Origin of the sequence: Cardinium endosymbiont of Dermatophagoides farinae (assembly GCF_007559345.1) — a bacterium.
Taxonomy (GTDB): domain Bacteria; phylum Bacteroidota; class Bacteroidia; order Cytophagales; family Amoebophilaceae; genus Cardinium.
Map to the genome: position 1 here is coordinate 1,095,757 of NZ_VMBH01000001.1, position 163,112 is coordinate 1,258,868.

Consider the following 163,112-nt stretch of genomic DNA (forward strand, 5'->3'; position numbering starts at 1 on the left):
CGCATTAGTGGCAATAGTTTAAAATATCAAAAGAAAGTGGCTTGTGCGGTAAAGCGTGCTAGACAGCTTGCTTTGCTTCCTTATGTAGCGGATAACCTAAAATAGACCAAAATGGAAGTAATACTAAAGCGTGCATACAAAACATTAGGCAACAAAGGCGATACGGTTTTAGTTAAGGCTGGCTATGCCAGGAATTATCTAATTCCTCAAGGGCTTGCTGTTGTGGCCAATGAGGCGCATAAAAAGGTAGCGCTTGAAAATGCAAGGCAAGCAACACACAAAATGTTAAAGCTAAAAGCCAATGCTGAAGCGCTTTTACCGCTTTTAACAGCTGCAAAGGTGGTAGTGGCTGCAAAGGTAGGTGAAGGTGGTAAAATATTTGGTTCTGTCACGCCTTTGCAAATTGCTAAATCGCTTAAAGAGCAGGGGATTAGCCTAGACTATACTAAAATAACTATTGAAGTGCCTATTAAGCAAATAGGTACCTATCAAGCAGTATTGGCTTTACACGAAACAGTTGCTTATACATTGACTTTTGAGGTAGTTCCTGCTTAAAGGAGCTGCTATGATTTTGGGGCTTCATATGGCGTGTGAAAGGGGTTTGTTGCTAGGAACTCTTTTACAGTATCATTTTTTTGTTTTTTGTTTTTTTTGATAAAAGCTATAGGGGCCCCTTCCCCATTTTTTGCATTAAGGCCTGATGGTAGACCTTCTGCAAAACCTATTTGTGATCAGCAGTTTTTAGGAGAAACGCAGTCGCCAAAATACTAAATGTATTTGAGGAGCATAGACAAGTGCCAAAATTGCCATTTAGCAATAGGTTTTACAGAAGGTCTAGTGATGCTGCTGTTCAACTGATCAAACCGTAGCATCACAACCCTCCATCTATTAATCTGCACAGCATACCAAAACATGTGGCGGTAGCGCACTGTCTGCTATTTGCTGATAATCCATTCCATACTTTCTGCCATTGAAATGGGCTATAACTTTTCCTTTACCTTGTAACACAAAGGGGGCTATAAAAATAGCCTTAAAGGTAGTAATTTTTTGGTTAGCCAAACGTTTATACAATGCCTCCTTGGCAGCCCAATAGATGGCTAGCTGTTCAAGGCAATGATTGGCATTTTGCACTTCCTTGTTTGTTAAGAACCTTTCTTGTACCCTACGCAAAGTGGGTGTAACCATTTCTATATCAACACCTATGGGAACAACGGTAGATAGTGCTACAGCAGCTACATAACGGGTGTGGGTAAAGCTAATATGGAACCTACCATCGCCTAAAATAGGCTGGCCTTGCCCATTTTTAGAAAGCACTAAAATGGGTAAAGCTAATTTTTGTAGCAAATGGTAAAGCGCTACTCTTACCGCCAAAGACTGCCGGATCCTATCCGTAGAAGATAGATTGCTACTATGATAGTCAACTAAAAACTGGGGAGGTAGTTGCGAACGTAAGGTTGCTACACTTTCTTCAATCTTCCAAATAAGCAGGAAACTAGTAGCAGTATACGCCGAAAAACTATAAAAAGACATAAGGAGTTTTTTATCCTACTTTTTGCTTGATCAAAAAGTAAGCAAAAAATCAAGCGCCCTTGTTTGCGTGATAGCAATCCTATATGGCAAATGGATACTGACCCTCTAATCAGCTTTAAGAGTACACTTACCCATCACAACATTTTTCCAACCGCGCGTTTCTGATTGCTTTCCAGCGGCTCATTACATCTAAGCGGTAGATGCAGCATCTGCAAAACTTTTACGCATTGCTTCTACATCTAAACATTTAATAACAGGCATAAACATCAGACGCTTAATCGCAACTTTACGCTGTGCTGCTTTGATCTTATTTTTTCTTGCTTTACGCTGTAATCTAACGGGCATAATATTTAAATTTCTATACTTTCTGGTGGGCCCTGCAGGATTCGAACCTGCGGCCTTCTGTGTGTAAAACAGATGCTCTAACCAGCTGAGCTAAGGACCCAGGCTCAAATATAGCTATTTTCTTCTAAAAAAGCACTAGACCTTCTTCAAAACCTATTTGTGATCAGCAGTTTTTAGGAGAAGCGCAGTCGAGCACCGCAGCATACAAATGTATTTGAGGAGCATAGACCACAAAATTGCCATTTAGCAATAGATTTTGCAAAAGGTCTACCAAACGCATTATGTATTAGGAGCATTTAGGTGACTTCTCGGATGATAGGCCTGCATGATTTGTTTAAGATAGCTTCTATCTAGATGGGTATATATTTCAGTAGTAGTGATAGAAGCATGTCCCAACATTTCCTGTATGGCACGTAAATCTGCGCCTCCTTCTATTAAATGGGTCGCAAAAGAGTGTCTAAAGATATGAGGCCCAACTGCTACATCTACCTTAGCCTTTCTAGCAAGCGCCTGTACCATTAAAAAAATCATCACCCTGCTTAAGCCTCTTCCACGCCGGTTTAAAAAAAGGGTATCTAAATGCCCTGATTGTATAGGCATATGGCTGCGAACCTGCTGCACATAAAGTTTAATATGCTTTAAGGCTACTTCACCAATAGGTATCAGCCGCTCTTTATTGCCTTTGCCAATGACGCGTACAAAGCTTTCTTCGAAATAGATATGGCTTAACTTTAAAGCGATCAGCTCAGCAACACGCATGCCTGTACCATACAGCGTTTCCACAATGGCTCGATTTCGGACACCAATCGACGTAGAATGGTCTATAGCGCCAATGATCGCTTCAATTTCCGATACAGACAAAACAGATGGCAGATGTTGCCCTAACTGAGGATTTTCTATAAGCTTAGTAGGATCCTTAATGATGTGTTCACCTAACTGTAAAAACTTATAAAAAATACGTAGACCAGAAAGTATTCTTGATTGACTCGTAGCCTTCATGCCTACACGGCACAATACTCCTAAAAACTCTTCAATATGAATGGAATCAACTTTAGTTGGCGGAACTGCCCTGCCCCAAAAAAATTGGGCAAATTTGGTTACATCAGAAAGGTAAGCTACAATGGAGTGCTCAGCAAGCAAACGCTCTAAACGGAGATAGGCCTCAAATTCGTTCAAAAAATATTTCCATTCCTGCTCCATACTTAATTAAAGCTCCCCCTGCTGGACTCGAACCAGCGACCCTTTGATTAACAGTCAAATGCTCTAACCAACTGAGCTAAGGAGGACTATAAACAAGACCTTCTACAAAACCTATTTCTAATGGCAATTTTGGTGTCGAAGCTTGTCTATGCTCCTCAAATACATTTAGTATGCTGCGGTGCTCGACTGCGCTCCTCCTAAAAACTGCTGATCACAAATAGGTTTTGAAGAAGGTCTACAGTATAATTTTACCATTTTTTTCTTTCATAAACAACACTCGCCCCACCCTAGGTTAACTTTTTTATATTAAATTGCAGACAATTGAATAGTAATGAACGCAATAAAGTCTATAACATGATCGATTCTAAGGCTAGCAGCACCAGACAAGCACCCAGTTGGACCCAAAAATGTGCCATTGGGCTGATCAAGCTTTTAGGCTGGAAAGTTCACAACATCACCCATCCAATAGCCTGTAAAAAAGCAGTCTTAGTATTGGCACCACATACCAGTAATTGGGATTTTTTTTATGGCATGTTGTTTAAGCTTAGCCATCCAGATGTGCCGCTTAGGTTTGCCATAAAAAAGGAAGTAATGTTTTTTCCACTTTCCTGCTTAATGAAAATACTGGGGGCCATTCCAATAGACAGAAACAAAACAACGAAAAAAACCAATATGGTAGCTGTTATGGCAGAAATGTTTAGCCAAACAGAGCTACTGCTACTTGCCATTGCACCAGAAGGAACAAGAAGCTATGTAAAACGTTGGAAAACAGGTTTTTATAGGTTAGCCGAAGCAGCAAATGTTCCGATTATCTTAGGGTACATGAACTATGTTAAAAAGGAAATGGGATTAGGCCCAACCTTCCACCTGACAGGTAATATAGACAAGGATATAGCAGATATTCAAGATTTTTACCGAAAAATACCTGGTAAACATCCAGCACAAGGTGTGGTATAACATGACAATTTGACATTACTACAAGCATTTGGCAAAAAAATTGCATAAGTCTATAGCGTTGATATAAATCTTTTATATTTTGATAATAGACTGCTTTCGAAACTTAAGACCTTCTTCAAAACCTATTTGTGATCAGCAGTTTTTAGGAGAAGCGCAGTCGCCAGAATACTAAATGTATTTTGAGGAGCATAGACAAGCGCCAAAACTGCCATTTAGCAATAGGTTTTGCAGAAGGTCTATAGTTGTAACGAGGCCATCTCATCATTATTTTATACTATTATAAAGCATGAAGTTACAAGATACAGACACAAACAAAACAGGTTGCTGCAAAGAGCCAGTAAACCAAAACCAAGAAGGTTGTTGTAGCCAGGAGGCAACCATCAGCCAAACATGCTGCTGTACCGATGAGGAGGCAATGCCTCAACCATGCTGCTGTGGCCAGCAAGAGATAGATGCGCAAACAGGCTGTTGTAGCCAACAGGAAAAAGAGCCGCAGCCAGGTTGCTGTAAGTCAGCCGATCCATTAGATAGTGGGCATAAAGAAATGTTCACTTCTGATATAACTTCGTTGGAACAACTCCAAATGCTACTGATGGAAGCAAATGACAAGTATGTTCGTCTTTATGCTGAATTTGACAACTTTAAGAAGCGTGCTGCTAAAGAACGTATGGCCTTTACTGATAAAGCCAACGAGCAAACATTAAAAGAGCTGTTACCCATCGTAGATGATTTTGAGCGATGCATCACGGCGCTACAAGGCACACAAGGAGCAACCCAACACATTGAAGGCATCAAATTGATTTATGATAAATTATGTAGCGTCTTAAAAAGGTATGGTGTAAAAGAAATAGCCATAGAGCAGGGCAGTGCATTTAATGCAGATTTGCATGAAGCGATTATGCAGCAACCGGTAGATAATCTAGAGATGCAAGGGAAGATTGTAGCAGTAGTAGAAAAAGGATACTTGATCCATGAGTATGTATTGCGGTTTGCTAAAGTTATAATTGGAGTATAAATGGAAAAGGACTATTACAACGTGCTGGGTGTAGAACGTAGTGCCACTGCAGATGAGATTAAAAAAGCTTATCGCAAGGTAGCCATGCAATACCATCCTGATAAAAATCCAGGAAATAAAGCAGCAGAAGAGAAGTTTAAAGCTGCTACAGCAGCCTACGATGTGCTAAGCAACCCAGAGAAAAAGCATCAATATGATCAGTTTGGTACAACAGGGTTCCAAGGAGGAGCTGGTTCATATGGAGATGACTTTTTCGAGGGGGATTTAAATGACTTATTTCAGGATTCTCCTTTTAGTAGTTTTTTTGGTGGCGGCAGGAAAACGCGTCGGGCATCTAATTATGGCGAGGATTTACGGATCAAAATCAAACTAAACCTTAAAGAGATTGCACTAGGTGCAGAGAAAAAAGTAAAAGTAAAACGTTATACAAGTTGTGATACATGCGGCGGTAATGGGGCAGAAAATGGACTTGCTATAGAAAAATGTGGGCCATGTAAAGGGCATGGCGTGGTGCGTAAAACGACCCAAACCATGTTGGGCAACATGCTAACAGAGTCTACTTGTAACAGCTGTGGTGGAACGGGTAGTCGAATTAAAACGCCTTGTAGTGATTGCCATGGAGAAGGAAGAAAGTTTATAGATGATCTGATCACCTTTCAAATACCTAAAGGGGTAAGAAAGAATATGGAGCTAACCTTACGTGGCAAGGGAAATGCACCACCCCGTGGCGGTATGCCAGGTAGCTTAATTGTCCAAATAGAGGAAGAAGAAGACGATCTTTTAAAACGTGAAGGCAATAATATTTGCTATACCTTACATATTAGCTTTATAGACGCCACACTAGGTTGCGAAATGGAAGTACCTACTATATATGGTAAAGTGCGGCTTAAAATTCCACCTGGAACAACATGTGGCGAGGTCCTTAAGCTAAGAGGGAAAGGTATTGCAGATGTAAATGGTTATGGTAAAAAGGGAGATCAGTTGGTTTTTATTCAAATCTGGACACCACAAGAGCTTACCAAAGAAGAAAAAGAAATTTTGCTTTCTCTTCGAGATTCGCCTAACTTTATACCGAGGCCTTCTAAAAAAGAAGAGAGCTTTTTTGAGCGTATTAAATCTTTTTTTCAAGGGTAGGCTAATGCGCCATTGTTTAAAATCTTACCATGAGCCAATTTGTAGTTTCTGCAAGAAAATACCGTCCTACTGCATTTAAAGATGTCACTGGTCAACCCCATATTACCACTACATTAAAGAATGCCATAGCATCTGGGCAACTTGCCCATGCTTTTCTTTTTTGTGGTCCGCGTGGTGTGGGGAAAACTACTTGTGCACGCATATTGGCCAAAGCGATCAATTGCCTGCACGTTACGGAAACAGTAGAGCCCTGTAACCATTGTGCCAACTGTATAAGCTTAAGCAACAATAGTTCCATGAATGTCTATGAATTAGACGCAGCTTCTAATAACTCTGTAGAAGATATTCGAGAGCTGGTTGCACAGGTTCGTTATGCCCTCAAATGGGTAAGTATAAGATATACATTATAGACGAGGTCCATATGTTGTCTAATGCTGCTTTTAATGCTTTCCTCAAAACACTGGAAGAGCCCCCTAGCTATGCTATATTTATATTAGCTACTACAGAACGCCATAAGGTTTTACCTACTGTTTTATCCCGTTGTCAAATCTTTAACTTTAACAGGATTACATTAGAAGATATTGTTTCCCAACTTAAAAAGATTGCCATACAAGCCTCTATTCCTTATGAGGAGTCTGCGCTGCAGCTGATTGCACAAAAAGCAGAAGGTGCCATGCGGGATGCCCTTTCTATGTTTGATCTGCTCACTACTTCTGGTACCATTACTTATGAGACTACACGCGATCATCTACAAATTTTAGATTACGACTATTATTTTAAATGTACAGACGCTTTCTTACAAGGGATATTCCGGCTGTGCTCGCGCTCTATGACACCATCTTACGTAGAGGCTTTAATGGGCACCATTTTGTAGTAGGGCTTGGAGAACATTTACGCAACCTACTGGTTTGCAAAGACAGCAAGACCCTTCCGCTTTTAGAAGTCACAGATAACATTCGACCGCTTTATGCTAAATATGCTGCGCAGTGCACTGTCCCTTTTTTATTGAAAGCGTTGGCACGCTTAAACCAATGTGATGTAGGCTATAAAGCCAGCCAACATCAAAGACTGCATGTAGAACTGGCACTGATTGAGCTAACCACTAGCGACCTGACACTTCCTGGAAACAATTCATTACCAAAAGAAAATAAAAAAAAAGAGCCAGTTATAGACAAGCCCAAACAAGCTACTGCTACTTCCGTTCAACCATCAACAACACCACTGGACGGGTCAAGCCCTAGCACGGATCACTTACGGGAGCATCCAGCAGTACAGCAGCCAGAAACGATTGCCATTCCTACCTTAGCAAGCTTAAAAGCTTCATTGAGCACAAAAAAAAAATCAAATGATTCGGATAAAAAAATAAAAAACCAATATGATATAAAAGAACCAGTCTCAGCAGCAATCGTTCAATCTTGCCTGGGTGATTATAGGGAACAACTTAAAAAGAATGGTCATATAGCTGCTTATCATCTTATGAACCAGCCCATACAAATTGAAGGTACAGTAGTTACGATTGCATTGATCAATGCTGTTCAAGAACAGATACTACACAACCTTAAAGAAGAATTATTACCTAAATTAAAATTGCATCATCCTGATCTAACCATTCAAGGTGTTTTGGTCGAACAGCCAGCTGTCCAAAAACCCTATACAGATCAAGAAAAGTTAAGCTATTTGGGCAAAAAAAACGCTGCCATCGCATTACTACAAGAACGACTGATGTTGGAGGTAGCTTACTAAAAGTGTACTTTCTACTTTTTCCAAAGCGCGTTTTTAGACCTTCTGCAAAACCTATTTGTGATCAGCAGTTTTTAGGAGAAGCGCAGTCGAGCACCGCAGAATACTAAATGTATTTGAGGAGCATAGACAAGCTTCGACACCAAAATTGCCATTAGAAATAGGTTTTGCAGAAGGTCTTTTGATTGTTTTATGCAGTAAGCAAGCTGAATGGATGCATAAACGTTTTCTTTATTCCGTAACAAAGCAGTTATTATAAATAAATTACAATTATATGCACAAAGGTGTAATTATTTTTGGCCTATGCCACCTTACAAAAGGCGCTTTAGATATTTTCCAAAAAAACAATGTAATTGTTTACGGGATTCTAGAAGATGAAACCAAACGGCATGGTACAGAGATCCATAATATCCCTATCTTAGGCGCTACAGATGATTCAAATTTCATTGATTTACTCGGTGAACAATGTGCTTCTTTTATTGCCTATCGTCCTATGCAAAAAAGAAAAAACTGTTTGAATTTTTTAATTGCACAGCAAAAACCGACGCCCATTTCTGCTATTCATCCATCGGCTACTATCGCTGAAGCAGTTCAGCTGGGTCACGGCAATTACATGGGTGCACAAGTATGTTTGGCTTCAGAGGTAACTATAGGGAACTACTGTGTGCTACACAGTGGGGTTATCATTGAGCCAGAAACCACTATTCATGATTGGGTAGAGATAGGTGCAGGTAGTATTATTGGTGATCATGTAACCATAGAAGAAGATGTGTTTATTGGCATAGGTACTACCATCATTCCGGGTGTTACCATTCAAAAGGGGGCCAGTATTGGTGCAGGGTCGGTTGTTTTAGGCAACGTAAAAAGTGGCGATCTGCTATTAGGCAATCCAGCAAAATCTATTCAACAACCATAAAGCTGACGCTACTGCTCCTAAAAATTCCGCATTACAAAATAGATTTTGCGTATGCGTTCAATGTTATGGCCATAGTAGGAAACAAATAAAGACGAGAAATTGGAAATCGCTAAGGCTATGATTCAAGAGGGAGATTTAGTGGAAAAGATTATACGTGTCACCGGTTTATCTGAATCTGATATACAACAGATTTCTTAATTTTTAACGTTTTTATTTATTGTAATCTACTGATCAAATGACCAAGAAAAAGAATAAAAAAGAGGGAGTAGATAAACCTCATGACACCGTATTTAAAAACACATTCTGCAACAAGGAAGCGATGCTAGATTTTTTAGCTGCTAATCTACCTCGTGATCTACTTGTAAAAATAGATCAAGAAAATTTAGAACTTACCAATAAAAGCTTTGTGGATCCAGTTGGTAGAAGAGGAGAGTCTGATTTAGTATTCAAAACCAATATAAATGGAAAGGAAGGGTACCTGTATCTAATTGCTGAGCATCAATCGACTGAAGATTTGTATATGCCTCTTCGTTTCATGGAGTATAACGTTCAGTTATTGCGTCAACATCTAAAAGAAAAAGGAAATGTTCCGCTACCAGTGATATTAAACATATGTATATACAATGGGAACAGTCCGTATAAAGGTTCTAATAGTTTATTGTCAATGTTTTCAGATCCTGAGTTAGCCAAATCTTGTATGTTTGACAAGTTTCATTTGGTTGATCTATATAGTACTTCTGAAGATGAGTTACTTAGTTATAAAAAGGCTGCTTTTGCAGCGATGATACTCAAACAAGGAATTTATCGTTCGTTTAATCAATGGTTTCTTGATCATATCAATCTAATTGTTAATTTTTTAGAAAAAGGCTATATTAGTTATGCTAATGAAGCTTTTTTGTATATGCTGAAGGTAGATGATGATCCAAATTTACTACAAACCATTAAGCAATCTAACCCAAAATTAAATCAAATTGCCATGTCAGTAGCTGAAACATTAAGACAAGAAGGGGAACAAAAAGGGATCCAAAAAGGGATCCAAAAAGGGATCCAAAAAGGGATGCGTATAGGGGAAGAAAAGGGTATGCGTATAGGGGAAGAAAAAGGAAAAGTGGAGATCGCTAAATCTATGCTTTTGAGGGGTTACCCTATAGAAGATATTATTCTTCTAACCGGTTTATATCCTTCCCAAGTTCAAGAGCTTTTATAGACATTTCCTGGTTATTTTATAACTATTGTCTATACTTTTTGATTCAATTCCTATATTTTGGCGCGTCTTTAGTTTTAAGTGTGTAAATATACAATCTCAAAAATATTTATACCACACTTAAAACTAAAGACTCTTAACCATATGATTTTTTCATTCGACTAATTAATTGAGGAAACTGATACTGCTGATAATCCTTTTAATACCTCTAATACCTTCCAAAAACCACGCCTTTTTGCTAGATCCAAGGGAGTATAGCCATTTTTATTTTTCTCATCTATAATAATACGGGAGTCTTCGACTAATAGTTCAACCACATCTACATGGCCGCCATATGCTGCTAGATGCAAGGGGGTATTCCTATGTTTATCTTTTTCATTGATGGAAATATTAGGATAGTGCATTAACACTTTAACTAGATTTTGATAACCGTCGCGTGCGGCTATATGCAGAGCGGTTCTATAATCATTATCTTTGGCATTTACATCAATACCTTGTACTTGCAATAAACAGTCCACTACACTCATACTGCGACGGCCTACTGCTCAATGCAAAGGGGCACACCCATCTTTATCCTTTCCATTTATATCAACTTCATGCTTGTCTAGGATCTCTTTTACAATGGTTGGATAACCTCTTTTTGCGCCCCAGTGCAGAGGTGTTCTATGATTGGTATCCGTGACATTTACATCAATATTTTGTACTTGCAATAAACGTTCAGCCTTAGGTATATGACCGAAGACTATTGCCAAATGTAAAGGTGTTCTTTTGTTGTTATCTATGGCATTTATATCCATATTTTTTGCTTGCAATAAACGGTTCACTATATCTATATATAATCAAGACCTACTGCTAGATGCAAAGCAGTATGCCCATGCTTATCTTTTGCATTTACATTGGCCCCCTTATCTATTCTATTATGCGTTGAAAGGCATCTAACTTGCTATACAATGCGGCATACATGCATAAAGTACGGCCTTGTTTGTTCTTTGCATCTATATGCAGACCTTTAGCAAGCCAATACTCTATCCTATTTATCGAAAAATCATTCGCCTTAAGGTCATCTAGCACATGATCATATAAAACCATAGGATCCCAGAAGGTGATGTCATCACTAGATGCTTCATTAGGTATCAAGCCTGCTGGGTTTTGCTGGATCGCATGAATAATGGCGCGTTCCTGTGTAGGCGATATGTTGATATATGGACGCATCGTTGTATCCACTCCAGTTGAGATGAACGGTACAACAGCGGTCAAATTACTACCATTCATCCTACTGCCATTATTTATATATAGATTAGTCATACCTGATTGATTTCCAAAATAATTACAAATGACTAATGTTCCGAATACACCGGTACCAAATGCTACAACGCCTTCCATCAGGCGGAAAAGCCTCCCTTTTGTTATCCCGGTCTGGGTTCCTTGCATATTGCCGTGTTCAATGAATGCTATTATTTTCAAAACCCTGCTTTTGCCTTATGCCTACACAAGCAGATAAAGTATGTAAGCTGAATAGCGCAATCAATAGGCCTACTCTATAATGGGTATACTTTTTTTTCATAGTATTGATGTCTAAATTAATTAGACCTAATGGAACCGAAGGCCCCCTCTTACCCATTTATCCAGATGGTCATAATAAAAAATAAATATAATTCCAAATAAAAATGATTAAAAAATTTCAAGACTTGATTAGAGCAGTGCAATGTTACAGCTTGTAACGCATTTATAGACCTTCTGCAAAACCTATTTGTGATCAGCAGTTTTTAGGAGAAGCGCAGTCGCCAGAATACTAAATGTATTTGAGGAGCATAGACAAGTGCCAAAATTACCATTTAGCAATAGGTTTTGCAGAAGGTCTTATATATTACTGTAGCAAAACGGAAACTATAGATAAAATAGTTAGGGGTCTACTATATGAAAAACAAATGCATACTTTTATATTTGATATTAGACTTTTTTCGAAACGCTACTTCTACTGGTAATTTACACGTCGATCTAGTGCTTAAACCCTCACGTACATCTAGTATGCTGCGGTTTTGCGCGCCGTTGCTCCTATAAATTCCTCACTATAAGCGCGTTTCGAAAGAAAGATAGTGTCTATCCTTACGCAAAAAGGTAAAAGTAAAATTTGTTTGTGTGACTAAGTCTTATTTCTTACGTATTGTTGCTTTGGTACCATTTATACTGAGTGGTGTATCGATTTTATCAAAAGCAACTGGATATTGTAATGGTGGCCCCTATTTTAGCAGTGCTTATAGCACCAAACATACAAGCTGGATGTTTCCCAATAAGTGCTTTACCTATAGGCAACCCTATGACACGTATAAACAATTCAGCAATCAGCTGCTTTTTAAAAAGAGCTACCAGTGGCTTTTAACACCAGCTCGTACTAAAAAAGAAGGAGAAAAAGCTATAGATACTGTTCATTATCAATCTGAAGATTCAATTGTTTTTGATGCCAAAAAGAAAAGACTTGCTTTACATGGTGGGAGCACGCTTGATTATGACAACATGAAACTAGAAGCGCATGTAGTCACTTTAGACTTAAATAGCAATACGATTCATGCGGAAGGAACCAAGGACCTGCATAATAAGTCAATAGGTAGCCCTATTTTTACCTATAAAGATGTAACAAAAAACAAATATGGAAAAGATGGGTCTAGCCAAACACGCATCTTTTTTATAGAAAAAATCTGGTACAACATCGACACCAAACGGGCTTTAGTAGATACACTCCTTACCAAACAAGAAGAATCGATTGTAAAAAGCAAACAGGTAAAAAAAGAGGATGAAGAAACATTTTACGCTGAAGATATCATTTACACAACTTGTGGGCTAGCGCATCCCCATTTTCACATACGTACCAAGCGCGCTAAAATGGTTCAAGACAAGCAAATTACGAGTGGACCTTTTCGCTTTTACTTCGATAATGTGCCTACTCCGCTAGGGTGTATTTTTGGAACATTATTCCTGGAAGGAAAGCGCATACATGGTATTATTCCACCAGAAATAGGGGAAGGAGACAGGGGATTTTATCTCCGTAATGGCGGATACTACATGAACTTCAATGATTATGCAGATATTTCTATTTTAGGGAGTATTTATTCTGATGGCACTACAGAACTTAGGAATGAGCTACGCTATAAAAAAAGATACCTATGTAGTGGGGAGCTGTTTTATGCAAAAAATATAACGGAACAGGAAAAAGTCTGGTCTTTAAAATGGGAACATAAAACGCTAACACGTGGCGCTAGAAGTTTCAGCGCAAAGTTTGACCTCCGCAATAAATCTTACAAAGCATTGGACTATGAAGACAACAAAATCTTCAATAAGATCCCCAAAAAGCTGACACAAGAATCTTCTGCCAGCTTATCCTATAATGACAAACTGATAGGTGTCCCCTATCATTTAACCCTACGAACAGAATTTAAAAACAATCTTACTTCGAATTTTCAACACTGGGCCCTGCCAACAGGTACCCTAAATAGTCCTTCTTGGTACCCGCTAAAAGTGATTCCATCCAAAGATACGAACCGCTGGTTTCATAATATTGAGTTAAAGCATAATGTAAGTTTTGAATACCACTTTCAAAATGCAAAAAAAGAACCTAGCCTATTAGACATACCCGTTTCTTTAAGCTGCCCATGGAATCACTATACAGAAAATGGTATAAAGCATACCGTACCGCTTAACATGCACTGTAAATTATTTGACCATATTAACTTCACCCCCCATCTCACCTATAATGAAGCATGGTATTGGCTTAATAAAGAGCCAAAAGGGCGTATACGGAAACCAGGATTTAATAGAGTTTATACTTGGGGTTTCGGTGCAAAGCTAGCAACTACGCTATACCATACCCACTATTTTGAAGATGCAGCATCTGTACAGGGTTTTCGCATTAAGACAGAGCCTAGCATTGACTTTACCTATACACCTGATTTCTCTAACAAATATTTCTTTGAAGTAGAAAATGAAAAAGGGGAAAAAGAAAAAAAATATGCATTTAAAGGACTCCGTCCAGGGATAGGGGTAGCCAATCGTACTACATCTATTTTAAAGTGTAAGCTGCACAATACGGCTGAGTTAAAGATAAAAAAACCAACAGATCCAGAAAAAAAAGAAAAGGAAAAAAAACGAATGAGTCACAAAATATTTTTATTAAAAAACTTAGATCTTGAAACAGAATATGATTTTAAAGCAGAGAAGTGCCACCTAACAAATGGCATTCATATGCATATTGCTAGTGAGGCAAAAATGGGGAAAATAGGCAAGATTGGCTTTGACTTTACCACAAATTTTGACCCTTATCTATACAAAAGTGAACCGACAGCTGATAATAAAATCAAAGAAGAGGCTACGAATCATTTTGCATGGAGCCATGGTAAATATTTGGCCAGGGTTAAAGAGGCAAATTGTAAAGTACACATAGATATTGCACACTATTCGAGCAAACAGAAAAAGAAAAAAAAAGACCTATTCAGTGATCATGATGGATTGACCAATAAAATTAAAGAACACAAGATAGACTTTGACAAACCTTGGAGTTTTAGCTCAGAATTTAATTTTATCTATAAAAAACTACATGAATATGAAAAAGGAAAAAAAGATTATAGCATAGAAAAATATATAACCCTTAATGGGAGTATGACTTTGGTTAAAAAGTGGAAGCTAAACCTAAGTAGTACCTATAATTTTACTAAAAATGAATTTGACCCATCTGCTACAGAAATTTCCATTCAACGAGATTTACACTGCTGGCAACTTAGCTATCAATGGCACCCGCTAGGCGATTCAGGTAAGTATGACTTTTCTTTAGGTGTGAAAGCAAATGTCTTAAAAGTCTTGAAGCTGTCAAGAAAAAGAAGCTATAATAAACTAAGCTAAGGGTCTTTAGAAGTATTAGGCTTCTATACCTTTTGATGCTACTTCTTGAAAATAACCAGTAGCATTAACGGCAAAATTTTTAGGTGGCATCAGTTGAAAGTCATTTTTATCACCTTTTTGATGTACTTCAATAGTTGCCTCGATAATATTGAGCTTTATAGCATCGCATGTTAGGCCTATAAACACCTTCTTATGACAGGTTCCATATTGAATGCTATAATCTTTACTACGTATTTGCTCCAGAGCGTCTAAGGCTGGTTTGTCTACTTTTAGCTCGAAGATATATACGGTTCTTTTTTCATTGTGCTGATTCTTCCATAACGATATCCAAACGGCCTATTGCACTATCTCTTTCGGCGCTAGCATTTGTATCATGCATTTCATGGAAAGCACCATTTAGAAACGCATATAAAGTACCCTGAAAACTTTTTTCGGTTTTATCTAAAAAACGGTAACCCGCCTTGGCTAAACAATCGCTTCGAACGATGTTAAGAAAAGAAACCCATGCCTCTTTTCTTAAAGCACTCAAAACAGATGCGCTACATGCCTTTCCTGCTTCCTGGTGTGCTTGAACAATAAAATCAGCCAATATAAGCTTTAAAGAAGATTTTACTTCCTGGTTAGGAAACTTTAAATAATACGTCAGGTGATTTTTATCTTGTACATGAGATGGGTCAAGATCCATGGTAAGGTATCCAGTTTGGTACATCAAGGATAGCAAAGGCATTTCATGGAAAGAAGGATGTACGAGTTTAAATCTGACTTTATCGATTGGGAAACTACATTTATCCCAATCCATATTAAACCGATGTATATTTTGCTTCATTTGTTGCAATAGGATGATAGGACTACCAGAGTTAAACCAAAAATTATCAAAATCTTTTGCATAGAAGAATCTTAGTATAGAATCTGGATTATAAACGCTTACCATTTTATCAGCTGTAAAACAATAACCATTATAATAATCTTTTAATGCTTGCTTTAATTGAATAAACGTATACTTTTCTTCCTGAGTATTTTTTCTATTCAGTCTTTCAAGTATTGGATGAACAATTCTATCCTTGCTAAGAAATAGATTGTCAATATCCTCTTCCGTACAGCCCAACATCTCTGCATAATCTTCATGAAATGATATGTCATTGGCCGAGTTAGCCCCTGAGGTAAGGCCAGATAAATGAAATTTAGTTACACCCGTTACAAAAATAAATTTACAGTCCTTCTGACGGCCCTTTAAAACTTTGAAAAATGAACTAAGAACAGCAAGCACATATTCGTACTGATCTTTTTTACAAGAAATTAATGGGCTGTCATATTCATCAATTAAAATAATGGGAGTGGGTTCGTAACCTTCTTGAAGCCTTCCTAGGATATTGATCAGCTCACCCAGTTTTGTGCTAAGTGAAGGCGCTTTTAGTTCATTGATGCCATATTTATTTGCAATTTCTAAAAGCTTATATTGAAGTTCTTTTTCCAATAAATCAGGCTCTTTAGAAACTAGCTCCGAAAAGTTCAACCAAATGACCGGATATTTTTTCCATTTATAGGTTTTATTCTTAATAAATATTACAACCTTTAAATAACCTTTTATTTCCTTTTGCTATTTGGTCTATGGTATCTAGGAGTAGAGATTTACCAAATCTACGTGGCCTTATAAAGAAATAATAGATTCCATTTGTCTTAAAGAGTTTAGTGATATAGGCCGTTTTATCTGCATACAACTTTTGCGCGATCATTTCTTTGACATCAGGGCTACCAATGGGGATGTCACTATCTTGTACAATCATTTCTTTGGCTTTTCCTTTGTCTATCCTTTTATCTTCTTTTTTATACGCCATTTCCTTTTCCCATCTTTATTATTTGGTTTTATAGACAATTATATCCATTACAGATGAGCCAAAATAGTGGCTAATTTTTATCATCAGATTGGTCCAATGGGTTGTTGCAATAGGGGTACAATTGTATAATACGACAATTGTTGCTTTCAATTTTCTCAGATGTAGACGAAAAAAAATCAGGGATGCAGTGCTTCGCATAAAGCAACCGCTCTAAAAAAGACGAATCAGTAGGCAAGTTTTCAGAAGCGAAATTAATAAATTTTACCGCTATTAGTAAAATAGCTTTTTCCCTTTCATTTACAATGAAATAAGATCCTTCCTCTATATAATTTTTGTTCAGCTTTTCAGGATTTAGCATGTACCATTTTTGCGTTTGTTCTATTGCAGATAACTGTTGATAACCCTCTGCTGTTAGCTCAAAGAAATCTGATGCTAATATTTCTCGTTGAGCATATCGATAAAGTATTTGTATATTTCTACCTGTTTCTATAAAATCAAACATACGTCTTAACAAATAGATCGTCCTTCCCTTTCTCTTCCCCTATTTGGATACCTTCGTCCTTATATTTTTGTGCTATAGTGCTCATAATATTTTCTTTATCTGCTTTAGGTAGATATTGTGCAATAATCTTTTCTAGAACGGGTTGCTTATCTTCAGGTAATTTGCTATCACTAGACCATAGAAAACCTCTTATTATAAAGATAATCTTTTTCCTTATCAAGTATAATGCAAGACTTCAAGTTTTCTACAAACTGCTCATTTTTCATTTTTCTCGTTTTGATCAATAAAAAATTGTATACCCTTCTTAATTTTTGCTTTTTAATAAAAATTTATTATATATAATGAAATTATATTTTTTAGTATTTTGTATATATACTGAGCGTAAGTTTTACGAATATTTTTTACCGTTCTAACAACTTGCTTTATGATCTGCTTTGATATGCCACTACTTAATAGTAGCGATTTTTTTGTTATTAACATTGGTCGTAGGCATTTATTTTAGTAATAAAAAAGACCAATTTTCGAGAGTATGCGGTGGGGAACAAAGATTTTACTACGGCTACTTTGGTAGCTACCGTATTGGCTACTTTTTTGTATGGGGGAGGAGGCTTGGTGCGTACTGTAGAACAGGTGCATAATAATGGCCTCTGGTGGATCCTTATTTTTTTATTGAGTGGTTGCTTTGGTCCTTGGGTCATTAGGCCATTAGCCTTACGTATGGGGCCATTTATGCAGCACCTTTCCATGGCCGAAACCATAGGTAGTGTCTATGGTAGGTATACAAGGGTTGTGGTCGCCTTATCCAATGTGTGTGTCTCTATTATTAGCCTTGTTACGCAAATCACTGTAACCTCTAAGGCGATTAGCATGTGTGTCGATTCTTTTGATTCTGACATGATTACAGTTTTGGCCACCTTAATTCTTGTCTCTTATTCTACACTTGGAGGTATTCGCTCGGTTACTTTTACCGATGTCATCCAATTTATGACCTTCTCAATTGTTATTCCACTTTTGACTTGGTATATGTTTAGGGAGACCAGCATTCCAGTTTGTGAAATGGTTTCTTTTTTAAAAGCTCAGCCAAAATTTCAATTCAGTACAGTATTTCATTTTGACACTAAACTTGTGGCGATGGTTGCACTGCTGTTATCTGGTCTAGCATCCTATGTACAACCGCACGTGATGCAGCGGGTCTATATGTCTTCTGATCCTATTCAAACAAGGAAGGTTTTCTTATATTCTGGCGTTTTTGGCTTGTGTATAAGGGCTTCTATACTTTTAATTGGGCTATTTGTCTTTGTAGGGGCGCCAGCCTTATCAGTAAAAGAAGTTTGGAGCTATGTAATGACTCATGTTCCATCTATTTTTAAGGAGTTTCTTGCGATAAGCTTACTAGCCATGTCTATGTCTACATCTGATTCTAGGTTAAATGTTTGTGCGATTATGGTTAGCCATGATATATTAGAAAGTGTACGTGGAACAAAAGAAATCGCTTGTTCCTATCGGCTTCAGCTAGCCAAAATAACCTCATTGGCCACCGGTCTACTTGCTATGGTAATAGCTTTTTATTGCATTGATCTATTAAAGTTAATGTACTGGACGCTTGATTTTTCTGTTCCTGTCACAATCGCCCCATTTCTTTTGGCTATTTTTGGCTTCCGAGGTACTTCCCGTACGGCTTTGATCGGTATGGTTACGGGTGCTGTTTCCATTCTAGCTTGGAACAAATGGGTGCAGCCGATATCAAATATAAATGGTGCTTTTATTTGTATGTTGGCCAATGGCTTGGCCATGCTCATTGCCCACTATCTATTCAAACAGCCAGGGGGTACAGGATGGGTTGGACCAGATAATGCCTTGATACAACTGCAACAAGCCCATGCCCGAAAGCAGCGTGCGCGCAAAGAAGCAATTAAAAATGGGTTGCTGCATATCAAAGATACCTTGGCTAAGCTGCAGCCCAGCCATGCTACGTTAACCTGTTTGGGTCTTTATGTGGTTATCAGTAATGTGCTTACCTATTTTATAGCCTCTATTACCGATCATGGCTGTTGGCCGATTACACAGCTCTTGGTAGGAGTTTGTTTTTTAGGGTATAGCACCTTTGTCTCAGAAAAGACCAAGCCTATTCCCGATTGGATAACCAGCCTATTTTGGGTGATGGGGCTATCTTTTTGTTTTCCTATCAATGTGCTTTGGCATTGGTGGCATGGCACCAATCTTTTGTTAACCTTAGGTTTATCTTTGGCCCATTTGGTCGTTACCTTACTGGTGCTGCCGCTATATCTGGGTATCAGCTTTTTAGTGGTTACCCTATTGGTAGCGATCTACTTTAGCGCTGTTTATGCTACCAAGCCACTGATACTGGTACTATCGCCATCAGGTGTGGCATTGCTACTGTTGTTCAGTTTGGGGTTAGGGTTGCTTATCTTTGGCATTTTTATTTATCTAAAGGTTAAGGGCAATCGTTACTTGGATCAAGTCACCTACCTTAAGGATAGAGAAAAGCTTAATAGATCGCGTAAGCTCAAGGAATCCCTCTACGATTCAGCGATGCTTTCTGGATCTAGCTCTATTTTAGCGCAAGTAGCACGTAAAATTGAAGAGTCTATTGCATTTTTAGATAGCAATATGCCGCTTTATAAGCAGGATTTCCAGAGTATTATCAATAAACTCTATGGTTGGGTAACTTATTTTAATAAGCGAGAAAAGGCCAAGGACCATGCACTGCTACAGCCTACTAAGATTACGTTGGACAAGCTAATCCGTAAGGTAGAGGTTGCTTTGTCCCAAGAAGTACCCGACCCACCTAGGCTCTTGGTAGAAAAAACAGATCACCCCAATGGAGCCTGCCCTACCTATATGATATGTGATATCCATCAGGTAGTCTACTTATTGGTTCAGGCTGTTTTACGTGTTGGTGGTAAATCGGATAACGGTAGCCCACCAATGGTTGGGATACAACTCCATAAGACCGCTTTGCAATTTAAACAAGCAGATGCTATTGATGCGAGCCATCCTTCATCCCTGCTGTTCCAAGCCATTGGACTGATGATTCGAAATGTTGCGGCCTCTTCTGATGCACTGCCCAAGGTAAAAGCGCTTTATGATGATGTAATAGAGGCTATGGGCCGTCAACAGAAACCGGCAGCGCCCCCATCAATAGACCTACAGCAGGAAACCATATCCAGTATTGTGGGTGCCCATTATGGGTATGTAGCCTACCCTCCTGATCTTACAGAAAAAGCCATTTTGTTGGTACTCCCTGTTGATGTCACAGCAATTCGTGATAAGATGACGGCTAAATTACCTATAGATTGCTTAACATCAGAAACCCCTGTTACGCCTAAGGAGCAAGCTGATTCCATGATGGCTTTGATGCAGTTTCATGACTATGTCTGTAAGTCTTCTCATCGATCCGATCCTATTGATGTAGGGACGATTTCTGGTTTGCTTTTATTACTCCGGCAACACTTTGGCTTTAAGCGGCATGCTTCGGGGCAATTGTTTTATGTGCGTGCAGTAGGCATTGCCCAGCTAGTGATAGAATGGGTCTTTCATTCCCCTAAAGTCATTTATGCCGCTCTGCTCTATGAGCTGGTGCGCCATACCTGTTTGCCCCTTTCTTATATCAAAACACATTATAACTTAGGTGTATATGCTTTTGTATTGAATGTGGTAGGTATAGACAAACGGCAAGATTTAGACCATCCTTCTTTGCTTTATGTGCAGAATCGTTTGAAAGAAGCCATTAAGGAAGATCATGTACAACTCTCGGTGCTTTTCATCAAACTGGCCGAACGGCTCTATGACCTCCATCATGCAGCAGGTTATGCCTACCTACCAGAAGTAGCCCATATGGCACAAGAAGCCTTGGCCATAGATGTTCAGATTGCCAATACATATTTAGGTCCAGAGATAGGCGCAACTTTAGCAAAAGCAGCTAAGCAGGCATTAGAGATATGTAAGCGGAATGAGAAAGAACAATATAAAGAACAAGATAAAGATAGTTAGTGAGTTGGTTAGTGCGTTTACCCTGATGAAGAATGATCAAAATAGGTAAAAGAAATGAAAGGCCTCTCTTCTGAATAAGAAGGGATGCCATACAATATTTGTAGCTTCTCTATTTCTTTTAATACATAATCATAATAACTTGCTATTGGCCTATATAAAATTAGTGGAAATCCATCAAATGGAAGTCCCTTTCCATCCATGTCAAAACACATACATTTACTAAATATATTACCACTAGCATACACAGGAAAAGGCCTAAGCAATAGGGTATCATACATAGTTGGGAACTGCCCGCCTACCAATTTACCACCAAAAAGTGAAAACTCTGGGTAACAAACGCCCATGTTACAGTAACCGCTTTTATGTGGTATATGTAGCTTAGTCATTTGATGGAATAATTGAATGAAAGCTTCACAATCCAGTTTTCTAAAAGCATTAATCACAATACCCAATGCCATACCAAAGGTAGCGCAACCTCTATATTTCTTTCTATAATGATAATCCCCTATAGATTGGTTTAAAAAGGCATAAGCATCTTCTACGTAATAAGTAGGATGTTCATAGAGCAACATAAATGGTTCACACCATAATACACCTTCCCCATTTTCTGAATCTTTGGTAAAGCCTACCTTAACTTTTGATAAAACTTGATCTAGGGTCGCTATAAAAGGGAAAGGTTTTTTACCCCATTGAAAGCTAGCACCCACCTTTTTTTGCTGCCATAATTTCCATATTTCTCCTGATATTATCTTACCTAATTGCGTTTTACTGGTACCATTGCTTGCACGCCATATGGTCTCTAATAGATGGGATACATTAGGATCAGCATAATGTTTGACGATAGGGTGCTCCCCAGCTAATTCATAATATAAAATGCGTTCCAATAGTTCCCTGTCCAGTTCTTTTTTTTGGTAACTTTCCCATGCACTGTTGAGCAGGGTTAAATAGCCTGCTATTTCTAGTTGTTCCATAGCATAGATCGCTATAGCTTTAAGCTCAGATTTCACAGCAGGATTCTCTAAAAGTTTCAGCACATAGGGAAGATAGCTCTTAGGATACCGGTACATTATGACAAAATCCTTAGACTTAAACAATTCTAATATTGTTTTAAAATGGCCTACCTCTTGTAAAATCAAAGTAAGTTTTTCTTCTAGGAAAAGCCGCTGTGGCCAGGGCGTAGACTGGTTTATACCAGCTAACTTTTGTTTGATGAATTTATATTCTATAGGAGGGATCAGCCATAACTCAGTCACACGACCAAGCCCAAATAAAAAAGAGCCTAGGATGGCATACCTAATAGATTTTATAACTGAATGATTTAATCGTTTATCTTCTTTATTATTGTAATCAATCATCTTATTGTGTTTAATCACCTACTAACGGGAATATATATTCCATGTAAATCTTCATGAAAGAAAAAAGGTCTATCACCTGCTAGGGCAATGATTTCAGAATTGGTTCTATTGTGCCATTTAGAAAAACCACTGGTTAAATGAATAAGCTCTATTCTAATAGCAGCAGGTAGCCTTGGATCTCGCTGGATTTCACCTATAACATGCTGTAGCGTAAGATCTTTATAGTATTTAACTACATAAGGGTGTGTGACACCTGTCTGCCACCTTTCTCGCATATAATTGTCACAAACCACCATACCATATAGTTGCATGCAAGATATTAATCCTTTTGTATAATAATCCCAGCAGATGGCTACCCATTGCGCATAACTAGAAGGGGATAGATGTTGTTTGATGCGAATAATAGCATGCTCTTTAGAGATGCTATTATGGTCAGGTAGCTCACTATTACATTTATTGTGATGCACCAAATAATCAGCTAGTGCTTCTATATAATGATCGGGGTGGGTATATATGGCGCAATAATCAGAGTAATCCGAATAATAGTCAGGGTAGCCATATATGTCCCAATAGTCAGAATAATTGAATGGAACACACCCTCGGTCTCTAATTTCCCTATAGTTATCTATTGCTGCTAATAGGCTATTATCAATAGTTTGCTCCAATGATCTCCTCTGAGGTTTTGGAAGATAGCATAAACTGGATTGATCTGATTGAATAGCAGCCGGTTGTAAATCAGTATAAGATTGAATAATCGATAAAAGTACTTTATCTATTTTGCCTTTTTTGTGAAGCTGCAAACAGATATTTAACCAATCCTTATAAAAAGGTGTAGGCAAATAACATAAGGCATGGGCAACAATCTTTTTTTGGTTATGGGTATAATAAGGATGGGCTAAAAAATATTGAGCTGATTCGTAATAACAGGTAGGATGCTCGTAAATTGCTTGAAAGTCTTTTGATTTTAATAGCTCTATGGGGGGTGTCCCACTTTCCTACTTTAAAGTCAATAGCGGCTATCTTTTCTGCAAAGGTAGCTCGCTTATACTTTTGGGTGTGTACATATTGTATATACCTTGTAAACCAAGGGAATGATGGCCAATAAACATTATACCAATTGGCGCCTAATAGAAAGGCGCCAATTATAAAGATCACTCTACATATAGGAAAGTAGATAATGTGTTTTCTGACTGCCAACATATATAAAAATAGACTGAAAACCAATAAAACATTAATTAAGCATACACCTACTCATTTATGCGTTCAATGCATCCAATATATCGTCAGGTATAATTGTATGTAACCCTGAAGTGGCATTTCTATAATCTAGATAAATTACATTATCTTTGTGTCCTCCACAAGGTTTATCTTTTAAATCCGGATCTGTCCTGAAACCAAAATCATTTTTACACAATCGTCCTTCAAGATATGCATTTGTACCTACCGTCTGTCCGTAATCTACTACAATACCTACATGACCAGTAGCATCTCGATACCCATCATATTTCTCAGCTACAATAGAGCCTGGTTTAGGATAACTAGTACGATTAAACCCGGGTACTCGGTCATTAGCCCAATCAGATGCAGTTGGAATACGTAAGGTAAGCAGCCGCCATCCTGACTCTCCATGTGATGCAGTATATAGGCCTATGTTTGCTAAAACTTCCGCTACAAAAAGATTACACTTGGCATATCCTGCACCAAAGGGTCCTCTTGACCTGTTATGGCATCCATAAATCGGATGCACCAGATTCACATGCTTTAGCTACTTCAGCAATAGCTTCTCCAATACTACAGTTGCTAAGACTTGGCCAATTTATGTGATCACTAAGAGGCGTAAAGCCCTCAAACTTATACAATCTTGAAGAAACTGGTCCACCACCCTTTAATCCAGTATTCCCTATGTAAACGTGCCCTTCCTTATCTTCAGATCGCTTAGGAAATGTTACATGAATATGTCGCTTTTGAAAATCAGGAGTAGCATCTAAAAGTTGCTCCATAGTTATTCCTGAATCTACATACACGGGCAACTGCATCTCATTTATAAAGTCATCGGACAGATTTTCCCTTACTGTAGCCATACACTTGCCGTCAATGAAATGAAAAGTAACTGTGTGGTTTTCATGACTTGTTAAGCAAGCTGCATAAATATCAGCTTGTTCCTTAACAGCTGTTCGTACTTGACTTGAATAAGTTAAATGGGTGCTCTGAGCACAAGGAGTATTTTCACCTACCGATTCCCTTGTTGAATACATGCCCATGTTATGCACCCTACTGCAGCTAGTTAGCGCTAACAGTAATAACAATATGTTGTGCAATCGTTTCATAAAAGTACTGGTTAAAAAGATTAAGAAATAAAATACACTATATTATGTGTTCTAATAGAATTAGAATACTACTAAATATATTTTATAAATCCAATATAACGTACTAAAACTATGGATATGCCTAATTAATTGTTTATAAATCAGTTTATTATAATTTTTGTATAAGGTTTTATTATAGCAGGATATGCTGGATTACTAAACGTTGCATGCTGCAATTCATACACTCCTTGAAGGGTTATTATTTATTAAGTTTAATAGACCTTTGCCATCTAATGGCTATCATACAAAAGGTAGCTAAAATGGCTATATGAAGGAATATATAGGCCCACCCTATGCCTAAAAAAGCAAGTTTAGCTGGCCATAAGGGAACTTTTCTTAATGCTAAAAAGGTCAATAAAAGCAACAAAAAACCTTCTTTATGATAAGGTATTCGATAGTATTTTTGACCAATATAATACCCGAGTAGTCCCATAACAGTTGCACCACTGATAGAGGCATATACACAACCCCAATGGCCCAGTTTCGGTATCAATAGAAATGCCGTAAGCCCAGTCATTAGGCTACCTAATGCACTAATCCAAGTATTGTATCGTGGATGATTGCTTAACTTAAAGGCAGCACTAAAATTGTAATAGACACCTAAAAGGATATGGGCAAATGCTAAGTAGGGTGCCGTGTCAATGGTATGACGATAGGCTGCGTTTCGAATAAAAAGTTTTGCTACCCAATTTATATTTACACTAAAAAGCAATAGGCAGAAGCAAGATACTAGTATAAATAGATGCATCGTTTGGCTATATAACTTTAGCGCCTCCTTGCGCGCTGCATTGGCAAAAAAGAATGGTTCTGCAGCATACCTAAAAGCTTGGATGCCTAGTGTGATACATAAAGTTAGTTTACAGGAAGTACCAAAGTTACCTAACATTTCCTCCTTTGTATGGGTGTTATAAAAGTCATTGGGAACTAATTTTCGAAACAATAATTGTGGAAAGGTCTCATTCATCCTAAAAAATAGAATGGTGAAAAAAGAAGTGGCCGCATAACCTCCTATCGTTTGAATCGTATGGTTGTTCCAAGTCAAATGAAATCCTTTAAAACTTGGCAGCAGAAGCGCTAAAGCAGTTAGGTTAGACAATAAATTGGCTATAAAGACAGCATCCAATCCATTTAAATCTACAGTTATATGCAAATAATTGTAAATGAAACCTGCTGTATATCTTAAACAGATAGGGTAATAAAGCAAAATAAAAGAGAAAGCAATATTTGCAAAGGCTTGTAAAAATTTTATCAACAGAAACCAAATGATTTTTCTTTCTACACGTAGCCTGGCGTAAGGAATCATCAGTAGCGTATCTAGCATAAGAATACCAACCATATAATAAAAATAACGTATATGCGCTAAGTGGTCGGTTAACTTTGCGATTTGTGGTGTATATAGGAGCAGTAGGGTTGAAAAAATAAGACTGGAAACCAGTAATATAGTTACAATTATATTGAAGGTATATTGTTTGCCTAATCTATCTACAAACCTAAAATAGGTTGTATCCATAGCTAAATCGTAGATGATATGGCCTAAAGTAATGTAACTGCCATAAAACTCTACAACAATGCTATATGCACCGGGGGTTAGTATCTTTATTTGAAGTAATAAAGCTAAATAACTACATCCGCGTACGATAATGTTGCTTATACTGTATATAATGGTTTCTTTACCAAGTGTTTTAACTGTATTGTGCATGGACCATTAGATGAATTGTCTACCTTTATTGGCTGCAAACAGGAAGTTTTTCCCAGATTAGGTCTTTAAGCGCGGTGATGCCTTCTCCCGTGGTTGCAGAAATAGGACAACATGGTATTCCATTAGGTAGATTTAATCTTTTACGTGCTGCTTGGTCTAGTAGGTCTATTTTTGAGACAACCAGCAGCCTTGGCTTGGTTAGCAATAAGGGATTATGTGTTTCTAGTTCGTTCAGCAACATTTTGTAGCCCTTATTGATATCATTTTCCTCTGCACTAACCATAAATAATAAAACTGCATTGCGCTCAATATGGCGTAGGAAACGTGTGCCTAAACCTTTTTCAGTAGCTGCTCCCTCTATAATTCCTGGAATATCTGCCATTACAAAAGAATGGTTGGCTCGGTAGGCTACCACACCAAGGTTGGGCACTAAAGTGGTAAAAGGATAGCTATCAATCCTGGGCTTAGCGGCTGATACAACTGAAAGTAGCGTAGATTTACCTGCATTCGGCAATCCTACAAGTCCTACATCAGCGAGTAGTTTTAATTCCAATACCATCCAACCTTCCATGCCCACTTCTCCTGGATAAGCGATACGGGGTGTTTGATGGGTGGGTGTTTTAAAATGGGCATTGCCCCAGCCTCCTTTTCCTCCCTGCATTAGGGTGTATTTTTTTTTATCCTCTAATACTTCTACCAATACCTGGTCGTCATCTGCTTTTTTGGCTACTGTGCCTAATGGCACATCTAGTATCACATCTTTTCCACTAGCGCCTGTTTTGCAGCTATCGCCACCAGGTTCCCCATTGGTTGCAATGATATGTTTTCGGTATTTAAGATGGAGCAGGGTACTATACTGTTTGGCACCACGTAAAATAATGTGCCCCCTCTACCACCGTCTCCACCATCTGGTCCGCCTTTGGGAACAAATTTGGCACGTATGAAATGGATTAGCCCCGCTCCTCCCTTGCCAGCGCGTAGGTAAAACTTAACGTGATCAATAAAGTTGGGTAATGACATGTCGTTATGGTCTTATGAGCCCATCCATAATGGCTTCAATAGCTTGTGTTACCGCATCTACGCTTTTTGTGCCATCTATACTATGTAATTTTCCTTGGGTTTTGTAGTAGTTCAGAATAGATAGTGTCTCTTGTTCGTATATCTGCATCCGCGTTTTAATCTTGCTATCATCTTGGTCATCAGGCCGTGCTTCAATGGTTGCACGATTTTTAAGACGCTTTAGTAAAATCGAATTGGATACATCTAGAAAAATCACGCCATCTATTTTAGCATCGCATTGCTTTAAAAAATTATCTAAAAAGGTTACCTGTGGAATGGTTCTAGGAAAACCGTCAAATAAAAAAGATGTATCAGCAGGTTGTCCTTGCACCAGCCCCGTCACCAACTCAAAGGATAGATGATCTGGTACCAATTGACCACGGTTAATGTATGTTTCAATTAATACTTTATTGGCGCCATTTTCTGCCATTTGTTGGCGCAATAAAGCACCCAAAGCAATGGGTACAAAGCGATATTTTTGAATCATTCGTTCGGCTTGTGTGCCTTTTCCTGAACCAGGAGGACCCACTAGAATAATATTAAACATAAATGATAAAATGACAATGAATTGCTTAAAAGCTTAAAAAGTTAAGCACTAATATAAAATTAAGAAAAATGGTTACTGATGCTTGAAAAAAGTAAGGCAAAAACGTTTGTATAAGCTGGCTAGCCACTGCACATTAAACACTCTTTTTCTGCTTCACTTGAAAAAGACGTATCAACTTTTTCTTTCTTTTGTATGGTAAACTTTATTGCGTCTGCTGCAGCTTTGGTACGTAAGTAATACATTCCTGTTTTTAGCCCTTTTTTCCAAGCATAAAAATGCATAGAGGTTAGCTTTGCCATGGTTGCATCCTTAACATAAAGATTTAGGCTTTGGCTTTGACAAATATAAGGTGCTCGGTCTGCTGCCATATCGATAATAGATTTTTGCGGAATCTCCCAAACTGTTCTATAAATATTTTTAATGTGTTGCGGAATAGCTTCAATAGCTTGAATAGAACCATTGCCCATCATCAGTTCCTCTTTCACCTGTTCATTCCAAAGGCCAAGCTGGATGAGATCCTCTAATAGGTATTTGTTTACAACAATAAACTCTCCAGAAAGGACCCTTCTGGTGTAGATATTGGCGGTATAGGGCTCAAAGCATTCGTTATTTCCCAGTATTTGGGAGGTAGAAGCTGTAGGCATTGGTGCGATCAATAATGCGTTTCTTATACCATGCTGGCCTATTTCTTTACGTAAATGATCCCAATCCCACCTTCCCGAGGAAGGGGTTACGCCCCACATATCAAATTGAAGGATGCCTTCAGAAATAGGCGATCCAGGATAGCTTTCATATACGCCCTCTTCTTTGGCTAAATCTTTAGAAGCTGTTAATGCTGCAAAATAAATCGTCTCAAAAATTTCTTGATTGAGTAACCGTGCTGCTGGGCCATCAAACACAAGCTTCATTTTAAGAAAAGCATCTGCTAACCCTTGTACGCCAATACCAATAGGCCTGTGTCTTAAGTTAGAAGTACGTGCTTCTATTAAAGGATAGTGATTCCGGTCAATCACCTTGTTAAGATTTTTGGTGACCAGATAGGTTACCGAATATAATTTAGTATGATCAAAGGATTGATCCGTACCTACAAACATCGGTAGTGCAATAGAGGCAAGGTTGCAAACTGCAATTTCGTCGGGCGCACTATATTCTATAATTTCTGTACATAGGTTGCTAGATTTTATAGTGCCTAAGTTTTTTTGGTTGGACTTTTGGTTGGCTGCATCTTTATAGAGCATATATGGGGTTCCTGTTTCTATTTGAGACTCCAAAATCGCAAACCAAAGCGTTTGTGCTTTAATAGTAGCACGTGCTTTGCCCTCTTTTTCATACTGTTTATACTTTTGCTCAAATGCTGCTCCATAACAGTCTGAGAGTCCTGGTGCTTCATTGGGGCAAAATAGCGACCACATCTCATCTGAAGCTACACGTTGCATAAATAAATCTGGAATCCACAGCCCATAGAAAAGATCTCTAGCTCTTCTTTCTTCTTTGCCATGATTTTTCTTTAACTCTAAAAAGTCAAAGATATCTGCATGCCAAGGCTCTAGGTAGATGGCAAAACTACCTTTTCGTTTACCCCCTCCTTGATCTACGTAACGGGCTGTCATATCAAAGTTCCGCAACATGGGTACAATCCCATTGGAGATACCATTGGTGCCTCGAATATAGGAACCCGTAGCGCGTATATTATGAATGCTTAATCCAATGCCTCCAGCAGATTGGGATATTTTTGCACATTGTGCAAGCGTATTGTAGATGCCTTCAATGCTGTCGTCCTGCATGGTTAGTAAAAAACAGGAAGAAAGCTGTGGCTTAGGTGTGCCTGCATTAAAAAGTGTAGGCGTGGCATGGGTGAACCATTTTTCAGACATGAGCTGGTAGGTTTCCAGCACAGCCTCTAGGTCATCACCATGGATACCTAGCGCCACACGCATTAACATATACTGCGGACGCTCTACAACCTTTCCATGTATTTTGAGCAGATAGGAACGTTCTAATGTTTTAAAGCCAAAAAAATCATAGAAGAAATCACGTTCGTGTACAATCGCATTGTCTAAACTTGCTGCATGGCTGGCAACAATGTTATAAATGGCCTGATCAATCAGGGAAGCATTCTGCCCGGTTGAAGGATTCACATAGGTATAGAGCCTTTTTATAGTGCTAGAAAAAGATTTGCTCGTTTCTTTATGTAGATTAGAAACCGCTATTCGAGCAGCCAAAATGGCATAATCGGGATAGTAGACAGTCATTGTTGCTACTGTTTCTGCCGCTAGGTTATCTATAGCTGAAGTAGTGACCCGATCATAAATACCTTCAATAATCTTTTTAACAATAGCAATAATATCGATATAATCCCTATTTAACCCATAGCAGAGTTTCTCTATCCTGGCAGTTATTTTGTCAAATTTAACTGATTCCAAGCGTCCATCTCGTTTTATAACTAACATCTACTCTTTATAAATTTTTGATTAAATCTCTTTCGAAAACCTATTGCCAGCCTCATTGTCAAAGTCTGCCTATGCGCCTCCAATCGATCGAGTATGCTGGCAGCTGCGCTGCTTCTAAAACTTGCTGATCACAAATAGGTTGCAAAAGAGATCTGTTATTGATCGAATCATAGGTATTGATCACGCTGAATGGTATATTCAATAAGATCCATATACATTCCGTGAACATTTTCGTTTTTTAGCACATGCTCCCCTTTTTTAAACCCTAAACGCATAGGTATGTTTTGGCTCTTGGTGTTGTGTGTGGCACATTTAATAGCAATATCTTGTAAGCCTAATTGTTTGAAACCAATATCAACAAGCTTGGCACAAGCCAATGTAACTAGGCCTAGCCCTTGAAATGCTTCCCCTATCCAATAACCAATTTCAGCTGTACCATTTGATAAATCAATCGTATTAAAGCTGATCATTCCAGCAATTTTTTCTTTGAAAAATATACCAAACACCAGTCTGCTATTGTTGCATAACGCTTCATTGGCAATAGTAATAAAATCTAACGTGTCACTTTGACTAATGCATAAGTCAACCCAAGGCAACCATTTTTTTAAGTATGATCTATTTGCCTCTGTTAAAGAGAATAGTGCTTCTGTATGGGAGCTATCTAACTGTTTGATCATTACATCTTTATTTAACACGATTGATTTAGAAACCACGTTTTTGATTGCATGCATAACAGTGTTGATTCTGGAAATGTGTCACAAGATCTTCTGCAAAATCTATTGCTAAATGACAATTTTGTGGTCTATGCTCCTCAAATACATTTAGTATGCTGCGGTGCTCGACTGCGCTTCTCCTAAAAACTGCTGATCACAAATAGGTTTTGCAGAAGGTCTACTAAATACTGGAACAAGAAAAAAGGCCCCCCTGTAAAAAGCTGCAATGCGAAAAGATAGCTGCTAAAGCTTGAGCAACTTTAGTGCCATGCAGTTTCTTTTTTTTGCATAACCCACACTATTAGGTCTCAGCGGTTCAAATCAATACCAACTAAAACTCCTCATCTAGCTTGAATCGTGCTTTGTCTTTATCATGAGCGATGCTGCTCATGACCCCTGATTTTTGGTATTCACCTACTCTTTTTTCAAAGAAATTTGTTTTACCCTGTAAGGCAATCATTTCCATAAAATCAAATGGGTTGGTTACATGATAGATTTTTTTGCATCCTAGTTCCAATAGCAACCTATCGGCAACAAACTGAATATATTGGGTCATCAACGTTGCATTCATGCCAATCAGCTTAACCGGCAATGCATCCGATACAAACTCACTTTCAATCGTTACTGCATCCGCTATAATTTGGGCAACCCGTTCCTCTGGGAGCTTATTTTTGATATGCTGGTTATACAGCAAACAGGCAAAATCACAATGCAATCCTTCATCCCTGGAAATAAGCTCATTAGAAAAGGTTAATCCCGGCATTAATCCCCTTTTCTTAAGCCAAAAAATGGCACAGAAGCTACCAGAAAAGAAAATCCCTTCTACTGCTGCAAAAGCAATCAACCGCTCTGCAAAGGAACCTTTACTAATCCAGCGCAGCGCCCAATCTGCTTTTTTGCCTACCCACTCAATGGTTTCTATGGCGTTAAATAACCTATGGCGCTCTTTGGGATCTTTGACATAGGTATCGATCAGTAAAGAATAGGCTTCAGAATGGATATTTTCAATAGCAATCTGGAATCCATAGAAAAACTTAGCCTCTGTATATTGCACTTCATTGGCAAAGTTTTGAACCAAATTTTCATTCACAATACCATCGCTAGCGGCAAAAAAAGCAAGCACATGGGTAATAAAGTGTTTTTCATCAGATGTTAAGTTTTCCCAGTCCTTTATATCTTGACTAAGATCAATCTCTTCTGCGGTCCAAAAACTCGCCTCTGCTTGCTTGTAAAAGCTCCAAATATCGTGATGTTCAATCGGAAACAAAACAAATCTATTTTTATTCTCTTGCAAAAGAGGTTCATCTGCATAAGTATGGTTGCTCATCTGATTTTTTCGTTTTACTGGTTGGTAAGTGGCATACAATTTAAGGCCATACACTGATGTATACAACAAACTTAGCTAAATGCAACCAAAGGTTCAATACTATGCATAACTTCTCATGCGATTTACCCAATTTAAATAAATTTATTTAATTGAAAATCAAATATATAATTTGATTTCAATACCTGCACCTTATGTGAACAACTTGGTTGAAGTAGATGTGTTGATTTAGCTAGGGACAGCCATAGGAAAAATGGTTTTGCGCTCCACTAGAGATAGGCTTGTAACCTTATTATTATTATAAAATAAGTTTTAGTGGTTAAACATTTTGATGATTCACAACAAAGAATTAGACTTAAGCGCTTTACTTTCACCCGAGTGTCGGTCTAAATTTAAGCTTTAGGCGTAAGGAGTCTACTCAGCGGGGTAATTTTTAATTTGTTTGCCATCTTTTATTCTATTATTATGGTCGTTTCACAACTCTATTGCTATCTTTTGCTGATCGCTGGATGTTTTCTGTTTTTTTATTTTTTCCCAGTTGGCCTTTGGATTACCGCTCGTTTTTCCGGCGTGAAGGTTGGCTTGTTTGAGTTGGTTTTTATGCGTATTCGTAAGGTTCCGCCTGGTATTATTGTAGATGGGCTTATAGTAGCCACGAAAGCTGGTCTTAAGCTGACCCTTATGGAGGTTGAAACCCATTATTTGGCCGGTGGTCATGTGCCATCTGTTATTAAAGCACTTATTTCTGCAGATAAAGCCAATATTAGCCTTTCTTTTAAGCAAGCTACAGCTATTGACTTAGCGGGTAGAAATATATTTGAGGCAGTGCAAATTTCTGTAAATCCCAAGGTAATCAACACGCCTTCTGTGGCCGCTGTGGCCATGGATGGGATTCAGCTTATTGCCCAAGCAAGGGTTACCGTTAGGGCCAATATTCAGCAATTGGTAGGCGGTGCTGGCGAAGAAACCATTTTGGCCCGTGTAGGGGAGGGAATTGTTACCTCTATTGGTTCTTCTGCGAGCCACAAAGAAGTATTGGCCAATCCTGATAAAATTTCACAATTGGTATTGAATAGAGGCTTGGATGCAGGCACTGCTTTCCAGATACTTTCCATTGATATTGCTGACGTCAATGTAGGCGACAATATTGGTGCCAAACTTCAAATTGACCAAGCCAATGCTGACTTACGTGTAGCAGATGCTAAAGCAGAGGAAAAACGTGCTATGGCGGTTGCATTGGAGCAAGAAATGAAGGCTAAATCCGAAGAGGCAAGAGCTAAGGTTATTTTAGCTGAAGCAGAAGTACCACAGGCTTTGGCATTTGCTTTAAGAAATGGCCAGTTGGGTGTGATGGACCATTATCGCATGCAAAATATAAAAGCAGATACCCAAATGCGTACAAGTATTGCAGCAGATGAGCTGCTTCCTACTAAAGGAAATTAGTGCGTACTTGCTATATACGATTAAAAATGACTTTAGCTTGTATTGTTATGGGATCTAATTTTTTGGTAAGCTTGATCCATTAATAGCCCTATACAGCACCCCAGTATAGCACCTGAAAAGACATCTAATGGGTAGTGTACCCCGCCATATATGCGGCCATACGAAACAATAGTAGCCCACATAAAAAACAAGCCGCTGAATTTGTATTTAGCCTTAAAAATTCGCCAAAAAAGCATTGCAAAAGCATAGGTATTGCTCGCATGAGCGGATGGGAAACCATATATTCCTTTATAAGTACCTACAAGATGGATCTCATCCATAGCATAACAAGGTCGATATCTTGCAAAAAGTGGTTTAAGCCATGTAGCGGAACATTGATCTGAGATCACAATCGTTAAGATAAAAAGCATAACACCCTTCCAGGCCAATGCTTTTCTAATAAAAAATAGCAGCAAGATATAGAGCGGCGCCCAAAAAAAAGTACTGGTTTTCAGTGTAAAAAAAAGATCCATAGCTGGATGGTTCCATTTATTTAATACAAGAAATAATGCTTGGTCAAGTTTATGTAGCATGGCTGGCGTTATAGGGTAGATGGTTTAAAACAATTTGGCATAACGCTATGGCACATTTTATCATGAAATTTGAAGTAGCGTTTGAATAAACTGCTGGCAATTTATACAACCTTACACAAAGACCCGAAAGACCCTAAAAATGCCACGTTAAATATATTTGTTTTTATCATTTAAAATAGCTAGCATGGCCTTTGCTACAGCTAGAATTTGCTTTTTATTTTATGCATCTATCCATGACATCCTTGTATATACCACTTTTGATGGTAGTGACCTTTTTATTACTTGAATGGCTTTTTATATCTTATTTTTCCATCACCCCCACTACATTTCGCGACTATGTTGTAAGCACTAAGCGGCATGATACGCCGCTTTTGGTCTATATTATATTATTTACTTTCTTGGAAAGTGGATTAATAGTACGTACGATACAGCAAGTGCATAACCTTGGGCTCCCTTGGATCATTTTCGAGTTTTTAAGCAGTTGCATGCCTTTCTGGATCATTAGTTGCTTAGCGCTACGCATGGCTCCGTTTATGGATAACCTATCTATGTCCGAGACAATAGGAAGCATGTATGGTAGGTATCCAATGCTCATTATATCGCTATCCAATATTTGTTGCTCCATTGTGGTTATTGCCATTCAAATGAATATCATCTCTTTAGCCATTAGCATCTGTTTAGATTGGGTGCACCCAAATATAATTACTTTTTTAACCATTTTACTCCTTGCATCCTATACCGTCGTTGGCCGAATGCGTGTTTTTAGCCTAACAAATATTGCGCAGCTAGCTGCTTTTTTAATCACTCCTTTGATTTTGTCTTGTTGGATATCTATGCGTATTGATCAATCCCTACTGGAACTCTTTCGTAGATTATTTACCAGTCAAGAAAAAATTCATTTCAGTAGCCTATGCCACTCAGACTTTAACCCACCAGCAATCCTATCATTATTTCTAGCTAATTTGGTCTCCTGTATACAGCCCTTGATTATACAGAAAGTGTATATGTCTTCTGATCACTTCCAAGCGCGCACGGTCTTCTTCTATACTGGTATTTTTGGAGTGATTATCAAGTTTTTTATTTTATTATTTGGTGTGATTGTCCTTGCGGCTGCTCCCCAGTTGCCTTTAACAGAAATTTGGAGCTATATCCTAACAGATATGCCACCTGCTTTAAAAGGCTTTGTGGCGATTAGTCTACTTGCTGTAGCGATCTCTGTAGCTGATATTTACTTAAATACCGCTTCTGTTATGTTTAGTCATGATATAATAGAAGGTCTGATGGGTCAGAAAGGGATCCTTTATCGCTATCAGATTCGGCTCGCTAAGTTAACAGCCTTACTGATGGGCCTGGTTGCTATATTACTTAGTTCCTACTGTGATGATTTAATGGAGTTGTGTAAATTATATTTTGATTGTTTTATACCTGTGGCCACAGCGCCCTTTATTTTAGCTGTTTTAGGTTTTCGCGGTACTTCCCGAACGATTTTGATCGGTATGGTTACAGGTATATTGGCCATTTGGAGCTGGAATAAATGGATAGAGCCTATTACAACTATCAATGGTGCTTTTCCTAGTATGGTAGCCAATTGCCTGGCTATAGTAGCTGCACACTATTTATGCGCACGACCAAAAAAACAGGTCAAGGTTGACCCTGAGCGCCAAACAAACTAAAACCTATTAGACCTTCTGGAAAACCTATTTCTAATGGCAATTTTGGTGTCGAAGCTTGTCTATGCTCCTCAAATACATTTAGTATGCTGCGGTGCTCGACTGCGCTTCTTCTAAAAACTGCTGATCACAAATAGGTTTTCCAGAAGGTCTATTGTATCTATTCAGCATTTTCGAGCAGATGTGGTCTTCTTTTTTGCGTTCTAGCTACTGTTTCTTGTTGCATCCACTCCTCGATAGCTTTGTGGTTACCAGAGCATAATACATCTGGAACCTTGTTACCCTCAAAATTATAAGGTCGTGTATAAGCAGGTGGCGCTACCAATCCATCTTGAAAAGAGTCTGTTAGTGCAGAAGAAGCATCCGATATCACACCTGGTATCACCCGAGCCATAGCATCTGCCAAGATAAGCGCAGGTAACTCTCCCCCAGAGAGCACATAATCTCCAATGCTGATTTCTAGGGTAATAAAATGTTCACGTATGCGTTCATCTATGCCTTTATAATGGCCACACAATAGGATCAGATGCCTCTTGAGCGAACATTTATTCACCAAATCTTGATGCAGTAGCTCACCATCTGGGGCCAGATATATGATTTCATCATAGCTTCTTTCTTTTTGAAGGGCTCTAATGCAATTGGCAATCGGCTCTGCCATTAACAACATGCCTGAAGATCCACCATAAGGTGTGTCATCAATTTTACCATGTTTATATGGTGAATAATCACGTAAGTTATGTATGTAAATCGAAAGCAGCTGCTGTTTTATCGCTCTTTGAAAGATAAAATGTTTAATTGGACTCTCAAAAAACTGAGGGCAACAGGTTATAATATCAAGTCTCATCCAGGCAGGAAAAACACTTCGTTAAAGATAGCCAGGTATGTAGCGAGGAGGGGAATTGAACCCCCGACCTTCGGGTTATGAATCCGACGCTCTAAACCGCCTGAGCTACCTCGCCGTACATTGCGTTTATCTAGTATAGTAGTTAAATTAGACCGCATTTAGAAGCGATTTTTAATCGTAACTGTGCTCCACAAAATAGATCTTGCCGATTTTATAAGGGGGCAACTGCACTTTCCTTAAAACTTACTTAACATAAATAAGTTTTCGAAAGCGGTCTATTGTTCCTATATTTACGGTAAATTTAGGGACAAATTTATAAAAATGAGCAATATCGCTATCAAAAAAATTGACAAACTACTATTACGCACCTTTATACCAACTTTTGTTCTATTACTTGCACTGGTATTATTTATAATGGTGATACAAAGTTTTTTCCTCCTATTTAGCAATATTGCAGGTAAAGAATTGGGGATCGCCATCTACACAAAATTGTTGTTTTACTTATCTCTCAGCGTATTTCGTGATGCTTTTCCTATTGCCATTCTAATAACTTCTTTGATTGTTTTTGGTAATCTTTCTGAAAGCTTTGAATTAACGGCTATGCGTTCTGTAGGTCTTTCACTACAACGTACCCTACGGTTGCCTTTTATTTTTATTCTTTTTTTAAGCGGTGGCCTCTTTTATTTTCAGGATTATGTTCATCCAAATAGCAAGCCTAAACTATTTTCTTTAGTAGAAGATATCTGCCAAAAAAAATCTGATTTGTTTATTCAACAAGGTGTTTTTTGCAACAATATACCAGGATATAGTATTCGGGTAGATAAAAAACTTAGCGATAGTGAACATATGGAAGGGATTATTGTCTATGATTATACTAAAAGGCATGGAAAGGTTTTTGTAACCATTGCCCAGAAGGGTAGGTTGTATACGCTACCGAATGAAGGGTATTTGGTCATGGAGTTTACCAATGGACATAATTATATGGAGCCTTTGCCCGCTAAAAGCAGTGAGGCTAAGTCTAATCAAGAATTATCGTTCTATAGAAATAGTTTTTCAAGTCAAAAGCTAAGGATTAATTTAGACGCACTCAAGCTTGGTAGCACAAATGCTAAATTTGCATATGATCCAAGGACAAGAACCCGCCCGCACTTAGAAAAAATGATTCAAGAAAGACAACAAGAACTCCTCAATCAGGAAAAAAGTAGCAAAGCGTTGTTGGCTCAAGAGACCATTCGTTACAATGCTATAGAAGCGCCTAGTGTGGAATTGAATGGCGATACAGTGGAAGAACTGGCATCATCTGCCCAAGAAGTAGCCAAAGAGGCTGATTTTATACTATTTAGAGATCAGCTTATAGAAAGAAAATCTGATTCGAATACAGAGCGTCATGCCCAACCATATAGCCATACCTTACAAAGACAAGTTGTTCGAGACGCCTTGAGGAATATAAGAAAAATAAAAAATAGCTTAATGGCTCAAAAAGGTGACGAAGACTTATTGCATAAAATATTAAATGAAACCTTATATGAAAAAAAACATCGCCTTGCAGTAACCGTGCGGTGTGTCATTATGTTTTTACTAGCAGCGCCCTTAGGCTGCATGATCAGAAGGGGTGGATTTGGCGTATCTGTAGGTATCAGTTTTCTTTTTATACTGCTGGAGTATATTCTTTCTATACTGGGCAAAGATTTCGCTACAGAAGGTAGCATCTCTACCTTTATGGGTGCTTGGCTTCCTAATTTTATACTGTTTCCTTTTTGTTGCTTCTTTTTAGTAAAGGCCCAGCAGGGTAGAGGATTATCTTCAACCGATTGGTATGTTTTTTATATAAAGATTAAGCAAATCATTAAGCGAAAGATTAGTACAGTATCAAGAGTATAACCACATTTATCCATTTACTCAATACAGTCCACTTGGACGTTTAGAATTTTTTTAATACAAAACAATCCTAACTTCCATTAAAATACGGTATTTTATTTAAATTACGTTTCACAATATTGATACAACATATGCGCATTTTATGGGCAGTTGTATTGGCATTTTTGATAAAAAATGGTATTTTCTCTATATTTAATAGCTATTTAATATTACATGCATGGAACAACTCACAGAAAAGCATAAAGGAAAAATAGTTGAGGCAGCTATTAAAGAAACTGGCTACCAGATGAAAGCGGTAGCTAAAAGGTTAGGTATTGCACGCAATACCCTTTATACTAAATTGAGAGAGGCAGACTTGGACGATGCGTTCATTATACATATTAGTAACATCATACACTATGATTTTTCTAAGAATTTGCCAGAGGTATATGAAAGGGCTGCATCCAAGTTTGAAGACAATCCTGAACGTTTTTATTTAGATAAGTCTGGGGAGCCTGGTGCATCTAATGAGCTGCCGCACTATAGTTATGGATACAAAAACCTATATTTTGCTGAATTACAAACGTTAAGCACAAAATATTTGAAACTTATGGAAGATTACCATAAGCTTTTGAAGGCTTTAATACTTCTAGCCAACACGAATGAATTAACAGGTATTAAGAAAGAGATTATAGAATTACTACAAAATGAAAAAAAAGAAGATTAAAATAGATGATAGCCTATTTTAAAAACGCTATAGCAGGGTAAAATGCTCATGTAAAATTTTCCTTCCAAAGGAGGGCTTTTATAGTTGCTTTTATAAATAATGCCACCCATTTCCTTCTGTAACAGGCTTTTTACTATGATTGGTTGAATAAGCAATGACCTTTTTGTACTGTAATGTTTTGAATTTTGGCTTAAAGCAATAACTTTAATTGAATAAGTTATATTTTTGTTATGTTAGTACATTTAACAATCTTTGTGTAACATATGTTATATGTAGCCAATAGCTATATTAACATATTAAAGCAAGTATGGTATTTTTTTGTTTTATTCGCAGTCATTTATACTCCAATCATGGAACAACATAAAGGAAAAATAGTCGAAGCAGCTATTAAGAAGAGTGGGTTTCGAATGAAAATATTGGCTAAAAAGCTAGGTATTGCCCGTAATACACTTTACATTAGGCTAAAAGAAGCAGATGTAAAAGACTCGTTTATTATAGAGGTTGGAAAAATTATACACTATGATTTTTCCAATGATTTTCCAGACATATATCGAAAAAATGAAGTACAAGATCATATTGAGCCCCCTGATTATAAATTTAAAGGCAATGTGGCTAGGCTCATTGATGAATCAAATGCCCTTATAAGAGATTCAAATCTTGTTAAGTTAGAAGCATTAAATAAAAAGTATTTGAGGCTGATGGAAGATTACAATAAACTTTTGAAAGTTTTGATTCTTTTAGCTAACGATAACGATGTAATGAACATCAAACAGGATATTATCCAATTCCTAAAAAGTGATGCGCAAGAAAGCTAGAACGATCCATTGAGTCATATGCCACTACTACTCCAAAGCAAAAAAATGGGTCACTTGGAAAAAGCTTTTTAAAAAGCATCATCAACCTTACATCTTCTAGTCATGAAAAAATTACCGATTGGTGTTAGTAACTTTCATAAGTTGGTATCTAATGATTACCTGTTTTGTGATAAGACAAATATGATTGCTGATTTCCTAGAAAAAGGCGATGAAGTTACCTTAATTACCCGTCCTCGCCGTTGGGGTAAGACACTCAATATGTCTATGTTGCAACACTTTTTTGCTTCAGAAGTGAATGGGGTTACTACAGCAGGGTTATTTGACGATTTAGCAATCGGAAGGCTAGAAAACGGCAGGTACATTAGGGAACATCAAGGGAAGTACCCTGTCATTATGATCAGTTTTAAGGATGTCAATGCAGATGATTTTCAGGGGGCTTATAATGCGATTTATGAATTGATCTTAAAAGTTTATAGTGGATATGCTTATTTGTTAAAAAGTGGTAAAATTAATGAAATACAATTAGAACGATTACATACTATCCTGGGTAAGCAGGCCAATCAACAAGAATTAAAATCTTCCCTAGAACTTCTTAGTCAATGCCTCTACCAACACCATGGCCGGAAAACTTATATTCTAATAGATGAATACGATACGTCACTCAATAAAGCTTATGGCAATAAGCCATACTTGAACGCTATGGTCGCATTTATGCGTAACCTATTTAGCACTGCCTTAAAAGACAATACTACACTAGAAAAAGGGATATTAACGGGTATATTGCGTGTTTCTAAGGACAGTATGCTCTCTGGGTTAAATAACCTAGAAACCTATACCTTACTAGATGAAGAATACAGTTCCCATTTTGGTTTTAGTGAAACGGAAGTTTCCGCTCTATTTAAAGCAAAAGATTTGGTTACTTCTATAGAAGAAGTAAGAAATTGGTACAATGGTTATAAGGTAGGGAACTTGGTTATGTATAATCCATGGTCTATTATTTCTTGTATCAATAGATCAGGTCGTTTTGATGTCTATTGGGTAAATACGGGTAACAATGATTTAATTAAACAACTGCTACTATCAGCTAGTGATAGCATTAAAAGGCAATTTGAACAATTAATGCAAAACAAAGCTTTAACTGTTCCTGTAGACAAACACATTGCTTTTGATCTATTGGATAGGGACGAAACGGCTTTATGGAGTTTACTTTTATTTGCTGGTTATTTAACCTTTCAGACAAGTAACCTAAGTTTAGATAGTGATATATGATTGTATCGTTGCGCTTCCCAATCAGGAAATACGGAGACTCTACAATAGATTCTTTAAAGAATGGTTGAGTAGTAAATTTGTTGATCAAGGTGTTTATAATTCTTTTTTGGAACATTCAGTAGTTGGCGCCGTTCCTCTTTTTGTGCAAGAACTAAGCTTGTTTTTACGGCAAAGTGCTAGTTGTTTTGACACACAATTTTCTAGAAAATCAGAAGGATTTTATCATGGGTTTGTCTTAGCAATGCTGGCCAGTTTAGGTAGAACCCATTATATACGCTCGAATCGAGAAAGTGGCTTGGGAAGATGATGTATTAATCATTCCTAAAGAGGGTCTAAAAGCGCTGCTATTGGAATTTAAACAGGTACGTAAAGAAGAAGAATTGAAAACTGCAGCTAAACTTGCCTTAGATCAAATACAAGCACAAGCTTATCATACCGAAATATTACAATATCCTTATGTAAAAGAAGTTATAGCATGCGGTATTGCTTTTTCTGGGAAATCAGTTGTAGCTGCTTACGCAACTTATGATTTGGCTGGTAAGCAATCTGGTAATGTTATTTTAACGAATAGATATAGTGCGCAAGAGGCGTAAGCTACAAAAAAGCAGACCAAATCTAATTGATAATCAGTAAAATATAATTATTAAGTTGATGCCATTGTAGAAAGGGAGGATATTAACAAGTCCCCCCTACCCCTAATTCATCAGCACACTGCGATAGGTTTCTATATCTTTTAATGCAGTACCGGTACCGCGTACCACGGCTTGTAAAGGTTCCTCTGCAACATGGACCGGAAGCTTGGTTATATTATGCAGCCGTTTATCTAAGCCACGCAATAGGGCGCCACCGCCTGTTAGGTGAATGCCATTTTTGTATATATCAGAAGCCAGCTCAGGTGGTGCCATTTCCAATGCTTTCAGCACCGCATCGTCAATTTTTAGCGCTGATTCCTCTAAAGCAACGGCTATCTCTCTATAGCTGACCGATATAATCTTAGGAATACCGGTCATCAGGTCTTTGCCATGTACGGCATAATCAGCAGGTGGCTCACCTAAATCCATCCATACAGCGCCTACGGCTATTTTAATTTGTTCTGCAGTACGCTCGCCAATCACTAAATTATGCTGCTTGCGCATGTAGTCTAATATGTCTTTATTGAATGCATTGCCTGCTACTTTAATGGATTGATCACATGCAATGCCCGATAAAGATATAACCGCTATCTCTGTTGTACCCCACCAATATCAACAATCATACAGCCAACAGGCTCGCCAATCTTAACGCCTATACCTATAGCAGCGGCAATGGGCTCGTAAATCATATAGACTTCTTTGGCACCTGTATGGGCAGCAGAGTCCCGAACAGCTCGCTTTTCTACATCAGTGGTGCCAGATGGAATGCAGATGATAATTCTATTAAAAAATGGGGTAAAAAGGGATAGCTTTTTTCTAGACAACATCTTGATCATACCTTGAATCATCAACTCTGCTGCATGGTAATCAGCAATGACACCATCCCTGAGCGGTTTAATGGTTCTGATCGTATCATGCGTTTTTTCATGCATTTGCATCGCAGCTTTCCCCACTGCAATCATCTTATTCGTGTTCCGATCTATTGCAATAATAGATGGTTCATCTACAACAATTTTATCGTTGTGGATGATTAAAGTATTGGCTGTTCCTAGATCGACAGCAATATCTATGTGAAAATAATTCCAAATTCCCATGTAACTATAATTGATGTATTAGATTTCTCTGGAGCTTCGAAAGAAGCCTATTAAAAAATTTAATAAAAGATTACCAAACGATACAACCTATACCAGGATAATCTTAAAATCTAAGCAATGAAAGGGCGGTGCCATCAAAACAAGCATATGTATGATGTGAGATCCAAGCGCTCAAATTACAATAACTGCTTGCATGATTGAACGCCTTTATATATGGACAATGCGTATGACCAAATATATAAAATTCGTGATGATTAAAAGGCTCTATCTTATCTTTGCAATAGCGAAATATACGGTCATTTTCTTCGAAAAACGAAGGCTTCGCATACTTTTTTTTTGCAAGATAGTGCGCTACCTGGTTATAGACCCAATCAGGTGGCAAAAACCTTACAAAAGATTGGAGCCAACGGCTATGGTATAGCCTGCGGAATAGTGCATAACGCATGCTAGGATGAATGGTATCGCCATGCCCAACTAAAAACCGCTTACCAGCAATGGTAATGGATGCTGGTGCGCTAAACAACTGCACACCACATTCCTGCATTAAATAATCTATAGACCAACCATCATGGTTCCCCAGAAAAAAATAAACAGGTATCTGGGCTTTGGAGAATTCCCAAAGCTTTGCTTGAAACCGAATGGCCCCCCTAGGCACAAGGTGTTTGTACTCAAACCAAAAATCAAAGACATCCCCTAATAAAAATAATGCTTGTGCTTGTGGCTTTATATAGTCTAGCCAATCTAATAGCTTATCTTCTAGCCAGGGAGGAGTAGCTATACCACTGGGCCGAAGGGGTAGATGTAAATCTGATATAAAAAAGATTTTTTTCTCTAATCTTGTTATGTGTATCAAAGCTATAAGCTAAAAAGTATAGAGGTTGACGGTCAACCACAACAACACAATAAAATTGGTTAAGCTGCAATAACCTGGACTTTATGCTTAATTTAAAAAAAATTATTAGCTTTGGGGCTACAAGAGCCTATGAAGTGTCTGCTTTATAAGCCTGGTTTTTACAATAGACCTCTTTCAAAACTCGATTGCTAAATGGCAATTTTGAAGCTTATCTACGCTCCTCAAATACATCTGAGTATTCTGGCGATTGCGCTTCTCCTAAAAATTGCTGATCACAAATCGCTTTTAAAAGCGGTCTAAAACTTTAAATAAAGTAAAGATAACCAAATAGCTACATGTCTACTACGGATGCTGCTTTAGACCACTCCAATCATGCCTTTAAAGGATTGATTGCCCATGCGCAAGCCTATGGGTTTATCTATCCATCTAGTGAAATTTATGATGGATTACAGTCTATTTATGATTATGGCCCCTATGGCGTAGCGCTAAAGCGCAATCTACAAAACTTTTGGTGGCAAAGCATGACCCAACTGCATGAAAACATTGTAGGGATCGATGCGGCCATTATGATGCACCCTACTACTTGGAAGGCTTCTGGTCATATAGATGGGTTTACAGATCCAATGGTAGACAATAAAGACTCCCAAAAGCGGTATCGTGTGGATCTACTGATAGAGGAGCATGCCATGCAATTGGTGGCCCAAGGGAAGTCGACTCAAGCAAAATCTTTAATGGAAGAGATGGAGCGCTGTTTAGCGACTGGTAACCTACCAGGACTAGATGAGCTACTAGAAAGATTTGCTATTGTATGTCCCCTATCTAAGACCGCTCATTGGACCCCTGTGCGCCAATTTAACCTAATGTTTTCGACTCAAATGGGTGCACAAAATGATGGAACTACTATTTATTTGCGACCAGAAACGGCACAGGGTATTTTTGTTAATTTCTTAAATGTTCAAAAAACAGCACGGATGAAGCTCCCTTTTGGGATCGCCCAAGTTGGGAAAGCATTCCGGAATGAAATTATAGCCCGCCAATTTATCTTTCGTATGCGTGAGTTTGAGCAAATGGAAATGCAGTTTTTCATTCAACCTGGCACAGAAAAAAAATGGTTCGACTACTGGCAAGAGACCCGTAAAGATTGGTATAGCAGCTTAGGTATTAACCAGGAAAAAATCAATATACATCCGCACAAGCAACTGGCACATTATGCAACGGCTGCGGTTGACATTGAATATGCCTTTCCATTTGGGTCTAAAGAAGTGGAAGGGATTCATTCTAGAACAGACTTTGACTTAAAACGCCATGAACATTATGCCAAAAAGAAATTACAATACTTTGACCCTGATTTGAAACAACATTATACACCATATGTGATAGAGACTTCTGTAGGGCTTGACCGATTGGTTTTAATGTTGTTGGATAATGCTTTAACAAAAACGGATGACCCAGCAAAAAGAACCTACTTAAAGCTGCCTGCTCCACTGGCACCTATTAAAGCAGCCATTTTCCCACTGGTAAAAAAAGACGGATTAGCCGAAAGAGCACTAGCGCTGTTTAACGCGCTTAAATATGATTTCCCGCTTATCTATGAAGAGACACAATCGATTGGCAAGCGATATACCAGGCAAGATCTTATCGGTACGCCTTATTGCATTACCATTGACTACCAAACCCTAGAAGATGAAACCGTTACCGTACGGGAACGAGATTCTATGGCACAATACCGCATGAAGATTGCTGAAACAGCCGGCTACTTACATGCTGCAACGCATATCAAATCACTGTTATTACAGCTAAAAACGTAGGTTAAACTTGATTTATTTAAGAAATATTGGTATCGTTGTATAATTCCTAATGCTAAGGGGGGTTAGCTCAGTTGGTTAGAGCGTCTCGATGGCATCGAGAAGGTCGGGGGTTCGAATCCCCCATTCTCCACCAGACAAAAGATAGCGACACCTGCATCATGCTTACATCAATTTCAACATCCTTACGGCGCTTCCATTTCAGCTATTTATTGCTCCTTTCTATTATTTCCTGTGTTGCGGTACAGGAACCAGAAGGTGGCCCTCCTGATGAGACCCCACCTAAACTAGTCCGTTCTTTTCCAGAAAATGGCGCATTAAATGTTAAGGGTAAAAAGATCCGACTTACTTTTAATAAAGATGTTGAGGATGAAAACATTTACAGCAATCTACTGATCATGCCCAAGTTAAATCAACCCAAAAATAAACAGCCCTACAGCTATACCATAAGTGGAAAAACGCTAGAACTGAAACTCAATGTCCCGCTACAAGAGGACACTACCTATTCCATCCACTTTAACAAAGCGGTTAAGGATACACATGAAGGCACTAAGGCAATTGGTGATCCATTAACCTTTAGTACGGGTTCTTTTATAGATCCGATTACGCTTAAAGGAAAAATAAAAGAGTTATTAACCAATAAGCCAGTAGGGGATGTTAGCGTCTATCTTTATAGTGCAACAAGAGACCCTGAAGAATGGCAAGAAAAAGGCACACCGGATTACTATACTACAGCTGATCAAGATGGAAATTTTTCGATAGGTTGTATACGGTTGGGCAAGTATTATATACGGGCTACTACTGGGAAAAGCAATACCTATAAAATCGATTATGAAAAGGATAAATATGGATTTTTTAAAGACCCTATTGACTTAAATGACGCTCGAGCAGATATTGTACTCGGCCTTATCGCATCTGATGTGCGTGACTTGAAGCTGCTACATGGTACGCCCCAAAAAGGAATTTTTGAAATAGTCTTTAACAAAGCAATCACAAGCTATCAACTGACGCCTCTGCAAACCGTAGGGACAAAGGACAAGCCACAGGTCTACAGTTTATGCTCAGAAGCATCACCTAAAACAATCACTATTTACAATACTTTTGGTCTCTTGCAAGGAGATACCTTTAAGGTTAAGGTAAAAGCTGAGGACCATTTGCACAACTCATTAGAAGAGGATATACCCATCCATTTCAAGGAAGGAAAAACAGACAAAACAACCCTAAGCTATAGCCTATCGCCATCCATACTGCCATCTATACTGCCTGATTTCACAACCTCTATTGTATTTAACAAACCCATTAAAACCTTTAAAGAAGGATTAATCTATTTTGAATGCAAAAACCAGCAAAAAATTGCATTAAAAGAAAATGAGTGGGCATGGAATGGAGACCGAACCAAGCTTACGATACAAAAACATTTCACTGCAGAAGAGATCATGCAGTTTGCCACACAAGAAGAGGAAAAAGAGCATAAAAGTAAAACTATAAAGCAGATCGTTACGCTACAGGTAGAACCGGGTGCTTGTACGGCGTTTGACCAAACCACCCATAAAAAGATTTGCCAAACCTATCCACTTAGGAGAAAAGAAGAAACAGGCACCATTTCAGGAAATGTAGAGACGGATAGGCCCTATTTCATTATTGAACTATTGAATCAAAAAGACGAGTGTATAGATTCCATGCGGAATAGAAAAAGCTATCAATTTAAAATGGTTCCGCCTGGATCCTATAAAATGCGTTTATTGGTCCTCAACGAAGGGGAAGAGGAGTGGTCACCTGGGAATATCCTTAAAAACATTGAGCCAAATCCAGTAATCTTTTACGAAAGAGAAATCAATGTGATTGAAAACTGGGAGGTAAGCGGTATTGATTTTAAACTTTAATAATGATTCATATCTATACAGACGGTGCTGCTAGAGGAAATCCAGGTCCAGGTGGATATGGCATTATTTTAAAGCACAACGGCTACACGAAAGAACTATCCCAGGGCTATAGAAAAACAACCAACAATCGCATGGAGCTACTGGCCGTTATCATAGGCTTAGAAGCCCTAAAACAGACAAGACAAGAGGTCACGATCTATTCCGATTCCAAATATGTCATCCATGCAGTAGAAAAAGGATGGCTTAAAAATTGGATCAAAATAGATTTCAAGCAGAAAAAAAATCCTGATTTATGGAAACGTTTCTGGACGGTCTATCAAAAACATCTTGTTCAATTTTGTTGGGTAAAGGGCCATTCTGGCCACTATGAGAACGAACGCTGTGATGCGCTTGCTGTGGCCAGCAGCTATGCCAATCTGCTTGTAGATACCTATTATGAAAGCAATAGCTGCATAGCGTTTTGAAGATTAAATAGGTAAGGATTATATAAATAACCTGATTAGTATGATTTATGCACATTTTCAAGTGATTTTTCAGCACATATTTCAATTAGTACTTTTATTTACCCTATTGACAATAGCTTGACAAATTTTTTTCATTTGATCAACTATGTGATTTACAGCATCCAGTTTCAGCATTTTCCCCAATGGGATGTAAAAAGCTAATGTTTCTTCAGCTACTCTTTTCTGTTTTTCAAATGAATGAAACCCAATGGTTTGCAGGTTATGTAACCGGTCAGCTAATTTGACCATAATAACTCTTATATCTTTATAATCAGCTATTTTTTGTTTATTCTCTGTGGCTGTAAGTTTGATTTTTCTCCATGCTATACAATCCATATTTGTAACCTTATCGACTATGTAGGCTACTTCTTTTCCATATTGATAGGCTATTTGATCTAAGCAGAGTAGTGTGTCTTCTATAGTATCGTGTAGTAAAGCTGCAACGATAGCATCCGGATCATTGGTCATCTTTAATAAAATGGTGGCTACCATTAATGGGTGAGTGTAAAATAAGTCTCCTGATTTTCTGAACTGACCTCTATGTATCTGCTTAATCTGGTCGATGACATTTTGCACAATGTTTAGATCTAAATTCGTATTTTCTTGTAGCTGAGACAAGAAAGCTTTTTCTATAGCCAAAGAGGCTTCAGTTTCCCATGGCCCTTCCCAGACAGGTAGTTCATCTGTTACTTTAGGTCGAATGGCCTGTAAATCTACTGGTATTATGTAGACTAGCTGATTAGACCTTTCCGTCGTTATGATTTCACTATATCCATAATGCGCATCGATGACGCGTTGATTTTTATAGCCAGTTAATTCAGTTATACTGTTAGGAATACTGATTTCAGAAATCGTTGTGTGTACTGTGTAAACAGGTTTTACGCTTACATAATCTTGTGTTGTAGAAAGTATAAAGCCAATTGCAGGAGCTATTTTTTTATAATGTCGATTGGTTACTAGATGCAATGGATAACACAATGTGGTTTCTTGCAAGGATAAAATAAGTGGAAAATCTGTCGATTCTTTTTGTAAATCATTCAATTTGCTTACGAATAGTTGAATAATTTGTTCACTATCACAACAAATAGACTCACATTTTGTGTCGACACAAACTTGTACTTTCTCCTCTAATCCTAGTGGTTTAAGCGATACAGCTAGTTTAGCAAGCAGTTCATTAACTTCTATAGGAGCTACATTGAGGCGTAAATAGGCTATATTGCTATAAGTTCGATTTTTATAGTAAGTAATAAAGGCATCTAATTGCTCAACAGATTTTTGAATAGAAAGACTCTTTTTAATGGTTTGTTTTGATATTTCCTTTAAACTTTTTTTTACATAGTTAAAATAAGCTGCTTGGTTAAAGAAATGTTTTTCTTGTAATACTTGATGTTGTATACTATATAAGTAGTCTAATTCATTTAATCTTTGTATATGGTTGAGTTGCTGTTGTTGCGCATATAGTTGTGCGATTTGCTTTCTTTTTCTATAGGAAAAAATCAAGCCAATAAGCAGGGACATGGTAACTTGATAACCAAGTAGATAATATGAGGTATTGTACGCATTCCATTGTACAGGCCCAAAATGATCCTTAAACAATAACCATCCAAGTGTAATACTCAATAATGTAAGCCATATCATATTAAAGCAGTCTATTAACACCATCAAAAAGATCAGGGAGAGCAGCATCTGTATAACCCATAGTATATTTCCTTCCGTAGCTAATATCATGATAGTACTTAGGAATGGTAAACAGTAAGAAATGGTAAAAAGAAAAAACAGTGGAAGACATTGTTCTTAAAGTGTTTGAGGCCATTTATCCTTTATGATTAAAAAGAAGCAGCAGATAATACCTATAGAACGTAAACTACGCAATAATATTTGGTCGGATACTATATTGTTGATCTATAAAATGGGGTATAAGCAAGTTGCATCCACAAAGTGCTCCAAATAATAGATAAGGCGCTCCATATCTTTGCACATTATTTTGAATATAAAATAATATTGTATGCAAATTAAGCATTTCTTTGTTTATGATTTTAAATACCCTACGATTAGCTGGCTTAAACATTATGATAAATTTATTTACAGCACGATCAATTTTGATCCATCCCTTGTATCTCCAGTAATGGACAAAAAAGAAAATAAGTCCACTGGTCAAAGTAATGATGGGGATGGATAGTATATTATACATAGCAGGAAATAGTAGGTTTGACAATATAAAGGTTATTACTGCGATTAGTTGCGAGGCTATAAAAGCTTTTTTATTGGCCTTAATACCAATAATAGCTGATATAAATGGCACCAAAAGCATTGGCGCTATCATTTCTAATGCTTTAAATCCTAAATAAGGATATGAACCATTTGTAATGCTATAAGTGTTGCTAAAAATCCTGTCAGTAATGTAGTATATCTCACCCAATGGCATGCATCAAAGGTCGTCAATCTGTTTTTACATAAAGGATTCACTACGTCATGTATTAAAGTCACTCCTGCCACATGAATATACGAATCAGCACTAGACATTATAATAGCCAATAGACCAGCTATAGCCAATCCTTTTATGCCTGTTGGTAACAATGTTTGAATGATATGTGGTACAACCATATTGGATTTTAGGGCCGGGTATAGTACCAACCCTCCTAATCCAATAAAGCAGGACCAAGAAACGAAAAGCAGGATCAAATAAAGAAATGATCATATATTTACTACGCAACTGACGTTTATCTTTGGCCATAAGCATCCTCTGTACAACTGCAGGATCTACCATACCTATTTGCAAAAGCCATATAAAAAAATAGATCATGTAACGATAAAACCGTTCATGGCCTAGGATCAAAAATTTTTTTGAGGGTACCTTTAGAAATAATGCTTCTATACCTCCTACATGATATACTACATTATAAGTAATAAGCGGAATGGTAACCATAAATATAAAAAGCTGGACCATATCTGTTATGGTAACTGCCTTAATACCGCCCATTGCTGTATATAAAAGGTTCACTGATTATACCAAGAGCCGTTAACTGTATACTGGTATGTATAATGGCATTTAAGGTACTTAAAATCCCCGTAATGATCCTAGCGGATCTACCATAGATTCCCATAATCTCTGCAAGGGTCAAACAATTAGGAAAGTAGACCATTTTAGGCACAATAAAGAGTGCCCTGATTATATAAGCAATCGGAAGAGAAGCAATAGAAATATTAACGATGATACCTTTGTTAAATACAGCTGCAGCATCACTTAGGATACTTCCTGCACCTATATCAGTAGCCAAATAAGTAGCTACTAAAGGAATAACCCCATACATTTTACGGGCAATAGTATACTCTTCCATAGTTTTAGCGCTTTTCCCTGCAAAGAGCCCTATTAAAAAAGTAACTGATAAAAAGATATATACGATACTATGATCTAAATCTGCATAGTGCATATTGGCAAACTTTTATTTTTATGCTTATAATAGTAATTATGCATTTGTAAGCTTTTTTAGTTAAAAAAACTAATAAAATAATCCTAATGTCTTTCTTATACTATACTGTCAATGGAATTTCCGGTACCCCTAGACAAGAAATCACAGATTATATAGCGGAGTATTTTGAAAAAAAGGAAAAAAAAGTAACCCGAATAGCTGATCCAAAGGGATCTAACTATGGAAGACTAGTCAATGACATAGTCATACACCATCGCATGCCATTATCTGCTTTTACAGAAGCTTTGCTTTACCTTACCTGTAGCAAAGAGATATTTGACCAAGTTAATTGAAATAGCCATGCTATAGTGGTCTCTAAGGGTTCTTTTTTGGAAACATTTGGTTATCAAAATCAACTAGCTGATTGGGAGCTAGAAGACGCTAGGAAGTTCTTTGCTCTATTTACCAAACATATCAGAAACGTCTATCCGCTGCTTTCTATATATACTTACAGAAGATTACATAACAGCTGAAAAACGTGCTGGAAAAAAGTTTGAATACAAAAATGCGCAAGAAAAATACTTAATCGATTCGAATCGTTTCTTAGATATTAAAGCACATCCCATCATTCAAGAGATAGGTATTAAATTGGTCAATGTAGAAGTAAAAAGTAGAAATTCCACGGAAAGTATTTCAAGAAGCAATAGAACCGATTTTATAGATCAAAGCTATCTTTTATTTTAAGTGCTAAAATATTATTATGTGCTTATGGAGCCATATTTATTGCTGTTTTTATACTATTTCAATAGATCCCTAAGTGGATTAGCAAGTTCATAAACCCTGTTATTAACCTGATCAAAGCTGACATCATTACCTTGAATAAAACCAGCAAGATAGACCTGAGCTGTAAGCAACCGGGTATCTTCTATTCCTATTTTTTTAAAGAGCTTTTTTTGGTTTTGGCCATCCTTTATAGCACTATAAATTGATGTGAGGGTACTAGAGACAGATATTAAATCAGTGATACCAAAAGCATAAGCAATATTATAGAATAATGTAAAGCTAACTACCTTCTCTTTAAGCCCAGCATCATCACTATATTCAATCTTATCAATTAAGGCAGTAAAGTAAGGCTACTATACATTTCTTCAATAGGCTGCAAGATACATTGCTTTATTTCCTTAAAAATTTTTATAGGAGTGCAGCTATCCTTGTTCGCATGGCACTTCATAACGCTTTGCAATTTAGCACGGCAACACGTTTCAATCGCCTGAATATGACCTGTATTGCAAATGGATGCAATAGCTTGACAAGCCGCTTGATAGCTTGATTCAGCCTCTTGAAGCAGCATTTTTCCTTGCGCAACACTGGTATTCAGCGCGTGGAATATGAACAAGTCAACTACCTTACCCCAAGGTAAAAGATCATGATATAAATAATTTAAAACTAGTTTCGAAAACCTTTCAACAGGAGCCTTATAAAGGTTAGGACGATTGCAGGCTTTCAGATTGCGGCACTGTTTGTTAATGGTATTGTCCATTTTTATTGCTGCAAAGTCCTCAGCGATTTGACTAAAATCTTCTAATTTCATAAATCGATGATCAAACAGGTCCTTTAAGCGTTTATCATGCGCTAATTCCCAATGCTTTAGATAAAACAACGTATGCAACGTACTAGAGGCAGCTTTATACATTTGCAACTGTTTAACCTGTTCCTCGGAAATTCTAGTACCATCAAGCGTACTGATTTCATTATATAGCATGAAATCACGCTGCTGACAGTTATCCTTACGCTGTTTACCGTGAAAGTCGTTATCAACTCTAATAATATCATTACTAGTATAATCAGCCCTATGCAGATAAATGTAGCGACAATATTCCTTAAATTTTTTAAGCAAATCATTTATTGCGCGCTCCACAATATGAAATTCAGATGGTGACTTCGAATGAGCGGACTGACTAGCTGCCTTTTTTTTGCGTGAAGATGAAGTGGGCACCATATCGTTGCTTGCATGGTAGATGCATCCAACTATACTAGCAACAGATTGACCCATACAATAAAACGATAGCAATAGGTATTTATTTTTTTCATTTTTTTAAAAGTTTAAATAAAATCTAACAAAATTGGCTAGTTATCAAACAAATCTGATCGTTTCAGTAGATTGCTAAAAGATCAATAGTTCAGTAATCTTTTTTTTGATCAAATCAAGATTAAGATTACCTGCAATAAAACGGGCAAGATAAAACTTAGCCATAAGTAACTGACTTTCTTCTCTGCCTATCTTCTTTAAGCAGGCTTCTTTTTTCTTCACACTAGGCCTATAAACCAATACAAGGTGACGCACGTTAAATGCCAAATCGATTATGCCAAAACTACAAGCAATGTTATAGAACATTGCAATACTGTCGGTAACCTTCTCTTTAAGATGCGATTCATCTCTATATTGGATACGATTAACTATATGAATAAGGGTATCATACCCACTTTCAATGGGGTCCAAAATATATTGCTTTAGATCATTTAAAAAACAGGTATGCCTATCTTTAATAGGCTGTAAAATAGATTGCTGTGCCTTTTTAAGGCTTTTTAGAGGACTACAGCTGTTTTTACTTGGGCTACAAAGGGCCTTTTCTATTTTAGTGCAGCAATATTTGGCACAAGCTTGAATATCGGCTAGGCTATACATATTGTTAATAGCTTCACAAGCTATTTTATATTTTTTTTCAGCTTTCTTAGCATCAATTTTACCTTGCGCAATACTAGCATTAAACGCATGTAATATTAACAATTGAACGATTTCACGCCAATAAGGTAAAAAATCTTGATGTAAGTAATCTAGAATGCCAGGAGTATTTTGGCGATTGGCGTGCTGAATGCCTTCACCAGCAACTTTAATAAATCATTTATGCTCTTTTCTAGGCGATGATCAGGGTTGCTTTAATCCAAAGTATAGGAATGACCAACCATGCTTTTTTGCACTGAAGATGGACAATGCATCCTATAATTGCCTGAATGATAAATACATCCAACTGATACTAGCAATAGATTAATCCATACAACAGCATGATAGTAGTAATTATTTATTTTTTTCATTCATAAAATTTATTTTTATATAAAGGATTTTAATAGTACAAAAAATTTTATATAAAATCAAATATTTAAAAAATAAATTTACAAGTGAAGCAAAAGGAATTTTTATGCTATTAGACCTTCTGTAAAACCTATTTGTGATCAGCAGTTTTTAGGAGAAGCGCAGTCGAGCACAGCAGCATACTAAATGTATTTGAGGAGCATAGACAAGCGCCAAAATTGCCATTTAGCAATAGGTTTTGCAGAAGGTCTATTGTTGATAAGCGCTTACAAGGGGGAATGCTTGCCTATTTTTAGACAGTATGGCCAGCAGGTTGGGATTGTTTTGGGCGACCTAAAACTTCTTGAACAATTTTTTCTTCACAGAAGTAATGTTTTATTCCATTGATTTCCTCATAATGTTGATGGCCCTTCCCTGCTATTAAAATGAGATCACTTGAACGAGCGATGGAACAAGCTGTTTTAATAGCCATAGCTCTATCTATTATATGGAGTACCTTTGGCAACACTGCTTCAGGTACACCTTGCTGCATGGAATAAATAATTTCCTGTGGATCTTCATTTCTTGGATTATCACTGGTGAATATAGCGATATCACTGCTTTGAGCTAAAATCTTCCCAATCATAGCCCGCTTTTGTGGATCACGATTGCCGCCACAACCCATAATGGTAATGAGCCTACTGCTGACAGGAAGCATGGAACGTAATGTAGTAATTACTTTTTGAATGGCATCTGGTGTATGGGCATAGTCTATCATCACTTGTTTTGATCCGCCATGATGCACTTTATTCATTCTGCCTAGAATAGGGGGAATGGCTGAAAGCGCTACCAAACCCTCCCAACTATTCAAACCCAAAAGCTGAGCGGCACCATAAGCAGCCAATAGGTTGCTGGCATTGAATGCACCAATTAATTGAAACCAAACGGAATGATGAGACAAACCTCTTTCGGAAACGATTTGTGATAAATTAGAAATCGGATTCCGAAAGAGGTCTAATTCTAACCCATCCAGGGTATTGCTAACTATCTTTGCTCTAAAGTCAGCAGCATCTTGCAGTGAAAAGGTAAACTTGTTAGCCTTACAGTTTTGCAGCAAAATGGAACTATTTCTATCCTGCTGGTTCACAAGAGCAAAAGCGGTAGTAAGTAGGTGATCAAAGAGTTTTTTCTTAGTCTGAATATAATGTGCAAAATCAAGATGGTAGTCCAAGTGTTCATGGGTGATATTGGTAAAAATGGCACCTGTAAAATCTATACCTGCTAAGCGCTCTTGAACAATAGCATGTGAACTAGCTTCCATAAAACAATATGCGCAGCCTGCTGCTACCATAAGGTGTAAAAGTGACTGTAACTGCAATGCATCTGGGGTGGTATGGCTAGCTGGATAGGTTTGATCGACTACTTTATTATGTATAGTAGACAACATACCGGCCTTATAGCCCATCTTCATGACCATATTATAGAGCAGGTGTACAACGGTCGTCTTACCATTTGTACCGGTCACGACTACTACTTTTAGTTTTTTACTAGGCTGGTCATAAAAGTTGGCCGCCATCATGCCAAGTGTGGTCGCAGTAGAGGCAACCACGATATAGGTTACAGCTGGTTGCACCAGCTCAGGTAAGCGCTGGCATACAATAACACTACTGCCTGCTGCTATCGCCATGGCTATATAGTTATGGCCATCTACTTGGCTACCACCCACTGCAACAAAACAAGAATGGGCACCTGCTTTACGGCTATCAAAACAAAGGGATTGTATGGCTATATCAGTTGAACCTACTATTTTTTGTACCGGTATACCTACCAGAAGTTGTTGAAGTTGAAGTTGTTTCATCATTACTTTAATAGAATGGTAATCTGATTAGCAGTTACTTTAGATTGTTTTGAGACCACACCATGTATGTTTCCTTCTACGGTAACATTGAGACCATTGTTTTCTAATAGAAAAAGGGCATCGCGTAGTTTCATATGCAATACAGACGGCACCTCCTTTGAAGCTTGAGGTGTATAGGGTTGAAATGTACCTCCTTCCAAACTGGTTTTTAAGCTTCCCCAGCTTTCTTTTGCATTTAAATTTTCAGGTATAGGGAGCTGAAGGGATTGATATAAAAAAGCCAATTCGCCAGCATTACCTATGTTAGAAAGTGCGATTGGATGCGTATTTACCGATCCATTAATAGGTTTTCTTGCCTGCAAATCTTTTCCAGCTATTCTATCGACAATATCTTTAAATATAGGTGCAGGAACCTCAGCACCAAATCGAAAGGCTTCTCCTTGCGGGCTGTCTACCACAATGATACAACTGTAACGCGGATGATCTGCTGGAAAGTAACCGGCAAATGAAGTAAGGTGATGGTCTGTATACTTCCCATCTACCAATTTTTGAGCAGTACCTGTTTTACCAGCTATTTTATAAAATCCATGTTTAATGCGCCAGGCCAGCCCACGTTCTACTGTTCCTTCTAACATCACTTTGAGTTTACGCAACGTTTCATCTGAACAAATCTTTTCCTTTAAAACAGTGGTTGGAAAAGTTTGAACGATACCATTAGGTGATTGAATCTGTTGTACAAAAAAGGGCTTAACCATTTTACCATTATTAGCCACTGCATTGTAGAGTACCAATAGCTGCAGGGGTGTAATCTGTAAGTTGTAACCAATAGAAAGCCATGGAAGGGCCACACCACTCCACATTTTGCTTTTCGGAGTAATCATATAGGGTTTTCCTTCTCCAGCTAACTCAATGCCTAAGGGTTGGTGTATGCCTAATTGCTCAATATAGTCAATAAATTTTTGAGGGTTTGCACCAAATGTTTGTTGAATGGCCATGGAGATGCCCACATTAGAAGATTTCTCAAAGACTTCTTGCAAGGTTAGTAATCCATACCCTCCTTTTTTTACATCTTTCATCCATCTATTATAAAATTGAATCGCACCATGCCCAGTATCTATCGGCTCAGTAAGCGGCCACCCCGTTTCTTCTAATAAAGCCAACATAGATGCCAATTTAAAAATAGAACCTGGTTCAACTGTACCTTGGTTACCAATGGCATAGTTATAAGATTCTATATATTTTCCAGATTCCGTACGGGCTAAATTAGCCATTGCTTTAATGGCTCCAGTAGCCACTTCCATTACAATAGCGCAACCATTTTGGGCATCTGTTTTTTCAAGAACGGTTAACAAACTACTTTGGGCTACATCTTGTAGATTGATATCCAGTGTAGTCACTAGATCAGACCCATGTACAAGAGGGAACATGCTACTTTCCGGAACTTTTTTCCAATTGCCACCGACTACTTTCTGATAAAGTGCCTTGCCATCTACCCCTTTTAATGTTTCGTTAAAAGAATATTCTAACCCAGATGCATGCCGCGCCCTATGTATACCAATGGTACGCCTAGCCAATTCCTTAAAGGGGTTGTAACGTTTATATTGCGCTTCAAAAATTACACCTCCTTTGAACTTGCCTTGATTAAAAATGGGCCAACGGCTCATTTTTTTCTTTTCTTCATAGGTGACGTGTCCTTTATGCAACAACAGATACCTTCGTTTTTTAGCACGGGCATCTACAATCCGCTTCTTATAGTATGCAGGAGGATTATCTTTATAAAAATCAGATAATGCTTGACTGAGTGGATCTATTCCTTTTTTAAAGACCTCATCCGAGGCCACAACAGGGTCTAAAGCAACGCTATAAAAATTTAAAGAAGTAGCCAATAAAGCGCCATCATGGGCATAAATATTACCTCTAGATGCTACAATAGGTCTATATTCTAACTGTGCAATTTTAGCACAGTTGCGCCATCTATCTACTTCTATAAACTGCAAATGCACTATTTTCCATGCAATAAGGATTATAAAAAATATAGCAGCAAGAAATACTATCCTGGCACGTAATAAAATTTCCTTAGTAAAGCTCACTTTTCTTGTTAACGCTTATGATATAAGGAGGAACCTTACTCTCATAAATAGCCAACCGGGCAACCTTTTTAGCCACTTCTGATTGTTTGCTGTCAAACATATAACTGGATTGCAACCGCATATGTTTTACCCGAAGGCCATCTACTACAGGCTGTAATTGATGGATCCTATGTAACATTTTTTCATGATAATGTGCATTCCAAATATAAAGCAATCCCAAAAAGAAAAGATAAAACAAACGAGATAAGTAGTAAGGGGTATTGAGCGCAGTACGGTTTAAATGTAATAGCTTTTCTAACTGACCAAATAGCGTCAATTTCTTAATAGATTTATAGGTATTTTCTCTCATTACCAAATAGTTTAATATTGTAATGTTTTAATCCATATAGCTACGTTTGATCTAAGCATCTTCTTCTTTTAGATGCCGATAGCCCCTGTGCATACTTGGTTTTATTTACATAATAGCCTGTTCTGATAACCCTTTCAACGTCTGAATAGCCAATAGGTAATGCATTAATCTTACGCATAGCTTGTATTTGTTTTTACCTCCTTAACATCAGCTTGAGATTTAGACTGCTAAAGAATAGTTTAAAAAACTCCTTTAACAAAGAAGCCGGCTATAAATGTAGCAAAATTAGTCGAAATTAGGTTTTCCAGAAGGTCTTATATCGCGCTGCTGATGCCGTATCGTTAAGTACCATCCAAATCTAACCATTTATTGGCGCTTTAATGCATTTTAATGATCTCAGCGATGAGTGGGAAATGGTGAGATTAGCAAACACTGCGCCGTAAAGGGGTCATCTAAACTAATCTTCTACTCATTTTGATACCAAATTCACTACACGTAAGTTTTTATAAAGAGTGTTTTTGCTTTTATGGTATAATATTACTATTTACTGATGGAATTTATAAATTCTGCTATGCGTTTTACAGCCTCATTAGATTCTATTGCAGTAGTGTTATCTCGTCCGTTGAAATATACGTCAAAAAGCAGCATAAAATTACGGCAATGAAAATAATTACCAGGCAGAATATATGTTTGCACATTGTTAGGATAGCCACCATATCTATCCTTTTTTTTCGCACATAGTTGACTTTCTTTAGAAATCATATTATCATGACTTCCATTCTTCTCTCCAGTAATGACATATGAATAGCCCTCATTAAATTCCTTACGTGCTTCAGAGGATAGTTCAGGAGTTTTATTAGTATCAGAACGAGTATCAATATACTTAGTCATATCCTCTGCCGTACCACATATTAGGAGTATAGAGGTACTATGGCTTCTACTATATATAAACTCCTGTGTTGCTTTAATAACCTTAGAATTTGTAAACACATCTGTTAACCCTGTAAGGGTGGATATCTTATAAGTAGAGCGTATCTTCTTAGGAATAAAACGCGTAGAGGAGATAGCCATACGCGCAAAAGATACTTTAAGTATGTCTGAAGGTTTTATAATATCATATCCATATGATTGTAGTATCGGGTTTACTTTTCCCGCAAAAGATCTATACTTCCAAGTATTATCAGCTATATCCAGACCATCTAAAGGTGCGCTCGTGGATACTATACCGCTAATATTCAGTTTAGGATCACGACTATTTTTCTCTGCGATGTTAATCATTACAAGCGCACCCTGGCTATTTCTAGCAAAAAAGAGTGGAAAATTTTTAACAATTGATGGAATCCTGCCCTTTAGAGAATTCGGCAATCTATTTGTAAACTCATCTGTTAACCTTTTTATTGTTTCATTAATTACTAGATCTGCTTGCTTACCTATCGATAACTTCTCAGATGAATCGTTCTCTCTACATGTTGACATAACATATATAAATCGATTTTCCAATTCTTTTTCAAGTTTTTCTGCACAAGGCTTTACTGGACTATTCTGATTATTCATACTATAACCATGCAAGAATATTATACCACCCTTGAGCCCTAATAACTTATAAATTTCTTCGTTACTCATTTCTTCGTTACTCAAATCCTTTAACTTCTCTGAGTCCTTGATTTCGCTTCCAGGCAAATCATTATTATTTATTCCCATCCGATGATGTTGCCCGCAGCTATAGAGCACGTAAACTAGGATTAAAAAAAAGTATTTTTTAAGGTTAAGTTTTAACATTAGATTATGAAACTTTAATTAGAAAAATTTTAAGATAACGGGGCTGAGTTGATTCAATCAAACCAATGGATTATTTCTACTATCCCTTTAGCCTTTCAACCACACTTCCAAAGGATAAATAAAAATTAGCATATAAACCTTTCTCTATCAAATAAAAAGATTGCTATACTTCTTTGTGATATAATCTTTATAAGGGGCTACAGATATGGAATGGCCGGTAACCTGTTGCATACTTTGCTGGACGGTATACATTCTACCAAATTGATGAATATGCTGGCGCAGCCAGTTATTTATGAAGGAAAATGATCCATTGGTTACCTGTACCTCCCAGTCTGGAAAAGATGCTACAAAGGCAGCAAAATATTGGGCTGCGTACATATTCCCCAATGCATAGGTTGGAAAATAACCAAAATAGCCTGAAGCCCAATGAATATCTTGTAAACAGCCTTCGGCATCGTTTGGAGGGGTAATGCCTAAAAGGTCTTGCATTTTTGCATTCCATACCATTGGAACATCTGATGCCTCAATAGTGCCCTCTATTAATTGTTTCTCTATTTCAAATCTAAGAATGATATGCAATGGATAGGTTACTTCATCGGCATAAATGCGAATATAAGAAGCTTGTATATGATTAATATGCCGGTAAAAATTAGTAAGGGATAGCTCTTTAAAAGAAGGAAATTGTTTTTGAAACTTAGGATAAATATAGGACCAAAAGGGCAACGATTTACCTACCATTACTTCCCACCATCTGGATTGGCTTTCATGTAATCCTACAGAAGCAGCCTGACCGGAAGGCGTAGCCCATTCCTGCTTAGGAAGACCCAACTCATACAACGCATGGCCGCCTTCATGCAAAACAGCAAAAATATACTCCAATAAGCCACCATCGAGGTTAGTAGTCAGCCTGACATCAGCAGGATGTATGCCAGAACAAAAAGGATGGGCAGCAAAATCCAATCTGCTATTTTGACTGCTAATGCCCATGGTTTCTAAAAGCAAATGGACAAATAGCATTTGTGATTCTTGTGGAAAAGAATGGTTAAAATAGCTGGCATAAGGGCTATTTTTTCCATCGGTTTTTTTTTACAATGGGAGATAAAAAATCTGCTAAATCAGTAAAAAATGCAGATAAAGTAGAAGCAGTTACACCGGGTTCATACAAATTAATAAGCGCATCATAAGGGCTATCTGTATAGCCTAATAGGCTGGCTTTTTCTCGGTTAAGCGCTACAATCTTTTGAAGCCACGGACTAAATAAAGAAAAATCGGCAGTTTTCCTAGCCTTTTTCCATACCTCCGTTGCAGTAGTGGTGGTCGCACAGTAGCTTTCAATAAAATCTTGAGGTAGTTTGGTAAGCTGTTTTAAATCCTTACACCATTGCTTCAGATTAGACTGCGCGGTCAAGGATAATCCTTCTAACTTAATCTGTTCCGTATCTATATCAATCATTTGCGCCAAGTCATCCAGGTAGCTGCTACTTGTTACTTCCTGATGCGCTAAGCCAGCAATATAAGCAAGTTGCTTGACACGAATATCAATGGCACCAGCAGGCATATAGGTTTCTTGATCCCATGCTAAGAGCGATTTTATCTGATGAAGCAACCGAATATGGCTAAACTTTTCTACAAAACTTTCGTATGGTGACATCATATAGGCAAATCGATAAATAAGGTAAAGATTAGACCATTGATATGGAACCACTGCTATCCTATTCTATTCCAACCCCCGGCTACAGCAAGCAATCTAGTATATTCTTTATAAATTGGCAAGTTGTCCGGATGCTGAAATTCCGGGTCTTGCTGAATAATATCTTTAGCCAACCGACATGCTGCTTCCAAAATAGCACCATCCTTAGATAAGTCAGCTATTTTTAAGTTTAAAACGCCACTTTGTTGCAATCCCATTAGATCCCCTGGACCACGGAGCCTAAGGTCTAACTCGGCTATTTCAAATCCATTATTTGTCTTAACCATAGTTTCTATTCGTTCTTTTCCCACTTTGCTCAAACGATAGTCCGTCATTAAAATGCAATAGGATTGCGCATTGCCACGACCAACTCTTCCACGCAGCTGGTGCAGTTGAGATAATCCAAATCGCTCTGCACTTTCTATAACCATTACGGTTGCATTGGGTACATTCACGCCTACCTCTATAACGGTTGTAGTCACCAAAATCCGTGTTTCATTTTTTTCAAAACGTTTCATTTCTATATCTTTGGAGGCGCTATCCATTTTACCATGCATGATTCCAATTGGAATATCTGGAAAAGCCCTACAAACAGATGTGTAACCAGCCATTAGATCGTTGTAATCCAATGCAGCGGAGGCTTCAATAAGGGGATAGACAATATATATTTGTCTGCCCAATAGCAGTTGCCCGCTTATAAAATGAAAAACCTTTAACCGAGCATTTTCATAGTAGTGTTGTGTTTGAATGGATTGCCTTCCTGAGGGTAATTCATAAATAGTAGAGATATCCAAGTCACCATAAAAAGTCATGGCTAGAGTCCTTGGAATAGGTGTAGCAGTCATAATAAGCATATGGGGCGCGTAAACTGGGTTTTTAGTTAAAAGACCTGCACGTTGTGCCACACCAAAACGGTGCTGCTCGTCTATTACAAAAAAACCCAACTCATTAAACGAAACATCATCGCTTAGCAAAGCATGGGTACCCACTATAATGTGTAGGATGCCTACTTTAAGTCGATATAAAATATGTTCTCGTTCTTTTTTTTTGGTACTTCCTGTCAGCAAAGCAATATTTAAATTCAATTGCCCGGCAAAGAGATGAAAACGTTCAAAATGCTGCTTGGCCAAAACTTCGGTGGGTGCCATAATGGCTACTTGCGCCTTACTGGCTATCACCACCAACATGGAAAGAAAAGCAACAATTGTCTTTCCGCTTCCCACATCACCTTGCAAAAGCCTGTTCATCTGTTTGCCAGAACTTAAGTCGCGGTAGATGGCTTTAATCGTTTCCTTTTGACCATTTGTTAAATGAAAGGGTAAATAGTTGTGGTAAAATAGATTCAATAACGATACATTATTAAAAATTTTACCATTTTGCTTTTCTACACGAACCTGCCTTGCCTTCAGCAATTTTAGTTGAACATAGAATAATTCCTCAAACTTAAGCCTCCTTTGGGCTTGTTTTAGTAGTGTTTGGTTACCTGGGAAATGGATATTTTTAAAAGCCTCTTTTAAAGAAAGTAGTTTGTAACGCGTCAATAGATATTGTGGTAATGTTTCTTCTACAGTTGCACCAAGCTGACTAAGTAGTTTTCTTTGCAAGCAAACTATTCCTTTAGCATCTAGCTGATTGCGCTTTAACCTTTCTGTGCTATGGTATATGGGTAACAATTGAGTTTTTTCAACCTGATTTCCAAATAAAAAACAAATTTCTGGATGAATAAGTTGCTTTTGACCTTGCGGTGAAAAAACAGGTTTTCCCCAAATGCGGTATTGCACGTTTGGTTTGATTTTCTTGATAATCCAAGAAAAGTTATGAAACCATATCAGCTCTAGTTGCCCTGTATGGTCTTCAAACAACGCTACTAGTCTTTTTTTACCTTTATCTACTTTTTGCAAACTTTTAATATACCCGTTCAATTGTACGCCTGGGGTAGCAGGGGTTAATGCGGCAATAGTAGACAAGTTGTTTCGGTCTTCATATCGAAACGGATAATGCCTGAGCAGATCTTCGTAGGTATGTATATTTAATTCATGCTTAAGCAACTGGGCTTTGTCCGATCCTGTAAGTAGCGTTATATCTCTAGAGAAAAAATCATCCATAATAAGACTGTTCAGGATACTAGACCTTAGGTCTATGGTTGGCGTTTTTATTTGTCCACACCTGTCTAAACACCTATTATAAGTAATTTGATATAAATCAAAAAACTTATTCCTTATTACTCGGTGGATTTGTGGAAAAGTATGCATGAAAAATAGCATTGTGCATAACTGCCACTGGCATGCTTTAGTTATCCACTGGCTTATTAGATTTCTGATTTAATAAAAGAGATGATGTCTATGTAAATTATTTTATTATATTGATAATCAATTATAAAAAATTAATTATTAGATACAATAGTATACGGAACGTATATATAAATTATTTTGATTATCAGATATTTATAATATAACGGTAGCTACAAATAGTTTAAATAGGTGGTTTTCAGTAAAAATATTATTAGACCTTCTTCAAAACCTATTTGTGATCAGCAATTTTTAGGAGAAACGAAGCCGAGCACCGCAGAATACTAAATGTATTTGAGGAGCGTAGGCAAGCTTCGACACCAAAATGGCCATTAGAAATAGGTTTTGCAAAAGGTCTAGTCAACCAACCTATTTTAGTAGCTGTAAATCAGATAGATAAATAAACATAGCATTTATGCTATTGTAGCAATATAGTGTCATACTATGGTAGATAAGTAGTCCAGCGTGTGCATAAAAAGTGTATAATTAGATTCTTAATAACTTTGGTTATATCTCTTAATATAAATGATATAAATGTTGATGTAGCCATTTTTAGCATATTGATTTGTAAGGGATCGTTTATAAGTGGGTAGATATGTAGGTAAGTTGTGGAAACTTTATAGGAAAGCGTTGATACTTTAGACCTTCTTCAAAACCTATTTGTGATCAGCAGTTTTTAGGAGAAGCGCAGTCGAGCGCCGCAGAATACTAGGTGTATAAGGAGCATAGACAAGCTTCGACACCAAAATTGTTATTAGAAATAGGTTTTGCAGAAGGTCTTTTATAAGCCATAGTAATGTCTTTATTTTGGAGCAAAGGTGGTATATTGTGTTAGGCTTCTTAAGCAGTTGTTGATGGGTTCGTTATTGTATGGAGGGTTGCAGGTGTTATGTAGTCCAGTATGCTATTATTTTTAGCTATAAAAACCAAACCAAACTACTTACGAAATGAAGTATATAAAAGAGGATAAAGCAACGCAAGTGGAAATAAAGAACAAAGCTGTGGGGGAAAGTTATATCCCCGTTGGAAGTCCTGATGTTAAAGAGATGATCGTTCAGGGATTATATGCAGATAAAACTGCCTATATCGCTAAACTCTTTAATACCAACAGTATATATTACTTATTCATAAGACCACGTAGATTTGGTAAATCACTGCTCCTAGATACCATAGATCAAATAGCTAAAAGCAACAAAGAACTGTTTAAAGGATATGCTATTTATAATAATAAAACATATAAATGGAAAAAATATCCAGTTATTTGGTTAAACTTCTCGGAGTTGGCTAAAGATAACCCAACAGGGTTGAAAAAGAGCCTGAACAGAAAATTGTATAGAATTGCTAAGTATTATAATATTCAAGATCAGATTAATATAGAAATCAATGAAGCTTGTGAAGATTATTTATCAGAAGTATTTGATTTATTAATGCAGATTGATAATTATGAACCTACTCCTATTATCTTAATCGATGAATATGATAGTCCATTAATTTCTTGCGAAAAAGAGCAGTATAAAGCGGTGCTTGCTGTGCTTAGTTCTTTTTTTAAAGTTTTAAAAGCGCGTCAGAAGGATTGTAAATTTATTTTTGTAACAGGCGTCACTAAATTCCACTTATCTGGCCTTACCTCAGGGGCCAACTCGGCCAATGACATATCGTTGCATGAAGATTACGCAGAGATGTTGGGTTATACAGAGGAAGATGTAGATAATCTGTTTCTTAGCAAGGATATGATTGTTAATCAGGTACTTGAAAAACTTAACAGAAAAAAGACGAGAGAAGAAAAGTACACACTTATTCAAATAAAACAAGCGTTAAAGGATTATTATAATGGTTATTGCTTTACATCTGATAAAATTATAAGCGTTTATAACCCAGATTCTATATTAAAATTCTTTAGAGATAGCGTATTTGGTAACTATTGGTTCAACTCTGGTAATCCTACAATCTTACTACAACAAATCAAAAACAATATCGATAGATTTACCATCGTTTGGGATACACCCAGTCTTGTAATCAATCAGCTGGCATTTGAAAGCCTGGCGGGTTCTCTTGCAGAGATACCTTTACTCCCTTTAATGTACCAAACGGGTTATCTTACCCTGGATCCTAATGGATATAGAAAGGACACGCGAGTAGATAAAAACGGAACAGACTATTATTTAAAGTTTCCTAATCAGGAAGTAAAATCTGCTTTAAGTTTAACGCTAGCTAAGGTTATGGACGAAATACAGGAGGAAACAGGTAAGCAATATAGCACTTCAATCCTTAGTAGCTTAAGAAATAAACAGTGGTCTGTTTTTTTGAACTATATTCGAAGTGATTGCTTAGCTAAAGCAGGCTACCGTTTTTTAGATAGAACCGAAAAAAGTTTTCAGAGGGCTTTATATTTATTTTTAAATGGTGTTTTTCATCTGGCCCATGGTATGCAAACCAGTGTTGAAGCCGATAGTGGCATAGGCCGAACAGATATCGTTATGGAAGACCATGGAAGTGGCACAAGAACGGTCTATATTTTTGAATTAAAAATAGATAAACCAGCTCTGGAAGCTTTAAAACAAATACACAGTAAGGATTATAGCATTAAATGTGGCGCATATAGTAAAAAAGTGCTTATAGGACTAACCTGTGATGCTATAAAACTCAATATTACAGAAGCAATTGTTGAGGTACATCAATGGGATGATCAAAATAATTGTAAGGAGGTGCTATATACACACTTTATAGTTGACCAGTCTGGTTATTTTAAAGAAATAACAAACCAAGCGTAAACATCTGATACCCCATCTCTAAATCATACTATTTTTACTGATAATCAATAAAATATAAAAATTTGTTTGGTGCCATTGAACAAAAGACCTTCTTCAAAACCTATTTGTGATCAGCAGTTTTTAGGAGAAGCGCAGTCGCCAGAATACTAAATGTATTTGAGGAGCATAGACAAGCTTCGACACCAAAATTGCCATTTAGAAATAGGTTTTGCAGAAGGTCTAAATATTGCCACCGGTTATTCAATAGTGCCACCTACAATATTCACTTCTGGTATAAGGGTAATATCAAACTGGTTTTGTACTTTTTGTTTGATTTCGGTGGCTAGGTTTATAATATCTTTACCAGTAGCGCCTCCATAATTTACAAGTATAAGCGCATGTGCGGCATAAACGCCTGTATTGCCTTGACGTAGACCTTTAAAACCTGCTGCTTCTATCAGCCAGGCTGCTGAGATTTTTATCTGTTTATGGTCTTGCGTGTTGAACGCAATTAATGAGGGGTATTGCTGCTTAAGCCATTGATGGTGTGCTGTAGCTATCAAAGGGTTCTGAAAAAAACTGCCTGCATTACCTAAAATAGCGGGATCAGGTAGTTTTTGCTTTCGAATGGCAATGATGGCCTCGCTTATTGCTTTGAATGACGGCCGTTTGATTTCCATTTTTTCCAGCATGTTTTGGATTGCTTCATATGCTATAGAAAAATTTTCTTCTTTATGTAATGCAAGCGTAATACTTGTAATTAAATATTGTTGCTTCCATTTTGTCTTAAAGAAGCTTGTTCTATACTCAAAGCCACATGCAGAGGCCTGCAAAGTTATTTTCCTGCCAGTTGATAGCTCAATTGCTTCAACACTATCCAGTACATCTTTCAATTCTACGCCGTATGCCCCTATATTTTGTATGGGGGCGCCACCAACCGTTCCGGAATAAGTGATAAATTTTCTATCCCTCCATACCCCTTTTTGATGCAAAATAAGACAAGCTGATGCCAAGGTACACCTGCCCCTGCTTTAATCAGGACTTTATAACGGGTTTCTTCTATTACTTCAATACCCGGTAGTTGAACATGCAGTATATAACCAGGGAAGTCTTTGGCAAATAGTGTATTGCTACCACCACCTAGGATATAAAAAGGTGTTTGGTTAATGGGTACTGCAGCACAAAAATCCGCTATATCTTTTAGGCTATTCAGCTGAATATAATGGGCTGCACATGCTGGAACCTTAAAGCTATTTAATGCTTGTAAAGGGTATGGACAATGCATCATAAAGGATAAGAAAAAAGGCTTGATCTTTTGGTTACTGCTTTATGCATAAAACAAATAGCGCATATAAAGGCCCTACGTGTTAATTTTTTTGGTAAAATTAACTTTTCTTCTATTAAATACATCGAACGCAAAACCAGGTGTAGGTATTGGAAGCTTGAACTTCCAGTCTTTGTTATTTTCTTTTTCCAAGAAACAAAAATCCATAGAAAATTTAAGCAAAGGGATAGCTTTATTAGATAATACTCTGCTTAAGAACCAAAGTTTTGTACCTATAGTATCAGAAGTAGGATTATAGACAGCATTCATCTGATTTATGTTTCTAGTTTTAGAATGATAATACCCCTCGATCCATATTTTCTCTAAAAACCAAATCAGCGGTATGCCACACTCTGGATGAGCTAAAGGACACCCATACACTAAATTAATCTGTTGTGTCCAATGCGATTTATCAGCTATGGTTAGCCGTTGAGTAATAATTGGATTTACTTTAAAATAGTGGTGATTTGCAATCCCTGGGATATAAAATTCAGCATTAAAACAAAGTGTATTTTTATAGCTCCATAAATCATTATTTTTATATTCCCATTCATATTCCCATAATGAATTGGCACTCTTTTTAAAATCATTAAAACATATGTTAAGTTCTTGGCTCCAGGGTGCATAAAGATCCCTTTTACTTTTGGTTGACACATTTTTTATATTAAAAGTATATGTTGTAATATAACCTATTTTTTTGTTTGTATCGCATCGGCTTAGATCCATTTCAGCCTTTAGATATGTTTTCCCTGAAGAACTTCCTAAAGTGAAATAATAAGGCAGTTTTATGCCTAATTTTAATGCTGGTATCCAGGATATTTCATTTGGTATCCGCAATCTTCTACCTAAGCCGTCGAATACTGTCGATTCTTCCTGTTTATACCTACTACCTTTGATATCTACTTTCAAGACTGGATAAAAGGTTCTATACCTTACCTTGAACCCTAATTCAGTTGTTTTATGCGGATTACTCCTAACCTTATTGAGGATATTAAAATTTTGGTAAAAATAGGGGGTAGCTTTCAGGGTTTCCTGTAAGTTAACCAATGAGAAAGGTTCGACCTTGATGCTTCTATCATCCCAATCGGGTGCCATGGCTGGTCCAATAAAAGTAGCATCATCTTTTGCAAAGTTGTAGGTAGCAAGGGGATATACATGGTTAGGAACTTTTTCTAAAATATCACTATTATTTTCTTGTGCAACCAATGGTTCATAATACCTTATGGATTTATCTTCTACCTCCTCTAGAGGGGTCCACGAAAGGGGATCAAAAGGCATAACTGCTATATCCATACCATTTTTGGTATAATCATTGAAAACAAGCTGATTGGTTATAGGATCCACCATTCCCAAATAGGCGCCATATTTCCTTGAGGTAACTTGAAAACAAGCTTTTGTAGGCAAATGCATCGCATAAATATTATCAATACCATTGTAGGAGCTGTTATAGAGCAAATAGTCCTTATATAGCTTAGGGTAGCTTCTATGTTCATAGCTGTAAGGCAAGAGTACTTCTACTTTACTGGTGACCACATTGATGCGTAAAATAGTATTTTTTTGATCCTTGGTTTTTACCACTATGATATGGTCTTCACCAGACCAACTGGGGTTAGGTAATACCCTTCATCGGGGTTATCGATTTTTTTGACCACCTTACCAGATTTTGTTTCTAAAACAACCAAAAGATGTTTACCGCTTTTATCGGATTCTACAGCAACGAGTTGATGGGTTGTAGGGCTCATAACTAGTGCGGCATACCTATTGTTTGCAATAAGTGTGCGTCTTTTTCTTTTTTTAAAGTCATAATATTGTAAACGAGTGGTTTGCTGATTCCTTTTCCAAGGATGCTGGCATCCTTCTAGCCATGCTGAACATCCTTCACCTATGGCAAAAGCAGCAGGTGGAAGACCACTATCATGTATAAAGTGAAATATGGTTTTGTCTTTGCCAAGCGATGCGGCTGTTTTTTTCGATGCAGTAGGTGCAATCTTAACCTGAGCCAGTTGATCACGCAAGCCTATACCTTTCTTACAAGCGATCAGGTTGCCTGATTTGTCGATAAATGGATTGATATAGTCAAAACTATCATTTGGTTTTTTAATGGTAAGCTGGGTTGCAGGGGTGATCTTTAACCCTTCTAACTGTTTTTGCCAACCAAGCAATAGCTCTTGGTTCATATCTTTATATACTTGTAATATGGACTTTTTAGTAACCTTTTTGATGGCATGGTAAAATCCAAAATAGGGCAGACTCTGCACGGTTTTTTCAAAAATGGATTGAATCGCGTTTGCGCCATACTTTCTTCGAATATGTGTAGTAAAATAATAACCTATGTGGTATTCAGATTCCATATCATGTTTCAATGAACCAAAAAGTTGCCTGCTCAAACTGGCTTGGCCGCGCTCTAGAAGATTCGCCTTATATGTCTTTTCCCACCCAGGTAAACGCCCTCGACCACTTTTTGAAAGCGCTGTTTCAATGCCAACCGCATCACCCTCTAGGAAAAAGCTGTTCACGCCGCATACAGCGATAACATTCACCCAAAAATATATAGGCCTAAGCCAAATAGGGGTACTATGGTATTGAATGCTATGTTGTACGGCATGTCTAAATTCATGTATGCATACCATACTTAACCAATCGGTATTGCCAACAAAATAGGGATCAGAGTGGTATAAGGTGTAAAGAGATATATAGCGCAGGAGCGGTGTAAAACATGCGTTAAGTATAGCAGATTCATTGTTTAATATTACACGGATAGAACGAGGATATACCCCCAATGTTTTAGAGACAGGTTTATATATTGTTTCAAAGGTGTTGGCAACACGCTCGGCTGAGCCAGCGCCACCTTTATCAAACAATATGCTAAAATGAGGGGTTGCTATTTTTTGTGCTGCGTTGGCGTGGGTAAAAAAGCCAAGCAATAGAAAACATAAACAATGGATAACAGCGGTAAAAGATTTCCCCCTTTTTTGTTGAAACAAGATGTAGAATAAATGATATGGAAACATATAATCAGTAATTAAGTTGTGCCTGCCTGAATATAGGCGATGGATCGCCTGTCTTTTTTGATCCTATAAGCTAATTAAATAAATAGGACTTTATGAAAATATAAAGATGCGTCAAAGTATATTGCCACTACTGGCTCACGCTAAATCTCAATAAGTTTGGTCTAATAGATCACATCATACAAAACATCAGACCTTCTGCAAAACCTATTGCTAAATGGCAATTTTGTGGTCTATGCTCCTCAAATACATTTAGTATTCTGGCGACTGCGCTTCTCCTAAAAACTGCTGATCACAAATAGGTTTTGCAAAAGGTCTATAGATAGCGATTAATTAATTATATCCAGCTTAGGATCAGTTCATTAACAATATTACTAAATTTATATGTTTTCTTTTTAGTTTTAAAAAAAACTAAATTGGTGGCTACCTATATAAATATGCAGCAGAGGAAGGTCTATTCCATCTTTTAGATAAAGTTTTAGACGTTTACAAATGGGCTATCATAAGGCCTTCTGCAAAACCTATTGCTAAATGGCAATTTTGTGGTCTATGCTCCTCAAATACATTTAGTATTCTGGCGACTGCGCTTCTCCTAAAAACTGCTGATCACAAATAGGTTTTGAAGAAGGTCTACTGATTACTAAATAAAATTAGATATGCAACCTTATACTTTTACCGAAATAGAAAAAAAATGGCAAAATAGATGGAAAAAAGAAAAATCTATTGTAGATGGCAGCGCTTTGACTACTAAAGATCTGCCCAGGTATTATATACTTAATATGTTTCCTTACCCTTCAGGATCAGGGCTTCATGTGGGGCACTACATGGGATATGTCGCCTCAGATATATTATCCCGTTATTATAAGCATGGTGGTTACCATGTTATGAATCCAATGGGGTTTGATGCTTTTGGCCTGCCTGCTGAGCAGTATGCCATCCAAACCGGTCAGCATCCCGCCATTACCACTGCTAAAAATATAGAAAAATATATTGCACAATTTCAACAAGTTGCCTTGGACTTTGATTGGGATAGATCAGTCAATACCAGTGAACCTGCCTATTATAAATGGACACAGTGGATATTCTTACAAATGTTCAATGCTTGGTACAATATTGATACGCAAAAAGCAGCCCCTATTGAGACACTGATTGAAGCATTTACGCGCCACGGCAATACCAAGGTAAAGGCTGCTTGTGACGACCATACACCTATTTTTTCAGCCGAGGAATGGAACGCATTTTCTGAAACAGAACAACAAACCAAACTATTGCATTATCGATTGGCTTATCTAAAAGATAGCATTGTCAACTGGTGTGAAGGATTGGGTACTGTTTTGGCCAATGAGGAAGTTAAAGATGGTTTTTCTGAACGAGGGGGTTATCCAGTTACACGCAAAAAGATGAAGCAGTGGAGTTTACGTATGACCGCCTATGCAGAGCGTTTGCTAAACGATCTAGAGACCTTAAATTGGCCCCTTTCCACTAAAGAGATGCAATGCAATTGGATAGGTAAGTCTCAAGGTGCAGAAATTACCTTTAGGGTACAGGGACAGCGAGGGGAGACCATTTCGGTTTTTACCACACGACCTGAAACGATTTTTGGCGCTTGTTTTATTGCTTTGGCACCTGAGCACCCTTGGGCTAGTTTTATGGCTAAACAGACAGGTAATGTAGAACTGAGTGCTTATATCGAGCAATCTAAAAATCGCTCAGACCGAAGCCGTCTTGCAGAAACTAACTTTTTAAGCGGTGTATTTGTAGGTGCTTGTGTCATCCATCCTTTTACCGGTGCGCCATTGCCTATCTGGGTGGCAGATTATGTATTGCCTAGCTATGGCACCGGTGCTATTATGGGTGTGCCTGCTCATGATAAACGAGATTATACCTTTGCACAATCTTTTGATTTGTTAACCTTACCTGTAATAGAAAGTAGCATGCTGATAGAAGAGGGTCCCTATGAAGAAGCTAAAGGCAAGATGATTAACTCTGACTTTCTAAATGGACTTTCAGTACCAGAAGCTGCTGAGAAAGCGGTGCAAAAGCTTACGCAAATAAGGATTGGGCGCTATAAGGTGCACTATAGATTGCAAGATCCTATATTTAGCCGACAACGTTATTGGGGAGAACCTTTTCCAATATTTTATAAAGAAAACGGTCTTCCTTATGCCCTTTCTCAGGACCAACTGCCCCTGGTATTACCAGAGGTAAGTAGTTATAAACCAAGCAAATCTGGTGAACCTCCATTGGGTAATGCATTGCATTGGTCTACACCAGATGGATACCCTTTAGATTTCCATACGATGCCAGGTTGGGCAGGTTCTAGCTGGTATTTTTTGCGGTATATGGATCCACATAATATAGAGACTTTTCTCAGCAAGAAAAAAGCAGCCTATTGGAAAGGTGTAGATTTCTATATAGGTGGCGCAGAACATGCAACGGGTCATCTCCTTTATGCACGCTTTTGGACCAAGCTATTGTATGATTTGGGCCACATTGATATACAGGAACCATTCCCAAAACTGGTTCATCAAGGAATGATTCAAAAAAGTACCGCAATGGCATACCGCTTAAAAGATAAAAATATATTGGTTAGCGCTGGGCTTGCACCCAAATATGATGTGGTTCCTATATATATTCCAATAGATTTTGTGCAAAACGATGTGTTAAACCTAGATGCATTAAGGAATTGGCGTCCTGAGTTTGCAAATGTGCGCTTCCTACTAGAAGGGGGTAAATATATATGTGGGGGCAAAATGGAAAAAATGTCTAAGTCTAAATATAATGTGGTAGACCCAGATCGGGTTATTGCCCAATATGGCGCGGATGCGTTGCGTTTATATTTGATGTTTTTAGGACCATTGGAACAATCTAAGCCATGGGATTTGTCTGGTATAGAAGGGGTCTTTCGTTTTCTAAATAAGGTATGGCGCTTTGTGCATCATGCCAAAGCTTCGTGGGCAACTGCTGAGCTACCCCAGGAAATGGTTAAAACAATCCATCAAACTATTAAAAAGGTCACGGAGTCGATTCAAAAGTGTTCTTTTAATACGGCTATCAGTAGTTTAATGATCTGTCTCAATAGGTTGTCAACCTTTGAAAGGGTACCGCAATCTGTTGTAGAAGATTTTATTCTGCTCTTGGAACCTTTTGCACCTTACATCGCTGCTGAGCTATGGGAAAGGATAGGAAAAAGTGGTAGTATTACAGCGGTAGCTTTTCCACGTTGGAATGAAGCCTATTTAGAAGAGAAAAGTTTTGAATATGCTATTGCAGTCAATGGTAAAGTACGTGCTAAAATGGTTTTTGACTATGATGCATCATCTGTGGCTATAGAAAAAGCAGTATTATCTAACGCAGTCATTCAAAAATGGATGGCGGGTAAACTACCTAAAAATGTAGTGGTTGTGCCCAAAAAAATGGTGAATGTGGTCTTGCCATAAGCCATTATGTATTATATTTCTATACCTGGAAATAATTCATAACTTTGATGGCATCAAGGAAGGCCATTTTTCTTTAAAAACCAGTAAAATGAAATACACTTGGCTATTTATCGCTTTATTTTTTTGGATGCCTACGGCGATGTGTCGCGCAGAAGCTAAAGCAGGCACGATAAAGGATGCGGAATTTGTAATTGAAAAGCAAAAAAATAATAGGGTAAACCAGGAGCAAAGGTTGTTTTTTAAAGCACCCACTCCAGCGACAAAAAACTTTAATAAGCCGCTTGCAACTGTAAAGGGATTAATGGTAGAAGAGCTGTCATTTGGTCCTGAGCCTCACAGATACCTTCCTTTTAATTTAGAGAAGAAAAGGGATAGCTTTTCCTTTAACCATTACTGCAGGCTAGGCATTGGTTCGTTGCTGCTACCTTATCTAGAGGTTGCATTCAATAGCGCTCCTTCTCGGTGTGCCATTTGGTCGGCTACCCTAGCTTTTGTTCCAGAGCTATGGAACAAAAAATCAACGGAAGCTTCAGTTTGTTTACAAGGCAGATATGGCGTAGGCGCTTGGCTCCTGCAACCCAGTTTAGATTATCAGCATAATTGGTATCAATATAGCGATACAATAACAAGTGGCTGTAGCCTCCATCAAGGAAGGGTTGGCCTATTGTTTAAGCAAGCCAGTCCATCCCAAAATGGGCAAGTAAACCTAAACTTTCTTGATTATCCCAATAAAAAAATAAGTGAACAGCTATTGACGTTGAAATATAAATGGGTAAAACAGCTCGATAATTGCTGCTTACAAGTAGCCAGTTATAATGATATAGCTGGCTATACAAATCATAAAAAGCAGCAAACACGCTTTATTCTTTCGGTTGCGCCTAGTGTTTATCTCCGTTTGTTGAAGTCGATGCAGCTAAAAGCTGGTCTGCGGATGGCCTACCATAATAATCCAGTCTCTGGTGACATACCTAATTTTGCTTTGTGTCCTATGGCTAAAATAAACTGCATGTTGGCAACCTGGTTTACCCCTTATATAGGGATAAAAGGTATGGGCGTAGGTGGTAGTGTAATGCCATTGCACCTACATGATGTAGTAGCTAAAAATCCTTTTATAGCCCCTAGCTGGACGCTATCACATCGTTATCAATACCTCAAACTATATGGTGGTAGTAGAGGTGTCGTTTCACCGGATCTTTCTTATCACCTACATCTAGCCTATCGGCAACTTAAAAACCAATCTAGAATGGTTGTGGTTACGGAGGATCAGATTAAACTCAAGTACAATCCAGTTAGACTCAACTACAATCCAAATGATTGTAATCAATTAAAAGCAACTGGACTGATTGACTATAGCCTGTCTGGTACAACGTTGAAGACAACTATACAAGCAAGCTATTACTGGTATTTCGACAATAAATCAGCCCCTATCTGGTGGTACCATAAACCTGGGTATAAGTTAAAACCAATCCTTACCTATAGCCCGCATCCAAAATTTTTGCTAAAAAGTAACCTGAAGCTATATGGTCCAACTACTGTAAAAGATATAGATGGTAATAAGACGGAACTTGGAATGATTATCAATCTTTCTTTAGGCATGGATTATTCTATTTCTAAAAGGTTTACAGCATTTTTAATGGTTAGCAACCTATTCAACCGAAAGCATATTACGTATGCGGGCTATCCTGATAAAAAATTCAATATTACAGGTGGTCTACAATATAGATGGTAGTTATATTATGATGATGGATCGCATTGCCCAACTGCGGGAAAAAATTGAAAGTGTAGTTATTAAAGATAAAGCAACGTTAGAAAGCTTTCGGCGCGATTTTATAAGCAAAAAAGGTAGTATTGCTGCGCTATTTGAAGCCTTTAGGCAGCTCCCTACTGAAGCAAAAAAAGCAATGGGTCCAGCGCTAAATGGCTTAAAAGAGCAAGCAGAAAAGAAGTTTAAACATGCAGCAAGCATACTAGAAGCAGCAGCTGTACCATCTACGCAGCAGCCAGTAGATGGCACCCTTCCTGCTTTTGGTGCAACCATTGGGAGCCTACATCCCTTAACCATTGTTCAAAACAAGATTATCTCCATATTTCAGCGCATTGGTTTTAACCTTGCAGAGGGGCCAGAAATTGTAGGAGACTGGCATAACTTTACTGCATTAAACTTTCCTGAAAACCATCCTGCACGGGATATGCAGGATACATTCTTTGTGCAGCGTAATCCAGATCAGCTGTTGCGCACACATACCACTTCTGTGCAGATTTCAACATGTACTGCCCAAGCGCCTCCCATTCGATCTATTGCGATAGGACGTGTCTTTAGAAAGGAGGCCATCTCTGCACGATCGCATTGTTTTTTTCATCAAGTAGATGGGATGTATATCCATACAGACGTCACCTTTAGTGACCTAAAGGGTACCATCTATCATTTTGTCGAAGCCATGTTTGGTCCAGCAACCAAGCTGCGCTTTAGGGCTTCTTATTTCCCCTTTACAGAGCCAAGTGCAGAGGTAGATATAAACTGTAGGTTATGCCAAGGGAAAGGATGTACGGTTTGTAAGTATTCAGGCTGGGTGGAGATATTGGGTGCAGGTATGATCGACCCTAATGTCTTAACCAATTGCCATATCGACCCTGAACAGTATAGTGGTTTTGCTTTTGGAATGGGCATAGAACGCATAGCCATGCTACATTACCAAATTGATGACCTGCGATTGTTCTCTGAAAATCATCTTGCCTTTTTACGTCAATTTACAGCTTGTTAGCGCCTTAAAGGAAAGCTTATACTGCTTGTTTTCATACAGGACGCCAAATTATTAGCCTAAAGGGTGTTTAGGGCCATCTTCTGCCTAAAAAGCCATCAATAACCTATCGATTCAGCCTCCACCCACAGATGTGGGTTATACCTAAAAAAGAGACTGCATTGGACTGCAGGTTCTTAGAAGCCATATGACACTATTGCTCCTATCAAATACAAAGTAGTAAAAAAATCCCCCCTTTTTTATCATTGGTCTGAACGAATATACGCTAATATATTGTATTTATAAAATATATTTAGTAATATCTTATTTATTTTAATAAAGCAATGGTATATTTTTTAAATCTTTTTAATCAGTTTTGTTATGAAACAATTACATATCATGTTACTATTCACCCTAACTGGCTGTAGTGAAGTCTATAAAATGGGGATAAATGGCGGGAATTTGGATGAAATTTCAATAGGGCAAGCTGTAGATACTGCTCCACAACCTGATGTTAACCATGTTGGCCAAACTTTTACTATCTCAAGCGGTCGTTCCATTTCTTTTGTACAAAAAGGTCGTACTTGGGTGGCTACAGTATATGAAAACCTATCCCCATTTATTGGAAAATCAGAAGCGTTGTCTGTTTATTTTGAAGAAGGATTTTCTGTACCCATACTATCGAATTATCAACCTGAGCGGCAGAAAAATCTGATTCATATTATGCCTACAACTGATGGCAAACATATAGTTTACGTGGGTAGGCTTGGACTGCAGGGAGGGGGACTAACTTATAGTCAGTCTACTTCTACTACAAAAATTACCACCGATTCTGAAAGATATACATGCGTTACACGCAGAGGAATCTCTAAGAGAGAAAAAAAACAAAGTTATAAATGCTTCCATTGTAGGGATTCTTTCAGCAGCTATAATGAAAAAGAGTTTAACGAGCGCTTGAGTATGCATCGTTGTCACAAAGAGCAATGTGAAAAATGTTTGGTAACCAATCAATGTCCATGTGATATTGGTAAGCAACAAAAGTATTGTATGTAAGGAATGTTGTGATTGCAAGCACATCGAGCCTGAAGTCTAGACCTTTTGCAAAACCTATTTGTGATCAGCAGTTTTTAGGAGAAGCGCAGTCGCTAGCATATTAAATGTATTTGAGGAGTATAGACCACAAAATTGCCATTTAGCAATAGGTTTTGCAGAAGGTCTTCAGTAAATTGGGCTGTATCTAATTGTAAGATAATGCAGCGCTTAATAAGTGGATATTTCTCGCTTCGGGTGCGTAGCTATAAATTGCGACCAGCTTTTAGGCTTAGCAGTGGAAGATAGACGTTGTTGGCTGTGGCATAAAGCTACTGCTAGCGCATCTGAAGCATCTAAAAAATTCGATGGGGTGGGTATGTTCAGTAGCTGGCGCACCATAGTAGCAACTTGCTCTTTTAAAGCATTTCCATTTCCTGTTACCGCTTGTTTTACCTTACGTGGTGCATATTCTGTAACCGGTATTTCGCAAGCTAAGGCTGCTGCAATCGCTACCCCTTGTGCCCTGCCTAACTTAAGCATAGATTGTACATTGGTACCATAGAAAATGGACTCAATGGCTACTTCATCTGGCGCATGCTTTTGAAATAAAGTCATCATATGTAAATAGATATGGCGCATCCGTAACATATGCCCTTTGTATTTTTTTAATTGCAGCACACCATATTCTATTAATTTTGTGGCATTGCCTATTTCCGCTTCTTCAATAATAGCAAAACCCATAATAACACTTCCAGGATCTAAGCCTACAATAATTCTTCCACGCATAAGGTCGGTTTGATTCAGGTATATATGAAAAATTCGTATTTGTTCAATAGATCTTCTGGAAAACCTATTTCTAATGGCAATTTTGGTGTCGAAGCTTGTCTATGCTCCTCAAATGCATTTAGTATTCTGCGGTGCTCGACTGCGCTTCTCCTAAAAACTGCTGATCACAAATAGGTTTTGAAGAAGGTCTACCCATTCAACTTTTACCACTGACTTGGACAGATGCCATGATATAGTTGAAAAAAATCCAATAATCACCTAAATTAGTGAAGCACTGGTTTCGTAGTTCAACGGATAGAATAGAAGTTTCCTAAACTTTTGATGCAGGTTCGATTCCTGCCGAGACCACTCTATCCAATTCTATCATTTTTGGATCTGATTTTCCATGGATCAAGCAAAAAAGTAAGATAACCATTCCTTACTCCAATTCTATACTTTTTTTATATTTTTTAAACACCCGTATCAGCTGCTGCATTCTTTTCTGTTGATTGTTGTTCCCAGTCCACCCCTTATCAGCTGGTTGTGAGAGTAGATAGTGCGCAGCGATCATAGCAAGACCATTGGCTATCAATGCAAAAAATTTAAAAGGTATGCCTATAGCGGGTTCAATCCATCTTTCCGAATAGAAATAGACGAGTGTACCTGTAGCTATGCCAATCAAAGCTGTACGCGTGCTGCCTCGAAAACCAAAAACAGCTAAAATAAAAGGAGGGATTACTGCAATTACAAAAAAGGATATAAGAAAGGTAAGCGCAAAATTAGTTAATTTAAATAGATCAGGATAGTAAATCGTTACGGTCATAGCCAATAGGCCAAGCACTAGTGTAGTTAATTTAGCCAGTCGAAGCTGGTGCACATAGGAGACGCTTTTTACACCTCGAATGCTTTCCACTATATCATGGCTGACCATAATGGAAGCCGTGTGTAAGCTAGAATCAACTGTGGACATAGCCATCGCTAATAAACCAATGACCAAGCATCCTTTATAAACAGGTAATATATCAGCCAGGATGTATGGCCAAATTGCTGTTAGCGGTAGCGTTGGATCCCCTATAAAAACAAGTACGCTAATCAATGCGATACACCCCAATATAATAACTTTAAAACGTGTGAAACGCAAGAAAACCTTGTGGGCTTGAATGGGACCAGAAGACATATAGACTCTTTGTATGACTGGGGGATATAGAAAGAATCCATACCATAGGCTATTCAAAAAAACAGTCAATAGTTTTTTATCAAATTGGAAGAGTCTACTAAACTGAAATTTTTCTTGCTTTTGTATCAGCAATGCAACCTCTAAAAATGATTTGTCTATTTTTACAAATACAAACTTAATAATAAGGAGAATAATAATAGGAATGGTTATAAATTGTAATATATCAGTAATGGTAACGGAACGAACACCTCCAAACATAGAATAGACAATAAGGATTAAAGTTGCTGGAACGGTCACGATACGCGGGTCAATCGACTCTATACACATGCCAATGGCCAAGGACATTACATTGATTTGAATGGCAACCACACCAATAGAGAAACAGATACTTAATAAAGCGGCAATAACTCTTGGATACTTACCATATACGCTACCTATTGTCTCCGCAATAGAAAAGTGCGTCATAAATGGACCCATACGAAACCCCAGTAGGCTGATTATATAGTCCTTCATTGCATTTATAATAAGTAAAAAGGCTATATGATGTATACCGTACTTGTAGATATTAGGTAACTCACGCATTAGCATTCCTCCTCCACAAGCTGTGGCCAAGACTGTAATCACTAAAGTAGTTGTGTGAAACCGCTTATTGCCCACAGCATATTTGCGGAATGTAATGGCCTTTTGGGTGCCGTAAAGGCCTACTACTAGGGTTAATCCTAAAAAGGACAATACCATTAGAAGGGGAACATTATACAGTGTCATAGCCCTAATGTTTACTTGCAACTGTTAATATAGACCTTCTGGAAAACCTATTTCTAATGGCAATTTTGGTGTCGAAGCTTGTCTATGCTCCTCAAATACATTTAGTATTCTGCGGTGCTCGACTGCGCTTCTCCTAAAAACTGCTGATCGCAAATAGGCTTTGCAGAAGGTCTTATGTGCCAATGTAATAAAAATAATTAATTGGTATCTATTGAGCCATAAAGAAATACCCTCCTCCTAGCTATATGCTCGGTAGGTTGTTCTCTATCTTAAGATTGTTGATAATGAAATTCCGCCGCTCTGGCGTGTTTTTGCCCATATAAAAGGTTAATAAGGCCTCTAAAGTGCTATGGGTAGCTGGTGTTACAGGAACCAGTCGAATCGCTGCGCCTATAAAATGTGCAAATTCATCAGGAGATATCTCCCCTAGTCCCTTAAAACGGGTGATTTCAGGTTGTGCGCCCAGTGACTGTATGGCTGCCTCTTTTTCCTGTTCGTTGTAACAATAATGGGTTGTCTTTCTATTGCGTACTCTAAAAAGAGGTGTTTCTAGTATATAGAGATGCCCACTATAGACTAATTCTGGAAAAAATTGTAGAAAGTAAGTTAATATAAGCAACCGGATATGCATACCATCTACATCAGCATCTGTGGCAATAACGATTTTGTTATAACGCAATCCATCTGGTCCATTCGCAATATTTAAAGCATGCTGCAATAGATTAAACTCTTCATTTTCATAAACCAGTTTTTTAGATTGCCCAAAGCAGTTTAATGGTTTGCCCCGTAATGAAAATACGGCTTGTGTTTCAACATTACGGGATTTAGTAATAGAACCGCTTGCAGAGTTACCTTCTGTAATAAAAATGGTACTATCAGCCCGATTGGGATGCTTCGCGTTGAAATGAACATGGCAATCTCTTAGTTTTTTATTATGTAGATTGGCTTTTTTTGTTTTTTCATGGACCAACTTTTTAATACCAGCTGTTTCTTTACGTTCATGCTCAGACTGTAAAATGCGTTTTTGTACTATTTCAGCTATGGCTGGGTTTTTGTGTAGGTAATTATCTAATTCGCTTTTGATAAAAGCAATAATGAAGCTACGAATGGTTGGTCCTTCAGGGCTCATCTGCTGTGAACCAAGCTTTGTTTTGGTTTGGGATTCAAAAATTGGCTCTTGCACCTTAATGGAAAGTGCAGCTATTAATCCTGCGCGGATATCTGTGGCGTCAAACTCTTTTTTATAAAACCCTCTTATGGTTTGTACAATGGCTTCTTTTAAACCATTTAAATGGCTCCCTCCTTGGGGAGTAAATTGCCCATTGACGAAAGTATAATAAGCCTCACTGGAAAGTGTATGGTGGTGTGTTAGGGCTAGCTCAATATCTTGTTTTTTTAAATGGATAATCGGGTAAGCATGGCTTTCAATGGCTGTTTTGGCTTGCAGTAAATCCAAAAGTCCACCTTTAGAATGGTATTTTTTACCATTTAGGTTAAAGATAAGCCCTGTGTTTAAAAAGGTGTAATGGGCTATTTGTTCTGCTATATATTCAGGTATAAAAGCAAATTCTTTGAAAATGGTGCCATCTGGTTTAAAGGTGACATGGGTTCCATTTGGCTCATCAGTGGCCAGGATTTCTGACTCTTCTAACAGTACCCCAGCGGAAAAAGTGGTTGACTTGGTTAAACCATCTCGAAAAGATTGCACTTTACAATATGCTGAAAGGGCATTAACTGCTTTTATACCCACGCCATTTAAACCTACAGACTTTTGAAAAGCTTGGCTATCATATTTACCGCCTGTATTGATTTTAGCTACACAGTCTACTAGTTTGCCGAGTGGGATGCCCCTTCCAAAGTCCCGAATAGAAACCTGATTGTCTGGAGCGATTTTTATTTCAATTTTTTTTCCATAGCCTATTACAAACTCATCTACACTATTGTCAATAACCTCTTTGATCAGTATGTAGATGCCATCATCTGGTAAACTACCGTCTCCCAATTTGCCAATATACATACCAGGACGCAGCCGGAGGTGTTCTTGCCAGGCTAGGGAGCGGATATTAGCTTCTGTGTAATTAGGAATGGCCATAGATACTATAATAAATAGTGGCTTTTTTAAGGATTTTATGAATAATTTGATCTTTGCTATAAACTTAATCATTTGGCGTGAATTATTTTTAAGCTTTCTATGGAAGTTCCGTGCGGCCTTATTGCAAACTATCTTGTAAGGCCATATGTGCTAGCGTTAGGCTCAAGCTGTTTTGTTACTTTGGCTAAACAGCTATAGTTTATTGAATCGGGTGTATCGTCTTTGGTGTGGTACCGATGGTTTCTAAAATTAGCAGTATCTGTGATCATAAAAGCAGGATAGCCTTGCAACCAAAAAGATTTATGATCAGATCTTCCAATGTCCCTTGTATATTTACATTCTGGTAAACTGTTGTAATGCATAGGAAATGCATGGGCATTTTGTTTGTAATAGGAAACGAATCTATCTAGAAATTGTTTTGACTTTCTATTGCCAACACACATTAAAAAATTTCCTTTGTCTGAATAAAAATACTTTAACCATTTCAATATCCAAGGATACTGCTGGCTGCCTGGTTCATCGCTGTAATAGCCTATGCTTTCTAGACATATCATGCCTATGATGGGATCATCTTTTGCCCTTGCTTGTTTTGCATATACAACACTCCCCATGTTTGTACCGAAAGGCTTTCTTGTTTGCTGATCTAAACTGTAAGGCGCCTCTTCATTGGGGAAAAATACGAATTTTATGGTTTTTTTGATTTTTTTCGGGTCTAGGCTACACAGGTGTCTTATCATTTCCAATCCGGCAGCGACGCTAGAGGTATTGTCATCTGCTCCTGGAGAATAGAGAACTGTATCGTAATGTGCGCCTACTACAATAGATCCATTTGATGGATTGCTGCCTTGAACAACCATCTCTATGTTTTTTACTGTGAACTTTTGATCATTATATTCTGCTACATATGGATAAACATTTGGTTCATATCCAATACTTTTTATAACTTCTTGAATATAGGTAGCTGCTTGATCTAATTTTTGGTAATGTGCTTGGTCTTCTATATTGCGTGGCCCAATTTCGCCTACTAAGTGGTTGATATGTCTACGTAGATTATTAGCAGTGATTGTTTCTGCATGTATATCTTGTATGCTGCCTGCCTCTTTTTTATGTGTAAAAAATTTACATTTGTATGCGATTAGTGTAATAAAACATATAAAGGTTAGTACACTTATATAGGTTTTCATATTTTTTGTAATTTGCTGGGTTGTTTTATGCAATGGCACCAAAATTCCGCTGTTGCTTTTGAAAGAAGATTAAGGCGTCTATAAGATGTTCTTTTTTGAAATCCGGCCAATATAAGTCTGTAAAATACAGTTCTGAATAAGCAGACTGCCAGGGTAAAAAATTGCTTATCCGTTTTTTTCCACCTGTACGTATGAGCAGGTCAATATCAGGTAATTCTCTTGTATTTAAACACGCTTGATAGATGGCTGGTGTAATCTTGACCTGATAATCATGAGCAAATTTTATAAAATCTTCAAAACGCGAATTTTTACTAAACCCTTGATTTAAAAAATCATTAACCATTTTAATGACAAGCTTCTTCGCAAGAGTCTCGGAGGCAGTTACTGATTCTGCTTTCCCTCCATAGTTAATGGCAACTGTTAAGTGTAACGCAGTGTTATGTCTTGTAAGCGCTATTACCTCTTCTAATTTATCCCAGCAAAAATTAGGTATCCCTGCTTTGTCCCCTACCACATCGAATCTAATGTTATGTTCAGTAAAAAGGTTGATATTCTCAGCAATGCTTTCAGCAATCACGTTAAAAATAGTTTTTATTTCTTGCTCGGGTCGATTCCAATTTTCAGTGGAAAAAGCATAGAGGGTTAAATGCGAAATCCCTTGCTCTAAACAGCCAGTTATTGCCTCATTTACAGCTTTTTTTGCATTTTTATGCCCATAAGATCGATCTCCTTTTTCTTTTTTTCCCCATCTGCCGTTGCCATCCATAATAATGGCAATATGCTTTGGTTTTTTTTGTAGGCTAGGCAATTTGTTTATTTCATTTGAAGAAGAAGTATATCCAGGAAGTAGTATAAATGGCAGCATGCAAATTAGAAAGACCTTGCTGGATACAATTGCTGCAATAAAGGAACTTGTTTTTTTTTTGTCTGCCATCACAGGAAACAGGTTACGCATCTGGTACAAGGATCTTTTTTTATCTTAAAAATAACATTACCCAACACAGCTAGAAAAAAAGTATAGAGGCAGGACCCCACTAGTGGTGAGTCAAATTTAAGAAAAAATGTAATAAGAATCTAGAAGCGGTTGGATATATAATTCCCTATATAGTTTTCCATAGCTATTGAATAGGTATAAAGGAGCGTGATTTAGGTTTAGGTTTCGAAAGAGGTCTAAATATGTGCTATAATATCTTTGATTAATTCAGCAACATCACCATCCTGTTGCTTATGCTCAAGATAAGGACATATTTTCAGTTGAAACGCTTGTTGGTAAGCCTGTTGAATGGCTTCAAAGCGTTTTTGGGTCATTTGATCAAAAGTATCCTGCTGACTTTCGCTTCTGTTCTGGTTGCGCAATTGGAAGGTTTGAAAGTCCACATCACAATATATACATAGATCTGGCATCAGACCAGAAAAAATACGATGTGTAGTTAAAAAAGGCGCCCAATAATGGGGTTGATGCGTTAGTTGATAGGCTATAGTAGAAAAAATAAACCGATCAAAGATGATCACATCCATGCCATCTACTAATGCTTCTTTATGGATCAGTTCATGCCGTGCTGCTAAAAAGAGAAAAAATTCTGTAATAGGGCTAGCATTTTCTTTTTTAATGGTTAAAATTGTTTTCCAAATCTCTGCTGAATTTTTGCTTCCTTTAGGATCATGTAGCAACTTTACACGGTAAGATTGCTCTATTAAGCTGGATTGAATTTGGTGGGCTAAGGTTGTTTTCCCAGAAAAGTCTACGCCTTCAATAACTAGAATAAATGGGTCACGTTGTTTAGGGTTTATTATATTTTCCATATGTTGGTTTGTGATTCAATTTTCGAAAGAAGTCTATCCCTACCACCTAAAAATACAAATAAATCCACTGTCAATTAAAAACTTAAGTTCTCCTTAAAATTGGGTATATTGCAGTCCAACCATTCAGTTATCAAGTAGTACGAATGATGCGCGCTATTCAAGATTTTTTTTCCTTCTCTGATCCGAATGTCCGAAATGTGCTATTGGGAACCATTTTACTGAGTACTAGTAGTGCTATGATTGGCGCACTGGCTCTTTTAAAAAGAAAAACCTTAATCAGTGATGCTATTGCCCATGCAGTGCTGCCTGGTACCTGTTTGGCTTTTTTTCTAACTGGAGAAAAGAATTCTATTTGGCTGATTATAGGTGCTTTTATCACAGGTTGGTTGGCTTCTATAGCCATTGATCAAATCACAGCCCATTCAAAAATAAAGCAAGATGCGGCCATTGCTATTGTTGCTTCCGTAGCTTTTGGCTTTGGTAGCTTTTTATTATCTATACTGCAACATAGTGGTCAAGCGAATCAAGGAGGATTAAAGTCTTTTTTATTAGGCAGCGCTGCTACGCTACTACGAGAGGATGTGGTGGTATTGTTGTGGTTGAGCTGCATCATCATTTTGGTTTTATGCTTGTTTTTTAAAGAGTTTATGGTCATTGCCTTTGATCGTCTTTTTGCCAAATCTATAGGCCTTCCTGTTAAAAAGATGGATTTTTTGTTTACCAGTTTAATGGTGCTTGCCATTGTAATTGGCATTAGGGCGGTAGGTGTAGTATTGATGAGTGCGATGCTCATTACGCCAGCTACTACTGCACGATTCTGGACAGCTAATATTTCCTATATTATGTTGTTAGCTATATTGATTGCTTTGTTTGCTTCCTTATCAGGAACCTATATTTCCTATATCATTCCTTCTATGCCTACTGGGCCTTGGATTGTACTCATTATGTCGCTTATCGCCTATTTGTCTTTTCTTGTTTTTTGGTATGGTCGAATCTTTAAAAGAAATAGATAAATAGATTGCATATGATGCCACTTGCATTACCCTCTTTTGATTATAAGACAAAACAAACATTAGATAAAACCTATATTTTAGATCTGGTGCGTAAAAAATATGTCTTACTCACCCCAGAAGAATGGGTGCGCCAACATATGTTGCATTACTTGATTCATTACCTCTCCTATCCCAAGGGATTGTGCCGCTTGGAGAAAAGAATATATGGAGCTGCTCGGTATTATAGACCTGATATTATACTCTGTGATAAATTCGGGGTTGCCAAGATGGTGGTAGAATGTAAAGCGCCCCATATCCCATTGACCAATGAAACCTTAGGGCAAATGATGCAATACAATCGGCAGCTTGCTGTAGATTATTTAGTAGTCACCAATGGAATCAACCATTTTTGTTGGGAGTGGGAAAAAAGTTCAGGTCAGTTTCAGGCAATAAACCATATTCCAACCTATCAAGCATGCGTTAGTCTCTATTCAAGCAATGGCGTCAATTAAGGTGTGAAGTTTCATGACTTTCGGGTCGCACTTATGAATCACATATGCTCCTTTTGATTTTTAGTTTTCAACAAATCAATGGCTTTTAACGCCTCCTGAAGCTTTTGATCTAGTTCTTTCTCACCATATAAACCATAGCATCCTGCACGAAGGCTTTTTTTAAGAATCTTTGGATTTGGTTGGTAATAAGCTAAATCGGTTGATAAATCACATAACATGTCAAATAAAGCCACTTGTGCTTCATCTGTTTTATCTAGTTCATAGTTGATATCAAGATCTTCAAAAGCACATGCTTTTGAAGATCTTTTCAGGTTCAGAAGTCTCTAAAAGCTCTATAATTTTTTCTTTTACTTCTTGAAGTGTGATATCCATATTTATCTAAATTTTTTATAAAAAATGAAACGTTTAGGTACTTGAATACACTTTATATTGAATCTAACAGAAAAAATGTGCCACCTGAAAAATTTATCACAATAAGTCGATTTTAGACTTACTTATCAAGTATAAAAATAGAGAGGCCGTTACAATATATTAAAAGGAGACTACATGGGCAAAAAAAACAAGCCGAGTATCGCGCTGCTACAACCACTTTGCCCTTGCTTCCTTCCAGACCTGGGGGATTAAGTAGGAGCTAGCCGTACCGGCTTGCCATAGTAAATTTAGCACTTTTTTTTGAAATTCAAAAAAACAATAGACCTTCTTCAAAACCTATTTGTGATCAGCAATTTTTAGGAGAAGTGAAGTCGAGCACCGCAGCATACTAAATGTATTTGAGGAGCATAAAAAAGCGCCAAAATAGCTATTTAGCAATAGGTTTTGCAGAAGGTCTAACCTGCCTGCTAGATCAAGATGCATCTAGTAAGTTATCTGTATAACGTTGTATAAACCCAGCCAATAGCTCTCCTTCTAGCAGACCTTGTGCCAGTAAGGCCAACTGATAGGCCTGTTCTACTAATCTTTTTTGTACCGCTTCATCAGGAATAGTTAGAATCTTTTTAGCCAAAAGATGGTTTCCGTTAATGGCTATATCCATAGCGCGAAAAGTGTGTTGCTTGGCCTCATTTCCTTGTGTAAACTGTGCCATACGCTTCAAATGCTCTGAAGTTATAAAGGATACAGGTAGCTCCTCTGGTAGCATAGCGGCTACATTCCAAGTAGTTTGCTCCGTGCCAATCGTTTTTTCGTAAATAGATTGTAACCTTGCTCTTTCCTCTTCTGTCAAGCTATGTGCGATGGCTTCTTCTTTTTCAATAAGCTTACCAATCGTGTCGGTGTCAATGCCTTTGAACTTAACCTTATCCAATTTGTATTCAAGGAAATTGATAAAATTCGTATCAATCTGACTGTTTAGCATCAGTACATCATAGCCTTTTTGTTGGGCTGTTTGTAAGTAGGCAGCCTGTTTTTTAGGGTCTGTTGTATAAAGCACAACTACGTTTCCATGTTTATCAGTTTGATTTTCAGTTATTATATCTTTATATTCAGTTATGGTATAGTAGCGGTCAGTTGTGTTTTGTAAAAGGACTATGTCTCTTATCTTTTCATCAAACTTAGGATCGGTTATCATACCATATTTGATGAAAAGGGAGATATCATTCCATTTGGCTTCGTACGCTTTACGATCTTGCTGGAAAAGTGTTTCTAGCTTTTCTGCCACCTTTTTGGCAATGTAGGTATTAATTTTTTTAACATTACTGTCTGCCTGTAAAGCGCTTCTGGATACATTGAGTGGTATATCAGGTGAGTCGATAATACCATGTAACAGGCGTAAAAAGTCTGGAATAACTTCTTTTACATCATTGGTAATAAACACTTGCCTTGCATAAAGCTGAATGGTTTCTTTTTGCTCAAAGTAGTTGGCTGCTTTAGGAAAGTAGAGTATACCGGTTAAGGTAAATGGGTAATCAATACTTAAATGAATCCAGAAAAGCGGCTCTCCTGCAAAAGGATAGAGCTCTTTATAAAATGTAAGATAGTCTTCAGGTTGTAAGTCTGTCGGGCGTTTGATCCATAGCGGTGTGGTATTATTGATTACCTTTTTATCGAATACAATTTCTACTGGTAAAAAACGACAATGCTTATCTAAAATAGCGTGAATGCGCTCTGGTTTCAAGAATTCTTCAGCATCCTCTGCAAGGTGTAGGATAACCGTTGTGCCTACTTCACTTTTTTCAGTAGGCTGTATTTCGAAATTCGTACTGCCATCACAGCTCCAATGGGTTGCTTGGGAATCTTTTTGATACGATTTTGTAATAATTTCAACCTTTTTAGCTACCATAAAGGCTGAGTAAAAGCCCAACCCAAAAAAGCCGATGAGTTGATGTTGATCTACTTGTTCTTTATATTTTTCTACAAATGCAGCTGCACCAGAAAAAGCAATTTGATTGATATATTGTTTGATTTCATCAGCGGTCATACCCAACCCATCATCTTTAATCGTCAGTGTTTTGGCTGATGTATCAAGCAGTACCTCTACCTGTAACTTATCTGTAGCTCCATCATAGAGGCCCATAGCAGCTAGCTTTTTAAGCTTTTGAACCGCATCTACACCGTTGGCTACTAGTTCTCTTAAGAAGATGTCCTGATCGGAATAAAGAAATTTTTTAATAATCGGAAAGATATGTTCGGTATGTACCGATATGGTTCCTTTTTCGTTCATCGTTAATAGTAATTTTAGGTTAAATCTATCTATCTCCTCCCCATTTTTTGTTTTTTAAAGTCTATTGCTGTACACTATAGGTATGGAATTTTGTTGATATTTTTCCCCATATGTTGTTATATTTATCATTCATGATGATTATAAAACAAAAATCATGCCAATATATCTAAAAAAAATTATGACAGTTTGTCGCATTGGTATGCATCAAGCGCAAGTTTCTATGCAAGCATTAGGCGCGCATATCCGAATGCACCAAAGGCGAAAAGTCTTTAAATGGCACCATTTGAAAGAAGGTTTAGCGTATGGGCGCAGCAGCAGCTGGCTGCAGCAAAGCAGTGGGCTTTGAAGTTGATTTTGTTTGAATGTCATCTTTAAAGTTAACTATTTTATCATGTGCGCCTGCATAAGCATCAAGTATATTCAATAAGTACCAAGCGCTTGCAATGATGATAAATAGGTTACGTGTACGTTTACACTCATCGATACGTTTTTTAGTGAAGTCAGGGATTACTTTATTATCATAAGATGTAAGTGTGCTTTGTGCAAGCGCATTTCGTTGATGTTCGTTCATGTCGTTGTGTTCTGTATAGATTTTATAGCCAAGAAAGGCAAACCCCAAATAGAGGCAAGGGACTTTCCAATAATCTTTATTATACACTTGCCCCAAGCCGGGAACGACCATGGAACTAATCCAGAAGCGTTGTATCATGGCCTGTGTACGCATCGTTTTACGAAATAATGCTACTTGGTCTACCATATTAGAGGATGGATTATTAGACTTTTTTTCAGCCTCGATTGCTAAATGGCAATTTTGTGGTCTATGCTGCTCCAATAGAGCTGAGTATGTTGCCATCCTCGGCTGTACTTCTTCTAAAAGTTGCTGATTATACATAGCATTCGCAATAGGTCTATGGTATCTATATTGTACAATATCTAGCAACCTGGGAGCGCTATTGGTAAAATTTTGTAAAATTAGCTGATTGGGCAGTGTAGCGGCCTGGCTAAGGTAGGAAAAAGGCAACAACCCTATCACCATTAAAAAGAAATTATAGCGCACTTTCATATCTTATTTTGTATTCGAAATAATAGAGATAATTCTTCCTAGTTCTTCTTCAGAATCAAATAGAATCTTAATTTCTCCTTGCTTTTGTGCATCTGCTTTTATAATTACTTTTGTATTAAATTGCCTGGTTAGTTGCGTAGTTGTATTTTTTAGTTTTGCTTTAAAAGAAAGGTTCAGTTGTGGTTTAACCGCTTCCTTTTTTAAATGGTTGGCCCCAGATAGGTCTTGCACTAGTTTTTCTACTTCTCGTACAGAGAGGGCATCTTCTAGAATCTTTTTTAGTAAGCTCAGCTGCATTTCTGGGGTCTGCAGATTAATCAGGGCCCTTGCATGACCCATAGAAATTTTTTGGTCTCGCAGTGCAATTTGAATATCAGGAGGCAATTTAAGCAACCGAAGGTAGTTGTTAACAGTGGTTCTATCTTTTCCGATTCGTTCTGCTAATGCTTCCTGCGTTAGTTTACAGTCTGTTAACAAACGTTGGTAGCTCAGCGCAATTTCAATCGCATTTAATGACTCCCGTTGGATGTTTTCAATAAGTGCGACCTCTAGCATATGCAGATCATCGGTAGTACGTATATAAGTTGGCACCTCCTCTAAGCCTGCTAATTTAGCAGCACGCAATCGCCGTTCTCCAGCTATTAACTGGTAGGTATGATGGCCTACTTTTCGTACAGTAAGCGGCTGTATAATTCCATGTAATTTTATCGACTCGCTTAATTCATTTAGCGTTTCTTGGTTAAAGTCTTGCCGGGGCTGGAAAGGATTGATCGCAATCGATGCGATATTAATCATTTTAAAAAAACGATCCGTAGCATCAGCAGATCCTTCTGGCCCCTGTAACAGGGCACTTAACCCTCTGCCTAGGACGCGATTCCCTTTTGTAGGTTGCATAATTTAATATTTTACACTGTTCTACTATCGTTACTAGTAATTTCTTCAGCAAGGCTAAGGTAACTAATTGCACCTTTACTATCCGAATCATAAATAATGGCTGGCATGCCAAAACTTGGCGCTTCACTTAACTTAATATTTCTTGGAATAATGGTTTTAAAGACCATGCTTTGAAAATGCTTCTTGACCTCTGCTACAATCTGGTTGGCCAGACGGAGTCTTGCATCATACATCGTCATCAATATACCCTCTATTTCCAGATTAGGATTTAGCCGAGATTGGATAATTTTAGTTGTATTTAATAGTTTCCCTAGCCCTTCTAATGCAAAGTATTCGCACTGAACCGGTATAATCAAAGAATCTGCAGCCGTAAGCGCATTGATGGTAATCAAACCTAAGGAGGGCGCACAATCCACTATAATGTAGTCGTAAGTTGGCGTTACCGGTTTTAGGGCATCTCTGATGCGGCCTTCCCTATTCTTAAAGTTGACCATTTCCACTTCTGCACCAACTAAGTTGATATGTGAAGGCAAAAGATCTAGATTGGGTATACTAGTTGGTTGAATCAATAGTTTAGGATCTACAGCCTCCACAATACATTCGTAGATGCTGTGCTCCACCTCCTCTGGCTTAATACCCACTCCAGAAGTTGCATTTGCCTGTGGATCAATATCAATAAGTAGGGTTTTCTTTTCTAATATAGCAAGACTTGCTGCCAGGTTGATAGCAGTAGTAGTTTTGCCAACACCGCCTTTCTGATTTACAATCGCTACGATTTTTCCCATAAATACTGCGATTTGCTCGCATAAATTTTACAAATGATCAGATTAAATCCCTGTTTTTCTATTTCCGCTTATATTATAAAGGAAAATTAGCAACTAAAAAAAATAAAAATCAAGTAAAAAATAAAGCTAATACCACCAAAACATTTAAAAAATAATAGACATTAAATCATAAACGAATCTCATTACCTGATGATTATCACACTATGTGCTGTGCTAATCCTCCAATCTATGAAAAAATAAAAATATATCAAAAAGGTATGTCCTTATAGCGGATTTCTCTGCTGGTTTTTGCCTTTTATAGGTATGTCTGTTTCTTTTTTTTGCAATAGCATTTCTATGGAAGTACTTCCTAAGGGTCCCTTTACAGATGAAAAGAGCAAGTATCCATTTAGCCGTATGGTCACATCACCCCAAAATGATAAACAAAAGCGTCTCCTTTGCTAGTGGCCGCCGATAAAGGAATGCGGCACTCCAGAAAAGGGAAAATCTTCTAATAATTTGTTTTTCAGCGGATTAGAAAATCAGCATGTTTGAGCCCGCTTCGCGGGCGAGTTCTGATTTTCCCGCTGAAAAATAAATTATTTCATTATCTTTTCTGTGTGCCAAAGGACTTTATCGGCGGCCACAATGCCCCTCTAATATCGTTCCCATTCAGCTTTTTGACAAAACTATTTCAAAACGTATGACAAGCAGAAAGTAAGATACAAATCCATTTTATCAAGAAAAAAGTAGCACACAAATTCCATCTGTAAGCTGTACTTTCAGCAAATTTTTTCATTAGCGCTTGATTTTTTGTTACTTTTTGATCAAGCAAAAAGTAAAATAAACCCCTATCTTCCTAAATAAACCATTAAAACAGAAATATCGGCTGGGCGTACACCACTAATGCGTGAAGCTTGTCCTAATGTAGCAGGTTGTTGCTTTTGCAGCTTTTCTAATGCTTCTACAGAGAGTGCCTTTAGTTTTGTATAATCAAAATCATGTGGAATGGTATAATGCTCTAATCGTTCCATTTTCTCTACAAGTTCTTTTTCTTTTAGAAAATAACTTTCATATTTAATTTGGATGCTTACCTGTTGTAATACTTCTTGATCGTAAGCAGATAGAGGACAAATAGGTCTCGAAAGCAGCCTTTCTTGCTGTTTTTCTAGTAGAAGCAAGCTATTAACATCAACTTCTGGTCTTTTTAAGAGCGTGTAAGCAGCTTGTGCTTCCTCTATTAAGGCTGTACCTGCTGCCGCTAAGGTTGGGTTAATCATTTCTGGTTGGATCTTCCATTTTTTTAAAAAATCAAAGATAATAGCGATCGCTGCTTTCTTTTTATATACTTTTTGCAGCCGTTCCTCATCAGCCAATCCTAGTGCATGTCCCCATTCTGTTAAACGCAGGTCTGCATTATCTTGTCTTAGTATCATTCGAAATTCAGCCCGTGAAGTAAACATTCGATAGGGTTCTTCTGTTCCTTTCCCTACTAAATCATCTATTAAGACCCCGATATAGGCCTCAGATCTTTTGAATACCACTGGGCTCAGTTCATTAATCTTTCTATAGGCATTTATGCCTGCCATTAGACCCTGACAGGCAGCCTCTTCATAGCCAGTCGTTCCATTGATTTGTCCTGCAAAGTAAAGATTCTGAATCAATTGGGTTTCCAGTGTATAGTGCAGCTGTGTAGGAGGGAAATAGTCATATTCGATCGCATAACCAGGACAGATCATTTTTGCTTTTTCAAAACCAACTATAGCCCTTAGCATCTTTAATTGAATGGCTTCTGGCAATGAGGTAGATAGGCCATTTACATAGACTTGAATGGTATGCCAGCCTTCTGGTTCCACAAAAATTTGATGGCGTTCTTTGTCTGCAAATCTGTGTACTTTATCCTCTATAGAGGGACAATAACGCGGACCAGTGCTTTGAATTTGGCCATTATAGATGGGGATAGCTGCTAAATTCTCTTTAATAAGGTTGTGTACAGTTGGGTTGGTATAGGTAATATAACAGTTTTTTTGCGCTGTAAGTGGCGTTTTATTTAAAAAGGAAAAACTACCAGGTAGCGGATCACCTGGTTGTACCTCCATCTTTTCATAAGCTAATGTTCTGCCATCTATACGAGGAGAAGTTCCTGTTTTCATCCTTTCTGTTTGAAATCCCGCTTTTTGCAGCTGTTCCGTAATACCGGTGGCAGCCCTTTCTGCAGAACGACCCCAGCCATTTTTTTTGTGCCAATATGGATCATGCCATTTAAAAAGGTGCCATTGGTTAAGATAACTGCCCTGCTCTTTATCGTAATCCCTAGTGCAGTTTGTACACCTTGCACCCTCCCCTCTTTTATAAACAATGATACAACCATATCTTGCCAGAAGTCTAGATTGGGCAATGATTCAAGGGCGCTTCTCCAACATGCTGAGAATAGGTTTCGGTCATTTTGTGTCCGAGGACTCCACATTGCTGGCCCTTTTGAGGTATTTAACATTCTAAACTGAATGGCTGATTGGTCTGCTATGATGCCAGAAAAACCCCCTAATGCATCTATTTCTCGAATAAGTTGTCCTTTTGCGATGCCTCCCATGGCCGGATTACAGGACATTTGGCCAACCGTCTGTAAGCTCATGGTAATCAGTAAAACCTTGGCGCCTAGTTTAGAAGCAGCTGTAGCAGCTTCACAGCCCGCATGGCCACCACCTACTACAATAATATCATATTCAAGTAACATAAGATTGAAAATATGTTTCACGTGAAACACCCCACTTATCATTAGATATAAAAAGCAGGCCTGTAGACCTTTTGCAAAACCTATTTGTGATCAGCAGTTTTTAGGAGAAGCGTAGTCGAGCACCGCAGCATACTAAATGTATTTGAGGAGCATAGACAAACTTCGACACCAAAATTGCCATTTAACAATAGGTTTTGCAGAAGGTCTAGCTATTGAGCTAAAGACCTTCTGCAGCTAGGTGGCATATACCACTCCATAAATAATATAAAAATGAAATATCCAAAAAGGAAGGGCTTGTATCACAATTGGTTGGTTTCAGCTATCCAGCCAGATGGTGCTATTGCTTATACATAGCAACCCTATACAATAGTCCTTCTTTGTATAAGCAGCTCACGGCCAGGAAAGAAAAAGGCAATTTCTGATGCAGCTGTTTCGTCTGAATCTGAGCCATGAATAGCATTATAGTCGATGGAAGTAGCAAATGCCTTTCTAATGGTACCCTCAGCAGCTTCTGCTGGGTTAGTGGCGCCCATTAGCTTCCGTAGATCGGCTACTGCATCTGCTTTTTCCAACACCATAGCCGCTACAGGTCCGGAGGCTATAAAGCTACATAAATCTTTATAGAAAGGGCGTGCTGCATGGACTGCATAAAAATGTTCCGCAGCAGTTTGGGTTAACTGAAGCATAGAGATTGCATCTATCGTAAAACCTGCTTTTTCAATCATAGCAAGAATAGCACCAATATGATTGGCACCAACTGCATCAGGTTTAATCATTGAAAATGTGTATCTTCCTTGCATTTTGTATGTTTAATTAAGTGTGGTCCTATGGGCAGATTATACCTGCCCAATTATAACTGGAGAAAGTTGTATGGTCTCTAATTGATTCATTAGACTTTCCTTGCATAAGCCAAGTTTCTAAAGAACGGTATGGTTGCTTCTGAGTATGATACCATGGGACAAATATAATACTTTTTAGGCCTTAGCCAAGCATTGAATAGATGGTATGGTTGGGTTATATATGGTGGTTTGGCCTGCCTTGTGGGCTTTGGACGACATGCTGTATTTGCCTAATTGAACTTCTTTACAAGAGCCAAGTTATTTCGTAGCAGTACCACTGATATTTTCCTTCCGTACAAAAGAAAAAGTAAACATAATGATAAAGCTTAAAAATGATTAAAGAAACTTTGAGCTCAAGCTAAAATTAGATACAATTTCAGATTTTTTTAAGCATGCAAATGCACTAGTTTTTCAGGCGCAATAGGGAGTGCTGTTAAACTAGATCAAAATCGTCGGTGTAAATCGACTAAATACCGAAAAATAAGTTATATTTCAGACAATTTTGAATGAGTCAGTCCAAAATTGTCTTGAATATAGCATCTAATGCAAGTGGTACAAAATACAAAAATAGCTGTAAAACAGTTGGGTTTAATAGATTACCAAGAAGCATTGGCAGCTCAGGAGGCTTGCTATGCAACCATTGTGGATCAAAAATCTGGGCGTTTTACCGTTGGGTCAGCTACGGAACCGCCACCTGCTGGTTATTTGCTTTTTTGTCAGCATCCTCCTGTATATACCTTGGGGCGAAGGGGATCTATCGACGATTTGTTAGTAGACGCAGCTGCCTTACAAGCGCAGTCGATTGCCTTATATCATGTCAATAGGGGTGGAGCGATTACCTATCATGGGCCAGGCCAGTTGGTGGTCTATCCTATTATTGATTTGGAAATTTTTTGTAGGGATATACATCGTTACCTTCGACTGCTCGAAGCGGCTGTTATAGAAACATTGGCCTATTTCAATATTGCATCAACCCGTTTTCCTGGGTTAACCGGTGTATGGTTGAAAGCAGATAAAGCTACCAAGCAGCTCGATCGGAAAATTTGTGCCATTGGCATTAGGGTAAGCAGATGGGTGACCATGCATGGATTGGCCCTGAATGTAAATAATGATTTAACCCCTTTTTGGCAAATTATACCTTGTGGTCTGCCTAAAGCGGTAACATCTATGCAACAAGAATTAAGTAAACCTGTTGCTGTAGTTACGGTATCAGATGTTTTAGAACAAATTATTATAGGAAAGTTAAGTTATGTGTAATTTTTGTATAGGTTTTTGTTTAAAATAGAGTGACAAATATTTATATTGCCTTTGTGGTTCCATTTGCAGTTGCAAAGCACATTTTTATTAAACGTTAAGAAATTTATATGTCAAAAATCATAGGAAGGAGCTTGATAAACATGTTCTTTTCCTACTTAATTTAATTTGTTAATATTAGATGCAACATAGAGGAGCAATTGTTGAATATGTAGCGAGAACAAGCGGTCTTTCTTTTTCAATATTAGCTGCAAGAGTAGGTATAAGTAGAAATACGCTTTATAACAGGTTTAAAGAAAAGAATCTGAGCTTTGACTTTATATTAGCCTTAGGAAGGATATTACACTATAATTTTTCTGCACACTTTCCTGAGATGACGCCAGATGCAGCACTTCCGGATGACCTCCGGCCAGAGCTTTTTGAATTTGAGAGGAAATATAACAACCTATTGGAAAGATATAATTGGTTATTGCGGTTTTTGCTCAAAAAATCGCAAGATGCGAACCAGCATGTTTTGCATGAACAGGTTAAGGCATTAATCAATGCTTCTTCTTTTTAACGGTTACCCATGCTACCTTCTATAAAGATTAAAAAATCATTGGGGCAGCATTTTTTAAGAGACGATGCTGTGTCCAGTCAAATAGTTAATCTATTAACAGATGAAAGCCTTATAGGTACGGTAGTTGAAGTAGGACCTGGTAGGGGGAGCCTTACAGACTTATTGGTCTGTAAGGCTATTGCTAATTTATACCTTGTAGAGGTAGATAGGGAGCTTATACCTTATCTAAAAAAGAGATATCCTCAATTAAATGGTAGAATTATAGCGGCAGATTTTTTAGCTTTATCCCTAACAGAACAGTTTCAAGGTGCACGGTTGACTATTATTGGCAATTTTCCCTATAATATTTCTTCTCAAATTTTGTTTAAAATTTTAGATAACCGTTATGTGGTAAATGAAGTAGTAGGCATGGTTCAGAAGGAAGTAGCACAACGAATAGCTGCTAAACCAGGTAGTAAGGTGTATGGTATGCTTAGTCTGTTTTTACAAGCATTCTATACCATAGAATACCATTTTACAGTGCCTCTGCACCTCTTTCTGCCGCCTCCTAAGGTCGACTCTGCGGTTATTACCATGCATCGCAATGGTGTAGCAAAACTGCCATGTGATGAGCAACTATTTTTTCAAATAGTTAAAAGTGGTTTCCAGCAACGTCGGAAAAAGTTGCAAAATGCTTTGCGCGCTTTTAATATATCCAATATATCTTGTCCTGATTTGTTAAGTAAACGTGCAGAAGAACTAAGTGTAGCTGAATTTGTAACGCTGACCAATGCGTTGGGAGCTGGCCGTTAGTTTGGTTGAATCAATGACAAGCTTACAAGAAAAAAACACCCCATTGAAAAAATTCGCGATCAAAAAGTCTACTTTACAGCATAATTGCGTTTTATCTCCCAAATTTTACTTTCATGCTAACCATTTATTTCTATAAATATCAATCAATTATTTTTTTTTGCTAGATTGCGGATTTCAAATTCGTATTATCAACGCTTGATCTATCTATGATATTATATAATATCCCTCTTCTAATGGTATTGGCCTTTTTATTGTTGACCCTAATGGTAGGTCTCTATGTTAGCAAACAGGCAACTACGTTTCGACAATATGCTGTGGGTAATAAGCGGTTTCACACGACGAGCTTAGTGGTTACAATATTGGCTACAATCTTTGGAGGAGGTGCCCTGATGCGTGAAGTACCCAAGGTCTATGAATTTGGTATCCATCGCATAGCCTTTTTATTTACCATGCCAGTAACTTTTTGGATAATCAGTCTACTGGGGCTGCGTATGGGGCCATTTATGGCGCATCTTTCTATTGCAGAGACGATAGGTAGCGTATATGGTAGGTATCCAAGAGTGATTGCTGCGCTATTAGGTATCTGTTTTTCTATTGGTGTTGTGGCCATTCAGATCAATGTAATGTCCGCTGCTATTGGCATGTGTATAGGTTCGATTGACCCTCGTATCGTGACTGTACTGGCTACCTTAATCCTTATTGTCTATTCTATGTTTGGGGGTGTTCGTGCCATTACTATTACTGATATATTGCAATTTGCAACCTTTACTATTATTCTTCCCCTTGTCATTAAGTTTGTATTTGTAAAAACAGATCAGTCATTCTTAGAAATTATATTGTTTTTGCAAAAACAAGAAAAATTTCAGTTTAGTAGACTCTTCCATTTTGATAAAAAATTAATGAAACTTGTTTTTGATGATCTATGTATGATATTTATTCTAGCCCCCTCAGTGCTACAAAAGGTGTATATGGCTTCTGGTCCGATTCAAGTCTACAAGGTTTTTTTGCGTACAACGCTTTTTAGTGTTATTATAACGGCCTGTATCGTGTCAATTGGTCTGCTTGCTTTTGTAGGAGCTCCAATACTATCCGTAACAGAAATTTGGCCATATATTCTGGCTGATATATCACCTGCCTATACAGGATGTCTGGTCATTTGCTTATTAGGGATGACCATGTCCACAGCTGATTCCAGCTTACATGCTGCTGCCATTATGGTGAGCCATGATATGGTGGAAAGCATTCGGGGTGTAAAAACAGTCCCCTATATGCACCAGCTTCGACTGGCTAAATTAACTGTACTAGTTGCTGGTCTACTCGCTATGGTCGTAACGGTTTATTATCCTAACCTATTTGAGTTAAGCAGTTTTGTGTTTAGCTTTTTTATTTCTTTTTTTATAGGCGCAGTAACGCCTCTTTTTATTTTAGCTGTTTTTGGTTTTCGGGGTAGCACGTGTACAGCTTTAATCGGAATGGCTATGGCTATACTTGTTGATTTGGCTTTGGAAAATTTTATTAAACCTAAAGTAGGCGTAGGCTTCGAGTTTTTTCCAGCAGTAGCCAATGGATTGGCTATGATGGCTGCGCATTATCTATTGCCCCAACCGGCTGATAAAGGGTGGATTGGGCGAAATGATCAACAGAAAAGAATGCAGCAGCTGATACGCGCGTTTAAAAAATATAAAAAAAGCATAGACTTGGAATAAAGCATCTTACATTCCGCACCACATTCAACTTTTTAGGCATTTATTATCCAGGAGGAATTTTTTGGATTATTTTCTTGGCTTCAGCCTAATGTAAGGTGAAAGAAGATGTCAAATGTGTAAGTAAATGCCTGTATACCTTATTAGGCATAGAACCAAGATGGTAAAAAAGATGTATTAGGCTTCTATACCTTTTGATGCTACTTCTTGAAAATAACCAACGGAATTAACCGCAAAGTTTTTACGTGGCATCACCTGAAAAGTATGTTGTTCATCGTATTGATGTACTTCAATAGCTGCTTCTGTAATATTAAGTCTTACAGGATCATATTTTAAGCCTACGCATACTTTTTTATAGCATGTGTTGAAGGTCATGCTGTAATCTTTATCGTAGATTTGCTGCAAAGCTTCTGAAACTGACTTGCCTACTTTTAACTCAAAAATGTAAGCAGTTTGGTGTAGTTTATCCTCTAGCGCAATATCCAAACGGCCTGACCCACTAGCTAGCTCAGCATTCACTTGCATGCCTTGCGTGGTATGAAAAACACCGTTTAAAAAGGAATATAAAGCACCCTGAAAACTCCTTTCTGTTTTATCTAGAAAATGGTAGCCTGCTTTAGCTAAGCAAGCTCCCTTAATAAGATTTAAAAAGCCACACCACTTTTCATTTCTTAATGCATCTAAAATAGAAGTGCTATATGCTATTCCTGTTTCTTGTTGTTTTTGAATTATAAACCTGGATAATGTTAACTTTAATGAGGATTGAACTTCCTGATTAGGAAACTTTAAATAGTAGTCCATTGGATTTTTATCTGCTCGTGTGTCTTCTTTAAATCCATTAGGATCTAGGGTAAGATAACCTGTTTGGTACATTAATGGGAATAAGGCTATTTCGGAAATAGCGCCTGCTAAGCTTTCAAAGTCTAGCTGATTGATCGAAAAGCTGGATTGATCCCAAGGGATCGTAAATCTATCGATATTGTTTTTTATTTGTTGTAGTAAGATAGCAGGATGACCAGAGTTGGACCAATAGTTACCAAATGATCTATCTCTAAAGAATTTTAATATAGAGTCTGGATTATACATCCGCTTAGTACTCTTATTTCGGCTAAAACAGTAGCCATTATAATAATCTTTTAATTCTTGCTTTAATTGTTCATCTGTATAGTTGTCTGATTTACCCCAGTTTTCCTGTAGACTGCTTATTACTTCATTAAGATATACCTGTTTATCGTTAAAAAATAGCTTTTCAATATCATCTTCCGTATATCCCAACATCTCTGCATAATCCTCATGCAATGATATATCATTGGCAGAGTTAGCACCTGATGTAAGTCCAGATAAATGAAATTTAGTTACGCCTGTTACAAAAATAAATTTACAGTCCTTCTGACGTGCTTTTAAAACTTTGAAAAACGAACTAAGAACAGAAAGTACCGCTTCATACTGCTCTTTTTCACAAGAGATTAATGGACTGTCGTATTCATCGATTAGAATAATGGGAGTAGGTTCGTAACCTTCTTGAAGCCTTCCTAGGATATTGATTAGTTCACCCAGTTTTGTGTTAAGTGAAGGCGCTTTTAGTTCATTGAAGCCATATTTATTTGCAACTTCTAAAAGCTTATATTGAAGTTCTTTTTCCAATAAGTCAGGCTCTTTAGAAACTAACTCTGAAAAATTCAACCAAATGACTGGATATTTTTTCCACTTATAGGTTTTATGCTTATAAATATTACAACCTTTAAATAATCTTTTATTTCCTTTAACTATTTGGTCTATGGTATCTAGTAGTAGAGATTTACCAAATCTGCGTGGTCTTATAAAGAAGTAGTACGTTCCCTCATCTTCGAATAGTTTAGAAATATAATCAGTTTTATCTGTATAAAAGCCAGCCTCTATCATCTGTTTGGCGCTAGATTTTCCAATAGGAATGCGTACACCTCTGGCAGCAATTTCTTGTTGATCCTCGTTCCTTAATCCTTTATCTCCTTTTTTAGAATCCATATTCTATTACTTTTTATTTAGAGGTATATAATCGTGCTACACACTACAAGGTAGATAGTTTTTATAGAATTTAATCGACTTGTTTTAGGCCTTGACACAGTTTATTGAACATTTCCTTTTTTTCTTGGGGTAGTGTTGCCACTAGGAACAATAGACCTTCTGCAAAACCTATTTGTGATCAGCAGTTTTTAGGAGAAGCGCAGTCGCCAGCATACTAAATGTATTTGAGGAGCATAGACCACAAAATTGCCATTTAGCAATAGGTTTTGCAGAAGGTCTAATTTAAAGAGGGTATGGGAACTTCTATAACCTGAGGTTGATTGTAATCCACCCCTTCTACTTCAAAACCAAATAATTTGTAGAATTCATGACGATAGCCTACAAAGTCAGTGATGGTAGCTACATTGTCATCATTCACCTTTGACCAAAGGTCAGCAACGGCTTGTTGTACATCCTCCCGCATCTCCCAATCATCTATACGAATCAGGCCTTCTGCATCTACCGGTATCTTGCCATCTTGTCTATACAAGCGGTCTGCATACAATCTGTAGATTTGTTCTATACATCCTTCGTGTAGCTTTTTTTCTTTCATGATCTTGTAGAGCAATGAAATATAAAGCGGCACTACTGGTATGGCTGCACTTGCTTGTGTCACCAAGGCTTTATTGACAGAAATAAAAGCTTTTCCATGGATAGCATGGAGCTGTTGTTGTAGTATTTTGCTGGCTGCTGCTAAATCTTTTTTTGCTGCTCCAATGGTTCCTTTTGAATAGATGGGATCGGTTAGTTTGGGCCCAATATAAGAGTAGGCTATTGTTTGGGCAGCCTCGGCCAGTAGCTTTTCCTTTAATAGTGCTTCTATCCACATGATCCAATCCTGGCCGCCCATAACTGCAACGGTAGCGGCTACTTCTTCAGGCGTTGCGGGCTCAATGCAAACGTCCGAGAGCTGACCACTGATGGTATTGATGGTTTTGTTGCTATAGGGCACTCCAATAGGTTGTAAAGTGGATTTAAAAGATAGCCCCGTTTGCGGATGGGTGCGACGTGGGGATGCTAAGCTATAGATAACCAAGTCTACTCCCCCCCCCCAATCCTGTTTTATGAGCGAAATGGTTGCTTGCTTTATCGCATCTGAAAAGGCATCGCCATTAATACTTTTAGCATAAAGCCCCGCTTGATGAGCGGCTTGCTCAAAAGCGGCTGTATGGTACCAACCAGGAGAAGCAGTTCGTTTACCGTCAGCTGCCCGCTCAAAAAAGAGACCTATCGTCTGGGCTTTTGCACCAAAAGCAGCTGCGATTCTACTGGCTAGGCCATAACCGGTAGATGCACCTATGATCAGTACTTTTTTAGGACCAGATGCAATCGGGGCTGGCTGGTTATAAATTTGATTTGCTCGTGCACATTTTGGGCACAGCCTACTGGATGCGCTGTGGTGCATAGGTATCCACGTACTTTTGGTTCTATTAGCATATGCATATTTAAGGTGTTATGGATTTGGATGATGGTAGATTTTCTATATTGCTTGTGGTATATTCAACAGTTCTAGCCTTAGCAGATAGATCAGTAGGGTTATCTAAGTTATAGTCATGTATCGCTTTATGTTCCTTACCCATTTTACATTTCCCATCAAAACAAGCGCCCTCTTCAAAAACCAGCTTACTGGAAACAATATCGCCCCATACGGTTGCAGTTGATTTCAGCACAAGCAATTCTACCACTTCTATTGTCCCTTTTACTTCTCCACCAATTTCAGCATTGTGTGCTACAATATTGCCTTCTATCTGAGCAGTATGGCTTAACACTACTTTTGCTTTTGTTTTGATACTGCCTGTTACCTTACCCTCTATACGTAAATTGCCTGTGGTGCTTATATTGCCTTCTAAGTGAGATCCCTGACCTATAATGTTGCTAATGGTTACAGGATTTGCATTTTTTATTTTGTTATTGAACATTTTTTTTCTAGAAATTAATGTAATCTTCAGGGTTTAGTGCAACGCCTTCGCTCCAAAGCTCAAAGTGCAGATGAGGCCCCGTAGAAATTTCTCCGGAGTTGCCCATAAGGGCGATTACGTCACCTGCTCTAACCAAGTTACCAACTTTTTTAAATAAAATAGCACAATGTTTATAGATTGAAACAACGTTGTTATAGTGTTGAATGACAACAACCCATCCCGTATCGACCGACCAATCAGAAAAAATCACGACGCCAGCTGATGTGGCTTTAATGGGATCTTTTTCTTTTGCTACAATATCAACGCCATAATGATTGCCTTCCTTATGGAATGATTTTGTAACCATTCCGTTAATAGGCGGAAACAATAGAGGTGATCTATTGTTGGTAGGTTGCTTCTGATTGGTTGCTGCTGCAGATGGCTCAGTCCGTGAGACGGTTTCTGTTGGTTCTGGAGTACTCGGAGGGGGTGTATGGGCTAGGGGGTGTTTAGATTTTCCTCGAATGATTTTTTGAAGGGTAGCAATAAAGGCTGTTTGGGATGTAAATTGTTTTTCGAACGTTTCTACTGTACGTGCTAAGGAAAGTATTTTTTTTTGATTTTCTGTTTCTATATAGATAGGGTTCATCCATCTGGCTAAAGCAGTTTTAGCCAGCCACAGGCTAAGACCAAAACTGATACATAACCACGATAGCAATAGTGTAATGATGGTTGCATAGCTAAAAGGAGGCGTTATATGCTCGGCGAAATTTTCAACATTTCGAATAACCAGCTGATACCTACGTTCGAAATAATCCAGAAATCTTCTATGGGTACGCAATGATCCATTCATTTAATAGTAAGTATGTAAACGGCTCTTTTACCACTTGGCAGTGCAGTTGCTTTGAATATTAGACCTTCTGGGAAACCTATTTCTAATGGCAATTTTGGTGTCGAAGCTTGTCTATGCTCCTCACATACATTTAGTATTCTGCGGTGCTCGACTGCGCTTCTCTTAAAAACTGCTGATCACAAATAGGTTTTGCAGAAGGTCTCATCTATACAGCGTTGTGGGCGGCATTGGATTCGAACCAACGACCTTTCCGATGTCAACGGAATGCTCTAAACCAGCTGAGCTAACCACCCCGAAAGACTTTTGTAAGGCTATATCAATCTTTTAATGTTAAAATCCATAGACCTTCTGGAAAACCTATTGCTAAATGACAATTTTGTGGTCTATGATCCTCACATACATTTAGTATTCTGCGGTGCTCGACTGCGCTTCTCCTAAAAACTGCTGATCACAAATAGGTTTTGCAGAAGGTCTACTATATACAGCTTTTGCGTGCGCACGGGGGGACTCGAACCCCCACACCCGAAAGCACCACCCCCTCAAGATGGCGTGTATACCAATTTCACCACATGCGCAGAAACCTTAGCTGCTTTATACTTTAATTTCAACTGAAATTAACCAGTCCAATTTAGGATATATTGAGGTATATGCCAAATCTTTAGGGGGTGATTTGTAATACTGGATTTCCGCTTGCTAACTCCATTAAGCAGCGACATGTCTTTTGGTTAGGCTTTTATTAATATCTACATTCATATCCATCTTTACCCTACAGACGGGGCAGTTCAAAAGGCGCAAAGGTGTAGCTTGGATGTATGTTATAATGCAGTCTATATGAAGATAGTGGGAGGGGCAAGGGCAATCTGGAAGTGGATATAGAGGTTGGTTACTGTTACCAGGCTCAAGACATATCGGGCATTCTTCATTTTCACGAGGTTGTACGTCTTGCTTCTCTTTCATTGCTTGCACGAAGTGTTGAGTCTGCTTATCGGAGGCTTTGCTATTATAAAAAAGACTATATATATAACCTGAGCAAGCAATAAAAACCAGGCCAGTAGAAACAATAAGCGAGCGCTTAACATAAGGCAGATCATCAGTATAAGCAAATAAAGCAAGAGAAGTACCAAACAAAACAGTAGTAAAACCAGCAGCAACCTTAACCCCAAAGATAGCAGCATCAACATTAGGCGGAGTCCTTGGAGCGGACGAGTTCTGATTTTCCTTAGGAGACGCAGCAGTAGTAGCAGTAGTAGGCTTAACAGGGGAATTAATAGCAATAGCATGATCAGTAGCATTACTATAATCTTTTTGAACTATATTTGTACATCCTGCTAACATGAGTAGAAGGGATAAAAAAGTTTCTTACCTACCATGATATATGCAAATTATAAAGCATTTACGTTATTATTTATTTGTATAATATGCGCAATGCAGTTTTATATTAAGTCCCTCGTTTGATACGGTCCATAAATTGGCTACCTTTTGTGGAGACGCTACCAGTGCATGTATGTTATTAGCGTAATTAAATTTTAATTAAAATGCTATAATTGTAGCATCGATAGGCTATTCAAAAGACCTTCTGCAAAACCTATTTGTGATCAGCAGTTTTTAGGAGGAGCGCAGTCGAGCACCGCAGAATACTAAATGTATGTGAGGAGCATAGACAAGCTTCGACACCAAAATTGCCATTAGAAATAGGTTTCCCAGAAGGTCTAAAGTAAAAAATATTTTTTCAGATCTTGGTTATCCTATACTACAAATGTAGGGTTCAGGTTACTGGGATGGGTAATATGTATTGTTGCAGCATGCAAATAGATGGCCTTATGATTTTAATATCGAGCATAAATCAGCTATATTGCTACTGTTTATAGCAGCATGATTTTAACCTCTATAGTAGAGGTTGGCACTATCCTTTATTTGATCAAGGTATGAAAAAATATATTCCAAATTGTTTATCTGTTTTAAACCTAATCAGTGGTGCAATAGGTACCCTATTGGCTCTAAATGGGCACTTGGTCTATGCTGGTTATAGCATTTTTATAGGTGCTTGTTTTGATTTTTTAGATGGTTTTGTAGCGAAATTGCTTTGTGCGCAGTCTGCCTTTGGCAAGCAGTTAGATGCATTAGCAGATCTTATTACATTTGGTATGTTGCCTGGGGCTATCCTTTATATGTTGATTAAAACATATGAAAGCTGTCCTTATCGTCCTTATGCAGCTTTGTTAATCGTTGTCTTTGCTGCACTTAGGTTGGCTAAGTTTAATGTGGATCCCAAACAAGTAGATCGATTTATAGGGTTGCCCACACCAGCTAGTGCCATCATAGTAGCTACATTGCCTATTATGTTAGCGCGTGCCCTTTATCCGCACTTGGTGCATGGGCTCACGCAACCCCTGGTGTTGCCTTTGCTAACCATGCTACTTTCTTATCTATTGGTTTCCAATATTCCATTTTTAGCTTTTAAATTTCAAGGGTTTTCTTTTCAAGCGAATAGGTCTCGTTACTTTTTAATAGCGTTAGGTGCATTATTAATAGCTGCTATGCATATTGAAGGACTTTTTTGTAGTGTGTGGCTATATATATTATACGCTTTATGCAGTGCCAAGAAAAGATAGGTTTAATCAAGGATACAGCAAATGAAAAAGAAAATCTTAACGGGTGATAGGCCAACGGGGGGGCTCCATTTAGGTCATTATATTGGCTCTTTACAAAATAGAGTCAAGCTACAAACTGAGTATGACCAGTATATCCTAGTGGCGGATCTACAAGCATTAACCGATCATTTTGATCATCCAGAAAAAGTTACCCAAAATATTGTTGAAATTGCCAAGGATTATTTAAGTGTTGGGATTGACCCTGACCAAACAACCATTTTCATTCAATCTCAGATACCAGAAATTGCAGCATTAACCATTTATTATCTAAACCTTGTTACCTTGGGTAGGTTAAGCAGAAATCCTACTGTAAAAGCTGAAATGCAGCAAAAAGGATACAATGAGACTGTTCCGGTTGGTTTTTTTTGTTATCCTATTAGTCAAGCGGCAGATATTACCCTATTTCAGGCGGAGTTGGTACCAGTTGGGGCGGATCAACTACCCATGATTGAGCAAACCAATGAAATTGTTAGGCGTTTTAATAGAATCTATCACACCAACGCTTTAAAAGAATGTAAGGCTATTTTAAGTACAACCTCCAGATTAGTCGGTATAGATGGAAAATCCAAGTCCAGTAAGTCACTGGGCAATGCCATTGCGCTTGCTGATCCACCAGAGGTGATCAAACAAAAAGTCTTTCAAATGTATACAGATCCTGACCATATTAAAGCCAGTGACCCTGGCCGTGTAGAAGGGAATGTTGTATTTAGCTATTTGGATGCCTTTCATTATGATCAGGAAGCTGTGGAAGTTTTAAAAGCCCACTACAGGCGTGGTGGATTGGGAGATGTAGTCATTAAAAATATATTAAACGACAGTTTGCAACTTTTATTGGCACCCATTAGAGAAAAAAGGAATGGTTTGGATGCTAAAATGGTAAAAGCAATGCTCCATCAAGGCACCGAAAAAGCAGCTCAACTGGCTAAGGGAACGATAGCAATGGTACGAGAAGCCATGGGTATTACCGCTTTTTAGGATAAAAAATCTATGCAATGCATATAGACTATACATTTGATCCGAGCACTGAGGATGTAAACTTTTTAAGGCATCAACTCAATCAAGTAGCTGAAGGGTTTAAATCGGTTGATCCTTTTGGTTTTTTTATCAAGGATAAAGCCAAGCAAATTCAAGCAGGTGTGAATGGCTGTATGATCTATGGTGTGATTTATGTTGATCAACTTTGGGTGAATAAGGATAAAGCCAAGCAAATTCAAGCAGGTGTGAATGGCTGTATGATCTATGGTGTGATTTATGTTGATCAACTTTGGGTGAATGTTGATTATCGTAATCGGGGTTTAGGGCGCCAACTTATGGAGGAGGTACATGCACTTGGTCGTAAGGAGGCCTGTTCCATGGCAACTGTTTGTACCGTGAGCTTTCTAGGTGCTCAGAACTTTTATGAACGTCTGGGTTATAAGGTTGATTTTATAAGGTCGGGTTATGCAAATGATGCAAGCTGTGTATTTTTAAGTAAAAAATTATGATGTGTGGTGGGTGCACCTCATATAGCGCTTGGTTGCTGTTTGGCTGTTAGATCTTGATCTTTTTCTAGATTATCGATTAATTTTTGCACCTCTTTATCAGAGTTGAACCTCGTAGCGCATTCAAAAAGTCTTTAGCAGGTGTTGTTTTAAGTTTTCCTTTTCTAAAAAGTTGTGCATCCTTGAATGCTTGCGTAAGATTGGTCAAAATTTTCTCCTTAGCATCACCTTCATCTGTCTTATGTTTTTTGCCTTTTTTATGCAAACGTATGTGTTTGAGTAGCTCTAAATCTTTTAAAAGCTTTAGCGCATTGTCATTAATAATAAGGTCTATCGTTATTGTTTTCATAGTAACATTATGGCACGTTAGCGCTGCAATGGAAATAGCTTAAAAGTAGTTTTGTACCAAACAATTGACTAATGCAAGTTATGAATTTTTTCTTTAAGTTGATCTATGGTCTCAGCAGATTTTCTATTCCTCGTGCGGTCGTCATTTATTTCGATCCTACCTCTTGAAAATAACCAACGGGATTAATGGTAAAGTTTTTAGGTGGCATTACTTGAAACTCATTTTTATCATCTTTTTGATGCACTTCAACAGCTGCTTCTGTAATATTGAGTTTTATAGGATCATATTTTAGACCTATAAGCACCTTCTTATAGCATAAATCATATTGCATGCTATAATCTTTACTATGTATTTGCTCCAGAGCGTATAAGGGTGATTTGTCTACTTTTAATTCAAAAACATAGACAGTGCTTTGATCATTATATTGGTCCTCCATAATGATATCTGTACGGCCTATGCCACTATCTCTTTCAGCACTGGCCCACGTATCATAAGTGGTGTGAAAAGGACCATTAAGAAAAGAATATAAAGCACCCTGAAAGCTCTTTTCGGTTTTATCCAGAAAACGATAACCTGCCTTGGCCAAACAACCACTACGGATAACGTTAAGAAAAGCAACCCATGCTTCTTTTCTTAACGATTCTAAAATAGAAGCGCTATATATTTTTCCTGTTTCTTGTTGTTTTTGAGCTATAAACCTAGATAAGGTCAGCTTTAAAGAGGACCGAACTTCCCTGTTAGGAAATTTTAAATAATATGTTATATTGTATACATTATCAAGCCCATCTATACATTCATCCTCTACATGATCTTTGATAGGATCAAGACTCATGGTAAGGTAACCCGTTTGATACATTAATGGAAGTAAGGGTATCTCATGGATAGAGCAAGCTAAATTTTTAAATTCGTTTTTTTTAATTGGGAAACTATCTTTCTCCCAATTCATATCAAATCTATAAATATTTTGTTGTATCTGTTTTAGTAAGATGGTAGGGTTTCCTGAATTAGACCAATAATTTCCAAAGCCTTTTTCATAAAAAAATTTTAGTATAGAGTCTGGGTTATAGACCCCCTGCTTAATACTTCTTGCAAAATAATACCCGCTATAATAGTTTTTTAATTCTTGTTTTAATTCGTCAACTGTGTATTCTTTGTTTCCCCTATATTCTTTTTTTATGTTTTCTATAATTGCATGAATATTGTCTTCTTTTCCTTTAAAAAATAAGTTATTGATATCCTCTTCCGTATAGCCCAACATCTCTGCATAATCCTCATGCAAGGATATGTCATTAGCTGAGTTAGCCCCTGAGGTAAGGCCAGATAAGTGAAATTTAGTTACACCTGTTACAAAAATAAGTTTACAGTCCTTCTGACTTCCTTTTAAAACTCTGAAAAATGAACTAAGCACAGAAAGCACCGCTTCATACTGTTCTTTTTCACAAGATATTAATGGACTGTCGTATTCATCGATTAAGATAATGGGTGTAGGTTCGTACCCGTTATCTAGTTTTGTTAACGCATTAATCAACTTTTCTAGTGTACCCTCTAATGTTGGTTCACCTATAATAGGATCTATTTCATTTCTATCTATAGTATAATTTTTAGCAAAGGCATATAATATGTCTATCAAGTTGTTTTGTAGTTTTTCTGAGCTATCCTTAGCCAGCTTTGAGAAATTCAACCAGATAACCGGATATTTTTTCCATTTATATGTTTGATCTCGATAAATAGCACATGTTTTAAATAATTCTTTATTTCCTTTTGCTATTTGGTCTATGGTATCTAGGAGTAGAGATTTTCCAAATCTTCGTGGCCTTGTAAAGAAGTAATATATGCCATTCGTTTTGAAGAGTTTGGTTATATAGGGCGTTTTATCTGCATACAACTTTTGTGCGATCATCTCTTTGACATCAGCACTGCCAACTGGTATTTGTACACTTTTTTCTCCTTGTTGATTAGCTGTTTTTAGTGCTTTGTTCTCTTTTTTATACTCCATATCCTATTTTTTTAATTTAGAGGTATATAATCGTGTTGCAGACTGCAAGGTAGATGGTTTTCGTAGGAATTTAATCAAATTGTCGCTAATAAGGTCTAATGCAACTTATGAATTTTTCCTTTAAGTTGATGCATGGTCTCAGTAGCTTTTCTATTCCTCTACATCCAATAAAACTTCATATCTATTTTTATCATTGGAATAGGTATAAATTTGACCAGTTTGGATATCAAAAAACCATAAATGAATGGTAAGCTTACCCTTTTCTGTTCGTTCTTTAATCCAGGGAAAGGTTATAGCATTTTGATAAGATTGCGCTAATGACAATTTGGCATAATCATCTGCTTGGTGTTTTTTAAAATCGGGCGTTTTGATTAAAGCAACCCAGTTGGTAATAAAATCATCTTGTTTTAAATCCTCACTTGCTAATAAAGCTTTAATGCCCCCACATTGGCTATGGCCAAGTATAATTAGATGCGCTATGTTAAGGAAGCAAATACCGAATTCTAAAGCAGCACTTGTGCCATGATGCCTGGTATCCTTTTCATAAGGAGGTATAATATTGGCTACATTCCGCACAACAAATAAATCCCCCGGATCACACTGTAATATTAAAGCTGGATCTACTCTAGCATCACAACAGGCAATCACCATCACTTTAGGTTGTTGTCCATTCCGATGCAAGCCATACATAATAGATTCATCAGCATTGGTATATTTTTCTCTAAATGCTTTGTAACCTTTTAATATTTTTTTTAAATCATCTTCCATAGGCTTTTTTTGATTTTTTGTGACTACTTGGGTACCTTTGTTTTATAATAGGGCATATCCTTCTAAATTTTAGGTAAGGTAAAAAAAGTAAGCCTTTCCTGAAGGAAAAAGAAATGAGACCTTCTTCAAAACCTATTTGTGATCAGCAGTTTTTAGGAGAAGCGCAGTCGAGCACCGCAGCATACTAAATGTATTTGAGGAGCATAGACAAGCTTCGACACCAAAATTGCCATTAGAAATAGGTTTTGCAGAAGGTCTATGATCGCAATCTAAGTATAACCATGGTCTCATCAACAATAGCTAAAACGGAATCTCCTGTATCGCCTATTGGTGATCTTTCGTCTTTTTATGCGCAATGGTATGCGCTTATGTTGCTGATACGTAAATTCGAAGATAAGGCCGCCCAACTCTATGGACAGCAAAAAATCCGAGGGTTTTGTCACCTATATACAGGGCAAGAGGCTTGTATAGCTGGTGTGGTGACCGCATTGCGTCAAGGGGATAAATACATTACAGCTTATCGTGACCATGCCCATCCTATTGCATTGGGAACGAGCCCGAATCATATAATGGCGGAACTCTATGGTAAAGCTACGGGTGTTTCTAAAGGGTATGGAGGCTCGATGCATATGTTCGATAAGTCGCATCATTTTTTAGGTGGCCATGGCATTGTTGGTGGGCAAGTGCCTTTAGGAGTGGGCATTGCCTTTGCTGAGCAGTACAAAAAAACAGGTAATCTCTGTATTACCTTTATGGGAGATGGTGCCGTACGCCAAGGTGTTACCCATGAAGCTTTTAATTTAGCGATGCTTTATAAGCTACCTATTATTTTTATAATTGAAAATAATGGGTATGCTATGGGTACTTCAGTAGAACGGAGTTCTAATGTTACAGCACTCTATCAACTGGGTAGCAGTTATGCTATGGATGCAGAGCGTTTAGATGGATTATGTGTAGAAGCAGTACACCGTGCTGTAGAACGAGCAGCTGTAAAAGCTAGACAGGGCATACCCAGCTTATTGGAGTTTGCCACCTACCGTTATAAAGGCCACTCCATGTCTGATCCTGCTGCTTATCGTACTAAAAAAGAGGTAGAAGCGTATAAAGAGCAAGATCCCATTCTTAAGCTTAAAGCGTTGATGCTAAAAAAGAAAGTTGTAGATGAAGGCGCATTAGAAGCTATTGATCGAAAAGTCAAAGATCAAATTGCCCAGGCAGTTGCTTTTGCCGAGGCATCTGCCTTTCCAGACCCAGCTACTGTTTATCAGTATGTTTACAAACAGATGGATTATCCATTTCTTCAGTATTAAATTTTATGAAAATAATAGATATAAATAGCATTCCTAGAAATCTTTCAGCAGACCATAAAGAAAAAGAAATAGTAGACCCTCCAAAGGGAGGTAAACGAAAATGGTATGTCATCGGCATTGGTCTAATCTTGCTTGCAGCGGCTGTGTACTTTGGGTTTTTGTATCTAAAGGAGTCCAAGAATGTACAAGCACAAGATGATGTTTTTCAAGCCATTTATCATTTTGAAGCCGGTGATTTTGATAAAGCGCTAAAGGGGGATGGGGTTAATAAAGGCCTTTTGGAAGTCATTAAACAGTATCCTTATACTGCAACAGCCAATCTGGCCTGTTTTTATGCAGGGATTGCCTATATGCACCAAAAAGAGTATGATCAAGTGCGTGCTTTTTTAAGCAGGTTTAAAGTCAACGATTATATTGTACAAGCCCGTGCTTGGTGTGTGATGGGTGATGCCTATAGTGAACAAAAAAACCATAAGCAAGCGGCTATCTATTATATGAAAGCTGCTCGTTATAAAGCAAATAGTGTCTATACACCTGGCTATTTGGTTAAAGCAGCTGTTGCTTTTGAAGCAGATGCGCAGTATAAAAATGCCTATGATTGCTATCAGGAGATTGTAGAAAAGTATCCAATCTCTCGGTATGGTAGCGGTTTGGCTATTAAAGAGGCGAGTCGTTTGTCAGGGCTTTGCTAAGTTGGATCAGTTTTTATTGCGCTTATGCACAAACGTTGGGTGATTCAATCTTTTAAGGAACCTGATAAGGTCGCAGGATTAGAAAAAGTGCTGGGTACGCCCGCTGCTATTTCATCCATTTTGGTCCATAGGGCAATAGAAACCTTTGAAACTGCTAAACATTTTTTCCGTCCCTCCTTGGCTCAGTTGTGTGATCCCTTTTTAATGCAAGGTATGGCACAAGCAGTCACGCGCTTGCGCCAAGCGTTAAGCAAAAAAGAAAAAATATTGATTTATGGTGACTATGATGTAGATGGCACTACAGCTGTGGCCATGGTGTATGATTTTCTTCAATCATTACCTGGTGCAACAGTAAGCTATTATGTGCCAGACCGCATGAGAGAAGGCTATGGGGTTTCCATGCAAGCTATAGAAAAAGCATACCAAGAGGGTATTCAGCTGATCATTACCTTAGACTGTGGCATAAAAGCCTATGCATCTATTGCCCAAGCGGTCGAAAGGGGTATAGATGTAATTGTTTGTGACCATCATGAAGTAGGAGCGGTCTTACCACCAGCTTATGCCATTTTAGATCCAAGGCAACCAAGTTGTCCCTACCCCTTTAAAGAATTATCAGGTTGTGGTATAGGTTTTAAACTCTTACAAGCTTTTTGTAAGCAATGCGGATTAAATCCTGAAATTCCTTATAGCTATTTAGACCTTGTAGCGGTTAGCACAGCTTGTGATATTGTTCCATTAGTAGATGAAAACAGGATTTTAGCTTACTATGGCATTAAACAGTTGGAAGCCAAACCTCGTCCAGGTCTACAAGCATTAATGGAACTGGGGCGTTTTGCTGCTACGATTACCATTTCTGATATTGTATTTAAAATAGGCCCACGGATTAATGCTGCTGGGCGCATGAGCCATGCTGCTTTAGCGGTTCAGTTACTTGTAGAAAAAGATATAGTAAAAGCCTATCATTTGGCTCAGTCTATTGACCAGCAGAACCTTTTGCGCCAATCGCTTGACCATACCATTACGCAAGAAGCCTTGGCTATGATAGAAAATAGGCCCCAGCAAAGCAAAAGCAATGTTCTTTTTAACCCAGATTGGCATAAAGGTATTATTGGTATTGTAGCCTCTCGTTGCATTGAACAGTGGTATAGACCTACTGTGATTTTAACGCTTTCTGATGGCCAAGCTACTGGTTCTGCGCGTTCTATACCTGGTTATAATATATATGAAGCGATTTCCGCATGTAGTCCGCTTTTACACCAATATGGTGGCCATGCTTTTGCTGCAGGGCTTACTATGCCACTAGCGCATATGGCTAGGTTCCAGAAAAAATTTGAGGAAGTAGTATCAGAAACCATAACGGATGATTTATTGATACCTCAGCAGACCATTCATGCCCTTATTCCCTTTCAGGCCATTACGCAGAAGTTTGTAAACATTTTAATGCAAATGGCTCCTTTTGGTCCAGGAAATGCTACACCAGTATTTGCTAGTGAAAAAGTTTATGCCCGTAAATTTCATTTGATAAAAGAAAGGCATCTTAAACTGGAACTTTACCAAATAGACTGTATGCAGTCGTATGAAGCCATAGGGTTTGACTTGGGTGGCTACTTGCCACTTGTTTCAAGTGGGCAGCCATTTGCTATCGCCTATACGATAGGGTATAATTATTATTTAGGCAATAAATCTTTACAGCTTATAGTAAAGGATATTAAAAAAGGAGCATGTGTGGGTTAAATAAATATGAAAGTTTGTCTAGTCCTAATCTTGGAACACGATTAGAAAAGCTTACCTAAACAGATAGAGGATAAAATATTTTTCTCTTGAAAAATGTATCCATATAAATGGCTAAAAATATTGATAAATAAAAAATTAAACACTAGCTTAAAGGATGGTGGTTAGCTAGCATACTTACCGTTGCATAATCATAAAATTATAATAAGTAACAACAAAAAATAATTTATTATGAGCATGAAACACTTGATTATTTGGCATTTGGTACTAATCTGTATTTTACCAGGTATGTTAGGATGTTCTTTACACCATAAGCTTTGTATAAACAATTGTAATAGTGCGCTCACAAGCAGTGAGGGTATATCAGAGATAGCATACGCTACTAGTGAGCATATTGATGATCAGTACCTTTTAATAGCAGCTGGTAAAAACGAGAAGAAAAAAAAGATCAAAAAATCGAAGGAACAAAAAAAAATAAGCGTGACTATCTAATAGGAGCGGGCGCTGTCATCGGCGAAGTAGCAGGGACAGCTCAAGCAATTGTATTAGTCGAGTCTATTCCATGTACTTCCATATTGGGAGCAATGGGTGCAACATTAAGTGTGGGATGGATCCCAGTTCTAGGAGCATTCGTAGGGGGATCAGGAGTGTATGCAGGCTATAAAGCCTATAAAAAATATAAAAACTTGCATAAGAATTCCAATGCTCAGTTCCTTGGCTATAAAAGCCTATAACTTGCATAAGTTTTTTCAAGAAAATAGGCTTTTGAAACAGTCATTTTGGTTAACCTGATTTATGTAGCCACTACTCGTAGTAAACTGGTAGCAGGTTAGCTTATCCACCCACACCAATGCGTTTGAATGTGGTAACGGTTAAGGATGGCGCAACGGTTTGAAGATGTTGGGCTACGGTCACCTTACCATTTTTTACAAATGGTTGTTGCAATAGCGTGTTTTCTTGAAAAAACTTATGCAACCTACCCTGTGTTATTTTGGCTGCTTTAGCTGCATCATGTCCTTCTTCTACAAGTTGTGCATGGATAATAGCCGATTCTCTTTCCACTACAGTTGGGTCGATTTGATCTTTATCAACTGCTATTGGGTTCATAGCTGCGATTTGCATGGCTACATCTTTACCTGCAGCCATTACATCCGCACCTTGTGCGCCTTGTAAAGCTACCAGAACAGCTAAGCGATTGCCTGTATGGATATATGGAACCGTTACCTCAGCTGTTAAGGTTTCATAAGTAGAAATCGTAATTTTTTCACCAGTGGTACCAGTAGATGCTATAATGGCCTCTTGAACCGTTCCACCACCCAATGGTAAAGCTTCTAATGCTGCTATGGAGCTCGGTTTGTGTGCTGCTGCAACCTCCAAAATTGCTTTACCCAATTGCAAAAACAATTCGTTTTTAGCGACAAAGTCAGTCTCACAATTCAATACCAATAAGAATGCCTCTTTATGATCTAAGCTTGCACAAGCAAAAACAGCGCCTTCACATGCATGATGTCCCGCGCGATCTGCAAGTATTTTTTGTCCTTTTTTTCTAAGCAGATCAATGGCTTGTTCAAAATCGCCTCCTGTTTCAATCAATGCTTTTTTACAATCCATCATGCCTGCACCTGTTCTTTTCCTTAGTGCAGCTACCTCTTGTGCTGTAACGACCATATATTATAGAATACTCAAATGACTTAATTATTATTATTATTTTCTGGCTGAGCCTTAGGTGGAGCAGCAGGCGCAGCTACCTTCTGCTTAGCTGGAGGTGTGACAGGTTTAGCTTTAGCAGGCGCGGCTTTCTTGATTACTACACCTTGTACCACTTTTATACCCCTTCTAGGAGCCGTTTTATTACCTGCGTTACTGACAGCTTCTTCCTCTTTTTTAGGAGCCGTTTCTGCTTTTTCTTTTTTATATGATGCGATTCCTTCTTTAATTGCGCTAGCAAGATAACGTACGACAATGTCTACAGAGCGGAATGCATCATCATTACCAGGAATAGGAAAATCAACCATATCTGGATTTGCATTGGTATCCACAAGTGCAAAAACAGGAATACCCAGTTTTCGGGCTTCCTCAACAGCAATATGTTCCTCCTTAATGTCAATTACAAATAGTGCAGATGGCAACCTTGTGACATTGGCTAATCCCTGCAATATTCTATTGAGCTTTTCTTGCTCCCGAGCAATAACCAACCTTTCTTTTTTTGCTAAGTTTTTATAACCAGCTGTATGCATGTTTTTTTCTATGGAAAGCATGCGCTTTAATAGCTTTCGGGTGTTGACAAAATTAGTAAGCGTACCACCCAGCCACCGTTCTGTCACATAGGGCATCCCTAAATCTTTGGCCGTCTGTTCTACAGAAGCTTTAATCTGTTTTTTAGTAGCCACAAACAAAATCTTTTTCCCAGCTTGTGCCATTGCATTGAGCTGCAAAGCAGCCCCCTCCATGCAGGTAATCGTTTTGTTCAAATCGATAATATGTATCCCATTTTGCTTCATAAAAATAAAGGGAGCCATCTTAGGATTCCATTTCCTAGTTAAATGACCAAAATGGACGCCAGCATCAAGTAGTGTTTTGAATTCTAATTTTATCATTATAGGTATAGGTAACAACAAATAATAACTATGGGACTAGGACTAACGTTTTGTAAACTGGAATTTCTTTCTCGATTTTTTACGACCATATTTCTTACGTTCCACAACTCTGGCATCTCTGGTTAAGAAGCCCTCTTTTTTTAGTACAGGTCTATTCTTTTCTAAGTCTAGTTTACAAAGCGCCCTAGCAATACCTAAGCGAATCGCTTCAGCTTGCCCACGTAAGCCCCCACCAATAACATTAACTTTCAGATTATACTGATCTGCAATAGCTAATTTTTCCAAAGGTTGCTTAACAATTAGGCTAATTTCTTCTACTGGGAAATAATCTAAAAGCGGCTTATGGTTAATGATAATATCCCCTGTCCCGTTCATAAGATAAACCCTAGCTATGGCGGTTTTTCTTCGACCTACTGCATTGACTGTTTCCATCCGTTAATAATTAGTATTTTAGGGTTATTGGGGTTGGTTTTTGAGCTGTATATGGATGCGTAGCCCTTCACAAACATGTAAGTTGTGAAACAACCTTCTTCCTAATCTATTTTTAGGCAACATACCCTTTACTGCATGCTCTATAACACGCTTTGGGCGGGCAGCTTGCACTTCTTTAGGGGTAGCACGTTTTAATCCACCAGGATAGCCTGAATAAGTGGTATAGGTTTTTTTGATCCATTTGTTACCCGATAAAGCTATTTTACTAGCGTTCAAAACGATTACATGATCTCCCCCATCTATATGAGGCGTAAAATCGGGCTTATGCTTGCCACGAATGATGTAAGCAACCTGGCTAGCCAATCTACCCAACGGCTGCGATGAAGCATCAACAACAACCCATTGTTTGTCAACGCTCTGCTTGTTAGCATATTTTGTCTTATAACTGATATAATCCACGCTTTTTTAAAGAAAAAGTTGAACCAACAAAAAAAATTTGAGGACCGTATACAAAAAACTAAAGGCTTCAAATATACCTTTTTATTGCATCAAATGCAAATTAAAGGGCGCTGAAGCGTTATATCGTAACGCTTCCCATTATAGCGTTAGGTACACTAGTGTACCACTACTTCTGTAAAAGAATCTAAAGATAAGTATTTTTGTGCTAAGTTTCTAACTTCTAGCGGGTTATGTTACGGACCTGATGGTAAAATCTAGTATAATAACTTTGGTCTAACCCATGTAGATGGGCTGATTGAAACTTTTGCATAACAGAAAAAGGATCATTAATAGTGGTTAAAAAATGGCCCAGCAAGTAATTTTTAACATTTTGTAAGGCTTCCTCTTCAACCAGTTCATGCTGCAGCATTGCTATTTCTTTATAGATTTCTTGGATGGTTTCCTTGGTTACTTCCTCGGCTACTTCTGTAGTAATGGCTAGGTAACCAGCTTGTAGAAATGCTACCATACTGGAATGAATCCCATAGGTATAGCCTTTTTCTTCTCGAATATTTCGCATCAACCGAGAGCCAAAATAACCACCTAATAAGGTATTGACCACAACCATGGGTAAAAAATCTACTTCCTTTTTAAGCAATAACTTTTTACCGATTACAATAGCGGATTGCAAATGTTGCCCATCCACTAAGTCTACTTTTTCAGGAGGATGACTACATGGAATTTGCTCTGCTTGCAGACTTTTATTAGAAGGCAACTTTTCTAGGGCTTGTTTAATGCGTTGTAGGGCTGCTGGGGTCACTTGGCCACTCACAAAAGCAATGCAATTGGCAAAGAGTGCTTGTTTATAGTGATCGTATAAATCAGCCCGTTGAATCTGGGCAACATCTTGTACGGTTAGATGTCTGCCATATGGATGCGCTGTTGTAAAGAGCGCTGTGCAAAACCGTTTATAGGCTACCTGATGATTTTTTTTATCAGCCATTTGAATGGCTTGTGTTTTTACACTTTTTAGCAATTCGAGTGATTTTTCTGGAAAACTAGCGGTTAATAGCACCTCTACCAATAGGTCTAATACTGGGCTAAGATGTTTAGCAAGTGTCGAAAGCGAGATGGTAGCAAAATCTTTCTGTACACATGTACTAATGGTTGCGCCATAATAATCAATAATTTGCGCAATGGCTTGCGTATCTTTAGTGGCCGTACCCTCTAGTAGCATAGCAGTAGTAAAATAGGCTGCACCTGGATGTAGCTCGTAGGCGCTACCAGATTTAAAAACCAATTCTAATTCTATAATGGGTTGATGGCCCATATTTAACAGATAAAGCGGAATCTTATTCGAAAGCATATGCCGCTCTGGCCATGGGAAATCAATTGTTTCAATTGCTTTAAACTTTGGTGGAATGGTTCTATCGAGCATAAAAAAATAGACTTAAAAGGGAAATCAGAAGCCGCTCCGCGGCTCCATTAAACTAATTGGGTACTAGATCTTCTGCAAAACCTATTTGTGATCAGCAGTTTTTAGGAGAAGCGCAGTCGCCAGAATACTAAATGTATTTGAGGAGCATAGACAAACGCCAAAACTGCCATTTAGCAATAGGTTTTTGCAGAAGTTCTACTGATTTATTCATTCAGCCATATGGCATTACTACTTCGAAAACAAGGAAAAAGTAAGATAAAAATGCCTGCTTTATACATTCAATCCATCACTTTTTCCTGAATTTAATACCATTTCTACTTTCTGGCAAGACGAAACCATTGCAATAGCAATTCAGATTTGTAATATATCACTAGACCTTTTTCAAAACCTATTTGTGATCAGCAGTTTTTAGGAGAAGCGCAGTCGCCAGAATACTAAATGTATTTGAGGAGCATAGACAAGCGCCAAAATTGCCATTTAGCAATAGGTTTTGCAGAAGGTCTACTTAACTTAGTTCAAACTGGTTGATGTATATAGCAGTGAGTTATATTTTATAGCGTTAATATTCCGATCTTTTATTTGATCTTTCCAATAAAATTTATTAGCATAGGGAAGAAGTCGATGCTATGCATCGAATGTGACCTGCTTGGTGCTAATCATTATTATTTATGGATGCGTATAGCGATTGTAGGAGGAGGGTTTGCAGGGCTTGCCACTTGTTATCACCTTTTAGCTAAAGACCGTAATGTAAAAATACAATTAATTATTAAATGCAGCAGCACGGGCTATAGACAAACCAACCTATAGATCAAGTGGTAATAAATCTTAAATCTTCTCATCATGAAAAAATTACCGATTGGTGTTAGTAATTTTCATAAGCTGGTATCTAACGATTACCTGTTTTGTGATAAGACGGCTATGATTGCTGATTTCCTAGAAAAAGGCGATGAAGTTACCTTAATTACCCGTCCTCGCCGTTGGGGAAAGACACTTAATATGTCTATGTTGCAACATTTTTTTGCCTCAGAAGTAGATGGGGTCACTACAGCAGGTTTATTTGATGATTTAGCCATTGGTAAGTTAGAGGGAGGTAAGTACATTAGAGAACATCAAGGAAAGTACCCTGTCATTATGATCAGTTTTAAGGATGTCAATGCAGATGATTTTCAAGGGGCTTATAATGCGGTGTATGAATTGATATCGACTCTTTATGAATCCTATACTTATTTATTTAAAAGTAATAAGGTTAATCAAATACAGCTAAAAAAACTGTATAGAATTATAAATAATGAGGCCAACCAGCAACAGTTAGAAAAATCTTTAAAACTTCTTAGTCAATGCCTCTACCAACACCATGGCCGGAAGGTTTATATTCTGATAGATGAATACGATACACCACTCAATAAAGCTTATGGTAATAAGCCATACTTGGGCGCTATGGTCGCATTTATGCGTAACCTGTTTAGTGATGCCTTAAAAGACAATACTATACTAGAAAAAGGGGTATTAACGGGTATATTGCGTGTTTCCAAGGATAGTATGTTATCTGGGTTGAATAACCTAGAAACCTATACCATACTAGATGAAGATTATAGTGCTCGTTTTGGTTTTAGTGAAACGGAAGTTTCCTCTTTATTTAAAGCAAAAGATTTGGCTACTTCTATGGAAGAAGTAAGAAATTGGTACAATGGTTATAAGGTAGGCCACTTGGTTATGTATAATCCATGGTCTATTATTTCTTGTATCAATAGATCAGGTCGTCTTGATGTTTACTGGGTCAATACAGGCAATAATGATTTAATCAAGCAGTTGATTTTTGCCTCGAATGAGGACATTAAAGAAGCATTTGAACAATTGATGCAAGGAGCAGCGTTAATGGTATCTATCGATAAGCATCTTGCTTTTGATCTACTGCCTAGAAATGAAACTGCTTTCTGGAGCCTTTTGCTATTTGCCGGCTATTTGACTTTGGAAAAGAGTAGTTTAAGTCAAAATAGTGATTTATATGATTGTCTAGTTAAGATTCCCAACAATGAAGTACGTAGGCTTTACAATCGTTTTTTTGAAGAATGGTTGGTGGGCAAATTTCCTAGTCAGTCTAGGTATCATAGCTTTTTAACTCATCTTTTAGTTGGTAACGTAAATGATTTTACCCGAGATTTAAGTGCATACCTCTTAGATAGTGCTAGTTTTTTTGATACTAGTTCGACAAAACAAGGGGAAAGTTTTTACCATGGTTTCGTTTTAGCGATGCTGGCTAGTATTAGTGATAGGTACGCTATACGCTCGAATCGAGAAAGTGGCTTTGGAAGATATGATCTACTACTAATCCCTAAAAAAGAGAGCGCAAAGGCATTGTTGTTGGAATTTAAGCAGGTGCGTAAAGAAGAAGAATTAGAAACTGCTTCTAAACTTGCCTTAGATCAAATACAAGCACAAGCCTATCATACGGAGTTATTGCAGTATCCTCATGTTCAGGAGGTGATAGAGGTAGGCATTGCTTTTTCTGGGAAGTCAGTTGTGGCTGCCTATGCAACGTATGACTTAGTTCGCAAACAATCTGGTTATGTTATTTTAACGGATAGATATGGTCAGCAATAGGAATCTATTGTTCTTTGAACATTTGTGAGCTGTGCTTTCAGCGCTTTTTTTCATCAGTGCTTGATTTTTTGTTGCGTTTTGATCAAGCAAAAAGTAAGGTAAAAACTTCTTTTACCATGAAACCATTTATAAACGGGCTATTAGGGGTCTCCTTGGATATGGGAAATTATTGTACGTTAAGGCTGTTTTTGTATTTTTCTATGTTAGCCGGTCGTAGAGGTCGGAACTTACTTAATGTTTTTTTACGCTTTCTTGTCCAGATATAATCTCCTGTCAAATTGATATGCTCCCATCCTAATGGAGATAGATGTGATAACAATTGATCATTGATTTTTATTCCCTGTTTTTTCAGAGAGTCTACAGCTCTTTCGATGTAGACCGTGTTCCATAGCGTGATGGCAGCTGTGAGCAGTGTTAGTCCACTGGCACGGTAGCTCTGATTTTCCAGGTTTCTGTCCCTGATTTCCCCCAACCTGTGCATAAATACCGCACGGGCAAGGGCATTACGGGCTTCTCCTTTATTAAGCCCTTTTTGTACACGTCGACGCAATGCTGGATCTCGAAACCAGTTCAGCATGAATAATGTTCTTTCTATTCTCCCGATTTCTCTGAGAGCTTTTGCCAGACCGTTCTGTTTTGGATAACTGGCCAACTTCTTGAGCATTAGGGATGCAGTAACTGTCCCCTGGCTGATCGAGGTGGCTAGACGAAGCACGTCAGCCCAGTTTGATTTAATATCTTTCAGATTCAGGCTGTTCGAAGATATAATAGACTGAAGTCCAGGGTATTGTTGGGCTTTTCCTTGAATAAAAAGTCGTTTGTCATGTAGATCTCGAATTCTTGGGCAGAATTCAAAACCAAGTAGGTGCATCATGGCAAATACATGATCGGTGAAACCAGATGTATCGGTATAGTGTTCCCGGATTTCTAGATCACTTTCGTGATACAGCAAGCCATCGAGTACATGAGTTGAATCTCTTACCCGACTGATAACCCTGGTATAAAATGGACTGTATTGATCAGAGATATTCGTATAAAACTGAATACCAGGATCCTGTCCATATTTAGGATTGACTTGTCCAGCGTAGCGTCTAAGGTTTCCGACTCTGAAGTTCTGACCGTCTGAAGACGATGTAGTACCGTCACCCCAGTATATCGCCATAGGTTGCTTTCCCTGCGCATTAACTAATTCAGCAAGAGCAGCTGAATACGTTTCATCTCGTATATACCACGCCTGAATACTTTCCAGTGAAGATCTAGTAACTCCAGGACAGGCCTCTGCCATTTTACCTAGCCCAAGGTTAATTCCATCAGCCAGGATAATGGTTAGGAGGAGCCGAGTATCAGGGCGGATGACCTCATTTTTGAGATGAGAAAAATGGTTAGTAAACGCTGTCCAGTCGTTTACTTCATCCAGTATCTCTGTAATTTTAGGATGAGGTAACATACTATAAACCAGGGCTGTCAGCGGTGAAACCTCTGCAGGAACACTATTATCCAATGGCGTGACCTTTACTCTTTTATATTAGATATTTCAACATTAGGTAAATCACCTATAAGGGCCATTTTGTTTACCTCTTCGAGTCGTGATTTCAATAATGTTAGGCGACTTCCAATATATTGACTGTAATCAAAAGGGACAGAAAGTGGTAACTGATGATTCTGAATCAACTTATTAAACTCCTTTTTAGGAATGAGGTAATCGTCAAAATTTTTATATCGGCGAGAACCTTTTACCCAGATATCCCCTGAACGAAGCGCGTCTTTCAGTTCGTTAAGAGCGAAAAATTCATAGTACTGTCGATTTATTCCGGTGGGTGCAATAACCACTTTCCTCCAGCTTTCAGGAATAAAATCCAACGGTTCCATTGGTGGGACCTTTCGTAACTGTTTATGATACATTTCTCTGATGACTGTCAGAGCCTCGGCTAGTGACTGTGTAGCTGGCGTGGCATTCAGTTCCAACGCAGACAACATTCTTGGAGCGTATTTACGTAACGTACTATATTTCTCAATAATAATATGCAGTGGATCAAAATTACTTTTTTTGGTCAAAAAACGGGTTTCTTCTAGACTTATAATAAATTTTTGCCATGGCATAACATGTTCAATAGCAGTCCATGGATCTTCTCCGGATTCACGGGCTTCAGTTAATGCTTGACCAATAGCAATATACTGGTACAGTTTAGACTGGATAAGTTTACCTGTTTGCTGGAGTCGCTCCGCCTGAGTTCTTTTAGCCCGGCTGAACATACTGTTCAAGATACGCTCATGCAAATCGATGATCTCATCTGTAAGTGTAGCTCTGGCTTCTTCAATCACACATATTAGAATAGCGTATCGTCTGCTTGATGAGAACTTAGTCAAATCTCGGCTGCTCATATTCCGACCCTCACGGGCCAGTTTCAGTAACCGATTCTGATGAACTAAACGTCCGATCCCTACCGGTAAGTCTATTGCCACGATCGTATTCAAGCATTCAATGTGCTGTAATACATTTTTTCCGTTAATTTTACCAGGAGGTTGAAGAATCCAAGATAGACGTGAAAGATGATTATTTGATGCAATCAGAAGGCTGTCTAGATTGACCTTATGCTCTGATATAAGTTGAGCATTCAGTTCCGAGAATATTATTTTATCGCCAGCAGCCATGGCCTTTGAGCACGTTCGCTCCAGTACATCAATAGTGGGAATAATCACGCAATTCCGCTGCATATACTTTAGAAGTTCTTGTGCAAGAAGAATACCCTTGTCAGTGCGTTTTGCAAGTGGAATTAAATACGAAATGCAATCATTTTGAATCTGTTTTGTAAATTTTTTTAGTCCTAGATAGTGGTATAGTTCTATTAAATGTTCCCTGCGAGTGGTGTCTCGTCCTGATGCGTAATCTTTCCAAAGTTCATTTGATAAATTAAGTCTGCTAGCGATATGCTTGAGTAAAAAATCGGAAAGTAGTGATTTTTTATTTGGGATCATCCCTATGTTCTTCAGGTAACAAAGCAAGACAGAAAAACCGAACCTATTGGCTGGCTTGCGGTGCGTATTAATAAGCGCTAAATCCTGAATGATATTCTACTAGTAGAACAAATAGATCGGCTGACCAGACTTAGTAACAGTGACTGGCTAACACTCAAAAAGCAGATTGAACATATTGAACATCATGAATTGAGAATTGTAAGTCTGGATATCCCAACTTCATGGCAGGTTTTGTCTGACAAAGAACCATCACAAAATGATCCAATAACTCGTGCTGTGATTTCTGCCATCAATAATATGCTCATGGATCTAATGGCCGCAATGTCGTATAAGGATTGGTTGAGCCGTCAGCAACGGCAAAAACAGGGAATCGAAAGAGCACGTCAAGAGGGTAAATATCGTGGAAAACAGGCTGATCATGAGCGTCACCAGAAGGTAATATATTATCGAAGTGTTAAAAAACTAAGCATTCAAGATACCGCACAAGCTACCGGGTACAGCGCTTCGCAGGTATGTCGTATTCAGAAATTGTACTTTGTAAACAATGAAAAAAGCGATGCTAAGCACTTTTAATAAATTGCTGGAAAGTGGGAAAAGTAATGTCTGAAACATGTTGCTAATCAGGTAAATTTATACAATAACCTGGAAGAAAAAGAAGAACATCTTTAGTACAGAAAACAGCCTTAACGTACAATAATTTCCTATATCCAAGGAGACCCCTATACCAGAAAAGTTCTCTAGTTCTGCACCTACTTTGAGACGTTTATAGCACTCTTCTATATGCCATCTTAACCCATAAGCCTTCTTGAGGCTTTCTAATGTAAATTTTTCGCGGTCAAAAAGTGAGGTAGTCAATACCTCTACTGTGCTATTGGATAACATAAAGGATACCACTCTTACCTTTTGGCTGATCTTTTTATCTTTACTCTCTACGATACAATCAAAATCTGACTCTCCAGATTGAACACGTTCCCATAGCTTTTTATAATGGTGTCCTTGCACACGAAAAATAAAATCTGCTTTATAATCATTGTGTTCTTTCATAAACTTTGCAGAAGTGTACCCACGATCATAGATAAACAATAATTTATCTTGCTTTAAGGAACGCATTTGATCAACCACTTCAGGTAGTTGTGCTTCTGCCAATGTCTGCTCCCCTACATCCCAAGTTCCAAGTCGAGCATTACAAATCAGAGATGTACACAAATCCACAAATAGAGAAATCCTAGCTAAGGGCGGCATCGTTCCATTGGTCCCATTTGGTTTAAAACGTCCAAATTCAGATATGATTTCTCCGGAAGCAGGTAAGTGCATAGAAGAACCATCTACTGCAATAACCCTATGTTCTTTCCATGTTCCATAAGTAGGATCATTTTGGTAAGCTATTCGGATGCTGTCTTCCAATAATTCTTTAAAGCCAGTATGAGCAAATTTGTACCTTGCTTTAGAAAAAGCTTGCTTGAAGGGGGGATTTTCGATGTTAATGGTTCCATAAGTTCACACTCTATACCTAAACTTCTCTTAACCAGCTGTAAAATGGTACTAAATACTATTGGGAAACTAAGTTTCCTATTGCGTATAAAGGTATTTTTGCCTCTTGAATGTCTTTGCTGAAACACTTGTGCATAAACTTTATTTTTAACATTGGAAACGAAGTTTTTTCCTAAAAATTTTTCATAAAAAAACGCATTATACATTTTATTTTATAAAATAACAAAAAATAATTTATAAAAAAGAACTAAAAATGTAAATCCAAAATTATATGCTTTTATTTGATAATCAGTAAAATATAGAGATTAAGTTGACGCCATTGTCCGTTCACCACTGTGGCGAAGATTTGCTTTTCAGTCTGTCTCAGGCATGATTTTAGGATAAATTTTTAGCATAAACGCCTAATTTTTGTTCCAAATTTTAGTAAAAAGCTAGAAAAAACGCGTTTTTTGCCAGTGTGCTGAACGGACAATGGCCATAGTAGGAAAATGTTCCTGTAAAAAGGTCTATTATCGTCCTAAGCTAGAAACCACACATCGAAATCCAATTGTAGCCGTAGCACTATCTTTATTCAAATAGCGCCGGGTTCCTATTTGTAAAAAGTAGGCAGAATCTGCCCAAGAACAGCCTTTATATACTTTATCATGCGCATTAGTAAGGGAACCTTTATGGTGATCAGCCTGATCCGGAGATCCATCACGGATAACAGGGTTTAAGTCACCTGAGTCTTGTAGAGCAAGCGGGCTGTAGGTATCACTTACCCAACAACAAACATTACCCACCATATCATAGAGGCCTAGATCGTTTGGAGGGTAAGCATAAACGTAAGAAGTAGGTGCAGCATGGTCAGACTCACCAGCCATACCTTTGTAGTTGCCCTTGCCTCGCTTAAAGTTAGCTAAGAATTGACCATTTTTTCCTCTTGGGGAAGAACCATCCCATGGGTAAATCCGTTGATGGCGCTGTAAATAGTCTATATTAGCTGTGCCAATTATAGCGTGCGCAGCGTATTCCCATTCTGCTTCACTAGCTAAGCGAAATTCGGGGCACCTGCTTATTATTGCCTCTATATCTTCATTATTGATGGCAGTTGTTTGACCTTCTTCAGCATCAGGCTGAGGTGTTAACTTTGCTTTATATTTCTTAATCTCTTCCTCCTGAAACTTTTTGGTACGCCATTTACAATATTCCGTAGCTTGCTCCCAGCTCACACCAACAACCGGGTAATAGGCAAAACCGGGCGCATTTAGATAATTTTCTAAATATAGATTATTGTAGCTAAAGCCCTCTAGCAAAGCCTGTTGATTGGGCATAGCAGCCTTATATGCTTCAGTTAAACTATTCTTTTGCAAGTCATATAGATACTCCCTATAGTCTAAATTGGTAATAGGTGTTTGATCTATGTAAAAAGAAGTGATGGTAACAGGTTTCGTAGACCCCCCTCCTGTACCCAGCTTATCCTCCACTAAATTACCCATGGTCATATAACCTCCCTCCACATAAATCATACCCGGAATAGGTGGACCTTGCTTATGAGGGACGACAGGCAACGTATCTGGTTGATTAAAACGGCGCCCCGTTGTCAAACTTACCTTACCTGGTCGGGCGCTAGTAGGATGACTTTTCCCGTAAGCTGTAGCGTAAACCAAAACAAATAAAAAATATCCTAATCGGGAAATACGAAAAATCATAGCCATATCAATAGTTTTGCACAGGTTATAAAAAAATCATTTTAGGCGATCAAACACAATAAAGCGCACATAAAAATATACAAAAATCTACCTTTAAAAGTATTTAGTCTGGCACAGACTCATGGGGCTGCAACGTAGTGGCTACATACTCCTTCCTAGGGAGCATACAAGGACGAATCATAGCCGTTCTTATTTTTTGTACTAAAGTTAAATAGACAAAATAGGCCTCTAGCCTATCTAAGAAAAAACCAAGCTGTACAGTATAATGGGGCTGCCTATAATGGAGCTTAGATGTATGCCCAAGCCTACCAATCAAGTCTTGTTTCTTTAATGCTGCAGTTCTACTGCTACCCATATAGAGCTGTATAGTATACCCCTTTAAGCACTGCATATGCTCATAAGCTAGCTTGCGTTGCGCCAAACGTTGCGCTAAATTTTTGGTTTGATCTAATGGACAGACAAGCGACACGGAACTTTCTTTTTTTTTCGTTTTAAGTTCTTTGCAACATTTCATTCTGTTTCTGTATACAGTAAGATCTTCGTCATAGGTTCCTTTTTTTACTTGATTCAAGATTTTTTTCAAGCTAGGTGGAGGTGCCGCTTTTAACGCTATACATGCAGTCAGACTGACTAAAAAGGCCGATACGAGGCGACCTATTGTTATTTTACTTATATGGGAACACATTGCTCAAATTTAAAGATAAAATAGTGGAAAACCGAGCATACTTTAATTTAAAGTAAAGATATCACGCCAAACCAGACAGCGCACAACCTCACTACTTGCAGCCATCCTAAAATTAATAGACCTTCTGCAAAACCTATTGCTAAATGGCAATTTTGTGGTCTATGCTCCTCAAATACATTTAGTATTCTGGCGACTGCGCTTCTCCAAAAAACTGCTGATCACAAATAGGTTTTTCAGAAGGTCTAATAGCATTTAATCCCATTTCCTGAAGAAATAGCTAGAATAATTTGGATGCTACCGTAGATTTACATACCTTGCCAGGACAAATCTATAGAAGTTCTTGTTTATCTAAAATCTATAAAGGTCATTAAACTAACTTATGAAAAGAACATTTCAACCATCACTGAGAAAAAGAAGCAATAAACATGGTTTTAGGGAGCGTATGTCAACTGCTAATGGCCGTGCTGTATTGGCCAGAAGGCGCGCTAAAGGAAGAGTGAAATTAACCGTTTCTGATGAGCCTAGGCATAAGTGCTAGTCTTTCCTTCTGCTATTGGTTATGGGAAAAAGCAGCCTGCCCAAATGCAGTAGACTAACCAACCGCAAGCATATAAAAATGCTTTTTCAAGAAGGAGCTATTTTAAAGCTATATCCTTGTACCATCTTTTACCTCCAAAAAAAGAAAGAAGACTTTTTATGCAATAAAGTTCTTTTTTCTGTCTCTAAACGCCATTTCCCTTCTGCTGTCCAACGCAATAGAGTAAAGCGTTTGCTTAGGGAAGCCTATCGACTCAATAAATATATATTGGATCATGCGTTAGATACCGCCCGTTCTGAATTTGCCTTTTTAATAGGATATGTGTATACTGGAAAACAGGAAGAGATCCACTATCCTATTTTGAATAGGGCTGTTATTAGATCGTTGCAACATTTTAGCGTTTTGCTAGATGAAGAACTATCTTAATAGTTTTTCAGTAGTCTCTTTTGCTGTTTCGTATGGCTTTAATAATTGGTTTACAAATCCTTTTGTTTCTTGTCTAGACAATTTGACAGGTGGCTCTGGTGTAAAATTTTTATAGAAAGCACATTTTTTCAGCAATATAATTACAGGACCGGCAATGGGTTTAGACAGTATTATTTTTATTCTTTTTTTATTGATCCATCTATTTGTTGGCATTCGTGCTATTAAACATTCCACTATCCAACATACGCATTGCGCTACGCCCCATATTATAGCAGCTATCCTGGCCATAACCTATGGAGGGGAAGTACTCTGTAGTCCGCTTGATATGGATTGCTTATTACGTTTGGCAGGTAGTATGATCAGCTATTTTATAATAGGCAACCTGCTGGCACATCGTTTGCATCTTTTTTTAAATAATCGTTCAGTAGCAGAAATAATGGGGCGATGCTATGGCAATGCTATTCGAAAAATTGTAGCCATATGTGGCCTATTGCATAGCGCTTCGGTAGTTGCCATTCAATTTAAAATGCTTTCAATGGCGATATGTTGGTTTTTTGCTATTCAGCCACATTATAGTCTGCTTATGGCAGCGCTCTTTGTGATGTTTAGTGTTGGGTCAACTATCATACAACCACTGGTGCTGGTACGTGTAGTACGTTGTGCTTCCTTTGGAATATTCCTACCCATTGTCGCTTGGACTTTATGGAAATGTATGGTAAACCAATATAATGTTGATCAAGCCAATCTTGCTTTAGCCATTAAGGACTCTTGGAATAGCTTGATTCATGGTCGTCTTGGTCTACTGGACTATATTATATATTTTATTGTTTGCTCTATACCCGCTTTCTATCCTGCTCAGGTAGTTCCTATGCTCATTTCCGCAAATGCCACCCAAATCAAGCGTTCCTTTAATGGTGCTGGTTTCTTTGCATTAAGCATAAACTTGTTTTTGTTATGGGTTGCCGTGTTGGTACAGAACAATGCTGGCAAGTCGGTCCTATCAGCTATTCCCTTAACCATTTTTGATACCCATCTAGGGCTAAAAGGGATGTTGATGATAAGCGTTGCTGCCTTAACCATCTCTACAGCAGGTGCCAACTTGCATGCAGCTACTGGTTTAATAACCGATGACCTACCGGATCTATTCAAGTGGGTTAAAAAGCCCATTATCCATCTGGCTATAGTAGGTGTGATGGCAATGTTTCTTGCACGATACACTACATACCAAATGATATGGATGACCATTTTTTTGTTTAAAGCTGTTGTGAGCCTACCATTGCTATGCTCTTTAATGGGTGTTTCCCTACATGCATGTACAGTTTTAGTAGGGATGCTAGCAGGTGGTGTAACCACTATCTTGTGGTTTTGTTTTGCACCTAATCCAGGTCTCAATAGCTTGCTTCCAGCCATTGGAATGAATCTACTAAGTATTATTGTCATCCAGTTTTTCAAGGGCAAACGCACCCCAGACCAGCATCACTTAACCAATAGCTTGCCTCAAGACCCATTCCCTAAGCCTCCACTATTATGGAAGCAGTGGCCTAAATATATTACCTTTCATAGGATGAAGCAATTCAATTTTTTCGATTACCTTCAGAAACAATTACCTAAAGATAATTTATCCTATATACTTTTTAGTTTTTATATTCTGCTGACAGGTTATGGTTCTTTTTATACTTTTTCCGGCAATCCCATATGGCATGCTATATTAGAAGTGCTTATTCTATTTCCAAGTCTCTTGGTTGCCACATTTTTCTTAGTATATATTTTTTCCGCCCAATCATATGTTCGTAAAATTGTCTCAATAATGTGGCCATTGAGCCATATTTACTTTCTTTTCTTAGTAGGTACTGGCATGACCATACTTAGTAAGTTTGCCCATTTACATAATATTATTTTTATACTCAACCTCTTCTTATCTCTTTTTATTACCCCATTGAGTGTCATCTTGTTTGGATCTATACTCAGTATTATAGTAGTGTCGATCTTACTCCATTATATGGACAGTAATATCACATTAATCGATTGCTTTTTAGACCTGAACATAAATATTGCTTGCGTAATATTTATGCTATTCATTTTAGTTGGTGGCTTTTTGTACCATAACAACAGCTTAGGCAAGCTCTTATCCATCATACAGGTGTTAACCAGTGAAAAGGAAGAGCAAAATGCAAGGCAATTTTTTAATAAGCAACAAGTAGAAGCACTTGCTTATGAAAGCAGCTATATCATATGCCAATTGAACAATTGGCTCACTCGATTAGAGGAATCAGATCAGCGCTTGCTTGCTTATTCCGCCCAAGCCACTAGGTTGAATAAGTATTTTAACAGCGTTTTTCAACATTTAAAGCATAATCTCCATTTAGTCACCAATTGGATTAGCATGGATCAACTATTAGCCGAATGTTTCGATGCTATAAAAATTAGCAATATATACGATACGCCCTATGTAGTGATTAATACAAAACACCTTTATATGCAGTGTGCCATAGAAAGTATAAAAAATCTAATTATCAGCAGTTTATATTCCTGCAGTGCATACCAATCTCTACATAGCCATCAAAAAAAGGATATCTATATGTATATAGATGATACACAGTTGGGCTATCGGTTAACCCTTTTACAGGGTAAATTGCAAAAAATCAATGCGATCCGATTTGTGATTACAACTGCAATCAGGCTACCTATGATACGTCCAACCTATAAGGTCGCAGAGATGGCAGATATTCAGATTTTAGCTGACAGTGAAGAAAAAATAGACTTAGGAAACCAACATATTGTCCATGCACATTACGGTTACTATGAGCGGCATGCTTCTGAATCAGAAATCACTCATTTATATGTAATACCTGTAAACGTCAAAGAGATTACTAAGGCATTTGCGGCCCTTTCACCTGTTGTGCATACACAAAAAATGGCATTGGACCCAATAAGCATAAAGGAAGAAGCCGCATTTTTAGAACAAGTAAAAAAGAAAGCAGGGCTTGATGTTGCGCTGGTTATGGATGCATTACAGTTGATTAAAGTTTATTATACCACGCAAAGAAGAAAAACAGGAGAACTATTTTACTTACATCCCATGGCAGTGGCCTCTATTTTACTCACTATAACCCAAGATGCTAATGTTATTATTGCTGGCCTGGTCCATGATGTAGTACAAAATACCCCGCTGACAGAAGCAGGTTTAACTACCCTATTTGGTGCTGCTATTACACAGATTGTATCAGCTTCAGCGTGCTTAGAGAAAGAACTACCAGGCCAAACAGATGACTATACTGCCTATATCCAAGCTATAATGGGTGATACAAATCATGATGCGATACTGGTTAGGCTGGCAGATGTGTTACATAATGCAAGAACCATTTCTGGTCATACTATTGAAAAACAGATAGAAAAAGCAAGGTTAATCCAAAAATTTTACCTGCCATTGGCCATGCACATACAACTAGTCGATATAACCCATGAATTACAGTTACATAGTGAAAAAGTATTAAATATAGCCATGGGAAAAGAGTAGGGAAGCGTTATCGTTTTGTCACTTTATCCATCTATCCTGAATAGTATATAAAGTGAGGCTGTTAAACTTTTGTTTTTTTATTAAAAAAACATTAAAATCTGATTAAGAGTATCATCTCTGTATTAACTTTCAGAAATATCAGAAATATGGGTTTGACAAAAAGTATACAGCGCATCAAGTCCGTAAGTTTATCAATTCTTGTATGGACGAATATTTTACTAACTACTTTGAGTTGCATCAAGTTTCATACGTCATATGGCCTTGTAGAACCCGCTACTTCTGAAACAGAAAAACCCCTAAAGCTACAAAGCTTAAAGAGTTTGTCTTTAGCAGCTAATATGGGTACTATCATTACTAAAATTACTAAAGATAATCAAGACGTAGTGTTCCATGCGTTTTTCGAAAATAAAGATCTTCAAGAAAAGTGGAGTAAGTTGTGTAGTAGTGGACATTACCATCAGTGTATGGGAAATCTTGCTAGGCTCATTGAGGATAATAAACTTACATTAGGGATACTAGATGGTAACGGATATGCTCCTATACATTACGTAGCACAAAACCTTAACCTAAAAGATCCGCATGTTATAGATCTTTTTGAGAAGCTACTTGACTATAGCAAAGCTTATGTAAATTTATTCTCTGAGCCTAGAGATCTTGAGCCCGGTAATACTCCTTTACATCTAGCAGCAGGGTATAATAATAACCCAGTGATCACTACGTTATTGTTATTGATAAATAAGCGTACTGATGTAAATCAAGAAAATGAGGATTGTAATACTCCTTTACAGCTAGCAGCTATGCATAATCATAACCCAGAGATAATTAGTATACTAAGAGCTAAGAGTCCTAAGGTAAATCATAAAGACATTTACAGGAATAATCTTCTACATCTAGCAGCTAGGTGTAATGATAGTCCAACGGTCATTCAGGAATTAGCGGCTAGCGGTGTTGGTATAAATCAAAAAATCGTCAAAGATGGACTCCTTTACATGTAGCAGCATTTAATATTAATCTACCAGTGGTTAAAGAGTTATTAAATCTAGGTGCTAGAGTAAATAAAAAAATAAAGACGGGGATACCCCTTTATATCTAGCCGTATGCCCCGATATAAACAAAAAAATAGATGATAATAATCTGCCAATCGTTCAGTTATTAATAAATAAGGGTGTTAAAGTAAATAAAAAAATAAAGCTGGAAAGACTCCTTTAGATACAGTAAAAGCTAACTCACCGATAGCTCTGATGTTGCAACAGTACAAAGATAAAGGATTGAAAACGAAAAATCTCAAGAGGGATTAAACGACGAGCCAGGTTGCTCGAAAAAAAAGCAAAAATTTGATAAGGAATAGTAGTCAAAGTTTAATGTATCCGTTCTAAATGCATAAGCTTTATTTTTAATATCCTATACGCTACAGTAATCACTGATATTATTTTCTTAAATTGGCATCATTAGACCTTCTGCAAAACCTATTTGTGATCAGCAGTTTTTAGGAGAAGCGCAGTCGCCAGAATACTAAATGTATTTGAGGAGCATAGACAAGCTTCAACACCAAAATTGCCATTTAGCAATAGGTTTTGCAGAAGGTCTATTGTATGAACAGATAGATACGATTAAAGTCACTCGATAGCGTTTTTTATGATGCATTTAAAAGGAAAAAAAATATTCATTACAGGTGCTTCACGCGGCATTGGCAAGGCGATTGCACTTAAACTAGCAGCGGAAGGAGGCGATATTGCTTTTACCTATTGTGGGTCTGATTTGGAAGCAGTACAGGCTACAGAAGCGGCATTAAGCGCTTTTGGTGTACAGGTAAAAAGTTTTCATACAGATGCTGCTGATTTTCAGGCTACTGATAAGGCAGTAGCGGATATGGTAGCAGCGTTTGGTGGGTTAGATGTATTGATTAACAATGCCGGCATCACGAGAGACAACTTGCTGCTGCGCATGCCAGAAGCCGATTGGGATGCGGTGCTGAATGTCAATTTAAAGTCTGTTTTTAACACGGTGAAGGCATCGCTAAAAACCTTTCTTAAGCAGCGCAGTGGTTCTATTATCAATATAGCCTCTATTGTAGGCATTAGTGGCCATGCTGGACAAGCCAATTACGCTGCGTCCAAAGCTGGTATGATTGGTTTAACCAAATCCATTGCTTTAGAGCTAGGCAGTAGAAATATACGTGCCAATGTGATTGCACCTGGTTTTATAGCCACTGCTATGACCGATCAGCTTGAAGCATCATTACAGCAAGCATGGATGGAAAAGATTCCACTTAAGCGTGTCGGGTGCCCAGAAGATGTAGCAAACTGTGCACTCTTTTTAGCTTCTGATGCCTCAAGCTACATTACGGGGCAGGTGATTCAGATAGATGGTGGGTTGCTTACATAACATCATGAACCTCTTTCAAAACTCAATTTCTGATGGCAATTTTGGTGTCGAAGCTTGTCTATGCTCCTCCAATACATCTAGTATGCTGACGACTGTGTTTCTCCTAAAACTGAAAGAGGTTCAACTGATAAGGAAGGAGCGATCTTTCGCACTAGCCCTTGTAAAACCTTTCCTGGTCCACATTCAATACATGCTGTAATCCCATCTTCCACCATATGGTGAATCGTTTTGGTCCAGTAAATGGGTGCAACCAACTGCTGTAGTAAGTTTGCTTTAATGGTTTCTGGATCGGTAACAGGCAGCCCGGTAACATTTTGATAAATAGGACAAATCCCTTTAGAAAAGGGAATAGATGCGAACACCGCTGCAACACTTTCCTGCGCATCTGCCATCAGCGGAGAATGAAAGCCTCCTTCTACTTGTAACGGTATTACTTTGCGCGCGCCCGCTTCCATTAAAGCTTCTGTAGCCAACGCTACACCTGCTTGGCTGCCAGAGATAACCAATTGCCCTGGATAATTGTAATTAGCTGGTACGACTACCTCTTGCGTAATCTTTGCGCAAATCGCTTCCACCACCTCATCGCTTAAACCAAGTACAGCAGCCATTGTACCAGGACAAAGCTGACAAGCTTTTTGCATCGCTTTAGAGCGGACCGCTACCAAACGTAGCCCATCTTCAAATGAGAGCACCCTGCTGGCCACTAGGGCCGATATTTCGCCCAAAGAATGGCCCGCTACAGCTGCTGGATCAAAGGAATCACTCAAAAAAGCAGTAGCCACTGCATGCAAAAAAATAGCAGGCTGTGCCACCGTAGTCTCTTTTAAAGCTTCCTGCCCACCCTCTAACATCATGTAGGTCAAATCCATGCCTAAGATCCGATCAGCCGTTGCAAACATTTGATGCGCTCTGCTGCTGTGGTGATAGAGCGACTGGCCCATCCCTACATATTGGCTCCCTTGACCAGGAAATAAATAGCCCTTCATCCAATTTAAATTTTATGGTATGCCTATACAAGACCTTCTGCAAAACCTATTTCTAATGGCAATTTTGGTGTCGAAGCTTGTCTATGCTCCTCAAATACATCTAGTATTCTGCGGTGCTCGACTGCACTTCTCCTAAAAACTGCTGATCACAAATAGGTTTTGCAGAAGGTCTACAGACGCTTTCTAGCGTTGCAAAAGTATGGATTGGTTACATATTGTGTCCACACTATTCAAAAGTAAGAAAAAAAGACACTTGTAAAAAAGTTACGATGAAAAGTGCTTTATACTCGAATGTATCTTTTCTAATAAGTAGGATCTGATTTAATCACAGACGTTTAGCGTGATATTTATTTTTTTCCCTTATACTTGCGTTGGAAATAAATGGTTGGGGAGGTCTCCGTTCCATCACCCTTAGCTTAAGGCAAATAGCATCATCTAATATAATTAACCATTCAATACTGTTGTTCATAACTATGAAAAAACATAAATACTATGGAATATCTCTATGCGCTGGTTTATTAGGCTTCCATACCTTGACTTCCTGTGTAAATACAAGGAAAGAACTAGGCTGGTGGCCTTTGCCTTCTAACAAGACGCTAACAGCAGCAGCACTAGGATATCTGGCGATTAGTAGTCGTATTATGCCTAATCTGAATAATAATGATAATCCAATCATGTTCATAGATGGCAAATCCATGAAGTCCCTTGAGAAGAATGGGTATTCGCTAAGAAGTATGGAAGACGTGGTTAATCAAGGGCTAAACATAAATGCACAAAATGAGAATGGAAACACAATCCCACTTCTTTTACTAAAAAAAGTTATAGAAGAAGGTAAGAGTAGGGGGTTCCTTACTAGTGATAATAAGATGCAGATCAACGTGGTTCAATATTTCCTAAACCATGGAGCTGACCTGTATATAGAAAATGATCAAGGTGAAAATGTGATATCCCTTATAAACGAACTTACAAGCAAATTTTCTAATCTTGAGAAGTTTTTTGAAGACTCATTACAAAAAGCTAAGGTAAAGAATCCTTATGGGAAGTTTTTTGAACGCCTATCACCAAAAGCCAGGAAAAATAATGCGAAGTACAATACGCCAAAATAATAAGAAGAAACGTTCAAGAAACGTTCGATAAAAAATCCCTAATCAGCGGAAGTAAAAAGCAGTTTAGTGGAAACTACTATAAGGTGGTTTCTGTTTTTTCAGCTGTAAGCTGCGTTTTCAGCAACTTATATCCTTAGCCATTGATTTTTATTGCTTTTGATCAAGTAAAAATACACACCTCCTTTTGATCAAGCAAAAAAGTAAAATAACCATTCCTTGTTCCAGAAATTTATTATATTGCTATCGGTATTGCAACAGTAGTCTATTTTGTAAACTTTTTAATTCAGCTGTATTCAAAACCTTTTGAGTTATGTCTACCAATTTGACAGATAATAAATTTGGGTTGCCTAAACCAGACTTTCAGGCGCTGCCTAAAAAAAAAGGGCTATCGCCTATCCTGGTTATTATAGGTATAGTGCTGATGCTGATCGCAGCAAAAATGAGCTATAATTTCTATTTTAAAGCAGCAAAAAATAGCAGATCTTCTGCTGAAACAGTAAATAGTGGTCCCGTTGCCGACCAAGGGGCAAGCATAACTGCCCCATCATCTGCCCAAGCACCGCCTGAAATGGGGAGCAATACAAGTGGCACAATCCATCAATCTGGTCCTGGTTGTCAGACATTTAACCATAAAAAAAACAGCAAAGTAAAAAAAAGTATTAGCGCAACTCAAAAAGAGTTGGCAGTAAAACAAAACAAGCCATTGGTAAAGCCAGGGACCTATCAAGAATTAAAGGAACCACAGGGCATATACCATCTAGTAGTAGTCAGTTATTTAGACAAGCGCGCTGCTATGAAAGTAGTGGAGCAGCTTATGAAAAAAAAGTTAGGGGTCTACCTGATTCTACCTAGAAAAGGAGAAAAGTACTATCGCGTTACTATAGGACATAGTAAAACCCGATATGAAGCAGAGCGCAAACTTGAACATTTCAAATCAACATATAACCAGCTTTTTATTTTGAAATACTGATCCCCCTATATAGGGTGTAGCTTTAAATATACTAACTATATTATTTATAATTTTATGACTATATATACCACACTATTAGGCCTACTGTTAAAAGGCGGTTGGTTAATGTTTCCCCTTTTACTTCTATCTTTAATAAGTATTTACATAATAGTGGAGCGTTTATTCACCTATCGGAAGTATTTGAACTTTTCCAGTAGCTTCTTAGAGACAATAGAAGAAGCAATAGACAATGGAGATGCATCAAAAGTACAGCAGATCTGCATGGAACAAGATAATATTATACAAAAAGTAATTAGCAAAGGGATAGAGCAGCGGCAGGCTTCAAATATTACATTGGTTTTAGAAAATGAATCCAGTAGGGTAGTATCCTTTTTGGAAGAAAAGCTTTCTTTACTGGCTACGATTGCTGGAGCCGCACCTATGATTGGGTTTTTAGGTACTGTAACCGGTATGATTCAAACATTTATGGCCATTTCCCAAGAAAAGCATCAGCTCTCTTCTCAGGTTTTTTCAGGTGGAATCTACCAGGCTATGATTACAACCGTAGCAGGGTTGATTGTTGGTATTATAGCCTATTTAGGTTATAATTATTGTGTTGCTCAAGTTAATAAAGCTACAGTAAGGTTGAGCTATCTAGTCAACCTTTTTTTAACTAAGGTCAGGTAGTCATCGCAGCATACCATGCTGTTAAATAAGAAAAAGAATGAAAATCAGTACAAAAAATAAGATAGATGCCTCTTTTAGCATGGCCTCTATGACTGACATTATATTTTTACTATTGATTTTTTTACTGATTACAGCCAGTTATAGCCCCAAGGCCCTTCCTGTTGACTTGCCATTGAGTACAAATGAAAAAACTGAATCTGCCCAAGTTAATGTAACCGTTACTGCTCAGCCAGCTTATTATGTGGAAGGAAAACGAGTTGCCTTTAGCCAACTACAAAATGTGTTAGAAGGTTTACTAGTAAAAACATCTAGTAAAGTAGTTGTATTACATATGGATAAAAGACTTTCTATAGCCCATATGGTTAAAGTAGCTGATATAGCTAATGGATTAGGGGCTGCTGTTTCTATAGCAACCGAATTTGAAAAGAAACGATGAAAACTAGCTGGTTATTTTCCTCAAATGGAAAAGGAATGGCCATATCGATGGGGTTACATCTATTTGTTTTAGCGTTAGCCTGTTATATACAGCGGATTCCAACGCTAGGCGCTTCTAGTGGAGTAGCCTATAGCATTGCTATACAGCCGATCACTGCCCATACTGCAACCAAAGAGCAGTCTGCTGACCATAAACCTCAAGAACAAATGCCAGTAGCCCGTCCAATAACTACTCAAACTGATAAACCACTTAAAAATCAACTAAAAGGTAAACGCTTGCGTCCGCGACAACAGCACCAAAAGAAACTAGGGAAAGTACCACAGCAAATTAGACAACCTGAGCAACCCTCTAAAATAGATGAAAAAGGGTTATATAACAAAGGAAAAAATTGCACGAAACAAACAGGCGCTACCCTTGAGTTAAGGGGCTGGGAGTGGGATACCGTGCCTCATCCAAGTGATACTACAGAAGAGTTGGGTAAAATAGTTTTTGAGATTAAAGTAGATAAAAATGGTGAAATTATCTCTATTCAAACCATTGAGAAAACAGTTACCCCTATGGTAGAAAAGATCTATGCAGATGCGTTGCGTGTCCTTACCTTTACCAAGACAACCCAGACACCATCTAGTATTTCTACAGGTAGGGTTACCTTTGTGATAGTGGCAAAATAGCAATTTAATCGAATGGTTCTATTCTAATTTTTGTTGGGGCATGGTTTTTGCTTTATTCTCTATTACCATGTATGGCCGGGTGGCTGGGCAGGTGATGGATTTTAGTAATGCTATGTAAATTTTGTGAAAAATAAAAAAGGTTCATAGCTTTGTTTAGTTTATTGCTTAATAAAAGCACCTTTTTATGAAAAATATGCTTATGCTTTTAGCTTTTTATCAATGCTTTTTATTTAAACTTTTTAAGCGCAGCCTGCCCACGCTATTGGTACTTACTTATGCAATAATGAGCGGTTGTGGCACCATTCCTGATGACGAAGGAGAAATTGTAGGTCACAGCAATAAAGTAAGATTGACAAGCAAGCCCCCTTTGGGCATGGTCCTTATTCCGGCCGGTACATTTTTAATGGGTGGAGGGGTGAACCAAGGCATGGTGGCCAAAACCAATATCACACAAGTTACAACTGTAGCTCCATTCTATATGGATCAAGCACCCATTACCAATGCACAATACCGCGCATTCATAGCTATTGTCCAAGCTGATCCTGCAGCATATGGATTGGACGAAGCATATATCAACGAAAAGTTAATCCCTGACACAACCGTTTGGCGAAAAGATTTTCCTGATATGTTTATGGATGACTCATTTGGTAAAAGCTATTGGGAGAATCCTTGCTATGATAGTCATCCTGTATTGGGTATCAAGTTCGAAGCAGCGCAGCAGTTTGCACGCGTTCGTACCATTTACAGGAACAAGTATTTAGAAGCGAAGGGGAAACCTCCTCTTCCCCCATTTAGGCTTCCTACAGCTGCTGAAAGGGAATATGCTGCAAAAGGAGGCCGATCTTCTGGGCAGTATCCATGGGGTGGCCCTACTGTAAGAGACCAAAAGAATAGGCTATTGGCTAATTTTCAGGTTACAAAGGGGAATTATGCAGCATCTGGTTATGCCTATACTTCTCCCGTAAAGGCTTTCCCACCTAATGACTATGGCTTATACGATATGGCAGGTAATGTTTCAGAATGGTGTGAAGATGTATACACGCCTTTGCTTATCCATAAAAGTGCCACGATTAGTCCTTTGTATAAAGAACAAGAAGGCCTGTTTAGGGTCATTAAAGGAGGCTCTTGGAAAGACTATGCCTATATGCTACAAACAGGAGTTTCTGATTGTGAGCATAAAGATGTTGCACGTTCTTATATCGGCTTTAGGTGCGTGATGTCTGCCATATAACTGATTATATATTTATTGACTATTTAAATTTGCAAAATGTAATGAAAGATAAGCGCACAAATAACCCTTTTACCTATAAGTTTTATAATACCATAATGCCCTTTGTTTACAATATTGGTGCAGCCGTTGTCATTTTTGGGGCCATGTTTAAGCTATTAAATCTCCCTGGGGGCAACATCATGTTAGGGCTTGGCCTTTCTACGGAAGCATTCATTTTCCTTTTAAGTGCCTTTGAACCTAAGGAAGAAGCAGTAGATTGGTCACGGGTATATCCTGAACTAGCCCCTGATTATAAGGGTGGGCCTTTGGTAGGTGGTACTGCAAAGACCCCTCATACCATTGCCCAAAAGTTTGACCAATGCTTGGAAAAAGCCTCTATAGACATCTCTTTGTTAGAAAATTTAGCTGCTGTGATGCGCCGTTTTTCAGACAATATGGCTAATGTTCCTTCTTTTGCACAAGTTGGTGAGGTCACAGAAGCCTATATGAACCATGTAGGCAAGGCTACCCGGGTTATTGGAGACCTTGCTAAGGTAAACGATGCCGTTGGGAACGCACTTCAGTCTTTTGCAAGCTTATCTTCCGAGGATAAATTAACCCATTATTTTGGTCAAATGGAAGAAATGGCCCATACATTAACCTCAATGAATGGGCTCTATAAAAAAGCCTTGGCCCATATGGAAGCCCAAACGAACCATACCAGTACCCTCTATGACCATTTAGAAACTGCTTTAAAAGCAATGGAAGTAGCAGGTAACGAAGCGCTACACTTTAAAAAAGAACTAGCCTTACTAAATGAAAAAATGACCGCTTTAAATGAAATATATGCCAAGACTTTAACCGCTTTTAAAAGCTAAATGGTTCTATCATTCATGAAAAAAAAGCCACCAATAAATCTTTAAAATAGTATGGCTACATCAAAATTAAGTCCTAGACAAAAGATGATAGGCGTCATCTATCTAGTCCTGACTGCCATGTTAGCCCTTCAGGTCAGCTCTAGTGTATTAGATAAGTTCATGGTGCTGAGTGGTAGTATTGATAAGAGTAGAGAGCTACAATTCAGCCAAAATGAGCGTGCCATTCAGGCATTAAAAAATGGGGTCAAAGATATGGGTAATCGTCCAGCAGATATCAAAATATTAGAACAACTATTGGCTATGCATCAGGACACAGTAGCAATAGTGCATTATATCGATGGATTGAAAAAGCAATTAATAGATTTGGAAGGCGGTTTAGATCGTTTAACCAAACTACCCAAAGGGCTGAAAAGTGACACCATGGTAGCCCGTTTGATGATCAATAAAGGAGAAGGTAATGTATTGAAAAACAAGTTAAATAAATATATCGCACAACTTTCCAAATTGGTTCATAAGCCTTATGCACCCATTGCCTTGGATGCAAAAGAGCATGAATTTTTTAGTTATGATCCGAATCAAGCTAAAAAAGATTTTGTTACATTAAACTTTGACCATACACCCCTTGGTGCTGCATTGGCTACATTGAGTCAGTTCGCATCTGAGGTGGTCACTACAGAAGCAGATGCCATCCTTACATTGGGGAACGTTATGGGCGCCTCTGATGTTAAGTTTGACACACTTAAATTGTTGGCCAATACCAAATCTTATATTGTTGCAGCTGGAAGCAAATATGAAGCGGATCTAATTTTAGCGGCCTCTTCTTCTGGCGTTTCCCCAGAGATGTTTATCAATAACCAACCTATTGTAGTAAAAGATGGCGTAGGAAAAATCTCCTTTACAGCCGCGCCTGGCAGCTATGATAGTCATGGATTGGCTAAAAAAAGCTTTAAGGCTGCTGTCAAATTGAAACTACCTGGCGGCAAGGAATCTATTATTACAGATGATATCGCTTATCTGGTTGCAAAGCCTGTGATTCAAGTAAAGGCTGCGACTGTACAGTCACTCTATCGCAATTGTGGCAACGAGTTGGACATTCAAGTTCCTTCGCTTGGTGTGGCCTATAACCCCGTTTTAAAGTAGTAGGTGGTGCTGTTATACCTGGGTCTAAAAAAGGCGTTATCACCGTGATTCCTAAGGATAAAGAAGTTAAGTTGAAAGTATATAATGGCGACCACTTAATCGGTATAGAATCTTTTATGGTACAAGACATTCCCATTCCACAAATTGCCATTACCACTAGAAATAAGCCTATTGATATGAAATTAGGCGTAGCCGCACCTGGCCCTAGGGTACTTGAAGTGCAAGTAATCCCCAACAAGTATTTTCAAGATTTTCTACCCAAAGATGCTAGGTATCGGGTAGTAGAATGGGTAATTACGTTGGCACGCGGTAGTCGTCCTGTGCATACATTAACTGCAAATCAAAGCGTTGTAGATTTGCATAGCATAGCCTCCCTTGCCAAACCCGGTGATCGTTTGGTTATTGAGGTAAAGAAAATAGAAAGAAAAAACTTTAAAAATGAAATTGAAACCATTATAGATAGATCATGTTTTAATGTTTTACTTAATTAATTGAACCATCTTTATGTCTTTAAACAAGCCTTTTTTTATCCTATTGATTGGGCTAAGTAGTGCCACGCCATCTTTTGGGCGCACAGATCATTTATCAGAAAGTTATAGTCCCCATGCCACTCGGCCTATAGCTAGGGCCTATATTTTATACGCCAAAAAAGTTTGGCGGGATATTTATTTAAATGAAAAAAAAAATGGCCCTTGCTTTATGCGTGGCAAAGAAATTTCCAAAGTCATTGTGGATGGAGTAAAAAATGGACTACTTGTACCTTATACCGATGACACGCTAACCGAAATCATGCCTCAGCCACAATTCTTGAAAAATTTACAAATTCCAGGAGAAGATCCATCTTCATCAACCCTGATTCATGAATTTTTTCCAAAAGAGATTTCTATATTAAGGCTGGCAGAGCATGTGATCTTTAATAAAGTTACCGCTAGACAAGAGTATGATATTGAATCTATTCAGTTAATTGTTCCAGGTAGAAACAATCCACCTACCTATTTAGATCATACCATAGCTACTTTCAAATATAAAGATCTAATAGATTACTTTAATAAATTACCTTTTGAATCAATTTGTTGGTATAACACTGCTAATGCTGCAGAAAGCTTAACCTGGATAGATGCTTTTGCACTTAGATTATTTGGCAGCAGGATTATAAAAGTCGGCAATGTAGATGATGCTACTGTAGATGAGTTGTATGAAAAAAAGCCTGGTGATCCCGGTGGGCTTATGGCTTCTCAAAGGTTAGCAATAGAAATTGATGTAGATATAGAAGGTGATTTTTCTGAACATTAGGCAAAACCCATTGACCATAAGCCAGCAATCAGATCAATCATTCTCCAGGAATGGTAATATAGGAAGGTGAAAGATACAAACAGCAAAATTTCTATATAGATGAACAAGATGACTATACAGCTAAAAATAAAACGATTTTTTACACTTTTGTTTGCATATATTGCTTGTATGTCTGTTTGGGCGTCGCCTATCCAAGCCGCTGCTCCTTTAGGGTCTTATGATACACCCCTTACTGTAGCAGCTATAGCATTAAACCTACCTTATCCCGTGCACCTCTTGTGCAGCAAAAATGAAAGCCTATATGATCGGTTATCTTATAGAGGGAAGTACCAAGAAGCGCTATTGAATCATTCGTTGAATGTGGTCAGTTTTACTGCCTTAAGCAGTGAACTACCTGCCAAACATCTCTTTTTAACAGGGGCTATTTTATTCGGTATACAAACCTCTACCCACTTTTTTTGTAAATCTTATGGTGTTTCTTTGATATGGTCTGGCCTAACAGGCATGCTTTTCCATAGATTATGCATCCAAAAGCAATTTAAATGGCATTTGCTTTTAGCACTATTGCTCAATAGTGCTACATTAGTCTATTATGGTTATAATTCATCAGCGCAAACTACCATTGCCCATTTAAGCGGTGTTGTAGCTGGTTTTGGCTTGTCTTTTTTACTGCCTTATAAAAAATCTTCCCCTTCGGTAAAGTAACCAGCATCATAGTGTCCAGCTGAAGATTTCATTCCTTAGAAAGTCCTTCTAACTAAATAAAGAAATAGGCCCACTAATCGTTGTTGACTTGCATCTTTAAATTATATTAACTATGCTTTACTATAGTATAATATGCAACATAACACTTCAGGCCAAGTATATGTATATATAAATAATTATAGAGGATAGCGTTTATGGGTTAAGTGTTAGGCTAAAGGGTTTTATAAGCCAGCGTTGCTGTTGGTTTGCGTTATGTATATCAAATGGGAAAGCTATGATGACGAAGCAATTCTTTTTATGCGCTCTACTAGGCTTGATTGGATGTAATCATCTAGCGCAGCACAATATGTTGCCTCGTAGTAGGCCCCGCGTTATCTCCTGATGCTCAGGCTCAGGTTTCTGATCCTGATTCGTTTGATTATGATCCTTATCCTTCAGCATTGCTATTGAGTTATTGTGTTGCTTCTGCTAAGGAGCTTAATCGTCATGAGCATATATTTGAGCTGCCTGTTCCTGCTGCTGCGTGTGTGATGACGGTTATTCGTGCTGGTAGGGGTGTGAGGATGGTTGTTCGTGCTGTTGAGGATGCAGCTGATAACGCTATGCTTAGTCTTGACAGTCTTGTTAAGGCGGTTGCTTATGTCCTTGACCCTAACCCTAATAATATTAATTTACATACTGTTATAGATATTAATGATCGTGCTGCTAGGCTTGGCCTTACCCTGACGCCTGAGTTTAGGAATCTCTGTTCTGTACTTTGTACTGCTAGCGCTTGGACGCCTGGGACGGTTGCTAAGCTTAGTATTGCTTATACCATTTGTGCTTTTTGTAGTGCTTATAATGCTTATAGTGCTTATTATGTCTATGCTACGCTTATGAACACTAGGCGTACTGCTTCTGATCGTGTTTATGCTGCTGTTAATAAGGCGTTTATTGCTGCTACTGCTGCTCTTATTGCTACGCATCTTACTGCTATTTTTATTAATGAAAGGCGTACTGGTGTTACTGATGTGCTTGCTAACACCAAGTCTCTTCATGCGCTTATGAGGCTTGCTGCTCGGGCTGGTGTTAAGCTTACGCCTGCTATTATTAATACTATTATTTTTATTGCTTATGCTGCTGCTGATCGTACCATTCGTGCTGCCTCTGCTACTACTACCCTTCCTGTTGCTGATCCACTTGATATGATGCAAATTCGTACTGTTCTTGCTACTATTGCTGCGACTTTTCCTAACATTGATACTGCTACTGGGCTTGATCATGATCTTGGTGTCTTTCCTACTGATAAGCTCGATCTTCCTCTTGCTAAAGTTGGCCTTGCTGCTCATGTTGCTAGGGTCTCCCCTTAAATCACACGCTCTTAATATATAAACTTAACTTGCATTTTTAAATTAAATTTCATAACATGAAGTCAATGGTTATATGCTTAATATGGTATGGCTTATGTTGAAGCGTTATCTAAAGCCTTTATAAGTGATTATTTGTATGCGGTTCTTTTTATTTATATCTAAAATAAGGTAAGCTATGCACATGAAGCATTTTTTTTGTCCGTTTTGCTAATGTTAGCTGGATGTAATCATCTGGTTCAGCGTGGTATTACTAGTTCCGGATTAGCCCCTCATCCTGATCCTCAGGCTACGACTGCTCAGATAAGTAGTCCTGATCTTGCTTTTACTACGTATCTTATGAATGCTTTGGCTGCGCTTGCTGCTGACCCTCATACTGCCTATCTTGCTACTACTAGTGCCATTCGTGTTGCTATTGATGCCCATCTTACTAAGTATAAGGTTTATCTTGCTAGGCTTGTTGCTTGTCTTGCTGCTGTTTTTTTGCTGAAGATTATGTGCTGTTACGTGCTATGCGGAATACTGCTCGTGCCGATGCTTATGCTGTTGATGTTGTTGCTGATCCTGAATTTGTAGCGCACAATGCATCTAATGATGTGCTCACTGCTGCTTCCGCTGATGATATTGATGATTGATGATCCTGTGGTTTATGCTGCGCGTGCTGTTGATGATGCGTATGCTGCTGCTAAGCTTGCTATTGATGCTACTGATGCGCCTGATCTACTTCTTGCGCTTCTTGTTGCTACTGCTGCTAATGCTGCTAATGATCGTATTAAAGCTGTTATTTTGCTTGATAAAGCGAATCTTAAGCGTATTCACGCTGCTGCTACGCACGCTAACCTTGTGGCTGCTTCTGCCAATGTGCTCAATGCCCATAATAAGGTTGTTGCTGAAGCTGTTGCTAACCTTGCCAAGGAGCTCCATGATGCTGCTAAGGGCGATGCTAAGTTTGCTAGAAATCTTGCTGATGCTTGTGCTAAGCATGCTTATAATAGTAACGTTGCTGCGCTGTTTGTGCTTCGTGATGCGCTTGCTCGCGTTCCTAATGATATGGATCACCTTACGCTGCCTGTTTGTGTTGCTAGAACTGTGCTTGATGTGCATTCTATTAGGGCGTTTCTCAGCTCCGCCATTTCATCTGAATAAGCCGAAAAATGCTTTCTGCTGCCATCGTTAAACCCATTTTAGAGCTACCCCGTACTCTGTTTATAAAGGTAATCGGTAATTCTACTATCTTAGCGCCATATTCATAAGCTAGAAACTTTATTTCTATTTGAAAGCTATAGCCTACAGAGCTTATATTCAAGATATGTTGCAGTATGGTCCGGCGGTAGCAAACAAATCCAGCGGTAGTATCTTGAATAGGCATACCTGTAATAGATCGTGCAAGCCAATTGGCTATGCGCGATAGTAGAATCCTAGGAAGCGGCCAATTGACCACACGTCCACCTGTAATGTAACGGGAGCCAATGACCATATCGATTGTAGGCCCCGCACACATGGCTAAAAGTCGAGGCAAATCAGTAGGTGCATGCGAAAAATCAGCATCCATGCTGCAAATATAATCGTAATGATACGCCAATGCCCAACTAAATCCTGCTAAATAGGCTCGACCCAATCCCTCCTTTTTCAGCCGATTTAAAAGATGTAATTGACCAGGGTAGTATGGTTGTAGCCTGATAACGATATCAGCTGTACCATCTGGGGAGTGGTCATCTACTACCAGTACATGTAACCCTATGTTTAATCCCAAAATAGCTGTTAACAACAGCTCAATATTTTCTTGTTCATTATAAGTAGGTATAACCACTATAGCACGAAGAGGGGTTGACATTTATTTTGATCTATTTTGGGTTAAAAAATAATCATGTAATCGCTTTGCTTTTGATGGACCAATGATTGCAGCTAGTGCTGCTAAAGAACTAGCTTGAATCGTTTTAAAACTACCAAGGTGCCCTACCAATTTGTCTAATGTTTTGGGGCCAATACCTGGAATAGCTGGATATTGGAATATGCTTTTGCTGCGTTGCTTTCTGTGAAAGGTAATTGCAAAACGATGGGCTTCATTTCTCAACTGTTGGAGTAGCTTCAAAGAAGAAGATTGCTTATTCAAATACAAAGGAAAAGGATCATTTGGAAAGTAGAGCTCCTCTAGTCGTTTGGCTATACTGATAATGGCTACCTTGCCATAGATGCCTGATTCTTGTAGCGCCCTTAGGGCAGCATTGAGTTGGCCTTTTCCACCATCTATTACAATTAAATGAGGTAATCCTTCTTCTGATTTTGAGCCATAACGCCGCTTTATGATTTCATACATAGAGGCACAGTCATTGGCGCCTACTACCGTTTTAATATGATAGTGGCGGTAGTCTTTTTTAGAGGGCCTGCCATCCTTAAAGCAAACCATAGCAGCTACTGGATGGTCTCCTTGAATATTGGAATTATCAAAACATTCTATCCAATAAGGCACATCTTTTAACTTTAAATCATGTTGTAACGTTACAAGCGTTAAATTAGGTTGCGCTTGAAAATTAGATCTTTGATGTAAAAAGTCTTTTTTGCACAATAAAGCATTTTGTAGCGCCAATGCTACCAATTTCCGTTTGTCTCCAATTTTAGGCATGGTGATGGAAAAGGGGCCTATCGTTAGGTTCAGCGGCAGGTTAACCAACACTTCTGGCGCATTGCTACCGCTGCAAGAACGAAGCGCACAGACTACTAAAGGTACCAAATCAGCCACTTCTTCTTCCAACTTTTTGGTGAGCACACGGTGTTGGGTAAAAGAGATCGCACCCTGCTTAATATGCAAATAGCCTACAAAGGCATGGTTTTGATCTGAAATGATAGCTACTACATCTAAATCGCCCACCAGTGGGTTGATTACTACAGATTTCGCTTGGTATTGATCCAATACCATTAGTTTTTCCTTAAAGCGCTGCGCTTGTTTGTAGTCAAGTAGTTGCGCAGCTGTCAGCATTTGTTCCTTTAACTCCTTTTTTACAGCGGAAAAATTATTCTTAAGCAAAGCCTCTATCCGATCTATCTCTTTTTGATAATCGGTTGCATCTTGAAAAGCCTGGCAAGGGCCTTTACAATGGCCCAAATGGTAATCCAAACAAACCTTAAACCGATTTTTGGTAATGTTTGCTTCCGAAAGGTTATAGTTGCAGGTACGGAAAGTAAATAATTTTTTGATTACCTCTAAGGTTTGTTTAATAGCGTAGGAGCTGGTAAAGGGGCCATAATATTTTCCCAAAGGTGGCACTGTTTTACGGGTAATAATGACCTTAGGGAATCGATCACTTGTAATACATAAATAAGGATAGGTTTTTCCATCCTTAAGTAAAATATTATAGCGTGGTTGCAACGATTTGATCAGGTTATTTTCTAAAAGCAGGGCTTCATACTCGGAGTTTAAAGCAGTATAGGCAATAGAGGCAATCTGCGTAATCATACGTGCTGTTTTTAGGTTATGTACCTTACCAGTAGCAAAATAATCGCTTACCCTTTTTTTTATATTCTTGGCCTTACCTACATAAATAACCTCCTCTTTTTGGTTGTAGAAGAGATAAATGCCTGGCAATGTAGGCAAGTGGTGTATAGCATTTGGGGTATAACGTGGCGTTTCCATACGCTAAAACTACAAAATCCATAAGGATTTTATGTCGTACTGTGTGTTTGATCAAAAAGTATGCTCAGCTGAAGAATTTGAACCTCAGCATCTATACGGATCAAACTTCCATTCCTTTCGATCCTACTTCTTTAAAGTACCCCGTAGCACTAACTGTAAAATTTTTACGCGGCATTATATTAAATTCATTTTTATCATCTTTTTGATGTACTTCAATAGCTGCTTCTGTAATATTGAGCTTTACAGCATCGCATGTTAGGCCTATAAGCACCTTTTTACGGCATGTTCCATATTGAATGCTATAATCTCTTTAGGGGTCTCCTTGGATATAGGAAATTATTGTACGTTAAGGCTGTTTTCTGTACTAAAGATGTTCTTCTTTTCCTTCCAGGTTATTGTATAAATTTATCTGATTATCAACATGTTTCAGACATTACTTTTCCCACTTTCCAGCAATTTATTAAAAGTGCTTAGCATCGTTTTTTCATTGTTTACAAAGTACAATTTCTGAATACGACATACCTGCGAAGCGCTGTACCCGGTAGCTTGTGCGGTATCTTGAATGCTTAGTTTTTTAACACTTCGATAATATATTACCTTCTGGTGACGCTCATGATCAGCCTGTTTTCCACGATATTTACCCTCTTGACGTGCTCTTTCGATTCCCTGTTTTTGCCATTGCTGACGGCTCAACCAATCCTTATACGACATTGCGGCCATTAGATCCATGAGCATATTATTGATGGCAGAAATCACAGCACGAGTTATTGGATCATTTTGTGATGGTTCTTTGTCAGACAAAACCTGCCATGAAGTTGGGATATCCAGACTTACAATTCTCAATTCATGATGTTCAATATGTTCAATCTGCTTTTTGAGTGTTAGCCAGTCACTGTTACTAAGTCTGGTCAGCCGATCTATTTGTTCTACTAGTAGAATATCATTCAGGATTTAGCGCTTATTAATACGTACCGCAAGCCAGCCAATAGGTTCGGTTTTTCTGTCTTGCTTTGTTACCTGAAGAACATAGGGATGATCCCAGATAAAAAATCACTACTTTCCGATTTTTTACTCAAGCATATCGCTAGCAGACTTAATTTATCAAATGAACTTTGGAAAGATTACGCATCAGGACGAGACACCACTCGCAGGGAACATTTAATAGAACTATACCACTATCTAGGACTAAAAAAATTTACAAAACAGATTCAAAATGATTGCATTTCGTATTTAATTCCACTTGCAAAACGCACTGACAAGGGTATTCTTCTTGCACAAGAACTTCTAAAGTATATGCAGCGGAATTGCGTGATTATTCCCACTATTGATGTACTGGAGTGAACGTGCTCAAAGGCCATGGCTGCTGGTGATAAAATAGTATTCTCGGAACTGAATGCTCAACTTATATCAGAGCATAAGGTCAATCTAGACAGCCTTCTGATTGCATCAAATAATCATCTTTCACGTCTATCTTGGATTCTTCAACCTCCTGGTAAAATTAACGGAAAAAATGTATTACAGCACATTGAATGCTTGAATACGATCGTGGCAATAGACTTACCGGTAGGGATCGGACGTTTAGTTCATCAGAATCGGTTACTGAAACTGGCCCGTGAGGGTCGGAATATGAGCAGCCGAGATTTGACTAAGTTCTCATCAAGCAGACGATACGCTATTCTAATATGTGTGATTGAAGAAGCCAGAGCTACACTTACAGATGAGATCATCGATTTGCATGAGCGTATCTTGAACAGTATGTTCAGCCGGGCTAAAAGGACTCAGGCGGAGCGACTCCAGCAAACAGGTAAACTTATCCAGTCTAAACTGTACCAGTATATTGCTATTGGTCAAGCATTAACTGAAGCCCGTGAATCCGGAGAAGATCCATGGACTGCTATTGAACATGTTATGCCATGGCAAAAATTTATTATAAGTCTAGAAGAAACCCGTTTTTTGACCAAAAAAAGTAATTTTGATCCACTGCATATTATTATTGAGAAATATAGTACGTTACGTAAATACGCTTCAAGAATGTTGTCTGCGTTGGAACTGAATGCCACGCCAGCTACACAGTCACTAGCCGAGGCTCTGACAGTCATCAGAGAAATGTATTATAAACAGTTACGAAAGGTCCCACCAATGGCACCGTTGGATTTTATTCCTGAAAGCTGGAGGAAAGTGGTTATTGCACCCACCGGAATAAATCGACAGTACTATGAATTTTTCGCTCTTAACGAACTGAAAGACGCGCTTCGTTCAGGGATATCTGGGTAAAAGGTTCTCGCCGATATAAAAATTTTGACGATTACCTCATTCCTAAAAAGGAGTTTAATAAGTTGATTCAGAATCATCAGTTACCACTTTCTGTCCCTTTTGATTACAGTCAATATATTGGAAGTCGCCTAACATTATTGAAATCACGACTCGAAGAGGTAAACAAAATGGCCCTTATAGGTGATTTACCTAATGTTGAAATATCTAATAAAAGAGTAAAGGTCACGCCATTGGATAATAGTGTTCCTGCAGAGGTTTCACCGCTGACAGCCCTGGTTTATAGTATGTTACCTCATCCTAAAATTACAGAGATACTGGATGAAGTAAACGACTGGACAGCGTTTACTAACCATTTTTCTCATCTCAAAAATGAGGTCATCCGCCCTGATACTCGGCTCCTCCTAACCATTATCCTGGCTGATGGAATTAACCTTGGGCTAGGTAAAATGGCAGAGGCCTGTCCTGGAGTTACTAGATCTTCACTGGAAAGTATTCAGGCGTGGTATATACGAGATGAAACGTATTCAGCTGCTCTTGCTGAATTAGTTAATGCGCAGGGAAAGCAACCTATGGCGATATACTGGGGTGACGGTACTACATCGTCTTCAGACGGTCAGAACTTCAGAGTCGGAAGCCTTAGACGCTACGCTGGACAAGTCAATCCTAAATATGGACAGGATCCTGGTATTCAGTTTTATACGCATATCTCTGATCAATACAGTCCATTTTATACCAGGGTTATCAGTCGGGTAAGAGATTCAACTCATGTACTCGATGGCTTGCTGTATCACGAAAGTGATCTAGAAATCCGGGAACACTATACCGATACATCTGGTTTCACCGATCATGTATTTGCCATGATGCACCTACTTGGTTTTGAATTCTGCCCAAGAATTCGAGATCTACATGACAAACGACTTTTTATTCAAGGAAAAGCCCAACAATACCCTGGACTTCAGTCTATTATATCTTCGAACAGCCTGAATCTGAAAGATATCAAATCAAACTGGGCTGACGTGCTTCGTCTAGCCACCTCGATCAGCCAGGGGACAATTACTGCATCCCTAATGCTCAAGAAGTTGGCCAGTTATCCAAAACAGAACGGTCTGGCAAAAGCTCTCAGAGAAATCGGGAGAATAGAAAGAACATTACTCATGCTGAACTGGTTTCGAGATCCAGCATTGCGTCGACGTGTACAAAAAGGGCTTAATAAAGGAGAAGCCCGTAATGCCCTTGCCCGTGCGGTATTTATGCACAGGTTGGGGGAAATCAGGGACAGAAATCTGGAAAATCAGAGCTACCGTGCCAGTGGACTAACACTGCTCACAGCTGCCATCACGCTATGGAACACGGTCTACATCGAAAGAGCTGTAGACTCTCTGAAAAAACAGGGAATAAAAATCAATGATCAATTGTTATCACATCTATCTCCATTAGGATGGGAGCATATCAATTTGACAGGAGATTATATCTGGACAAGAAAGCGTAAAAAAACATTAAGTAAGTTCCGACCTCTACGACCGGCTAACATAGAAAAATACAAAAACAGCCTTAACGTACAATAATTTCCCATATCCAAGGAGACCCCTATAGCAACAAATGAAGCAAAATATACATCGGTTTAATATGGATTGGGATAAATGTAGTTTCCCAATAGATAAAGTCAGATTTAAACTCGTACATCCTTCTCTCCATGAAATGCCTTTGCTACCCTTGATGTACCAAACTGGATACCTTACCATGGATCTTGACCCATCTCATGTACAAGATAAAAATAACCTGACTTACTATATTTAAAGTTTCCTAACCAGGAAGTAAAATCTTCTTTAAAGCTTATATTGGCTGATTTTATCGTTCAAGCACACCAGGAAGCAGGAAAGGCATGTAGCGCATCTGTTTTGAGTGCTTTAAGAAAAGAGGCATGGGTTTCTTTTCTTAACATCGTGCGAAGCGATTGTTTAGCCAAAGCGGGTTACCGTTTTTTAGATAAAACCGAAAAAAGTTTTCAGGGTACTTTATATGCGTTTCTAAATGGTGCTTTCCATGAAATGCATGATACAAATGCTAGCGCCGAAAGAGATAGTGCAATAGGCCGTTTGGATATCGTTATGGAAGATAAGTACAATGAAAAAAGAACCGTATATATCTTCGAGCTAAAAGTAGACAAACCAGCCTTAGACGCTCTAGAGCAAATACATAGTAAAGATTATAGCATTCAATATGGAACCTGTCATAAGAAGGTGCTTATAGGCCTAACATGCGATGCTATAAAGCTCAATATTATTGAGGCAACTATTGAAGTACATCAAAAAGATGATAAAAATGACTTTCAACTGATGCCACCTAAAAATTTTGCCGTTAATTCCGTTGGTTATTTTCAAGAAGTAGGATAGAAAGGGTGTACATATTGTCCCATATACTAAAAACAATGAGTTTCTGGTTTTATGTTTTATAAGATCGATATCTGATACAGATAGTTAACTATTTTAGGAGCTGGTTTTGTGTGTCTCGTTTTGTTACGATTGAACAATTGAAAATCAGTGAAGCATAGATCCTGGATAGACATCATTAGGTCGATTTCTTGTTTACTGTTCTGTCTTGACGTACTCTTACTAAAAAGGAAGCTTGATTATTGGAAGTAGTTTCAAATAAATCGTAAATATCTCCTGCTCTATCACAAACAGTAACTATCTTAACAGCCTTTAATCCAGGATGACCAGTAGCCTTTTTAAAAGATGTAATCCAACGTATACTCTCTTTCTCTTCTATAGGAAGAGCAATATTATGGCTTCTTTTTTTTAATTCTTTTAGTGCTGCATCTAACTCAGGTCTAGCGTTAATTTGTTGATCCAATAATCCTAAAGGCAAGCCTTCCGTTATGACTGCAAACGTTGTATGCATAACTAACCCATAGGTTTTAAAATTAGTTACTTTGGAGGTCAGTCTTGCTGCTATAACTCTTAACCCTTCAGTCTTTTTATGGTTTTTATAGGAAATATAGCTTGTGTCTTGTATAGCTAAAATAGTTGAATATGAATTAGATCTTTCAACAGTTTTAAGTGTATGGCTATCTAATATCTTACTCACAGCAATAGAATCATTTTAGAAAAATCTATAGGCTGCTTTACTTTGGTACCAATCTTGGCAGGCTTGATTTATCGAACATTCAGGAGAAGCCGAAAAACTGTTAGCTATTTTTAATAGTCTTTTACTTAATCTTTTATTACCAAAATCTACACTGCTGAATTCATGACCTGACCAACAACTGCTTGAAATACTTAAATCTTTTTGTGTCATTTATGCCCAATACAAAATGCTAATTGAAATATGTCTACTAATCCAATAAATTAGTAAAATATTCTTTAGCATTTTTTGACTTATGGGTAATAGTAAGCCTAGGAACAGGACAAATAAAATAAATTATGGTCACAACACCTCCCTCCATCAGGAGGCGTTTAAAACCAATAACAGAGATGTAAAAGCTAGTAGTAGCCCAAAACCAAGCAACAAAGGTGCGCTAAAAATCTTTATTTACTTACGAAAGTACTTGTCTCGTACGTAATGAAACAATAAATAGTTCATTGCAATCATGTATAATGCTATTGCAATGGCAAAACCAGTTTTAAATGATATCATAGACAAAAAAAACAATAGACCAGTGTATTAAAAGAAATAATAAGATTAATCTACAATTATTGTTGAAACAATCCAAACAAATCTGTGAAATAGATCTATTTGGCAACCAATTTATATGGTCATCTTGGGTCTGTCCATTTAAGTGTGTAAATATTTTAGTTTATGTAAATATACAACCTCAAAAATATTTACACACTTAAAACTAAAGAGTCCGACTACTTAAGGAATCCAAGCTCTTTAGCTTTCCGACTGCCCAATTTCGCTCAACTGTAGCCTTTCCTAAGGCTTTTGCAAAGTTCATCATTTTGATGCTTAAGTGCGCTAATTTCTTCTTTATACACACCGACAATCTTGGATGGATCAAAGGTTATAGAGGCATTCTCTAAAAACTGACGTTTCCAATTTTGCAGCGTTTTGCTAGTGACGCCATATTTGGACGATAGCTCAACTAATGTTAAATCTTCTTGTAGTAAGGCTAATACTATTTTAGTCTTTTCTTCCAAACTAAAATGCCTAATTTTTTTTCTGCCCATCTGAGTGTTCTATTTTATGACTTTGAAACTAAACCATACAGAAAATAAAGTAAAAGATTTTTATCCTATTTTTTCAGTCCATTACATTTAGTACAAATACCATAGTCATCCATTTGATCTGCAAATTCTATATAATAGTAGCAGATTCCTAGTTTTTTTCCTATACCATCTAGTATTTCTCCATTATTGGAATCATATTCCTCTCCTATTTTCTGTATACCTTTTATAAGAGATAGGATTTTTTCTTTTTCAAGAGTCTCAAAAAATTGATAGGAATCTAATAATATTAATACATCATTTAACTGATAACTTCCTGAGTGATTGGACATAACTTTTTTTTATTAAAAAAATATATTAGGGTAAATTGTTATTTTTTTAAAAAAATATAGACTTAAGATCTGAAAAAAATCTCCTTTGTCTATATTACATACATTATATCAATCAAACTTAAAACTAACATGCATGTCATGTAAATATATGTATTTTTATTTAACCTAAATACTATTTAAAAATTAAAATGCTATTATGTAATAATAGAGACAGTCTTACTAACTATCATTAACATTTTGCACTGTTAGGATATTGTGATAGGTCTATAGTATGAGGTCGTTGTGATAGGTAGACTATAATGGTGTGAAGTTTCAACAGAAACGCTATAAAAAATTTTAATGTAAAATATAACCAAAATGTTAATCATTTAGCGACGTTATCGATTTACAACTTATAGCTTTTTATAAACCATATATATATATATATATTCATATATCAATTATTTGTATATAATTTTTGTGTATTTGTAATAATTATACATATTTAAATTTAAATATATTTATAACCAATATATGTTTAAAATTACTATATGAATTTATTTCTGTTAATTATTATTATATATTGTATATATAGATTGTATAGTTGTAAATCTATGTATATAGTATGATATAGTTTTATATTTTATTGTTGCAGAATTTTTTAGTTATGAATGGTTACATGCATTCATAGGTTATGCCAATGACATTACGTTGGTTAACCCTGATGTAGCATTAGGTGGTGTCTTCGCAACTAGATTTAATCCTAAGGTTAATAAAAAGTGGTGCAGTAGACTATTATAATTTGACCAAATAGATACTGTCTAAGATCTAGCCATCTAACTTATACACGGATATAATTATTTTAATTGGAATAGTATTATGAAAGAACATGACGAAAATGAAAAAATGGGCTTCCCCATATTTCCTCAATCAAATAAGATTCATACCCAAAGTAAACAACCTTACCCAGTTCAAATCAATAGTTTAACTTCTGTTCAATTTAAGCTTCCTGCTGATGTTGTACATAAGATTAGGTGTTACTGCTACTGGGAACGTATCACAACCAACAGTTTTTTGATGATCTGGTAGACAGTTTCTTTAAAGAAAAAACAGTTGAAGATATTCCGGAATCTGTTAAAAATAGGTATAGAGCAGGTAGAAAAAGAAGATTTTAATTATAGTTAATTTTATTAAATATTAAATATAAATTTTATATATATAACTTATAAAATGTATTTACATTGTATTTATTATACAAGTTTTTAATTTGTATAAAATACATTATATACCTTATAATAAACAATTAATATATATTTATATATTAATTATATTCTTTTATATATAGTACACTTATTTAAAAAATTTTGATTATGTCCATAGATAACAAAGATTTACCCTGCACCCACGCACGTGATTCCTATGATGTATATTGCCATTCACGATGCTTTTGATGCTTATAATGTGATGCTGACTATTCTGAAAAGAGATGATAAACCAGATTTAACCAAAGAGCATTTATGGGTCATTGTATTAAGCGTACGCAATCTTAATTGTAAATATAGAACTGGTTAGTGTAGGTAGTTCCTATTTTACTGCTGTAGAGCCAAAGGAAATCATGGGTGTGCCTTCTCAGAAAAAAGCAGCTGGAATCATTATGATTCATAACCATCCCTGTGGAGAAATGAAGCTTCTGCACATGATTTGGATGCTACAGATCGGATGATTCAAGTAGGAAGAATATTAGATATTCATGTTATAGATCATTTAATTATTTCTAAAAGGCAGTACTGTGGCTATTATAGTTTTCAGGACCATAGGCTTATGGATACGCTACGAAAAAGTGTTAAATATATCCAAGCTTTGAAGTAAAACAGAACTTTGAAAAGAAAATTGATTTCCTATACAAAGCATTTAAAGAAGAAGTAAAATTAACTAAAATTAAAAGTAAACAAGTCGGAAAGGAATTAGGTAAGAAAGAAGGTAAACTAGAGGGGGAGAAAATAGGACTAGAAAAAGGAAAGAGAAAATAGAAATCGTTAAGACAATGCTTGAAGCAGGTGAACCAGTAGAAAAAGTTATGCGTTTTACAGGATTATCGATCAAAGAAATAGATCAGCTAAAACAGGTCGATTAAATTCTATAAAAACTATCTACCTTGTAGTGTGTGGCACGATTATATACCTTTAAATAAAAGTAA

142 protein-coding genes, 7 tRNA genes and 14 pseudogenes (1 of these 163 running past the window's edge) are annotated in these 163,112 nt (G+C 37.9%); 72 read left to right on the top strand and 91 right to left on the bottom strand.

From position 1 onward, the window contains the following. The 3 genes from rpsR to FPG78_RS08160 form a co-directional block, all read left to right on the top strand. Positions 1-105 carry the 3' portion of a 30S ribosomal protein S18 gene (gene rpsR, locus FPG78_RS05120; RefSeq protein ID WP_144086916.1) on the top strand. It extends 147 nt beyond the left edge of the window, so 105 of the gene's 252 nt are visible here — the last part of the coding sequence; its start codon lies beyond the left edge, outside the window; it ends in the stop codon at positions 103-105. Between the two features lie 6 nt (positions 106-111). Beyond that, on the top strand, positions 112-555 hold the full coding sequence (rplI, locus tag FPG78_RS05125) for a 50S ribosomal protein L9 (RefSeq protein ID WP_144086917.1): 444 nt from the start codon (positions 112-114) through the stop codon (positions 553-555). A gap of 87 nt (positions 556-642) precedes the next feature. After that, on the top strand, positions 643-771 hold the full coding sequence (locus tag FPG78_RS08160; RefSeq protein WP_255431760.1) for a hypothetical protein: 129 nt from the start codon (positions 643-645) through the stop codon (positions 769-771). Between the two features lie 117 nt (positions 772-888). Here the strand turns inward: FPG78_RS08160 and FPG78_RS05130 are convergent, their stop codons facing one another. From FPG78_RS05130 to FPG78_RS05150, 5 genes are all read right to left on the bottom strand, one after another. Beyond that, on the bottom strand, positions 889-1,530 hold the full coding sequence (locus tag FPG78_RS05130; RefSeq protein WP_144086918.1) for a 4'-phosphopantetheinyl transferase family protein: 642 nt from the start codon (positions 1,528-1,530) through the stop codon (positions 889-891). Positions 1,531-1,719: 189 nt separating this feature from the next. Next, complete coding sequence (locus tag FPG78_RS07200; protein WP_186292477.1) at positions 1,720-1,875, bottom strand: hypothetical protein; 156 nt, start codon at positions 1,873-1,875, stop codon at positions 1,720-1,722. A gap of 23 nt (positions 1,876-1,898) precedes the next feature. Continuing rightward, positions 1,899-1,975 (bottom strand) — tRNA-Val (locus FPG78_RS05140). A 179-nt stretch (positions 1,976-2,154) separates the two neighbouring features. Beyond that, complete coding sequence (locus FPG78_RS05145; RefSeq protein WP_320411057.1) at positions 2,155-3,051, bottom strand: tyrosine recombinase; 897 nt, start codon at positions 3,049-3,051, stop codon at positions 2,155-2,157. Positions 3,052-3,087: 36 nt separating this feature from the next. Continuing rightward, positions 3,088-3,161: transfer RNA gene (locus tag FPG78_RS05150), tRNA-Asn, on the bottom strand. A gap of 268 nt (positions 3,162-3,429) precedes the next feature. Between FPG78_RS05150 and FPG78_RS05155 the strand changes: the two genes are divergently transcribed. From FPG78_RS05155 to FPG78_RS05180, 6 genes and pseudogenes are all read left to right on the top strand, one after another. Further along, positions 3,430-4,032 (top strand): 1-acyl-sn-glycerol-3-phosphate acyltransferase, encoded by a 603-nt coding sequence (locus FPG78_RS05155; protein ID WP_223262018.1) that lies wholly within the window; start codon positions 3,430-3,432, stop codon positions 4,030-4,032. Positions 4,033-4,318: 286 nt separating this feature from the next. Continuing rightward, complete coding sequence (locus FPG78_RS05160; protein WP_144086920.1) at positions 4,319-5,047, top strand: nucleotide exchange factor GrpE; 729 nt, start codon at positions 4,319-4,321, stop codon at positions 5,045-5,047. Next, a complete protein-coding gene (dnaJ, locus tag FPG78_RS05165) occupies positions 5,048-6,181 on the top strand; it encodes a molecular chaperone DnaJ (RefSeq protein WP_144086921.1) in 1,134 nt (377 codons plus the stop codon). Positions 6,182-6,210: 29 nt separating this feature from the next. Continuing rightward, a pseudogene (dnaX, locus tag FPG78_RS07790) lies at positions 6,211-7,339 on the top strand (DNA polymerase III subunit gamma/tau); the annotation flags it as partial. Positions 7,340-8,195: 856 nt separating this feature from the next. Next, positions 8,196-8,837 (top strand): DapH/DapD/GlmU-related protein, encoded by a 642-nt coding sequence (locus tag FPG78_RS05175; protein ID WP_144086922.1) that lies wholly within the window; start codon positions 8,196-8,198, stop codon positions 8,835-8,837. Positions 8,838-9,072: 235 nt separating this feature from the next. Then, on the top strand, positions 9,073-10,044 hold the full coding sequence (locus tag FPG78_RS05180) for an Rpn family recombination-promoting nuclease/putative transposase (RefSeq protein ID WP_144086923.1): 972 nt from the start codon (positions 9,073-9,075) through the stop codon (positions 10,042-10,044). A 158-nt stretch (positions 10,045-10,202) separates the two neighbouring features. Here the strand turns inward: FPG78_RS05180 and FPG78_RS05185 are convergent. The 4 genes and pseudogenes from FPG78_RS05185 to FPG78_RS08165 form a co-directional block, all read right to left on the bottom strand. Further along, positions 10,203-10,571 (bottom strand): annotated as a pseudogene (locus FPG78_RS05185) (ankyrin repeat domain-containing protein); the annotation flags it as partial. 15 nt (positions 10,572-10,586) lie between these two features. Then, the gene (locus FPG78_RS05190; RefSeq protein WP_223262019.1) at positions 10,587-10,865 is read right to left on the bottom strand and encodes an ankyrin repeat domain-containing protein; all 279 of its coding nucleotides are present in this window, start codon (positions 10,863-10,865) and stop codon (positions 10,587-10,589) included. A gap of 85 nt (positions 10,866-10,950) precedes the next feature. Next, on the bottom strand, positions 10,951-11,472 hold the full coding sequence (locus FPG78_RS05195) for a hypothetical protein (RefSeq protein WP_144086926.1): 522 nt from the start codon (positions 11,470-11,472) through the stop codon (positions 10,951-10,953). Positions 11,473-11,482: 10 nt separating this feature from the next. Continuing rightward, a complete protein-coding gene (locus FPG78_RS08165) occupies positions 11,483-11,605 on the bottom strand; it encodes a hypothetical protein (RefSeq protein ID WP_255431762.1) in 123 nt (40 codons plus the stop codon). 575 nt (positions 11,606-12,180) lie between these two features. On the opposite strand from FPG78_RS08165, the gene FPG78_RS05200 reads away from it, so the two are divergent. After that, entirely contained in the window at positions 12,181-14,931 is a 2,751-nt protein-coding gene (locus FPG78_RS05200; protein ID WP_144086927.1) for a putative LPS assembly protein LptD, read from the top strand. 15 nt (positions 14,932-14,946) lie between these two features. On the opposite strand, the gene FPG78_RS08170 is transcribed toward FPG78_RS05200, so the two are convergent. From FPG78_RS08170 to FPG78_RS05225, 6 genes and pseudogenes are all read right to left on the bottom strand, one after another. Beyond that, entirely contained in the window at positions 14,947-15,117 is a 171-nt protein-coding gene (locus FPG78_RS08170; RefSeq protein ID WP_255431763.1) for a hypothetical protein, read from the bottom strand. A gap of 12 nt (positions 15,118-15,129) precedes the next feature. Then, positions 15,130-15,258, bottom strand: a pseudogene (locus FPG78_RS08470) (hypothetical protein); the annotation flags it as partial. Further along, positions 15,230-16,519 carry an AAA family ATPase gene (locus FPG78_RS05210; RefSeq protein ID WP_144086929.1) on the bottom strand — a complete coding sequence of 430 codons (1,290 nt, stop codon included), beginning with the start codon at positions 16,517-16,519 and terminating at the stop codon, positions 15,230-15,232. The gene FPG78_RS05210 and the pseudogene FPG78_RS08470, both read right to left, overlap by 29 nt. Beyond that, positions 16,485-16,766 carry an AAA family ATPase gene (locus FPG78_RS08175; RefSeq protein ID WP_144086930.1) on the bottom strand — a complete coding sequence of 94 codons (282 nt, stop codon included), beginning with the start codon at positions 16,764-16,766 and terminating at the stop codon, positions 16,485-16,487. Before FPG78_RS08175 ends, FPG78_RS05210 begins: the two co-directional genes overlap by 35 nt. 70 nt (positions 16,767-16,836) lie before the next feature. Beyond that, positions 16,837-17,268, bottom strand: coding sequence for a hypothetical protein (locus tag FPG78_RS05220; protein WP_144086931.1), 432 nt, complete (start codon positions 17,266-17,268; stop codon positions 16,837-16,839). Continuing rightward, positions 17,261-17,488, bottom strand: coding sequence for a hypothetical protein (locus FPG78_RS05225; protein WP_144086932.1), 228 nt, complete (start codon positions 17,486-17,488; stop codon positions 17,261-17,263). Before FPG78_RS05225 ends, FPG78_RS05220 begins: the two co-directional genes overlap by 8 nt. Positions 17,489-17,802: 314 nt before the next feature. Between FPG78_RS05225 and FPG78_RS05230 the strand changes: the two genes are divergently transcribed. Next, positions 17,803-21,282, top strand: a complete 3,480-nt coding sequence (locus FPG78_RS05230) for a sodium:solute symporter family transporter (protein ID WP_144086933.1) — start codon at positions 17,803-17,805, stop codon at positions 21,280-21,282. Positions 21,283-21,299: 17 nt separating this feature from the next. On the opposite strand, the gene FPG78_RS05235 is transcribed toward FPG78_RS05230, so the two are convergent. From FPG78_RS05235 to FPG78_RS05285, 12 genes and pseudogenes are all read right to left on the bottom strand, one after another. After that, a complete protein-coding gene (locus tag FPG78_RS05235) occupies positions 21,300-22,637 on the bottom strand; it encodes a hypothetical protein (RefSeq protein WP_144086934.1) in 1,338 nt (445 codons plus the stop codon). Between the two features lie 14 nt (positions 22,638-22,651). Next, entirely contained in the window at positions 22,652-23,437 is a 786-nt protein-coding gene (locus FPG78_RS05240) for a hypothetical protein (RefSeq protein ID WP_186292478.1), read from the bottom strand. Positions 23,438-23,510: 73 nt separating this feature from the next. Next, on the bottom strand, positions 23,511-23,792 hold the full coding sequence (locus tag FPG78_RS05245) for a hypothetical protein (protein ID WP_144086936.1): 282 nt from the start codon (positions 23,790-23,792) through the stop codon (positions 23,511-23,513). Between the two features lie 100 nt (positions 23,793-23,892). Beyond that, the gene (locus tag FPG78_RS05250) at positions 23,893-24,384 is read right to left on the bottom strand and encodes a CHAP domain-containing protein (protein ID WP_186292479.1); all 492 of its coding nucleotides are present in this window, start codon (positions 24,382-24,384) and stop codon (positions 23,893-23,895) included. Beyond that, positions 24,359-24,898, bottom strand: coding sequence for a hypothetical protein (locus FPG78_RS05255; RefSeq protein WP_186292480.1), 540 nt, complete (start codon positions 24,896-24,898; stop codon positions 24,359-24,361). Before FPG78_RS05255 ends, FPG78_RS05250 begins: the two co-directional genes overlap by 26 nt. Before the next feature lie 304 nt (positions 24,899-25,202). After that, a complete protein-coding gene (locus tag FPG78_RS05260) occupies positions 25,203-26,702 on the bottom strand; it encodes a lipopolysaccharide biosynthesis protein (protein WP_144086939.1) in 1,500 nt (499 codons plus the stop codon). 25 nt (positions 26,703-26,727) lie between these two features. Then, positions 26,728-27,722: pseudogene (gene obgE, locus FPG78_RS05265) on the bottom strand (GTPase ObgE). A 4-nt stretch (positions 27,723-27,726) separates the two neighbouring features. Then, positions 27,727-28,308 carry an adenylate kinase gene (locus tag FPG78_RS05270; RefSeq protein ID WP_144086940.1) on the bottom strand — a complete coding sequence of 194 codons (582 nt, stop codon included), beginning with the start codon at positions 28,306-28,308 and terminating at the stop codon, positions 27,727-27,729. Between the two features lie 119 nt (positions 28,309-28,427). Further along, complete coding sequence (locus FPG78_RS05275) at positions 28,428-30,758, bottom strand: ribonucleoside-diphosphate reductase subunit alpha (protein WP_144086941.1); 2,331 nt, start codon at positions 30,756-30,758, stop codon at positions 28,428-28,430. 58 nt (positions 30,759-30,816) lie between these two features. Next, positions 30,817-30,942 (bottom strand): hypothetical protein, encoded by a 126-nt coding sequence (locus tag FPG78_RS08180; RefSeq protein ID WP_255431765.1) that lies wholly within the window; start codon positions 30,940-30,942, stop codon positions 30,817-30,819. Continuing rightward, positions 30,926-31,489, bottom strand: a complete 564-nt coding sequence (locus tag FPG78_RS05280) for a GNAT family N-acetyltransferase (RefSeq protein ID WP_144086942.1) — start codon at positions 31,487-31,489, stop codon at positions 30,926-30,928. Before FPG78_RS05280 ends, FPG78_RS08180 begins: the two co-directional genes overlap by 17 nt. A 313-nt stretch (positions 31,490-31,802) precedes the next feature. Continuing rightward, positions 31,803-32,798, bottom strand: coding sequence for a ribonucleoside-diphosphate reductase small subunit (locus tag FPG78_RS05285; RefSeq protein ID WP_144086943.1), 996 nt, complete (start codon positions 32,796-32,798; stop codon positions 31,803-31,805). A gap of 462 nt (positions 32,799-33,260) precedes the next feature. Between FPG78_RS05285 and floA the strand changes: the two genes are divergently transcribed. After that, the gene (gene floA, locus FPG78_RS05290) at positions 33,261-34,238 is read left to right on the top strand and encodes a flotillin-like protein FloA (protein WP_144086944.1); all 978 of its coding nucleotides are present in this window, start codon (positions 33,261-33,263) and stop codon (positions 34,236-34,238) included. 32 nt (positions 34,239-34,270) lie between these two features. Here the strand turns inward: floA and FPG78_RS05295 are convergent, their stop codons facing one another. Further along, on the bottom strand, positions 34,271-34,810 hold the full coding sequence (locus FPG78_RS05295; protein ID WP_144086945.1) for a phosphatase PAP2 family protein: 540 nt from the start codon (positions 34,808-34,810) through the stop codon (positions 34,271-34,273). A gap of 233 nt (positions 34,811-35,043) precedes the next feature. Here FPG78_RS05295 and FPG78_RS05300 point away from each other — a divergent pair, with 233 nt between their 5' ends. Beyond that, positions 35,044-36,483 carry a sodium:solute symporter family protein gene (locus tag FPG78_RS05300; RefSeq protein WP_144086946.1) on the top strand — a complete coding sequence of 480 codons (1,440 nt, stop codon included), beginning with the start codon at positions 35,044-35,046 and terminating at the stop codon, positions 36,481-36,483. Positions 36,484-36,640: 157 nt separating this feature from the next. On the opposite strand, the gene trmD is transcribed toward FPG78_RS05300, so the two are convergent. After that, positions 36,641-37,324 (bottom strand): tRNA (guanosine(37)-N1)-methyltransferase TrmD, encoded by a 684-nt coding sequence (trmD, locus tag FPG78_RS05305; RefSeq protein WP_144086947.1) that lies wholly within the window; start codon positions 37,322-37,324, stop codon positions 36,641-36,643. Between the two features lie 40 nt (positions 37,325-37,364). Next, a tRNA-Met gene (locus FPG78_RS05310) sits at positions 37,365-37,439 on the bottom strand. A 206-nt stretch (positions 37,440-37,645) separates the two neighbouring features. Here FPG78_RS05310 and FPG78_RS05315 point away from each other — a divergent pair. From FPG78_RS05315 to FPG78_RS05340, 6 genes are all read left to right on the top strand, one after another. Next, entirely contained in the window at positions 37,646-39,205 is a 1,560-nt protein-coding gene (locus tag FPG78_RS05315; RefSeq protein ID WP_144086948.1) for an LptF/LptG family permease, read from the top strand. A gap of 214 nt (positions 39,206-39,419) precedes the next feature. Continuing rightward, positions 39,420-39,908, top strand: a complete 489-nt coding sequence (locus FPG78_RS05320) for a helix-turn-helix domain-containing protein (RefSeq protein ID WP_144086949.1) — start codon at positions 39,420-39,422, stop codon at positions 39,906-39,908. A 350-nt stretch (positions 39,909-40,258) separates the two neighbouring features. After that, positions 40,259-40,723: a helix-turn-helix domain-containing protein gene (locus FPG78_RS05325; protein ID WP_186292481.1), complete on the top strand. Its 465-nt coding sequence runs from the start codon at positions 40,259-40,261 to the stop codon at positions 40,721-40,723. Positions 40,724-40,825: 102 nt separating this feature from the next. Continuing rightward, on the top strand, positions 40,826-41,992 hold the full coding sequence (locus FPG78_RS05330; RefSeq protein ID WP_144086951.1) for an AAA family ATPase: 1,167 nt from the start codon (positions 40,826-40,828) through the stop codon (positions 41,990-41,992). After that, positions 41,982-42,299, top strand: a complete 318-nt coding sequence (locus FPG78_RS05335) for a hypothetical protein (protein WP_144086952.1) — start codon at positions 41,982-41,984, stop codon at positions 42,297-42,299. Before FPG78_RS05330 ends, FPG78_RS05335 begins: the two co-directional genes overlap by 11 nt. Beyond that, a complete protein-coding gene (locus FPG78_RS05340) occupies positions 42,283-42,585 on the top strand; it encodes a PD-(D/E)XK nuclease domain-containing protein (protein WP_186292482.1) in 303 nt (100 codons plus the stop codon). Before FPG78_RS05335 ends, FPG78_RS05340 begins: the two co-directional genes overlap by 17 nt. Before the next feature lie 102 nt (positions 42,586-42,687). Here the strand turns inward: FPG78_RS05340 and mreB are convergent. Further along, positions 42,688-43,718: pseudogene (gene mreB, locus FPG78_RS05345) on the bottom strand (rod shape-determining protein MreB). Between the two features lie 103 nt (positions 43,719-43,821). Next, the gene (locus tag FPG78_RS05350) at positions 43,822-44,571 is read right to left on the bottom strand and encodes a UDP-2,3-diacylglucosamine diphosphatase (RefSeq protein WP_186292483.1); all 750 of its coding nucleotides are present in this window, start codon (positions 44,569-44,571) and stop codon (positions 43,822-43,824) included. A 335-nt stretch (positions 44,572-44,906) separates the two neighbouring features. Between FPG78_RS05350 and FPG78_RS05355 the strand changes: the two genes are divergently transcribed. The 4 genes from FPG78_RS05355 to rnhA all read left to right on the top strand — a co-directional run bounded on the left by FPG78_RS05355 (position 44,907) and on the right by rnhA (position 48,723). Further along, the gene (locus FPG78_RS05355; RefSeq protein WP_144086955.1) at positions 44,907-46,379 is read left to right on the top strand and encodes a glycine--tRNA ligase; all 1,473 of its coding nucleotides are present in this window, start codon (positions 44,907-44,909) and stop codon (positions 46,377-46,379) included. Positions 46,380-46,435: 56 nt separating this feature from the next. Continuing rightward, positions 46,436-46,512, top strand: a tRNA-Ala gene (locus tag FPG78_RS05360). 25 nt (positions 46,513-46,537) lie between these two features. Further along, positions 46,538-48,259, top strand: coding sequence for an Ig-like domain-containing domain (locus FPG78_RS05365; RefSeq protein WP_144086956.1), 1,722 nt, complete (start codon positions 46,538-46,540; stop codon positions 48,257-48,259). Between the two features lie 2 nt (positions 48,260-48,261). Continuing rightward, complete coding sequence (gene rnhA / locus FPG78_RS05370; RefSeq protein ID WP_144086957.1) at positions 48,262-48,723, top strand: ribonuclease HI; 462 nt, start codon at positions 48,262-48,264, stop codon at positions 48,721-48,723. A gap of 81 nt (positions 48,724-48,804) precedes the next feature. On the opposite strand, the gene FPG78_RS05375 is transcribed toward rnhA, so the two are convergent. The 5 genes from FPG78_RS05375 to FPG78_RS05395 form a co-directional block, all read right to left on the bottom strand. After that, positions 48,805-50,400, bottom strand: coding sequence for an HD domain-containing protein (locus tag FPG78_RS05375; RefSeq protein WP_186292484.1), 1,596 nt, complete (start codon positions 50,398-50,400; stop codon positions 48,805-48,807). Between the two features lie 226 nt (positions 50,401-50,626). Then, a complete protein-coding gene (locus FPG78_RS05380) occupies positions 50,627-50,953 on the bottom strand; it encodes a hypothetical protein (RefSeq protein ID WP_144086959.1) in 327 nt (108 codons plus the stop codon). Between the two features lie 149 nt (positions 50,954-51,102). After that, positions 51,103-51,366, bottom strand: coding sequence for a sodium:solute symporter family transporter (locus FPG78_RS08475; protein ID WP_144086960.1), 264 nt, complete (start codon positions 51,364-51,366; stop codon positions 51,103-51,105). Continuing rightward, complete coding sequence (locus FPG78_RS07795; protein WP_144086961.1) at positions 51,278-51,742, bottom strand: sodium:solute symporter family transporter; 465 nt, start codon at positions 51,740-51,742, stop codon at positions 51,278-51,280. Before FPG78_RS07795 ends, FPG78_RS08475 begins: the two co-directional genes overlap by 89 nt. Beyond that, positions 51,729-52,193, bottom strand: a complete 465-nt coding sequence (locus FPG78_RS05395; RefSeq protein ID WP_144086962.1) for an SLC5/6 family protein — start codon at positions 52,191-52,193, stop codon at positions 51,729-51,731. Before FPG78_RS05395 ends, FPG78_RS07795 begins: the two co-directional genes overlap by 14 nt. An 86-nt stretch (positions 52,194-52,279) precedes the next feature. On the opposite strand from FPG78_RS05395, the gene FPG78_RS05400 reads away from it, so the two are divergent. Together FPG78_RS05400 and FPG78_RS05405 are read left to right on the top strand one after the other, a co-directional pair. After that, on the top strand, positions 52,280-52,525 hold the full coding sequence (locus tag FPG78_RS05400; protein ID WP_144086963.1) for a hypothetical protein: 246 nt from the start codon (positions 52,280-52,282) through the stop codon (positions 52,523-52,525). 100 nt (positions 52,526-52,625) lie between these two features. Further along, a complete protein-coding gene (locus FPG78_RS05405) occupies positions 52,626-52,916 on the top strand; it encodes a hypothetical protein (protein ID WP_144086964.1) in 291 nt (96 codons plus the stop codon). A gap of 370 nt (positions 52,917-53,286) precedes the next feature. Here FPG78_RS05405 and FPG78_RS05410 read toward each other — a convergent pair whose 3' ends face one another. The 10 genes and pseudogenes from FPG78_RS05410 to recG form a co-directional block, all read right to left on the bottom strand. Beyond that, complete coding sequence (locus FPG78_RS05410) at positions 53,287-54,225, bottom strand: hypothetical protein (RefSeq protein WP_144086965.1); 939 nt, start codon at positions 54,223-54,225, stop codon at positions 53,287-53,289. Positions 54,226-54,336: 111 nt separating this feature from the next. Then, positions 54,337-54,960, bottom strand: a complete 624-nt coding sequence (locus FPG78_RS05415; RefSeq protein ID WP_144086966.1) for a hypothetical protein — start codon at positions 54,958-54,960, stop codon at positions 54,337-54,339. A 595-nt stretch (positions 54,961-55,555) separates the two neighbouring features. Further along, positions 55,556-57,103 carry a UDP-N-acetylmuramoyl-L-alanyl-D-glutamate--2,6-diaminopimelate ligase gene (locus tag FPG78_RS05420; RefSeq protein WP_320411058.1) on the bottom strand — a complete coding sequence of 516 codons (1,548 nt, stop codon included), beginning with the start codon at positions 57,101-57,103 and terminating at the stop codon, positions 55,556-55,558. Beyond that, positions 57,103-59,190, bottom strand: coding sequence for a penicillin-binding transpeptidase domain-containing protein (locus tag FPG78_RS05425; RefSeq protein WP_144086967.1), 2,088 nt, complete (start codon positions 59,188-59,190; stop codon positions 57,103-57,105). Before FPG78_RS05425 ends, FPG78_RS05420 begins: the two co-directional genes overlap by 1 nt. Then, positions 59,177-59,539 carry an FtsL-like putative cell division protein gene (locus FPG78_RS05430; RefSeq protein ID WP_144086968.1) on the bottom strand — a complete coding sequence of 121 codons (363 nt, stop codon included), beginning with the start codon at positions 59,537-59,539 and terminating at the stop codon, positions 59,177-59,179. The genes FPG78_RS05425 and FPG78_RS05430 overlap by 14 nt, the downstream gene beginning before the upstream one ends. A gap of 40 nt (positions 59,540-59,579) precedes the next feature. After that, the gene (locus FPG78_RS07210; RefSeq protein WP_186292487.1) at positions 59,580-59,717 is read right to left on the bottom strand and encodes a hypothetical protein; all 138 of its coding nucleotides are present in this window, start codon (positions 59,715-59,717) and stop codon (positions 59,580-59,582) included. A gap of 362 nt (positions 59,718-60,079) precedes the next feature. Further along, positions 60,080-61,240, bottom strand: coding sequence for a hypothetical protein (locus FPG78_RS05435; RefSeq protein WP_144086969.1), 1,161 nt, complete (start codon positions 61,238-61,240; stop codon positions 60,080-60,082). A 225-nt stretch (positions 61,241-61,465) separates the two neighbouring features. Further along, positions 61,466-62,359: pseudogene (locus tag FPG78_RS08185) on the bottom strand (carboxypeptidase M32); the annotation flags it as partial. A 22-nt stretch (positions 62,360-62,381) separates the two neighbouring features. Continuing rightward, complete coding sequence (locus FPG78_RS08190) at positions 62,382-63,023, bottom strand: gluzincin family metallopeptidase (RefSeq protein WP_144086971.1); 642 nt, start codon at positions 63,021-63,023, stop codon at positions 62,382-62,384. 2 nt (positions 63,024-63,025) lie between these two features. After that, complete coding sequence (gene recG, locus FPG78_RS05450; protein WP_144086972.1) at positions 63,026-65,113, bottom strand: ATP-dependent DNA helicase RecG; 2,088 nt, start codon at positions 65,111-65,113, stop codon at positions 63,026-63,028. 1,130 nt (positions 65,114-66,243) lie between these two features. On the opposite strand from recG, the gene FPG78_RS05455 reads away from it, so the two are divergent. Continuing rightward, the gene (locus tag FPG78_RS05455) at positions 66,244-68,067 is read left to right on the top strand and encodes an AAA family ATPase (protein WP_144086973.1); all 1,824 of its coding nucleotides are present in this window, start codon (positions 66,244-66,246) and stop codon (positions 68,065-68,067) included. A gap of 236 nt (positions 68,068-68,303) precedes the next feature. Here FPG78_RS05455 and FPG78_RS05460 read toward each other — a convergent pair whose 3' ends face one another. The 4 genes from FPG78_RS05460 to FPG78_RS05475 form a co-directional block, all read right to left on the bottom strand. Beyond that, the gene (locus FPG78_RS05460; RefSeq protein WP_223262020.1) at positions 68,304-68,939 is read right to left on the bottom strand and encodes a UDP-N-acetylmuramate dehydrogenase; all 636 of its coding nucleotides are present in this window, start codon (positions 68,937-68,939) and stop codon (positions 68,304-68,306) included. Positions 68,940-68,956: 17 nt separating this feature from the next. Next, positions 68,957-69,334: an FAD-binding protein gene (locus FPG78_RS05465; protein ID WP_144086975.1), complete on the bottom strand. Its 378-nt coding sequence runs from the start codon at positions 69,332-69,334 to the stop codon at positions 68,957-68,959. A 72-nt stretch (positions 69,335-69,406) separates the two neighbouring features. Continuing rightward, positions 69,407-70,948, bottom strand: coding sequence for a hypothetical protein (locus tag FPG78_RS05470; RefSeq protein WP_144086976.1), 1,542 nt, complete (start codon positions 70,946-70,948; stop codon positions 69,407-69,409). Further along, complete coding sequence (locus FPG78_RS05475) at positions 70,948-72,381, bottom strand: hypothetical protein (RefSeq protein WP_144086977.1); 1,434 nt, start codon at positions 72,379-72,381, stop codon at positions 70,948-70,950. The genes FPG78_RS05470 and FPG78_RS05475 overlap by 1 nt, the downstream gene beginning before the upstream one ends. A 653-nt stretch (positions 72,382-73,034) precedes the next feature. Between FPG78_RS05475 and leuS the strand changes: the two genes are divergently transcribed. The 4 genes from leuS to FPG78_RS05495 all read left to right on the top strand — a co-directional run bounded on the left by leuS (position 73,035) and on the right by FPG78_RS05495 (position 79,609). Then, positions 73,035-75,818 (top strand): leucine--tRNA ligase, encoded by a 2,784-nt coding sequence (leuS, locus tag FPG78_RS05480; protein ID WP_144086978.1) that lies wholly within the window; start codon positions 73,035-73,037, stop codon positions 75,816-75,818. A gap of 88 nt (positions 75,819-75,906) precedes the next feature. Further along, positions 75,907-77,547: a hypothetical protein gene (locus FPG78_RS05485; RefSeq protein ID WP_144086979.1), complete on the top strand. Its 1,641-nt coding sequence runs from the start codon at positions 75,907-75,909 to the stop codon at positions 77,545-77,547. Positions 77,548-77,554: 7 nt separating this feature from the next. After that, complete coding sequence (pheS, locus tag FPG78_RS05490) at positions 77,555-78,580, top strand: phenylalanine--tRNA ligase subunit alpha (RefSeq protein WP_144087074.1); 1,026 nt, start codon at positions 77,555-77,557, stop codon at positions 78,578-78,580. Between the two features lie 357 nt (positions 78,581-78,937). Further along, positions 78,938-79,609, top strand: a complete 672-nt coding sequence (locus FPG78_RS05495) for a hypothetical protein (protein WP_144086980.1) — start codon at positions 78,938-78,940, stop codon at positions 79,607-79,609. Between the two features lie 207 nt (positions 79,610-79,816). Here FPG78_RS05495 and ruvC read toward each other — a convergent pair whose 3' ends face one another. Then, positions 79,817-80,374: a crossover junction endodeoxyribonuclease RuvC gene (gene ruvC, locus FPG78_RS05500; RefSeq protein WP_144086981.1), complete on the bottom strand. Its 558-nt coding sequence runs from the start codon at positions 80,372-80,374 to the stop codon at positions 79,817-79,819. A 276-nt stretch (positions 80,375-80,650) separates the two neighbouring features. Between ruvC and FPG78_RS05505 the strand changes: the two genes are divergently transcribed. Continuing rightward, positions 80,651-80,722 (top strand) — tRNA-Arg (locus FPG78_RS05505). Between the two features lie 70 nt (positions 80,723-80,792). On the opposite strand, the gene FPG78_RS05510 is transcribed toward FPG78_RS05505, so the two are convergent. The 5 genes from FPG78_RS05510 to tmk form a co-directional block, all read right to left on the bottom strand. Beyond that, positions 80,793-82,295, bottom strand: coding sequence for a sodium:solute symporter family protein (locus FPG78_RS05510; RefSeq protein ID WP_144086982.1), 1,503 nt, complete (start codon positions 82,293-82,295; stop codon positions 80,793-80,795). 241 nt (positions 82,296-82,536) lie between these two features. Further along, positions 82,537-84,387, bottom strand: a complete 1,851-nt coding sequence (locus tag FPG78_RS05515) for a DNA topoisomerase IV subunit B (RefSeq protein ID WP_144087075.1) — start codon at positions 84,385-84,387, stop codon at positions 82,537-82,539. A 128-nt stretch (positions 84,388-84,515) separates the two neighbouring features. Next, positions 84,516-85,571 (bottom strand): M20/M25/M40 family metallo-hydrolase, encoded by a 1,056-nt coding sequence (locus FPG78_RS05520; protein WP_144086983.1) that lies wholly within the window; start codon positions 85,569-85,571, stop codon positions 84,516-84,518. Positions 85,572-85,596: 25 nt separating this feature from the next. Next, a complete protein-coding gene (uppS, locus tag FPG78_RS05525) occupies positions 85,597-86,505 on the bottom strand; it encodes a polyprenyl diphosphate synthase (RefSeq protein ID WP_223262067.1) in 909 nt (302 codons plus the stop codon). Between the two features lie 236 nt (positions 86,506-86,741). Then, the gene (gene tmk / locus FPG78_RS05530) at positions 86,742-87,374 is read right to left on the bottom strand and encodes a dTMP kinase (protein ID WP_144086985.1); all 633 of its coding nucleotides are present in this window, start codon (positions 87,372-87,374) and stop codon (positions 86,742-86,744) included. Positions 87,375-87,517: 143 nt separating this feature from the next. Here tmk and FPG78_RS05535 point away from each other — a divergent pair, with 143 nt between their 5' ends. Further along, positions 87,518-88,387, top strand: a complete 870-nt coding sequence (locus tag FPG78_RS05535) for a metal ABC transporter permease (RefSeq protein ID WP_144086986.1) — start codon at positions 87,518-87,520, stop codon at positions 88,385-88,387. Between the two features lie 11 nt (positions 88,388-88,398). Continuing rightward, complete coding sequence (locus FPG78_RS05540) at positions 88,399-88,878, top strand: type I restriction enzyme HsdR N-terminal domain-containing protein (protein ID WP_144086987.1); 480 nt, start codon at positions 88,399-88,401, stop codon at positions 88,876-88,878. 38 nt (positions 88,879-88,916) lie between these two features. Here FPG78_RS05540 and FPG78_RS05545 read toward each other — a convergent pair whose 3' ends face one another. The 7 genes and pseudogenes from FPG78_RS05545 to ndk form a co-directional block, all read right to left on the bottom strand. Continuing rightward, positions 88,917-89,111 carry a hypothetical protein gene (locus FPG78_RS05545; RefSeq protein ID WP_144086988.1) on the bottom strand — a complete coding sequence of 65 codons (195 nt, stop codon included), beginning with the start codon at positions 89,109-89,111 and terminating at the stop codon, positions 88,917-88,919. Positions 89,112-89,722: 611 nt separating this feature from the next. Then, a complete protein-coding gene (gene htpG, locus FPG78_RS05550) occupies positions 89,723-91,537 on the bottom strand; it encodes a molecular chaperone HtpG (RefSeq protein WP_144086989.1) in 1,815 nt (604 codons plus the stop codon). Between the two features lie 295 nt (positions 91,538-91,832). Next, complete coding sequence (locus FPG78_RS05555) at positions 91,833-92,600, bottom strand: DUF5683 domain-containing protein (protein WP_144086990.1); 768 nt, start codon at positions 92,598-92,600, stop codon at positions 91,833-91,835. A 3-nt stretch (positions 92,601-92,603) separates the two neighbouring features. Further along, a complete protein-coding gene (locus FPG78_RS05560; protein ID WP_144086991.1) occupies positions 92,604-93,494 on the bottom strand; it encodes a ParB/RepB/Spo0J family partition protein in 891 nt (296 codons plus the stop codon). 11 nt (positions 93,495-93,505) lie between these two features. Continuing rightward, positions 93,506-94,279: a ParA family protein gene (locus FPG78_RS05565; protein ID WP_144086992.1), complete on the bottom strand. Its 774-nt coding sequence runs from the start codon at positions 94,277-94,279 to the stop codon at positions 93,506-93,508. Positions 94,280-95,109: 830 nt separating this feature from the next. Then, positions 95,110-96,992 (bottom strand): annotated as a pseudogene (mnmG, locus tag FPG78_RS05570) (tRNA uridine-5-carboxymethylaminomethyl(34) synthesis enzyme MnmG). 359 nt (positions 96,993-97,351) lie between these two features. Next, entirely contained in the window at positions 97,352-97,792 is a 441-nt protein-coding gene (gene ndk / locus FPG78_RS05575) for a nucleoside-diphosphate kinase (RefSeq protein WP_144086993.1), read from the bottom strand. 582 nt (positions 97,793-98,374) lie between these two features. Between ndk and lipB the strand changes: the two genes are divergently transcribed. The 4 genes from lipB to FPG78_RS05595 all read left to right on the top strand — a co-directional run bounded on the left by lipB (position 98,375) and on the right by FPG78_RS05595 (position 102,142). Continuing rightward, on the top strand, positions 98,375-99,088 hold the full coding sequence (gene lipB, locus FPG78_RS05580; protein ID WP_186292490.1) for a lipoyl(octanoyl) transferase LipB: 714 nt from the start codon (positions 98,375-98,377) through the stop codon (positions 99,086-99,088). Positions 99,089-99,266: 178 nt separating this feature from the next. Beyond that, a complete protein-coding gene (locus FPG78_RS05585; protein ID WP_144086995.1) occupies positions 99,267-99,644 on the top strand; it encodes a helix-turn-helix domain-containing protein in 378 nt (125 codons plus the stop codon). Positions 99,645-99,653: 9 nt separating this feature from the next. Then, on the top strand, positions 99,654-100,436 hold the full coding sequence (rsmA, locus tag FPG78_RS05590; RefSeq protein ID WP_144086996.1) for a 16S rRNA (adenine(1518)-N(6)/adenine(1519)-N(6))-dimethyltransferase RsmA: 783 nt from the start codon (positions 99,654-99,656) through the stop codon (positions 100,434-100,436). Positions 100,437-100,642: 206 nt separating this feature from the next. Further along, positions 100,643-102,142 (top strand): sodium:solute symporter family protein, encoded by a 1,500-nt coding sequence (locus FPG78_RS05595; RefSeq protein WP_144086997.1) that lies wholly within the window; start codon positions 100,643-100,645, stop codon positions 102,140-102,142. Positions 102,143-102,316: 174 nt separating this feature from the next. Here FPG78_RS05595 and FPG78_RS05600 read toward each other — a convergent pair whose 3' ends face one another. From FPG78_RS05600 to FPG78_RS05630, 7 genes and pseudogenes are all read right to left on the bottom strand, one after another. Beyond that, a complete protein-coding gene (locus tag FPG78_RS05600; RefSeq protein ID WP_144086998.1) occupies positions 102,317-104,143 on the bottom strand; it encodes an AAA family ATPase in 1,827 nt (608 codons plus the stop codon). A 277-nt stretch (positions 104,144-104,420) separates the two neighbouring features. Beyond that, positions 104,421-105,619 (bottom strand): annotated as a pseudogene (gene fabV, locus FPG78_RS05605) (enoyl-ACP reductase FabV). 8 nt (positions 105,620-105,627) lie between these two features. Continuing rightward, positions 105,628-106,101, bottom strand: coding sequence for a bactofilin family protein (locus tag FPG78_RS05610; protein WP_144086999.1), 474 nt, complete (start codon positions 106,099-106,101; stop codon positions 105,628-105,630). A 7-nt stretch (positions 106,102-106,108) separates the two neighbouring features. Continuing rightward, complete coding sequence (locus FPG78_RS05615) at positions 106,109-106,933, bottom strand: M23 family metallopeptidase (protein ID WP_144087000.1); 825 nt, start codon at positions 106,931-106,933, stop codon at positions 106,109-106,111. A gap of 218 nt (positions 106,934-107,151) precedes the next feature. Beyond that, positions 107,152-107,226: transfer RNA gene (locus FPG78_RS05620), tRNA-Val, on the bottom strand. A 200-nt stretch (positions 107,227-107,426) separates the two neighbouring features. Beyond that, positions 107,427-107,508: transfer RNA gene (locus FPG78_RS05625), tRNA-Leu, on the bottom strand. 127 nt (positions 107,509-107,635) lie between these two features. After that, positions 107,636-108,268, bottom strand: coding sequence for an RING finger protein (locus tag FPG78_RS05630; protein WP_144087001.1), 633 nt, complete (start codon positions 108,266-108,268; stop codon positions 107,636-107,638). Positions 108,269-108,858: 590 nt separating this feature from the next. On the opposite strand from FPG78_RS05630, the gene pssA reads away from it, so the two are divergent. From pssA to FPG78_RS05645, 3 genes are read left to right on the top strand one after another with little or no spacing between them, the layout of a single operon-like run. Beyond that, complete coding sequence (gene pssA, locus FPG78_RS05635; RefSeq protein WP_144087002.1) at positions 108,859-109,545, top strand: CDP-diacylglycerol--serine O-phosphatidyltransferase; 687 nt, start codon at positions 108,859-108,861, stop codon at positions 109,543-109,545. A gap of 21 nt (positions 109,546-109,566) precedes the next feature. After that, complete coding sequence (gene trpS / locus FPG78_RS05640) at positions 109,567-110,559, top strand: tryptophan--tRNA ligase (RefSeq protein ID WP_144087003.1); 993 nt, start codon at positions 109,567-109,569, stop codon at positions 110,557-110,559. A 17-nt stretch (positions 110,560-110,576) separates the two neighbouring features. Next, complete coding sequence (locus FPG78_RS05645) at positions 110,577-111,068, top strand: GNAT family N-acetyltransferase (protein WP_144087004.1); 492 nt, start codon at positions 110,577-110,579, stop codon at positions 111,066-111,068. Between the two features lie 76 nt (positions 111,069-111,144). On the opposite strand, the gene FPG78_RS05650 is transcribed toward FPG78_RS05645, so the two are convergent. From FPG78_RS05650 to FPG78_RS05660, 3 genes are all read right to left on the bottom strand, one after another. Next, positions 111,145-111,414 (bottom strand): hypothetical protein, encoded by a 270-nt coding sequence (locus FPG78_RS05650; protein WP_144087005.1) that lies wholly within the window; start codon positions 111,412-111,414, stop codon positions 111,145-111,147. Positions 111,415-111,559: 145 nt separating this feature from the next. Then, on the bottom strand, positions 111,560-113,410 hold the full coding sequence (locus tag FPG78_RS05655; protein WP_144087006.1) for an AAA family ATPase: 1,851 nt from the start codon (positions 113,408-113,410) through the stop codon (positions 111,560-111,562). 150 nt (positions 113,411-113,560) lie between these two features. Next, positions 113,561-114,178, bottom strand: a complete 618-nt coding sequence (locus FPG78_RS05660) for a carbonic anhydrase (RefSeq protein ID WP_144087007.1) — start codon at positions 114,176-114,178, stop codon at positions 113,561-113,563. A 281-nt stretch (positions 114,179-114,459) separates the two neighbouring features. Here FPG78_RS05660 and pdhA point away from each other — a divergent pair, with 281 nt between their 5' ends. The 4 genes from pdhA to FPG78_RS05680 all read left to right on the top strand — a co-directional run bounded on the left by pdhA (position 114,460) and on the right by FPG78_RS05680 (position 118,403). Continuing rightward, complete coding sequence (pdhA, locus tag FPG78_RS05665; protein ID WP_144087076.1) at positions 114,460-115,488, top strand: pyruvate dehydrogenase (acetyl-transferring) E1 component subunit alpha; 1,029 nt, start codon at positions 114,460-114,462, stop codon at positions 115,486-115,488. A gap of 5 nt (positions 115,489-115,493) precedes the next feature. After that, positions 115,494-116,180: a tetratricopeptide repeat protein gene (locus FPG78_RS05670; RefSeq protein WP_144087008.1), complete on the top strand. Its 687-nt coding sequence runs from the start codon at positions 115,494-115,496 to the stop codon at positions 116,178-116,180. A 24-nt stretch (positions 116,181-116,204) separates the two neighbouring features. Continuing rightward, complete coding sequence (gene recJ / locus FPG78_RS05675; protein ID WP_144087009.1) at positions 116,205-117,914, top strand: single-stranded-DNA-specific exonuclease RecJ; 1,710 nt, start codon at positions 116,205-116,207, stop codon at positions 117,912-117,914. Between the two features lie 234 nt (positions 117,915-118,148). Beyond that, the gene (locus FPG78_RS05680; protein ID WP_223262021.1) at positions 118,149-118,403 is read left to right on the top strand and encodes a hypothetical protein; all 255 of its coding nucleotides are present in this window, start codon (positions 118,149-118,151) and stop codon (positions 118,401-118,403) included. Positions 118,404-118,745: 342 nt separating this feature from the next. On the opposite strand, the gene tsf is transcribed toward FPG78_RS05680, so the two are convergent. The 5 genes from tsf to FPG78_RS05705 all read right to left on the bottom strand — a co-directional run bounded on the left by tsf (position 118,746) and on the right by FPG78_RS05705 (position 122,816). Continuing rightward, the gene (tsf, locus tag FPG78_RS05685) at positions 118,746-119,579 is read right to left on the bottom strand and encodes a translation elongation factor Ts (RefSeq protein WP_144087011.1); all 834 of its coding nucleotides are present in this window, start codon (positions 119,577-119,579) and stop codon (positions 118,746-118,748) included. A gap of 23 nt (positions 119,580-119,602) precedes the next feature. Further along, positions 119,603-120,508, bottom strand: coding sequence for a 30S ribosomal protein S2 (rpsB, locus tag FPG78_RS05690; protein WP_144087012.1), 906 nt, complete (start codon positions 120,506-120,508; stop codon positions 119,603-119,605). 42 nt (positions 120,509-120,550) lie between these two features. Next, complete coding sequence (rpsI, locus tag FPG78_RS05695) at positions 120,551-120,940, bottom strand: 30S ribosomal protein S9 (protein ID WP_144087013.1); 390 nt, start codon at positions 120,938-120,940, stop codon at positions 120,551-120,553. A 24-nt stretch (positions 120,941-120,964) separates the two neighbouring features. Further along, complete coding sequence (rplM, locus tag FPG78_RS05700; protein ID WP_144087014.1) at positions 120,965-121,399, bottom strand: 50S ribosomal protein L13; 435 nt, start codon at positions 121,397-121,399, stop codon at positions 120,965-120,967. Positions 121,400-121,619: 220 nt separating this feature from the next. Next, a complete protein-coding gene (locus FPG78_RS05705) occupies positions 121,620-122,816 on the bottom strand; it encodes a M16 family metallopeptidase (protein WP_144087015.1) in 1,197 nt (398 codons plus the stop codon). An 840-nt stretch (positions 122,817-123,656) separates the two neighbouring features. Between FPG78_RS05705 and FPG78_RS05710 the strand changes: the two genes are divergently transcribed. Next, on the top strand, positions 123,657-125,417 hold the full coding sequence (locus FPG78_RS05710; protein ID WP_144087016.1) for an AAA family ATPase: 1,761 nt from the start codon (positions 123,657-123,659) through the stop codon (positions 125,415-125,417). Between the two features lie 166 nt (positions 125,418-125,583). Here the strand turns inward: FPG78_RS05710 and FPG78_RS05715 are convergent. Beyond that, positions 125,584-128,477 (bottom strand): annotated as a pseudogene (locus FPG78_RS05715) (Tn3 family transposase); the annotation flags it as partial. Positions 128,478-128,582: 105 nt separating this feature from the next. Here FPG78_RS05715 and FPG78_RS05720 point away from each other — a divergent pair. Next, a complete protein-coding gene (locus tag FPG78_RS05720; protein ID WP_223262022.1) occupies positions 128,583-128,966 on the top strand; it encodes a recombinase family protein in 384 nt (127 codons plus the stop codon). A gap of 141 nt (positions 128,967-129,107) precedes the next feature. On the opposite strand, the pseudogene FPG78_RS05725 reads toward FPG78_RS05720, so the two are convergent. The 3 genes and pseudogenes from FPG78_RS05725 to FPG78_RS05735 all read right to left on the bottom strand — a co-directional run. Then, positions 129,108-130,090, bottom strand: a pseudogene (locus FPG78_RS05725) (IS4 family transposase); the annotation flags it as partial. 303 nt (positions 130,091-130,393) lie between these two features. Next, on the bottom strand, positions 130,394-131,575 hold the full coding sequence (locus FPG78_RS05730; protein WP_186292491.1) for an SUMF1/EgtB/PvdO family nonheme iron enzyme: 1,182 nt from the start codon (positions 131,573-131,575) through the stop codon (positions 130,394-130,396). A 103-nt stretch (positions 131,576-131,678) separates the two neighbouring features. Then, on the bottom strand, positions 131,679-132,260 hold the full coding sequence (locus FPG78_RS05735) for a hypothetical protein (RefSeq protein ID WP_144087020.1): 582 nt from the start codon (positions 132,258-132,260) through the stop codon (positions 131,679-131,681). 379 nt (positions 132,261-132,639) lie between these two features. On the opposite strand from FPG78_RS05735, the gene rpmH reads away from it, so the two are divergent. The 7 genes and pseudogenes from rpmH to fabG all read left to right on the top strand — a co-directional run bounded on the left by rpmH (position 132,640) and on the right by fabG (position 139,126). After that, entirely contained in the window at positions 132,640-132,798 is a 159-nt protein-coding gene (gene rpmH, locus FPG78_RS05740; protein WP_144087021.1) for a 50S ribosomal protein L34, read from the top strand. A gap of 21 nt (positions 132,799-132,819) precedes the next feature. Next, positions 132,820-133,224, top strand: a complete 405-nt coding sequence (gene rnpA, locus FPG78_RS05745; protein WP_144087022.1) for a ribonuclease P protein component — start codon at positions 132,820-132,822, stop codon at positions 133,222-133,224. A gap of 154 nt (positions 133,225-133,378) precedes the next feature. Next, on the top strand, positions 133,379-136,741 hold the full coding sequence (locus FPG78_RS05750; RefSeq protein WP_144087023.1) for an HD domain-containing protein: 3,363 nt from the start codon (positions 133,379-133,381) through the stop codon (positions 136,739-136,741). Between the two features lie 227 nt (positions 136,742-136,968). Then, positions 136,969-137,736 (top strand): ankyrin repeat domain-containing protein, encoded by a 768-nt coding sequence (locus tag FPG78_RS05755; protein WP_186292492.1) that lies wholly within the window; start codon positions 136,969-136,971, stop codon positions 137,734-137,736. Between the two features lie 11 nt (positions 137,737-137,747). Further along, positions 137,748-137,834, top strand: a complete 87-nt coding sequence (locus FPG78_RS08480; protein ID WP_223262069.1) for a hypothetical protein — start codon at positions 137,748-137,750, stop codon at positions 137,832-137,834. After that, positions 137,822-137,950, top strand: a pseudogene (locus FPG78_RS08485) (hypothetical protein); the annotation flags it as partial. The gene FPG78_RS08480 and the pseudogene FPG78_RS08485, both read left to right, overlap by 13 nt. A gap of 426 nt (positions 137,951-138,376) precedes the next feature. Then, positions 138,377-139,126: a 3-oxoacyl-[acyl-carrier-protein] reductase gene (gene fabG / locus FPG78_RS05770; protein ID WP_144087025.1), complete on the top strand. Its 750-nt coding sequence runs from the start codon at positions 138,377-138,379 to the stop codon at positions 139,124-139,126. A 77-nt stretch (positions 139,127-139,203) separates the two neighbouring features. Here the strand turns inward: fabG and fabD are convergent, their stop codons facing one another. Continuing rightward, positions 139,204-140,112: an ACP S-malonyltransferase gene (gene fabD, locus FPG78_RS05775; protein WP_144087026.1), complete on the bottom strand. Its 909-nt coding sequence runs from the start codon at positions 140,110-140,112 to the stop codon at positions 139,204-139,206. Positions 140,113-140,585: 473 nt separating this feature from the next. Between fabD and FPG78_RS05780 the strand changes: the two genes are divergently transcribed. From FPG78_RS05780 to FPG78_RS05845, 14 genes are all read left to right on the top strand, one after another. Then, the gene (locus FPG78_RS05780) at positions 140,586-141,218 is read left to right on the top strand and encodes an RNA polymerase sigma factor region1.1 domain-containing protein (RefSeq protein ID WP_186292493.1); all 633 of its coding nucleotides are present in this window, start codon (positions 140,586-140,588) and stop codon (positions 141,216-141,218) included. Positions 141,219-141,528: 310 nt separating this feature from the next. Continuing rightward, a complete protein-coding gene (locus FPG78_RS05785) occupies positions 141,529-142,188 on the top strand; it encodes an SPOR domain-containing protein (protein WP_144087028.1) in 660 nt (219 codons plus the stop codon). A gap of 54 nt (positions 142,189-142,242) precedes the next feature. Next, a complete protein-coding gene (locus FPG78_RS05790; RefSeq protein WP_144087029.1) occupies positions 142,243-142,854 on the top strand; it encodes a MotA/TolQ/ExbB proton channel family protein in 612 nt (203 codons plus the stop codon). A gap of 37 nt (positions 142,855-142,891) precedes the next feature. Continuing rightward, positions 142,892-143,290 carry an ExbD/TolR family protein gene (locus FPG78_RS05795; protein ID WP_144087030.1) on the top strand — a complete coding sequence of 133 codons (399 nt, stop codon included), beginning with the start codon at positions 142,892-142,894 and terminating at the stop codon, positions 143,288-143,290. Continuing rightward, a complete protein-coding gene (locus FPG78_RS05800) occupies positions 143,287-143,961 on the top strand; it encodes a hypothetical protein (protein ID WP_144087031.1) in 675 nt (224 codons plus the stop codon). The genes FPG78_RS05795 and FPG78_RS05800 overlap by 4 nt, the downstream gene beginning before the upstream one ends. 283 nt (positions 143,962-144,244) lie before the next feature. After that, positions 144,245-145,192 carry a T9SS ring complex lipoprotein PorK/GldK gene (gene porK / locus FPG78_RS05805; RefSeq protein ID WP_223262023.1) on the top strand — a complete coding sequence of 316 codons (948 nt, stop codon included), beginning with the start codon at positions 144,245-144,247 and terminating at the stop codon, positions 145,190-145,192. Between the two features lie 41 nt (positions 145,193-145,233). Then, entirely contained in the window at positions 145,234-146,049 is an 816-nt protein-coding gene (gene porL / locus FPG78_RS05810; RefSeq protein ID WP_144087033.1) for a type IX secretion system motor protein PorL/GldL, read from the top strand. 51 nt (positions 146,050-146,100) lie between these two features. After that, positions 146,101-147,189: a type IX secretion system motor protein PorM/GldM gene (porM, locus tag FPG78_RS05815; protein WP_144087034.1), complete on the top strand. Its 1,089-nt coding sequence runs from the start codon at positions 146,101-146,103 to the stop codon at positions 147,187-147,189. A gap of 44 nt (positions 147,190-147,233) precedes the next feature. Beyond that, a complete protein-coding gene (locus FPG78_RS05820) occupies positions 147,234-147,680 on the top strand; it encodes a GldM family protein (RefSeq protein WP_255431772.1) in 447 nt (148 codons plus the stop codon). A gap of 13 nt (positions 147,681-147,693) precedes the next feature. Next, the gene (porN, locus tag FPG78_RS05825; protein WP_144087036.1) at positions 147,694-148,482 is read left to right on the top strand and encodes a type IX secretion system ring subunit PorN/GldN; all 789 of its coding nucleotides are present in this window, start codon (positions 147,694-147,696) and stop codon (positions 148,480-148,482) included. Positions 148,483-148,650: 168 nt separating this feature from the next. Continuing rightward, complete coding sequence (locus FPG78_RS05830; protein ID WP_144087037.1) at positions 148,651-149,187, top strand: hypothetical protein; 537 nt, start codon at positions 148,651-148,653, stop codon at positions 149,185-149,187. A 446-nt stretch (positions 149,188-149,633) separates the two neighbouring features. Next, positions 149,634-150,536, top strand: a complete 903-nt coding sequence (locus FPG78_RS07215) for a hypothetical protein (RefSeq protein ID WP_186292496.1) — start codon at positions 149,634-149,636, stop codon at positions 150,534-150,536. A 195-nt stretch (positions 150,537-150,731) separates the two neighbouring features. Beyond that, on the top strand, positions 150,732-151,109 hold the full coding sequence (locus FPG78_RS05840; protein WP_144087039.1) for a hypothetical protein: 378 nt from the start codon (positions 150,732-150,734) through the stop codon (positions 151,107-151,109). 15 nt (positions 151,110-151,124) lie between these two features. Beyond that, positions 151,125-151,679 (top strand): hypothetical protein, encoded by a 555-nt coding sequence (locus tag FPG78_RS05845; RefSeq protein ID WP_144087040.1) that lies wholly within the window; start codon positions 151,125-151,127, stop codon positions 151,677-151,679. Here the strand turns inward: FPG78_RS05845 and FPG78_RS05850 are convergent. The 4 genes from FPG78_RS05850 to FPG78_RS05860 form a co-directional block, all read right to left on the bottom strand. Then, positions 151,654-152,367, bottom strand: coding sequence for a polyprenol monophosphomannose synthase (locus tag FPG78_RS05850; RefSeq protein ID WP_144087041.1), 714 nt, complete (start codon positions 152,365-152,367; stop codon positions 151,654-151,656). The two genes, FPG78_RS05845 and FPG78_RS05850, sit on opposite strands and share 26 nt — an antisense overlap. Next, positions 152,368-154,164 carry an excinuclease ABC subunit UvrC gene (uvrC, locus tag FPG78_RS05855; protein WP_144087042.1) on the bottom strand — a complete coding sequence of 599 codons (1,797 nt, stop codon included), beginning with the start codon at positions 154,162-154,164 and terminating at the stop codon, positions 152,368-152,370. Between the two features lie 100 nt (positions 154,165-154,264). Beyond that, positions 154,265-154,435 (bottom strand): hypothetical protein, encoded by a 171-nt coding sequence (locus FPG78_RS07220; RefSeq protein WP_186292497.1) that lies wholly within the window; start codon positions 154,433-154,435, stop codon positions 154,265-154,267. Between the two features lie 155 nt (positions 154,436-154,590). Beyond that, complete coding sequence (locus tag FPG78_RS05860; RefSeq protein ID WP_223262024.1) at positions 154,591-155,007, bottom strand: recombinase family protein; 417 nt, start codon at positions 155,005-155,007, stop codon at positions 154,591-154,593. Positions 155,008-155,103: 96 nt separating this feature from the next. On the opposite strand from FPG78_RS05860, the pseudogene FPG78_RS05865 reads away from it, so the two are divergent. The 3 genes and pseudogenes from FPG78_RS05865 to FPG78_RS05875 all read left to right on the top strand — a co-directional run bounded on the left by FPG78_RS05865 (position 155,104) and on the right by FPG78_RS05875 (position 158,831). After that, positions 155,104-158,003 (top strand): annotated as a pseudogene (locus FPG78_RS05865) (Tn3 family transposase). 34 nt (positions 158,004-158,037) lie between these two features. Further along, positions 158,038-158,235 carry a hypothetical protein gene (locus FPG78_RS05870; protein WP_144087044.1) on the top strand — a complete coding sequence of 66 codons (198 nt, stop codon included), beginning with the start codon at positions 158,038-158,040 and terminating at the stop codon, positions 158,233-158,235. A gap of 41 nt (positions 158,236-158,276) precedes the next feature. Beyond that, positions 158,277-158,831, top strand: coding sequence for a PD-(D/E)XK nuclease domain-containing protein (locus FPG78_RS05875; protein ID WP_186292499.1), 555 nt, complete (start codon positions 158,277-158,279; stop codon positions 158,829-158,831). Between the two features lie 181 nt (positions 158,832-159,012). Here FPG78_RS05875 and FPG78_RS05880 read toward each other — a convergent pair. The 3 genes and pseudogenes from FPG78_RS05880 to FPG78_RS05895 all read right to left on the bottom strand — a co-directional run. Then, positions 159,013-159,735 (bottom strand): annotated as a pseudogene (locus FPG78_RS05880) (IS4/Tn5 family transposase DNA-binding protein); the annotation flags it as partial. Positions 159,736-160,337: 602 nt separating this feature from the next. Further along, the gene (locus FPG78_RS05890; protein ID WP_255431773.1) at positions 160,338-160,577 is read right to left on the bottom strand and encodes a transposase; all 240 of its coding nucleotides are present in this window, start codon (positions 160,575-160,577) and stop codon (positions 160,338-160,340) included. A 95-nt stretch (positions 160,578-160,672) separates the two neighbouring features. After that, entirely contained in the window at positions 160,673-160,936 is a 264-nt protein-coding gene (locus tag FPG78_RS05895) for a hypothetical protein (protein WP_144087049.1), read from the bottom strand. 1,398 nt (positions 160,937-162,334) lie between these two features. On the opposite strand from FPG78_RS05895, the gene FPG78_RS07225 reads away from it, so the two are divergent. Beyond that, positions 162,335-162,487 (top strand): hypothetical protein, encoded by a 153-nt coding sequence (locus FPG78_RS07225; RefSeq protein ID WP_223262025.1) that lies wholly within the window; start codon positions 162,335-162,337, stop codon positions 162,485-162,487. Beyond that, a pseudogene (locus FPG78_RS08490) lies at positions 162,480-162,784 on the top strand (JAB domain-containing protein). The gene FPG78_RS07225 and the pseudogene FPG78_RS08490 overlap by 8 nt, the downstream one beginning before the upstream one ends. The last annotated feature ends 328 nt before the right edge of the window (positions 162,785-163,112 follow it).

Bases quoted from the DNA above. Each gene is read 5' to 3' on its own strand.
- rplI (WP_144086917.1), top strand. From the start codon at position 112: ATGGAAGTAATACTAAAGCGTGCATACAAAACATTAGGCAACAAAGGC.
- FPG78_RS05130 (WP_144086918.1), bottom strand. From the start codon at position 1,530: ATGTCTTTTTATAGTTTTTCGGCGTATACTGCTACTAGTTTCCTGCTT.
- FPG78_RS07200 (WP_186292477.1), bottom strand. From the start codon at position 1,875: ATGCCCGTTAGATTACAGCGTAAAGCAAGAAAAAATAAGATCAAAGCA.
- FPG78_RS05155 (WP_223262018.1), top strand. From the start codon at position 3,430: ATGATCGATTCTAAGGCTAGCAGCACCAGACAAGCACCCAGTTGGACC.
- FPG78_RS05160 (WP_144086920.1), top strand. From the start codon at position 4,319: ATGAAGTTACAAGATACAGACACAAACAAAACAGGTTGCTGCAAAGAG.
- dnaJ (WP_144086921.1), top strand. From the start codon at position 5,048: ATGGAAAAGGACTATTACAACGTGCTGGGTGTAGAACGTAGTGCCACT.
- FPG78_RS05175 (WP_144086922.1), top strand. From the start codon at position 8,196: ATGCACAAAGGTGTAATTATTTTTGGCCTATGCCACCTTACAAAAGGC.
- FPG78_RS05180 (WP_144086923.1), top strand. From the start codon at position 9,073: ATGACCAAGAAAAAGAATAAAAAAGAGGGAGTAGATAAACCTCATGAC.
- FPG78_RS05195 (WP_144086926.1), bottom strand. From the start codon at position 11,472: ATGCAAGGAACCCAGACCGGGATAACAAAAGGGAGGCTTTTCCGCCTG.
- FPG78_RS08165 (WP_255431762.1), bottom strand. From the start codon at position 11,605: ATGAAAAAAAAGTATACCCATTATAGAGTAGGCCTATTGATTGCGCTA.
- FPG78_RS08175 (WP_144086930.1), bottom strand. From the start codon at position 16,766: ATGGCGTATAAAAAAGAAGATAAAAGGATAGACAAAGGAAAAGCCAAA.
- FPG78_RS05220 (WP_144086931.1), bottom strand. From the start codon at position 17,268: ATGTTTGATTTTATAGAAACAGGTAGAAATATACAAATACTTTATCGA.
- FPG78_RS05235 (WP_144086934.1), bottom strand. From the start codon at position 22,637: ATGATTGATTACAATAATAAAGAAGATAAACGATTAAATCATTCAGTT.
- FPG78_RS05255 (WP_186292480.1), bottom strand. From the start codon at position 24,898: ATGGGCATGTATTCAACAAGGGAATCGGTAGGTGAAAATACTCCTTGT.
- FPG78_RS05260 (WP_144086939.1), bottom strand. From the start codon at position 26,702: ATGCACAATACAGTTAAAACACTTGGTAAAGAAACCATTATATACAGT.
- FPG78_RS05270 (WP_144086940.1), bottom strand. From the start codon at position 28,308: ATGTTTAATATTATTCTAGTGGGTCCTCCTGGTTCAGGAAAAGGCACA.
- FPG78_RS05275 (WP_144086941.1), bottom strand. From the start codon at position 30,758: ATGTTAGTTATAAAACGAGATGGACGCTTGGAATCAGTTAAATTTGAC.
- FPG78_RS05280 (WP_144086942.1), bottom strand. From the start codon at position 31,489: ATGCATGCAATCAAAAACGTGGTTTCTAAATCAATCGTGTTAAATAAA.
- FPG78_RS05285 (WP_144086943.1), bottom strand. From the start codon at position 32,798: ATGAGCAACCATACTTATGCAGATGAACCTCTTTTGCAAGAGAATAAA.
- floA (WP_144086944.1), top strand. From the start codon at position 33,261: ATGGTCGTTTCACAACTCTATTGCTATCTTTTGCTGATCGCTGGATGT.
- FPG78_RS05295 (WP_144086945.1), bottom strand. From the start codon at position 34,810: ATGCTACATAAACTTGACCAAGCATTATTTCTTGTATTAAATAAATGG.
- FPG78_RS05300 (WP_144086946.1), top strand. From the start codon at position 35,044: ATGACATCCTTGTATATACCACTTTTGATGGTAGTGACCTTTTTATTA.
- trmD (WP_144086947.1), bottom strand. From the start codon at position 37,324: ATGAGACTTGATATTATAACCTGTTGCCCTCAGTTTTTTGAGAGTCCA.
- FPG78_RS05315 (WP_144086948.1), top strand. From the start codon at position 37,646: ATGAGCAATATCGCTATCAAAAAAATTGACAAACTACTATTACGCACC.
- FPG78_RS05320 (WP_144086949.1), top strand. From the start codon at position 39,420: ATGGAACAACTCACAGAAAAGCATAAAGGAAAAATAGTTGAGGCAGCT.
- FPG78_RS05325 (WP_186292481.1), top strand. From the start codon at position 40,259: ATGGAACAACATAAAGGAAAAATAGTCGAAGCAGCTATTAAGAAGAGT.
- FPG78_RS05330 (WP_144086951.1), top strand. From the start codon at position 40,826: ATGAAAAAATTACCGATTGGTGTTAGTAACTTTCATAAGTTGGTATCT.
- FPG78_RS05355 (WP_144086955.1), top strand. From the start codon at position 44,907: ATGTCTACTACGGATGCTGCTTTAGACCACTCCAATCATGCCTTTAAA.
- FPG78_RS05365 (WP_144086956.1), top strand. From the start codon at position 46,538: ATGCTTACATCAATTTCAACATCCTTACGGCGCTTCCATTTCAGCTAT.
- rnhA (WP_144086957.1), top strand. From the start codon at position 48,262: ATGATTCATATCTATACAGACGGTGCTGCTAGAGGAAATCCAGGTCCA.
- FPG78_RS05375 (WP_186292484.1), bottom strand. From the start codon at position 50,400: ATGATATGGCTTACATTATTGAGTATTACACTTGGATGGTTATTGTTT.
- FPG78_RS05380 (WP_144086959.1), bottom strand. From the start codon at position 50,953: ATGTATAATATACTATCCATCCCCATCATTACTTTGACCAGTGGACTT.
- FPG78_RS08475 (WP_144086960.1), bottom strand. From the start codon at position 51,366: ATGGTTGTACCACATATCATTCAAACATTGTTACCAACAGGCATAAAA.
- FPG78_RS07795 (WP_144086961.1), bottom strand. From the start codon at position 51,742: ATGGGCGGTATTAAGGCAGTTACCATAACAGATATGGTCCAGCTTTTT.
- FPG78_RS05395 (WP_144086962.1), bottom strand. From the start codon at position 52,193: ATGCACTATGCAGATTTAGATCATAGTATCGTATATATCTTTTTATCA.
- FPG78_RS05400 (WP_144086963.1), top strand. From the start codon at position 52,280: ATGTCTTTCTTATACTATACTGTCAATGGAATTTCCGGTACCCCTAGA.
- FPG78_RS05410 (WP_144086965.1), bottom strand. From the start codon at position 54,225: ATGGGTCAATCTGTTGCTAGTATAGTTGGATGCATCTACCATGCAAGC.
- FPG78_RS05420 (WP_320411058.1), bottom strand. From the start codon at position 57,103: ATGATGAAACAACTTCAACTTCAACAACTTCTGGTAGGTATACCGGTA.
- FPG78_RS05430 (WP_144086968.1), bottom strand. From the start codon at position 59,539: ATGAGAGAAAATACCTATAAATCTATTAAGAAATTGACGCTATTTGGT.
- FPG78_RS07210 (WP_186292487.1), bottom strand. From the start codon at position 59,717: ATGCGTAAGATTAATGCATTACCTATTGGCTATTCAGACGTTGAAAGG.
- FPG78_RS05435 (WP_144086969.1), bottom strand. From the start codon at position 61,240: ATGGGAATAAATAATAATGATTTGCCTGGAAGCGAAATCAAGGACTCA.
- recG (WP_144086972.1), bottom strand. From the start codon at position 65,113: ATGGATGATTTTTTCTCTAGAGATATAACGCTACTTACAGGATCGGAC.
- FPG78_RS05455 (WP_144086973.1), top strand. From the start codon at position 66,244: ATGAAGTATATAAAAGAGGATAAAGCAACGCAAGTGGAAATAAAGAAC.
- FPG78_RS05465 (WP_144086975.1), bottom strand. From the start codon at position 69,334: ATGATGCATTGTCCATACCCTTTACAAGCATTAAATAGCTTTAAGGTT.
- FPG78_RS05475 (WP_144086977.1), bottom strand. From the start codon at position 72,381: ATGTTTCCATATCATTTATTCTACATCTTGTTTCAACAAAAAAGGGGG.
- leuS (WP_144086978.1), top strand. From the start codon at position 73,035: ATGCAACCTTATACTTTTACCGAAATAGAAAAAAAATGGCAAAATAGA.
- FPG78_RS05485 (WP_144086979.1), top strand. From the start codon at position 75,907: ATGAAATACACTTGGCTATTTATCGCTTTATTTTTTTGGATGCCTACG.
- pheS (WP_144087074.1), top strand. From the start codon at position 77,555: ATGATGATGGATCGCATTGCCCAACTGCGGGAAAAAATTGAAAGTGTA.
- FPG78_RS05495 (WP_144086980.1), top strand. From the start codon at position 78,938: ATGAAACAATTACATATCATGTTACTATTCACCCTAACTGGCTGTAGT.
- ruvC (WP_144086981.1), bottom strand. From the start codon at position 80,374: ATGCGTGGAAGAATTATTGTAGGCTTAGATCCTGGAAGTGTTATTATG.
- FPG78_RS05510 (WP_144086982.1), bottom strand. From the start codon at position 82,295: ATGACACTGTATAATGTTCCCCTTCTAATGGTATTGTCCTTTTTAGGA.
- FPG78_RS05515 (WP_144087075.1), bottom strand. From the start codon at position 84,387: ATGGCCATTCCTAATTACACAGAAGCTAATATCCGCTCCCTAGCCTGG.
- FPG78_RS05520 (WP_144086983.1), bottom strand. From the start codon at position 85,571: ATGAAAACCTATATAAGTGTACTAACCTTTATATGTTTTATTACACTA.
- uppS (WP_223262067.1), bottom strand. From the start codon at position 86,505: ATGGCAGACAAAAAAAAAACAAGTTCCTTTATTGCAGCAATTGTATCC.
- tmk (WP_144086985.1), bottom strand. From the start codon at position 87,374: ATGGAAAATATAATAAACCCTAAACAACGTGACCCATTTATTCTAGTT.
- FPG78_RS05535 (WP_144086986.1), top strand. From the start codon at position 87,518: ATGATGCGCGCTATTCAAGATTTTTTTTCCTTCTCTGATCCGAATGTC.
- FPG78_RS05540 (WP_144086987.1), top strand. From the start codon at position 88,399: ATGATGCCACTTGCATTACCCTCTTTTGATTATAAGACAAAACAAACA.
- htpG (WP_144086989.1), bottom strand. From the start codon at position 91,537: ATGAACGAAAAAGGAACCATATCGGTACATACCGAACATATCTTTCCG.
- FPG78_RS05555 (WP_144086990.1), bottom strand. From the start codon at position 92,600: ATGAAAGTGCGCTATAATTTCTTTTTAATGGTGATAGGGTTGTTGCCT.
- FPG78_RS05560 (WP_144086991.1), bottom strand. From the start codon at position 93,494: ATGCAACCTACAAAAGGGAATCGCGTCCTAGGCAGAGGGTTAAGTGCC.
- FPG78_RS05565 (WP_144086992.1), bottom strand. From the start codon at position 94,279: ATGGGAAAAATCGTAGCGATTGTAAATCAGAAAGGCGGTGTTGGCAAA.
- ndk (WP_144086993.1), bottom strand. From the start codon at position 97,792: ATGCAAGGAAGATACACATTTTCAATGATTAAACCTGATGCAGTTGGT.
- lipB (WP_186292490.1), top strand. From the start codon at position 98,375: ATGCAAGTGGTACAAAATACAAAAATAGCTGTAAAACAGTTGGGTTTA.
- FPG78_RS05585 (WP_144086995.1), top strand. From the start codon at position 99,267: ATGCAACATAGAGGAGCAATTGTTGAATATGTAGCGAGAACAAGCGGT.
- rsmA (WP_144086996.1), top strand. From the start codon at position 99,654: ATGCTACCTTCTATAAAGATTAAAAAATCATTGGGGCAGCATTTTTTA.
- FPG78_RS05595 (WP_144086997.1), top strand. From the start codon at position 100,643: ATGATATTATATAATATCCCTCTTCTAATGGTATTGGCCTTTTTATTG.
- FPG78_RS05600 (WP_144086998.1), bottom strand. From the start codon at position 104,143: ATGGATTCTAAAAAAGGAGATAAAGGATTAAGGAACGAGGATCAACAA.
- FPG78_RS05610 (WP_144086999.1), bottom strand. From the start codon at position 106,101: ATGTTCAATAACAAAATAAAAAATGCAAATCCTGTAACCATTAGCAAC.
- FPG78_RS05615 (WP_144087000.1), bottom strand. From the start codon at position 106,933: ATGAATGGATCATTGCGTACCCATAGAAGATTTCTGGATTATTTCGAA.
- FPG78_RS05630 (WP_144087001.1), bottom strand. From the start codon at position 108,268: ATGTTAGCAGGATGTACAAATATAGTTCAAAAAGATTATAGTAATGCT.
- pssA (WP_144087002.1), top strand. From the start codon at position 108,859: ATGAAAAAATATATTCCAAATTGTTTATCTGTTTTAAACCTAATCAGT.
- trpS (WP_144087003.1), top strand. From the start codon at position 109,567: ATGAAAAAGAAAATCTTAACGGGTGATAGGCCAACGGGGGGGCTCCAT.
- FPG78_RS05645 (WP_144087004.1), top strand. From the start codon at position 110,577: ATGCATATAGACTATACATTTGATCCGAGCACTGAGGATGTAAACTTT.
- FPG78_RS05650 (WP_144087005.1), bottom strand. From the start codon at position 111,414: ATGAAAACAATAACGATAGACCTTATTATTAATGACAATGCGCTAAAG.
- FPG78_RS05655 (WP_144087006.1), bottom strand. From the start codon at position 113,410: ATGGAGTATAAAAAAGAGAACAAAGCACTAAAAACAGCTAATCAACAA.
- FPG78_RS05660 (WP_144087007.1), bottom strand. From the start codon at position 114,178: ATGGAAGATGATTTAAAAAAAATATTAAAAGGTTACAAAGCATTTAGA.
- pdhA (WP_144087076.1), top strand. From the start codon at position 114,460: ATGGTCTCATCAACAATAGCTAAAACGGAATCTCCTGTATCGCCTATT.
- FPG78_RS05670 (WP_144087008.1), top strand. From the start codon at position 115,494: ATGAAAATAATAGATATAAATAGCATTCCTAGAAATCTTTCAGCAGAC.
- recJ (WP_144087009.1), top strand. From the start codon at position 116,205: ATGCACAAACGTTGGGTGATTCAATCTTTTAAGGAACCTGATAAGGTC.
- FPG78_RS05680 (WP_223262021.1), top strand. From the start codon at position 118,149: ATGAAACACTTGATTATTTGGCATTTGGTACTAATCTGTATTTTACCA.
- tsf (WP_144087011.1), bottom strand. From the start codon at position 119,579: ATGGTCGTTACAGCACAAGAGGTAGCTGCACTAAGGAAAAGAACAGGT.
- rpsB (WP_144087012.1), bottom strand. From the start codon at position 120,508: ATGATAAAATTAGAATTCAAAACACTACTTGATGCTGGCGTCCATTTT.
- rpsI (WP_144087013.1), bottom strand. From the start codon at position 120,940: ATGGAAACAGTCAATGCAGTAGGTCGAAGAAAAACCGCCATAGCTAGG.
- FPG78_RS05705 (WP_144087015.1), bottom strand. From the start codon at position 122,816: ATGCTCGATAGAACCATTCCACCAAAGTTTAAAGCAATTGAAACAATT.
- FPG78_RS05710 (WP_144087016.1), top strand. From the start codon at position 123,657: ATGAAAAAATTACCGATTGGTGTTAGTAATTTTCATAAGCTGGTATCT.
- FPG78_RS05730 (WP_186292491.1), bottom strand. From the start codon at position 131,575: ATGATTTTTCGTATTTCCCGATTAGGATATTTTTTATTTGTTTTGGTT.
- FPG78_RS05735 (WP_144087020.1), bottom strand. From the start codon at position 132,260: ATGTGTTCCCATATAAGTAAAATAACAATAGGTCGCCTCGTATCGGCC.
- rpmH (WP_144087021.1), top strand. From the start codon at position 132,640: ATGAAAAGAACATTTCAACCATCACTGAGAAAAAGAAGCAATAAACAT.
- rnpA (WP_144087022.1), top strand. From the start codon at position 132,820: ATGGGAAAAAGCAGCCTGCCCAAATGCAGTAGACTAACCAACCGCAAG.
- FPG78_RS05750 (WP_144087023.1), top strand. From the start codon at position 133,379: ATGGGTTTAGACAGTATTATTTTTATTCTTTTTTTATTGATCCATCTA.
- fabG (WP_144087025.1), top strand. From the start codon at position 138,377: ATGATGCATTTAAAAGGAAAAAAAATATTCATTACAGGTGCTTCACGC.
- fabD (WP_144087026.1), bottom strand. From the start codon at position 140,112: ATGAAGGGCTATTTATTTCCTGGTCAAGGGAGCCAATATGTAGGGATG.
- FPG78_RS05780 (WP_186292493.1), top strand. From the start codon at position 140,586: ATGAAAAAACATAAATACTATGGAATATCTCTATGCGCTGGTTTATTA.
- FPG78_RS05785 (WP_144087028.1), top strand. From the start codon at position 141,529: ATGTCTACCAATTTGACAGATAATAAATTTGGGTTGCCTAAACCAGAC.
- FPG78_RS05790 (WP_144087029.1), top strand. From the start codon at position 142,243: ATGACTATATATACCACACTATTAGGCCTACTGTTAAAAGGCGGTTGG.
- FPG78_RS05795 (WP_144087030.1), top strand. From the start codon at position 142,892: ATGAAAATCAGTACAAAAAATAAGATAGATGCCTCTTTTAGCATGGCC.
- FPG78_RS05800 (WP_144087031.1), top strand. From the start codon at position 143,287: ATGAAAACTAGCTGGTTATTTTCCTCAAATGGAAAAGGAATGGCCATA.
- porK (WP_223262023.1), top strand. From the start codon at position 144,245: ATGAGCGGTTGTGGCACCATTCCTGATGACGAAGGAGAAATTGTAGGT.
- porL (WP_144087033.1), top strand. From the start codon at position 145,234: ATGAAAGATAAGCGCACAAATAACCCTTTTACCTATAAGTTTTATAAT.
- porM (WP_144087034.1), top strand. From the start codon at position 146,101: ATGGCTACATCAAAATTAAGTCCTAGACAAAAGATGATAGGCGTCATC.
- porN (WP_144087036.1), top strand. From the start codon at position 147,694: ATGTCTTTAAACAAGCCTTTTTTTATCCTATTGATTGGGCTAAGTAGT.
- FPG78_RS05830 (WP_144087037.1), top strand. From the start codon at position 148,651: ATGTCTGTTTGGGCGTCGCCTATCCAAGCCGCTGCTCCTTTAGGGTCT.
- FPG78_RS05845 (WP_144087040.1), top strand. From the start codon at position 151,125: ATGATGTGCTCACTGCTGCTTCCGCTGATGATATTGATGATTGATGAT.
- FPG78_RS05850 (WP_144087041.1), bottom strand. From the start codon at position 152,367: ATGTCAACCCCTCTTCGTGCTATAGTGGTTATACCTACTTATAATGAA.
- uvrC (WP_144087042.1), bottom strand. From the start codon at position 154,164: ATGGAAACGCCACGTTATACCCCAAATGCTATACACCACTTGCCTACA.
- FPG78_RS05870 (WP_144087044.1), top strand. From the start codon at position 158,038: ATGAAGCAAAATATACATCGGTTTAATATGGATTGGGATAAATGTAGT.
- FPG78_RS05895 (WP_144087049.1), bottom strand. From the start codon at position 160,936: ATGTCCAATCACTCAGGAAGTTATCAGTTAAATGATGTATTAATATTA.
- FPG78_RS07225 (WP_223262025.1), top strand. From the start codon at position 162,335: ATGATGTATATTGCCATTCACGATGCTTTTGATGCTTATAATGTGATG.